Origin of the sequence: Kordia sp. (assembly GCF_050633145.1) — a bacterium.
Taxonomy (GTDB): Bacteria; Bacteroidota; Bacteroidia; order Flavobacteriales; family Flavobacteriaceae; genus Kordia.
The window spans coordinates 1-230686 of the sequence record NZ_JBOEFY010000015.1 but is presented as its reverse complement, the minus strand read 5'-3'; the positions used below and the strand labels follow the sequence as shown (position 1 = coordinate 230686).

Below are 230686 nucleotides of genomic sequence, written 5' to 3'. Positions count from 1 at the left end.
GAAGCCGATAAAATTATGGCTTCTATAACAGAAGAATTAGCAAAAATTTCAAAATAACAATTATGGTTGATATAAAAAACTTAGACGCTCCAATCAGCACAAAAACAATCGAAAGAAATCAGTTTGATGCGCCAACGGACAACATTTATGAAGCAATTTCGGTTGTAGCTAAAAGAGCCATTCAAATCAACTCTGAAATTAAGAAAGAATTGATCGAAAAATTAGATGAGTTTGCTACACATAACGATAGTTTAGAAGAAATCTTCGAAAACAAAGAGCAAATTGAAGTATCTAAATTTTACGAAAAACTTCCAAAGCCACATGCAATTGCTGTACACGAATGGTTAGAAGACAAAATTTACTACCGTAACACAAAAGAAGAAGCATAATATATGTCAATATTAAGAGGCAAAAAAGTAGTATTAGGCGTTACCGCTGGCATTGCCGCTTATAAAACAGCTTCTTTAGTACGGTTATTCATAAAAGCAGGCGCTGAAATCAAAGTGATTATGACGCCTGCTGCCAAAGACTTCATTACGCCGTTAACACTATCTACATTATCTAAAAATCCAGTGCATTCCTCTTTTACCAATGAAGAGGACGAAAATGCAGTATGGACAAATCATGTAGAATTAGGTTTGTGGGCAGATTTTATGTTGATTGCTCCTGCAACAGCAAACACAATGTCTAAAATGGCTTCAGGTACAAGCGATAATCTATTGCTAGCAACCTATCTTTCTGCAAAATGTCCAGTATATTTTGCTCCTGCAATGGATTTGGACATGTACAAACATCCATCTACCAAAAACTCTTTTGAACAACTTACCAAATTTGGAAACACAATGATTCCCGCTACAAGTGGCGAATTGGCAAGTGGTTTAGTTGGAGAAGGGCGTATGGCAGAGCCAGAAGATATGGTAGCTTTTATTGAAAAAGATATTTTGGACAAACTTCCGTTGAAAGGAAAAAAAGTCATGATTACCGCTGGTCCAACTTATGAAGCTATAGATCCTGTGCGTTTTATAGGAAATCATTCGTCAGGGAAAATGGGCTTCGAATTGGCTCGTGCCGCTGCTAACTTAGGCGCAGAGGTGACTTTAATTGCTGGACCAAACAATTTAAGCATTTCACATTCATTGGTAAATGTAGTAAATGTAATTAGTGCAGAAGACATGTATACTGCTGCACACAACGATTTTTCTTCCGTAGATATAGCCATTCTTTCAGCAGCAGTTGCCGATTATAAACCAAAAGATGTGGCAACTCAGAAAATAAAAAAGAAAGATTCATCGTTACATATTGAATTGGTTAAAACAAAAGATGTTTTAGCTTCATTAGGAGAAATAAAAAAAGCACAATTTTTAGTAGGTTTTGCTTTAGAAACAAATAATGAACTAGAAAACGCCAAAGGAAAGCTTACCCGTAAAAATTTAGACATGATTGTGCTAAATTCTTTAAACGATAAAGGAGCCGGATTTGGAAAACCAACGAATAAAGTAACTATTATTGACAAAAAAATGAATACCTTAGCTTTTGGGTTAAAATCGAAAGCCGAAGTAGCCATTGATATATTTAATGAAATTTTAAAGCGAATCCATGCGTAATCTTGTTTTAAGTCTTTTACTTTTATGTGGAGTTTCATCTATAACTGCACAAGAACTCAATTGTCAAATTACGATTGATGCACAACAGGTAAATCAAACCAATCAACAAATCTTTAAGACACTCGAACGTTCTTTGAACGACTTTGTGAATAAAACGCAATGGACAAATAAAAAGTTTGCGGCATCAGAACGTATTAATTGTAGTATGGTAATCAATGTATCTCAATACAATTCTGATGAATTTATTGCAACAATTCAAGTACAATCATCACGTCCAATTTATAATTCATCTTTTGAATCGCCGGTATTTAACTTTAATGACAAACAATTTAAATTTATCTATCAAGAGTTTCAACCAATTGTATACAATCCAAATGCTTTCACTACAAACTTAGTATCAGTAGTTGCGTATTATGTATATGTAATTTTGGGAATTGATGCAGATACGTTCGCGCTTCGTGGCGGATCAAATTATTTTGCACAAGCACAACAAATTGTAAACTTATCACAATCAAGTCCGTTTTTAGGATGGAAAGAAGCTGATGGAAACCGTACACGTTGGACATTGTTAGACAATATGCTTAACAATACGCATAAAGAGTACAGAACTGTAATGTACAACTACCATAGAGTAGGAATGGATAAAATGGCAGATGATGCTCGCGCTGGAAAAGATGCCATTAGTGGCGTATTAGAATTCTTTAAAGCACTAAACAATCGTAGACCGAATTCCTTCCTATTACAAACATTTTTTGACGCCAAAGCAGATGAAATTCAACGAATATTTTCTGGTGGACCAAAAGTAAATGTAGTTAAATTGGTAGAAACCCTAAACAAAGTCGCGCCATTCCACGCAACCAAGTGGGAAAAAATTAAATTCTGATTCTTGCGAAAATTTAGAGCAATACGCTATTTTTGTGTGTTGAAACTAACGTAATAAAAACGCGACTACATTGCTCACACAACTTTCTATAAAAAACTTTGCACTCATTGATTCTTTACAAGTAGAATTTGATAAAGGATTAACGATCATTACTGGTGAAACTGGAGCAGGAAAATCTATTCTCCTTGGCGGATTGGCATTGATATTAGGAAAGCGTGCAGATTTATCTTCTTTAAAAGACAAAACACACAAATGTGTGATTGAAGCTGAATTTTCTATAAAAAAGTACAAGCTTAAAAACTTTTTTGAAGAAAAGGATCTCGATTACGATCACGATACCATTATACGCCGAGAAATATTGCCTTCTGGAAAATCGAGAGCTTTTGTAAACGATGTTCCTGTTCGTTTGGATGTATTAAATGCTTTGGGCGATCAATTGATAGACATCCATTCACAACATCAAACATTACAGCTAACAGACAATCAATTTCAATTTCAAGTGATTGATATATTGGCAGCTGTTTCTGATGAAGTTGATTCGTATCAAACCGTATTAAAAAAATATCAATCCACAGAAAAAGAATTACGAAACATACAAAAAGAACGTGCAGCTTTAGAAAAAGAGCATGATTATAATATGTTCTTGCTTAAAGAATTGGAAGAAGCTAAATTAGAAGGTTTGATTCTTGCCGATTTGGAAGCACAGTATGAACGCTTGAATAATGCAGAAGACATCAAAACGAATTTAAGTGCTTCCGAACAAATACTCTCGGACGAACAAATAGGTGTATTAAATTTGCTTTCAGAATTGCAAGCAGCTTCAGGGAAACTGGCAGATATTGCACCTGAATTTCAGCAACTGGCAGCACGTGTAAAAAGCTCTTATATTGAATTGGATGATATTTACAATGAAATCATCAACTTGCAAGGAGAAGTTTCTTTTGATTCATCAGTATTTGAAGAAATCTCAGGAAAACTTCAAAAAATATTCGATCTACAGAAAAAACACAATGTACTAACGGTTGAAGAACTACTATCGATTCAATCAGAACTTTCAGAAAAAGCTTCCGTTTCAGAAAACATAGATGAGGTCATTCTAGCAAAAGAAAAAGAATTGCAAGAACTGAGCAAACAACTCAAGCAAATAGCAAAAACAATTCACGCAAAACGTTCTAAAGGGATTCCAACACTGGTGCAGCAACTAGAAAATATGCTGGCAACATTGGGTATGCCAAATGCACGCTTTGATATTAAGGTACAATTGGCCAATCAATTCTATTCAAACGGAATGGACGATTTACAATTCTTATTTGCTGCCAACAAAGGAGGAAACTTCAACGAGTTGAAAAAAGCAGCTTCTGGTGGAGAATTATCACGAGTAATGTTGTGTATCAAAGCTATCTTATCTAAATACATGCAATTGCCTACGATTATGTTTGACGAAATTGATACAGGAGTTTCGGGAGAAGTAGCCAATAAAATGGCAAAAATCATGCAGCAAATGAGTAAAAGCATGCAAGTATTTTCTATTACGCATTTACCACAAATTGCTGCCAAAGGAAAGCAACATTTTAAAGTCTATAAGCAAGACATAAACGAAGTGACAACCACGCAATTAAAACAATTGCAAACAGAAGAACGTATACAGGAAATTGCGCAGATGTTAAGTGGTGCTAAAATCTCAGATTCAGCCTTGGCAAACGCAAAAGAATTATTACAATTGTAAAAAAGAAGATTCGAATCGTAGAAATCGATCAATTCAATCTTTTACCATATCTTTGAACCAGCAAACGACTAAAATAAACAAGCATGTCATATAACTTATTAAAAGGAAAAAGAGGAATCATATTTGGTGCTTTAGATGAAAACTCTATTGCATGGAAAACTGCAGAACGTGTGCATGAAGAAGGCGGAACATTTGTATTAACAAATGCACCAATTGCAATGCGTATGGGGAAAATAAAAGAACTAGCAGAAAAAACGGGTTCAGAAATTATTCCTGCAGATGCTACAGACCTTGAAGACATTCAAAACTTGGTAGACAAGTCAATGGAAATCCTTGGCGGAAAAATTGACTTTGTATTACATTCTATTGGAATGTCTGTAAATGTTCGTAAAGGAAGACATTATACAGATTTAAAATACGATTGGATGACCAAAGGTTGGGATGTTTCTGCGGTATCTTTTCACAAAGTAATGCAAACACTTTACAAAACTGATGCAATGAGTGAGTGGGGAAGTATTGTAGCGTTAACATACATGGCTGCACAACGTACATTCCCAGATTACAACGATATGGCAGATAACAAAGCCTATTTGGAATCTATTGCACGTAGTTTTGGTTATTTCTTTGGAAAAGAGAAAAAAGTACGTGTAAATACCATCTCCCAATCACCAACACCAACTACGGCTGGACAAGGAGTAAAAGGGTTTGGAGGATTTATCTCGTATGCAGAAAAAATGTCGCCGCTTGGTAATGCGACTGCGTTAGATTGTGCAAACTATACAGTATCATTATTCTCGGACTTAACAAAGCGAGTAACGATGCAAAATCTATACAACGACGGCGGATTTTCTAACACAGGTGTTAGTCAGGAAGTTATTGAAAGATTCTCAGAAGAATAAAAATACACACATATCATTTTAAAAATGCCTCTAAGGAATCTTAGAGGCATTTTTTTGTGAAAAAATAACGTTGATATTGAGTTCGATTGAAATTATGAATTATGTTTTGGTGCTTGCATGAAAAAATATTCATACATAGAAAAATTTTAAATTGTTTGCAAACCCTAGTAAACACATAGGTTTTCTCAGTAATACTCAGCTTTATTGTTGATTTTGACAAAGAGATATAGTGTTAAATATTTGTGAAGTTTCAGTTGTTTTAATAGCTTAGGAGTCTCGAACTCAATAAATTATTTACCGACTGCTTATGAAAAGACGACTACGTATCACCTTTTCTATCATAATATATACCTTCTATTTTCAACTAAACGCACAAATTTATTTTGAAAATCAAGCGTCAACTATTGGAGTTGATGACTATAGTGGTACTATTTATCTTGGAGGAGGAATCTCTTTCTGTGACTACAATGATGATGGATGGGACGATATTACCATTGCAACGCAAAGCGGTGATCCTTTAAAAATCTACAGAAATAATGGTGATGGAACGTATGCGCTTGAAACTACATTAGTTCCAAACAATAATGCGCAGCAAAAACAGGTGATTTGGGTCGATTTTGACAATGATGGAGATAAAGATTTATACGTTTCTGGCGATGTAGATGGAAGTCGTTTATATAGAAACAATGGAACCGGACTCACTGATGTTACTGTTGCGAGTGGTCTACCAATTGCAGCTCAAGATAATTTTGGAGCTTCTTGGGGCGATTACAATAATGATGGGAATTTAGATTTATTCTTATGTAACAGAGGATTAAGTCTTCCGCAACCAAACTACTTATATAAAAACAATGGTGATGGTACGTTTACCAATGTAAGTGCAGCGGCTGGGATTGACAATGGAAGTCATTTATCCTTTTGTTCCGCATTTTTTGACTACAATAATGACGGTTGGCAAGATATTTACATGGCAAACGATAAAGTAAACACTACAAATATTCTCTACAAAAATAATGGCGATGGTACATTTACAGATGTAAGTGAAGAATCGGGAACGAATCTAGCAATAGACGCAATGTCGGTTACAATTGCGGATTTTGATAGAGATAGTTGGTTTGATATTTATGTGACGAATGGAATTCCTGGAAACTATTTGTTAAGAAATAATGGTGACGGAACTTTTACCAACATAGCTTCAGGAACAGGAACGATGTTTGAAAGCATAGCATGGGGATCTGTATTTTTGGATGCCGAAAATGATGGTGACTTAGATTTATACGTAAGCGGATCATTGGATGGAGCTGTGCCAATGCTAATGTCGGCAGCATTTTACACGAACAATGGCAATGGAACATTTAGCATAGAAAGTAGTTCTGGATTTGAAAACGACACAAGCGAAAGTTATGCCAATGCTATTGGAGATACAGACAATGATGGTTTTCCTGAAATTGTAGTAAGCAATTCTGGCGGCGATGATATCTTTCTGTGGAAAAATCAAACGGTATCAACTAATAACTGGCTAAAAGTAAACTTACAGGGTGTTGCTAGTAACAAACAAGGTGTTGGTGCTACAATAGAACTCAAAAGTGAAGGTGTATCACAATATAGATATACAGTCTGTGGAGAAGGGTATATATCACAAAACTCAGAAACAGAATTCTTTGGAATAGGAAATAACGCAACAATAGATTATGTGAAAATTACTTGGCTTGGTGGAGCGCAGGACATCTTATATAATGTAGCGCCAAATCAAGCATTAAATATTATAGAAGGCAGTAATCCTTTAAGTACAGAAGAATTTCAAGAAAAAACGGCAATTCAAGTTTATCCAAACCCAACGACAGGAAAAATTTGGGTACAAACTACTACAAATGAAACATATAAATATATTGTTTTTGATAGTAAAGGAGCGCACGTAAAAAATGGTAAAATAACGGAACAAGATTATATAGATATTACAGCGCTATCTTCGGGCTATTATATGCTTAAAATAATAGGAGAAAATAAGGTGTTTAATAAAAAAATAATGTTAAAATAATGCAAACATAAACAGTAGGAAAAATCTCTTTTTTGGTATTTTATCGACAAAAAAACGTTTTTCAACGATATTAACGTGTCTGATTCAAAAAAATTGTGGTTCTTTCTATTGATATTCAACTAACTAACAAAAATCAAACTTATTTATGAAAAAAATTACACTTAAAATTTTTATGATTATGTGCTTGTTAGGTACCTATGTAGGTGTCTCTCAAACATTAAATCAAGCTGCAAATTGGCCTAATGCAGGTTGGACACTTTCCGGAACATATACCGCAGGTGGATTGTTATCTGATCCAACAGGAGCAGGAACTTCATTAACATGGGATGATGATGCAGCTGGAAACGGTTCTGCAGATGATATCCAAGCTACTTCACCAGTAATCGATCTTACTGCTGCAAATGGAGCTGGAGAAACATGGATTACTATCAATAGCGCATTTACTTATAGAGCTCTTGGTGGTGATGTTTTAATCATTGAAACGTATGATGCAGATGCTATGACGTGGTCTACATTACACACATTTGCAGGAAACTCAACTGTAAATGATTTTCAAACATGTGCGAATACAGAAGCTTATACAACACCTATTTTAGATATTTCTGGATTTACAGCTACTCAATTATCTGGTTTTCAATACCGTATTTCTTACAATGACCAAGGAGGTTGGCAATGGGGATGGTGTGTAACTTCACCAACAATTACATCTGCTGCACCGCCGTCATGTATTGATCCTTCTATGTTAACTGCATCTTCTATTACTGATACAACTGCTGATTTAGGTTGGACAGAAGGTGGAACTGCTACAGCATGGGATATTGAAATTTTAACAAGTGGAACAGCTGCTACTGGTACGCCAACGGCTTCAGGAGTTGGAAACCCTTATAACGCAACTGGACTTACAGCTGAAACAGCATACGACTTTTATGTAAGAGCTGACTGTGGTGGATCTGGAACATCTGCTTGGATTGGACCATTTACATTTACAACAGCTTGTGCAGCAACTGCAGCACCTTATACAGAAGATTTTGAAACGTTCACGCCTGCTGTTGATGCAGCATTTGCTTCTGAAAACTGTTGGACAGGAAGTAACACTGGAGCATCTTATTTCTGGGAATCTGCAGCTGGTACAGACGCAGGATCAGGAGGAACTGGACCAGATCCAACAATTACTACTGGGAATTATTTTTATACGGAAGCTTCAGGAGCAGCAAACGGAGATGTGGCTGAATTAGTTTCTCCATTAGTAGACTTAACAGCATTGACTGCACCTGCATTGACATTTAACTATCACATGTTTGGTGCACAAATAGGTACTTTAGATGTAATTGTTAATGGAACAACAAATGTTTGGACATTATCAGGACAACAACAAGGATCTGCTACTGCAGCATGGGAATTAGCTGTTGTTGATTTAGCTGCATATGCAGGACAATCAATTACTATAACGTTAAGAGGAACTGCAGTTGGAACTTTTGAAGGAGATATTGCAGTTGATAATGTATCTTTTACTGAATTACCAGCATGTTCATTACCAAATGCATTAAGTGCTACGATGATCACAGATACAACTGCTGATTTAGGTTGGACAGAAAATGGAACTGCTACAGCATGGGATATCGAAATCGTTGATATTACTGCTTCTGGAATGGCAACAGGAACACCAACAACATCAGGAGTTACAAATCCTTATACAGCAATGGGACTTACACAAAATAATGATTATGCTTTTTATGTAAGATCAGATTGTGGTGGAGGAACATTCTCTGCTTGGGCTGGACCATTTAATTTCTCAACGATAGAAACTTGCCCAACACCATCAGGATTAACGGCGACGAATATTATGGAGACTACTGCTGACTTAGGTTGGACAGAAAACGGAACTGCAACTACTTGGAATATTGAATTAGTAGATATCACTGCAGGAGGAACAGCTACTGGAACAGCTACAGCTACAGGAGTTATGACAAACCCTTATAGTGCTACTGGTTTAGTAGGAGATAATAACTATGAATTTTATGTACAAGCTGATTGTGGACCAGGTGGAGTATCTGCTTGGGCAGGACCATTTGCATTTGCTACGCCTTATGTAGCGGTACCACCATCATGTACTAACGGAATTTTCTTAGATTCTGGAGGTAGCTCAGGTGATTATGGAGTTGGTGAAAACATTACATATACAATCTGTCCAGATATGGCAGGAGATGGTGTAAATGTTGAATTTACTTTCTTCTCTGCAGAAAATAATGGTACAGGATGTTGGGATGGATTAACAATTCATAACGGAGCTGATGCTATGGCAACAACAATTGACCCTGCTGGAGGTGGAACAATCTGGTGTTGGGATAGAAATGATACGCCAGCAGCAGGATCAGGAGATTTACAAGGAATGACAATCACGTCTACAGATGCTTCAGGATGTTTAACATTCGTATTTACATCTGATGGATCTGTAACTAGACCAGGATGGACTGCTAATGTAACTTGTGCACCTTTATCTGTTGAATCTGCTGAAGCTAGAGGTTTCTTACACTATGTAGATACTGTAAACAATAGTTTTGTAGTAAATGCACAAAGTAACATCGCTTCTATTGAAGTATACAATTTAGTTGGACAAATTATTACGACTGCTAGACCAAACGATGCTGCAGGAGAAGCTAATTTAGGTTCAGTTAAAAATGGAGTGTTCTTTGCAAGAGTAACTTTAGAAAATGGAAGAACTTCAGTTGTAAAATTCGTGAAGTAATTCTATAAAAATATATTTATTATTAAAAGCTGCTCTATATAGAGCAGCTTTTTTTATACCCAATATTTTATAAATTACATCATTTTTTTTAGTCTCTTAACGAATCAATCGAATAAAATATCATTAAAAACTGGAGCTTTTACTTTATGTAAGTAACTGTTAAAAGTGTTGTGTATGCTATATAAACGATAAAATAATCCTTTTATAGATCATTAATAAGAACCATCTTCATTAGATGGCTTTTCTAAAGAAATAATTCTTATATTTATGTAAACTAACTAATCAAAGCTAATTACATGAAAAAAACTACAATTAAAGTTTTGTTTATAATGTTTTTTGCATTTACCTATGTAGGTTTTGCACAAACATTAAATCAAAATGCAATGTGGCCTAATACAAACTGGTCGCTTACGGGAACATATAACGCAGATCCGTTGGCTCTAGAAGCAGATCCTACTGTTTCAGCAAATTTTGCTTTCGATGATGATGATGCAGGAAACGGAAGTGATGACGACATTGCAGCCGAATCACCAGTAATTGATTTAACTGCAGCACATACAGCAGGAGAAACATGGATTTCAATCTCAGGAAATTTTGTTTACAATTATAACAATGATGACATTTTACAATTCGAATATTGGGATGCAGACGCAAGTACTTGGAATCTATTTAGTGGACCTTTTAATGCAGACACAACAGGACCTCCAACAAATGACTTTTGTGCAGGAACAGCTGAAGCATACACTACAGACGTTCTTAACATCGTAGGATTTACAGCAACGCAGTTATCAGGTTTCAGGTATCGAATTTATTTTGATGATTTAGTAGGTGGACCAGGTTTTGAATGGGGATTTTGTTTTGAATCTCCAACAATTACTTCTGCAACACCACCATCATGTCCAGATCCATTAGCATTAATGGTTGCTAACATAACAGATACAACAGCAGATTTATCATGGACAGAAAGTGGATCAGCAACGGCTTGGGATGTTGAAATTGTTACAACTGGAACAGCACCAACAGGAACTGCAACAGCTACTGCTGTTTCAAATCCATATACCGCAACTGGACTTACGGAAAATACAGAATACGACTATTATGTTAGAGCTAATTGTGCTGCAGATGGAACTTCAGCATGGATTGGACCATTAACATTTAGAACAGCTTGTGCAGCAATAGCAGCACCATATTCAGAAAATTTTGAAACATTTACAACAGGAACAGCAGCATTTGTATCTGAAAATTGCTGGACTGGAACTGGAGGAAGTTACTATTGGGAATCTGCGCCAGGAACAGATGCAGGATCAGGAGGAACAGGACCGGATGCCTCAATTACAACTGGAAACTATTTCTATACAGAGGCATCAGCAGGAGCAAATGGCGATACAACAGATTTAGTATCTCCATTAGTAGATTTAACAGCATTAACAGATCCTTCATTATCATTTAACTATCACATGTTTGGTGGACAAATAGGAACGTTAGATGTTTTAGTAAACGGAACAACAAATGTATGGACTTTATCAGGAGAACAACAAACAAGCGCAACAGCTGCTTGGGAAATTGCAGTAGTAGATTTATCAGCGTATGCTGGTCAAACGATATCTGTTACATTTAGAGCAACAAGCGCTGGAACATTTGAAGGAGATATCTCTATTGATAATATAGCATTTGATGAATTGCCATCTTGTGCTGCACCAAGCGCACTAACAGCAACGAATATTGATGGTTTTTCCGCTGATTTAGGATGGACAGAAAATGGAACAGCTACTTTATGGAATATTGAATTAGTAGATGTTACAGCTGGAGGAACTGCTACAGGAGCTCCTACATCAACTGGAGTTTCAAACCCTTTTAATATAACGGGATTAACACCTTCTAATGATTATGAATTTTATGTATCTGCCGATTGTGGAGCAGATGGTAGATCTACATGGGTTGGACCATTTTTGTTTACTACAACAGTGGCGTGTCCAGCACCTTCAGCATTAACTGCAACGAATATAATGACAACATCTGCAGATTTAGGATGGACAGCTGGAGGATCAGAAGCACTTTGGGATATTGAAATCGTAGATATTACTGGTGGCGGAACTGCAACAGGTACGCCAACAGCAACAGGTGTTGCCAATCCATATAATGCTACTGGTTTAACAGATAGTAATGACTATGAATTTTATGTAAGAGCAGATTGTGCAGCTAATGGAACTTCTACTTGGACAGGACCATTTGCTTTTACAACAGCTTGTCCTGCATTAATGGCACCATACACAGAAGATTTTGAAACATTTACAACAGGAGGTGCTGCTTTTACAGCTGAAAATTGCTGGTCTGGAACTGGTGGTGCATATTATTGGGAATCTGCTCCAGGTACGGATGTAGGATCAGGAGGAACTGGACCAGATCCGACTATTACAACAGGAAACTATTTCTATACTGAAGCATCAGCAGGAGCACTTGGTGATACAACAGATTTAATATCACCATTAGTAGATTTATCAGGACTTACAGCCCCTGCATTACTATTTAACTATCATATGTTTGGTGCACAAATTGGAAAGCTAGACGTATTAGTAAATGGAACTACAAACGTATTCACAATTAATAGTCAACAACAAGCATCAGCTACTGATCTATGGGAACTTGCAGTAGTAGATTTATCCGCATTTGCAGGTCAAACAATATCTGTTACATTTAGAGGAACAAGTGGAGGAACATTTGAAGGAGATATTTCTATTGACAATGTTTCATTTACTGAATTACCAGCATGTCCTACACCAAATGCTTTAACAGCTGCGATGATTACGGATACAACAGCTGATTTAGGTTGGACAGAAAACGGAACTTCAACAGCTTGGGATATAGAAATTGTTGATATCACTGCTGGTGGAATGGCAACAGGAACACCTACAGCTGCAGGAGTTACAAACCCTTATACAGCAATGGGACTTACTCAAAACAATGATTATGCTTTTTATGTAAGAGCAGATTGTGGTGGAGGAACGTTCTCAGGTTGGGCTGGACCATTTAACTTTTCAACATTAGAAACTTGTCCTGCACCAGCTGGGTTGACTGCTACTAGTATCATGGAAACGACAGCTGATTTAGGTTGGACAGAAAACGGAACAGCAACTTCATGGAATATAGAATTGGTAGATATAACTGCTGGAGGAACTGCAACAGGAACTGCAACTGCATCTGGAGTTATGAATCCATACATGGCAACAGGATTAGTTGGAGATAACAACTATGAGTTCTATGTACAGGCTGATTGTGGACCAGATGGAGTATCTGCTTGGGCAGGACCATTTGCATTTGCAACACCTTATGTAGCTGTGCCACCAGATTGTACAAATGGAATCTTCTTAGATTCAGGAGGAGCTTCTGGAGATTATTCAATTAATGAAAATATCACATATACAATCTGCCCAGATATGGCAGGAGATGGAGTGCAAGTAACATTCAACTCATTCAGTACAGAAAATAATGGGGCTGCGGCTTGTTGGGATGGATTAACAGTTCATGACGGAGCAGATGCTACAGCTACAACTATTGATCCTCCAGGAGGTGGAACAGTTTGGTGTTGGGATGAAAATGACACACCAGCTGCAGGTACAGGAGACTTAGAAGGTATGACAATTATTTCTACAGACGCTTCTGGATGTTTAACATTTGTATTTACATCAGATGGTTCTGTAACTAGACCAGGATGGGACGCAACTGTAACATGTGCGCCATTATCTGTTGAATCTGCTGAAGTTAGAGGCTTTATTCACTATGTAAATACCATAAACAATAGCTTTGTGGTAAATGCACAAAGTAATATTGCTTCTATTGAAGTATACAACTTAGTTGGACAAATATTGGTAACTGAAAAGCCAAATGCAGCTTCAGGAGAAGCGTTTTTAGGTTCAGTTAGAAATGGAGTGTACTTTGCAAGAGTAACTTTAGAAAATGGAAGAACTTCAATTGTAAAATTCGTGAAGTAATTCTATAAAAATATATTTATCATTAAAAGCTGTTCTTCATTGAACAGCTTTTTTTGTTTCCCTATATTTGCTGCATGCAAATAAAATTCTCAATTGTTGTTCCTGTATACAATAGACCAGATGAAGTCGAAGAACTATTGGAAAGTATTTCTAAACAAACGTTTCAAGAAGATTTTGAAGTAGTTATTGTAGAGGATGGATCTTCACAACCTGCAAAAGATGTTGTTGAAGCTTATAGCGATTCGCTAAACATTAGTTATTACTTTAAACCAAATTCTGGACCAGGTGATTCGCGTAATTATGGAATGAAACGAGCAAAAGGGAATTATTATTTAATATTTGATTCAGATTGTATTTTGCCACCGCAATATTTATCGGAAGTATCAAAAGCTTTGAGAAATAAATACGTAGACTGTTTTGGCGGACCAGATGCAGCACATAGTTCTTTTACAACCATACAAAAAGCAATTAGTTATGCGATGACAGCTTTTTTAACCACAGGAGGAATTAGAGGTGGAAAAAATGCTGTTAACAAGTTTCAACCAAGAAGTTTCAATATGGGAATCTCTAAAGAAGCTTTTGAAAAAACACAAGGTTTTGGACAAATTCATCCAGGAGAAGACCCAGATTTAACCATTCGAATATGGAATGCAGGATATGAAACAGTACTAATTACTGATGCTTACGTATACCATAAACGTAGAATTTCTTGGGAAAAGTTCTATATTCAAGTAAACAAGTTTGGAATGGTACGCCCAATACTTAATGTATGGCATCCAGAAACGGCTAAACTTACCTATTGGTTTCCAACACTATTTTGTATAGGTTTCTTAACTTCAATAATTCTAAGTATATTTTTTGTTTTTCATTGGTTTTTAATAGGATATGCTGTATATTTTATAGCCATATTACTAGATGCATTGCGAACAACAAAAAACCTGAAAATTGCGTTTTTATCAGTAATTGCAGTTTGTATTCAATTTTATGGTTATGGTGTTGGTTTTTTAAAGTCAACTATTGCATTAAACATTTTTAAACAAAAACCTGAAGAACGATTTCCAAAACTCTTCTTTAAAAAATAAACATGCTCAAAGGAATTAAAAGTTTATTTGCCGCGACAATCAAAGGGAAAAAAATCAATGTATTTTTAATCTTCTTTGTGATCTCTTTTATTGTGTGGACATTTGTTAAACTCTCTAATACCTACACAGACACTATTACAATGACTGTGGCATACACAAACTTATCAGACGATAAAATTCTATTAGGAAATCAAGAAAACACAGTGCAAGCGCAAGTAAAAACAACTGGTTTCCGTATGTTACGTCAAAAATTCTTTAAAAAAGAAATAGAAGTCGATTTAAAAAAAGTAGCAAAAACGAAAACTGAAAATACATTTTATGTACTTGCAGACGATGCCATTAACAAGCATATTTATCTAGATATTGAAATTTTGAAAGTATCACCCGATACATTATTTTTTAAATTAGGAAAAAACAAAACCAAACGCGTTCCAGTAATTCATCAATTAGAATTAGAATTTGAACAAGGCTATAATTTGTACGATTCATTACGTATAGAACCAAAGCTTATTGAAATTTCGGGTCCAGAAGATGTAGTAGACAAATTGAAAGTAGTATACACAGAAATTAAGAAATTAGAAGATATCAATACGAATATTGATTTGGAGTTAACACTTCTGAAAAATGATTCATTAAAGAGACTGACATATTCTCAATTGGCAGTAAAAGCTGTTGCAAAAGTGGATAAATTCACAGAAGGAAAACTAAATATTCCATTACAAGTGCAAAACCTTCCAAAAGGATATTCTATTAAATTATTTCCTAAAGAAGTAAGTGTCACGTACACAACAAATGTATCTGACTTTAATAAAATTACACAAAACGATTTTACAATTTACTGTGATTATAATGATGTGAAAAACTCAAAGGCATCTTTTTTTATCCCTAAATTGGTAAAATATCCTAAAGCGGTAAAGACATATCGTATTGAAAACAAAAAAATAAACTTTTTAATTAAAAAATGATTGTAGGACTTACAGGTGGTATTGGTAGTGGTAAAACAACTGTAGCAAAGATGTTTTATGAATTAGGCGTGTCTATTTATATTGCAGATATTGAAGCTAAAAATTTGATGCACACCTCTAAAGAAATCAAAGAGGAGCTTATTGCAACTTTTGGGGAAGAAACTTATAAAAATGGAAAATTAAACAGAAGTTATTTGTCTAATATTGTTTTTAATCAACCAGAAGAACTAAAAAAAATAAATGCTATTGTGCATCCACGTGTTGGTCAGCATTTTAAAGATTGGTATGCTGCACGAAGCAAAGAAAAATATATCATAAAAGAAGTAGCTATTTTATTTGAAAATGACTCCTATAAGCATTGCGACAAAATTATTACCGTTGTAGCGCCTCTAGAAGAGCGTTTTCATCGTTTGCTACAAAGAGACCAAACCACACGAGAAGCCATTCAAAGTCGAATGAACAATCAGTGGAATGATGCTAAAAAAATAGCACTTTCAGATTATGTAATTCAAAATGAAGACTTGGAAAAAGCAAAAAATCAAGTAGCTAAAATACATCAAGAAATATCGCTGTTGAGCGATAAAATCTGATGAAATTAACATATTTGTTAAGGTTTGGTTAAAAAGTTAATATAACCAATATTATACGTTAATTTTGATCGAATGAGTAAACGATTATTTATTGTTCTAGTCATTTTGATGAGTCTATCACTCATCGGGATTATATTTGTTCAAGGATATTGGATCGCTTCTGGTGTAGAAGAGAAACAAGAATCATTTTCCTTAAACGCAAATCAAATTCTAAAAAGTGTATCAGAAAGTGTAACAGAAAATGAAAATACAAGATACTATTTAAGATTTCAAAAATTAATAGATAGTGTCGGTGATCCAAAGGATTCACAAATTTTAAATGTCTTTCAAATTACTAGTAGAAATGAAAAAAACAATGAAACTAGTATTTATACACGCGGTATTTTAGAAGAAGATTTTGATATTTTCCCTACGTTCATTGACAGTACTTCAGAAGATGACAGCACTTCCATCAAAAGTTTTAAGCGCATAGAAACACGCGTTATTTATCGTGAAGATTTTTTAGACGATGCTAATTTAAAATTGTCGCCTGTACAAAAATTTAAAAAGGTGAACAGTGTTTCTAAAATGATGGCACAGTACAAAGATATTATCAATGAGATGACAAAACAAGCGCCTATTGATGAGCGTGTTACAACAGATTTGTTGTCATTTGCGATAGAAGGATATTTGGAAGAATTGGACTTGGATCTTGATTTTGAATATGGTGTGTACGATGACGGACTTGCTACAAAGATAAAATCTGATGGATTCAAAATAACCAATGACGGAATGTACGATGTTCCGCTTTTTGAAAATAGTGATGGCGAAAGTGGATATACTTTATTTGTAAGTTTTCCTAAGAGAAACAAATATGTACTATCGTCTATCATGGGAATGGCAATCATGTCTATAGTTTTTACGTTAATTATTATAATAGCATATTCTAGTGCCTTGTATCAGTTAATAAAACAGAAACAGATTTCTGAAATAAAAACAGATTTTATCAATAATATGACGCATGAATTTAAAACGCCAATTGCAACAATTAATTTGGCTTTAGACGCGGTGAAAAATCCAAAAGTCATTGATGATAAAGAAAAAGTAAAACGCTATTTGCGAATGATTCGAGAAGAAAATAAACGAATGCATGCACAAGTAGAAAATGTACTGCAAATTTCCAAACTTGAAAAAAACCAATTGGAAATCAGTAAGGAAGAAGTAGATGTACACGACTTAATTGAAGATGCAATGTCACATATTGAATTGATTGTAGAAGATCGAAACGGATATGTAAAAACGCATTTAGAAGCAGAAGATACTATGGTGATGGCAAATGACACACACTTTACCAACGTTTTGGTAAATGTATTTGACAATGCTATTAAATACACTGAAGGAGAACCAAAGATTGATATTTACACTGAAGTAGTGAAAAATAATATACAGATTAAAGTAAAAGATCAAGGACAAGGAATGTCCAAATCTGTACAGAAAAGAATATTTGAAAAATTTTATAGAGAACATACAGGTGACATACATAATGTAAAAGGGCACGGACTTGGATTGGCTTATGTAAAACGTATTGTTGATGACCACAGTGGTCAAATAAGCGTTGAAAGTGAGAAAGGAAAAGGAAGTACATTCATTATCAAATTACCATTAATATCGTAACTAACATGGAGATTCAAAACAAAAAAATTTTATTAGTAGAAGATGATCCGAATTTTGGAACTGTATTAAAAGACTATCTATCAATGAACGATTATGACGTTGTTCATGCAAAAAACGGAATGGAAGGATTTGAAAAATTCAAAAAAGACAATTACGACCTTTGCATACTTGACGTCATGATGCCGTACAAAGATGGTTTTACACTTGCGAAAGAAATTCGTGAGAAAAATACAGAAGTTCCAATCATTTTCTTAACTGCAAAAGCATTAAAAGAAGATGTAATGAAAGGATACAAAGTAGGCGCAGACGACTACTTAAACAAGCCTTTCGATTCGGAAGTATTATTGATGAAAATCAAAGCAATAATGCAACGCAAAACATCAGATTCAGTAGCAGACAGCAAACAATTTGAATTCGTTATTGGAAGATTTAGTTTAAATTCAAAGCTTCGTTTCTTGACATTCGATCAAGAGGAGCCAAATAAACTATCGCCAAAAGAAAACGAATTACTACGTTTACTAGCTTTACACGAAAATGATTTAATGCCAAGAGAACTTGCATTAACAAAGATTTGGAGAGATGATAACTATTTCACTTCAAGATCTATGGACGTTTATATAGCAAAACTACGTAAGTATCTAAAAAGAGATGAAGACGTGGAAATCTTAAACATTCATGGTGAAGGATTTAGATTAGTAATCAAAAATAAAGCAGAGTAGTAGAGAGCTACTTTTGTTTCCCCGAAACACTTGAAAAAAATAGTCGACTTCCCGAATGTCGACTTTTTCAATTATTCTCTAGTAAGTCTATGGATAATACTTGAATGTTGCGGATACTCTTTCGTCAACTCCGTACGATCTGCCAATTCGAAATCATCAAAGTCGAATCCTGGAGCTACTGTGCACCCCACAAATGCATAGGAATCTTTTTCTGTTACGCTTGAAGCGAACCAACAACCCGCAGGAACTACTAATTGTGGAGCTTCTCCGTTACTAAAATTCATTCCAACTTTATATTCTGTATATGCTCCATTTTTATCAATGACATGAACACTAAGTGAACTTCCACCGTAAAAATGCCAAATTTCATCTTGTTTAATTCTGTGAAATGCAGAAAAATTCTCAGAAGTCAATAAAAAATAAATACTAGTGCAATAACTGCGATCACCTGAAAAATCATCTGGCAAAGCATCTTTAGGAATTACAGATGCACTTCTATATACTTCTTTATAAAAACCGCCTTCTGGATGTGGTAATAAATCTAAGCTTTCTACTAATTTGTTTATTTCGGTGTTCATTTTTTTTTGGTGTTAGGTGTTGGGTGTTAGGTTTTTTGGTATCGCTTTGCTCTTGGTATGTTTGTATTTATAGGTTACACAAATAAATAATAATACGTCACTACAATGTGGTAGTCTGTTTCTAATTGAAATTGGTGTTCCTTTTGAAACAGATTGCTTCACCTGTGTCTCGCAAAGACGTTTCTAATAATTTAAAGACACTAACAATCTAACATGTCTAAAAATCTAAGAAAGTCTCTCCTCAATCTTCTTTACAATCGTTTCTATATTTTCTTCATAATCAAACCAAAGTGTATTTTCATCTCTGCGAAACCAAGTTCCTTGTCGTTTCGCAAATCGTCGAGTGTTTTTTTGAATCTCGCTCACGGCGAATTCCAACGTACAGTTTCCATCCATATACTCAAAAAGTTCCCGATAACCAACCGTTTGCAAAGCATTCAAGGTTTTATGCGGATATAATACTTTTGCTTCTTCAAGCAAACCTTCGTCCATCATAATGTTGACACGTCTGTTAATACGATCGTACATGATTGGTCTATCTGCTGTCAAGCCAACTTTAATAGCTGTAAAATTTCGACTGGCAGTTTTATCTTTCAAAAAGCTAGAATATGGTTTTCCACTTCCAATACAAATTTCTAAAGCGCGTATTAAACGATGCGGATTTTCAAGCGCAACACGTTCATAATATACAGGATCAAGCTTTTGTAATTGCTGTTGAAGCGCAACAATTCCTTCATTCTCTAGTTGTTCATTTAGTGTTGAACGAATATTCGGATCTACCTTTGGAAAATCGTCCAAACCTTTAATCACTGCATCAACATACAAGCCACTTCCGCCAACCATAATGACAATATCATGTTTTTTAAACAACTCATCAAGTGTAGCAATAGCATCTTTTTCAAATTGTCCTACATTATAGCCATCAAAAATGCTGATATGTTGAATAAAATGATGTTTGGCAGCATTCAACTCTTCCGAAGAAGGAACAGCAGTACCAATCGTCATTTCTTTAAAAAACTGTCGTGAATCGCAAGAAATAATCTCTGTGTTGAAATGATTGGCAAGTTTAATGCTCAATGCTGTTTTTCCAATAGCAGTAGCACCAACAATAGAAATAAGGTATTTAGACATGGAAAAGTGTATTAATCAGTTTCTTCAGGATTTAGGATTTCACCACAATCATAACAATATTCTGCTTTATCATGATGCCCTTCAGTAGCGCAACTTGGGCATGATTGTGTATTGAGATGAATTTCATCTTTATCCATTGTAGCAAACTCAGCAGTTACAATTCCCGTAGGAACGGCTATAATTCCGTAACCCAGAATCATAATAATAGATGCTATAAATTGTCCCAAAGGAGTATGAGGTGCAATGTCACCATACCCAACTGTAGTCAGCGTTACAATTGCCCAATAAATACTTCTAGGAATGCTTGTAAAACCACTTTCTTTGTCACTCTCTATCAAATACATTACAGAGCCTAAAATGGTACAGAGAATTAAAATAAACATGATAAACACGCCAATTTTAATTCGACTCGCTTTTAAAGCGCGCATAATATTATTTGATTCGCCAATATAACGTGCTAATTTTAAAATTCTAAAAATACGCATCAAACGCAATGCTCGTAAGGCAATCAACGATTGAGATCCCACGATAAAGAACGATAAATACATTGGAATGGTAGATAGAAAATCAATAATTCCGTAAAAGCTAAAAATATATTGAGATGGTTTTCGAATCGAAATAATTCGAGCAAAATATTCAAGCGTAAATAGTATTGTAATGATCCATTCTGCAGTGACAAGAAAATCGCTATGCTTTCCAGCAAAATCATCTACACTTTCTAGCATTACCAATGCAATACTAGCTAATATTAATACTAACAAAACTACGTCAAATAGCTTTCCAGCTCGCGTATCTGCTTCGTAAATGATTTCGTGAAGTTTTGATTTCCAATTTTTTGCCATGTTGCTAAAATACTATAATTTCTGTTTAATACCGAGTCGTGTATTTTTTTGAAGAATGGACAACTTAGCAAAAAACGCTTTCAATTCTTGATATTCTTCTGGCTCAAAGTAAAAATTATTAAGAATAAGCTTGAATGTTAAATTCAATTGCCCGTTTTGTTGAATCACTTTTAAACCACAAACTGCTTTTCCACCAAGCAAAGTAAAGTTTTGATTCTCTGGAACATTCGAAAACTCATAATTTGGAGGTAGCGACAGTAAAAAACGGGTTGTATATACACGTGAAAAAGCAAAATCTACAGGATATGATCGTTTGACAAGTGTAAATGGATTTTTGGAAAATACTTTTAGAAAAAATGGATCTAAAAATGTTTCCGCATTTGCAAATCCATCTTCATCAAAGGCTAATGTAAAGACTTCTTTTAGTGGTTTTTGCACGTTTACACGTTCTTGTACATCATATTCTGAAACTTCCAAAAATGGCAAGCTTTCTTCAAAATCGTCTAAATATTCTTCCGTAGTTTGTTCTGCTAAAGCAGCGCGTTTTTGATACGCCAAATACCCTGTATTTGCTTGCGAAAGTTTTCCTTTTGCAGTTCCATCTTCGTTCACATTAATAGTCACCATTGTACTCTGACGATTTTCAGCATATGGATTAATGGTAAACCAATAACTAGGTTTCTTAAAATCCATGGCGCGTCCGTTGTAATTCAGTGCGCGAGTTGGCAACAAACCAAAAGAAAGTTGTTTCTCTGTGGCGTCTAACAAAAAGCTTTCATTACCAATAGTTACTTTTGCAATTAAATAATTAAAATCAGACATTACCGGATGCTTTTGTGTCGGTAATCCTTTGGCGCGAGTTGACAGCATTACGGTTTCCGTTTTAATATCAGCGGCAAGCAAACTATTTACTAACGACAGATTGATTTCTGCGGCATTTCCCGTTTTATTCTGAAAAGCTTGTCGCACATTTGCATCTCCAAATAGTCCATATTTACCATTCCAAGCATAATGATTCTTTATTAACTCATATACTTTTTGAGCTTTTTTAAGTTCAGATGATTCATTCATGATTTCGTCTGAAAGATGATGTTTAAAGAATCCTTTTTTACGAACCTGCGCGCCAATATTTTTATCTTTACGCATTTCTTTGTCAACCGCTTTCCAAGTTTTAGTATATACCTTTTTTCCACCATTGAAGAGAACTTCTTCTGACAATTCAAAGGCAATTTTAGATATATAATTATTTCTAGAAAGCATATATGATTCTTCCGTAAACGCGGGAATATCTTTCATGGCGTATTTTAGCAATTCGCAATCGGCTCTACCAATGATGCCAGGAACTTTAAAACATCGTTTTTTTACAGATGCTTCATTGATATCTAATTTTTGAAAGCCTTTTAAGCTTCTGTTATAACGAAAGTTAGCAGGGATTTTAGCATTAAACTCACTATACATTTTTGGAATATTCGATTGAAAATCCCAACCTTCAAAATTGTAATAAAAAGGAGATTCGAGAGTATATTGATATTCAATAACGCTTCCAACTTTTACATTGGGAAAAGTGAATCGTGTCTCGCCATAAAAACTATTAACATCTACAGAGAACACTTGATCCTTTGCCAATTCGTCTGTTTCATTAGGATTGTGGGTAATTGCTTTTACATTTTTAATAACTTCAAAAGCATTTTTACCTTTATAAAATGGAATTTGAATTTTTGCAGCTTGTTCAATTCCTTGTTTGTCTAAAATTTTAATTTTCGCATAAAAATGCTTGATTATAAAATACTGATCATTAATCACTTCAAAATAATTTTCTCCGTATTCTTCTAACACAACGGCATGTGCTGTAGTATCTTTTTTGTACTCAGTCATTTTCAGTTCGGCTGGAGAAACTTTATTAAACTTTAGACTCATTGGATTTTGCCCATAGCAAAACAGAGTACATAACATGGTAAGTAGTAGGTAAATCGGTCTCATAAATGTAATAATATGTTATAATGTAATGATTTTCAGCTTATTCTTGCGACGAAGATGACTCTGAATAATATGTTGTACATCTCTATTATTTTGCATCGGAGTAATGATGCTTTTCAGTACGTCTTTATTGGTAATTTGATAATTAAGACTATAAAAACCAAAGCCTTTATATTCGCCGTTTTCAATTAAAATTGCGCTGCGTTCATCATGATGACGCCCACGGTCAATAATAAGCATGTCTTTATTTAAATAACTGTACTTATCAATGGCTTGTTGCGCACGTTCGTTATAACTTTCAGGAGTTTCTTCCTGGATGCATCCACCTTTACATTCTTTAATTGTATACTGAAAACAATGATTTTTAGAAACATACAATTCGTTTATTTTTTGACACAAAGAAAATTCTTCGGTCAACTTAAACATCACATGTTTGGCTTGTGACAAGTTGGTAAATGTGGTAATGTATTTTTTACGTCCATCTGCTTTTTCAATGCGAAAACCAATATAGCCGTGTTCATTTGTATATGAACTCATAGCATATTGAAAAATACTTCTTCGTTGCGCACGATTGTAGATGGGTTTTTTAAGCTTTATTTCTTGACTTTCTTTTAAAAGTGCTACCAATTCGCTTCCTGTGCGTTCAAAAGTAACGGCAGCGACTTGTTTTTGTATTTTTTTAGATTTATTATTTGTGCCTGTAAAATGTTGATTGATGCGCTTTTTGATGTTTTTGCTCTTCCCGATATAAATAATATCACCTTTTACATTATGCATATAATATACACCAGTCTCAGATGGCAAACCTTCAATAATATCGAGTAGGCGTGTGGCTACCTTTTTTTTAATTTCTGTTTTAACAGCTTGTTGAATGATGGTTTTTTCAGAATCTTTATCTAACAATAACTGAAATAACTTTACAGTAGCAAGTGCATCGCCAGAAGCTCTATGTCGGTCACTCATAGGAATTCCTAAAGCTCTTACAAGTTTTCCTAGTTTGTATGATTCCATTTCTGGAATGAGCTTTTTAGAAAGTTCTACCGTACATAAAGATTTGCGTTTGTAATCGAAACCTAAGCGTTTAAACTCCATTTGAAGAATTCGGTAATCGAAGGTTGCATTGTGTGCTACAATAATACAATCGGTCGTAATTTCTACAATACGCTTCGCAACTTCATAGAATTTTGGTGCATCGCGAAGCATTTTAGAGTTAATTCCTGTCAAATTCACCACAAAAGGTTGGATTTCTCGCTCAGGATTTACAAGGCTTATAAACTGATCTACAACTTCATGACCATCAAATCTATAAATTGCTATCTCTGTAATACCTTCTTCATTATATTTTCCACCAGTGGTTTCTATGTCTACTATTGCGTACAAACGATATGCATTGTTTTAGGATTTGGGTATAAATATAAAAAGATCCTAAGGATGTTTCCTAGCTAATGACGCTTAATCTTTGAAAATTATGGATGAAATGCATATAAATACCTTTTTGGTAGTTTTCTTACAAATTTTTAGCTGTGGTTTTATCAATATTTTAAGAATGATAATTTCGAGCACCAAAAATACTATTACCAATACGAACCATTGTGCTTCCTTCTTCTATAGCCAATTGATAATCGCCACTCATTCCCATAGAAATAACTTCTAAACATTCATGAATAATTTGTAAAGAATCGAATGTGTCTTTTAGTTTTCTAAACTCTTGTTGCACTTGCGTGAGATTGTCTGTAAAAGTAGCCATTCCCATAACACCAACAATTGTGATATTTTCTAGTTCTTGAAATGCTTCGGAAGCGAGTAATGTAGTAGCTTCTTCGGCAGACATACCAAATTTAGAATCTTCTTCTGCAATTTTGATTTGAAGCAAACAATTAATCACACGATCGTGTTTCTTTGCTTGCTTATTGATTTCTTTTAAAAGCTTAAAATTATCAACGCCGTGAATTAAATCTACAAATTCAGCCATGTACTTTACTTTATTTCGCTGTACATGACCAATCATATGCCAAGAAATGTCTTTGGGCAATACTTCCCATTTTGAAGCCATTTCCTGAATTTTATTTTCACCAAATATACGTTGTCCTGCATCGTAGGCTTCTTGTATATCTGACACTGGCTTGGTTTTAGAAACTGCTACTAGCGTTACACTTTTTGGTAAATCATTTTGTAATTCTTGTATTTTTGATCCTATTGACATAAAAGGTAATTGTTCTTCAAAAAATAAAATTAATTTCACTCATAACTCATAACTCATAACTCATAACTCATAACTCATAAACCAGTTAAAACTCATAAATAGTAACACCACTGCGCAATTTTGGTTCTATATATGTGCTTTTTGGCGGCATCGTTAAACCTTCGTCTGCAATGTGTTTCATTTCATCCACATTCACAGGAACGAGTCCGAAACCAACAGAAAACTCACCTGAATCAATTCTATTTTTCATTTCAATGACATTGTGCTTGTCGTATCCATAATCAATTCGGCTATCGTTTCGTAAATCGCTAATACCTAAAATAGGCTTTAAAATGGTGATGTATAAAATATGTGTGTCTAGCTTGCTTAACGAATCGGTAAAATTATAATCGGTCATACGTAAGTATAAAGAGTAAAATTCGCCATCCAAATACATGCTAAAGTGATGTTTTTTAGAAGGTTTATACAGTTCGCGACCTCTGTTTTCAATACGATATACTTGATCGAGTTTCAATAAAAACTGTTCTTTCGATAAACCGTTTAAATCTTTAATCAATCTATTAAACTCATAAATGCGTAATTCTGATTCAGGAATCAAATAACTCATAAAATAATTATAAGCTTCTTTGCCAGTATGCACATTGTTTTCTTCTTTAGAATCAACACTTAATAAATACGAAGAAGCCGAACGATGATGTCCGTCAGCAATATATATTTCGGGCATTTGTGAAAACTCATCTTGAATGACTTTGATGTCGGTTGCATCTTCCACTAACCATAAATAATGTGTGTCACGATATGTTGTAGTAAACTCAAATTCGGCACGTGTCGTTGTATATTTTTGTAAAATATTTCCAATTATATCTGAATCTGGATAGGTGAGAAGCACAGGTTCGGCATTGAAACCAACCGTTTTTAAATATTCTTTAAAAATCTGTTCTCTATATTCTATCGTATCTTCATGTTTTTTGATGATATTATTTTGATAGTCTTCCGTACTTGCAGCAGCTACAATTCCTGTAAAGACTTGCTGTTCGCGGTTTACAACTCTGTATATATAGAAACTTGGCGAATCATCTTGAATAAAAATTCCATCTTCTTTAAATTCAGAATAACGGTTACGAACCAAACCATAGCGTTCTTTTCCTGAAATTTCCTTGTGGTATTTGTACCCAGGATTTACAATATGTAAAAATGAAAATGGATTGTAATCTAAACGTGCTTCGCGTTCGTCCTGTGTATAACTTTGATACGATCGTGCAGCGACAAGACTTACTTTGTCACGTGTTGGTCGTACTGCTTTAAATGGATGTATTTTTGCCACTTTTTAGTTTCTGTTAGATTTGATAAATGTTGTAGGATTTAGAAATCCTTTGGTGTTTTTACTATATCCACCGCCGATTTCCATAAAAATATCCTCACGAATTTCTAAATGTAAATGTGCGTAATATGCGCCATCTGCATTGCCAATGGTGCCAATTTTCATTCCTTTTGTCACAAAGCTACCTTTTTTTACGGAGATTTTGTCACAATGTGCATACAAGGATTCGTAATAATTGCCTTTGTATTTATGAACAATGCGAATTACATTTCCCCAACCGTCACCATAGTTTTCTGCAAACTTTACATATCCATTTCCAATAGCGTAAATAGGATCGCCTAAATCTGTATTTCCACCGCCTGTTCCGTTCCAATCGTCACCTAAGTGATTGTTTACAGTAAATTTTTGTGCGTTGTAATAGCCTTTTGCACTTGGTTTCCCAACAGGAAAATCAAACCCTTTGGCAATATAGCTTGGTTTTTTGGAGAAGATTGTATCAAAAAAGACAAATGAATCTTGCGAAACATTTGTCTTTTTTAGTTGATTTTTGGACACGTTTTTTTGCTCAGTTTGTTTACAACCAAGCAAACATAAACATAGTATTACTACGAGTTGCTTCAAACGTTTAAGTATGTTTTGAATTTATTTAAATCGTCTTCTGAGTAAAAAATATCTTGAGCAATGTATGCGTATTTAGTTTTTGTAACATATGCAAGCCAATATCCGTCACGAGTAACTACATTCTGAATTTCCCCAGTTTTGTATGAAGAACTTTTGTCACCTTGTGTAATTTGCAATGTATCTGCATCAAACTGTATGCTAGTTTCCGAAAAAAACGATTCTAAATTCTTCACGAAAGTGAGAATAAGATAACTAAAACCAGCTACAGCTAATACAATTAAACTATACAAAGCAATCATACGTCCAAGTTGCCAACCTAATAATAAGGTCCATACAATAAGAAAAGGTAAAAGTTGTAACAGACTTCTTGTCAATAGAAAAAAGAAGATTTCTCGATACTTTTTACTTGTCAGGTGATACGTTTTGGTATCAATCATTAGCTAAACATTTTTGCGACTTTTTCCGCTTTTCTACTTTCAGAGTAATCGTAAAACCCTTCTCCAGATTTTACACCTAATTTTCCAGCCATTACCATATTTACTAATAGTGGACACGGCGCGTATTTTGGATTTTTAAATCCTTCATACATTACATTTAGGATAGACAAACATACGTCTAGCCCAATGAAATCAGCCAATTGCAAAGGTCCCATCGGATGTGCCATTCCTAATTTCATTACCGTATCAATTTCTTGAACACCAGCAACGCCATTATATAATGTTTCAATAGATTCATTAATCATTGGCATTAAAATTCTGTTAGCAACAAATCCAGGATAGTCATTTACTTCTGTAGGTACTTTGTTTAATTGTTTAGAAAGCTCCATAATGGTTTTCGTTACTTCATCAGAAGTATTGTAACCACGAATAATTTCTACCAATTTCATAATTGGCACAGGATTCATAAAGTGCATTCCAATCACCATTTCAGGACGCGAAGTTACCGCTGCAATTTGTGTGATTGATATGGAAGATGTATTGGTAGCCAAAATAGTATCTTCTGGACACAATTCGTCTAAATCTCTAAATATTTTAAGTTTCAAATCTACATTTTCAGTAGCAGCTTCTACTACTAAACCAGCATACTCAACACCATCTTTAATGCTTGTAAACGTTGTAATATTGTTTAATGTATTTTGTTTATCTTCTTCCGAAATACGTTCCTTAGCTACCATGCGGTCTAAGTTTTTCGTAATAGTTGCTATTCCTTTATCTAAAGAAGTTTGAGAGATATCTATTAATTGAACTTTAAAGCCAAATTGAGCAAATGTATGCGCAATTCCATTGCCCATTGTTCCTGCTCCGATAACAGCTACATTTTTCATAATATATAGTTTATTTAGTCTGTAATTTTAGTTTTTTTCCATGCCAAGGACAGAATATCCAATTTGCATTGAGCAATTCGCCATCTGTTGGACATACTTTTTCTTCTACCAAACAAGCAAGTGGTAATTTGTATGTAAATTTATTTTCTTTGTTGAATAGTACTGTAAATTCTCCAGTTCCAGTAGCGGAAGCAATTAATTTGCCATTTTTTCCAGTTTCTTTAAATACATGGAATTTCATTTGTTTTCCAAAATCACCCATTGTACTTGCCATAGATGGTTTTAAAGTCGCCAGCATTTTACTATACTCACTAGGAAGTTCATTTTCATCAACGGCATCATAAATATTTCCTTTTTTATCTTTTAGTTGAATTTTCGTTGGCTTAGGCTTCATTCCTCCAAAAGCGTTAATTTCTGTATGCAAAGTTCCTATTAAAATGTATCCTTCAAAAGCATCAAATACTTGATCTACATATCCGCTAGATGCCACACTTGTTCCTTGAATGGCTACTCTCCAGTATTCATTAGGAATCCACCAAACCATTTTGAAGTTGTCACCGTCTTTTTTAATAATTTGAACTTCTTTTATAAGGTCAGATATGTTTACTTGTGAAATGTCTTTTTCTTTGATTTCTTCTTGAGAAACCGCAATCGTTATCGTAAATACGCAAAGAAATAATAGTGTTTGTTTAAGTATAGTCATTCAAATTTATTTTTTAAATTTTTCTATAATTTGAATCGCAACACGCAATGCTTCCGTTCCTTGTTCAAGTGAAACAATTGGAGTTGTATCATTGTTTATAGCATCTGCAAATGTTTCCAACTCGTCTAGAATAGCGTTGTTTTCGTCAATGTCAGGGTTTTCAAAATAGATCTGTTTTTTTACACCTTCTGCATTTTGAAGAATCAGCGCAAATTCGCCAGCATCTTTTGGTGCATCTTTCATTTTTACTACTTCTACTTTTTTCTCTAAGAAATCGACAGCGATATAGGCATCACGTTGAAAGAAACGACTCTTACGCATATTTTTCATAGAAATACGACTTGACGTCAGATTGGCAACACAGCCATTCTCAAACTCCAAACGCGCATTGGCAATATCAGGTGAGTTACTAATGACAGAAACGCCACTTGCGTTAATTTGTACAACCTTCGATTTTACCACACTTAAAATGGCATCGATATCATGAATCATCAAATCTAAAACCACAGGAACATCTGTACCACGCGGATTAAATTCTGCCAAACGATGCGTTTCAATAAACATAGGCGAATTGATTTTATCTTTCACCGCCGTAAATGCAGGATTGAAACGTTCTACATGTCCAACTTGCCCTTTTACATTGTGCTTTTTTGCTAAAGCGATGAGTTCTTCTGCTTCAGCAATAGTGTTGGTAATAGGTTTTTCAATAAAAACATGTTTTCCTTTCGTGATTACTTTTTTGGCACATTCGTGATGTGAAAGCGTTGGAGTAACAATATCTACAACATCAGAAGCATCAATCAATGCATCGATAGTATCAAAATACGTATAGCCAAATTCGGCTGCTATCTCCTTTGCATATTCGGGATTAGCATCATAAAAACCGACAAGTTCGTATTTGGAAGATTGTTGTAATAAACGAAGATGAATTTTTCCTAAGTGTCCAGCACCTAAAACTCCAGCTTTTAGCATAAAAAAGTGTTTTGCACAAAAATAATTTATTTTTCTAAAACGCTAAGATTTATAACAAACAATTATCAACGAATTTGCATATAAATGTAATTATGATTGATATATAACAATGTTTTATGTATTTGTAAGCTACCTTGATTTCTATAAATATTATTTTTTTTCACTTTTTTCATTTTTGTATTGTTTTTTTTATTTCCTTTGAATTAAGCATATAGCTAAGCATTATGAAAAGTGTTTTTACTTTCGGAGTGTTGGAGATTAGGAAGTCAAACCCAACTACAGCTTATAGGATGAGCAACCGAAATTTAGAGCTAACTTCCGTTAAAAACTTCATTTTAAAATATATTGACGCGATTCTTGTCGCCTCAAAGTTTCTGCAATTAAAAGTTTAATTTCTTTTAATGTATTACATGTTTTTTAGCTCTTAAATTCAATTTAAGAGTGACTATTCAATTTAAATTTTCTCGATAATAATTTTCTTAAATGAAGACAAAATATATTGATCTCATTGATCAAACGTATTATTTTCCTCAGGAAGAATATTCGCTGTCTGATGATAAGCTATTCTTTCATGATATTGATTTGTTAGGCTTGGCTGAAACCTACGGAACACCATTGAAATTCACCTATTTGCCGCAGATTTCTACAAATATTCAGCGTGCTAAAAAATGGTTCAAAACGGCTATTGACAAGCATCGCTACCCAGGGAAGTATCACTATTGTTACTGTACTAAAAGTTCACATTTTGAGTATGTCTTAGACGAAGCATTAAAGAACGAAATTCATATAGAAACATCTTCTGCTTTTGACGTGAATATTGTAGAACACCTCAAACGTCAAGGAAAAATAACAGATGATACTTATATATTATGCAATGGTTTTAAACGTGACCTATATGTACATAATATAGCCAAACTCATCAATGAAGGACACCAAAATTGTATTCCGATCATTGATAATTATGAAGAAATAAAACTGCTGAGCGATAGTGTTGATGGGCAATTTAATGTTGGAATTAGAATTGCTTCAGAAGAAGAGCCAAAGTTTGAATTTTACACAAGCAGGCTAGGAATTGGGTATAAAAACATTGTCAAATTCTACAAGGAACAGATACAAAATAATGACAAGGTGAATCTTAAAATGCTACATTTCTTTATCAATACAGGAATTAGAGACAATGCATACTATTGGAACGAATTGCATAAATGTCTAAAAGTATTTGTAGCACTCAAAAAGATATGTCCATCTCTAGACAGTTTAAATATTGGCGGCGGATTTCCAATAAAAAATTCATTAGCCTTCAATTTTGACTATCAATATATGGTAGATGAGATTGTACATCAAATTTTTACGGTGTGTAAAGAAGCAAATGTGGATGCGCCAGATATTTTTACTGAATTTGGAAGTTTTACTGTAGGAGAAAGTAGTGGAGCTGTTTATGAAGTATTGTATCAAAAACAACAAAATGATCGTGAAAAATGGAATATGATCAATTCATCATTTATTACGACACTTCCTGATACGTGGGCAATAAACAAGCGCTTTATAATGCTTCCAATCAATCGTTGGAACGATGAATATGAACGAGTACTACTTGGCGGACTTACTTGCGACAGTGATGATTACTACAACAGCGAGCAACACGTAAATGCAATCTACTTGCCAAAATATGATAAGGAAAAACCTTTGTACATCGGTTTTTTCAATACAGGAGCGTATCAAGAAACCATAGGAGGCTATGGCGGTTTGCAACATTGTTTGATACCACAACCCAAACGAATTTTAATCACAAAAGATAACAACGGAACTATAAACACAAAATTATTTGCAGAACAGCAAACAGCAGCAGATTTTTTAAACATTTTAGGATATCATGAATAATAAAAATACATATGCAGGAATTCCAGAAGAATATGCAAAACTAGACACCGCAAAAATTGTATTAATTCCAGTTCCTTATGACGGAACAAGTACTTGGCAAAAAGGTGCAGACAAAGGACCAAAAGCATTCTTAAATGCTTCTGAGAATATGGAATTGTATGATATTGAAACAGATTCAGAAGTTTACAAGCAAGGAATTTATTTAGCAGATGCAATTGAAGAGAAATCATCTCCAGAAGCTGTTGTTGATAAAGTACATCAACTCACAAAACATTATATAAAGAAAAATAAGTTTGTCACACTTTTTGGAGGAGAACACTCAATCTCTATTGGAAGTATTCGCGCTTTCAATGAATGTTTTAATAGTCTTACGGTTTTACATATTGATGCGCATGCCGATTTAAGACCATCGTATGAAGGTTCAGCCTGCAATCATGCGTGTGCAGTATATGAAGCTAATCAAAAAACAAATCTTATTCAAGTAGGAATTCGGAGTATGGATATTTCGGAAACACGTATCATGAATCGAGATAAAGTATTTTTTGCGCATGAAATGGCAACGAATGAATATTGGATGGATGATGTAATCGATTCTTTAACAGACACCGTATTTATTACTTTCGATTTAGATGCGCTCGATCCTTCCATAATGCCTTCTACAGGAACACCCGAACCAGGAGGATTGTTTTGGTATGAAACCTTAGAATTTTTGCGAAAAGTATTTAAACAAAAAAATGTAGTCGGATTTGATATTGTTGAATTATGCCCAAATGATATCAACAAACAATCAGACTTTTTAGCTGCAAAACTATACTACAAAATGTTGAGTTATAAGTTTTCTAATACTGAAGAAGATGACGATTATGAACACGTTGAAAGCAACTCGCCATTCGCTAAACTCTCAAAATTTAAAGATCAAGACGATGAATAATACAAGTCCAATTACTGACTTTATTGAAAAATACTTTTTGCATTTCAATGCAGCTTCACTCGTAGATGCTGCCAAAGGATATGAAACGCAATTAAATTCAGGTGCCAAAATGTTAGTTTCACTAGCAGGCGCCATGAGTACTGCCGAATTAGGAAAAATATTTGCTGAAATTATTCGTCAAGATAAAGTGCATATTATTTCATGCACAGGTGCAAACTTGGAAGAAGATATCATGAATTTGGTAGCGCATTCGCATTACAAAAGAGTTCCAAATTACAGAGACTTAACACCTCAAGATGAATGGAACTTGTTGGAAAAAGGACTCAATCGTGTTACTGATACCTGTATTCCCGAAGAAGAAGCATTTCGACGTTTACAAAAACATATTTTCAACATTTGGAAAGAAGCTGAAGATAATGGAGAACGCTACTTTCCACATGAATTTATGTATAAACTTTTATTATCAGGTGTTTTAGAGCAATACTATGAAATAGACATTACAGATTCGTGGATGTATGCTGCCGCAGAAAAGAATTTACCAATTGTAGTTCCTGGTTGGGAAGATAGTACCATGGGAAACATTTTTGCTTCCTACGTGATGAAAGGTGAATTGAAAGCAAGTACTATGAAATCTGGAATTGAATACATGACGTTCTTAGCAGATTGGTACACCGACACTTCTCAAAACGGAATTGGGTTTTTCCAGATTGGCGGCGGAATTGCAGGCGATTTCCCTATTTGTGTTGTTCCAATGTTATACCAAGATATGGAACGTACTGACACACCTTTTTGGAGTTACTTCTGTCAAATAAGCGATTCTACCACAAGTTATGGTTCCTACTCAGGAGCAGTGCCAAATGAGAAAATAACATGGGGAAAACTAGATATTGACACTCCTAAGTATATCATAGAAAGTGATGCTACCATTGTAGCGCCATTAATTTTTGCATACTTATTAAATATGTAATGACACACTTGTAAACTTAACCTCATAAACAATAAATCTAATGAAACGTGCAATAATTGATTATAAAAAATTGACTAATGATATTTTAAATTTATTAGTAGAAAAATATCCTGATGGCTATAATGACGATGATATTATACGATTTAAAAATGCTAAAAATGAAATGATAGAAGCAGTAGAAGTTAGAACTGAAACAACTATTTATTTGGTGAAAGTCAGCAAACATTTATCTACTTCAATACAAAACCATGAAGATAATGACGCGACTGATATGTCTATTTCCGGGAATGATAATTTTATAGATGAATTCGATGAATAAAAATATAAAACATAAACAAAAATCACGCTTACTCATTGTAAACAACTTTGAAGTACTAGTACTTGTAAAAAAAGGAAGTAAAAAGCGTTTTGGCTTGGTAGGAGGGTTCTTAAAAAAACATGAAACACCTGAAAAAGCAATTATTCGAGAAACATTGGAAGAAGTCGGAGTAGCATTAGATTACTACGATCTACAGTATATTTCAACTACGAATATGATATATAAAAATGAATATAAATTAACCAAGCACTATTTTTTATTAAAGAATATAAAGAATACATTTTCAGTATGTGAACCTCACAAATTCAAAGGTTTGGAATGGGTAAACTGGGCAAAAGCATGCGATTACTTAGGACCATCAGATAAAAACGCTTTAGAACGTTTTTTTGCGATACAAAAAGGAAGTATTAATTAAACATTGTAAAATATGATCTATTATGACACACACCAACGTAAAAGTGAAGAAGGTGTTTTTATAAAGTATAATAATGGATATTATACTTTTCAATTTTCTTTTGAAGAGCGTATTATTTTTGAACAAATAGAACGAAATGTTTTAGAAGATTACAATTTGCGAAATGATGAATATATTGGAGCTACTTTCAATATAACTTATGAAGAAATTATCAATGATATAGATGATGAAGATTTCATCATATTTAAAATATTGGAATTAGAATTGATAGAAAAATAATAACAGTAACACAAGTATAAAAGGCTTTCTATGAATTTAGAAAGCCTTTTATATATGAATGCCAAGCGATTATAAAAACTTAAAATTTTTAAATTAGAGATGTATCTTGATCCAAAAAAATAACAGTATTTTTGCGAACAGATGAAAGACACGTTTAAACATAAAGGCATGCGGAATCAGTTAGCACAAGTAGTTGCTAACAAGGGAATTACTGATAAAAAAGTTTTGGAAGGTATTCGAAATATTCCACGTCATTTGTTTATGGATTCGAGTTTTGAAGCGCATGCGTATCAAGATAAAGCCTTTCCTATTGGTGCCGATCAAACCATTTCTCAACCTTATACAGTTGCATTTCAAACACAATTGTTAGAAATAGAAAAAGGAGCAAATATTTTAGAAATTGGTACTGGAAGTGGTTATCAAACAGCTATGTTGCTCGAATTAGGAGCAAAAGTATACAGTATTGAACGTCAAAAAGAACTTTTTAAGCGTACAAGTTTGTTTTTACCAAAACTAGGCTACAGACCTAAAAAACTTGTTTTTGGCGATGGTTACAAAGGTTTACCCGAACAAGCTCCTTTTGATGGAATTGTGGTTACTGCTGGTGCGCCATTTGTACCAAAACCTTTATTGGCACAATTAAAAATAGGAGGAAAGCTCGTGATTCCTGTTGGAGAGAACAACAAAGCACAAATCATGACGCTATTCATTAGAACTTCCGAAAAGGCATTCACCAAAAAAGAATTTGGAGAGTTTCGCTTTGTGCCGATGTTAGAAGATAAAAATTAATTAATAGTATCAATTTCTTTCCAATCTTGATTAAATCGTAAGTCATAAAATTTAGTATATAAATAATAAAGACCATTAGAACCGATCAATCCAGTATCATTAATGGTTTTAGTTGATCCATCTTTAAAATATACGTTCAATACACACGACGGATCATGAAAACTCCCTGAAAAGTATCGATCTTCTCGATTTTTTATTTGTAAATATTCAATGATTTTACGGATTTCTGCATATTTTTCTTTGTCAATGGTAGTTTTAAAATATCCTTCTTCGTCATTAAAGTCTGTGATGGGTTCTTTGCTAAAATTGTAATGTTCTGCTTTAAATGTTGCATTTAAATCATCGTTCAAAACTAATTCAAAAACACCACAAGCTCCATGACAACCATTGGCACGAAACTCAATTTTAGAAATTTGATAGGTTTCTGAAAGCTCCATATAATCGATAAAAGAACCAAATTTATATACAAGTGTATTTTTAGAAATTCCATTCTCTTGAATTGGGGCAAAATTATAACTAGAATACAATTCAATTACTGGTGTTTTATTTTTGTAAACCAATTTTGGATAGGTTGGAAAATCCTCTGCTCTTCTAAGATCTAAAGGAATTACAGTGTATGTTTCTCTCCCATAATTCATAATTGCCAATACTTCCAATCTATTTTCAAAATATTCTCCAGTAACTACCAAATCAGTATAACCATTACCATCAAAATCTTCTTTTATAAAAGTAAAATCAGGAAACATTGAGTCTAATCTACGTTTGAATCTAGTAACAAATTCATTACTGCTTATGCCGTAAAACTTAGGCGATCTGCATAAAAATGTTTGCAAGCTTGAATCAGCGTTCTTTATAAATTGTCGTAATTCTGGAAGTGATGAAATGCTATCAACTTTAGTAAATGTGCTAGGTTTATAGGATATATTTTTCCCTTTAGAACAAGCGTATAAGGAAACAAAAAGCACAAAACAAATTAGAATTCTCATGTATGTTACAACGTGTTTATGATAAGATTGTTATGTAAGTGAACAATTAACGAAACTTTTTTGACACGATTCAAATTTCGTTTGTTATTACGATCTTTTATAGTTTCTCGCTTATTATTTTGAATTGAAATAATTATGTCATAGTTTTATTAAGAACCGATTTAATTGCTGTATTCATACCACCAAAAAATAAAATTTATAATTACTATTTAGGCAATCACTAAATAATAATTGGACTTCCCTACAATCCATCTGACTTTAAAAAACAACTTAATTAATAAAGAAAGATGATATGAATGAATTAATTCAAAATATTGACGATCACCCAGAAACAACAATTTGTGGATTGATTAGAAAACAACTATTTGCGCATCCAGAACGAATAGCAATCATTGACGGCACAACCAGAATCGACTATAAAAATTTACTCGAAAAAGTGGATGCGGTTGCTGGAGAACTCAAACACCGTAAAATTTTACCAGGATCTTTAGTAGGCGTATGTATGAATCGTTCTTGGGAATTGGTAGCAACGTTAATTGGTGTAATGCAAGCAGGATGCGCGTACGTTCCACTTGATCCTTCATACCCTGAAGATCGAATCAAATACATGTTGACACATTCTCGTGCTGTCGCAACTATTGTTGATACTGAACAAACAGCCAACTTATGCCGCGAATCAACGGAGTTAATTCACATTCATAACTTAAGTAATCACAAAAGCACTGTTGTAAATGCTAGAGAAAACGGACTTGCATATATAATTTACACTTCTGGTTCAACAGGAAAACCAAAAGGTGTCGCTGTAGAACATCGCAATGTAGTAGCCATGAGTCAATCCATGCGAACATTGTTTAGTGATACTGAATTGAACGGTATGCTTGCCGCAGCATCTGTATGTTTTGATACGTCTGTGATGGAAATAATGGGAACTTTATCGCTAGGCGGAAAAATTATACTAGCCAAAAATGCATTAGATTTAAATCACATACCAGCAGTTGATGAGGTACGAACATGCGTGATGGTTCCTTCATCTGTACAAGCATTGCTTTCGGTAGAAGATTTGCCAAGCGGAATAAAAACGTTGATTTTTGGAGGAGAAGCACTCAAACGTTCGTTAGTAAAGCAAGTATTTGAACAAAAATCTGTTTCACGCGTATTCAATTTTTATGGACCAACAGAGGATACGGTATTTTCTACAGTGAAGGAACTTTTTGAAGATACTAAAATCGTTACTATTGGGAAATCTGTAAAAAACTCAAACTCTTATATCTTAGATGATCATCTGCAACTTTTACCAATTGGTGAAGCTGGCGAATTGCATTTGGCAGGAAGTAAACTGGCGCGTGGTTATTTATACGATGAAGAAAAAACGCAAGAACGATTTATTGAAATGGAAACTAATGAATCTATTTCTGATACACGATTATATAAAACAGGCGATTTATGTCGTAGGCTAGAAAATGGAGAAATTGAATTTCTTGGACGCATAGATCAACAAGTAAAAATAAGAGGTTACCGAATTGAGTTAGAAGAAATAGAATCTACACTAGAGTTGATGAAAGATGTGAAAGCTGCTGCCGCTTTAGTAACAGAAGGAGGAATTGGACAAAAAATACTTGCTGTGTATGTTGTCGTTGCTAAAGGTATAACCATCACTGAAGAAGCAATAAAGTCTTATCTATCGAAACGATTGCCAAAATATATGATTCCGCAAGTTGTAAAACATCTTGAAGAATTACCGCTTTTACCAAATGACAAACTGGATCGAAAGAAACTTGCAACGATACAAGATAACAATAGCGTACAACATGATGAAATTGGAGTCAATTCAAATGTTTTATCTACAATTCAAAGAGAAGTTGCTTCCATATTGAACATAACAGATGTAGGAAGTGTAACTCCTAGTGAATCCTTTGAAAATTTCGGATTGGATTCGTTAAGCACTTTAGAATTTAGTTCTAGACTTTCTAATGTATTAAATGTGCAATTACCAGCTCGTGCGATTTTTGAAAACCCTACGCCGAATGCATTAGCAGATTATATCATCAATCTAAAAGAAAATGGAATAGATAGTTGCTCGACAAAAAAGCGATTCGATACAACTTCCGATTCATTGGCTACCTTTCAATCGCACATTCAATCAAGTCATCCTACATTTCAAGCGGCTAAAGCAACTGCATGGAGTGTAACGGATAAGAGTAAGTTGGTTCAAGAAGTCATGCAAATGGTGAATGACAATCGAAGAAATCCATATAGTAAAGTTTTAAAAACGGGAAGCGCAACGAAAGGAATTGTAGGTGATGCTTATAACGATGAAACACAAGAAGCTATCATTTGGACAACGAATTTATATCTTGGTTTAAATCGTGATGAAGAAGTGATTAGTGAAGCTTTAACTGCTTTGGAAACTTTCGGGACTGGTATGGGAACTTCAGCAGCTGCATCTGGCATGACCAATCAACATTTAGAATTTGAAGCAGAATTTGCAGATTTAGTAGGCAAACCAAGTGCCTGTTTATTTCCTACTGGATATACTGCCAATGTAGGCGCGATAGCGGGACTTTTAGGAAAAAATGATGTAGTGGTTATCGATCAACTCTGTCATGCATCTATAGTAGATGGTGCGCGTCTTTGTGGCGCAACAGTGAGAACATTTCAACATAATAACGCTGCCGATTTAGAAGCCGTTTTACAATCTGAAGTATCGCCATATAGCACAATTTTAGTGGTATTAGAAGGAGTGTACAGCATGGGAGAAGGAGCAGCGCCAGTTGCTGAAATTGCACGTATGGCAAAAAAATACAATGCACTTGTATTGGTTGATGAAGCACATTCTTTTGGTTTTTATGGAAAAAATGGCGCTGGAATTTCCGCAGCTCAAGGTGTCACAGAAGATGTTGATTTTATCATGACAACACTCAGCAAAGCGTTAGGAAGTCTTGGAGGAGTTGTGGCAGCGAGTCAGGAACATGTTGATCTTATGAAATCATCTTCAAGAGCCTATATTTTTCAAGCAACCATAAGTCCCGCAGATATGGCAGCCGCTTTAACTTCATTAAGACGACTTCGATCTGATGCTAGATTGCAAGAAAATTTATGGAGTACGACTCGTTATATGCGTAAACAATTTGAAGATGCTGGATACGATTTAGGTACAGGCGATGGACCAATTGTAACGCCACATTTTAGTAACAAAGACAAATTGTACGCTATTGTGCAAGGTATGTATAAACGTGGTGTGCAAACATCGGCGGTAACCTATCCAATTGTAGAAAATGGAAAAGGTCGTTTGCGATTTATTTGTTCTGCAGCGCATACCAAAGAAGATGTAGATAAAACATTGGCAGCACTCATAGCAGCAGAAAAGGAAGTGGATACAACACTTGAATCACTAGGTAATCAACTAATCAATACAAACATAAAACGTGCAGATGTAGAAGTTTGGAGTACTACATTTATCAATTATCTGGAACAATCATTAGCAGAAACGAAAGTTGCTACACCAAATCTTCAAATAGTTTTAAGTGTTTCAGAAGATCAAGTACCAATTGTAATCTTGATACAAGAAGGAATTGTAACTACAAGTGTGATACAAAACCCTGATATTCCTTTCTGTTCATTAATATTTAGAGACAACAACGCTATTTCTAATTTACAAGCGTATGACATTCAAGGATTGCTTGCTAGTATCTGTAATGGAAACTGCATTCTCAAAGGACAAACAGAGCCTTTCATCTGGTTCTTTGGAAGAATGGTAGAGTATCAGAAAGATGTTCAAGTGCTTTCTGATGTAAAACATACAGCATCAGAAAAAGCAATAGCTTAGAAAATAGTATGATATATATTAAATTGAGCGCATTCGGGAAATCTTGAGTGTGCTTGATTTGGTATGTGTTGGATGTATGGAGTTTACGGCTAAGAAATCGTTGCGTTTGTTTTGAGTTTTGTTTCTAGATATATCTGAACTTTGGGTTATCTGAGGATTTTCCAAGTGGAAAAATCTGTAAGCAATGTTTTTTAGGTATTGTTATAGGTAGACTTTCTTTATCGTTTTTTTATGATATAAAATTGTTTAAATAAATATCCCTCACCAGAAGCTGGCCATTCGATGGTCTTAAGTTGATTTAATAACTCTATTGAAACTTTATTTCCGAGTTTACATTCTCCGTCTAATACACCATTATTTCCTATTATAAGTTTAATATCAACAGAAACAATTTCATCTTTTGCAGATTTAATTAGTTGACTAATGTGTGAAATTATTTTAGCTGTCATTTCACTATCACCATTAAGCCAAGTGTTTTTTGGAAGATTACCTCTAATTCCCATTAAGCCAGAGAAAACTATGGTTTCTGAAATTTTATAACCATTCTTGTTATTGAGCATATCGGATAAAGGAATTCCAAAAACAGCAATCCATTCCTGTATTGATACATTAACAGCTTCTTCTCTCGAATTTCCAATCCCAATAGAACCAATATTGAATTCAGTCGTTTTAGATGTTTTGACTATTGTTGAAAAATTAGAAGCATATATCCATTTACCTTCTTTTTTACCATCAAATTCAACATTTACGTTTATTTCTATTGATTTGTCTCCTAATATGATCTTATTACCATTCTTAATAGCCTTTGAATTCTTAATAATTATATCATAGAGATGTTGTGTTGCAATTTCTTCAACTTTATTCAACTCGAATTCTATTTTTTGCTCAGTTTTTTTGCTTTGTCCATTGCAGTTATAAATAAAAAAGCAAATGACGAAGGTTAGTAATGTTGATTTAATTTTTTTCATTTAATTCAATTATTTTTTCTGTTGGTAAAGGTCTTTAAAAGTAAGCCTAAACCTTTCGATTTGCACTTATTAGTTATGTTTTATAAAGGTTATTTCCATACGTTTTTATTCGATCGTTCAGGACATTGCAATTGTCATCATAATTCCAAAATATAGAAAAGGAAGTAAACCAATTAAAATCCAAATCCAATATTTTTTCCATTGTTTTCTTTTTTCTGATATAACTATTATTGGATGGAAAAATGACCAACTCATCATTAATAGAACAAGCCCTTTTGATAATAGACTACCATATTGATAAATCCATCGATAGTCAGAAAAACGAAACCATTTTTCAATATATCTTGCAGTTAGCATTCCTGCCAAGCAAAGAACGCAGATTGTAATCGCTGACAATTTAGGATTATATAAAAATCGGCTAGTTATTTTCAGTTTTTTTGTTTCCAAACTTATTCAATCAATATTTTTTATTTCCGCAATCAATTTCAATTCCGTTTTGTTTATACTTTTTCAGTTCAGTCAGTTTTTCAGGAGTGATAACTGTGTGTGCGATTAGTTGCGTGGTTAAGCAACTAATTTAGCAAATACAAACCAAATAGAACATCTGAAAGACTTTTCATAAGTAGGTGAGTACTAGCAATGAATTATACAAGGCTTAAGTTTGCGATCTGTTTTTAACTTTTCTTACAAATTATTAGAATATTTACAATTGCTCCCTTCAACGTTCTCTGCTATAATTTTTTCAATAAAATTTGATGTTGTCAGGCTTAATTGAATATCTACTTTTCGAAATCCTTTCACATTATTTTCAAAGATATGTATTGTTTTACTTTGGTTGTAAGGGATTGATTGAAAATTTGACAATGATTGATTGGAAGTAAATATTACCTCGTCTTTTGAATTCAAGTATTTTACATAGATTTTGTATACATGTCCTGGAATTGTGAAACGTGAATAGTTCTTAATTGTAATATCACCCGAAAGCGTTCCATAACTTTTGGTAAGAGTATGATTTTCGAGAACAGTTCTACTTTCTATTCTAGTCTTCAAATCATTGACTAACTTCTCGAATTTATATTTATTGTCCTTACATATATTAGAAATGTCTGCATCATATTCGCTTGTACCTATACATCCAATCTTTTTACAAAACTTATATATATTAGAATTGTAATCAGAGGAAAGCCCTTTACTATTTGTTATTAAATATTGATTATTTTGTCTCTGAAGTTCAAATAAAACCTGTCTATTGTTTGAACTTCCAATGATCGTTATAGATTCATCAGGATTTATATTTGAAGATGTAATAATTATAGAATTCAATTTCCAATAAGTTTCAATTCTTTTAAAATCTGGATAAAAACTAAATAATTTATCGTAGTTGTCAAACTGAAGATTTGAGACAAAGCTTTTCACAGTATTCTCTGCCTTTTTAATCTTTTGCTCTTCAGATTCACACGAAATTAAAGTAATAGCAAATATTAATATAAGTAATCTTTTCATTTTCATTTTTTTATTCACCGCCAACGTCTCAGCTATAATTAGTACGGGAATTAAAAGTAGTGAACTTTCGATTAAATACTTATCCAAAACTTTTTATTTCGTTTTATCTTTTTATTTATAATACCAAATCAAAAAGATTTGGCGGACTTTTAAAACTCTAAACTTAAGGTTAATCGCTAAAACCTTATTAATTACAGCCATTTTTGTGTGTAGGCTATTTTATTTTTTCAATTTCTGGTTCCGATTCCGCTGCTACATTCAGTACGTGATTTTCACTTATGAAAGCATAATGTTTAAATTCTTCAGGATAATCTTTAGTAGCAAAAGTGTCAGTTTTTATATAGTCCAAGAAATTTGAGTAAGAGTATATTCTCGGATTATGTCCTGTAAAGTCATCTCCTAGTTTGTCAGCGTAACTTTCGTCCAATACAGAATAACCGATGTAGCTATCAAACTTTATTTTATACTTATGATTCTCATTCATTAAAATCTGACGAGCAGGACCAAGATTCTGATTTCCAACAAATACTTTCTCCTCTTTTTCCGAAACGATTCCGCAAATCAACTCAAACTCTAAAGAATTATCTTTAGGTTCATTAATTCCAGTTATAAAATAATATTTAGCTGATTCTATTTCTTTCATATGGTTTTTATGCTTACAGGCAACGTTCTTGTGTATGATTTCGTTGCGTGTTTAAGTACATAATTTAGTAAATAAAACCCAAATAGAAAATATGCGAGGATTTTCATAAGTAGACGAGAACCGGCAATTACCTATAGTCATTGTTGTGTGTAGGTTTTATTTCTCCTTTTATAATTGTTAAATACTTTTTCTCTTCCAAACTAAACTTTGCTATTCTCCAAGATTGCTTTCTGAATATAAATTCCGCCCAAAGACCTAATTCAGAATTTAATTTTATTGATAGAATATCTTTTTCCATTATTTCAATGTTCTTGTCAAAACAATTTCGAGTATTTAGTTCGGTAAGAATATAAGCCGTTGTTTTTATATAACCTTCAGATTCTTTTATAGTATCTTCTAATTCTTTTTTTCTTTTCTCTTCTTCATAGAATGCCTTTAGGTTTTTATAATATTGTTCTTTATATCCAGATTCAATTAAGTCGTTACTAGGTAGTTCTCGTTGTCCTAATATTCTGGTTATTGGTTCGGAATTATTGCAAAGACCTCTTTTTTTCTTTTCTTTGCGACGAAATAATATCCAACTAACATTATTTTCTTTTAGTTCACCATCTTGACAACTACAAAGTAAAAATTTGTTTTTTAATTCACACATAGCTTATTTATTCGACTTACACACAACGTCACAGGTATGTTGTCGTAGCTGACGTTAGGAAGCTATGCAATATACCCATTGTTAGAGAACGTATTTTTAACAATTCTGCTTTTTTAATTAAACATAAATTACATTTATTTTTTGATTATTTTCTTGGTATAATATGTTGAGTCAGTTTCTATAACCACAAAGTACACTCCATTACTCAAATTACTCATATCTACAGAATATTTTTCATTAATGATATGATCTATTTTGATATGAAATTGGAATCCTATACTGGAAATAAGTGAAATATTTTTTATATTTTCTTTTGTACTGATAACTATTTTTGAGGAGGTAGGGTTTGGAAGAATAGTGAAATTATTAAATTGAAATGTGTCATTGGATAAAGTAACGGTGTCAAAAGAGAATCCTGTTACTGTATCGGTAGCTATGGAATTACCAACGGAATCTTGATATTCTAGGGTTATATCGTAAATGCCATCTGCTAAACTGTTTGAACTAGCGATAAGAATTTCTGGAGTTGATGCAAAATTCAATCCGTCAATGTTTCCACTAAAAGACGTTATATCCAATAGTGTTAAAACAATATCATTATTACTTGCATCAGTAAATGTTAATTTAACAGTTCCTGCAAGTGGTGTTTCTGGAATTGTAAATTGTAAGTCTATTAGAGAACTACCAGGTGTCGTTGAAGCATTATCCGAGGGACTAATAAGTACCGGAGGTAAGGTAACGGAATCATAAGTAATATTAGTATTGATATCACTAAGAAAGGAGTTCCCTGTTGTATCTAAATACGCTAATTGCACAGAATAGGTATCGTCCGGCAAAACAAAAGAATTACTAGAGGCAACAAAAGGATTGTTCATGATATCAGAACCATCAAGAGTTGTACTGTGTTGCCCTGCACTTTCAAAGCTGTTATCAAACGTGACGACGACTGTAAATGACCCTGTAAATGTTAACGTTACGCTTCCTGGCATTGCATTTAAGGGTAATGTGAAATCTACAAAAATATCATTAGCATTAGAGGAATTGGATGTGGGAGAATTAAGGGTCGGAGTACTTAAAACCACTGGAGTACTATGACAAACTGGATTGAAAGAAATATGTTCTAAACTATTTACTTCTGCCGATGCATTATAACTTCTATCTACGGGATTACAATAGTCATACGCCTGAGTAGAAAACCAAGAAAATAGGATCATAGGCAGAGTAACTATTTTTTTCCATTTAAAAGTGTAGTGTTTTTTCATTTAGGATTATTTTTTATATTTATAAGACTTACTAAAAGTGTAAAAAAAAGGCAATTACAACTACATCATTATATTTCTCTTTTAATTTTTATTTAATTTATAAAAATAGAGTGTATTGAAAAAATTATAAAACCTTATGATCAAGTAATAAACATTTTGCTTCGATCAAATTCTATAGTTTTACAGAATGTATTTTTAGTCATTCTACATCTCACTTAAACTCTACACAAACACTTCGCAAATTCTTCTTTAAAACGGGTTTGATTTTTGAATTTCGCCTGCGTTTAGCATTTCAGGTTTCACAAAGATCATTCGTATTCACTTCAGTTTACGTTTCTACATTCCGCGATATTGCGACACTTAGCTGCTAACCTCCTTTATGCTTATAATATTATAACTATGTTCTGTAACGTATGTAAAACAGGAATTTCTGTTATCATAACTAATTCAGTAAATAGCTGGAACTTTGTTTATTATAGCTTCCTCTTATTTTCTTTACTAAAATCGTGTTATGGCAACATGATGTATATAGTAAAAAGTAGAAACCTAACGGAAGTTTTTCTTAACACGATCTAGTTCACGCTTGTTGTCGCGATCTTTCATAGTTTCTCGTTTATCGTGAATCTTTTTACCTTTAGCTAAGGCAATAGAAAGTTTTGCCAAGCCTTTTTCGTTTAAGAATAAGCGTAAAGGAACAATGGTCAATCCAGAGTTTTTAACTTGTTTGTTTAAACCACGCAATTCTTTTTTGTTTAGTAAAAGTTTACGTGTGCTTCTTGGTTGGTGATTGTAATGCGTTCCAAAAGCGTATTCTTCAATATACATATTGACTACAAAAAGTTCGCCGCGTTCATTGAATTCGCAGAAACTTTCGGCAATAGAAGCTTTGCTCAACCGAATGGATTTAATTTCCGTTCCGGTGAGAACAATTCCCGCTGTATACTTATCTAAGATTTCGTATTGAAAGCGCGCCTTCTTGTTTTGTATGTTGATGTTTTTTTGCATGAATTGCCAAAGTTACTAACATTTATTAGAATCGCAAGTATATCGGTGTCTAAGCTTTTATAATTCATAATAATATCTTTCAATATTCTATGACTTTTGTCATTTTTCTTAGAGAAAGTCAAACATACATTTGTATCATAATATTAAATAATAGACTTATGAAAAAAGCAGTATTCGGTGTTTTTTTAATGTTAGGTTTCTTTCAACTAACAGCACAAGAAGATGTAAAACAACAAGATCAAGATGTAGATAAAAAGTGGCAAGTACGTGCGCGTTTTATTTCTGTAATTCCAAGTGAAAGCGCTACGATTGAAGCTATTGGAGGTGATGTTTCAATTTCTACAGCGTATGTTCCAGAATTAGATTTTACTTATTTCTTTACAAAAAACTGGGCAGCAGAATTAATTTTAGCAACAACCAATCATGATGTTGAGGCCATTAATACCGCCGTAGGAAATATCGATTTAGGTGATGTTTGGTTATTGCCACCAACAATAACAGTTCAATATCATTATCCGATGGGCGATTTTAAACCCTATGTTGGAGCAGGGTTAAATTATACCATTTTTTATGGAGCAGATGAAGGTCCAATTGCAAATGATGTAGATTATGACAATAGTATTGGTTTTGCTTTTCAAGCAGGATTTGATTATGCCTTAAATGATACTTGGTTTTTGAATTTAGATGTTAAAAAGATATTACTTCAAACAGATGCTACTGTAAATGCAACAACAGCACTAGGAGCTACAGTTGGCGCAGATGTAGATATAAACCCACTAATAATAGGGTTTGGTATAGGAATGAAGTTTTAGTAGTTTGTATGTTATGGAACTGAAAACGCCGCTGTAAAGCGGCGTTTTCTATAGTATTATGTAGATGTGAGAATTAATTAACCGTCAATAATTGTACAGTTTTAGATTCCCCAGAAATGGTAACAATGTATAAGTTTCCATTATTGTCATCTGCAATAGATTCATAGTCTTCTTTTTGAATCAGTCTATTTACAAAGGCTGGTGTAGTATTGCTATGTCCGACGATTAATACAGTTTTCCCTTTTGTCTTTTTTAGAAAAGCATCCATTTTAATCTTAAAAGGATGATAAGAAGTTATTTCTAATTCATGCGCATCTGCTGTTGGCTTTGCCGTTTGCTGTGTTCTATTGTATTCTGTAGAATATACGGCGTCAAAAGGCACTTTTTTAAATACATCTGCCCAATACGCAGCTCTGTTATGACCTTGCTTTGTTAAATCAGGATTTTTATTGCTTTTATCAGAACGATCTTTTTCTGCGTGACGAATTAAATAATAGACAGAAGTTTCGGTATCTGTAGATTTCTTACTTTCTTTCTCTTCTTGTGCAAAACAATTTACGACCAAGAACAAGCTCAGTACAAATAAGATATTTTTTTTCATTTGGTATGTGTGTTTTTTGATTAACTAATAGCGAGTGCAATTTCGATCATTTCTTTGAAAGTCTGCGCTCGTTCATCGGAAGTTGTAGTTTCATGTGTAACCAAACTATCCGATATTGTGAGTAAAGATAATGCTTTTACTTGAAAACGCGCAGCAATTGTATATAAGGCAGAAGTTTCCATTTCTACACATAAAACGCCATATTTTGCCCATTTTTTATAATAATCAGGATCTTCTTGATAAAAAATATCGCTTGTTAAAATGTTTCCAGCTTTTACAGGAATGTTTTTTTCTTTGGCAGCAATAAGTGCATCCATAAATAATTCCGCACTAGCGGTTGGCGCAAAGTTTTCTCCCTGAAAAGAAAGACTATTCATGCTACTGTTTGAAGAAGCAGACATCGCCACGACAATATCACGAATTTGCACTTCTTTTTGATACGAACCAGCGCTTCCTACTCGAATGAGCTTTTGTACATCGTATTCATTGATTAATTCGTGTGCATAAATACCTATTGATGGTGCGCCCATTCCAGTTCCTTGTACAGAAACAGGTTTTCCTTTATAAGTTCCGGTATAACCGAACATTCCACGAACATCGTTGTATAATACAGGGTTTTCTAAAAATGTTTCTGCAATCCATTTGGCACGTACAGGATCGCCAGGAAGTAAAACAGTTGGTGCTATATCACCTTTTTTTGCATTGATGTGTACGCTCATAATTAATAGTTGTTTTGTGATGAAGTTCCAGTAACAATCGCAATTCCGTTGGAAGTCCCAATACGTGAAACACCAGCGTCTATATATTCTTTTGCAGTTTTATAATCGCGAATACCGCCAGAAGCTTTTAATTTAGCTTTTCCGTTTACGGCTTTTCTCATAAGATCAATCGCTTCTAAAGTAGCGCCGCCAGTTCCAAAACCTGTAGATGTTTTTACAAAATCGGCTCCAGCGTTAATAGCCAGTTTGGAAGCTTTAGTAATTTCTTCATCCGATAAGTAACAGGTTTCAATGATGACTTTTAAAACAGCATTGCCCGCTGCATCTTTTAATTGCTTGATTTCTGCTTCAACTGCATTTTCTTTTCCAGATTTGAGCCAGCCAATATTGATGACCATATCAAACTCATCTGCACCATCGAGTTTTGCTTGTTGTAGTTCTGCAATTTTTGCTTCCGAACTCATCGCGCCAAGCGGAAAACCTATAACACTGCATACATTTACAGTAGTACTTTTTGATAGAAATTCCGTAGCCAATTGTACATGGCAGCTATTCACGCAAACGGAGAAAAAGTTATATTCCACAGCTTCCGCACAGAGTTGTTGTATGTCTGTAGTAGTCGCCGTGGGTTTTAGGAGTGTATGATCGATATACCGATTAATATTCATGAAACTTTCAGTTTTGCTGTAAAGATACTTAAAAAGCTAGCTGCCAAAACTGATAAATATCAAGAAACCATTGCCATTCGTAAATTTTTAACACGTTCGTTAAAATTAGCTTCTGTAACTGGCAATACAACGCTTTCAAATAAATTTATAAAATTCTCATTGTGTTCGTGTGCTTTTCCATTTAAGACATTAAAATGCACAAACGAACTCCAAAGCACTGCTTTTAGTTCTGTTTTAGATTCATTGTACATACGAATTTCTACCAATAATTGCTTTTTACCATAGTGAAGTAATTGTGAATCAATGGCAACGATTTCCATCACATTTGCAGGACGGACGTAGGCAATTTGATGCGAACCAACAACCCAAGTAGTTCCAGTTTTTTTAGCATTTTCAAAGATATCCAAGTTGTAATGTTCAATGAGTTGATCTTCTCTTGCATTAATCAAATAATCTAGGTATTTACTATTGTTGAGGTGATTTAATGGATCGCAATCTTGGAATCTAATTTTGGTTTTACTGGTTAAAATTTTTGGTAATTGTTTCATATTGAGTTATTTTAAAATATACCAATCGGTATATTTCTGGTTAAAAAAATAGTTTTATGCTCTTAATTCCGTATCAATCATTTTGTCAATTTGATTCATCGTATCTTTTATATAAAAATCATCATCCATGGTGTATGCCATAAAAATGGCGCCTTGAATCATGGTGTCAATCCGTTTTGCAACATACATGGCATTGACTTCAGTACTTATTTCTCCTTGTTCAATTCCGTCTTCAATAATGGTTGCTAGTTGATCTTGAATCCGTTGAATAATGGTGCGTACTTTTTGTAATAATAATGTATTTTGATTGTTCGCGTCCACGCCGACATTTAAGATTGGACAACCGCCCATTTTGTTGGTGTACAAATAATAATTGCGATAAAAATCGGAGATTAAAAAAAGCTTTTCAATAGGAGAATTGCTTTTATCCATGTGTTTTACAATCTCTTTCATCAAACTTTTCACCATAAATTTAAACGAAGCAATGGCAAGTTCTTCTTTGTTTTTAAAATTTCCGTAAATGGCACCTTTTGTCAAACCTGTTGCCTTGGTAATATCTGAAATGCTTGTAGCCGCATAGCCATTCTTGTTAAAAATGGGCGCGACAGTTTCTACTATAAAAGCAGCAGTTTTTTCAGCTTTTCCAATCATAGGTCAAATATAATCAAAAAAATATACCGATCGGTATAAAAAGTGTTTTTATAGTAAAAACGTAGTGGAAGTATAGTTTCTGTGTATTGGTAAGTGTTTGATTGTTAGTAAATTTATGTGCATTTAACTTAAATAATGAATCATGAAAAAAAGAAATTTAACTATAAAGTTGGCATTGAGAAAAAAAATAGTCGCTGCTTTAGATGCTAAAAAACTCATAGGAGGAGCAGTTAATGCTAATACAGACGACCCATTAACCCATAACAGTTTGTGCCCAATTGAAACATGTTCATGTACAGATCCTAAATTTGATAATTGTAAACCTATACGAGTTTAGGTAATTTTTCTTGAAAATGATGTGTATTGCTGAGATTCAATTTGAATTATTAATTTTTAAATATAGAACATGAAGAAAAAGAATTTGAATATGAAACTGTGTTTAAGAAAGAGTAAAGTCGCTTCTTTTGACACTAAAACGATAAAAGGAGGAATATATAGTCCACCGATCACAATAGAACCGGATGTATGTCAACCTTCCGATATATGCTCAGATAAAGAAACATGTCCTATGCATTGTATCACAATACGTGAAGATGCTTGTTACACAGATCCAATTATAAGTTGTACACCTGATGGTTGTGGAAATTCGATGAATACTTGTCAACTTTAAAAACAGCAACTATGAAGAAAAAGAACTTACATGTAAAATTACGCTTAGGAAAAAGTAATGTTGCTTCTTTTTATGCCAGAGCAGTAAAAGGCGGAACTGCAAATGCAGCAGATACGCTACCACATACAATTGGTCGACCTTGTGCATTTACAGATACTTGTCCGTATACAGAAACGTGTCCGTATCAAAATTGTCAAACAGTGAAAGTTGATGCTTGTTTCACAGATCCAGGCATAAGTTGTACACCAGACACTTGTGCAGGTACGATTAATAATTAGTGTTGAATTATATCCTACTATATAATTATAAATTTTGAGTTAGTTGAAGGGAGATAGGAGTGTATTTTATATATGCTTCTATCTTTTTTATTGCTTTTTTTTATTCGATAATCGAAATGTAATACTCCAAAAGCTTGCCTCGTGGATTTGTTCCGAGGTATTTGATTTTTATAGTTTGATTCTTTACTTTAGAAAAAAATTAACGAATGACTTCTCAAACGATAAATGTCAATACAGATTATGATCTTATTTGTGTTGGTGGCGGAATTATGAGTGCTTCTTTAGCATTATTGGTAAAACTGGTACAACCAAAATTAAAAGTATTGATTTTAGAGCGCTTGGACGATGTTGCTTTAGAGAGTTCTGCCGCTTGGAATAATGCAGGTACAGGACATTCTGCCTTATGTGAATTGAATTATACACCAGAAAAAGAAGATGGTTCAATAGACATTACCAAAGCGTTGAAAATTTGTAAACAGTTTGAAATTTCAAAGCAATTTTGGTCGTATTTAGTGAATCATGATTTTCTTGAAAACCCATCAGAATTCATTCAAAAAATGCCACATTATAGTTGGGTAACTGGAGAAGAAAACGCAACATATTTGAAGAAACGATATGAAGCATTGAAAGATCATTTTATGTTTGAATCGATGGAATTCACCGAAGATGTTCAAAAAATGCTCGAATGGTTTCCTTTAATAGCAAAAGATAGAGGAGAAGAAGAGGTTTTAGCAGCTACAAAGATTGAGCGTGGAACTGGCGTAAACTATGGAAGTTTGACTCGAAAGTTATTCGAAATCCTTGAAAATAAATACGATACAAAAGTACAGTGCAATCAAAATGTATTGGATATTGATCCAGATGATGAAGTAGAATGGTCTGTAAAAGTTCAACATACAGAAACGAAAGAAGTTCAGCATTTGGATGCAAAACATGTGTTTATTGGCGCTGGTGGCGGAAGTTTGTTATTGCTCCAAAAAGTTGAGATTGATGAAAAAGATGGCTATGGTGGATTTCCTGTAAGTGGCGAATGGTTGGTGTGTAAAAATGAAGAAATTATTCAAAAGCATTTAGGAAAAGTTTATAGCAAAGCTGGTGTTGGCGATCCGCCAATGTCAACGCCGCATTTAGATACACGTTATATTAACGGAAAACGCGAATTGTTGTTTGGTCCTTTTGCAGGATTTAGTCCGAAATTTCTAAAAGAAGGTTCACGATTAGATTTGTTTAAATCGATCAAGTTTGACAATATACCAGCAATGTTTGGTGCGTTTTGGCACAATATGCCTTTAACAGGATATTTAATAAAACAAGTACTAATGTCACATGACGATCGTATGGATGATTTGCGAAAGTTTGTAAAAGATGCTAAAAATGAAGATTGGGAATTAATGGTTGCTGGACAACGTGTACAGATCATTAAGAAAGATGAATTTGAAGGTGGAAGATTGCAATTTGGAACCGAAGTCGTTCATAGCAAAGACGGAAGTATTACCGCATTGTTAGGCGCGTCGCCTGGCGCATCTACAGCAGTGCAAATCATGTTGGAAGTTTTAGAAATTGCGTTTCCAGAAGAAGTACATTCCGATCACGGAAAAAAAATATTAGCCGCGTTAGTTCCTTTTTGGAAACAAGAATTGAATAAAGAGTTGTTTGATACAGAACTTGCAGCTTCTAACAAAGCACTGGGATTGGTTTAGTAGTAGGTAGTTGGTAGTTAGTATTGAGTATTGAGTATTGAGAAGTGAGTATTGAGATTTTAGAATTTCTAACGTTATTTCGAGTGACAAATCTGTGATTTGGTGTACTTCGATAAACTCAGCTGAGCTATCGAGAAATGCTAGGTAGTATGTGACAGTATTATTCAAGTTTCCATTCAACAAGTACCAATGACAATATAATATCATTCCACATTTCAAAATTCATTAACTTAGGTCGTATAGGAATAATGCTTGTTGAAATCCATTTAGATCCACCGTTTATGTACATTAAAGCTTCATAAGTTAATCTTTTTTCAAAAGGATTTTTTACAGTTAGCATCATTCCAGCATGACTTTTTCCTTCAACATTTTGAATAAATTCAAGTGTTATTGTTTTTTCAGGGTTCAAATTTTCTTTAACTACCTTCATGGAATAAATGGAATCTGCTTTTACTTCTGCTTCAATAAAAAGTTTTTCAGAAGGATAAATTTGAAGAACTTTCTCTTTTACAAAATAGGGTGATTTAGGAACTTCTTGTTGGTAGTAATTTACAGTATCTACCGCCACAGTTAATGTAAAAGGTGCTCTATCTGGTTTTTCGTTTTGAGCATTCATAAAAATGCTGAAAATTAAAAATGTACATATGATTATTCTTTTTAGCATAGTATTTTTTTTAGATATTATTATTTGTCTTCAATAAGTCTTTTACTGAACCTTAAAACAAATTTTGCTGTTTTATTCTTATCCTCGTCAGGAGAATAGTCCTTGATGTTTCCTTCTTTAGTAACTTGAAAACGATGTTTTATATTGGATGTTGCATCTTTTTCATCGCGTTTGCGATTGCTATAAAAGATGACATAAGCTTTTTCCTTTTTGTAATAGATAGTAATTTCTTCACGCTCATAAGCGAGACCATCTTTACTAATTGAATACTTATTATAATTGAGATTGGTACTGTATCTGATTTTTACGATTTCATCAGTTTCTTGATTTGTATATGTATCCTCATTAAAAGAACCTGACCCTAGTGCTGTTTTTAAACTATCAGAGAGTGTTATAGTACCTTCTGATATACGCTGCGTTACATACTTTGTACTATACTCCATGTCGTTAGAGAGACTGATTAAACTGTCTATTTTTTTTACATATTCAGTTGATTCTTTTAATAATACTTCTTCTTTTAAGAGTGATTTCTTTTCTTGAGAAACAGCACAGCTCACACATACGATAAAAGAGAGTGAAAAAAGAATCGTTTTCATGATGGTTTTAGATAACATGTAGTTTCAAGTATAAATAATGATAGCTTCAATCAAATGTAAGAAACTATTTCTCTGCAAATTTTGAATAAATGTCTACACTAATAAACGCGCCATTTTTCACTTCACAGTCTTTCATAGTTCCTTCTAAGTTAAATTTTAGTTTTGCAAGTGCTTTTTTGCAGTTTATATTTTTAGTCTCAACAAAACCTTCAATTCTATGCAATCCGATCGTATCAAAAGCATAATTGAATATCAATGGCATCGTTTCTGTCATAAAACCTTTTCCCCAACTTTCTGGCAATAGCCAAAATCCAATTTCTGCTTTTCTATTTTCTTTGCTTAAATTGTTTAAACCGCCAGCACCTATAAATGTACCATCAGTTTTAGAACAAACTGCCCACCAAATTCCAGTTCCATTTTTTTCTAAATCGGCAAACCATTCCATTTGTTCTTTGGTTGCTTCCAGGCTATCGAAACTAATTCCGTAATATTTTATAATATCAGGATGCGAAAGTCCTTTGAAAACATTTTCTAAATCTGAAGCTACAAATTGCCTCAAAATGACTCTTTCAGATTCCAAAATCGGAAAATTATTTTTCATTTTAAATTGTTCTTTTGAATGATTATATCGCTAAAACTATAGGAATCTTAGCTAGAATCAAAATAATAAGTATTGAGAAGTTAGTATTTCGTATTGAAGTCTAGATTTTCAGTTTGTCATTTCTGTGCAGGAGGAAATCTATTCTTGTCATGAATTCACGCATGTTTTTATTTTATATTAAAAGTAAGAATAAATTCTATTATCGTTTTTAGTTAACTAAATATTCTAGCATTAGATTAAAGACACAATTCGCAAAACTTTAACTTTTCTCAATAAAATAAAGCCTCTCAGATAGCGTTTTACTTATGAATCTTGTAGTTCAGGAGATATGGAAACTTTTCCTGTCTTTTGTTAGTAAACATTAAGAGCAGCTTTTTAAAGGCTGCTCTTTTTTCATTTATAAAACGATATTATTTCCTCTATTGTTTTTACTATTTTTTCTACAATAAAACCGTTTTTAGATGTTTTTGTGTTGATTGTCAGTTGATTGGTTAATTAAATATGTATCTTCAAGTATAACTAGTGTTCAATATTATGAAGAAACAAGTTTTATTCTTTGCAGTTTTTATACTTACAATTAATTATGTAATCGCACAGCCAACAAAAACGTCTTTAGATGAAAAATTCTATATTTCAGTTGCTGATTTAAACTCGTTATTGACCAATTTGAAAACGGCGCCTTTTGTAAATGAAGGTTGCTCAGAAGCTGATTGCGAAAGAATAAATGTGTATTATAATGCTTTATTCAATTTAAGAGAAGATGTACGACAATATTATCTAGCGCTTGATGCGAGTAAAAATATATCAAAAGAGCAATGGTTTTTATATTTAGATCAAACCTATAAGAATGAAAACTTAAAATGGGCATTGACTACAAATTTACGATTCAAAGATGCCTGGGCAGGAGCATCTTCATTTTTGTTAGATTTGGCTTCTGGCGCAAGTGTTTTCAAGGCAGGCAATCATATTTCTAAAAAGGGAATTCAAAAGTTTTTACAAGTCATCAATGATGTAGATGCTTTGCTAGCTCAAATAAATGCTTTGTACAAACATATAACAAATGATAGTGGAGCCAATGTGATTTCTTCAGCTACGTCTAATGATTGGGCTAACATCTACACAGGATTAAAAACTGGATTAGACTTATTAGTGCAAGCTGTGGAAATATACAATAAGGTTGATGCAAGTTTAAATCCTTCAGATCTTAAAAAAGCACGTATTTCAAGAGGTTTTGCTATTACAGCTGCAGTAGCTCAGATATTAAATATTTATTCCGACTATGAACGAAAAGGAATGAGAGATGCCATAAAAGAGTTAGACAAAGTATTAAAACCAAACCAAGACACACAATCTGGGCATTACGATAAATATATTCTTAAAAGAAAACGATTAGATGTTTTGGATCAAATTCGAAAAGAAATCAATCTTCGGTATGATGGTTTATTTGATTTAAACTTGCGGTGTAAAGGTGTTCAAAAGAAGGAAAAAAGAAAGTCTATAGAGATTGGAAAACGCAAGTTTGGGAACGCATTACTATATTACAAAGCTATTTTATTAAATACAAATACTAGTATAAAAGATGCTTGGAAAGGAATTGAAGAGTGTAAAAAAGAAGCAAGAAATATTCAATTTGTGGTGAATGATGGATTGGGAAAAAAACGTTCAACCTATATAGAAATTGTTCGTGAATCAGATCAAAAGAAATTATATACAGGTTCCACAAGTAGCAAAGCGTCTATTTTAAAATTATATCCAGATTTCTACTCGATAAAAATTTATGATGGTCATACTTTAGATGGAATAAAAAGTCAAGGCACAACAATTACAAACCTTTCTATAAATGCTACGAAAGACAGTATTGTTACTTTGAATCCTTACGGAAGAATCGATTTAAAGGTTGTTGACAAAGAAGGAAAGCCTGTTGATTTTATGTATAAGTTTAAGAATAAAGAAAGTAAAGTAGTTGCCTATGCTATGACTGCGAGTTCTAAAACGGTACAGCGAGATTTATTAATAGAAACATTTGATCTTGAATTGAGCTATAAATACAATCATGAAAAAGAAGTAAAGAAAAGCATCAAAATTCAAGCGAATCAACTGAATAAGTTACATTATGTATACGATGATGGTAAATTTGTAGAAGAAGAAAATAAACCAAATACTACGGTAGAAACGACCAATAATTCATCAAATTTTAAACCAACAGCGCCTAAAAAAGCTCCAGAAGGCTGGGTTTCAGGAACAGTTTATAATACAACCAATGGTTCTTGTGATTGGAAGAATAGCTCCTTAACTTTTATAAACCATGGAGGTACAATAATGAATTTGAAAACAGGTCAAATAAGTAATGGAATTGTAGTTGCTCCTGGAGAAAAAGCACATATAGCAGTTTCTACAAATACAGCTTCTTTTTTAAGAGTGTTTAGACAAAGCCCTCAAGGAAATGAGCGTATTTCTTTTTGGTTGCTAAGAAATCCAAAACACAATTGGTGGTATGCCGTTGGTTGCGATGATGGATACGGTCCGCCAAATGATTGTAATGATGGAAATGGAAAAGCTGGATGTGAATATTTACCACATTGATAAGGTGAGAAATGAGATTCTGAATTTTTAAATCAGCGTGCTAAATAAACTCAGAATCTCACCATATTACTCTTTCTTTTGTTCTTGTTCCGTATAATTTTGATTTGCGTCAAGCATCTTATCGTCTTCATATATCGCATTAGACATTCCAAGCATAAATGCTACACTAATTAAAATCACTTTTCTTTTTAGCCAATATAGGAAGTTGGACTTCTCTACAGTAGCTTTATTCTTTTGTTTATACATTTTAATAATGATAAATGGTTAGACTTTTTTTTATCATTTTATGCCCTGAGGAGCATAGTTGCCATAGAAGCGTTAACCAGTTCTAGGCTATGTGTAAACTTGAATAATGATTACTTGATGTAGTTGTTGTATGTGAAAAAATGTGCTGTTGTTTTATTGAATGTATTCTTTTGTGTAGTAGAACGCGTAATTTTAAAATAGTTTGAACTTTTGCACTATAGGCATCATGTAGATTGCGATGCGTAATAAATACGAAAGGCAACGCTTTTACCGAAAAAACAGCTGTTTTATAAACATGTAATTCTGAATGCTTAGAATTACAATTTTGTTCGACATTAAAATGTGATACCTGTTGATAATCTGCAGAATTTGGCTGAGAATATATAGAACATTCATTCACCGTCAGTCCAAAGACTAAAAGGAAGGAAATCAGATATTTTATATATGTATTCAACGTATTCTTTAGTTTTTTGAAGTGTTTAAAAGAAATAACAAGAGCAGCTTTTCTTAGCTGCTCTCAATTATGTATTTATGATTTTGTGATTAAATCGGTCTGATTTCTAAAAACGAGTTCATCATTGAATTCATCTAACAGAATAATGCTGTCTGCGGTAACTTTTCCGCTTAAAATTTCTTTAGAAAGCTGATTTAATACTTTTCGCTGAATAACACGCTTTACAGGTCGCGCCCCAAATTGCGGATCAAATCCTTGTTGTGCTAAATACTGAATTGCTTCTTCGGTAGCATCTAACGTGATTTGCTGTTTTTCCAGCATTTTAATTACGTTTTTCAATTGCAAACGCACAATTTCTTTAATATTACTCTGCGATAATGGCGTAAACATCACCATATCATCAATACGGTTTAGAAATTCTGGGCGAACGGTTTTCTTCAACAAACCTAATACTTCAACTTTTGCAGCTTCTGTAGCGCTATACACATCCTGCATTGCCTTGAATTTTTCTTCAATAATATGACTTCCCATATTTGACGTCATGATTATGATTGCGTTTTTAAAATCGGCAACTCTTCCTTTATTATCTGTCAGTCGTCCTTCATCTAACACTTGCAATAAAATATTGAAGGTATCTGGATGCGCTTTTTCAATTTCGTCTAATAAAACTACTGAATACGGTCTGCGTCGTACGGCTTCTGTTAATTGCCCGCCTTCGTCATAACCTACATATCCTGGAGGCGCACCAACCAATCTACTCACCGAATGTGATTCTTGGTATTCGCTCATATCAATTCGTGTCATGGCGTTTTCGTCATCAAACAAATAGGAGGCAAGTGCTTTTGCCAATTCTGTTTTTCCAACTCCTGTCATTCCTAAAAATAGAAACGAACCAATTGGACGATTGACATCTTGCAATCCTGCGCGACTTCTACGAACAGCATCTGAAACTGCTACAATTGCTTCTTCTTGTCCAACCACGCGTTTGTGTAATTCTTCTTCGAGCAGCAATAACTTTTCACGTTCGCTTTGTAGCATCTTTGTTACGGGAATTCCTGTCCATTTAGCTACAACTTCCGCAATATCTTCGTTGGTTACTTCTTCTTTGATTAACGCATTTTCTTCTTGGGCTTCCAGTTCTTGTTGTAAAGCATCTAATTTTGTTTGTGCTTCTTTGATTTTACCATAACGCAATTCTGCTACTTTTCCATAGTTTCCTTCGCGTTCGGCACGTTCCGCTTCAGCGCGATAGTTTTCAATAGCTTCTTTTGTCCCTTGCACTTGATCTACCACATCTTTTTCAGATTGCCATTTGGCAAAAATTTCATTGCGTTCTTCTTTAATGTTTGCCAACTCCGCATTGAGCGATTTGAGTTTTGCTTCATCATTTTCACGTTTTATGGCTTCAATTTCAATTTCTAATTGCATGATACGTCTGTCTAAAACGTCCAATTCTTCAGGTTTTGAATTGATTTCCATACGCAACTTCGAAGCAGCTTCATCAATTAAATCGATGGCTTTATCTGGCAAAAATCGATTCGTAATATAGCGTTGCGAAAGTTCTACCGCTGAAATTATTGCTTCATCTTTGATACGAACTTTGTGATGTGTTTCGTATTTTTCTTTGATTCCTCTCAAAATAGAAATCGCACTTTCGGTATCTGGTTCACTCACTGTAATCTTTTGAAAACGACGTTCTAAAGCTTTGTCTTGCTCAAAATACTTTTGGTATTCGTCTAAAGTCGTTGCTCCAATTGCTCTTAGTTCTCCACGTGCCAATGCAGGTTTTAAGATGTTTGCAGCATCCATTGCGCCTTGTCCGCCACCAGCGCCTACAAGTGTGTGAATTTCATCAATAAATAGGACAATATCACCATCTGCAGAAGTTACCTCTTTAATAACAGCTTTGAGACGTTCTTCAAATTCACCTTTAAATTTTGCACCAGCAATCAATGCGCCCATATCGAGCGAATAGATTTGCTTGTCTTTTAAATTTTCTGGAACATCGCCTTGAATGATTCTGTGTGCTAGTCCTTCCGCAATAGCGGTTTTACCAACACCAGGTTCACCGACTAAAATCGGATTGTTTTTGGTTCTACGAGAAAGAATCTGCAATACTCTACGGATTTCTTCATCTCTACCAATAACAGGATCGAGTTTTCCACTATCTGCCAACTCATTTAAGTTGTTTGCATATTTGTTGAGCGAATTATAAGTTTCTTCCGCATTTGCAGAAGTGACACGTTCGCCTTTTCGCAATTCTTGAATGGCAGCTTTTAATGCTTTTTCAGTAACACCTTGATCTTTTAAAATTTGAGATATTTTACTATTCGATTTAAAAACTGCCAGTATTAAATGTGAAGTAGAAACAAATTCGTCATTCATTTCTTTGGCAACAATATTCCCATCTGTCAACGTTTTACTTGCGCTTGGTGATAACATGATATTTCCGCCACTTACTTTTGAAAAACTATTTAAAGTACTTTCCAAAATTTGCGAAAGCAGTGTAACATTTACATTGAGCTTCTTTAATAAAAAGGGCAATACATTGTCATCGACTTCCATAATAGCTTTGAAAAGATGTTCATTTTCAATCTGTTGGTGTCCATATGTTTGTGTAATGAGCTGTGCTTGTTGTACAGCTTCTTGTGATTTTATAGTATAATTATTAAAATTCATAGCGTTTAATTCTGTGATTTTATAGTAATTTGGCAATTGTTATTCCAATTCTAAATAGAAGACAAAATGGCGGTTAATGCGTGTGTTTATAAGACATTTTGACATTTTCGCAAGTTTTTTGAATTGGATACGACTGATACTTTAAATTTACACATACTTATGGGAATATTCAATAAAATATTTGGAAGTTCTGATACTTCTGAAGCTCCAGAGCCTTCAAAATTACAATGGGCACGATTGACAGAAATGTCGCAATTAGATACAATTGTAGAAGAATCGAAAACGAAACCAGTTGCTATTTTTAAACATAGTACACGTTGTGGAATTAGTAACATGGTTATCAAACAATTTGAAAGTCAATACGATTTGGAAGAAAACCAAATGAAAGTGTATTATTTAGACTTATTGAGTTTTCGTCCAATTTCACAAGAAATTGCAGCACGTTTCCAAGTATGGCACGAAAGTCCACAACTAATTTTAGTGAAAAATGGCGTTACAGTTGGGCATGCATCTCACAGTCAAATCAACGCTATTCCGTTGGAGCAATTTGTGTAATTTTCTTTTTTAACTTTTTTGGCGTAAGAATTAAGAGTTTTTTAAGATAAGTTTTGAGGTCTATTTCGTACATTGAAATCACATCATTCAATCAAAATTCGTTCTTAAAATTTACTGCTAATGAAAACTACCATTAATATATGGATAATGCTGTTTTTTGCATTCGCCATACAAGCCTTTGTACTCGGAATTTTATTTTTTCTAAAGCGCAAAGGCGATCGAGTAGCCAATAGTATATTTGGCGTTTTCTTATTATTATTTTCTTACAATCAACTGTTTAACTGTGCATATTGGTCTGCTTATGAAGGTTCTTATATAGAGCATATGTCGTTTACCAATTTTATACCTTGGGTTTCGTACGGACCTTTGTTGTATATCTATTTGAAACGTGTGTTGAAAAAAAGCCCATTTACTTGGCGCGATATGCGACACGCAATTCCTTTAGTTTGGGTATTTTTTGTCTTTGGAAGCTTTTATTTTTTGCCAATTGAATTAAAGCAACAAATTGACAGTACCAATACGTATGCTGAATATGTGAATTGGTGGCCAATTCCTAGACAGTATATGGTGGATGTTGTAACGTTATTGATGCTTGTATATGTTGTAAAAATTTACTTTTTGTATAAGAAAGAAAAGAGTAGAGTAACAGAAAGACAACGGATTTGGATAAAATCGTTGTGGATGTGCTTTACAGGATATGCATTGGTCTTTTTTACATATTTCATGCTGGCCAATTTACGATTAATGACACCATCTAACGATTATTTAATAGGATATGCGATGATCTTTTTTATTGGAATTGTATCTTATTTTAGTTTTATGCAGCCTAATATATTTTCGGGTACATTAAAAATTCCATTTATAAAATATCAGAACAACGGTTTGTCATCTTCTATTGCATCAGAAATGAAGAGAAGATTAATTTCCTTAATGGAGTCTGATAAATTGTATTTAAATAGTTCGCTTACGCTGGATGTGTTATCGGAACGTTTGAACTTATCACGACATCATACGTCACAATTAATTAACGAGCATTTTCAGGTAAATTTCTTTGAATTTGTCAATAATTATCGGATTGATGAAGCCATCAAGCTTTTAGAGGATAAGAAAAACAAATTGAACATTAATGAAATTATCTATGCAGCAGGATTTAATAACCGAACCTCTTTTTACAATGCGTTTCGGAAAAAAACGGGTATTTCGCCCAAATCCTATAGAAGTCAATGTGCTTGATTTTAGACTAACTTAGATGGGTATATGCGCTTCACTTTTAGATTGTTAGAATAAATATGTCAAATCGAGCGCAGTCGAGATTCTATGAAAAGATCTTTTAATTAAGACTTCTCGACTGTGCTCTATTAGATATAAATAATTTATACCGTGTTTTAGATTACCTTTTTTTAAACTCAACGCCTAAATTTATTTCGTGTCAAAATGGCTTTGAGTCGTGCTTTTAAATCTTCTCCCGAATCATAAATCATTTGTTCATTGCTAGGAAATGGAACAGCTCTTACAGTAATTAAATCTCTATATCTGTCGTCTAAAGCTCTTCTGTCACCATCAAAATCTGCATACGAATGTTCAAAAATAAATTCGGTAGTCAGTGGAAAAGCATCAATCAATTGCTGTGTTTTATAATTTACATACCGTACTTGTCCATCTACTTTAGCAGCTTTAAACTGCGTGAATTCATAGAGTTCACAACGAACTGTTTTAAATTTATCAACCTTAATATCATTTCCAAGACTGTCTTTTAATACATTTCCATTCGTATCGAGCGCATATTTCCAACCATCTTTTACTTGCTTTTCCTTAATCACTTGTTTTTCTCTAATTTGTTCAGGAGATACTTGAATGTCTCTAAAATCTAGAATTAACCCAAAATCGTAGTTTATTTCTGGAATTTCATTTCCATGATACACGGTCCAAGTATCATTTAAACCATACGTATTAAAGTTTAACAAGTCATCTTCTAACCGTTTTGGAATTACTTTATTCGTAATATTATTTAGGTTAACCAATACAAAATCAGTTCCTTTTGCATGTGCTTCTTCCATTAATTGACGCACATTTTTATAGTTAGGTGAAATTTCTTCGATATAACGTAAATCGTCAAAAGTTTTTCGATATGTATATTTATTGCCTGAATTTTGCAGCATTGACAATGAAGCTTTTTCATATAAATGTGCAGTCAATTTATCTTTAGCGCCAATAATCTCTTCCGAATAATCATTTAAGGTAAATCGTGCATTTCTTCCTTCTTTTAAAATAGGCAATGGAAGCAATGGTTTTATTAATTGCTGCCTATTGTCTAGTCCAACATACAGATTGTAAAGCGTTTCTAACTTTTCCGGATTTCTTTCTTTTTGTATGAATCGAATCTCAGACAAATCTCGTTCAACAGCTTTTGCGTATGCACTTTCAAGCAAATGCACGTATTGTTGTTTCCTTTTTCGAGTTTTATTCTTCTTTAATTGATTAATGGCATTATTAATTACCAAATCATAATTTCCTGTATTAAGAGCTTCTTGTGTTTTTTTTACACTTCCACAGGCAATTAAAAATAAAGAGATACTAATGGAGAGTATTAATTTTTTCATACGCTATATGTTAGTTTTTATAGGTGTATACAATATGAATACCAAACGCACAAAAGTACATTGATTTTTTTTAAAATAATTGCGTAGCTCTATAAACTAAGAGTATAAACAGGATGCCACATTTTCTTAAAATTGGAAGGACTATAATTTTGTAAATCTTTATCGGTTAGGATATTTTACAGGCTTTTCTGACTTACTTTAGGATAGAAATAAACGGCCATTTATTCAGAAAAGGGGAAGCCGAAAAACTAGTAGAGTAGGCATTACTATAATTTATTTATCATGAAAAAACAAGAATTTAATTCAAGTTTGTCTTTAAATAAGTCTGTGATTTCAAATTTTAAGACGTCACAATTAAAAGGTGGAACTATTGGACTTGAATCTGAAGATCGATTGAATTGTGAGACAGAAGATTGTACACAGGGTTGTGCTACACTTTTGTATACCAATTGTTATCAGTGTCCACACACTACTTGTTAAGACTTACAATAAAAACAAATGCCGAAAAATAAATAAGTAGGCATTATTAAATTAAAAACACTAATCATCATGAAGAAAAAAAAGATAGAAAAAACGTTAAAGATTAATAAATCTAACATTGCAAGTTTATCAGACAAAAAAATTGATATGATAAAAGGAGGATCAGCGGTACCACATTTATGTCCAACATTTATTCCAATTCTTTGTTTAGTTACCTATCGATCTTGCACATTCACAGAGACGTTTCGTACGTGTCCAGTGTAACATTGTAATTTTAAAAATCATTAAAACCGTAAACATTATGAAAAAACAGATCAAAAAGTCATTTTTACACATCAAAAAATCGACAATTGCACACTTAGAGCAACGTCATCTTAAAGGAGGAGGAACGTATACATGTCATGGTTATTCTTGTTGTCCTCCAACGATGGATGTAACATGTGCTAACACCTGTGCAAATACTTGTGCATACACTTGTGGATTTATATGTGGTGAAGAAACAATAGACCCAAGAAGATGTCTTGAAACTATTAGAACTTGCCCAGTATAAGGTGGTTATATACTGATGTTCGTATGGAGTTTAATTATTAAAACGATACTATTTATAGAGCAATTCAAAAGTTCATGATTTACTGACTAAGAAAGCTATGATTGCCTAACAGACCAAGAATAAGTAGATTTTTTGAAAAGTAAGTCTGCAACTTTAATTTAGGTAGAATTGGATACTATAATTTATCCCTCAGCGTATGTATTGATTGCTTATTTCATGTATTAATTTTAATTAATTTAACTACAGTTGGACAGCTCCAAACCTCGGTTTGGAGTTGTTTTTTTAGTGAAACTCACTATTGAAAAGTTAGTAAGACATATTCAATACTGTAAGTTGCACTAATTTCATGTAAGGAAGAATTAAAAATAGTTCTAGCGTATTATTCTTTTTTAAAACTAAACTTTTCGAGTAAATTGCGGCAAAATGTTGTTGCATGTGTGATCCACTTATTTATGTAGTGTTAGGTTTAGTTGTTGGATATATTGGAGGATTCGCTGGAATTGGTGGCGGCCCGTTTTTAGTATCTTTTCTAGTTTTATACTGCGGAATGTCACAATTGGCAGCACAAGGAAGTGTACTTACCATGATGTTAGGACCTATGAGCTTATTAGGCGTAATGTCACTTTACAAATATGTAAAACAGCAGTGGCTCAATATTGTCGTCGGCGTTATAGCGTATTGTATTTTCTCCTATTTTGGAGCTGTATTTGCTTTTTATATTGGAGAAACGGACTTAAAATATTACTTCGCGGTATTATTAATCATTATTGCGTTGATGCAATTTAGATCGTACTTAAAGAAAAATGCTAAAGCAGCAGACAAAGAACATATTTCTGTGTATTGGATTGGTATTTTGGCGGCTTGTACAGGAATTTTGGGCGGAATGTTTGGAATTGGAGCAGGTGTACTAATGGTGCCAATTTTAATTGGAGTTTTTAAATTAAAAAAAGAATATGCACGCGCACTGAGTTTAGCAATCTTAATTCCACCAGTGAGTTATGGAGCATTTATTAAATATAATTTTGAAAACCCTGTCGATTGGCAATTGGTAGGAATTCTTTTCGGAACCTATTTTATAGCAAATTTCTTCGGAGCAAAAATGGGGAGTAAAATCTCAGGAAAAGCCTTTACATTAATTTATGGTGTTATACTGTTTTCTATTGCAGTCATATACTTAGTATAATATCTTCTCACTTATCTTTTTAATATTTCTATCAGATAAGAAACTATCTATTTTTCTTATTGATAATTTCTGAGGCACTTGTCTCATTTTTCTAATTGATACACTTACAGATTGTTATCTAGGTTAAACCTTATCTTTTTTACGGTTTTCCGTTATTCAAAGTATTATAATTCATTGTATAATTGGTAAACCAATCTGGATAACCAAATTGGTTTACCAAATAATTTTAACCAAAAATCTAAACAATGAAACAAATTTTTTTAAGTGTGACATACAAACCACTAAGGTTTATGCTGTTTATGAGTATTCTTTTATGTTATTCATGTTCTGTTGATGAAGTCATCATAATAGATGAAGAAGCTATTGAAAATGGAAAATTACCAATACAGGCTAAAAATGGAGAAATTATACCAAATAGTGTCTCTGCTAACGGAGATGACGGAAATGTTCCGCAGAATACCTTAGATGGTAATTTAGGAACCAGATGGTCGTCAAAAGGATATAATGGAAAGTATATTACATACGATTTGGGTTCTGTAAAATCTGTATCATCTGTAAAATTGGCTTTCTATAAAGGAAATCAACGAAAAGCATACTTTAAAATTAGAGTAGGAACTACAACTTCAAATTTGCAAACCATTGTCGATAAAAAAACTACGGGAAGTAGTGGAAACACTAATAATCTTGAAACCTATACTTTTAATGCAGTAAATGTGCGTTATGTCCGAATTTCTTGTTTTGGAAACTCTTCAAGTGCATGGAATAGTATTACAGAAGCAGAAATTTATGGAGCAGGTGGAACTACAGATCCAGGAGGAAATGGTGATTCTCCAGGCGATGTTTTAGGACTTAGCTCAAATAACTGGAAATTAAACGGATTTACTGGAAGTCCAGGATCTGGAGCCACATATAGAGACAATGTTTTGTCTTCCACTGGAGAGACTTTTGCTACATACGAAGATCCAAATTATTTCTACACAGATGGTGAATGGACTTATTTTAAATGTTACAGAGGCTTAGGCGGATCTGCTACTTCTGGGAATCCAAGAGTAGAATTACGAGAAATGAGCAATGGAAACTTAGCCAATTGGAGCGGTTCTTCAGGGAACAATACCATGACGTTTACTGTTAGAGTTGACAAGTTACCAGCGAGCGCAAAAATTGTAAATGGTAGTGTACAAGAACAGGATAATGGTGTGTTGTGTTTTGCCCAAATTCACGGACCAAATAATACGGTAGATGATGTAATTAGATTACAGTTTTATGGTGATCGAGATCAATCGTCTGGTGGTGTGCGACTAAAAATTAGTGGTTATATTACAGAAGAAGTATTGAATGGTAGTGTGTTTGTTGATAATGGCTATCAATTAGGTGCGAGTTATACATTTAAAATTTCTTATAATAATGGAGTCGTTAAAGTTTTTGATGGTTCTAATGAAATATTCTCTCAAGCTATAGGAACAAATGCCTCAGGAAATTACTTTAAAGTTGGAAACTATTTGCAATCTGTTAAAAATGTAAATTATACAGGTTCTAACGGAATTGTACGAATTAAAAATTTAAGTATTACACATTAATTAATTTTCCCGAATTAGCAAAAGTGAAAAACTCCCAAAATAATCTTTGGGAGTTTTTTTAGGTATTCATATAAATATCTAAGAAGAATTAATTACTTTTTGAGTAACTTACTAGTAATAAAAATTGTTCATTTAGTAACCGATTGTGACTACACTACAAATTGATATATGGATCATGCTATTTTTTGCATTTTCTTTTCAGGCATTTATTTTAGGAATTTTGTTTTTTCTAAAGCGGAAAGGAGATAGAGTAGCTAATAGACTTTTTGGAATATTTCTATTGCTGTTTTCGTATAACTTACTGTATAACTGTTCATATTGGGCTACGAACAAAGGATTGTACCATCCGCATTTACTATTTACAAACTTGATTCCTTGGATTTCTTATGGACCTTTGTTGCTTCTATACATTCGTCGGGTATTATATCAAAAAAAGTTACGGTTAAAAGATGGTTTGCATGCCATTCCTACGTTATCAATTTTTATAGCGTATGGCGACTTTTATATTTTGTCAGCTTCAGAAAAGCTTCAGACAGCTCGACAAATGTTCTTTTCTCAAGAGATTACACTAGGTAAAATATACAGAGATTATATCATTCTCATTATCATACTCATAATGTTTTTTTATATCGGATTGATCTATAACGAGTACCGCAAATACAAAAAAGAAAATTTTTCTTCACATAAAAGACTTTGGGTATTGAGCTTATTTACTTGCTTTACAGCATACGTAATTTCTTTTTCTCTATACTTTTTATTAGGTTATTTAAAATTGATGACACTTGCAGGCGATTATACCATTGGGTATTGTATTGTAGCATTTATTGGAATTGTCTCTTATTTTAGCTTTATGCAACCAGATATTTTCTCTGGAAAAAAAATCATTCCATATATAAAATATAGAAAAAATGGAATGTTAGAATCTTTTGCTCTTGAAATGAAGCAAAAATTGGAAGATTTGATGGGAATAGAAAAAGTCTATTTAGATCATACATTGACATTAGATAAACTGGCAGATTTATTAAATCTTTCCAAGCACCATACTTCTCAAATTATTAATAAATATTTTCAATCGAATTTCTTCGAATTTATAAACAACTATCGTATCAAAGAAGCAATAGTGTTACTGTCTGATACTTCTAATACTATGAACATTAACGAAATTATTGATGCAACAGGATTCAATAATCGCTCTTCATTCTACACAGCTTTTAAAAAGACAACAGGAATGTCACCAACATCTTATCAAAAGAGTTTTTCCAAAGAATCTTAACTCTTTTTAGGAGTGTTACGTAAACAATTATCGGGACAGCTTGAATTTTGTCAATCCTTGTCGGTTCACGTGTGTTTTCTTACACTTTTAATTTCCTTTGAGAAGAATTGTTCTAGGCCAAAAAACATTCTTCATAGCGGAATCCGAAAAGCTAATAGAGTAGGAGAATTATTTTAATCTTTTATTATTATGAAAAAAAATAGAAAATCAAATATGTTAGAATTAAAGAAGTCAGTTGTGGCTGAATTGTCTAATAAAGAAGTTACATCAGTATTAGGTGGATCAACCGTTTCAACTTCGGTTGTAGCTGCTGCATGTGGAACTATCAATCCATTAAATTGTACAATGAGCGCATATTGTGCGTACTAGTTTTGATTATTTTAATTACAATTGGACAACTCTAAACTAGAGTTTGGAGTTGTTTTTTTAGTAAAACTCATTATCAAAAAACGATAAGATTTCAGCATGTAAATGCTTATAAAAAATTATTTAATATTTAAAAATTATCACATTATGAAAATTCAAAAATCATTCAAATCATTAGAATTAAAAAAATCACAAATAGCAACCTTAAATGCTAAAACGGTAAAAGGTGGAGGAACATTTCCGCATTCATCTAGAGGTTCATTAAATCCTTTACATTGTACAAATAGCGCATTTTGCTATTAACAACTTAGAGTACAACTTAAAAATATCCCAATGACCACTTTTTAAGTTGTTTTTGTAATTGAATCTATATATTTAACCAACGTATATTGGCTTAATTGTAAATAAAAAATGTCGCTATGTAGATAGCGACATTTTTGTATAAAGTATAAAGTTTTTAGTATTTTTTATTTGATATCAGCTGCTAATTTCTTTAAGTCTTTAAGCGATATTTTCTTTTTTACAGCTATGGAAATACTAACCTTACTTGTGGGAATAAAAGCGTATATAGATTCGTTAGTTACGGAATCATAAATACCATAAGTCACCATAGTGAAAGTACCATAATCATTTATGGAATTTAAAGCGTTACTTGTCATCGGAGGTTGTATTATTGCAAGTCCTTTTATGTAGACCTTGTCTTCATAGCTATTCACAATAGCATCTTCAATTACTTCCTTGGTTACAATTTTATAATCATATTTATAGATAGATTTTATTTTCTTTAAAGCTTTTCTAGTGAGTGTGTTTTCTTCAATTAAAAGTGTTTTATTTTTTAAAACCTTCACGCCATCTAATCCTTCTTTATAAGCTTTCATAGCTTCTTTTCGACTCATTTTTTTATACTTGCTAAAAGAAAAAACATGGTTTTGGAGCTGCTTCACTGCAAATAATAAATCTGCTTTAGAAATTTCTTCTTTTTTGTTTGTTGATATTACTTTTGAAGAGTTTAGTGTAGGTATACTTGCTAGATATTCTGAACTAACTGTTACATAATATATAGGCGCAGCTTTTCCTAAGAGACTTACTTTGATAATATTTCCAGGATGCAATCCTACTGATATAAAATCAGCGTAATTTAAATACGCATAAGTCTCACGTTCTTTTTTATTTTTTAAAAATGTTTTAAATTCTTCTTCGGTAACAAATTTTACATTTTCATTAAAGGTCCAAATTTCTTGAACAGCAGCTTTAAATCGCTCTCCAAATTCAGAATCTTCAATAGGAACTAATAGAATTTTTTCTTTTAATAATTTAGCTTGTTTAACCTTTTTTTTCATTCCCGGTTGTGCAAATACACTTGTAATTGAAAATAGGGTAATTAATGTAAACAGTATTTGTTTTCTCATTTTAAGTACTTGTTATGTATATTTATAATGAAGCAATAGTACATCAAAATGGTCCAATTAAAAATCAATATAACCCACAATTATCGAATTGCAGGTATCACTTAAACATTGGAATAAACAAAAAAGACCAGACTAAAAGCCTGGTCTTCAATATAATTATTATTGCAAAGGTGTCTTATTTCTTTTTAGGTTCAAAGACTGGCAATACTTTCGATGAAACTTCACCAAAACCAATACGCACATGTTCGTTTTGACAATGTCCGCGCATAATTACAGTATCTCCATCATTGATGAATATACGTTCAGAACCATCATTTAATTTTACAGGATTTTTTCCTGCCCAAGATAACTCTAACATAGAACCATACGAATCAGGTGTTTTTCCAGAAAGTGTTCCACTTCCCATCATATCACCAGAATTCACAGGACAACCATTTACGGTATGGTGCGTAAGTTGTTGCGCCATGTTCCAATACATATATTTAAAGTTAGAACGAGAAACAATAGTTTCCGTACTGTTTTCAGGTTGTATGGCTACTTCTAAGTGAATGTCGTAACTTTTCTTTCCTGTGTATTGTAAATATTCTAATTGTGGCTTTAATGGCTTAGGTGTTTCTACTCTAAAAGGCTCTAAAGCATCCATAGTTACAATCCAAGCAGAGATTGACGAAGCAAAACTCTTTCCTAAGAATGGTCCTAATGGCACATATTCCCACTTTTGAATATCACGTGCACTCCAGTCATTGAATAAAACAACTCCAAAAATATAATCTTCAGCTTCATCAATAGGAATTGGTTCTCCTAAATGATTGGCATCAGTAGTAATAAAAGCCATTTCTAATTCAAAATCAACACGTTTTGAAGGTCCAAATACAGGTGTATCTGATCCAGCTGGCAATGTTTGCCCTTGCGGACGATGAATTGGAATTCCCGATGGAATAATAGAAGAGCTTCTTCCGTGATATCCTACAGGTACATGAAGCCAGTTTGGCATCAATGCATTTTCTTTTCCTCTAAACATCACACCAACATTGGTAGCATGTTCTATACTAGAGTAAAAATCTGTATAATCGCCAATTTGAACTGGCAATTGCATTTCTATTTCATCTAAAGTAAAAATAATTGTATTTCTGTGTGCAGCATTATCACGCAAATTCGCATTATCAGCATCAAAAATGTCTCCAATACGATTTCGTACTAAGCGCCATGTTTTCTTTCCATCAGAGATAAAATCATTTAAACTGTCTTGCAGAAAAATGTCGTCAGTTAATGGAATTCCATCAAAATAACCTAATTGATGTAGTGCGCCTAAGTCAATGGCAAAGTCTCCAATTCGAGTTCCGATCGTAATAACGTCATCTCTGGTAAGAAAAACACCAAAAGGTATGTTTTGGATAGGAAAATCACTGTTTGGAGCAACTTCTAGCCAAGTTTTGCGATTGGGATTGTTGGTTGTATCTGGCATAGTTGTTTGGAATATTTATAATTTTAAAAATTTTGTTATTTCTCTTCAAATATATGAGTTTTCTATATGAGTTATCGAATCTATATCATATTTTTGGTTTTTATTAACATAGAGTCAAAACAATGCAACGCGACGAACAAATTTTTGAATTAATTCAAGCCGAAAAAGAAAGACAAATAGAAGGATTAGAGTTAATCGCTTCTGAGAATTTTGTAAGTGATCAGGTTATGGAAGCTGTAGGTTCTGTACTGACAAATAAATATGCTGAAGGATATCCCGGAAAACGTTATTATGGCGGCTGTGAGGTCGTAGATGAGGTTGAAACCATTGCTATTGAACGAGCGAAAGCTTTGTTTGGTGCAGCTTACGCAAATGTACAACCACATAGTGGAAGTCAGGCAAATACTGCTGTTTTTGCTGCATGTTTGAAGCCAGGAGATAAAATTTTAGGATTCGATTTGTCTCACGGTGGTCACTTAACACATGGTTCTCCAGTAAACTTTTCAGGAAAATTATATACACCTTCATTTTACGGAGTAGAAGAAGAAACAGGTGTATTGAATTATGATAAAATTCAAGAAACGGCTACGAAAGAACAACCAAAAATGATCATTGCTGGTGCGTCTGCATATTCAAGAGATATTGATTTTAAACGCTTCCGCGAGATTGCAGATAGTGTTGGTGCATTATTAATGGCAGATATTTCACATCCAGCTGGATTGATTGCTAAAGGAATTTTGAATGATCCAATTCCACATTGTCATATTGTTACTACAACGACACATAAAACTTTACGTGGACCTCGTGGTGGATTGATTATGATGGGGAAAGATTTTCCAAATCCTTTTGGAATTACGCTTAAAAACGGAAAGCTACGCAAAATGTCTTCTATATTAGATGGTTCTGTATTCCCTGGAAATCAAGGTGGACCTTTAGAGCATGTTATTGCAGGAAAAGCAATTGCTTTTGGTGAAGCATTGACAGATGAGTTTATGCATTATATTTTGCAAGTACAAAAAAATGCACAAGCAATGGCAGCTGCATTTGTAGCTAAAGGATACAATATTATTTCTGGCGGAACAGACAATCATATGATGTTGATTGATCTTCGTAACAAGAATATTACAGGAAAAGAAGCAGAAAAAGCTTTAGGTGTAGCCGATATTACTGTGAACAAAAACATGGTTCCTTTTGATGATAAAAGTCCATTTGTAACTTCTGGAATTCGTATTGGAACTTCAGCAATTACAACTAGAGGTTTAAAAGAAACTGATATGGCATTAATCGTAGAATATATTGACGAAGCCATTACAAATTTTGAAAATGAAGCAAAATTAGAAAACATTGCTTTTAAAGTAAATACAATGATGTCTGACAAACCTTTGTTTCAGGCATAAATTATAGAATAAATACAATCGTGTAGTTTTTTAACATAAAATTAAGATTTATTATATTTGTCACTATAAAAAGTTGCAGATATGAAATGAGCCATTGTAATTAAGTTTACAAGTATCAAAAATGATAGTTGGCGAATTCCATCTGAATTCAATATATATTAAAAAATTGGCAGATGAAAAATTACACGATTGTACTCTTATCTTTTTTATATTTCCCGCTAGTACAGGCGCAAATTCTTTTTGAAGAGAAAGCTGTTGAGTTAGGAATTAATATCACTGGAAGCTTTAGTACACAACTTGGAGGCGTTAGTTTTTATGACTACGATAATGATGGTTGGGACGATTTGACTTTTGCTTGTAAAGAAAATTTTTCTGTTCGATTTTTTAAAAATAATTCAGGCACTTTTGTAGAAGAAACGTTCAATATTACAATTCCAGGACACTCAAAGCAGGTTTTGTGGGTTGATTATGATAATGATGGTGATAACGATTTGTTTGTAGCGCGCTTAGATGCAGCAAATAAATTATACAATAATGACGGAAACTTTAACTTCACAGATGTTTCAGGTATTGCAGGAATTCCAAATACCATTTTATATACGTACGGTGCTTCTTTTGGCGATTATGATAATGATGGCGATTTAGATTTATTCTTATCAAATAAAGATGATGATAAAATCATTCCGAATCAATTATATAGAAACAATGGGAATGGAACTTTTACAGATGTTTCACTCATTGCAGGAATTAGTAATGTAGGTCACTTATCGTTCTGTTCTTCCTTTTTTGATTATAATAATGATGGTTTTTTAGATATTTACATCTCAAATGACCGTTTTGCAAACACGAATATTCTTTATAAGAATGATGGTGATGGAACTTTTACAGATGTAAGTGCTTCTTCTGGAGCAGGAGTTGCGGCAAATGCAATGTCTACTACGATTGATGATTATAATTACGATGGTTACTTAGATATTTATGTAACAAATACTGTAGAAGGAAACCATTTATTGAAAAATAATGGAGATGGTACATTTACAGATTTGGCAACAGCTTCTGGAACTATTTTTAACAGCATAGGTTGGGGCGCAAACTTCTTTGATGCAGATAATGACACAGATTTAGACTTGTATGTATGTAGTATGATAAACAATACAGCTTCTGGGTTGATGACTTCTGGTTTTTACCAATGCGATACAGGATATAGTTATACAGTTCCAACAACGGCAGGTTTTACAAATGATACGTTTACTAGTTTTTCCAATGCTATTGGTGATATTAATAATGATGGTTACCAAGATTTTGTCGTAGTAAATCAAGCACCAGAAAATCATACATTATGGAGAAATGCTGGCGGTACAAATAATTGGCTTAAAGTAAAGCTGGAAGGTACTACAAGTAATAAAGCAGGAATAGGAGCAAGGATAAAAGCAACTGTTAACGGACAAGCAATGTATAGATATACTTTGTGTGGCGAAGCATTTTTAGGACAGAATTCTGCAACGGAAATTTTTGGCTTAGGAACAGAAACTACAATTGATATGCTAGAAATTTTCTGGCCAAGCGGATTGGTAGATACGCTTACCAATGTAACAGCAAATCAGGCATTGAACGTTATAGAAGGAAGCACATTAGGTATAAACGAAGAAAACGCCGAAAGTTTCAGCGTTTTCCCAAATCCTGCATCGGATTATATGATGATTTCTACCACAATTTCTACACCGTATACGGTTACTGTTTTTGATAGTTTGGGTAAAGAAGTGTTTGTTCAAAAAGAACAAAACGGTCAAACAAAATTGGACGTTTCTTCACTAACAAGCGGACTATTCTTTTTAGAAATTCGCACAGCAACAACCAAAACAGTACAAAAAGTGGTAATTCAGTAATCTATATCTTATCCTAACGGATGAATGCTTAAAAAGCGTAAAATTGTCAATACAAATAATGCGATTCCAACAATTACTTTAAAAGGCATTAATGTTTTAGAAATTTTTACTAACGTATCTCCAATTTTTGGAATTTGACTTAATACGTGCGTTAATAGTAACACACCAGCTGCCATTGCTAATATATTGAAAATTAAATGGTCAAAATGTAGTAGGTAGTAAATTCCCAGTCCTAAAATACCGCCACCAATTATAGTTGTAAAAGGCATTAGTTTTTTAGCAATATTGTTAAAGAAATCGCTTTCTCCATCCAATTTGTCTAATGCGGTAAGTCCAAGTAAAATTCCAGCTGCAAGACAGGCAATTTTAAAAATAATTTCAATCATGTCGTTAATTTTTGTGTTTAATTGTTCTTTATTCGTTAATAAGTTCTTCTAAATATACGCATAAAAAAAGAATCATAAAATAGCGAACTACTTTTATGATTCTTTTCGGTGTATTGTATATTTTTTAGCTGAATGTATTAATCGTCATCAAAAGTAGTGTGATTATAGGCTCCAACATCAGAAGGATTTGTTCTAGGATTTCCTAATAGATCGCTTTGAATCGCTGGCGGCATAGTTGGTGTATTCCCAATTCCGATAGCTCCAGAATTATCACCAATAATAAATTCGCCAGTGTCTGTGTTTTTGAAATCAGGATCTGAATTCAAAACGATTCCTTCAAAAATACCTGTATCGTTGAAGTTATATAAAGGATCATTCACAAAACGATTATTGAAGTCGTCAAACTTAATCAAACAGTTTTTAAAGTTATATTCTAGTAATATTGATGAGTTGCTTTCCGCTTGATTTAACAGTAATTCAATACCATTATTTCCATAAATAATACAGTTAGAAAAATCTGCTTGTTCCAAATCTGCCGTAAATTCCATTCCATTCCCGACATCTAAGAAATTGTCTATTAAAACCGTAGGAGCTACTCTAAAGCTATTGCTCCAATAGTTTGCAAACGTACAATGTCTGAATGTGTATTTTCCACCTAAATTCAAATATAAAGACGCTTGTCCTGCACTTCCAATCACAGAATTGTTAGCTTCTACATGTCCTGTACGCGCTAAAAGTCCGACAGAAGCACTATTGTAAATTTTAGAATTATTTAATGTCAACGTAGGATTGTCTGGATCGTCACTATTTTCTGTTAAGAGTCCAACAGAAGCATTTTTTATGGTTGCATAGTTAATATTATTATTTGTACTTCCATCAGTAAGCCAAATAGTTCCCCATTGTCCTGGCACATTTGCAAAACCAGGTTCCAAACGGTCGCCTTCAAAAATGACTTCATTTTCTAGATCTTCGGTTGTACTTAAAGCTCCATTGACTTGTAGTGAACCTAAATTTCCAACAATCAATCCAGAATCTGCATGAAAATGCACACGTGCGCCAGCTTCTATATTTAAGACTTGATTTTGTCCAACTGCAGCATATCCGTATACTACATACGGTTTTTCATTGGTCCAGTTCAATTCAGAATCTTCCAAAAAGAAACCTTCAATGCGTGTTTCATTACCTTCTTCATCTACGCTAAGGAGTAAGGTTTCAATAGTACCATCATCAAATTGCTGCGGATAGAGAAAAACGGCATCTTGAACCAAGGTGACTAATTCTACTTTTTGCTGATTATTTCCTGTGTCAAATTCGATCGCATCGGTATATAAAAATTGATCGCCTCCAGCAAAATCAGTAATATCTAAAGTCGTTTCTACAAAGACAAACATACTGTCATTTGCTAGTAACTCTACGTCTTCAAATACTTTTCCGGCAACACCATCAACATTTAAACGATATCTAGAACTTTGTCCTTCGCCCAATTGAATAGAAGGAATGCGAATATCATCGTCACTTCGGTTGTATACTTTTAAATTGTAGGTGCTTGAACCAATATTGGTAAAAACGGTGTCTAAATACACGGTATCTTTTGAAAATTGAAGTTGTCCAGAACTTGGAACGGTTACAAAATCTTTTCGGCAAGAACTCCAAAGTATGGTAATGGCAAGAATTAAAAAGGCGTATAAAAATTTCTTCATTGTACTATTTTAATTGGTAGCTATCGTTTATAGATATACTATGTGGTAAAAATATAACTTTTTGAAGTTCTAATTATTGTTTGAAGCCTATTATTTAATGCTTTTTCTTGGGATTTTGCAGTTTTTTGTTCCACAGGTTCTGTAATAATTGAAAAAAGCTTTTCTTTTTTGCGTTAATAGATTTCATATCATATCCGTTAACGGTTGTTATGCCACCTGCAATACCTTGTAATTCTTCATAATTTGCACTAATACCACCAGCCACAACTGTAACTTCTTCTAATTGTTCACTTTCTTTAAGTTCAATTTTGTATACACTTTGCGTTTTAGTAATGCTGATTTCTTGACTTTTATAGCCTACATAACTAATCATTAATATATCGTTAGGCTTTACTTTTACAGAAAAGTTTCCATCAAAATCAGTTGTTTTTCCATGGTAGTTTCCTTTAATGAGTATAGTTGCGCCAGGCAAAGGAAGACCTGTATTATCTGTTATGGTTCCGCTAATTTTTATAGAATCTTGTTGTTTTTTAGAATGTACTTTTGCTTTTCTATTGAGTGAACCTATATGAAGTCTTGTAAAGTTATAATTGTCGAGTTGTTCAGTTTTATCAACTTTTTCATTCATTCTAGGTTTTCCTTGCGCAAATACAGTCATTGGCAGCAGCAATGTAGCTGCATAGGATAACCAATGATTTCGTTTTTTTCGATCTGCAATGAGCTTTCTATTGAGTTGAGAAGGATGAAATCGTCCGCACAAATTCCCATCATTGGCAACATGTTTAATCAATTCTTCATCGCTTTTTGCGGTAAAATCGATGACTTCTTTGGTGCACACACCGCAGAATTTACCTTTTTCAGTTGGCGACATGTTGTTCCAGTCTTCATGACAAGGTTCTGGAATTTGTATAATCAGTTTAGGATGTTTCATAAAAAGAAATTAGTTGTTCTTTGCTTGTCTTTCGGCTTTTCTAGCAGCGCGTTCTGCACGTCGTTTAGCACGTTTTTCTTGCCATTTTTTCTTTTGAAACGCGAAATAGTTCTTCGTGCGTTCTTTTTTTTCTGTGATTTCAGCTTCAGACATTGGTTTTTTGTAATAATCATCAGAAGAGTAGTTCATAACTAAACCATTAACAGTATCGCCAAGTAGCATCATCATTGATTTTTTGTAATAATCATCAGTAGGGCAATTCACAACTACACCAGCGACAGCACCGCCAAGAACCATCGTCATCGTTATTTCAGGTTCTAAAACAATATTGTAAGTCCTTTTTTCTTTTGTAATTTTTATACTGATAGTTTTATGAAATGCATGTGTGACCTTGATAGTATCATTTACATTTACTTTAAAAGTATAATTTCCGTTAGGATCAGTGGTTACGCCTATATGAGTCCCTTTAATTACTAAATATGTAGAAGATAATGGCAATCCTTTATCATCAGTAACAACACCATTTATAGTAATACTATCATTTTGAATTGTATGTGCAACTTTTCCTTGTCGCTGTAAAGAACCAATATTCAATGATTTAAAATCCTTGTTATTGGTTTGCTCAGTTTTTGAAATATTTTGAGTTTCTTTTTTTACTTCTTGAGAAAATAATGTTAGAGGTAGCAATAAAGAAGCCGCATACGATACCCAATGATTGCGTTTTTTTCTATCTACAATTAATTTTCTATCTAACTGTGTTGGATGGAATCTTCCACAGAGATTATTATTTGCAACTACATGTTTTACAATTTCTTCGTCACTTTTGGCTGAAAAATCAATTATTTCTTTCGTACAAACACCACAAAACTTCCCTTTTTCAGTTGACGACATGTTGTTCCAGTCTTCATGACAAGGTTCTGGAATTTGCACAATGAGCTCAGGATGTTTCATAAAATAGAAAGTTAGTTATTGTTTTTAGCTTGTCTTTCAGCTTTTCTAGCTGCGCGTTCTGCACGTCGTTTAACACGTTTTTCTTGCCATTTTTTCTTTTGAAAAGTAAAGTAATTCTTTGTACGTGCGTCACGTTCTTTGACTTCTTCTTCAGTCATTGGTTTTGGGTAGTGTGTACTAGCATATTTACTAACGTATTCATCACTATGTACAACATATCCAACGACAACCACTTCTTCAAGTGAACCATCTGGATCTAACTGAACATCATACGTCATTTTTGACGTTTTTACCGTAATTTCTTTTGTTTCATAACCTACATACATAATTGCTAAAACGTTTCCTGACTTTACTTTTATAGAGAAGTTTCCATCAAAATCTGTAGTTACGCCAATAGATGTTTCTTTTATTAGTACTGTTGCACTAGGAAGTGGCATTCCTGTATCATCTGTAATTATACCTTTTATAGTAATAGAATCTTGTTGCTTCTTGGAATGAACTTTTGCTTTTCTGTTGAGAGAACTAATATGAAGTGTTTTAAACTTTAGTATCTCTAGTTGTTCTGTTTTTGTAGTCTTCTTTTCATCAGATTTTGTTTGCTGTGAGAATACAGTCATTGGCAACAACAATGTAGCTGCGTACGACAACCAATGATTGCGCTTTTTTCTATCTGCAATGAGTTTTCTATTCAATTGTGATGCATGAAATCGACCGCATAGATTCCCGTGATTAGTAAAATGCTTGATGACTTCCTCGTCGCTTTTTGCGGAAAAATCTATGACTTCTTTTGTACATGCGTTACAAAAACGACCTTTTTCGGTAGGAGACATGTTGCCCCAGTCTTCATGACAAGGTTCAGGAATTTGCACAATGAGTTCAGGATGTTTCATAAGCGTATTATTTTTTCGTTGTTAGTCTTTCAGCTTTTCTAGCAGCACGTTCAGCACGTCTTTTGGCACGTTTTTCTAACCATTTTTTTCTTTGAAACGCAAAATAGTTCCTTGTAGTTTGCTCACGTTCATTCAGTTTTTCTACTGTTTTCGACTGCGATTTTTTCGTGAACTTACTTTTGTATCGTTCATTTGGACTTTCTGTAACAACTGCTCCTACAAAATGCAATCCTTGTACACCAGACTCTAGCTGAACATTTATGGTAGAAGAGGTAATTTTGATTTTTTTTATTTCATATCCAACATAACTTATAACGAGAATACTTCCATAATTTGACTTGATAGAATAGTGCCCATCAAAATCAGTAGCTGCGCCTATGTTCGTACCTTTAATTTGGACTGTTGCGCCAGGAAGAGGAAATCCACTTTCGTCAGTAATGATACCTTGTACAGTAATACTATCGTTTTGCTTGGTAGAATTTAGTTTCGCTTTTCTGTCCAGCGAACTTATTTTTAACGATTTAAAAGCCGAAGTGTCTATTTGCTCTGTATCCGTATTTTTTAGCTCGGGAGTTTTTGTTTCTTGCGAAAATAAAGTTATCGGTAATAGAAAGGTAGCTGCGTACGATAACCAATGATTTCGTTTTTTTCTGTCAGCAATTAGCTTTCTATTCAATTGTGAAGGATGAAATCGCCCGCATGTACTCTCATGATTGCTTAGGTACTTTATAATTTCTTCATCACTATCTGAAGTAAAATCAATGACTTCTTTGGTACATACATTACAAAACTTACCTTTTTCAGTTGGAGACATGTTGCTCCAGTTTTCATGACAAGGTTCTGGAATTTGCACAATGAGTTCAGGATGTTTCATAAGCGTATTATTTTTTGGTTGTTTGTTTCTCTGCTTTTTTTGCGGCACGTTTTGTACGTCGTTCTTCACGTTTTTCCAACCATTTTTTTCTTTGAAAGGCGAAATAATTCTTTGTACGCTGCTCACGTTCATTCAGTTTTGCTGAAGTTTTTGGATGCGACTTCTTCGTGAATTTACTTTTGTATCGTTCATTTGGACTTGCAGTAACAACTTCGCCTAAAAAATCACATGAAGCACTGTTTAGTTGAACATTTAAAACAGGTTTTTTAGTCTTGATTTCTTTTGCTTCAAAACCAATATAAGAAATGACCAAAACAGCTCCTTTCTGTACCTTTATTTCATAATTTCCATCAAAATCTGCTGTTGTACCTTGCATTGTTCCTTTTATATAAACACTAGCGCCAGGAAGTGGCATCCCAAGATCATCGGTAACAACACCTTTTATAATTATACTATCATTTTGGATATTAGAATTTAATTTCGTTTTTCTATCAAGCGAACTTATTTGTAACGATTTAAAAGTTGAAGTGTCTATTTGCTCTGTATCCGTATTTTTTAGCTCAGAAGTTTTTGTTTCTTGCGAAAACAAAGTTATCGGCAATAGAAGCGTAGCCGCATAGGATAACCAATGATTTCGTTTTTTTCTGTCTGCAATTAGTTTTCTATTGAGTTGTGAAGCATCAAATCGTCCACATAAATTTCCATTATTCGAAAAATACGTCACAAGTTCTTCATCACTTTTTGAAGTAAAATCAATGACCTCTTTGGTGCAAACTTTGCAAAACCTTCCTTTTTCAGTTTGAGACATAGTGTTCCAATCTTCATGACAAGGTTTAGGAATTTGTAGAATAAGTTCAGGATGTTTCATGATGGTTCGCTTTTAAATTCAATTCAAAAAAAGCATAAATACATATATAAAGAAACCAACAATGAGTAAACAGGTAGTTTGAATGAGTAAACTTTCAACCATCAAAAAACTCCTTTACTTCATAGCGAAATAAAGGAATTCATTAAGTATTAATTTTGAATGATTAGAGTTCTTTCACGATAAAGTTAGAACTACTAGCAACAGGTGTAAGCACACCACCAGCATCTTGAAATACTTGTAGCGTAAAACCATTTGTATATGGATATAACATATAAGTTAATCCAGGAATTTGTTGCGTTGGTGACACAACTACTGAAGCTCCTGCATTTACATTTCCGTTATAATCAACGGTGTATTTCTGTTGCCCAGAATCGTATTGACATGAAAAGTTTCCATTACTTGTAATTTGACCACTTGAAGTGATCGTTCCGCAAAATGCTGACATAATTTTAAGGTTTTAAATGATTAATAATTTTTTAAATTGTATCAATTATATCATTTGACGCCTTGATGATTAATTGATATGGTTCAAAATTAGAACGATCAACATTAATTTGAAAGACAGCTTTTACTCGATTTTAATCACGTATTTCAAGAATGTAAATGCGTAGAAATACGTGTGATTAATTTTCTTATATTCAATACTTTAGTGTTAAATTTTAAAACAACTAATTATGGCTTTAGAACCAATTAACAATTATGACCTAACACCTTTTGGTCTTGTAGACGAATATGCAAAATCATGGCAAAAAGTAAATGATTTAAAAGCATTTTTATTTCACCGAAATGATATTGAATGTATTTTGGATGAAAAACAAGCTGTTGCTGTACGTTTTTATATGGGAATTAAAGAAGATGGAGATACTAAATGTCCAGATATGATAGTCGTTGGAGTGAATGAAAGTAATAGAGACATTATTTCTTTACTTCCAAAGGATTCTGGAATCGGACCAGGAAACGAAATCAGAACTGGAATTTATGATTTTACCATGCCTTGTCCGCGAACCTGTGATACAAGTAGTGATTTATATTTTAATACAGGTCCTGGAATTATTGGAACCGAAAATTGTGCACCACGTGATGGCGATAGAACGCCAAGTACCAATGATAAATGTAATATTGAAGGGTTTCAAATAACAGTTGCAGATGCCATCGCATCAACACTAGCTTGGCAAACATTATTCAATTTAAAATCGGTACTATTTAAAAAAGAAGATTTAGCCGAAATTTATAAACAACTTGGAACAGATGATATTCGTGTATATTTTGGTTTAGATGGGGAAGGAAACGAACGCATTATTCTTGTTGGTGTAAATGAAGAAGGATTTGATATTTTTCCTAAAGATGCAGAAGGAAAAAATGAAGAAATGTATGTAAATAGCGCTTCGCTCTGTACCAAAGATTCTATAACAACCTGTGCTGTAGATAGTCCATTATATCATGAAGAATAATTGTATATGTATCTGCTTTCAAAATCTGCACTATTTTCTATTTTAAACATTGCACAGTTGTTTATTTTGTTACCGTTAATCACAATTGTTTTTCGGTACAAACGATTCAATACAACGTTTAAATTAATTGCATTGTTACTGGTTAGCGCAGGTGTTTTTGCATTGATTGGAAATATTTTGCATCGACAGGCCATCAATAATATGGTGATTTCACATCTGTATACGATTGTGGAATATATCTGTTGGAGTTTAGTTTATATACGATTGTTTGATACTAAAGTGGTTAAAAAACTGGTTATAAGTTCTATATTTTTGGTCATCACATTTTCCATTGTCAATATATTCTTGTGGCAACCATTAGACGTTTATAATTCGTATAGCAAAACTGTGGAAAGCGCATTTTTACTTTGTTTCGCAATCGGTTGGTTTTACAAAATCTTTGTAGACCAATCGATACGACGTTTGGAAATACATCCTGTTTTTTGGATCAATTCTGCAGTTTTAATCTACTTTTCAGGTGCTTTTTTACTATTTGTGACGAATAATTTTTTGCTAGAAATTCCGCTCATCGAATATTTTGAAGCCTGGGCATTGCATGGAATATTCATTATGATTCATTATCTTTTCATCTCAATAGGTCTATGGTTACTGAAACACAAGAAGGAACTTCGTTAATACTATTCATTGGCATGTTAGGAATGTTTTTCCTAGCACTTGCTATTGTAGGTTTTGTCATTATTTACAGAAGACGTTTGTTAAAACAGCAAATGAAATTACAGGAGCAAAAAATCATACATCAGCAGCAACTATTACAAAGTGCTGTGAAAATTCAAGATGACGAACGAAAACGTTTTGCAGCTGACTTACACGATGAAATTGGTGGCGGAATTTCTACTATTTTATTAAGTGTGGAACGAATTAAAAAAGAACAAATTGATCAACCTGAAATCGTATCAAAATCACAAAACGTACGCGATCAGTTGAATCAGTTGTTAAACAAAGTTCGTGAAATATCATACAACATCATGCCGCCAACCTTGGAAGATTTTGGATTGAATGAAGCTATTAGTGATTTGTGTTATTCAATTTCAGAATCGAGCAAAATACATATAGATTACGAATGGAATGGCGATGAAAAACGATTGGATTTTTCACAAGAACTTGCATTGTATCGCATTATCAAAGAAACATTGGTAAACGCGGTGAAACATTCGGAAGCAGAAACAATTAAAATTACGATTGAGAATTCTACGGAAAGTTTCAAGCTAACCATAAAAGATGATGGAAAAGGATTTAACACAGAAACCGTTCAAAAAGGTGCAGGATTGCGAAATATAAAAGATCGCGCCTTGATTTTGGGTGGGCTAATAGACATTACATCCAACGTAAATTCTGGCACGACAATACATGTTCATTTAAACAAAGAAAACGTATGATAAACATAGCATTAGTAGACGATCATTCGCTCTTTAGAGAAGGAATTAAAGCCATTTTTCAAGATGAAAACGATATGGAAATTACAATGGAAGCCTCAGATGGAGATCAGTTTTTAGAAGCTTTGCGCAATGCTGTTGTAAAACCAGATGTAGTATTATTGGACATTAGAATGCCAAACCTTGACGGATATGAAACGGCAAAAATTGTCTTAGAAAAATATCCAACAATGAAAATAATTATTCTTACCATGCATCAAGAAGAGCGACATATTATACGTATGATTGAACTTGGTGTGAATGGTTATTTAATGAAGAATGCAAATTCTGATGAAGTTGTAGAATGTATTGAAAGTGTGATGGAATACGATTATTATTTCAACAATAAAATTACAAACATCATGCGTAAAGTAATGATGTATAAAGGAAAAGGAACTCCAAACAATATCATACACGATCTTTCAGAGCGCGAAATAGAAGTCTTAGAACTGATCTGTAAAGAATACACTGCCAAAGAAATAGGAGAGAAGCTCTTTATTAGTTTTCGTACGGTAGAAGGCCATCGTAAAAATCTACTTTCCAAACTCAATGTTCGTAACACCGCAGGATTGGTTGTATTTGCTTTAAAAAATGAAATTGTGAAGATTTGATAAATTATCGCGTTTTTATAAACCGTCACTATTACTATTTTTTGTTGATATTGGAAAAATTTACCTTTAACTATCATTAATTTAAATCTCTAAACAATGAAAAAAAGAAATCTTAAATTATTACAGTTAAGCAAGAAGACAATATCTAATTTGAAAATCAATGACTACAAAGGAGGAAGAGAAGTTTCAATACATGAAACAAATTGCGACCATTGTCCTGTAGGCACTTCTCCTGATGACGGTGGCGGAGATGGAGACGGCGGCGGTGGCGGTACTCGTACATGTACTACGTTCCGAACAATCATTAGCTGCGTTATTTGTTAAATAATATAGTATGCTGATATTGAGTTAAATAGCAAATTTAGGTTTGCTATTTTTTTGTGTAAAAACTAGTATAACAGACAACAAGTAACGTTTAAGTGTTTGTAAGTTTAAAGGTTGATACTTTGAAACAAGCAGAAAGTAAACAACTTAACCCAAAACCCAAAACCCAAAACCCAAAACCCAAAACCCAAAACCCAAAACCCAAAACCCAAAACCCAACACCTACAAATCCGCATAAAAAAAGTCATTATTGTATTCGGTCAATGCACAGTTTCTTAGTATTTTCGATGCTTTATTAATGGAAAGAAATCTAAAAGAGCGTGTTTCAAATACAAGAAAAGAACAACATCATAGAAATTTCAAGTGAAAACAACAAAGTGTCTGCTTCTATAAACATAAATGAAGGCGCACGATTGTATGATGTAAAAGTGAATGACAGGATAATTATTTCTGAATACGAGAATTTCCCGTATAAGAATTCATCCGCATCAGCGATTTTATTTCCTTTCGCGAATAGAATTGAAGACGGAACCTATACTTTTGAAGGAGAAACGTATCAAATTCCATGCAATGAAATCGAAAAGAACAATGCAATTCACGGATTGTTATACACTAGAAAATTTGAAGTGTTTGACAAGCAAGTTACTTCGAGTGTTGCAAGCATAACGTTTCAGTACATACATGATGGTTCTTTACAAGGATTTCCATTTCCCTTTGATTTTTTCCTTACGTATAAACTCACCGAAACATCAGTAAATGTTTTTATAAAAGTTGTCAATACTGGAACAAAAACATTTCCGTTTACAATTGGTTGGCATCCGTATTTTAATTCTGAAAACTTATACGAAAGTACAATCAATTTTAACTGTGAAGAAGAATACACTACAACTGACGATCGAAGTCTCACCAATGGGACAACACCACACAAAATGTCAATGCCTTTCCAATTAAAAAACCATCCATTTGATACAGCATATAAATTGTTGAATGATGAAATCGGATTTACAACACCAACATATCAGGTAAAGATAAAAGGTTCAGCACCTAAAAATTATGTGCAGTTTTACACACCAAAAGACAAAAGCATTATTGCTATTGAACCCACAGTTGGACTTTCAAATAGTTTTAATAATGGAATTGGGTTGCAGACTTTATCACCAAACAAAACCTATGAAATTTCATGGGAAGTGGAAGTTGTGAAATTGTAAATAAAAAGGTATTAGGTCTTGGGAATTGGGTATTAGTACGTTTCTTAAGAATCAATATTTCGACAGCGCTCAATGTGGCAAACAATCCAAGGCTCAAGTTTACAAATTTCACCAAAATGCCAAGAGCAAAGCGAGTCTAAGCAAGTCTAAAAGATTCTCGTTTACACGGGAACGAGTCTAAAAGCAAAGCGTGTCTAACAATCTAATAGTCTAAACAACCTACTTCTCCATAATCTCTACCTCAAACATCTTGTCCCAGTATTTTCCTGTCACAAAATAAGTTTTTGTTTTCGGATTGTATGCAATACCATTAAAAACATCGGTAGTTGGTAAAACTGTTGTTTTCTCTTTCAAACCTCTAAAATCAATAAGCGCTTCCAAAGCACCATTCTTTGGATTAATTATCATCATGCTTGGTTTCTGGTAACTATTTGCAAAAATCTTCCCATTAATATATTCCAATTCATTCGATTTTACATACGTACGTTTATTGTCACATACCTGAATAGCGTATTGTTCTTTGAGTGTTTCAGGATCTAAAATCCAAATCTTTTCAGTTCCATCACTTTTAAAGAATTTTTCACCATCTGTGCACAATCCCCAACCTTGTTTACTTTTTTGATACGAAAAAGTGCTCAAACGTTCTAAATTATCAGGATTAAAGACAAAACCAGTATTAGATTGCCAAGTAAGCATGTATAACTTATCATTCAAAACCGTAATTCCTTCACCAAAATACTGACGATCTAAATCAATTTTTTGATATACTTCTCCAGTCTTATAATTTACTTTACGTAATGATGATTGACCACGTTGTCCAGTACTTTCAAAAAGAGTATCTCTATAAAATTCCAATCCTTGTGTATACGCCTTACTATCGTGTGGATACGTATTAATGATTTTATAGGTGTAAATTTTAGGTTTACTATTCGATAAAATCGTCACATTCTTTTTTGCAGTAGCCGTTTTTCCTTCTTCATAGGTAACTGTAGCTTTCAATAATTGCTTTCCTAATAATGAAGTTGAAGGAATAGTAGTTTCTAAAACTAACGGATTTGAACTCGAATTTGTCAACTTTTGATCGTTTATAGAAAATGTTACTGCCGTAATATTGCGCTGAGTTGGGTTAATAACTGTCGCTTTTATAGCTGAATTTAGCTGTACTTTATCTGTTTTCCCATCAAGTTTGATAGAAAAACTAGGTGAAGTTGTTTTTTTTTCGCCTCCGCAAGAAAAAATAGTTAAACTTAAAAATGTGATTATGAATAGCTTATAAAATTTCATTGACTTACTTTATTTTTGGCAAGGTAATTCATAAAAATCAGTTTAAAAAATCATTGCGTAAATGTAAAAACATTTTATCTTTGCAGCGGCAAGTCCTACACAACCAGCTCCTGTTGAATCCTCCAGGGCGGGAACGCAGCAAAGGTAAATGGTTGAGCGGTGTGATGTAGGTAGCTTGCCTTTTTTTGTGCCCTAAAGTCAAGCATCTACGAACGACTCACTACATATTCATCAAAACTTTATATTTTTTATATTGAGACAAGTCTCAAATCATTCCTCTCGATTATTGAGTCAAGGCTTCATTTCTCCTTTTTTTTAAGCATATTTGTAAAAAATAAACAAAACCTAAACGAATGTCAAAAGTTGTATTGATTACTGGTGGTTCATCAGGAATTGGAAAATCTATTGGAATTTTATTAACAGAAAAAGGCTATACGGTCTACGGAACTAGCAGAAATCCTGATAAATTTAAAGATTTTACAGCTTTTAAACTTATTGCTTTAAATGTTCGTGATACGGAAAGCATTCAAAAAGGAGTGTCAACTATTATTGAAGCGGAAGGTCGTTTAGATGTTTTAATCAACAATGCAGGTATCGGAATTACTGGTCCGATCGAAGAAACACCAGATGAAGAAATTCACAAAGCATTTCAAACCAATTTGTACGGTCCTATCGCAGTCATGAAAGCTGTGTTGCCACAAATGCGCAAACAAAAAAGCGGGCATATTGTAAATGTGACTTCTATTGCAGGTTATATGGGATTGCCGTATAGAGGAATTTACTCTGCAACCAAAGGCGCATTAGAATTAGTGACAGAAGCAATGCGAATGGAAACTAAAATGTTTGGGGTTGAAATAGCGAATGTAGCGCCAGGTGATTTTGCTACAAATATTGCCGCAGGACGTTATCATACGCCAGTTTTTGAAGATTCTCCATACAAAGAGGTCTACGGAAACATGCTCAAGGAAATGGACGCGCATGTAGATGGCGGATCTGATCCGAAAATAATGGCGACCTCTGTATTAAAAATTATAGAAACCAAAAAGCCTAAAATTCATTACAAAGTTGGCGCGTTTATGCAAAAATTTTCAATTGTCTTAAAACGTGTTTTACCAGATAAGGTATATGAAAAAATGTTGATGAATCATTATAAACTGTAAATTCTTAAAGTCATGAAAAAGCGATCTTATAAAATACTACTTGCTATATTTTTAATACTTAGCGTGAATTCTGCCGTAAAGGCGCAAAGTACTATAGAAGTTCCAGAGGGCTATACTACGCAAATTGGAAACATGGTAAGCATGCTTGAAGATTTAAAAGAAAGAGTTACTCGAAGTGTAAAGAACCTTTCACAAAACGAAACTGATTTTTTATTAGATAAAGACGCAAACCGAATTGGCGCCATGATTATTCATTTGGCTGCCACAGAAAAATACTATCAAGTATATACTTTTGAAGGTGGAGATTTTGATCCAGAAGAATTTAAAAAATGGGAAACTGCATTAAAATTAGGAGAAAATGCTAGAAATAAATATGTAGGGAAACCAATTGAGTATTATCTTACTATTTGGGATGAAGTACGAAAAGAAACTTTAGCTAAATTAAAAGAAAAAGATGATGCATGGTTTAAAAAAATGGGACCGCAAGATGCAATGAGTAACCAATATGCTTGGTATCATGTTATGGAACATCAAGCCAATCACATGGGACAAATTAGACTTGTTATTAAAAGAATTCCAAAAAAGTAATACAATTTACTTTTTAAGCATTTTATATGCGAAAGGTCTTACAAATACTAGTCGTTACAGGTGTCTTACTAATTTCAGGAATTTTTGTGGAGTTACCCATCTGGTTGAGTGCAAGCATTCTTTCAATGCTCTTTATAGTAGTTTTATACTCAGAACTTGGAACTTTAAATCACAAAGCAAAAGGTGAACTCGTGTTGCGAACTAATGGTAGGAAAATTAAAACAGTTCCTTATATTTTAGGATTACCGTTTTTAGGATACTTTATATATCGACTTTATATGGGCGATATCAGTGGAAGTAATTTTTTCTTTTTAGTATTCCCAATGCACTTATTAATACAAACCATTGTGCACGTTGTACGTAAAAAATATAAACCTATTATTTTCGCTATAGACGGAAACACCTTATTATATTACAGTTTTAACGTTAAAAAGTATGATGTTGATATACTGAATATACTGAGATTTGCCCCTAGAGGTGATCGATTGCAAGTAGGTTTTGACGATGGATCCTCTCTTGTAATTGAAGCCAGAGATTACGATACAACTGAATTTATTGACTTTTTTGAAACGCTTACTAAAAAATCTGAACGCAATTTTAAATTCATCAATGAAGTAACTAAAGAATTCCCAAAATAATTACAAGTGTCCACAGTATTTACAAAAAAAGATAACAACCATAGACAATTTAATGGATTCAAATGACACTATTTTACTAGAATCAAAACTAAAACGTTTAAGAATTTCATTTTCGAAAGAAAATGGAAAAATCATCATTTCTCAAGCGAAAATGAATTATGTTGTTTTGATTTTCTTAATTATACTTCCGATTCTATTAGGAATAGGACTTACATCATTTTTCTTTTTTGAAGAAATAAACATTTTTGAGTTTAGTGGAACTAAAACAATATTACTTATTGGAGGTATGTTCTTTACAGCTTTTGCAAACTTGTATCGTATGCGTATCAAACAGAAAATCAATAAAGCCACAAAAATTCTAGGCTACAAATACATAACGCTTACTACAAAAGATCAATCAGTACGCTTTGATGCACATACGATTGAAGCGTTTGAATATATTGTGGAAGAAGGTGAAGGTGATGATGATGAAAATAAAATGTATCATGGAACACTGTTTTTAGTTGATACCAAACAGCAAAAACATCTTTTAATTGGTTTTGATGCAGAATCAGAGCAGTATTTAATTGATGATTTGAAATGGTTTAAAACCTATTTTGAGAAACATGTTCAATTAAATTCATAAATTGTAAACATGCGTACAAAAGGTTTCTTTTTTAGAGTATTTCCTATACTTGTCGGATGTATTACATTGCTGCAAGTATCGTGTTCACGTGAAGTTTCAAGTATTCCTCCGCAACATATTGAAAAGGGTTTGCAAGCATCTGAAACACCTTTTTCTATCGCTGTAAATTCGGTTAGTTTTCATCCAAATATAGTTTATGGCGATGCTGAACGAAATGTATATGACTTTTTTAAGCCAAATATGGAAGAACCATCTTCCTTACTCATATTGATTCATGGTGGCGGATTTGTAAACGGAGATAAGTCTAAGTATTATGATTCTTATAGCTATCGCAGATTTATCAATTCATTAGTACAAAAAAATATTGCTGTTGCAACGATCAATTATCGTTTTGTAGATCCGTTAAATAAAAAAGGAATTTTGAGCAGCTTGACAGATGCAAAATTGGCTTTACAACACATGCGTTATTTTTCAGATAGTTTGCATTTTCAAAAAGACAAGGTAATGATTTATGGTAGTTCGGCTGGAGCTGCCACAGCTATCTGGATTGGATTTGGAGACGAAATGGCACTACAAAATAGCGAAAATCCAATAGAACGGGAATCAACACGTATACAAGGATTAGTTGGAATTTCTACGCAAGCAAACTATAATATTGTTGCTTGGCATGAAACCGTATTTTCATCGTTTCAAAAAGATGGATTTAATGAAGCATCTTTAAAAGAATTAATAAAAGAATACCGCATTCTATTGTACTCTGGAGTTGATAACCGAGAGGATTTAACTTCTGAAGCTGCAAAAACGTATCTTAAAAAAACAGACATGCTATCTATGTTATCTGCGGATGATCCTGTGTTTTATTTATCTACAGATAAATTCTCAGGCGATGTACCAAAAAATATGAGCGAAGTATTTCATCATCCATTGCATGTACAAACAATTCAGAAGCAAGCAGAAAAAGTAAACGCAAAAGGTATTTACTTTGCTCCACAAATCAATTTAGATAATTCAGGTGGAGAAAGCTATGAGGAATTCATCATTCGAACTATTGGCAATTAATTTTATACATTAAGAACTATGCGTATCAAACTTTTATTTTTAGTAGTGATAGGACTTCAGTTTGCAATAGCCCAAATAGATTTCAAAAAAGAAATCGTTGGCAGTTGGGAATTAAATGCTATTGTAGGTAAACTGCAACACGGAGAAAAAGATCCGTTCATTAGTTCAGAGGTATCGCTTACTTTCAAAAAAGATGCTGTTTTATTGATGGAAGTACAAGATTTTGTGCTAGAAGCTACATATACACTTGAAGACAATGTATTGACAATCGGGAAGAAACAATATAAAATTGAATCTATAGAAGCAAATAAAATGATTTTAAAACCTATTGATAAAAAAATAAAGCTTCGCTATAACTACAAAAGAAAATCCAAAGATGAGTAACGAACAACCAAACAATCCGCTACACGGTATAAAATTTGCAGAAATTGTAGAAACTTTAGTTGATTATTATGGTTTTGAAGAATTGGGAGAACGAATTAGAATCAATTGTTTTACGAGTAATCCATCTGTAAAATCAAGTTTAAAATTTCTTAGACGAACGCCTTGGGCAAGAGAAAAAGTAGAGAAACTCTATTTGAAAGTCATTCAAGAAAGTACATAAAAAATAACACATTGTAAATTACCACTTGTAACATTCTAGAATCCTTAGATACTGATAGTTTATAAACTTTTTTGAATGAAATACTTCATTGCGATATTAACACTAGGAGTTATATTTTTATTAGGGATTTTCTTTGAGTTTCCACTTTGGATACTAATTGTAGTAAATCTTTTCCTTTTTACCATATTATTAATTTGGGAACTTTCAGTCTTTACACATAATTTTAAAAGTGATATTACATTGAAAAGTTATCGAAAATCCTTGAATTTATCTAAATATATTGGAATGATACCGTTTGTATTCTCTTTTTTGTTCGAAAAAGAGAATTGGAATAATAGCAGCACTTTTGAGTTTAGTATGATGCTATTTTTAATTATAATTTTAAGCGCAGATATCATTACCTATATCGTATATAAACTAAGACATCCAGTAACAATTTTCATAGATAATGATAATTTAATATTCAATAATTGTTGGCAAAAGAAACGAAATTTGAAAGACTTAAATTATATTGGTATTCCTTCAATGACGGGAGAATTGGAATTGGGATTTATTAAAAAAGAGGATGTGCGAATACCATTTCGCGAGTATGACAAAAAACAATTTCGTCATTTTTTAGAAATACTTGTTGAAAAATCAGAACACAATGTATATCTCACGGAAAAGGTGCAAAAAAAGTTTCCTGCAACTCTACTTAAGCATGCACGATAGTATACCAACATTACACATAAACATGACATCTATACAAGTTTAGATCAAAGTCTCGTAAGTTTTATCGTAATTTGTTAGTAAGAAACAAAACAAAAATATACTGCTGTTTTTATAGTGTAATTAACAGTAGCTATACTTTGAAATTTTGAATTGTAAAGCCTGTGTAATGCAGGCTTTTTTTTAGTGAAACTCACTATTGAAAAGTCTGAAAAGACGCATTCAATAGTGCTAGTTGAACTAATCCTGATGTAAATCAGGATCTTCTACTTTATAACTGAGCAGTTACTAGTGTATTGTGTTTTTCTTTGATACATATGACTTTGAAAAATCTGAAAAGACGCATTCAATAGTTGAAGTTAAACGGTATATCTTATCTGAAAAATTGAAGCGAAAGACTTAACTTTACTTAAAATATAACTATCAAACATGAAGTACGATGATTTTCTTGAAGAACTAAAAATACTAGTTCAAGGTGTTGATGAATATAATATTCCTGAAGAAGAATATTTTAGAAAACTATTATTTCAAGTAGAACTGAATGCTGCTAAGAATGTTACGGCTAACTTGTTATTAGCTATTTTTAAGGAATCATTTACTTCTGAATCAGTTCAATTTGATGAAAATTGGAATAGTATTGAAGAACCAGCACTTTTTACAGATGCAGCACAAATGTCGAATAAAGAAGAATTGGAGTTTACGAAAAATACGCTGCGTTTTTTTATTTCGGATTTGAGAAGGCTAGGAGACAAAGTTTTAAAAGATCCACATAGAGGATTTGGACTAACTTCATCTTCTGGTGCTAAATGGTATAATTTTGATATTACTTCTATTGTCTACGGATGGGATAGTTTTTGTAATGATAGCTCAGGAACGAGTGCTGAAAATTCGAACGAATGCATATATTCTTGGTGTGATATTTCGGATATATTAGTATTTGGAAAAGGCTATGAATAAATGAATTTGTTTGTAAACAGATAGGAGAGAAGCACGCGGAAATATACTGTTATTTTGCATTTTACTTAGGTTTAGTAAAATGTTAATAAATAAGGAATTATTCTATACACAGAGTTTGTTTTCACATACTTTAATATTGTAATTTTACGCCAAATTGCGTTAAGGATAGCAGCGACATCCTTTTTTATATTTTGATACGTCATTACGAGGAGTTTACGACGAAGTAATCTGTTTGTTGAATAAACAGATTGCCATGAATTTTTAAAAAATTCTCGCAAAGACGTTTCGTTTTAAAAAAGATATAGCGAATAGCCTGTAAAAACGCCCAAATTAGAAAACACAACTTTTATATATTAAAATAGATAACAGATGAAATTTTTTATTGACACGGCTAACTTAGATCAAATTCGTGAAGCACAAGCATTAGGTATTTTAGATGGTGTAACTACAAATCCGTCACTAATGGCAAAAGAAGGAATTACAGGAGCCGAAAATATCTTGAACCATTACAAAGCGATTTGCGAAATTGTTGACGGACATGTTTCTGCTGAGGTAATTGCAACAGATTTTGAAGGAATGGTAAGAGAAGGAGAAGCATTGGCTGCTTTGAATCCGCAAATTGTGGTAAAATTACCTATGATTGCTGATGGAGTAAAAGCGTGTAAATATTTTTCGGATAAAGGAATTAAAACGAACGTAACGTTGGTTTTCTCTGCCGGACAAGCTTTATTAGCTGCAAAAGCAGGAGCAACGTATGTATCGCCATTTATTGGTCGTTTGGACGATATTTCTACAGACGGATTGAACCTAATTGCAGAGATTAGATTGATTTATGATAACTATGCCTTTGAAACAGAAATTTTAGCTGCTTCTGTACGTCATACAATGCACGTGATCGATTGTGCTAAGCTTGGCGCAGACGTAATGACAGGTCCATTAAAATCGATTGTAGGTTTATTGAAACATCCATTAACTGACATCGGATTGGAAAAGTTCTTAGCAGATTATAAAAAAGGAAACTAGGCATTTTAAAATTATAAATGTAAAATGCTAAATTTTAAATAATAAAGTAGTCATACTTTTACAAACAAAAAAGCGTCTTAGAAATTCTAAGACGCTTTTTTTATATCTGTATTTGTGTATTTATTTTTTGAATTGATCGTGTAAAGTTTCACTATAAATATCTGCAAATGCATCTACAATATTGCCACTACGACCAGTTATGATTAGTTTGTTAATGCTAATTAAAGCAAAATCGCGTAATACATTTTCTCTTTTTCCAACTCGGTATTGCCTGCTTTTTGGGAAGTTAAAATCTCTTACATCTTTTTTCCAACGCTTATGATCTGTATCTAAACTGATTCCGACAATATTTAAGTTTGGATATTTTTCCGCTAAAGCTTTAATCTTTTTTGTAATTAATCGTTTGTGAGGTTTCTGTTTAGAAGTCCAAAAGTAAAAAATAGTCTTTCCACGTTTTGAATTCAATTGATTTACTGGAACGCGTGCATGTTTGTCATCATAGACAAAAATTTGATTTGAAAAACTATTGCCCGATTGTAAACTCTTAATTCCGTTATGCAAGTTTGTAATTTCTTCTTTCGATTTATCGTCTGTAGCAATAGTTTGATACATTTTAAAGAATTCATTATTCTTTACAATATCAGACGTATTGTTTCTAAAATATGAATATGCAGTAAAGCGAAGCAGTTCGTTTCGCAAGTACGGATACGTCACTAAACTGTCAATAAGTGCCAATTTATTTTTATTATAAGTCAAAGAAGAATTCAATGCTTTTTCATCACCTTTCAAATACTTCTGCAAACATTCACTATACGATGAATTGTTAATATGCTGCATAATGTAACGCGCATACGGACGATAATGACTCATTGTAGAATCATTCATATCAATCTTAGATTTGTACTTAAAAAAAGAATCGACAATCTTTAACGTAGAATCTTTCTTCTTGCGTTTGTAAAACATATTTTGATATGTTTCCAAATATCTAAAATTTCTATATTGAATGGCTTTGTCTGTAAACTTTTTAAATGCGACAGAAACATTCGGGTTAGCTGTTAAAAACTTTTCTTGTTTGGTGAGTTTAATATCTTGTAAAGAATCTATTTTATTAAGAAATGCTTCACTATTTAATTTTGTATACTGATATATTGGTCGTTCATGACTTGCATTTAACAAATATAATTCGATATAAAAGTTGTTTTTCTCAGCACCTTTTCCTGTAAAAAATAACGATTCGTCAAACTTATAGGTGTTCAAACGCAACAACAAACTGTCGCCTTTTTCCAAATAGATATATTGATATTCAGGATAGTGATAAAACTTATACAATCCGTCTTTATGGTTTTTCAATTTTCCCATAAAACGGTTGTTATCGTCTAGTTTTAAAGAGTCTACAAACTTTCCTTTATGATATAGAATCACATATTCGTCGCCTGGATTTATAATTTCTCCACCAAAATACACAACGTCTTCTGCGTTTGTTTTTTGGGCGTCATTACAACCAAAGCAAATTAATATGAGTAATAATGGGGTTATATATTTCATAGCAATTTGATGAACTCTTTTTCAAGTTTTAACAAAACTAACTATCCAAAATGCAATACGGTGTTAATAGGCTGTTAAAAATAGAAGTTAAAACGTTAAGACTAACCGAACTAAAATTCGCTTTAAATCCTAGTAATATTCAATCTAATTCTTACTTTTGCGCAATATATAAAAAAGTTTAAAAAACGAAAAGAATGTTATCTGTATCTAATTTATCAGTGCAATTTGGAAAACGTGTGTTATTTGACGAAGTAAATACGACGTTTACAACAGGAAATTGCTATGGTGTTATCGGAGCTAACGGCGCTGGTAAATCCACTTTTTTAAAAATACTATCAGGAAAGATGGATGCTACATCTGGGCATGTTAGCTTAGAACCTGGTAAACGTATGTCCGTTTTAGAACAAGATCACTTTGCGTATGATGATCTTCCTGTACTTGAAACTGTAATTATGGGAAACAAACCATTGTTTGCTATAAAAAAGGAAATGGACGAAATTTATGCGAAAGTAGATTTTTCAGATAAAGATGGAGAACGCGTAGGTGAGTTGCAAGTTGAGTTTGAAGAAATGAATGGATGGAATGCCGATTCGGATGCAGCTGCATTATTATCAAACTTAGGAATTGCAGAAGGAAACCATTATTCTTTAATGAGCGAATTGGATGGTAAGCAAAAAGTACGTGTGTTATTGGCACAAGCACTTTTTGGAAATCCAGATGTGTTAATTATGGATGAGCCTACCAATGATTTGGATTTTGAAACAATTGCTTGGTTAGAGAATTTCTTAGCAAATTATGACAACTGTGTTATTGTAGTTTCTCACGATAGACACTTTTTAGATGCAGTTTGTACACATATTTCAGATATCGATTTTGCAAAAATAAACCACTACAGTGGAAACTATACGTTTTGGTACGAAAGTAGTCAGTTAGCAGCAAGACAGCGTGCTCAGCAAAACAAAAAGGCTGAAGACAAAGCAAAAGAATTACAAGAATTTATATTGCGATTTAGTGCAAACGTTGCAAAATCGAAACAAGCAACATCTCGTAAAAAAATGTTGGCACGTTTAAAAGTTGAAGATATTAAACCATCGAGCCGTCGTTATCCTGCAATTATTTTTGACAGAGATCGTGAGGCTGGAGATCAAATTTTAAATGTAGAAGGATTAAAAGCAAGTGCTGATGGCGAAGTATTATTTCAAAATGTAGATATCAACTTGGCAAAAGGCGATAAGGTTGCAGTAATTTCTAAAAATTCGCGTGCAACGTCTGCTTTCTATCAAATTATCAATGAAAATGCTAAAGCTGATGCTGGAACGTTTAAATGGGGAGTTACAACGTCGCAAGCGTACTTACCTGTAGATAACTCTGAATTCTTTGATAATGATATGACTTTGGTCGATTGGTTACGTCAATGGTCAAAAACAGAAGAAGAACGTGAAGAAGTATTTGTTCGTGGATTTTTAGGGAAGATGATTTTCAGTGGAGAAGAAGCTTTAAAAACTGCGAGAGTACTATCAGGAGGAGAAAAAGTTCGTTGTATGTTATCGCGAATGATGATGATTAGAGCAAACGTATTAATGCTTGATGAACCAACGAATCACTTGGACTTAGAAAGTATTACTGCGTTTAACAATTCATTGAAAAACTTCAAAGGAACCGTTTTATTTACAACGCACGATCATGAGTTTGCACAAACAGTTGCCAACAGAATTATTGAGTTGACTCCGAGTGGAGTTATCGATAGATACTTAACTTTTGATGATTATATGAATGATCCAAAAATAAAAGAACAACGTGAAAAAATGTACGGAGTACAAGTATAATTCACACAAAGTATACAACTAAAAAGTCCCTTGAAATTGTTTCAAGGGACTTTTTTTATATGTAATATATTCAGCGGTTTACTGAATATCGGAATTTCTATTTATTTTTTATTGTAAAAATGAAGGTATTAAGCTAATCTGCAAATTCCACTGTAGCATTGCCAAGGATAATCGCAAGGTTTTGTATCTGTACAAAAACGTGGTAATCCGCCAACAATATTTCGCTGTCCATTTTTATTTATAAAACTAAACCCGTCGAGATTTGAAATTTTATCTAACATAACTTACTTTTTTTCATGAGGTTTAAATGTACAAAAAAAATATGTATTAAAAAGTATGGTTTTTCCTTATTTTTTATCTGTATTTCTGCAATTCTAGCGTACTAGAACTTGCATAGAGTATTTTATAACGCATGTGGCGTCGTGTACTATCTAAAATCAATATGGAATCGCCATCGATAATTTCGACACTCCAAGTGCCTTTTTCAATCTCTTTAGTCGCCTTACGATTTCTAGTGTTAACATTATTTCTAGTCTTAATATTATTTCCATTCCTAATATTATTATTAGCACATCGCCTAGGTCTTGTTGAATGTGGTATGCTAAAAGAATGATCTTTGTTAAGTGTAAATTGAAAACTTCTCTGTTGTTGTTTTTTAAAAACAGAATACACAATTATGCCATCAGAACTAGAAATTTTATACCAAGTATTACCTGCTAGTTTTTCTGTGTTAATTTGACCAAAAGCAAAAGTGCTAACGAATAGTAAAATGTAGTATAATTTCATGCTTACATCTGCAACAAAAATAATACCAAGACTTTTTATGTTTACTTTGCTTATGAAAAGAGAACTTGTTTATAAAATTTAATTTCTATAAAAGACTATATATTAAGCTTTTAACTTAAGATTGAATTAAACCTAAAAATTATTTCGGTGTGATTTCGTTATGCATCAGCCTTATATTAGTCCCACCAAAGCCAGAAATACTTATTCTGTTTATAATCCATAATCATTTCTTCCATTGATTCATAGCCTTGGTCAATTACATCTGGACAAAATTTATAAACATCTAAAGAAAACTTTTTTAGATCGCTCGGAAGTTTTCCCATATACGCATGGATTCTTGAAACATCAATAACTACAAATTTGAAATCAACTTGTTCATTCCATTCCTTCAATTTTTTAATAACATCAGGATTATAAACATCATAGTTCACGCCATTTGTTCCAATTTTTTTAATTAGTTCGAACGGATCAGAACCATTAATAATTACAATGTCGAAATAACTATTATATGATTCATCAAAGTCCATATTTGTAAGAAATATATAATTGTTTCCTTTGATAACTTCATCGTGATATTTGTTGAAAATGGAATGCGCTTTTTGCTCATTTACAAATTTGAAAACTAAACCTTTATCTAAGAAGTAGTGTTCTTCATTTCCTTCTTTATCGTAATTCCAGACTTCTCTATTTAACTTAGTTGGTTCTTTTTTGATATCCTTTTTTATATTAGAAAGAAGTGTTAAATCAATTTCTAATCCATTTTTGTCAATATTATTTACTGTAGTGGTTGCAGCAATTGCTGATTTAGATTCCTTTTTATTCAAACATGAAACAGTTACAATCAGTATTAAAAAGTAAATTAGTTTTTTCATATAGTTTATAAATATTGATACAATAGAAATTCCTATCATTTTTAGTATTACCAATACCTAAATTTAGGTAAGAAATTAAAGTTAAGAGTATTTCATCTAAAATTATACTAAAAATCACGATTTTTAATATTCTTCGTTTAATTCATTTGTTTAGATTCTAAATACCATGAATCACAAATTTGCGATTCAAACGGACGTTCTTGTCAACAAAAAAACGCTTTCTACCGAAGTAAAAAGCGTTCATATATTTTAAAATTCAGCACACTAAGCTGAGTCGAAATGTGACACACTGAGCGGAGTCGAAGTGTTACCTCAATTCAGCACCAAGTTGCTTTTCAAAGCTCTGCTGTAATTTATTCATGATTTTATCAATCTGCTTGTCTGTTAAGGTTTTGTGTTCGTCTTGAAGTGTAAAACTCACTGCGTAACTTTTCTTCCCTTGTGGTAAATTATCACCTTCATATACATCAAACAAATTCACTTCTTTCAACAAATTGCGTTCACTTTGTTTCGCAATGTTATGAATTTCTGCAAACGTTGTTTTTTCATCAATTAACAATGCAAAATCTCTACGAACTTTTGGAAACTTCGGAATGTCCTTAAACTTGATCTTTCTGTTTTTTACAACTTCAATTACGTTATCCCAATTGAAATCAGCATACATCACTTGTTGTTTAATATCGAACGACTTGGCAACTTTACGTTTTACAATTCCAAATTCAACCAATTTCGTTTTTCCTAAACTCAAGGTAATTCCTTCAGACAATAAATCGTTCTTCACAGGAGAAACTTTTAAAGAGTTAATTCCTAAACGAGATAAAATAGTCATTACAATTCCTTTTGCATAGAAAAATTCTGTAGCTACAGGCTTCTCTTGTGTCCAAGTTTCTGCATTTGCGTTTCCTGTAATAAACACAGATAAATGTTTGTGTTCTTCACGATTTCCTTCGCTATATGCGTGATATGTTTTTCCGAATTCGAATAATTTTAAATCACTCTGTCTACGGTTAATGTTGTGTGAAATTGCTTCCAATCCTGAGAATAACAATGATTGACGCATTACAGACAAATCATTACTCAACGGATTCAACATCGTAATATTATGTTCCGCTTGTAATTGCTCAGAAAGTTCAATGTATGAAGCGTTGGTCAATGAGTTTGACATAATTTCGTAAAACCCTTGTGAAACCAATTGTGTACCAACTACATTCTGCAACTTATAATCTTCAAAACGTGACGTATTAGAAATTGAGGTATGCCACTTTTCATCAAATTTGATGTTGTTGTAACCATACACACGCAAAATTTCTTCAATCACATCAGCTTCACGCTGTACATCAACTCTAAACGCAGGAATTGTTAATCCCAATCCGCCATCTGTTACAGAGTTAATTTTAATATCTAAAGAAGATAAAATATTTTTAATCGTTTCTCTAGGCAATTCTTCTCCGATCAACTTTGTGATATTGTCAAAAGAAACACGTACCTGGAAATCTTCAATTTTTGTTGGATAGCTATCAGAAACATCACTTGTAATTTCACCACCAGCCAATTCTTGAATTAACAAAGCAGCTCTTTTTAAAGCATATTCTGTGATATTTGGATCAATTCCACGTTCAAAACGGAAAGAAGCATCTGTATTTAATCCGTGACGTTTTGCCGTTTTACGAACAGAAACAGGATTGAAATAAGCACTTTCTAAGAAAATATTTGTGGTATTCTCAGTCACACCCGATTTTATTCCTCCAAAAACACCCGCAATACACAATGGCTTTTCAGCATCACAAATCATTAAATCGTCTTCGTGTAATTCACGTTCTACTTCGTCTAAAGTGGTAAACTTTGTACCAGCTTCTAAAGTTTTTACAATGATTTTATTTCCAGAAACATAATTCGCGTCAAACGCGTGTAATGGTTGTCCTAATTCGTGCAATACATAATTAGTAACATCAACTACATTATTTTTTGGTGCTAAACCAATGGCTTTCAAACGATGTTGTAACCATTCTGGTGAAGGTTTTACCTGAATTCCAGAAATTGTCACTCCACAATAACGTGGTGCTAGGGTTTTATCTTCCACATCTACATCAACTTTTAAAGTTCTATTATCAACTCTAAAGCTACTTGTAGAAGGTGTAATTAATTCTAATTTGATATCTTTTTGAAGTAAACCAGCTTTTAAATCTCTAGCAACTCCGTGGTGACTCATCGCGTCTGCTCTGTTTGGTGTTAGACCGATTTCGAACACCATATCATTTTCAATGTCAAATACTTCGCTTGCAGCTGTTCCAGGAATTAATTCTTCATCTAAAATCATAATTCCATCATGACCTTCTCCTAGACCAAGTTCATCTTCGGCACAGATCATTCCATTAGAAACTTCTCCACGAATTTTCCCTTTTTTGATCTTAAATCCTTTTCCTTCGGCATCATATAAAGTCGTTCCAACCGTAGCTACAGGTACTTTTTGTCCTGCGGAAACATTTGGCGCACCACACACAATTTGTATCGGTTCACCAGTTCCTAAATCGACAGTAGTTACTTTTAAGCGATCTGCATTTGGGTGTTGTACACAAGTGAGCACGTGTCCAATAACAATGCCTTCTAATCCTCCTTGTACAGATTCGTATTTTTCGATGCCTTCAACCTCTAAACCTAAATCAGTTAAGAGTTCGCCCGTTTTCTCAGCATCCCAGTCAAGTTGAATAAATTGCTTTACCCAATTGTATGATATTTTCATTCGTATTAGTATTGAATAGTCCGCAAAGATAAGATAATGCGGTTAGTTGACAAATAAGTTTGTATCTGATTTTAGATCGCTGCGCTTTTATATATTAGACTGCTAACGCTGTTAGATTTTAGACTCGATTTGTTATTGGAATTTATTCTGTTTTTTTAAAAACATCTGTTCCGCAATCAATACATAAACCCTCTCCTTTAGTGAGTGTTAATAAGCTATTTGCTTTCATTGAAATTGTATAAATATTTAATATATAAGTTTAATCATCATCACTAATATTTTCATCTATATCTAGAGACAATATCCATTTAGCATAGCTTGATAATTCATCGTCTTTGGATTTACTTAGTTCAATAATTCGTTTTTTAAGTTCCTTGTCAAACCATTTTTGGTTAAACCCTTTTATCTTGTATCTGACCAGTATCATTTGGTCAAGAGCTTTTAATTGACGATTCGTATTAGTACTAAAAATTGCATTTTTTAGCTCTATAAGAGGCGTCCAACCATTTTTATTCTTTTTCCACCAATCTTTTACTTTTCGAATACTGCCATTAAGTTTTTTTAATTCACTTTTTTTAAAATTTACTTTGTGTTTACCTGTTTCAGCATATGTAGCATAGTTTTTTATGTGTAATTCCATTAATTCTTTTTCACTAATAACATTGTGTAGAAAACCAAAATCCTGAAACGTTAGACTTTCTAAAACCCAACCTGCTCGAATTGCAATCCAATCTATATCATAATTTACAATAGGACCGTGTCCATAAAATTCTTCAGCTCCGGGATAAATGAGATCTATTGTGTTTTTTAATTTGTTATAGGCTTTAGGAGAATTTAGTAGATCAATAAGATAAGGAATTGAAGATTCGCCTAGATTTAATAAACTGTCTTTTGAATGGCTTACTTTTCTCCATTCTTCTGAAACAAAATCCGAGATTAAGTTTTTAATTTTTAATTCCTCTTTTGATATGGTTTTGTTTTGGCTGTAACTATTTAAAGTAATTAATAGTGTTATAAAAAATAATATTAGTTTTTTCATATTCTTTAACTTATTACAACAAAAACGAGAAAATCGACACTCTAGTATCTAAATATACAGCGATTTAACAGCTTTATGCTGAGCTTGTCGAAGCAAAGCGATCTAACTTCTAACAGCGAAGCGATCTAAAATCTATAAAATTAATTCCTTAATCTTATTCGCATAGCTACGACTCACTTTCAATTTTTCGTTGTTTTTCAGAATTAAAATATAGCTTTTTCCATATTTTGAAACTTCTCGTATGGCAGTCAAACTCACAATAATGCTACGATGAATGCGCATGAATTGTTTGGGATTGAGTTTTTCTTCCAATTGTGAAATTCCACGATTACTTAAATAGCCTTCGCTAGCATCGTAAATTTTAGAATAACTTCCATACGCTTCTATATAGGAGATATCTTCTGTAGCAAGTGTGACGTATTTTGTGCCTTTTTCAACAATAATTCGGTCGGGAAACGAATCTTTAGACAGAATATGTTCGTTTACTAAAGGTACAATCTGACTTGGCGAATTGTCTTTTAGCTTGCTAATCGCTTTGTTAAAACGCTCTTTTGTATACGGTTTCAACAAATAATCAACTGCATGCACTTCAAAGGCTTTCAAAGCATATTTATCATAAGCTGTACTAAAAATAATAGTTGGTAATTCATTTAAGTGTTCCAATACATCAAAACCTGTCAATCCAGGCATTTGAATGTCCATAAACACTAAATCTGGTTGAAACTTATTGATGATTTTAATTGCATCTACACCATTATTAGCTTCCCCAACAAGGATTAACTCTTTGTGGTCTTCTAAATATTCTTTGATGAGTGTTCTTCCTGATTTCTCATCGTCTACAATGACAACCTTTTTCATGTGCTAATACATATTGTTTTTAAAAAATGCTTGTTTCATCTGTTTGGTTATAATTCAAAATATACTTTAAGTCCAGAAGGAATATTATCAGAGAATTGCAAGCTAGAATCATACATTTTTTGCAAACGCTTTTGTGTGTTACTAATACCAACACCTACGTTAAAGATACGTTCTTTGTCTTCTACACCAACGCCAGTATCATTAATTTCAAAGATCAATTTTTCATGCTGTTCTTTAATGATGATGTTTATTTTTCCACCTTTTACTAAAGGAGAAATTCCATGTTTTACAGAGTTTTCCACTAAAGGTTGGAGCAGCATTGGTGGAATTTTTCGCGAAAGCAACCCATCAGCAACTTCGATATTAATTTGAAGTCGATCTTCAAATCTACGCTTTTCTAATTTCAGGTATTTATTTACAAAATCGAGCTCTTCTTCTAATGTGACAAAATCTTCTCGACTGGCTTTTAATTGGTAACGGAATAAATCGGAAAGTTCGGCAATCATTTCACGCGTATCTTCCATTTCTTTTGGAACACTAGCATTAATTGTGTTAAATACATTATATAAAAAATGTGGATTCAATTGTGCTTTTATGGCGCTCAATTCACTTTTTAATGCTGTATTTTTCAATTCAATTTCATATTGAACCTTTCGCTGATTAATTACATAGTATTCATACGCATGAAATAATGAAAACTGTATCAAATAAATTAGCATCGGAATATAAATATCCCAAACTTCACCAGAGCCTGTTAAATGAGTATATCCTAGCGTTTCACATACATAATGAAACACTTTCCATGCAAACACTATAAATAATGGTAACCCTAACAGATGTAGTAGTAATCGCTTTGGCAATTTCCAATGCTTACAAAATTTGAATACCACCATCCAAATAATGGAAGTAACAATAAACATAATTACATATTGTAATCCAGCGTGATCAAACCATTTATCAAGACTGAAGAAATCTGTGGCTTTTCTATATTCCAGCGGTGTATTAAATAAGATTGCTAAATGGTATGCCATAGACAATAAAAAATACAAACCTGTAAACACAAGAACTTCTATCGTTTTTATACCGAAAATACGTTTATTCATCTTAGTTCTCTTTTATAAAGCGATTGCTAGCAAACATTGCTATAGCGAATATACTTTTTATTAATAAGTTCTTTCAAAAGTATAGTTCTTAGCCAATATTTAAAATAAATTTTAACGAGTCGCCTTATACATAGATGAATGGTCCTTGGGCAACTCGTAGGTCATTTGGGACAATTCGTTACTTTTACATTGTGTTGTGTAAATAGCTGCTGCATATTTGTTGAAAATTATAACTGATGAAAACTACAAGCATTGTCCTAACTTTTTTAGTACTATTTTTCTTTTCTGTATCAACCTTTGGTCAGACAAAAGAAAAAACACAATTAAAAGGAAAGATTGTTTCTGAAACGAACGAATCTTTTCCGTTTGTAAATGTATTACTGAATGCTCCTGATGGAAGTTTAGTAAAAGCCACTATTTCTGATATTGATGGAAATTTCAACATTAAAAATGTACAACAAGGAACGTATTTATTGAAGTTTTCTTCTGTTGGTTATCAAACTGTTTCGAAGGAAATTAACACTGTAAGTTCAGAAATGAATGTAGGAACGATTCAAATGAAAGCTTCTTCGGAATCATTGGATGCAGTCACTATTGTTGCCGAGAAACCTATTATTCAGGTTGAACCTGATAAAACCGTTTTTAATGTGGCAAATACTGTGGGAAGCGCAGGAAACAATGGACTTGAGATTTTACGAAAAGCGCCTGGTGTACGATTAGATAACGATAATAATGTAATTGTAGAAAGAAAAACGGGCGTTCTGGTATATATTGATGGTCGTCAAAGTTTTTTAGCAGGAGACGATCTCACGGCCTATTTACAATCGCTTCAAGCAGATACAATTGAAAGTATCGAAATCATAACACAACCATCATCTAAATATGATGCAGCTGGAAATGCAGGAATCATCAATATAAAACTGAAAAGAGAAAAAGGTTTGGGAACACGAGGAAGCGTTTCAAGTACTGTAACTGTTGGAGATTATCTACGTACAAACAATTCTGTAACAGTAAACAGTCGATTTAAAAAATGGAACTTTTTTGGAACCTATTCCAACTTCTTAGGACGTTCAACAAGTTTTATAAATTTATATAGAACGCAGGGCGATAAAATTTTTGACTCACAAGCAGATTCAGAAAATCAATCGTTTTCAAATAACTTTCGAACTGGAGCTGATTATTATGTATCTAAAGAAAGTGTATTAGGAACTGTGCTAACATTGAACTTTCGCGAAGCAGAATCAACCTCAAATAATATCACACCAATTATAGACAGAAATACAAGTGTGACCGATAGTATTTTACGCGCGCCAAATAGTTCTGAAAATAATAGTTTCAACTTAAATGCCAACGTAAATTATCGCTATAAAGATACTTTAGGAACGAGTTTTAGTGCCGATTTGGACTATGGTAGATATAGTCGCGATCGATTCAACAATCAACCAAACTTTTACACAACACCAACAGGAGAAGTATTGAACGCGAATATTACATTTCAAGAAACACCAATTGACATCAATATTTATGCAGCAAAAGCAGATTACGGACAAAAATTAGGCAAAGGAACATTTGAAGCAGGAGCAAAGGCTTCAAAAGTAGTTACCGACAATACGTTTAACTTTTTTGATGTCCTTAATGGAGTTAATAATTTGAATGTTGATCGAAGCAATCAATTCGAATATGATGAGAAAATATATGCTGTCTATTCAAAGTATAATTTTGCTGTAAACAATTGGAAATTTCAAGCAGGATTACGAGTTGAACGAACAGACTCACAAGGAAAATTGACAGCAGAAAACACTGCACAAAATCAAGTTGTATCTAGAACGTATACTGACTATTTTCCGTCTGCGGGAATCTCATATCAAGCCAATCCAATCAATTCATTTGCGTTGAGTTATAGCCGACGTATTCAACGCCCAAACTATCAAATTTTAAATCCTTTCGAGTTTCAATTGGACGAATTAAGCTTTACTCGTGGAAATCCATTTTTGCAACCGCAATACACAGACAATTTTAAACTATCGCACACGTATAAATATACCTTGACAACGAGCATAAGTTATTCGTATATCTCAGACTTTTTTGCACAAGTAACAGAAGCAGTTGGAGAAAACAGAAACTTCTTAAGTACACGAAATGTGGCAGACCAAGAAGTCTATAATTTGAGTGTTTCGTATCCGTTTAGAATAAATGATTGGTGGCGCGCCTATGCAAATGTATACGGTTCGTATAGTAAGTATACAGCAACAAACCCTGCTTTTATCTCCATAGATCAAGAAACCTTTGGGTTTTACGCACAAAACACATTTTCATTACCCAAAGATGTCAAATTAGAAGTAAGTGGTTGGTATAGCAGTCCATCAATTTGGGGCGGAACATACGAAACAAGTAGTTTAGGTTCGTTAAATATTGCGGTACAAAAATCATGGGGAAATTGGACAGGGAAAATTACAGTTAATGATGCATTATATACGATTCCGTGGCAAGGAATGACACAATTCGGGAATTTGCAAATAGACGGTAATGGTGGAAGTGACAGTCGTAATATAAACTTTTATGTTCGTTATGCGTTTGGAAACAGTGACGTAAAAAAGGCACAAAAGCGTGATGGAAGTTTAGAAGATGAAAAAGAGAGAATAGGGAATTAGTCCAGAGCGCTATGCTTTTAGATTTTCTATTTTGAATGCTAAATTCTAAATGTTGAATTTTAAATTGATTCTCTCTGCATTTTCACAACGTCAGATCGAATCAAGCTTTAATTCGTCATTGCGAACAAAGTGAAGCAATCTGTTTCTAAGAGCATTCCTGTGTATTTAGAAATAGATTGCCACAAGTTTTTTCAAAACTTTCGCAAAGACGCTACAAATTAACAGGAAACAGATCAACAGAAAAAAATCAAGCTTTCTCCACTCTTAAAATCTTCTCCATTTTTCTACCTCTTGCAATTTCATCAATCAATTTATCCAAATAGCGGGCTTTTCGTGTCAATTCATTATCAATTTCTTCAATGCGATAGCCACAAATCACACCTTTAATGAGATGTGCGTTTGGATGCAAAGTAGCTTCTTCAAAAAAGGTTTCAAAAGTAACTTTACGATCAATCAATTCTTGTATTTTTTTATCATCAAAACCAGTGAGCCAAGTAATAACTTCATGCAATTCTGCTACAGTTCTTCCTTTTTTTTCCACTTTAGTGACATAATGTGGATATACAGAAAAAAACTTCATTTCAGCGACTCTTTTGTTATGTTCTGGAGTAACTTTCATATGGAATAATTTTATCTTAAAACTAATCGAATTCTATCTCAAAACAAAATCATCTTTCTTTTTATTGTAATTTGCTTGATGATTATACGTACCAATCATTCAACTATATATTCTAAAAAATGAAAAACATTCAAAAGTTCTATATATTATTAATTGGATTCACCTTGGTTTCTTGTGGGCAGAAAGAGACGAAAAAAGAAGTCTATAGTTTAAAAGATGGTTCTTGGCGCGTAGCTTTGAAAGTGCAGGATGCAAAAGAATTGCCGTTTATCTTTACAACTACAAATAAAGGAATTGAAATTCATAATGCAGAAGAGCGTATTTCGGTAGATGATATTACTATCAAAGACGATTCAATCACGATAAAAATGGACGTATATGAAGGTGTTTTAAAAGGAAAATTTACAGATGCAAATACTATTAAAGGTGAATTTGTAAAAGTTTCATTAGACAGATATGTTCCGTTTACAGCTACTTTTGGTGAAACAACACGTTTTTCAAATACTAAAGGAGAAGCAAAAGCAACAATTACAGGAAACTGGGAAACTGTCTTTAGTCCAGATGTTGAAGCAGATCGATATATAGCCAAAGGAATCTTCAAGCAAAACGGAAACACAGTTACAGGAACTTTTAGAACAACTACAGGAGATTATCGCTATTTAGAAGGAACACTGAACGGTGACCAATTGCAACTTTCTACATTTGACGGCGCACATGCATTTTTATTCACAGCAACGGTTACAGATAGTACAATGACAGGTGAATTTCAATCTGGAAATCATTGGAAAGAACCATTTACAGCCAAACGTAATGAAACTTACGAATTACCAGATGCTAAAGGATTGACATACATTAAAGAAGGTTATGACGAATTCAATTTTTCATTTCCAGATAGTAGCGGAAAAATGATTTCTTTATCAGATGAAAGTTTAAAAGGAACAGTACGAATCGTTCAAATAATGGGAACTTGGTGTCCAAACTGTTTAGATGAATCTAAATACTATTCTAACTACGCAAAGAACAATCCGGATGTAAAATTTGTAGCCTTAGCTTTCGAATATGCTAAGACAGAAGAAAAAGCATTCAACAGTATCAAACGATTGCAAAAACGGTTACAGATTCCGTATCCAATCTTGTTGGCACAATTTGGAACATCCGACAAGAAAAAAGCCCAAGAAAAATTACCAATGTTGAATCATGTATTATCCTATCCGACGAGTATTTTTATAGATAAAAAGGGAAAAGTCCGACGCATCCATACAGGTTTTAATGGACCTGCTACGGGCGACAAATATATTGCTTTCAAAAAAGACTTTGAAAATTTTGTTTCAATGCTTCAAAACGAATAAAAAGTACGGTTTAAAAGCTTGATTAGTAAGGTGTAAACGTAAAATTGCTATTTTAAGTAAAAAGCCAACAATTTGTTAACATAAAATTGTGATTGTAATTGTTAAAACAGAGTATTTTTAGTGTGTAGAATAAGAAACTATGCGAACGATTTTTTTACCAGCAATAACGAAAAATAAGAATTATTTTTATCAAATAACTTATAGATAAAACGTCTTACTTCCTTTTGGAATTAAGGCGTTTTTTCATATTTATGTAACCAGTAAATATATTTTCTGAGCTAAAAAAAGTTGAAGAGTAGTTTCAAAACTAATAAACTCAACCAAAATAACACTCATGAAAAAACTTTTACTCTGGCTATTTTTAGCCGTAAGCATCACTGCGTATGCTCAAATCCCATCGTATTACAACGATGTAAATTTATCCCAATCGGGAACGAATTTAAAAGATGACCTCGCTACTAAAATTATTAGCACACACACTACATTTTTATCATATACTCCAGGTGTTTGGAATGCCTTAGAACAATCTGATTTAGACCCAACAGATAATTCTCAAGTATTATTGATTTATGGATATAATGATTCTGATGGAGTATTTTTAACCGATCGCTCTAGAGGGAAAACTACACATGGAGGATCTACAGGTGACTGGAATAGAGAACACGTATATCCCAAATCACTCGGAACGCCTAATTTAGGAACTTCCGGCCCAGGTTCGGATGCACATAGTTTGCGACCATGCGATTCTCAAATGAATTCTACAAGAAACAATAGAAAATTTGCTTCTGGAAGTGGAAATGCTGGGATAACTCCACAAGGAGATTTTTACCCTGGTGATGAATGGAAAGGCGATGTAGCACGAATGATGATGTATATGTATTTACGTTATGGAAGTCAATGTTTGCCTACAAATGTTGGTGTTGGTAATTCAATGGTGTCAGATGCAAATATGATCGATTTATTTATACAATGGAATGTTGATGATCCGGTTTCTGCTTTTGAAGAACAACGTAATAATGTGTTGGTAGGCATTCAAGGAAATAGAAATCCATTTGTTGACAATCCTGCGTTTGCAACTCAAATTTGGGGCGGACCACAAGCTGAGGATAAATTCAATTTAGGAAATGATACAGAAGCACCTTCTATACCACAGAGTTTGGTAGCTTCTAATACAACAACTACTGCAACAATCCTTAATTGGGCTGCTGCTTCAGACAATGTAGCTGTAACTTCTTATGAAGTATTTAGAAATGGAGCGCTTATCGGAAGCACACCCAATACTACATATACGGCTAGTGGACTTTCAAGCAATACTACATATACATTTACTGTAAGAGCTAAAGATGCTGCTGGAAATACATCAAGTTCAAGTACTGGAATTGCAGTTACTACAACTATGGCTGGCGCTACTACAGAATTATTTTTCTCTGAATATGTAGAAGGATCATCGTACAACAAAGCTTTAGAGGTTGCTAATTTTACAGGAAGTTCTATCAATTTATCTAGTTATACTATTAAGAAACAAACAAATGGCGCAGGAAGTTGGTCTACAGGATATGCGCTTAGCGGAACTTTAACCAATGGAAGTGTATATGTATTAGGGCATAGTTCTGCAGATGCAGGAATAACTTCTCAAGCAACAGCGACAACTACAAATTCTGTGATATCGTTTAATGGAAATGATGCAGTTGGATTGTTTAAAAATGATGTATTAATAGATGTTATTGGAACGTTTGGATCGAGCGCAAATTTTGGTCAAGATGTAACTTTGCGTAGAAAAGCAGATATTACCAACCCAAATACGACCTATACAACTTCTGAGTGGGATACATATGCAAGCAATACATTTTCTGACTTAGGAACACATACTGTGAATGGTGGAACGACTCCAGATACAGAAGCTCCTTCAGTTCCAACAAATATAATTGCTTCTAATATTACAGAAACTGGAACCACTTTAAATTGGAATGCAGCAACAGATAATGTAGCAGTAACCGCTTATGAAATCTATAGGAATGGAACATTATTAGGAAGTACTGCATCTACAACATATACTATTTCTGGACTTACAGTTGCAACTAGTTACACATTTACTGTAAGAGCAAAAGATGCAGCAGGAAATACATCAGCTTCTAGTGCTGGAACAAATGTTACTACAGTAGATGTAACAGCACCATTAGTACCGACTAGTGTAGTTGCATCAAATGAAACACAAACTACAATAGATTTAAGCTGGACAGCAGCTACAGACAATGTAGCTGTTACAAGCTATGAAGTATATAATTCAGGAACATTAGTTACAACAACTGCTTCTACATCGTACCAAGTCACAGGACTTATAGCCGATACATCGTATGCATTTACTGTGAGAGCAAAAGATGCAGCAGGAAATACATCAGCAAATAGTGCAACAACAAATGCGAGTACATTAGCGCCTGTATCAAGTCAGAACGATTTATTCTTTTCAGAATATGTGGAAGGTTCGTCATATAACAAAGCTGTAGAGATTGCGAATACAACAGGAAACACAGTTGATTTATCAGTATATACGATTAAAAAACAAACTAACGGAGCAGGAAGTTGGTCTGCAGGATATGCATTAACAGGAAACTTATCAAACGGAAATGTATATGTTATTGGTCATAGTTCTGCAGATACAGGAGTTACATCTAGAGCAGATGTAACTACTACAAACTCTATGATTACATTTAATGGAAATGATGCCGTTGGATTATTTAAAAACAATGTTTTAATAGATATTATCGGAACATTTAATAGTGCAACTACTTTTGGAAGTGATGTTACGTTACGTAGAAAAACATCGGTTACAGGACCAAATACTGTGTATACTATTGCTGAATGGGATGAGTTTGCGTCAAATACATTTGATGGTTTAGGAAACCATAACGGATCAAGTAGTTCGGGAGGAACAGTTGTATTGCATGAAGGTTTCTTTGAATCTGGCTTAGACGGTTGGGTTGATGGAGGAGGAGATTGCTATCGTTATACAGGTAGTAGATCATACGAAGGGAATTATTCTATCAGAATTAGAGACAACTCAAGTACGGCATCTTCAATGACTCTAAACAATGTTGATGTAAGTCCTTATGATACGGTAGAAGTTGAATTCCATTTTTATGCGTATAGTATGGAAACAGGAGAAGATTTCTGGTTACGTTATAATGACGGTTCAGGATGGAACACTGTAAAAGCGTATGTAAGCGGAACTGATTTCCAGAATAATGGATTCTATACATCTACAGTTACTTTAGACAAAACTGCTTATAATTTTGTAAATACTGCAAGTTTTAGATTCCAATGTGATGCTTCTGCAAATGCGGATCAAATTTATATTGATCAGGTAAGTATCAAAGGAATTACCAATGGAGGATCTGCTAGACAAGCAATTGTGAGTTCTAGAGAAAATACAAAAACTGAATTCCTATACGAATTAAGCGAAAATGAAGTTTCAGAAGAAGATTTTACGGTATATCCAAATCCAACAGTAAATGAATTGGAAGTTCGCATCTTAGTTGAAGAAAATACTTCGTATCAAATTCATTCTATGTTAGGTCAAGTTGTAAAAGTTGGAACATTGAACAACAAAACTATCAATGTAAGCAACTTAAAAGCTGGAATGTACATTTTACAAATAAATGATGGTGATGAAATTTTAACGAAGAAATTTGTGAAAAGATAAATCATCAACCTAAATAATAAATACCAAAAAGCCTTTCCAATTGCGAAAGGCTTTTTTTGATTTCGAAATTTTCAGACGATTATAAGTGTAAATTTTTTATTCAACTTGTATTTGTTACATTAGTTTCTTAATCAGCGCAACTAATCATTCCAAAATGAACAAACCATACCTATCACTCGTTCTCTTATGCATATTATTAATTGCTTGTAAATCTAATACAGTCAATAAAATAGAAGTTACAACACTTGCTAAAACCACTAAAAGTTGGAACGGCGCGCCACTTCCAAATTATTCCGAAGGAACTCCTGAAGTCACAATTTTAAAAATAGTGATTCCGCCAAAAACAAAATTGAATTGGCACAAGCATCCTGTAATCAATGCAGGTGTTTTACTAAAAGGAGAATTAACGGTAATTAGTAAAGCCAATGACACATTACACCTAAAAGCTGGCGAACCTATTGTAGAGCTTGTAAATGCATGGCACTATGGAGAAAACAAAGGTGCTGAACCTGCGGAAATCATTGTTTTTTATGCTGGAGTAGAGAAAACACCTATTACTGTACTAAAGACAGAACATTAAGAATTGATTTTATTGATGAAATAAATTATCAATCTAAATACTAAAAAGTCTTTCCATTTCGAAAATGTTATTTGATTTAATTACTTGAATATTAAAGCAATAAATACTTTTGATTTGAGTTCATATTCATATAGCTTTAACTAACAATCGAAAAACTAACATATATGTATTCTCTAACTAAGTATCTATTTTTCAGTTTGCTCATTTCTTTTGTAGGATATGCACAAGAAGCAGCCGACAATCTCAAGTACATCGGACAAAAAACACCATCGTTGACACCAGAAATATTTGCTCCCGATTTGATTTCTAAAAAAAGTGAATATGAATTTGGTTCTGTATTTAACAAAGCTGCAACTGCATTTTATTATGGTGTAGATACTGGAAACAACACTGAAATACGATTTACAGAACTAGTTGGAAATAAATGGAGCAAGCCAAAAACAATTTTATCAAGCCAAAAATATGGTTTCAATGATCCGTTTTTATCTCCTGATGAAAAACGATTGTATTTTATATCACAACGATCATTAGATGGGAAAGGCGCAAAAAACGATCATGATATTTGGTATGTTGAAAAAATAGGAGAAAAGTGGTCCGAACCCATCAATGCAAGTTCAAACATCAATACAAAAAATGATGAATACTATATTTCCTTTACAGAAAATGGTACAATGTATTTTTCATCAAACAAAGGTAATTCTAAGAACAGACAGAAAAGTTTCGATATTTATTATTCAGAATACAAAGATGGAAAATTTCAAGAAGCAGTAGTGCTCAGTGAAGCGATCAATACAAAATATTATGAAGCAGATGTTTTTATAGATCCTAAAGAACAGTATATTATTTTTTGTGCAAATCGCCCAAAAGGATTGGGAAGAGGTGACTTATACATTAGTTTTAAAAATACGGATGGTACTTGGACAAAATCGATCAATATGGGCACTAAAATAAACACAAAAGGACATGAACTATGTCCCTTTGTTTCTAGTGATGGGAAGTACTTCTTTTATACCAGCAATCAGGATATCTATTGGGTGAGTACAAAAGTTTTTGACGAATTGAGAAAATAAAGAAGTATTCCGTCCGATATAAAATTTGAAAAACATTATGGTTATATAACAAAAATGAGCTATGCTTTGCTTTCGCTGAATATTCTTAATAACTTTAAAGAATACTTTGATAAAGCAAAACTCATGAAAAAGTCAATTTCTCTAGTACTCCTTTTAGCATTTACACTAACCGCGTATAGTCAAAACAAAACAGCATTAAAATATACATTTAACAAAGAAAATGTAGTTGCGAGTGCTTTTGATGGTACATGGAAACACGAAGCAGAAGATGTTACAATTCTGGTTGAAAAAGATACAACAGCAGTCAGTTTAGTACCTGAAAAGTATCATAAGGACTTAGCAGGAAAAACCATATATCACGCTGGATTTTTGACATTATCGAGTAAAGGAAAAGAAATGAAAGTTTTGTTCATTTTAACAACCATTCATGGAAATCCTCATGTAGTAATGTTTAGAGATCGAAATGGTGTTACTTATGGAGATTCAGAATCTTTTAATGTCTTTATTGCCAAAGGGAAAACCAAAGAAACAGATAGGTTATTTATAGGTGGTGATTTTAATAATCAAGAATTTCGTGAACTCGTTAGAATAGAATAATGACTTCTTTATGAAAATAGGATTTTACTATATTTTTATCATACTATCTTTTGGATGTATGAATTCACATGCGCAAGATCTCAATAGCCATCAATGGGAAAATAGAATCATCATTGTAAAAACAACCGATATTGCTTCTGAGAAGTTTCAAGCGCAACTGAATGAATTTAAAAATGTAGCCAACGAAATGATTGAGCGTAAATTTGTATTCTATATGATTGTTGGAGATGATTTCACATTCATCAATTATAAAGATCTTACTTTAAATAATGTAGGGAAGATTTACGGAAAACTAGCTAAAATTCTAAATGATAAATACGACTTTGAAATAATTCTTATTGGGTTAGATGGCGGAATTAAGTTAAAACAAGTGGAAGTCATCACATACAAAAAGCTTTTTGATAAAGTAGATTCTATGCCAATGCGTAGTAATGAAATAAGAAGAAAGCAAAAGAAAAACTAACATGTACAAACAATTTTTAGTCATACTGATTTCTATTTTTATAAGTAACTTTTCTTATGCACAAGAATTTGAAAAAGTACATTTCAGCAAAACAGATGCATCAAATTTATATGTCAGTGATGGCAATAGTACGGAGTTGTTTTATTTAAAAATGGTTCCTAAATCAACACCAATTGGAGTTCTTGTTGTATTACCTTCGGGAGGAGAAACGGTAGCGGATTTACAAAAGCAAATTCAACTTCCGCAATTGGCATATACACATAACATACTCACTATTATTCCGTCTATAAATTGGGGAACGGAAGACAGAGAAGCCGAACTCAACATGTTAAATACCATCTTTAAACAAATCATAAAAAAGCATAAAGTATCAAAAGATAATTTTGTGCTTGGCGGTTTGTCAAATGGAGGAATGATTTCGTTACGGTATGCAGAAATGTCTAAAAAGGAAAAGAATAAAACAGTAATCATTCCAAAAGGTGTTTTTGGTTTGGATGTTCCTTTAGATAAAGCACATTTATATGAATATTGTGAACGGGAAATTAAACGAGATTTTTCAGAAATAGGAGTAAATGAAGCACGTTGGATTATAAATAATTACAATGAAACGTATGGTGGTTCGCCTAAAGAATTCCCTGAAGCATATGTAAAAGCATCTATTTATTCCAATGGTGTAAAAAATGGTGGAAATGCGTATTATCTTAAAGATATTCCTGTGAGAATGTATACTGATTTAGATGTCGATTGGCTTATAAATCAACGAAGAAGAGATTTGTATGATTGGAATGGAACTGATATTGTTGCGATGATTAATGATTTAAAATTGATGGGAAATAAAGATGCAACTGTCATTGTAACTACAGGAAAAGGTGTACGACTAGATGGCACTAAACATCCACATTCTTGGTCAATAATGGACAATCAAGATTGTATGAATTGGATTTTAAAGTTATTTACAAAGAAAAAATAACAGCTTTTTATTAATAACTCTTCAGTGTAATTCCAAAAGTTAAAAACTGATCTTCTTGCTTCTGATCTTTTATCACCAGACTTTCAAACGTATGTAAATAATTGACTTTAAAGTTTAAAAACTTCCAAATAGGCAATTCGATACCAACATCTGCACGCCAACGAAAATTATTACTATATCTTAGTGACGGTTGAAAAAAACTTTCGTGACTTAGAATAACTTTATCCTTAAATAAATGATATTTTCCGTTAATCCAAATTGTACCTCGTAACGTATGAATAGATCGATCTCCGTTATATTCTGAAAAGTTAAAATCTGTCATTGAAAAGTTAGTACGTTCATATTCACTTGTCAGCGAAACTTTTAACCAACGTTTTTTGTCTGTTAAAATTTGATAGGTAACGCCACCACCAACAAGATAACGCAAATCAATTTCTCTACGGAAATTAGTACTTACAAAACCTAGTACTAACGGATAAAATCTTCGTTCAGGATTTAGATATAAAAAATTCAAGCTCAAAATATCTTCGTCGGCCTTTTCTTTTCCAAACTCTTGGTAAACATAAGAATTCTTTGTCTTAAAAACCCACTTTCGAAAAGGAGTAAAAGCTACTTCCGACTTAGCTCTAAAAATAAACGTATCTACATTTCCGCCTTGCCAAAAACCTGTCAAAGACAGATCGGCTTTTAGTTTAAGAGAATCGCTTTCGTTGATTTGTGCTGTTAGGAATACGGGAAAAAATAACAACCAATATACTATACTTTTCATTTCAATCTCACTCTTAATTCGTATTTTAAAAACGTCGAAATATACTAAACATTTAATTACCAATGCGCTTTCTTACAAATGTTAATTAACATACTTTTCTACAAGATTAACAAAGCTATAACAAGTCTGCACAGTTTGAAATTTTAACTTGCCTATAAACCTAATTAACACCAAAAAATATGAAATCAAAAACTACCTTAATAGGAAGTATATCCCTTTTTGTCTGCTTTCTTTTCGCTACAACTTCTTTTGCACAACTCAATACACCTCGTGGAAGTCAAAAAGCATCCGTTTCTCAAACTGTTGGAATATCAGAAGTTTCCGTAACCTATTCAAGACCTAGTGTTAATGGCCGTGAAATTTGGGGAAAATTAGTTCCTTATGGAATGAATAACTTCGGTTTTGGAACTGCAAAATTATCACCTTGGCGCGCAGGAGCCAATGAAAATACAGTCATTACTTTTACACATGATGCTACAGTAGGAGGAAAGCCTATAAAAGCTGGAACCTACGGATTGCACATGGAATTGAAAGAAAGTGGAGATGTAACTATCATTTTTTCGAGCAATAGTACAGCTTGGGGAAGTTATTTTTACGAGCCTTCTGAAGATGTTTTACGTGTAAATGTTTCGTCTAAAGAAATTCCGCATGTAGAATTATTAACGTACAATTTTATTAGTGTCGACGCAAACTCTGCAACTTTGGCTTTGCAATGGGGAAAGAAAGAAATCCCTTTTAAAGTTGGTTTTGATGTGACAAATATTGTGTTGGCAGATATTCGTAAGAAAATGCAAGATCAACCTGGATTCAATCGTCAAACTTGGGAGCAAGCTGCTAACTATGCTTTAAACAATGGCGGCGATTTAAACGAAGCCTTAAAATGGGTTGATGGTGCAATTGCGGGACAGTTTTTTAGCAAACAAACTTTTGCGAATACACAAATCAAAGCAGCAATCTTGATGAAGCAAAACAAAAAAACAGAAGCTTTAGCTGCAATGGATGCAGTATTACCAACAGCAACTGTTTTTGAAATTCATCAATACGGACGTCAATTAATAGGACAAGGAATGAACGATAAAGCATTGGAAGTCTTTAAATATAACGCAAAGAAAAACAAAGGAACTTGGCCAGTACACTACGGATTGGCAAGAGCATACTCCGCAAAAGGAGATCATAAATCTGCTGCAAAACACTTGAAAAAAGCATTGGCAAACGCACCAAATGCGGCAAGCAAAGGTAGAGTACAAGCAAACTTAGATAAAGCTAATAAAGGAGAAAGTATCAACTAATACAAACAAAAATTGCTATGAATGAAGAGTAGTCACCGTCATTCATCTTATAAAAAAAGCGTCTATTTTGTGAATAGACGCTTTTTGTTTTTTATACTAAGAGCGCTAGCGATCTAATATTCTAAAAGCGCTAGCGAGTCTAAGAGCATTAGCAATCTAACAATCCAAAAGCGATAGCGCGTCTAAACTACACATGTTGATCAAACAAAATAGTATTGCCATCAGGATCTGTAATCACAAAATTTGCAGGTCCAGTCGTGTTTTCGTCAGCTTCACTAGAGAAAGTAACGTTTTTACCTTTTAATTCTTTTTGAATATCTCTAATATCCGTGAACGATTCTAATGGCTGTGCATCTTGTGACCAACCAGGATTAAACGTCATAATATTATTTTCAAACATTCCTTGAAACAATCCTATTACGGTATCACCATTTTTCATAATAAGCCAGTTTTGCTCAATATCTCCATGGAATTTAGTGAATCCTATATTTTCATAAAAAGCTTTGGAAGCGTGAATGTCTTTTACAGCAAGACTTATCGAAAATGCGCCTAATTTCATATTGTTTTGTTTTGGTTGATATTAAAGTTGATTAAATGTACAATTTTTTGTGGATTTGTTTTTTGTGGATCTGTTAATTTGTTATTCATACTATGAATCGTCATTACGAACGAGAGTGAGGTAATCAGTTTCAAACAATATTCTATTTTACTCAGAAACAGATTGCCACGAATTTCTTCTAAATTCTCGCAAAGACGTTTCAAAAGCCCAAAAACTCCAACAACAAAGAAAGTCTAAGAGCAAAGCGATCTAAAAACGTAGTGATCCAAAAGCGCTTGCACTGAGCGGAGTCGAAGTGAAGCGAGTCTAAGAGATTCCTGCCTACGCGGGAACAAGTCTAACAGCGAAGCGATCTAACATCTAACAGCAAAGCGGTCTAACATCTATATCAGCTAATATAATTCCAAATATTCTTATGCTTTACTAATTGCGCAAACGTATAACGAACGGCTTTGTGTTCTGGTAACATCAAATTCGGATCGGCTTTTAAGACTTGTAAGGCAAAATAACGTGCCGTTTTCAAAATATCGTTGTCTTTTACAATGTCTGCAATTTTGAGGTTTAACACACCACTTTGTTGCGTTCCCATGATATTCCCTGGACCGCGTAATTTTAAATCGACTTCTGCAATTTCAAATCCATCGCTGGTTTGTACCATGGTTTCCAAACGTGTTTTTCCATCGGCACTTAACTTATGACTTGTCATGAGAATACAAAAACTCTGTTCTGCACCACGACCTACACGACCGCGTAACTGATGCAATTGTGACAATCCGAAACGTTCGGCACTTTCAATAATCATTACGGAAGCATTTGGCACATTTACACCAACTTCAATCACCGTTGTTGCGACCATAATTTGGGTTTCACCTTTGATAAAACGATTCATTTCAAAATCTTTATCTGCAGGTTTCATTTTTCCGTGTACAATCGAAATTTGAAAGTCTGGCATTGGAAATTCTCTCGCAATACTTTCATAACCGTCCATTAAATCTTTATAATCCAACTGTTCCGATTCTTGAATGAGTGGATATACAATATAAATCTGACGCCCTTTGGTAATTTCGTCACGAATAAATTTAAACACTTTCAAACGATTGCTATCATACCGATGAACGGTCTTAATAGCTTTTCTGCCAGGAGGCAATTCATCAATCACAGAAACATCCAAATCGCCATATAAGCTCATGGCAAGCGTTCGTGGAATTGGAGTTGCGGTCATGACTAAAATATGTGGCGGAAATGTATTTTTATGCCATAATTTAGCGCGTTGTGCGACACCAAAACGATGTTGCTCATCNNCCAAGATTTTGGAATTTCACTTTATCTTCTAAAATGGCGTGTGTTCCTATAAGAATATGAAGCGAACCGTCTTCTAACATTTCATGAATTACACGTCTGTCTTTTGTCTTTACAGAACCTGTTAACAGCTTTACCTTTAATCCTAAGGGTTCAACTAGTTCCATGATGCCATTGTAATGCTGAATTGCTAAAATCTCCGTAGGCGCCATGATACAGGCTTGAAAATCGTTGTCAATTGCTAATAGCATTGCCATGAGCGCGACAATTGTTTTTCCTGAACCAACATCACCTTGCAACAAACGATTCATTTGTGCATTGCTGCCTAAATCGTTTCGAATTTCTTTAATCACACGTTTTTGTGCATTGGTCAGTTCGAAAGGCAGGTGATTCGCATAGAAATCATTAAACTTTTCACCAACTTGATCGAACGGAAAGCCTTTAATTTTAGTTTTATGGATGAGGTTTTTGGTGATGAGTTGTATTTGAATATAAAAAAGCTCTTCAAACTTTAAGCGATACTGCGCTTTTGCCAGTAATTCTTGACTTTTTGGAAAATGAATATTGAACAAGGCTTCACTTTTCGAAATCAGTTTGAGTTCACTCAAAATAGTAGGAGGCAAGGTTTCATAAAACTGCGTGCGCGATTCTATGAAGAGTTGTTGCATCAACTTATTAATAACTCTGTTGGTAATGCCTTTGTTGCTTAACTTTTCAGTTGATGGATACACAGGTTGCATTGCTGTTCGTAAGCTTTGCTCGTGTTCTTTGAGTAATTCCATTTCTGGATGTGGCATCGAAAACGTTCCGTTGAACCAATTGGTTTTTCCAAAAATGACATACGGTGTATTGAGTTTTATGCTGTCTTTAATCCATTTATGACCGCGAAACCAAACCAATTCCATTTCGCCAGTATCATCTACAAAAGTGGCAACCAATCGTTTTCCACGCTTTTGTTGCACCATTTTAATATGAACAATCTTTCCGACAACTTGCACTTCAGAAGAATTCCGTTGCAGTTCATTAATCTTAAAGTAGCGTGTTTTGTCTATATACCGATTTGGAAATAGGTTGATAAAATCTTGATATGTATGTATTCCTAGCTCCTTACGCAGTAAATCGGCGCGGTTTGGACCAACGCCTTTAAGGTAATCTATAGGAGTTTGTAATACATTTCGATTCATCAATTCAAAAGTAAGGGATTGACCAAAGTTTCACAAATAATAAAAATGTTCTTTCGTGATATTAAACTTAATTTAGTATCTTTTTTTAATTACATTCTAAAAGTAAAAATTTGATATTTACTGCCATCATCAATGGTGTAGACTCTAGCTTCATAAAGTTCATTTTTATAACTAAAGAAAATAGTTCCATCTAAACATTTCATTCCATAAGATATATTCTCTGTATAGTGAAATTCTTCAAGCTCAATATTTTTCCAAACAATTTGATGATTTGCAGCTTGATTTAAGAAGTTGTTATAATCTTTTTTTCTGTAATATTCCCATTCAGAGTCAGTTATAGCAAGAATTTCATCTTTATAGTTTTTAGCAATATTATCTCTAATAGCTTGATTTTTATAGGCTTTCAAAGAATAATAAGAATTTAAAAAACCATCAAATTTTAGGGTATCCAAGCTTTTTAAGAGGTTAAAAGCTCTTTCCTGAATTTCTACTTCTTTATTCGCGCAGGAAATACACAAGAATAATGAAATAATTGCAAGATAATTTCTCATGTTTTATCGTATAATTTTTATAGGTTGATCAAATGTAAACTATAGCGGATTGTAAACCAAAATTGATCAACACATACATACTTAAAAACTGAATTGCGTACTAATACCTGTACGATATACAATTTCAACGTTTTTAGCAAAGTACGTATTTTCTACCTCAAAAATATTTGTGTATCGAACGACATTTGTAATGTAATCATAAAGAAATAAATCAAACAGAGTAGCTACCATTAGTATGATTGCAGAGGCGAAATCCGAAAAGCCATTTTTTAATAGAGTAGGAACAACATTTAAATTAAATCATTATGTCAACACAAATAATCAGAGGTACTATGGGAAGTACTGTAAACTTAAACTCAGCAATTATTAAATTCAATTTAACAGCTGGTTCAGATCGTCAAGTTCACGGAAGTGTAGAAGTTACGTTAGGAAATCCTGAAGATAAACCATATAAAGGAAATGTAACAGGAACACTTTACCCAACAGGTTTTGGAAAGTTTGACAAGGTAGTTTCTATACATGGAGACCTTCCATCTCATAACCCATTAACACCATTAAATTTTCCTTTCAGCGCAAATATGGCTTTAGAAGCTGATGGTGATGGTATAGGAGGATTTAACTTCAGAGGAGAACAACAAGAAGAACTTCCTATTACATACAAAAGTATGGAACTGTAAGTTATATGTATCTAAAAACCAATATCACTGCTTATTGATTAAGTTTTGATATTGGTTTTTATTGTTATGTGATATTTTCAGATTAGTGATCCCAATTTTGATTCTTTTCATGGGCAATCACTTTGTGAAGTTTCAGGTAAATATTTCCGTTTTTGAGCTTTTTAAACGTATATTCAGATTCGGTATGAAATTTATGTTCAAACGCATATTCTCCATCAAATGTCAGCGTATACATTCCATTATCTTTGACACTCCAAGTTCCTTTTCGGATATGTAAAACACCATTGCCGCAACCGTAAAATTTAGTTAGGTCTTTAAAAATGATAGTCCCATCTTTTTTAAAATCAAACGTATATAGACCAAAATCAACTGAAGGTTTCTCTGCTTTCAAGGCAAATCCACTTTTTAAATAGGTATAAAATGAGTCTACATAATAGCTATCTACAATTTTATCTGTTTCAAATTTTTCTGATGTTTGTACCGTTTTTGGCACAATTACTTTCGAAGTTTCAACAATTGCTGTATTGCTTGCAACAATTTTTTCTTGTTGTTTATCGCAAGCTATGCAGAGAATGCAAACTAAAATTAAAATGATGTTGGTAAAGCGTTTCATGTTTTTGTATTTCGGTTTCAATAGTAATGCACCAAATATTGTACCATGAAGTATAAGTATTTAAAATGATTACTTCTTAAAAAGATTTGCCACAAACAACACTACAGAAGCTCCAATTGCACCTTTTAAAATGTCTGCGAGAATGCTATTGATACCATTAAACCAATTGATATTTAATTCTTTAAATAACCAACCAGCAACAATACCTCCAATAAGACCTAATATGATATTGAGTATGATACCAAATCCGCCGCCTTTCATCATTTTTCCAGCGAGCCAACCAGCAACGCCACCAACTAATAAAGAATAGAGTAATCCCATAATTAAAATTTTTAAGTTGATTTTAAAGATAGCTAATTCATAACTAGTAAGCAATGAATATTTTGTGAGTTATGCACTGAATTGTTTACAATAAACCTACTTTTCTGTAATACGCATTCAAGCGATCTTGTTCTTCTTGGTCATGAATATGCACGATACTGTCTATGAGTCCGTCTGTGTTTACATGTAGTTTCTGTTTGCAACGATGTGTATATTTTTCGCCTTTATGCGTTAGATAATCTGTGAAATGCACATAGTATTCAGCATCATTGATGGTTTCAATGTTACTTTTTCCCCATTCTAGTTCATCAAGTTTCTTTCTGCCTTCAATCATGTTTTGCTCGTAGGACTGACAAATATCTTTTGGACCAATAAGAACATCTTCTCCAATAACATATTTACAATCTTGACTGAGTAGTTTCATGGTTACATCAAATGCATCAGCATCTAACGATTGCCCAAATTGTATTGCAACTTCTTTCATTTTGAGATGTTTTTGATTTGTTTAATAACTGTTACAGAGAACAGATTTCTTATAAGTATTCAGCAGAATGTTATCACGAATTTATAGCTTTTAAAATAAAACTAAAAATCATTCTATTTCTTTCAAAATGTCTTTGGCATATCCTGAGAATCGTTCATCACCATTTTCAATAACATAATTATAGTATTCTTTCGCTTTCGATATTTGTTTTAATTGTACATACGCATCAGCTAAATTCAATCTCAAAATCATGTCTTTTGGATTTGATTTTAATCCTTTTTCAAAAAATGGAATAGCTTCTTGATACTTGCCCAACTCTAACATGCAGACACCTATGTTTGAAAGTAAAATATAATTTGTTGGATAGGTTTCTAGTGCTAATTTTGAAATATTTAAAACTTCGCTAATATCAGGATTAGAAGCCTGAAACATTGCATTTATATATGATTGAATCATACCTACAAATTCATCTTCCGTCTTTTTAATAGGCTCATTGTTGGACCATAACCATTTTCCGCTATTTACGCTATTTCTTTTAACAATAGATTTTACAGATGTTATAAATTCAGTATTTATAGCCTTTTCTAGTAAGGTTGTTGAACGACCAATATACATATCAAGTCTATCCTTATTGATGGAAATTCCTTTCGATAGATATTTTTGAGAAAGTATAAATAATGAATCACTTTTATTAACAGATTTTAAAACCTCAGAGACAGAGATAGAATCATTATCCGTAGCAATGATTGTTCCTCCTAAAAATTTGGGTCCATCAAATTTCGCTTTACTTTGAACCAAATAATAATTAAAAAGCGCGACAAACATTTCTGGATTATTCGGTTCAGCTTTCTCCCAATTCTCTAAAAAGTCTTTGGATTCGCTAATTTTTCCTTTTTCGCAAATTTCAGTAAATTGTTCATTATAGTTTTGAGCAAAAAGATTTGTGCTTAAAACTAGACAACTTAAAATGATTATTTTTTTTAGCATTACAGACTTTTTATCGGGTAAATAATAGCGCTTTAGTATTCTAAATGTATGAATTTTGAATCGAATACTAAAGTAACACGAATTTTTAATTGATAAGTTAATGCTATAATAAGAGTTATTTTAAACCTACTTTTTCTATGTTAATTCGCCCGTTTCATTACAATTTCGCGAAGAATTGGTTTTGCTTTTTGAGCACTTTCCGAAGAAGTTTCAATAGTAACATCGCCTAATAAATCCATAAAGTTATTCATCATTGCGTCGTCTGGCAATGCCAAATTTCCATAAATATTACGTTTTGAAAGTGCTCCATCTTTCCAATCAATACTACCTGAATAATCCCATTCAAATCCAAAAAACGCAAATGATTTTTTATTGAGGACTTCAAGTTCTTTCATTGAGGTTCCAATGGTAATTCCTTCTTTGGTTTTCCAATCTGTATCTTTAGTAAGAATTCGTATGTATTGAAGTTTGTTGATTTGTAATGAATCGTCTTCCCATACAAATTCCACTTGATTTTTTGAATCAGGAAATAACAAGGTCATTTTATATTCGCCCATTCCTTCAGGATAATACCCAACAGATCGTTTTACATGTTTTCCGTATACTTTTTTAAGCGCTTCTTCCGAATCAAATGATAATAGACTGTCTAAAGGATAGTCAATTTCTGAAACATCTTTTATAGCAACTTTCGTAGTCGTTTTTGTGGTTTCTGCTGCTTTTGTAGTTGACTTTTTTGTTTCATTGGCACAACTGCTAAATACGAATATGATGAGTAAAATTTGAATTATATTTTTCATGGTTATGAATTATGTCTAATAAATCTTAAACAAAGATACTTTTTATAAAATATGGTTTATATATACGAACTTAAAGAATCAATTAAACCAAACAGCATAGCGTTTTCTGCGTAATTCTAAAGCGATAAACTTTTCAGCTTGTAAAGCTTGGTAGCGCGTAGGTAACGGATCAATATGATTGTACAAACTAGGACGTAAATACAAACCGTATTTTTCTACAATATTAGAAGAGAGTTTGTGCCCTTTTTTATTACGATATCCTGTTTTGTGCTGTTCAAAACGTTCTTTCGGTGTTTTACTCGTCATTCCCACATACAAACATTCTAACACACCATTAAACTGCGGATTCGCCAAACGAAACTTAGTATTTTCTGTAAACACTTTTTTCGAAAGCTCTACTACATATATACGGTATTCTGTTCTTGCCATGAGTTCGTATTGAGATGTTTTTTATATTTAGGTATTAGGTATTAGGTAATAGGTATTTGATTGTGTCAAATGTGGCGAATCTAACAATTCTAAAAGTCTAAAAATCTAAGAGCACAAGCAAGTCTAAATCATAATTTCATCGACAAAATAGCCAAACAAATTTTAATTCCTTGTGAAATATTTCCAATGCGAATATTCTCGTTCGGATTGTGCTGATTGTTGTCCATATTTACCATCGGAACAATAATCGCAGGAATGTCCAATACTTGTATTGCTGGCGTAATTGGAACTGTTCCGCCCATGGTTCTAATCATGATTGGATCGTTGCCAAATTCATTCGAAATCGTTGTACGTAACTTTTTACCAATAAACGAATTGATATCCGTTCTAAAAGCGTTTACACCAGCGTTTGTACTAATAGTTGCTATTTTGGCATGTTTCAAACGTTCTGCATCTGTTGGTTTGCGATCTAAGACTAAATATCCTTGTGCTTCAATATGTTTGATTACTTTTTGTAATTGTGCTTCTCCATCAGTTTCTTTTACCAAACGAACATCCAAATACGCAGTTACAATTTCTGGAATGATAGTTTTTAAACCTGGACCTTTCCATGACGTTTCAATATGACGCACATTCAACGATGGATATTGCAATGCTTCTTGATAGTTTTTTCCAACATTATCAGGTTTTGAAATTCCTAAACTTTTCTGAATCTGAACATTATCATCAGGAACCTGTGCTATCAATTCTTGTGTTTCTTTATCTAAGGTAATTCCATCATAAAAACCATCAATAACCACTTTTCCTGTATCATCTTTCATGCTTGCTAGCAAATGCGACATTCTAAATACAGGATTTGGCGCATAATTTCCGTAATGTCCGCTGTGCTGCGGTAATTTGGCTCCGTAAATGTTAATATTACAGGTTGCTATTCCGCGACAGCCAAAAGTCAAAGTTGGTTTATTTGTTGGATGCGCTGGTCCGTCCATAATAATCATATAATCGGCAGCGTATTTATTTTTATAGGTTTCAAGCGTACTTAAAAAACCTTTGGAACGTGTTTCTTCTTGTAAATCGAGAATGATTTTTACATTGTATTGTAATTCTTGTTGTTGCTTCTGAAGAAACTCTAATGCAGACAACATCATGATTATTGGAGCTTTATCATCCGCTGCAGCGCGACCAAATACACGCCAATCAGGATCAATATGTGTTTTGATGCGTGACCAGTTGATAATTTGCCAAACGCCATCATCATCTTGTTCTTTTAACACAGGACGAAACGGATCTTTTTGATTCCACTTCTGTGGATTGACCGCCTGACCATCTAAATGTAAATAGAATAAAATCGTTTTTGCTTTTGGATTTACCTGCTTTTCAGCAAAAAATACAGGTAGCGTAGACGTTTTTAAGACAGAAACCTCAAAGTTTAATTTTTCAAAAGCAGTAGTAACCCAATCCACATTTTTCATCATGTTTGCTTCGTCGGAAGCTACATTTGGAATGCTGACCAATTCGCGGTGTTTCTCTAAAATAGTTGGAAGTTCTTGCTTTATTTTTGCATCCCAATCTGTTTGTGCAACTAGCATGTTTGCGAATAGACAAAGTAGGAGAGAGTGTGAAATTTGGAGTTTCTTTTTCATTATTACAACGCTTTTTTTTAGTGCGTAAATATGTATTTATAAATATCGATATTCTGCAATTTCCCATTCGTGCATGATTCCAAATTCAGAAAGTGATTTCGCTTTTTTATCAAATTTAATAACAGTTGTTTTATCTTTTGTGCCTTCTTCCTCATTATCTAACACTTCTTCTTCATTCGAAATATTTCCTTTGGTAATGACAATTTCATTCTTTGTAAAGTCGAACACACAAGTTTCAGTATCTCCAGAAGCAGCGTGTACACTATTACTTTCCGAAAATATCATCATAAATTGATTTTCTTGAAGTTCAAATACATATCGAACATCAGAACGTGTATATTGCTGTGAAATAATCAATTGATTGGCTTTAACAATAAGTTCAGGTTCTATCATGGAAGACATGCCGCCTTCATCCGATCTTGGAATAAACACATTGTTTTGCGTATGTACTTTAAGTGTATCATCTTCATGTAAAAATACAAGCACAATGCGCGCTTTGCTTAGAGAAGTTGGACAATCTGTACATCGAATTTCTATAAAGTCTTCTTTTGATTCTATCACAATTGCAACATCATCTTTTCCATCTTTGTTTAAGTCGCCAGTTACTTTCTCAATTACAGACCAATGTTCATTTTTCTCAATAGTAGTAAGTTCTTGCCCAATAAAATCAGGATATTCCGTAGGTTTTTCTTGTGCCAGTATCACAAATGTATTGAAAAACACGGTGAATAAAAGGATCTGTCTTTTCATGATAACATACTGTAGTTTTTAGTAATTACTACTTTCTCCACCAAGATACTAATTATAAATAAAAATACTCAGCAATTTTCCAATCATGCATTTGCTTAAATTCAGATAGTGCTTTAGGTTTCACTTTTAATTTGACAATTTTTATGCTTTCTTCTTTTGAAGAAATAGGACTCGTTTTTCTGGTCACAATGCCTTTCGTAAAATCATACTTGTCAGATTCTACTATGCTAATGGAAGACTGTACAACTGTGGCACGAACAATATTCAGTTTAGTATCTTGAAGTTTGAACTTATATGAAAAAAAAGAGCGAGTATATTGTTGGAAGATGATGAATTCATTATTTTCAATAACAATGATTGGTTCTATATCTAATTCTTTATGACCTTCATTTGCTCTTGGTATAAAATCATTATTTTGTGTATGTACAATCTGTTTTCCTTTATTATATAATAAGACCAATACAATTCTTGCTTTGCTTTTACTAATATCGCAATCATCGCACCTTTTCTCATTTACATAATCTTTAGATTCTAGCACGAGCGCCATATCTTTTCTTAGATCATCATTGAGATGTCCAGAAACTTGGTCTAAGATGATCCAATCTTTATTTTTTTTAATAAAAGTAAAGTCTTGTCCGACAAAATTTGGATAATTAATCGGCTCATCTTGAGAATAACCATAGGTTACAAAGAATAATAATAGTAAGATGTGTATTTGATTTTTCATGATTAGTATTTTAGTAATAAAGACTAAAAGTAATCGGATTACATCTTTGGAAATATAGTAAAATAGTATTCGTATGGTTTACGGTGTCAAGTGTTAAGTTTGTTCTAGTATTTGTAGAATATGTTTGTGCGATTAACGAAAATTAAATTATAAATGTTGAATTCTAAATTTTAAATGGAAAAGTATTTTTACCAGAAACCAAAATAAAAGTACTTTTCGATACAATTTTTTCAAAAATTACTCGAAGTGACGCTTTGAAAATGTTAGGTTTATAACGAATATACAAATCGACAAAAGACAAAATGACGAATGCGGATAACGAAAATTAAATTATAAATATTGAATGCTAAATTTTAAATGGAAAAGTATTTTTATTAGAAACCATAAACCAACACCCAAAACCTAAGACCCAAAACCTAAGACCCAACACCTAAAATCACAACACATACTTCTCAAAAATATCGTCCAATTCTCGCTGCGGATCATCACACAAACCAGCATGTGTAGGCGAGCAGAGAATCATGGTACTTTTGGAAGCTGCCAGCCAACGAAAACGATCAGAACGTTCAAAAGTTCCTATTTTTCCACCGTGTGGTGCACCTTTGCAGATATTTTCCCAAGCATGGAGATAGGTATTTAATTCATCGCTTGTAATTTCGCATGAAAATGCAGCCAGTTTTTTAGCGTCTACATGATATTTTAGCGCTAGAAACTTTTTTCGTTTCGAGAATACAATTACTCCAATATTGAAGAATTCTTCACGCTCAACTTTGGGCATGAATCGTATAATGGCGTATTCGAATGTCACTTTATCTTGCATCTTCCGCTTCTTTTACGAGTGAATTAATCATAGCTAATTTAGCTTTTAAATACTGAATATACGCGTTTCGCATCTCGTCAGGAGACAAATCATCTGCTTCGTGTTGCAACCAATCTTCTGGAATGGTATGAATGATTTCTGTAATTTTTTCTTCTGTAATCAGCGTTTGAAACTCTGCTGCAACTTCCTTTAATTTCGTTGCTTGCGCCAACAATACATGATCTTTTATGAGTGGAAACGTACGTGTAAGATGATTTTCCCAAGTTGTCCAATTGTGATGAAAGTAGAAACTCGCACCATTATCAATAACCCACAATTCATTATTCCAATGGAGTAAGTTGGTGTTTTTTACTGTTCTATCAATATTACTGATGATACTGTCTAATAAAACCACTTTTGAAGCTGTGATTGAATCTACAGTAGTGACCAAAGGATCAAACGTAATGGCACTCGATAAAAAATGCAATCCTAAGTTTAATCCGACACTAAACTTTAGTAAATCTTGAATTTCCTCATCAGGTTCCGTTTTACTAAAAGAATCGTCTAAATTCATAAAAACCAATTCAGGAATTTTCAATCCAATTGCCCGTGCCAATTCGCCGCCGATCAATTCAGAAATCAACGCTTTCTTTCCTTGTCCTGCGCCTCTAAACTTTAGTACATACAAAAAATCGTCGTCTGCTTTTACAATGGCAGGAAGAGATCCGCCTTCACGTAAGGGTTTTATATACTGAACCACATTTACGGTTCTTATATCAAGTGTATTCATTGCTGCGAAGATATAGAAAGTTCAGCATTCATAAAACGTAGTTTATAGGAAGTTCTATTAATTTTTTATCTTTGAGCATTATGAAGAAAATTCTTGGTTTCTTGTTATTGGCAGTTGGTGGATTTATAGCAATATCATTGTTTGAACAAATACCTCCAACCATTGAAAAATTTAAAGATACTTCTAAAATAGAAGCTAAAGACCCTGATAATTATCTACTTGGAATTGTAATTGCTGGTGTGTTGCTTTTAATTATTAGTATGACTGCTATTTACTTTGGTTTTCAAATGCTTAAGAAAGCGTATGCAGAAGTTAAGATTCCTCAAAAAGATGAAACTATTAAAAAATAAGTTACTTTTTTGCATTTAAAATTGTGTGAATTTCTACCGAACCATCAGACTTTATGTATTCTTTTTCTACACTGGAAAATACTTGAAAATTATTTGCTTGTAATGCTGTTTGAATCGTTTCTAATTCGTGATAATAAAAATATGCTCGATCGCCTGTACTTCCTGAAATAAAGCCAGAATCTGTATACTTTCCTGCGACAAAACTCAGATATAAAATACCATTTTCACTGAGCAAATTATAACAATCTGTAATAAACTTAGCGCAATCGTTTTTTGAAAGATAAGGAATGATAAATCCGCACATAATTCCATCAAATTGTTGATCTAACTGAGTTATATTTCGACAATCCATAACTGCGCAAGTCGCTTTAGGATTATTTTTTTGTGCTAACGTGATCATATTTTGAGAAACATCCGTCGCAAGAATATTGCTATCAGGAAGTAATTTAGAAAGATGTTGTGTAATATTTCCGGGGCCGCAACCAATTTCTAAAATAGAAGCATCTTTTTTTTTAATCGCTTCAGAGAAGATGGTATAGGTATCATTATACAACGTTAAATCCATAAAAATGCCCTCATATAATTGAGCAATTTTATTCCACGTGTTGAATGTTTCCTGATACTTCTCTTGCATTTTTTTATTTTTTTGCTTCTGAAAGTCGAATGATTTCTTTCATATAATTTTCAATACTATTTTCATTTTGAATAGCGCTTACAATATTTCTATTGTAGTGTTGTTGGCGAAACAGTATATTGATAAATACACGATCTTCTACGAGTTTAAAATTTTCTTCACTTTTTAAATCTACAAGATTTCCATGATTAATTATGTATGGTTCAAGTGTATGCGACCAAAGTGTGATGTCTATATTCACACGTTCTGTATAATTTTTCAATTCATCTTTCCACGATACCAGATAATTGCGCAGTGTATCATTTTGAATTAAATTAATATCGCCAGTACTAATCAATGATTCTACAACACCATTTGATGGATAATATGCATAACCGCCAGACATGCCTTGTACATATCGATATACAGAATCTCTACAAGCTGGAATGTGCATTTTTTTTAAATTTCTAAACACTATCTGTCCAGAATTAAAGGTTCTCAATTGGGCTTCTTTTATAGGAATAAATGAAGCCAGATTCTTTGAAAACTCTTTATTTAATTGACTTAAAATGGCTTTTTCTTTGATCCGACCTTTTCGTTTTTCATTCCAAGTATTCACCTGTAACGCGAGTAATATTCCAACCATCACAAGAATAATTTCGCCAAAAGCATACTTCACATACTTTCGAACATTATTTTCTTTTAAACTTTTATCGCGTTTCTTTCTAAACAAATTGAGCATACAGAAGTTATTTTACTCAAATGTAACAACTTTACAAACAATCTTCAAGGAAATAAAAGCAAGTGTTTAGCAGCTCAGTATTCTATAGGAGTGTCACAATTCAAATAAGATATGTTAACTTTACGCCAACGTACGACTAAAGATCAATAATCTGTTTATTTTTACATTTCAAAACCAACCCTGTGCCAATAAAATTCCAACCAACCTTTATCCTTTTTTTATTATTTTTCAGTGTGACAGATGTCGTGATGGCTCAAGAACCTATTTACGGAAGAGTACAAGGAACTTTAATCAATCAAGTAACAAATCGTCCGTTAGATTATACAACAATAGTACTTTCCAATTCACAAATTACATTGAAAATACGTGTGTTTGAAGATGGAAAGTTTTCTGTAGCCATACCTTTCACGTCTTTAGAAGAAGAAATATCGATTTCTTTAGAAGGATATCATGCAAAAAGAACAGTCATAAAAATAAATGATTTTGATTCAGTCACGACACTCATTCCTATTGATGAATCGCAAGATAAAGCTGGGATTAAAGGATTAACAATAGATAAAAAATCTAACGAATTTATTCCAACGAATTATATTGAAGGAACCGTAATAGATCAATCTACAAACATTCCTATTGCAAATGCTGTAGTTAGTATACGTCACCCAAATTTTGAAGCAATAGTGCTAACAAATAAAAAAGGAGTATTTGGAGCGGTTGTTCCTATGTCGTCTTCGGCAGATAATGTAATAATAACAAAAGAAGGGTATTACAGAGTTGGGTATTTAGATAGTATGCATTCTGATGATGGTGACCCAATTATTACATTAGTTCCCAAAACAAATGAACTCGATGAAGTGATTGTAAACGGAATTACAATTCAACAAAAATTAAAGCAAACCACAGAATCTGTTGCTATTGTGACCGAAAGTGAAATTAATAGTGAAAATACCGTACAATTAGCTCCTATTCTAAACAGAGTTCCAGGTGTTTTTATGCAAAGTGGTTCACTAAATACGAATAGAATTACCATTAGAGGTATTGGCGCACGAAGTCCATTTTCTACTGCAAATATTCGTGCGTATTATGCTGATATTCCCTTAACGGATGGAAATGGCGAATCTGCCATTGAAGATTTGGAATTAGCTGCTATTTCACGAATGGAAATTCACAAAGGACCTTCTTCTAGTAGTTATGGTGTTGGTTTAGGTGGAACAATCTTGTTGTATCCTGAATTTGCCAAATTCAAAGAAACTAGCGCGGATTTGTTTACAACTGTAGGAAGTTATGGTTTGTTTAGAACCGTTGCCAAAGTAATGCACGGTGGCGAAAAAGCCAATGTAAACGTGATTTATAGCAATACACATTCGGATGGATATCGCGATAACAATTCTTTGGATAAAGCAACTGCTACAATTACATCAAATTGGTTGGTTGATGACAAAAATGAATTGACATTTATCGGAAACTATACAAGTCTAAAAGCATTTATTCCAAGTTCATTAAATCGTGAAGATTACGAAAACTCACCACGAAACGCAGCCACTTTTTGGAAAAATGCACGCGGGTTTGAAGATTTTAAGAAAACACTCTTCGGAATTAATTGGAGTCATGATTTTAATGAAACATACACACAAAAAACAAGCGTATTTACAAGTTTTAATAACAATTACGAACCACGACCGTTCAATATTTTAGAAGAAAAAGCAACGACTTTTGGAGTACGCACACGTTTATTAGCAACGAAAAACTTTGAGAATAGTTCTTTACAATGGTCTGTTGGTGGCGAATTGTTCTTTGATGATTACAACGCAAAACAATTTGACAATTTGTATCAAGATTTTCCAGATGGAACTGGAAGTGTCGCAGGTGATATCTTGTCTAATATTGATGAGAACCGAAACTATTTCAATCTGTTTGCAGAAGTGATTTACACACGAAAAAAACTATCTGTTAGTTTAGGCTTGCATTTAAATCAGACAAAATACACGGTTCAAGATCAATTGAATGCTTCAAGCAGTGAAGACGATTTTACGTTTGATGCGATTGTTTCTCCAAAATTGGGTGTCAACTATGCGGTTTCAAGTAATTTCAATTTATTTGGAAGTGTGGCGCATGGTTTTTCTACACCAACTACGGAAGAAACCTTATTACCAGATGGCGTGTTCAATCCTGAGATAAAAGCAGAACGCGGCTGGAATTTTGAAATCGGTTCACGATTCCATACGACAAACAGAAAATTATCAGGTTCGGTTTCAATCTATAGTATGGCTGTGAGCGATTTATTAGTCAATAGAAGAACAGCAACCGATCAAAATATCACACTAAACGCAGGGAAAACATCGCATAACGGACTTGAAGCGGCACTTCGATATGAAGTGTTTAAAAGTGACAGTTTCACGCTCAATTCGTATGCAAATGTGAGTATCAACGATTTCAGTTTCAAAGAATTTACGGAAACAAATGCAAATTTTTCTGGGAATGACCTCACAGGAGTTCCAAAATCTGTTGTAAATTTAGGAATTGAAATGGCAGATCGTAGCGGGTTTTATGGACGACTCGATTTTCAAGCAGTAGGAGAAATGCCTGCAAATGATGAAAATACCGTATACAGTGATGCTTTTGAACTTTTAAATGGTAAAATTGGCTATCAAAATAAAATTGGAAGTCACTTTAGTTACGACCTATCAATTGGTGCAAACAATATATTTGATACTGCATATACATCACAATTACAAGTAAATGCATTTGGAAACGATACAAATGCACGTTATTTTTATCCTGGATTACCGTTTAATATGTATGGCGGCGTTCAAGTAAACTATAAATTATAAAAACACTAACTATCTATACCATGAAACAATCTATAAGTTTCCTCATTTTAGTCACATTTCTCTTTATTTCATGTGGTCAAAAACAAAAAGAAGTTGCCAAAGCAAAAATGCCGGCAAAAACTCCATTGAAGTCGATTAAAACTACTGAAGAAATTACGAAAGATCAAGAAGATTATAAAGCTGAATTGGTCGTGGATGGAATTGATGTTCCGTGGGGAATGACTTGGTTGCCAGATGGAAGTATGTTGGTTACTGATCGTTCAGGAGAATTATATCATGTAAAAGACGGACAAAAAACATCGGTGAAGAATGTGCCAGAAGTATTTGCGCGCAATCAAGGTGGTTTGTTAGATGTAATGATTCACCCAAATTATGAAACTAATGGTTGGATTTATATCACGTATTCGATTGTAGATAAAAAAGAAAAAGGAAGTCATACAGCGTTAATCAGAGCAAAATTAGTAGACAATGCGTTGACATCGATTGAAAAGTTATATCAAGGAAGTCCAAATGTAAAAACGGCGCATCATTTTGGTTCGCGTATAGCGTTTGACAAAGATGGATATGTGTATTTTACCATTGGCGATCGTGGAAAGCGTGATGTAAATCCGCAAGATATTACCAAAGATGGAGGAAAAGTATATCGTTTGCACGATGATGGACGTATTCCAACAGATAATCCGTTTGTAGGTCAGAAAGATGCTAAGGAAGCTATTTTCTCATACGGACACAGAAACCCACAAGGAATGGCTGTAAATCCGCGCACAGGACAAATTTGGGTGCACGAACATGGGCCACGTGGTGGAGACGAAATAAATCCTGTAAAAAAAGCGGTGAATTATGGCTGGCCAGTGATCACATACGGAATCAATTATAGCGGAACAACTATTACTGACGAAAAAGCACGTGATGGTATGGAACAACCTTTATACTATTGGGTTCCATCAATTGCGCCAAGTGGAATGGCATTTGTAACTAGCGATAAATATCCAGATTTAAAAGGACATCTATTGGTTGGTTCTTTAAAATTTCAATATTTGGAATTATTAACGCTTACGCAGGATGAAAAAGTAGCCAAGCGTGAAAAATTATTAGAAGGAATTGGTCGTGTACGATCGGTTCGTCAAGGTCCAGATGGGTATATTTATGTAGGAGTTGACTCAGAAGGTGTATTTAGAATGGTGTCGAGTACTGCTAAAAAGAAGCCAGTAAAAAAAGTAGAAAAAACAGAAACAGCTGAAACCACTGAAACAACAGAAAAAGTTGAAACCACAACAAAGAAAGCAACAACAGAAAAATCTACTTTTACGCAACTCGCTTCTGTAGATAAAAAAGAAGTAGAAGTAAGTTTAAAGAAAGGAAAAGCTGTATACAACAATGTTTGCGCACAATGTCACTTACCAAGTGGAAAAGGTGTTCCAAGTGCATTTCCTCCATTGGCAGGATCTGATTGGTTAAAAGACAAAACTGTAGAAAGCATTCGATCTATTAAATATGGATTGAAAGGTGAAATACTTGTCAACGGTAAAAAATACAACGGAGTTATGCTGCCATTAGGATTGACAGACAAGCAAATAGCAGATGTAATGAATTACACTTCAAATTCTTGGGGAAATACAACCGAGAACTTTTATACAGCAAAAGAAATTAATGCAGTGAAGAAGAAGTAAATTTTACTTAATTTAGAAATCTTATATGACATACAAAAACCTCAAAATATTGATTTTGAGGTTTTTTGTTAAGCGCATATTTCAGCTTTTTTACTTACTTTTAGCTGCAAAACAAATCAACACATGAAAAGAAAACCAACTACCCAAACCTTTTTATATGCTTTTTTAGCATTCGTGCTACTATTTAGCGCTTGTAAATCTGATGACGGATCAGAGGCAGCAAGTCCTACATTAAGCGTAAATAATACAAGTGTGAGTTTCAGTGCTATTCAAGCAGGAACAGTGTCGTCTCCAAAGTCAGTTTCAATGACAGGAGCACGATTAACAAGCACAGTTTCCATTAGTGTTTCAGGTGCTTTTGAAATTTCGACAGACAATACAAATTATAGTTCAAACATAAGTTTAACAGCAACTCAAGCAAATCAAAGCAATACAATTTCTGTACGATTTACTCCATCAGCCACAGCTTTAGGAGATTTAACAGGCACAATGACAATCACTTCTAATGATTTTAATACAAAGCAAGTGGCGCTTTCAGGAACAGCTTTAGAGATCGTTCGTGAAATTCAAGTAGTAGGAACCGTGAATGCTTTTGGTGATGTTACTGCCGGAACAATGTCTACATCGCAAACAGTACAAGTAAGAGGTGTAAATCTTGAAAATGCTGTGACTGCAACAGTTACAGGTTCATTTGAAATTTCTACAGATAATATCAACTTTTCAAATACTGCAAACTATACAACAGCCATCAACACAACTCCAGAAAATTTATATGTACGTTTCAGTCCTGCTGCAACCGATTTAGGAGCGCAAACGGGAACTGTTACCTTAGCTGCAACTGGTGTAACAGATAAAACGATTGATTTGTCTGGAACTGGAGCAGCAGTACGACACAATTATCAAACATTTGATGGTCAAAGAATTGCTTTTGGTGGTGGATTCAATCAAACAGAAACGAATACCTTCAATTTACACAACGATATGTCAAACATCGAACAAATAATGATGTATGTAGAATTGCGTTGTCCAACTGGCGGATGTAATGCATGGGACGTGTATGCAAACATAAAAGTAAAAGACGATGCTTCGGGAGAGTTTTATGAAATAGGTCGCTATATTACACCGTATGGAGTAGACAACTCGCAATTGACACGAGGTTTTGAAATTGATGTAACAGACTTTAAATCCTTATTACAAGGAAGTACAGAGTTATTTGCACGTATTGAAACTTGGGGATCTGACGGATGGGAATTATCAGTTGAATTTGACTATGTAGAAGGAACACCAGATTATGAATATTACGCTATTGCAGACGTAATTACCTATGATGCTTGGTCAACTTCGGGAGTTCCTTACGGAGTAGCTATTGACGCAGCAACGTGGGATTTAACGAAAACAGTAAGTATTCCAGCAAATGCAGAAGCAACACATTTACGTACTATTATTTCTGGTTGGGGACATGCAACACCTGTAGATTCAGATAACAGACCATGTGCAGAATGGTGTTTTAGAACACATGATGTAAAAATTAATGGAGCAAATATGTTTCAACACAATATGGAGCCAATTGGTTGTGCTTCAAATCCTGTACAACCGCAATCAGGAAACTGGAATCCAGACAGAGCAGGTTGGTGCCCAGGAATGGCAGTTCCGGTACGTATAAATCAATTTGGTACGTCAATGAGCGGAAGTACGTTTACATTTGAGTACGATTACCAAGATTGGACAAGTGATGGCGGATCTACTTCAGGTAATAATGGAGCGTTCTATGCAACATCAACATTTGTAGTAGTAAAAAGTAGTACACCAATTGTAAAACCTACGGTAATGGATTAATTTGAAAAATTAAATAATAACAGCCTTAGTATGAAAATGCTAAGGCTTTTTATTTCATATTAATTTTATATGATAGTCAAGAGAGTACTTTGACTTTTCCGCAGTGTAGTAGGAACTTTTCGTTAAAAATTTTTGAAGCCTTGGAAAAAATTTAGAAAAGTTCGTACGGTTTTAGTTTTTCCCTAAAAGAAAAACTAGAAACACCTCTGGAAAAGCGCCGTTTCTTTTGTTTCTTTTCTTTGGGCGAACAAAGAAAACGAAAATAAAAAACAATAATTCTGTTGGTAATAACTTCTTTCTTGATGAAAATTTAATTTTAATTGAAAAAAGTTATCTGAACCTCAAATTAAATAATACACCGAAATATACTATTTTGGTGTATTATTTGTTTATAGCGTATTATGAAGCACATTTTTTCCATCTTTATTTACTGTTTTGCCTGTATTGTATCTGGACAACAAACCGAGATTGTTGACTTTAAAAAAGCCACGGTTGATGTTGTGCTGCGTCCTACGCTAAAAGAAGTTGGTATTGATGTACACTACGAATTTGAAATTCTACAAGACACTGATTCTATTTATTTAGACATGCGAACTTTGGATACGTATAAAGTGTATCAACAAAGTTTTAAAGGCACAAATTTTTACCGTGACAAAAAAATCATTCTTAAAAGCAACTTTAAAAAAGGAGAGAAGCATACGGTAGGATTGGCTGCATTTACGCATCCTAAAAAAGCAATGTACTTTATTGACTGGAATGAAGAAAAGGGCAGAAAGCAAGTGTGGACACAAGGTCAAGGAAAATACACAAGCAATTGGCTGCCTAGTTTTGATGATGTAAATGAAAAGATAGAATATGACTTTAGCATTACGTTTGATAAGCGTTATGAAGTCATTGCCAATGGAAAACTCATCAAGAAAGAATCACCAAATGATTCATTGACAAAATGGTATTATGATATGAAACAGCCGATGAGTAGTTATTTGGCTGCGATTGCCATCGGAAAGTATAAAAAGAAAATAGTTACTTCAGAAAGTGGCGTACCGATAGAATTGTATTATTATCCTGAAGATGAAGCAAATTTTGAACCTACATACCGACATACCAAACGTATTTTTGACTTTCTAGAAAGTGAAATTGGTGTCCCATATCCGTGGCAAAATTATAAGCAAGTTCCTGTAAAAGACTTTCTCTATGCAGGAATGGAAAATACAGGAACGACAATTTTCTCAGATAGTTTTGTGGTAGATAGTATTGGTTTTGTCGATAAAAACTATGTAAACGTAAATGCACACGAACTAGCACATCAATGGTTTGGTGATTTGGTCACTGCAAAAAGTGGAAAACATCATTGGTTGCAAGAAGGTTTTGCAACGTATTATGCCTTATTAGCGGAAAAAGAAATTTTTGGAGACGATTATTTTCATTGGCAACTCTTCAAATCAGCAATGCAATTAAAAGCCTTGAATGAAGGAAAAGGGGAATCTTTGTTAAATGCAAAAGCAAGCAGTTTAACGTTTTATCAAAAAGGCGCATGGGCTTTGCATGTGTTGCGTACAAAAGTAGGAGAGAAGCCATTTAAAAAAGCTGTACAACGATATTTAAATACTTATAAATTCAAAAGTGCAGAAACCAATGATTTTATCAAAATTGTGGAAGAAGAGAGCAATCAAAACTTGGCTGCGTTTGTGCAGACTTGGTTGAAAGATCCGCAATTGCCAGCTAATTTTTATAATCATGATAGATTGCTTACACAAGATTCAAGCATAGATGAAAACATGTATGCGTATTTAGGCGGAATAGCAGGAATTCCATCACAAGTAGCTTTATTTAGGTTGTTTAATAACAATGAATCTAGTGAAGCAGTTAGTGCTGAAATTGAAAAAATTATTTCACTATCTCAGACAGATGTTGTGAAGGAAAATGATCCGATTTCAGAAGAATTATTAGTCAATTTAGCCAAAAACATTCCACAAGAAATTTCAGCACAAAAAATAAATACATATAAAGAAGCTTTTAAAACAGAAAACTTAAAAGTCCGGCAAGCCATTGTACAAACACTTACAAAAATTCCTGTTGAGTTAAAACCGGAGTATGAAAGTTTACTCAACGATGCTTCTTATACAACAAAAGAAGCCGCTTTGTATAATTTGTGGATAAACTTTCCAGCAGATCAAAAAAAATATTTAGATCAAACAAAAGATGTACAAGGATTTAACGACAAAAGTTTCCGCACACTTTGGCTAACGTTAGCAATTGTTACTAAGAATTACAGCGGACGAAACACGCCATATTATTACCAAGAACTTTCAAACTATACACGTTCGTACAATCATTTTGAAGTACGAAAAAATGCTTTTGTTTTTATCAATGAATTGCGTTCGTTTACCGATCAAAATATAGCTGATTTGGTAAATGGAGCAAGACATCCAAACTGGCGATTTGCTAAATTTTGCAGAGATTTATTAGACAGCATCATCAAAAATCCGACATATACAGAAAATGTAAAGCGTAGCATGAAGCTTCTCAATGAAGAAGAAAAAGCCTATCTAGTTAAAAAATTATAATTCATTCTAAAATAATACTACTAAATGAAACTTCCATAACTAGATTTCGATATCCAAGAAAATAGTTATATGGAAGCTACATGTAACAAATAAAAAAACAATAACTATAAACACATGAAAGCAATAGTCATTTCTGGAGGCGGAAGTAAAGGAGCATTTGCGGGCGGAGTTGCGCAATATCTTATAGAAGAACAAGGAAAGAGTTATGACATGTTTTTAGGAACGTCTACAGGGAGTTTAATCGTTCCAATATTGGGATTAGATAATGTGCCTAAACTCAAAGAAATATACACCTCTGTAAACCAACGCAGTATTTTTAGCAAAAACCCTTTTATAGTCCGAAAGAAAAAGGACGAAACGTTTATTAGTATTAATTACTTTAATGTTTTTACACAACAACTTAAAGGAAAACGAACTTTTGGAGAGACAAAGAAGCTTAGAAAACTGATTAGAAAAAAGTTCTCAATAGAAGAATTCACACGTTTAAAAGCATCTGGAAAAGAAGTTGTAGTCACCGTAACAAATCTTACTAAAAATAGAGTAGAATACAAGTCAATTAAAGATCATGAGTATGAAGACTTTTGCGATTGGATTTGGATTTCATGCAATTATGTTCCTTTTATGAGTTTGGCAACAAAAAATGGTGACGAATATGCCGATGGAGGTTTTGGATGTATTGTTCCTATTCATGAGGCAATTAAAAGAGGCGCCACAGAAATAGATGCCATTATATTGGAAACCAAGCGTGGTGAAGAAAATAAAAAATTAGGGAAAAACCCTTTTTCTTTAATGGTCAATTTATTTAGTTTTTTAATTGATCAAGTGGAGCGACATGATATCAATATTGGAAAACTGTCCGCAAAATATAGAGATGTAAAACTCAACCTTTATTTTACACCAACGAAACTAACGGATAATTCTCTAATCTTTAATAAAAAACAAATGGCTGAATGGTGGGAACAAGGATTTCATCATGCAAAGATGAAAAATGAAGAGCTAAAAGAGTAAAATCAGTCCATACGTAGAAGTACCTAATTTTACGATTTGAATCATTTTTATAGGACTAATCTTTCTTTAGAGTTAAGAAAATAAGTATCTTTAAAAGAAATTTGAAGTATGATTAAGAAAATTACATTCATAGCGATACTATTTCTCTTTACCCAAATTTCGTTTGGACAAGAAAAGTATATCCAAATAGAAATGGTAGATCAATCACCAAACTATGACTTTGTTGGTTATCCTTCTTACTACTATGATATGCCTTTTGGCGCGACAGATTATTCGAATGATGTAGGTTTAAATACAATTCTAACAGGAAATAATGTTATTGCTTATGACTATATAGAATCTCTACCGAATGTAAGTGAAAATGGGTATGCAAACTGGACTTTAGTTATTTGTGATAACTGTGATAATAATCAATTAGCAGCAGAATTAAATGCATATTCTTCGGTAATTAGAAATGCATATCCTTTAGATGATGGTTTAGCACATAACCAACTGTATTTGGGAATTGTAGATGTTAATGTTGGAACTGTTACAGGAACTAATAATGGTATTGTTACAACAAACGACGCTGGATTGAATGCACTTTTTACAACATACAATGTCTATTTTTATGAACAATATTACCCGTCATTTACAGATCCTTATTTGTTGAGTGTTTATACATTACTATGCGATTGTGATGTTAATTTACTAATGACAGATATGGAAGCGTATTCAAGTGTAATAAATTATGTTGAACGTATGGGACTTGGTTCACAAATGTTATTAAGTGTATCACCAGAAACCGCTTTTACAGATGTAGTTTTATATCCGAATCCAGTTAAAAACACTTTGCACATAAGCAAAACAACCAATATCAAATCCTTAGAAATATATTCTATACAAGGACAAGTAATGCTTACGCAGAAGAATCATTTTGAAACAGTTGATATGTCGCAATTACAGAGTGGATTGTACTTTGTAAAACTTACGGATAGCGCAAATAGAAGCAAAACGATTAAAATTGCTAAGAACTAATAAAACCTTTACGTAACACTTTTTAAGGATTTAATATATCGCCTACTTCTTTTTTAATGAATGATAGGGCAGTAGCGCTTGGCGATTCTTGTTCCATCATTTCTGTGAGAATAACTTCGCGTAATTTATCGGCAGAAGTTACTTTTTCAGATAATCCTGCTTTACGAACAAATTGTATCGTTGTATTTTTTGCGGCAATGATGATATTCCAACATTGATCGCTCATGTAAATTTGTTGAGACAGATTGTGATCAAACTCTTGTTCAATACTCATAATCAACAAACGTTCATAATCTTCTTTATTGGAAGAAGTCGGCGAAACGCGAATTAATAATTTTGAAGGTGCCATACGTTCCAAAAACAAAGAAAGTCGCTCATACGCTTGTAAACGTATTGGTAAGGCTTCTTTTTGCGCGTCTTTGTGCAATAAATAACGTCTTCTTTTATCTTCATTTGACATGTGATCTCTAAAGAAAAAATAAGCAATTCCACCAGTAATAATAGCTGGAACTGTATACATAATCAAATCAAAAATTTTATCTTCCATAAAATAGCAGTTTTAGCAAACATAATATGTTTTTACTAACTAGGCAAATAAAGATTTATTGTGTGAATGATGTATTTGAAGCGAATTGGATGTAAATTATTTTTATGAAATGAATCTTCTGTTTGCAGAATGTTAAATAGTGTGAGTTTGACATAAAAAATAAGTCATATGTAATCTTAAACACTTTAACAAAAATGTCAAATCGAGCATTATTGAGATCAAAATAAATTTTGTTAAAAAATACCTAGCGAAGCTATCGAGATTCAATAAAAATGATCATTTTCTTTAGCTTCTCGACTGCGCTCGAAGTGACAAAAGTTGATTTTATTAAGCTTATGTTACGGTTGTAGAATTTAATAGAACTTATGTTAATTAGGAACACTTTTTCGCAATAGAATTCCAATAAGTCGTGGAATTCCAGTTTTGTTTTCATCGTCAAACCATTCTTTTAATTCCACCAATTCAAATCTGTTTTTAGTCGCTAGATTCAAATATTCCGAAACATGATGTACATAGGTTTCTAACTCTTGCGTTCCGTTTTCGGTTTCAAATTTGGCTTTACTGCCTGAGTATTGTTTGAATGGATGTAATTCGCTGATAAAAAAGAATCCGCCGCTTTTTAATTTCTTAGCTGCTTGATTAAAAATAAAATCTAACTCTTTAATGTGCTCAAGAACCAAGCTACAGGTTATCAAATCGGCAAAATCATTTTCAATATTCCATGCTGTTGTTATATCTGCTTTCTGAAATTCTACTCGTTCATCTTGGATTTTCGCTTTTGCTTTGTTGAGCATTTCTTGAGAAAAGTCCAATCCGATAATTTGATCCGCTTTTGTTAAAAGATAGCTTGTGTTTTTTCCTGTTCCGCAACCTATTTCTATAACTTTTGAAAAGTCAAGCGTACGCAACGTTTCAATTGTTGATTTCGTATCTAAATCTCTCGTTTTGTTGAGGTTTGTATCATATTGGTTTGCCCAACTATTATATGCTTTTTCAATGCTCATTTAAAATAATGGTTTTGGGTGTTATTAACAACTTCCTTTTATTCGAATTTATATTTTTTCTAGAAATTCCATCAGTTTCAACCTAGCATCTTGTTTTGCTTTAAAATCGCCATTATCATCACCGCCAAATTCAAATTGATACTCTTTTCCATCAATATAAATTTTTCCAGTTCTATAACTTGAATTTTGATCAGGATTCGTAGAAATTAAGTGTCCAGCATTGTCATATTTTATATTCTGAAAGGAATGTTCAAAATTAGTATCTTCTAATCTTTTTTCTATCATGTCTGCCATTATTGACGATGGCCAAACCTTGTCATCATTTCCAGAAAAAAGTATAATTGGTCCAGTAATCTTTTCTACTTTGATTGCTGCTTGTTTTACAAAATTTGTTTTTGCTAAACCGTTTTTCCAATATGCTACCATTTGAATTGTATCCGATTCTACGCCAGTGATTTTTTTCATTGGTACATACGGAATGTCAACTCCTTTATATGTCCAACTCGGTTTCAATTCATTGGAATTGTACGGTAACACTGTATTTGACCAGGAAACGGCACTTGGTGCATAGGCAACAACTCCGCTGATATATTTAGGGAATGTAGCAGCAATTATCAATGCCAATTCTGCATTTCTTGATGCGCCCATAACCACTATTTTAGTTGGATCGACTTCGGGCTGTTTTGCAAGCCAATTAATGGCGTTTTCAAAATATTCTAATTCAATTTCTTCTGGTAGTCTTGGCAAACCTTCTTTTCCTGAATACGATATTGACAAGCCGACCATATCTTTACTGGCAAATTCGTTAGCCCAATAATTTCCCCATTGTCCTCCACCAATTAGTAGTATTGCAGCTTTACTATTTGTATTTTCTTTCGCAAAGTAATCTGCTTGAAAGCCATTTTCATGTACAGATTTTTGTTTTATTGCGTGTGTAGTTGTTGGTTCTTTTTCATTGAAAAGTACCTTGTTGGCAATGAAATATCCAACAAAAAGCAATGCAATTACCCCAATAAATAGGATGTATTTTCTGTTATTCCTCATTTGCTTTAGATTGTTGCTTACGCTTATTCAACGTTTTAATTGTCAAGTTCGCCAAATCTCAATATTCCTATATAACTAAATTCAATTGCTTTGGTTAATTTTTTGTTCCAAAGGAAAAAGTTCTTATTTCCAAGTATTGCATGAAACATTTTTTGATACTGTTCTTCTTCAAGATGTCCAGAATTTGTTCTTTCATAAACAAAGAAAATAGCTTCACCATTAAAATACTCATTGATGCTTTTTTGAATTAAATCAGAATCAATATGCGCATCTGTTCCGAAATAAATCCATTCTTCATTGTTTATTTCTTTCCAAAGAAGTTTAGACTTTAAATGATTGGTTGCGCTATATAATAGTTTTGATTCCAATATTTTTTAGAGCACTTAGCTTTTCTTATTGTAAATTCAATTGCCAAGAAATACCGAATTGGTCAATAACCCAACCAAATTTTTTACTGAAACCATAGTTGTTTAATGGCATAGTTACAGTACCGTTTTCAGACAACTTTGCGAATAGTCGTTCTTGTTCGCTTTCGCTTTCGCATTCAACATAGTTAGAAACGGCAGGAGAAAAGTTCCAATCATGAACAGGCGGACTATCGCTGCACATAAAGGAACTTCCATTTAATTCAAATTCAGCCATCATAATTTTTCCTTCTTCGCCAGGAGCTCCTTTTCCCCAACGTTGTACTTTGATAATTTTAGAATTGTTGAATAATTCCACATATAAATTCATTGCATTTTCTGCATTGTTGTCCTGAAAAGTAAGGAACGTTTTAATCTGTTTTTTCATAATAGTCTTATTTGGTGTCAACATCGTTTTCAAGCTGTCATTTGCGGCTTGAAGTTTTTCGATTTTAGCAAGATTATTTTTTTCGTCTTTTTTGTGAGTACAACTTATAGCGATCAAACTCAACAAGAATACTAAAGGGATTGTTTTTTTCATTTTGAAATGATTTTTTACTATTTAAATTTACTCCGTCTATTTTAAATCTTCAAGTATTCCACTAACTAGTTTTCGTAATTTATTAGAAGTACCAGACATGTTTTGACTTGTAGTGTAACATTAGATTATTCTGAAAGGTTAAATTGCCATGAAATTCCATATTTATCTTGACACCATCCAAATTTTTTACCAAAGCCATAATCTCCTGTTTCATAATTGTCAAGAGGAACCATAACCTGTCCTTCATTTTCAACAATTTTGTCGAATAAAGTATCTATTTCACTTTCAGAGGTACATGCAACGAATATTGATACTCCGGGCGTAAATGACCAAGCATGATTATAATTGCTTTCGGAAACCATGTACTCTATACCATTTAATGTAAATACGCCATATTTTATAAGTTCTGGAGTTCCGCCGGCTTCTCCTTCAGCGTATTTTGTAATGCTTTTAATTTCTGAATTCGGAAAGATAGAAGTATAAAAATTTATTGCTTCTTCAGCCTTTCCACATTGATCTCCTACAAATGTTAGAAATGTTGTTGTTTTCATTTTTTAAATTTTAGTTCAAATCAAATCTTTCAATTATATTAGTACGATTAGCTCCAGAATCATTTTTTCTTTTAAATATTTTGAGGAGTCCACATTTTTAAGAATTTAAATCTTTTTGGGTACGCTTCTCTTGGACAAAATGCTAAGCAAACTTCATTGTTATCAAGGGAAGACTCGGTTAATGTTACAAAATTTAGTTCTTCTTTAAGTTTTTTAAATTCAATTTCATTAGCTAAACAAACCACCTTTTTAAATATTCCATTCATCCATTTTTGCATATCTAAATTGTTCTCATATTTTTTGTAACAAGCCAACGAAGCGTGAGCAGTTATTACAGGAACTAATTTATCAGGAGTATCATCCTTTATAATAATATACATTTTCATGAGATGTAGTTATCTTTATTGCGCCTACCATATGTATAACAGAATTCCTGTTATTTCTATTATAATTAAATCTATTTCTTACAGAAGTTTAATCATTGTTTAAAGCTAAAGGAATCTGTATAAAGATCAAAAGGAATGTATCCATTTTTTAACAGTTTATCACATCAGCAAAAATTCTTTTAGAACTTTTATATAAAATAAGCTTTATTGTTTACATTACACCGAAATCATTCCGCACACATGAAATGAGCATGTTATAAAGTTTCTTACTCAAGAAAATGATTAATAGCGAAGAACATGCGACCGATAAAAAACAATAGATATTAACACATGAAAGCAGTCACCGTATCCATCCTCAAAAAAGAATTGAAAGAACATTCGCATGAAGAACTGATTGAAATCTGCTTAAAACTGGCAAAGTTTAAGAAAGAGAACAAAGAACTACTAACGTATGCACTTTTTGATTCACATGATGAAGATGAATATATTCGTGAAATTAAAGAAGAAACTGATGCGGAGTTTTCAAAGTTGAATCACGATAGTCTGTATTATGTAAAGAAAAGCACACGCAAAATTTTACGTCTACTCAAAAAGTACATTCGATACTCCAAAAAGAAAGAAACGGAAGCCGCTGTATTGCTTCATTTTTGTGGAAAATTGAAAGAGCTAAAACCTTCGCATCAAAGAAGTGTGCAAATGAACAATATTTATGAACGACAGTTGGGAATGGCAAAAAAAGCCATCAGCACGCTTCATGAAGATATTCAATATGATTTTCATTTAGAGTTGGAAGAATTGGAAAACAGCTAGTTTCTAGGTTTAAAAGTTTACACTTGGATCTACCATATTAACAAATTGACAAAAAACAGATTGACATTTCAACACGCTCAGTGTGCACAAAAAAATTACTTTCCACCCAAATGTTCACAGGTTTGTAACGATTTCATTCCCGAAAACGGAACAGGTGTTTTTTGATATTTATAGGTATTGTTTAAGTTTTTCGATAAATTATGATCGTCTACATTCATTTTAACATCTTGCATTGTAAACTGACACGGATGCTCATAACCCGCAGCATGCGTAATTTCAATGAATTCTTTACGGAACGTTTTAAAATATTGCGCCAATCGTACTGACTTCAATGTTGGATCAATTCCGTTTTGCAACCATTTACTTTGCGTGGCAACTCCAGCCGGACATCTGTTGGTATGACATACTTGCGCTTGAATACAACCAATACTCATCATGGCTTCACGTGCTACATTGATACAATCAACACCCATAGAGAATGCCATGGCTGCTTTGGCAGGAAATCCTAGTTTTCCACTTCCAATAAATACAATACGTTCGGTAAGTCCTTTGTCTTGAAATAGTTTATATAAATCTGCAAAACCGTATACCCAAGGCAACGATACGTGATCTGCAAAACTTGGAGGCGCAGCTCCAGTTCCACCTTCACCACCATCAACCGTAATAAAATCGGGTCCTTTTCCAGTCGCTTTCATGATATCTGCCAATTCTTCCCATTGTTCTAGTTTTCCAATGGCAGCTTTAATACCTACTGGCAATCCTGTAGCTTCTGCAATTTCTTCTACAAAATCAACCAATTCTGGGACATTAGAGAATGCTTTATGGTTTGGAGGTGATAGTACATCTTTTCCAACTTCTACACCTCTAATTTTTGCAATTTCGGGTGTAATCTTTTTTCCAGGTAAAACACCACCTTTTCCAGGTTTTGCACCTTGCGATAATTTTACTTCAATGGCTCTTATAAATGGATTATCTTCCACCAATTTGATCATTTTTTCCATAGAAAATCCACCATCATCGGCACGTACACCAAAATATCCTGTTCCAAAATGAAATACAACATCGCCGCCATGACTGTGATGTGGAGATAAACCACCTTCACCTGTATTATGATAGGCATGCGCCATTTTTACACCTTTATTCATAGATTCTACTGCTTTCGCGGAAAGAGAACCAAAACTCATGGCAGATACATTAATGATAGAAGCTGGACGATACGGACGTTTTCTTTTGTTAAATTCACCCATCACTTTTGCGAATGGTAAAAACGACTTATCTACAGCATTTGGATGATTTTCAGGAACTTTATAGGGCATCATTGCATTATTAATGAACATGTGATGATGTGCATAAATATCTCTATCGGTTCCGAAACCTTCGTAATTGTTTTGTTTTTTAGCAGAAGCATAAATCCAACCGCGTTCTATACGATTAAATGGTAATTCTTCACGATTGTTTGCTACAAAATATTGGCGAATTTCTGGACCAATACTTTCAAACATATAGCGAATATGTCCTACAATAGGAAAATTATGGCTAATGGTGTGTTTTCTTTGAAAGATGTCTCTGATGGCAATAAAAAATAGTACAATCAGTATCCACATCCACCAAGAGATGTTTCCTAAAAAATCTAAAACTGCGTCCATATTGTATTAGTTATTGAGGTAATCTAAAGTAAGTTGTACAAAAGCTTTTACACCGAGTTTCATTCCGCTTTCATCAATATAAAAATCGGGTGTATGATGTGAAGTTGCTTCTTCTCCGACAGGTTTTCCACCTAAAAAGAAATACAAACCTGGCACTTCTTTTTGAAAGAATGAAAAATCTTCTGCGCCAGTAATGGCTTTAATTTCTTTTACATTGTTTGCGCCAGCTGCTTTTTGTAACGATGGTAACATTTGTGCGGTTAGTGTTGGATCGTTGTATGTAATTGGATATCCTTTTTCAATTTCGATAGTAGCTTCGGCTCTGTATGCTTTTGCAATTGCAGGAACCATTTCTTTCATACGCTTATTGATAAATGCTTGCATGTCATAATCTAACGTACGAATGGTACCAATAAGTTGTGCTTTTTCTGGAATGATATTGCTACGTACACCACTTGTAATTTTTCCAACAGTAATTACAGCTCCTTCTTTTGTTAATTCAGATTCTCTACTGATAATGGTTTGCAATCCATCAATAATTTTTACACTTGTCATAATAGGATCAACACTTGTCCAAGGTCTTGAACCGTGACTTTGTTTTCCTTTTACGTTGATTTCAAAACTCTGTGAAGCAGCCATTATTCCGCCTGGTTTATAACTAATAGTTCCAACATCAAATCCGGCACTAATATGCAATCCGAAAATAGCATCTACATCAGGATTTTTAAGCACACCTTCTTTTACCATCATTTCTGCACCGCCTTCTTCACCTTTTGGTGCGCCTTCTTCTGCAGGTTGAAAAATGAATACAATTGTACCTTTGATTTTACTTTTATTTTTTGAAAAAATTTCGGCAACAGCCATTAATATTGAAGTATGTGTATCATGTCCGCAGGCATGCATAACGCCAGTTTCAACACCATTAAAAGTTGTTCTTACGTTTGATTTAAAAGGAATATCAGTACGTTCTGTTACAGGAAGCGCATCAATATCTGCACGTAATGCAACTACTTTTCCGGGTAAATCACCTTTTAAAACACCAACAACTCCCGTATGAGCTACACCAGTTTGCACTTCTAAACCTAATGATTTTAAGTGTTTTGCAATTTTTTTAGCAGTTTCAAACTCTCTATTCGATAATTCTGGATTCTCATGAAAATCGCGTCGCCACTCAATTAATTTCGATTCAATAGCGTCGATATCTTTTTCAAGTCCATGTTGTGCATTAGCAAAACAAAAAGCGAGAAAAAAGCTGGCAAGAAATAATTTCTTCATAGTATTTGCGTGATTGGGAATAGTTATAAACCCAAAGATATTCATTTTTTTGGTTTGTAGAACGCTATTTATAAAAGTTGTGTTTAGACCTAAAAAAAGCTTCCAGTTTCCTGAAAGCTTTTATTCTAAATTATTTTAATAATCTATCGATCTTCATTTTTTGTTGGGCAATCTTCTGTTTCACACATTGGGCAAACAGTATTGAATAATGATTCTCCTTCATCAGCCCTTCTAATTCCTCCTTTAATTTTTAAATTTGAAATTACGATTTTGTTTAGCGGTAAATTTTTTAAACTTTTTTTCTTCATGATTTATAATTTTTAGTATTGACTTAAAATTATAAAAGAACATGTTTTTTAAGCTACGGGAATACCGTAATTTTTTATTTTTTGCGAATTGGTTCTGGAAATAAAGCTTCAAACGTATTCAATACTTCATACGCGTTTTCGCAAATTCCTTCTGTTGGATGATTGTTTGAGGAATAATTCCAGCGTAAGCAAATAATACTTTTATATATTTCAACAAAAGGAATGTCCGTATGTACATAATATTTGTAGTATAAGTATAATGCGGTAATGGTTACGGAGCGACTACCTCCATCATGGCAGTGAATGACTAAATTCCCTTGTGCATAAAAATTGACCATTCCATCAGCTTTTTGTTGTGTTGTTGATGGAAAATTTAATAATTGATCTGCTTCCAATACGGCAGCAACTAAGGTCATGATATCATTTTCATTTCCATCAACCAAACCAACTTTACTCAACTGATTGAGGTAATAATTTTCGTTTGGTGCTTTTTCAAAAGGCAAAGCAGCTCGTTTGTCTACTTGCGGATCGGAGAATGGTATTTGCAAATCTTTTGCATCATTTTCGTCATACGCAACATTTAAAACGGCAGCAATTTGATTGTTAATAATTGCTTGTTCTGAAAGTAAATAACCAGCTCCAACAAATATAAATTGCTCTGTCATTCCTTGAGGAACATTGGCTTTTGGCACTTGAAAAATACAGGTCATTGCTTGGTTAGGGAAATTCCCAGCAGGAGTTGGTATGTTTGAACCAAAAAGTTCTCTTGGATCGATTGTTTGTAGTTCTTGACAGAATGTTTTTGTTACAGGATCTACAATTATATCATCGGAATCGCCATACATTAATAATTGCGGAATTTGTTCTAATGAATAGGTTTTGTCACCATTGTAAGTGAGTTTCCAAACCAAATCAAAGCAATCGCCTGGCCATTTGCTAGTTGGAACATCTTGAGCTCCAAAAGCGTTTGAAATATCTTCTATATCTGTATGCTGCCACGCAACAACTATTTTAGAATCCGTGTATTTATCATCATTAAAAATATGAGTAATCATCTCTTTGTATTCATACTTTAAATACGAATCATGAATTTTTTTGTCCAAACGTTCTGCCAAAGGTGTAACCGTTTCACGTGGACGTTCACTATGGCTTTTATGCCCAACACCAGCGGCAAAAATGTGATCTATTGTACCAAAATTAGCAGGCAAATAGTAGGCGAGTGCCGCTGCACGTTCATAACCTTTAGTTGATAAATTCTCATTAGTAACATCAGCAGGTTTTTCTGCATGTCGTATGATCAAGATTTCTGTTGGATATCCCATGTAATTAATTTTTTTTAAAAGTAATAAAATATCCGAAAGTGAGCACAGCGTAGTTTTACGTAATTTTTATATATGTGTTTCTTACCACAATAATTCAGTTCCTGTTTCAGAATTCCAAAATGTTCCGCTTTCAAATTCATTTATTAAGAATTCCCATATATTATCAGCAGATTCTTCAGGAGTTAATCTCCCATTTTTAAGATTACTTTCTATGATAGTTGTTTTTACCCAGCCAGGATGAATAGAAGCAATCTTAATTTTACCTTTTAGTCTATTTGTTAGAATTTTGGTGTACATATTTAATGCACTTTTCGACATTCGATATGCCACAGAATCAGTTAATTCACAAACATCTAATGATCCCATTTTTGAAGATACATTTAAGATAATTCCGTTTTCGTTTATCAATTCGATTAACGGTTCTGTAAAAAATACAGTTCCGGTTACATTAACATCAAAAGTTTGATTGAAAGATTCTTTTTCGGGAATGTATGTACCTAAATCTGGACCAATTCCAGCATTATTAATCAAAAAATCAAGATGCTTAAAATTGCTAAAAATCTCTTTGTGAGCAGCTTTGATGCTTTCTGTATTAGAAAGATCTAGCTTCAATGGATAAAAATTTTCACTTTCAAGATTTTCAAATTTCCCGCTTCTACTTGTTCCGATAACAAAGAAATTTTCATTTAGCAGTTTTTCAGTCAGTGCGAAACCAATTCCTTTACTAGCTCCAGTAATTAGTGCAATTTTTTTCATTTTTTGAGTTTCTTCAAATGTTTAACATTGGTTTTATATTACCGCTTGTTATGGCTAAATATACGCAGATTGTTTCAATTTAAAAGTGCATTTTCATTCCTTCGTGCGTGGCTTTAAACCCTAAATCTTCATAAAATTTGATTGCTTTCGGTCTTTTTTTGTCTGTTGTTAATTGTAATACATGTGCGTTTCGTTCTTTCGCTCTTTGAATAGCCCATTCAAACATAGTTTTTCCAATTCCAAGTCCTCTTTTATCTTTTCTAATTCTTACAGCTTCTATTTGGGCTCTTATGCCTCCACGATACGTTAAATACTGTATATAGGATAATTGCAAGGTTCCGATAATTTCAAAGTTTTCATCTTCTACAACAATCAGTTCTTGATTTTGGTCAGCATTTATATTTTCAAAAGCGTTCAAATATTCTGTTGGTAATGGTGTTTGATAATTTTCTCTAGTTTTCCCAAGTTCATCATCTGCAAGCATTTTCACAATTTGTGAAAGGTCATTTCTCGTCGCTTTTCTAAATGTCATCTTTTCAATTCTGTTTTTAGCTTGTTGGTTATGAACTAAGTTAGCAAAAAGAAAATGAACTTTTCTCTAGTATTATTTCAGTTCATAAATTCCAGAATCAGTCACGATAAAAGTTCCAAATTCAGTTTGAGCATATTGCCATATTTTTTCTTCAAAGGTTTTGACTAAGGTTAATTCCTTTGTTTTTAAATCTATTTTATATAACCTGTTATTTCCCATATTCGGAATAAACAAATGGCTTTCATTGATAAAAATACTTTCTGGATAATTCAAAACATCGAAATCGTCTTCCCAAGAATATTCTCCAATTTTAAAAACTTCTTTTTTTTCAGAAATGGATACTTTAGAAACCGTTTGTCCGGTTGGAAATGCAAACCACATATAATCTGGCGATTCAAATTTTAGATCATAAATTGCATGACCTTCTCCAATTTCTATGTTCCATGCAAGTGTTTTGTTTCCGTCTTTATCAAATCGATATAGTTTGCCTTCTTGATGTGTACAAAAATAGATGTCTCCATGATCTCCTTTTGTTGAACAATAATTTTCAAGTGAACCAACTAGTTGTTCTTCAATTTTTTTATAATTGTTTCCAACGGTCGTACGTCCAAAATATTCTTTATCAACTACGCGTAGATGCTTGCTTTTATCAAATGCATAATACACTAGATTCTTTCCATCTGTCCAATCAATTGTGAGAATTTCGGATTTAGTTATGTATAAATAACTTGTTTTTTGTTTGTCTGTTATTTTATTAAGAGTCATTGTCTTTTTTCACTTATCAAATATAGTTATTAATCCTGTTGATTAATATGAATTTTTAATATCTGTTGTAGTATATTTATACTGAAATTTGCGAATTATTAAACAGGCATTAACTTTGATAAAGTCAAAACAACAATTCATAGATTGATGCTTGATAATCTGATTACTTTTTTCCTACATTTAGAGTAGCGAATTAAATTTTAAACCATGAAAAAAGCAATACTACCATTATTTCTACTCATATTTTATGCGAGTTTTGGACAAGACGCAGACACTGCAAACAATCAAAATAAAGATGAAGCAAAAGATACAAATGTATTTAATGATTACTATCCAATTGCTGTAAAGCCATTTTTGGGATATTTATCAAACATGAATTCGCAAGAAACGATTCTGTTTGACGCAAAACCAGTAGTTTATTATAGTATTTGGAATACGATTCGTAAAAATATGTATGAGTATGAAGATAAGCCAGGAAATGCTTTTTATGTAACATTTCAACCGCATATTCGTATGTATGCAGAAAACTCAAAACCAGTAAAAACACCTTCGTACCGTTTTTTATTTGGTTGGCAGCAGATGATAAAAACAAGTAGCAATAACTTTTTTACTTGGGCAATTGAAAGCGGACACTATTCTAACGGACAATCGGGCTGTACTTTTTTACATGGTGAAGACGATGAAACAATGACGTGTTCGGATTTTCATGCTACAATTACTGATGATACAAATTTATCGGATTTACTCAATAGAAAGAACGGAAACTTTTCAACCAATACAACCAAACTTTCTGTAAACTTCCGATTCAATGAATTGAATAAACGTGACGAACCATACAAAATACATTCGTTTACAGCTTCTTGGGAATTGTATCACAATCGTTTTTTGGGATTGTTTGATTTTGGTGGTTATTCTGAATTTGATATTAATATTTATGGTCGAAACCGTTTTGGTCTTGAGTATGAATATGAACACCAATGGAAACCAAAGTTACGATACGCTATTGAGCAAAAGTTTGAAATCATTCAAGGTGCACATCCTTCTGTAGAAGCGCTACGAAGCGAAACTACTTTTACATTGTATCCTTTTAATCGTGATATTGGACTCTTTGTAACCTATGTGTACGGACATGACAATTATAACTATCGTTTTGTCGATTCGGGCAATCAAATCGGATTTGGAGTCAGTTGGGATTGGTTTCAACCGTTTCAAATTAGTCGAGCGAAACCTGCTGATCTTTAGTTAGGTTTTTGGTGTTGGGTATTTGGTGTTAGTGCGTTTCACATGATAATTTGAATGATTTGATTATATGCTAATGTTACATTAACTCTAGTATACTAAAATCAACGAATTTTAAAGGTTTATAAGTTTATATTTTGAAACTAAAAGTAGAAAAAACAACTTACCCAATACCCAATACCCAATACCCAATACCCAATACCCAATACCCAATACCCAATACCAGAAACCTGTCACATCGAGCGGAGTCGAGATGAGCAACTAAAACGTCATCTTAGCTACAATTTGCTTGTCTTTAGACTTTGTCAATCGAATGATTTTAACTTCTTTGGTTTGTCGTAACGTTCCGTAATACGCATACATGGTGACTTTCATAAACGTAGGATTTTCTATTTTCTGGTAGCGATCTCCATAATAATTCACCTTTATAAAATAATCACCTTTAATAGCATTTTTCAAAGTAAATTCTTCAGGTCCAAAACCTTGTGTCATATCTTTAGAAATGCTTCCACCAATTTTTGTAGTTGTATGTTTATACGAACATTCTTCACGATTTGGATCAATTACATGCAAATCAATATCTGTATCGTTATGATTCCAATCGACCACAATACGCACATCAAAAGTTTCTGCTGCTAGAGTAGGAGTTTCTGCTTTGCTTGTATCAATATCACCTTTGTATTTTTCAAGCAAATAATTCATTTCATTCGTAATAATACTATTCAAACTACTAAAATTACGTCTGTGTGTTCCTTCGTAAATTTTCCCAGAAAGAATATTAGCAAATACATTAAATGCTTCTTGACATTCGCCTAAATTTTCATGCGCCAATGCCAAATCACGATACGATTGTACATCTTCGGTACGCAATTCTAAAATGCGCTTAAAAATGAACAATGCAAGTTTATGTTGATTCGTTGCTTGTAATTGATAGCCATACACTTTCAACAATTCATAATTATCAAAATCAGTTTCTGCAATGTTTGATAAAATACGATTCGATGTATCTACAGCTTCAAATTCACCTCTAAAAAAGGTAGAAACATCTACATAGTAGGCAGGAACATTCAAATATTTTTCACGTTGAAGCAAGTAAAAACTGTATGCTTCCTGAACAGTTTTAAACTGTCGCAGTTCCTGAATATATGGTGCTTTTAAGGTTGAATCTGCTACTTGTAAATCTTTATTATTTTGCGAAGTAGAAGTTCTTGTTTGTGTCTGATTTGATACAGGAGTCGTAGAATTTTGAATCACTTGTCCATTATCATCAACTCTAAAAATAATTGGCAATGTATAGCGAGAATCTACATTTTTCCCTCGTTGTTTTCCAGGAATCATATTAGGAAACAAACCTATAACACGTCGTACTTCTGCTTCAATACGTGGATGTGGCGCTCTGACTCTAACATCTTTTATAAGCCCATTTTTATCAATAGTAAACATTGCATAGGATCGTTGTACTCCTACAAACCCTAAATCTTTGGCAATAGCTACATTAAAGTTTTCTGAAATTAATTCTTGTACTTTTTCAGAAAAACAGCGTTTACGTTCTCTATTATTTGCAAGACTTTCACAACCTGGAAATATAGGTGCGTCCTCAATAATTGAAATAGGAACTTCTTCAATATCTTCTTCGATTTCTGTTTCGTCAATAACTTCTACGTCTTCAACAGCAATTATTTCGGATTCGTTACGAAAACCATTAGTCATTCTGATTTGTTGCGGACTAATGGCATTATTATGCTGTATTCTTCTACCTAGTTGGTCACTATCATTAGTTTCACGAAATTCACTTGAAATGACCATTTCTTCAACTTCCACCTCATCTTCTATAACTTCAATAATTTGCTGTTTTTTGTCTTTATTGCGTTCAATTTCAGCTAAAAGCGTATTGTATTCTTCCAACAATTCTGCTGGTGGTTCAATTTTATAACGCACGTAATCGCGCACTTCTTCTAAAACGATTAATGAAGTGTAATCAGTAACTAAACCATGTTTTACAGCTAAATCAATAATTTCTTTTTTGTTCTTTTTAAAATTTTCTTGTAGAAATGCCAATCGTTTTTGTGCCCACATGCGTGGAACGTTTCCAACATCTTTTTGTGCGTTTTTAAAATTCAATGTGACACTTTCAGTAATTTTTGAATCATATCCAAAATACAAAATCACTTCTTCATTATTGTTTTGATTTTTCCCAGAAACAGAAAAAGTATTGTCCACATTCACAGATCCTTTTGGATAAATGTCAATATTCTTCACATACGATTTATAGCCTAAAAATTGATACTGTTGATGCTTCAAATCAGAAAATGCTTCTAGTGCAGACTTTACAGTCAAATTAATATACACACCATTAGACGATTCTGCCATAGCTTTCAACGCTGCATGATTTGATTTTTTCACACTATTGGCAACAATCAGTGGAGATTCTGCATAATATTTTGCATCGCTCAACGATTGAATTCCATCAGAAAACAACAAAATCAAATCTGACTTTTTAACTTTTTTATGTAAGAAGTTATAGTTTGTTCCGCCATCGTATACGGTATTTTTAAGTTCGTCTTTTAAAACATTCCAATTTCCATTCTTAATAGTGAATTTTTTCTCTGTAATCAATTCATTACTAAAGGATTTAAAATGAACTTTGACATTTTTTAAATAAGAAAAATAGGTATCTAAAAGCTTAATTTCCTTTTCAATATCACGATCTTTCATGGAAAGTGAAGTATCCCAAAGGAGTGTAATTTTAGTAGCTTTTTCACGAAGTTTCTTTTGTGGGTTTAATATCAAATGTGAATAAAAATAATCGTCTGAAACCAATATTTTTTTCGTGTTCACTTTCGTTGGGATTTTAATCAGCAGACTCTTATTTGGTGTGTAATTATTCTTTTCTAACTGTGTTCGGTAGTTACGCTGCCAATTCGTAAAATTCAATCCAGAAACTTGCCCTTTTTCAATCACAGGCGCATCTTCCTGTTCAAAAACAGTAATATCGATCTTAAACTTTTCCAGTTGATTTTTAAAATTTAACGGCAAATCAAAATAATAACCATCATCTTTAAACAATAACTCTTGTTCATACGCCAAGACTACACGTTTGTAACCATTGGCAGGAATAGGGTAGATGCGTGCTTTATAATTGTTTCCTGTGCCTTTTTCAAGCAACGCAGGATCTACTCTTCGGCGTACAACATCTTCAAAAGCAATTCTTCCAAGTTCTTTATCAACCACGACAGCTTCTCGAAGTTTTCCGTTTACATCTAGCGCAAAGCGAGATACATTAAAATTTTCTCCTAGCGGAAAAGACAATTCTCCTTCGAGTATTTGATTGGTCGGATTGTAATACAACATATCAAACGTTGTGGTGGCTCTATTGCCCACAATCTCCACAGAAATATCTAAGGAACTAAGACCAACTTGTGTGTTGCCTACTTTTAAAATGGGTGATTCTTGTGCCAAACTGCTTGCGGTAAATAACAGTACGAACACAAATGAGACGAGTGTTTTCATAAAAATCGGTTTTGAGACTAAAGTTTGGAGACTAATCAATCAACTTTCATACCATTTTAAGAAAACTTTAAGAATTGTTGATTTCAGATTATGAATAAATGATTGCTAATTTTGATTGTTTCAAACAACAAACAATTAAATTATAAATGTTGAATGCTAAATTTTAAATGAAAAAGTATTTTCCAATACCCAATACCCAATACCCAATACCCAATACCCAATACCAAATACCAAAAGCAAAGCGTCTTTAATACCTAATGATATTCATTCACAAAAGCTTTCAGCTTATTCCAAGTATCAATACCATTTTGTCCGTTCCAGCCGTGTCCTTCTTCTGGATAAAATGTAAACTCATGTGTTACGCCTAATTCTGTTAAACGATCGCTTAAATCCATTCCTTGTGAGTTTGGAATCAACGGATCTTGTCCACCATAAAACAATGCTGTTGGTGGAGCAGAATTTGTGACTGTATGAAATGGGCTAAAACTCTCTAAAAGCGGAACTACAACTTCAGCGCCTAGCAAATCAATATATGCTTGTATCGTTGGATCGGCAGTATTCAAATAAGCTTCATCAGCTAAATTCGTTGGCCCTACAATGCTAGCAACCATATTTACATCGGCTTGTGTATCATACGCATAACTCCATAAAAGTGATAAATGTCCGCCAGCACTCGTTCCTAAAAAAGCATAATCTTCGGAAATAATATATTCTTCGTTGCGCGTTTTTAACTGATTGATCAGTGTAGTAATATCGTCTAACTGCATTGGAAATGGAGAAGTGGTATCATTAGCCAAGCGGTAATTCATATTCACAATGGCATATTGGGGCAAATCAGCTTGAATCAATTCTACAAAACTATTCATATCTGCTTTATCGCCACTTGTCCAACCGCCGCCATGTACTAAAATAATCACTTTAGTTCCAAGCGTTCTATTTTGTGGTAAATACAAATCATATGTTTGATCGGTGTCTGTTCCATACGAAACATCAAGTAATATTCCAGCTCCAACTGTTTCAGGACTTGTAGGTGATGGTGTAATATCTATGTCTGAATCTGAACTACAAGAATAATTCAACAGAATAAACAAACTTAAAATACCAATGTAGAATGATTTTTTCATGAACGAAGTTTTAATGTAATTTAATAACGCAATATCCTAAAAAAAAGTATGCGCAAATCTTAATTTTGACTTAAAGTTTGTATTTGTTGAATGGCTTATAATCAGTGATTTAAAATACATTAAAATGATGAAAAGAAAAACTGCTGGAGTTTTATAAAATTTACCACCAGCAGTTCAAAATTTTAATATGGCCAGCAATATGGGTCTCCATTAAGACGACCACACAACCCAGGACAATGTGGCGGTCCACATGGCTGTCCTTGCGTACTTGCAGTACAAACATTAGAAATTAGAAGTCTGCCGCCTAGCGTACTTTTTTGCTGTTCTTTTTTGATTACAGAAGCACCTTTTAGATTTAAAATTGATTTTAACATGATATAAAGTTTTGGTTAGTTAAAAAGTTATAAAAATAAAATAGCAAACGTTTACGGTAATCCCTTAATTAACAAACAGACAATACTTTATAATATCATAAAACAGATTCAAAAAGGAATGCGTATAATTACTAAAAATCAATTACTTTTGTGAAACCCGATATACATATAGATGGCAGAATTTATCAAATTATATAACGAAAACCCGAATCCTAGAGAGATCAAAAAAGTTGTGGACATTTTACGAAATGGCGGCTTAGTGATTTATCCTACGGATACTGTATATGGTTTGGGTTGCGATATTACCAATACGAAAGCATTGGAACGTATTGCCAGAATAAAAGGAGTAAAGCTTGAAAAGGCAAATTTTTCCTTTATCTGTAACGATTTAAGCCATATTAGCGATTATATTCGTCAAATTGATACACGAACCTACAAAATCTTGAAAAAAGCATTGCCAGGTCCGTATACGTTTATTTTACCCGGAAATAACAATCTGCCAAAAGTATTTAAAAAGAAAAAAACAGTTGGAATTCGTGTGCCTGATAATAACATCATACGAACTTTGGTACAAGAATTGGGAAACCCTATTGTAACCACGTCAATTTATGATGAAGATGATATTATTGAATATACAACTGATCCAGAGTTGATTTTGGAAAAGTGGGATAACTTAGTTGATGCCGTAATTGATGGCGGTTATGGAGACAATGTTGCATCTACCATTATAGATTTATCAGGGTACGAACCCGAAATTATTCGTGAAGGAAAAGGAGATATCGATATCATTCTCTAAAATAGATTTTACACATTTATGAAGAAATTTAAAATAATTGGACTTATACTTTTAGTTGCTGCCATTGCAGTAGGAATATATTTTTATCCGACAGCTTCTATGTATTTTTATGGAAAGAAAACTGCAAGTATAGATAAACAAACTGCGTTTTATGTGCCTACTGGAGCAACGTTGGAAGATGTTTTAAATGACTTGAAAACGAAAGGGATTATAGAAAATACCGAAAAGTTTCAAGAGTATGCTGAATTGCGAAATCTAAAACAAGAAACGCTAGAAGCTGGAAAATATGTTTTTCCTAAAAATGTTGTCTATAGTAAAGTAGTAGAAGATTTACGCAAAGGAAATGGTAAGAAAGAAACACAAGTTACGTTTAACAATGCGCGTACGAAGAAAGAAGTAGCCGAAAAAATTGCCTTAACTGTTGAATTATCAGCAGAAGATATTCTAAAATTAATTACGGACGAAAAATTTACAAGCAAATACGGTTTTACGCCAACGACTATAAATACGATGTTTATTCCGAATACGTACAATGTATATTGGGATATTTCTGCGGAAGATTTAATAGCGAAACTCGCCAAAGAGTACAAGCGTTTTTGGACACCAGCACGCAAAGCGAAAGCTAAAAAGTTAAACATGTCGCAAACAGAAGTATCTACATTAGCTTCAATTGTAGTGTGCGAAACCATTAAAATGGACGAGGCTCCAAAAATTGCTGGCGTATATGTAAATCGTTTGAGACGTGGAATTCCGCTAGATGCAGACCCAACATTAAAATGGGTTTTAGGTGATTTTGAAATCAAAAGAATTTTAAACAAAGACAAAGAGCTCGATTCACCTTATAATACCTATAAAAACAGAGGTTTGCCACCTGGACCAATTTACATTCCATCGGTACAATATATTGATGCAGTGCTGAATTATGAAAAGCACGATTATATCTTTTTCTGTGCGAAGGAAGACTTTTCAGGCTATTCAAACTTTGCAAAAACGAATCGTCAACACGAAGCCAATGCACGTAAATATCACAAAGCCTTAAACGAACGTAAAATCTATCGTTAATGTCAAAATATAATAGAAGAGACTTTGCAAAATTGGTTGTTTTAGGCGGAATTGGTTATACCGTTTTTTCATGTGCTGATGAACCAAAAAAAGGCAAATCTACAACAACAGATACATCAAAAGAAGCAACTCCGACTATGCCAGAATTGCTTCCAGAAAATATAAAACTCTACCAAAAGGCAGATGCTGAATACCAAGATTTAGCCATTCGATTTAATAAAAGATTTCAACAATCGCCAACGTATATTGCACAATGTTTTAACACGCAAGGCGTGGTAGATGCTGTGAAATTTGCCAATTTTAAAAACTTGAAAATAGTTGTAAAAAGTGGCGGACATAGCTTTGAAGGTTTTTCAAGTACCAACGATGGATTGGTCGTAGATGTTTCTGCCATGAAAAAAATGGAGTGGGCGCCAGATCATAGTTTGACAGTAGGAACTGGTTGTGTGTTAAAAGAATTGTACAATGAAATGTTGCCAAAACAACGAATTTTGCCTTCAGGCTCATGTGCTACAGTCGGAATTGCAGGTTTGACACTTGGTGGAGGATACGGTTTTTTTAGCCGTAAATATGGTCTAACTTGCGATAGTTTGCAATCTATTACTTTGGTAGATGGAAAAGGAAACATTCATCACGAAAGTGGCACTTCGGCAATATTAAAGGCATGTAAAGGTGGCGGAAATGGAAACTTTGGTATTGTCACCAAGATGAAATTTAGAACTTATCAAGCACCAAGTTTTTTCCAAGCGTATCGTTGCAAAGCGTACAAATTGACAACTGATAGAGCGAAAGAATTATTAAAAACATGGTTTCAATACACAAAAAAATTACCAAATACAGCCTTTGCAGCATTTGTGTTGAATGGAAAAACGTTGACAATTCTGATCACTAATTATTCGAATGATAATAAAGGTGTAATGGAAATGTATAACGCACTCAAAGCAATTTCAGACAAAGCTACGATAGGAAGCAAACGTCCATTAGCAAAAGCTTTAAAGACTTTTTATGGTGTACAACATCCTTTGTATTTTAAAAATGCTTGCGCAGGATTGTACAAAGATTTCACTGAAATTGAAGGTTGTATTGACGATGTAATTTCTAAAGTGATTTCTTCTAGAGGATTAATTTATCAAGTGAATACGCTTGGCGGAAACATCAATTCAACTGCTGCAGAGAAACGTTCTGTGTTTCCACATAGAAGTTATCCGTATTTATCAGAATTACAGTCATATTGGGATAAACCATCGCAAGAAGCAAGTAGGTTAGCAGCATTCAAAGTAGTGCAAGACCGTTTCTATAAACATGGAATTCGTGCGCATTATCGTAATTATCCTGACATTAATTTTAAAGATTTTGAAACGGCGTATTACGGGAAGTATCTTCCAGAATTGAAAGCAATCAAAAAGCAACTCGATCCGGAGAATCGCATTCAACATCCGCAGAGTATTTCGGTGTAATGTGATTCGACGTAAGAAGTAGAAGATTTTATTGTTTGAATTTATATGATATACAAAACCTAAAAACTTGTGTAAGTTTCAAACTTACACAAGCTAAAAGTGTATATGGTTTTTCAATATTTTAGCAAGACCACATTCCATTAGTTTCACAGGCACAATTTCCTCCACAATCTGAAAAATTTGTTGGCGGTGGCGGACATTGACATGCAGTTTCTGGTTGAGTTTCATGTGGACAAGTAGTTACACTTGCATAACAATTTCCAGCTCTATCCCTAAAAAGACTAGCAACAGTTCCTCCTTTTACATTTTCTGATTCAAGACTAGATACCGTGTTTTTGTTTAATCTTAATCCGCGGTGATTTAATTTCTTTTTTTTCATAATTATATGATTTTAAATTAATTACCATACAAATGAAAATTAAAAATATGAGAATCAAAAGACAAGGTTATTCCCTTTTATAAAAAGGCACATTAAAAGAAGGGTAGTATAAAGTTTCAAATTTATCTTCTTTACTAAGTATGATTCCTTCTGTATTCATTTATGTAAGAAATTGATTTAAATTATTTTTAAATCACAAAAAATGTTTCAAAATAAAATATGTTTAAAAATGTACTTATTTTTATGAAATACGTTCATAGTTTATACTTATTTCTAAATTTTCTTCTCAAATGAAAAATGCTGTTTTTTTATTGTTCATATACATTTTAATTCCATTGTTTTGTTATAGTCAAACAACGACACAAATTGAATCTGATAGTCTGGCAAAGTATTCATTTAAACAGTTAGCCAATAAATACGAGTCTATTCGAAATACAAACTCTACGATTGCTAAAATATATCTGGATAAGCTATACTCAAAAGCGAACAATAGAAAAGAGAAAATTACTGTTTATCTAAAAATGTGTCATCATGAAATTTTATACGGAACTGAAGAAAAAGCATTTTCATATATAGAGTCAGTTTACGATATGGTAAAGAATGAAGAAAGTATTGAGCTAGCATACGTTTATGAGAAAAAAGGATATTATTATTATTATATTAAAAGAGATTTTGACAAAGCCTTATCTTATTATTTGAAAGCTTTATCAATTGCAGAAGATAAACAAGATAAAATTTTAATTATAAAAATTGAACATAAAATTGCAGCACTGTATTATACGTTGGGAGAGCTAGATAAAGCTTTAAAAACATTTAATTTATTGTATAAAAAGATTGAAGTAGCGGCTGTTTCTTATAATTTAAGAATTGGGATTTTAAAAAGTTTGGGAAATGCATATTTACGTAAACATTCGTTTTATAAAGAACAAAAAGCATTGCTAGATTCTTCTTATTTTTTCAGGCAAAAAGGACTTCAACTGGCAATTCAAGAAAAGGATCAAAACACAATTGCATATCTTGAACAGTCATTAGGGATTTCTTCTTTTATAAAAGAAAATTATGCAACAGCGCTGACTCATTTTAATAATTCGTTAAAAGCTAATGAAGTAATAAATGTTAAAAAAATATTTCAAGGTAATTATTTTTACAAGGGAAAAGTATTTTTAAGATTAAAACAAGCTGATAGCGCCATCTATTATATCAAAAAAAGCGAACCATTTTTTAAGGATTCTTCAAAAAAGTTAAACCAACCTTCTACGTATTCACTTTTGTCAGAGTGCTATGAACAAAAAGGAGATTTAATAAATGCTGTAAAATATGCAAAGTTAGCAGTTGTATATACTGAGCAACTCTATTCAGGTAATGAAAAAATCAAAGGATCCATAGATCAGAAGTATACGCTACCCAAACTTGAAAAAAGGATCCAGAAATTAGAAAAGACTTTAGAAAATACCTCCAAGAAGAAAACGGCTTGGTATATTTTTTCTTTAGTACTAATTGTATCACTTATTTTGGGATATTTATTTTTTAGAAGACGAGAACAAAAGAATAATGCTTCCTTTCAAAAGCTTCTTAATGAAACAAAAGAAAATAATTCTAATCCCGTAAAAAAAGCAATTCCTGAAGAACAAACTCAGCAAATTCTGGATGCTCTAGAAAAATTTGAAAGAGATCATTTATATATAGAACAAAATTGTACATTATCTTTCTTGGCAAAAGAACTTAACACAAATACAGCTTATCTTTCTAATATAATAAATGTATATAAAAATCAATCCTATACAACCTATATAAATAAATTGCGTATCCAGTACTCGGTAAAACGACTTAAAGAAGACACCCGTTTTAGAGCGTACACAATTGAATTTATTGCTAAAGAATGTGGTTTTAAAAATGCAAAACCTTTTTCAAGAGCATTTAAGAAAGTTACGAATATATATCCTTCAACTTTTATTAAAAACTTAAATAAAATAGATAGTCAAGGCAATTAGTTGGGGCTTATTTATAAATTGACGCAATGTGTTTCATAAAGTATTTTTGTATTCTTTTATATTTGAGGCAATAGTGAATAGTCTGATTTTAACTATTGCTGAAGAATCTATTAGAATTTTAAAAACTGTATTATTATGAAAAAGAAACTTTTATTTAAGAAAGAACAAATCTCAAAGTTAAACCAATTTAACTTAACTGGTGGTATAGGAAAAACAGAGACAACTAGTGATTCTGGATTAGACCCAAGCGATAATACAAATCCAACACAAGTAAATTGCAATACTAATGAGCAAACCTGTGTAGCTTGTGTTTCAGTGCATCATTCGATGTGTATGGTTGGTGTAACTGCATGTTAAAATTTTTAAATAACGTGAGTTAGCTATAACTTCATAGTTATATTTAATTTTTAACTGCGATCGAATTCTTAGCGTATATAGCTGAAAGTCGTACAAACTTAATTGCTGTAGAAGAGATGAATTTTGAATCGTCTTATTTTATAGAATTGTTTGAAAACAGTAAACTTGATGCTGAAAAATATAGAGAAAGTAATAATTCTTAAACAAAAAAAGCGTTCAATGCACTATTGAACGCTTTTTCATTTAGTTGCCTAAAACTATATTATTTTCCTTCCGTAGATAGGTTTTTCATTTCATTTTCAATCATCTCGTAGAATTGATCAATCTTTGGCAAGACTACAATACGTGTTCGTCTGTTAATTCCTCTATTTTCAGCAGTATCATTTTCCACCAATGGCACATAATGACTTCTTCCAGCTGCAATTAACTGTCCTGGATTTACGCCTAATTCTTGCAATACTCTAATAATAGATGTAGAACGTTTTACACTTAAATCCCAGTTATCAATCAACACACCTTTATTATAAGGAACATTATCAGTATGACCTTCTACCATGCACTCAAAATCTGGCTTGCTGTTAACTACTTTCGCTACTTTTCCTAAAACTTCTTTCGCTTTAGAAGTTACATTATAGCTTCCGCTTTTAAATAATAATTTATCAGCAATAGAGATAAATACAACTCCCTTTTCAACATTTACTTCAATATCTGGATCATCGATACCAACGGCTTTCTTCAAGCTAGAAACAATGGCTAACGTTACACTATCTTTTTTATTGATAGCATCTTGTAAACGTGTAATCTTCAAATCTTTCTCTTTCATACTCTCCAAAGACTTTTCTAGATTGTCAGCACCTTTTGCTGTTAAAACAGTCATTTCTTTGGTGTTTTCAATCAAATCATTGTTTGTCTTCTTCAAATCTGCTACACGATCTTCTAATGCATCCGCTTTAGCCGTAGCAGAGGCTTTCTCTTCCAAACAAGCGTTTAACTTGACAGTAGCAGAATTTAATAAATCTTTTGTCTCCTGATGTTTTGCTTCCAAATCAGCAAAATCTTTTTTGGAAACACAAGAGGATAATACAATAGAAGCCGTAGCTGCCAATAAAAGAATCTTCTTCATAAATCTGTATTTTATATAATTAAAACGGTTTTTTCAAAATTTTAACCAAAAGTATTAAAAATGATATGGTTTTTACAAGGATTAACAAACTTTTAAAGATATCAATCTTCGTTTTTTTAACATCTCAAAAAGAACTCCTTTTTATTGATAATATTGCATTGAATGTGCTTTTATAGTAGCATTTTTAGTAAATACTGATTACTCAAATTTAAGAATTTGAGTTGCGAGCTCTGTTTTTATTGATAAAATCCAACTAAATTGATGATCTAACTAATTAATTTTAAACCTTATGAAAAAAAGAAATCTGAAAACATTAGATCTTAACAAAAAATCTATTTCAACATTACAAGACAATGCAATTAAAGGTGGAACTTGGGTTACAATTTGTGATTGTGTTGTATCTCAAGGACCATTATTATGCGGTGCTACAAGTGTATTTATGAGATGTGCTGCTGCTTGTCCAACAGTGCCTGAATAAGAATTTAAGAAGCTGTCTAAGAGTGAGATACAATAGTTTCACGAACATTTGACACAACTTTTAGACAGTTTTTTAGTATTACAATACTTTTTTAAGTTTCCATCTTTCAGGTGAAAGTCTAATCAATTTACTCCTTCTATAAGGATTCTTTAACCGAAACTCTACAGCTTTCAATTCAAACGTATTGATATTGGATTGATTCATTTTTTTAGATGTTAAGATTAGTGTATCGTTGTCATTTTCCCATAAACCTTCAGAAAATTCAACGGCATCTTTTTTATTGATCTGAAGTGTAAATGTTCTTTCGCTAGTAAGTGTCAATTCAATTTTAGAACGCTTTTCACCTTTTCCTATGTACGTTCCGTAAAAAAGATGTGTTTTCAAATCAGATTGCCTAATTTGTAATAATTGATACATTTTTGCATTAAAGATTTCAATAAACTCTTCATCAATATAACCGTCAGTACAGCCGTGACAGAAGTTTAAACGAGTAAATTTTATGGTGTTTAGGTAAAGTGTATCTATTAAATCTTTTGCATGACAACCACTTGAGCCACCAATTTGACCAACCAAAAAATATTTTCCTTCCGCATGTAGCGCAATTGCTAATGTTGAAATTTTCTCTTCCAGCCAAGCAATTTCTTTTGGAGTTAAAGTTGTAAAATGCCTTATAGTATGATGAACTTTTATATTGGCAATGGAATTAAAAGGAAATTTTGAAATACGAATTTCTGGATTGTAAACAGTATCCTTTTCAAGACTTTTAGGAATATAATTAGCAAGCTCATTATATTGAGCTAGAATTTTTTCAGAATCATCTTGCGCAGTTAAAAGCGAATTTAGAAATAGTAATAAGATAAAAATTGTTTTCTTAAACAAATGCATTTATGATAAATCAGAATATTGTTTTTTCCCTTTTATAAAATAGGAATAGACAATGGATTTGTGACCAAAATACTGTTTCTGTTGCTTTTCTCCACGTTTTTTAACCATTTTTGGCAAACGTGCATAAAAGTGAAAATGCGCTTTTAAAATAGCAAAAGCATGCTTAAACTGAAGTTTTGTGAGAAACTGTACACCAGCAATTCCATCTAAAACCAAGCGTAAAAAAATGATTGGAACTAATTTCCCTTTCGGAAGATTTTTGGCAAGCATGCACAGTGAATTTCTAAAATTCAAATAAGTCTTCTTAGGGTTTGCACTATCTAAAGTTGCACCACCAACATGATACACAACACTTTCCGCAATGTATGTTGCTTTATATCCTTTGTTAAACGCACGCCAGCACAAATCGATTTCTTCTTGATGCGCAAAAAAATCTTCATCAAAACCATTCAATTCATGAAAAACACTTTTTCTTATAAATAAACAAGCACCAGACGCCCAAAATATTTCTTTAGAATCATTGTATTGATTTTTGTCTTCCTCTAAAGTGTGAAAAATGCGTCCGCGACAAAAAGGATAACCGTATTTGTCAATAAATCCACCAGCTGCGCCAGCATATTCAAAATGTGTTTGTTGTTTAAAATCTAAAATTTTAGGCTGAATAATCGCGGTTTCAGTATTTGATTCAAATTCCGCTAGGATAGGAGCAAGCCAATTTTCAGTCACTTCAATATCTGAATTCAACAAACAGAAAATTTCTTCTGAAACTCCTGGTAATGCATCATTATAACCTTTTGCATAACCGCCATTTTCAGCATTTTGAATGAGTTGTACTTCGGGAAAATTCTTTTTGATATAGTCTATGGAGTCATCCGCGGAAGCGTTATCTGCCACATAAACCGTAGCTTCTTTTGAAAATGCCAATACTTTTGGTAAAAACTGCGCTAACAGCTCTTTTCCATTCCAATTGAGTATGACTACGGCGATTTTATTTGAATTCAAAGAGTAAATAATTAAATAATTAGACTATTCAGTTTTTCGGAGTACAATTTTACTTTTCAGTGCTTAAATAATGATAGTATTTTAAAAGTCTAAAATTAGCACTTTTTACTTTATTTCTCCGATTTGGTCTAAATTTCCTTAATTTTCGAAAGAATAGCTATTTGAAACAAAAAAAATGAATTCATATTATAAATCAAGATTGTCGTATAAAGTAACTATTGAAAATTTCAGGCAATCATGTATATGTTAAAATGTATATATTTGAATTGAAAATAAGCACGACAACTAATTGAAAGCAATTACTAAATATTGGTTTTTAGAAGGATTCAATCTTTTTAAAAAACTCGGAATGCACAACATGATGAAAATCTGTGATATTCTTGAGATGGATTCTATTGAAAAAGGGCAATCTATCGCGCTTCCAAAGAATCATCAAGATAGTGTTTTCTTCCTAAAAAAAGGCAGCGTAAAAATTGTAAACAATACAAACAATACAGTTAAATATGTTGTAAAAAAAGGAAACATCTTTGGTGAACTCGCGCTATTCGATAAAGAAACAGCCACCGAAGAAGTTGCTTATGCGCTAGAAGATTGTATAATTTGTTATATAGGCGCAGATCAAATGGAAGAGTTGATGTCAACACATACATCTCTAAAAAATGGAGTGCTAAAAATTTATGGATTGCGTATAAAAAAATTAGAACGAAGACTTCACGATCTACTATATAAAGATAGCACGACAAGAATTCAAGAATTTATAACAGATTATTTAAATGAATTTGGAGAGAGAAATGAAGCTGGAAAGTTAGTAGCAAAAAATCTCTTATCTCATAAAGAAATAGCAAATCTTACCAATACTTCTAGACAAACAGTAAGCAATGTACTCAGCAAAATGCGAAAAGGCGGTATCATTGAGTACGACACAAAATTTATTTCTAAAGCTGAATAATAAACATACAATTCGTACATCTAATTTGTGCAATTAGTAGCTAAAACCATCTTTTAAGAATAACTTCTTATCTTTAGTTGCAAGTGATTAGTATACACGAATCTGATTGCAATAGCATTGAAAATTAAAAGCATAGCGCTTTAAAAATCATGTATATGTAAATAAATGCATAATGTGTCGTCTAAAGTAACTATCAGATATTTTGGTCTTTTCTATACTTCAGAAAAGATTTAGCTTGCCTATAATTTAAAATATACTGAAAAACGCATAACCAAAACAACAATAAAAAGCCAACCAACATTTATGAAAAAACCAGTAGCAATTGCCCAAATAAGTGAATTAATAAACAAACAACCAGTTCATGCATTAGTCAACGGATTAGACTTAGTAATTGTAAAATTTGATGAAGATATATCTGTGCTTTATGGAAGATGTTTGCACAGAGGCGCATTAATGGCAGACGGACATGTAGATGGAGACAATCTAATTTGTGGAGTTCATGGCTGGGATTACAGAGTAGATTCAGGTGTTTCAGAATACAACAACAAAGAAGTATTACATAAATTCTCTACCAAAATAGAAGGCGATAATTTATTGGTTGATGAATTTGAAATTGACGCATACTTAGTCAACAACCCACAACCATTCAACCGCGATGAATACTTAGGTGCGTATGCAGATACACATCCAGAAAGTACAGAACCATACACAGGTTACATTAAAGAATTAGCCAAAAACGGACTAAAAAACCTCGGACATCATGGTTTCTCTGCATCTATGGGCGTAGACAGAAACACATTGCCAAAATGGAGTGACATTCAATTCTTACCAGCGCAATTAGCCTCCAGACCTTTACTAGATCATGAAGAAGTAGCAAGTAAAGTTGTCATTGGTCCAAATGCAAAAAAGCCACTAACACTCGATATGCCACTTTTTGTAAGTGACATGAGTTTCGGAGCATTATCGCGCGAAGCCAAAATAGCATTATCAAAAGGAGCAGAGCTAGCAGGAACAGGTATTTGCTCTGGAGAAGGAGGAATGCTACCTGAAGAACAATCAAACAATTCAAAATATTTCTACGAACTTGCATCGGCACAATTTGGATTCTCGTGGGATAAACTAGATAATGTACAAGCCTTTCATTTTAAAGGCGGACAAGGTGCAAAAACTGGAACTGGAGGACATTTACCAGGAAACAAAGTAAGTAAAGAAATTGCTGAAGTAAGAGGACTAAAAGAAGGAGAAACAGCTATTTCGCCAGCAGCAAATCCTAATTTCCATACGGTACAAGACTTCAAAGATTTCTCCGAGAAAGTACGCGAACGTACTGGAGGAATTCCTATCGGATTCAAAATCGCAGCAAGTCACATAGAAAAAGACATTCAATTTGCACTCGATGTTGGTGTCGACTATATCATTCTCGATGGTCGCGGCGGCGGAACAGGTTCTGCGCCAACCATTCTTAGAGACAACATCAACGTACCAACAATTCCTGCATTAGCAAGAGCCCGAAAATACATGGACAAAGTTGGCGCTACCAATGTCACACTTGTAATTACAGGTGGTTTGCGCATTGCCGAAGACTTTGCAAAAGCAATGATGCTCGGCGCTGATGCCATTGCAGTATCCAATTCGGCACTGCAAGCAATCGGTTGTTTAGGAATGCGCGCTTGCGGAAGTAACAATTGCCCAGTAGGAATTGCAACGCAAAAAGAATCGTTGCGAAGTAGACTCATTATAAACTCTTCTGCCAAGCAATTGCATAACTATTTTGATGCCACAAACGATCTCATAAAAGTAATTGCAAGGTCTTGTGGTTATGATGATATTACCAAATTCAATCATGACGACTTATCAACGTTCGATAGAGATATGCACTACTTAACAGGAATAAATTACGCTGGTATTCATTAAAAAAATAACGATTTGGGCGTTACCATTAACACTTCTGCTACGCTCAGTGTTAATGGTCAGGTCTTTCACTATATCTCCCGAGCAAATCGGGAGGATGCCGTTGCAACCCTTAACGCGGAAATCAAACAAAAACAACAACAATGGAAAACTGGTATTTACCCATAACAATCGTTCCAGGAATTGGTCTGTTAATTCTATCAACCTCTAATCTAATGGTCACCTTAAGTAGTGAACTCAACGGATTAATAATGGAAGGCTGTAAGGATCAACCTATCATCATTCGAAAATTAGTGCAATTAAAAACCCTAAATCGAGCAATGGTATTTTTCTATATCGCAGTAGCGTGTTTAGCAATTTCAGGTTTAATAGCTGGCTTAGAGCTAAGTTCAATAGGCGATAGTGCTACCTATATAAGTATCATAGGAATTGTAATCATGCTTTTAGGCTTATTCTCTTTAATAAAATATTCATACAGAGCTGTAAGCATTCGACAAGATCAATTCAAAACAAGAATCAACAACAACTAATGTTTAACTATTAGAAGCCTCCTAAATGAAAAGAACATTAAACAGAATAAGTCTATTCAAAGAAAACCAAAGTGTCAATTGTCCTATAGACAATACCATTTTAGAAGCTACTTTGGCAATGAATATCAATCATACACATGCTTGTGGCGGACAAGGTAAATGTTCTACCTGTCGTGTAAGTGTCATGCAAGGTATTGATAATTGCAGTCCAAGAAACGCTGTAGAACAAGAGATGGCTGAAACCTTAAACTTTCCAACAGAAATTCGTTTGGCATGTCAAACCAAATTAAAAGGCAATGTATCTATTAGAAGAATGGTTTCTGATAAGTTAGATATGGACATCATTTCCGAGCAGTTTTCTAGCGATTCAAAAATTGCGCTTGGAAGTCAACAGAAACTAACCATTGTTTTTACAGACATAGTAAATTATACTGCTTTCGCCGAAAAATTTCCACCATATGATATTGTACACGTATTAAATCGCTATTACCGAATAATGAATGTAATCATTCAAAATCATAATGGTATCATAAGCGATGTAGCTGGAGATGGTATTTTGGCAGTTTTTGGCACAGATAAAACAAGTGACAATTCTGTACTAGATGCCATTAATGCTATTGCGGAAATGAAAGAAAAACTAAACACATTTAATGACTATTTAGAATCGAATTTCAGTACCACTTTCGGTATTAGAGCTGGCGTTCATTATGGGAATGTAATTGTGGGACCTTTTGATACAGGCGCTATGAAAAAAATGGCAGTTATTGGCGATAATGTAAACTATGCAAGCCGCATTGAAACAGCAAATAAAGAGTTTGGAACTGAGCTATTACTTTCTGAAGATGCTTATAACGTTGTAAAAGAAATCTATCCAAAAAACAATGAATTTAAGACGAGTCTAAAAGGAAAAACTGGAACCTATAAATTATACGAATTAAAGCAATAGAATAAAACTAACAACAACTAAAACATGGCTATAACCAAAAAATGGTACAGTGTACTAAAAGATAAAAAAACATTACCAGAAGGACGTGTTCAAACAGTCACTGCTGGTCATCAAGGTATTTGTTTAACGCATTATAAAGGTAAATTTTCTGCCCTCGATAACAAATGTCCACATCAAGGAGGTCCACTAGGAGAAGGATCTATTGAAAACGGAATGTTGCGTTGTCCTTGGCATGGTTGGGATTTTGATCCGTGTACAGGAATGTCTCCTGGCGGTTATGATGATGGTATAAAAACATTTGAAGTAAAAGAAAATGGTGATGAAATTCTAATTGCTGTTGAAGAAGAAGAAGAACACCAAGATACGATTTCTGATGTGATGATAGAAACGATGGTGAATTGGGGAGTTGACACAGGTTTTGGTATGGTTGGACATTCAAACCTAGGTATTGCCAATGCCATGATGCGACAAGAAGCAAAAGGAAACTTTCAATTCTTTGGCATTCGTCATGAAGGCGCAGCCGCTTTTGCAGCTTCAGCGTATGGAAAACTAATGGGGAAACCAGCTGTAAGTTTTGGTATTGCGGGTCCTGGTGCTACAAACATGTTTACAGGAATGTGGGACGCAAAAGTAGATCGTTCGCCAATGTTAGTACTATCTGGTCAAGTAAATACGCAGGTAATGGGAACTGGCGCATTTCAGGAAGTAGACTTGGTAGGAGCGTTTCAAACCGTAGCAAACTTTAATCACAGTGTACAACAAAACTCAAAGCATAGCGAGCTTATGAGTTTGGCTATAAAAAGTGCTTTATTAAACAGAGATGTATCACACATAACGTTTCCCGATGAAGTCGCTTTTATGCCAAAACCCGCAAATGAAAAAGCACAAACTCCAGACGGAAGAATTACGCCGATGAACATTTCGCCGCCAAGGCAAATGGTTTCAAAAGCAGTCACTATGATAAAGGATTCTAAACTACCTGCTATCATTGTGGGGCACGGAGCGCGTTTTCATATGGAAGCAATTACAGCGTTTGCTAAAAAACTAAACTGTCCGGTAATTACAACGTTTAAAGCAAAAGGACAAATTTCGGATCATCATGAGTTAGGTTGTGGTGTTTTAGGAAGAAGCGGAACGCCAATAGCTTCTTGGTTTATGAACGAAAGTGACTTACTCATTGTATTTGGAGCTTCATTTTCAAATCATACAGGAATCACACCCAAAAAACCAATCATACAAGTAGATTATGATCCAACAGCATTGAGTAAATTTCATAAAGTTGATGCTGCACTTTGGGGAGAAATCTCAGAAACCTTAACAATCATAGAAGAACAAACAGAAGGAAAATTAAATACTGTAGACAGACGTGCAGAAATTGCAAAACGTTGGGAAATATGGAAAGAAGAAAAAGCAAGTCGCTTAAAAGATGAAAGCGAAATTGGATTAAGTTCTATTGCTGTGTTTGAAGCTATGAACAAAGTAGTTCCCGACAATGCTGTGATTGCTGTAGATGTTGGAAATAACACCTATTCATTTGGACGTTACTTTGAACCTAAAAATCAATCAATTTTGATGTCAGGGTATTTAGGATCTATAGGTTTCTCATTGCCAGCTGCAATGGGCGCTTGGGCTGCACAAGGAAAAGAAAGACCAATCTGGTCCGTTTCTGGTGATGGTGGTTTTGGGCAATATTTAGGCGAAGTAATGACACTTGTTAAATACAATATGAACATCAAACATGTATTGCTAAACAATTCAGAATTAGGAAAAATATCCAAAGAGCAAAAAGCAGCAGAACTTGATGTATGGAAAACGTCTTTACACAATGTAAGCTTTGCAAAATATGCAGAAAACTGTGGTGCTTTAGGAATTAGAGTTACAAAACGAGAAGAATTAATCCCAGCTTTAGAAAAACTGAAAACGCATAATGGACCAGCCTTATTAGAAATAATAACGGATGCTACATTAATATAAAATCATAAAATGGAAAACTCATATTTAGAAACTTTCAAAGCAGATGCGAAAGGAAAAGGCATCGCTACTAAAGTAAATATTATAGATACAGAATGGACAATACAAACAGACGAACCTGTTGATGGTGGCGGTACAAATACAGGACCAAATCCGATGCAACTTTTTATTGCTTCTGTAGCTGCTTGTCAAAATGAACAAGCGCAAGTTGTAGCTAAAGAACTTTCCCTAAATATATCAGGAATTGATTTTAAGGTTGAAATTGATCTTGATCTTTCGGGATTTATGGGCGTGGCAGACGATTCAAATGGAAGCTATAAAAATATACGATTAGAAGCTCTAGTATCTGGAGATGTAACTAATGATGAAGTGAAAACTTTAGGGCAAAAAGTAGATAATCGTTGTCCTATTTTAGCTTTACTACGTACAAGTGGTTGTAAAATTGAAAGTAATTGGAATGAAAAATAAATAAAACCAAAACACAGATTCGTTTGAACTATCTGGAAGAACATAAATATCTTATTGCTTTAATAAGTGTTTTTAATTTTTTACTAACACCAATATACATTGCAGCTATTGGTGCAAACCCAGCGCATATAGTTGTGATAAACTATACGCTGGTTATACTAGCTAGTTCGTTAATTGCTTCTAGCAATAAAGCGCGTGTAATAACGTATCTTCTAGGAGCAATAGTCCTAATTTGTATTTGGCTGGAATATTCTATGATAGAAAATAAAATGCTAGTCTGGGTACGTTTGGGAAGTTCTTTTTTATTGTTCTTTAATTTTTGTGTTTTATTAGTCCGGCAGTTAGTAAAAATCAAAATGGTGAACCTTCGCTTTATATTAGGGCCTTTATTGGGGTTTTTATATTTAGGAATCATAGGAGGTATTTTATTTGAAATGATATATCTTTTAGATGTCAATTCATTTCAATTGCCAAAAAGTACGTCTGGGTATATATTCTACTACTTTAGTTTTATAAGCATCACCACTGTAGGCTATGGAGATGTTACACCTTTAACGCATGCCGCACAAGCCGTAACAATGGTTTTAAATATAATTGGTCAATTTTATTTAGCAATTGTAATAGGTGTTTTTGTGGGGAAATATATTAATTCAAAATCAGCATAAATGTTCGAATCTTTCAGTATCATATTTACGATTGCCGCACTGTTTAATTTTATCAATTATAAATGGCTAAAACTGCCAACTACAATTGGGTTAATGATTTTAAGTTTACTCTTAATCATTCCAATAACATTCAGTAAAACGCTGTTTCCAGAGTTTTATACCTTCTTTTGTAATATCATTGTAAATGCTGATTTTAAAACATTGTTACTCGATGGAATCTTAAGTTTTCTACTATTTGCAGGAGCATTGCATGTAAATCTTGCCGCACTAGCAAAACAAAAAAAATCAATTTTCTTATTTGCGACTTTAAGTGTTTTGATTTCTACATTTCTAGTTGGAGGTTTAACGTTTTTTGGAGCGCAACTCGTTGGTTTAGAATTGCCATTTGTACACGCACTATTATTTGGAGCATTAATTTCACCAACAGATCCAATTGCAGTAATGGCAATTTTAAAGAAAGCTAATATTGCCGAAAGTTTGGGAATAAAAATAGAAGGAGAATCCTTATTTAATGACGGAATTGGAGTTGTTGTTTTTTCTGGAATTTTGTTGATTGCAACCGCAACAGGAGAACACAGCGCAGCAGAAATTGGAGCAGAAATTGGAACCTTGTTTTTAGAAGAAGCTATTGGCGGATTGCTCTATGGATTACTAATTGGTTTTCTAGGACTAAAGTGCATTCAATCACTAAAAGAAAATCCACAGTTAGCCGTTATGATGAGTCTTGCTGTAGTAATGGGAGGAACTACAGGCGCATTTATGCTACACGTATCTGCACCGTTGGCAATGGTTGTAGCTGGATTATTGATTGGACATAAAATACACATCAATCAAGATAAAAACCCAATACAAAAAGCGATCAATTCTTTTTGGGAAATTTTAGATGATGTATTTAATGGAATCCTGTTTGTACTTATAGGATTGGCTATTCACTTATTAGCATTTAACACAAGCTATATATTACTAGGTCTTCTTGCTATAATAAGTGTACTTCTCGCAAGATTTATTTCTGTGCTTTTACCATATTCATTATTAAAACATGAAGAAGATAAGCCAATAAAAACCATCACAATTTTAACTTGGGGCGGATTGCGTGGAGGTATTTCTATTGCACTAGCATTAAGTTTAAGCGAAGAATTATCGGGCGATTTAATACTTCATATAACGTATATTATCGTACTATTTTCAATTATTGTTCAAGGATTAAGTATTGGTAAGGTTGTGAAAAGATTATATAAGTAAAACCAATTACTTAAAATTAATAATCTTTACTTATGACTTATAATCCGGAATGTCTCTTAAAAATTGATACTGCTGCGCTTCATAATCCATCGTGCAATAATAATGATTCAATCCGTTGGTGACCATTAAGTATTCAGCATTTAAAATCATGTTGTAACGAGCAATTTGATCAAATGTTTGTTGATTGATCTTTATTTTACTGCGTTTACATTCGACCACCAAAAAAATACTTCCATCAGAATTGAAAATAACAATATCGTATCGTTTTTTTAAGTCGTTGAATATGAGTTCTTTTTCGACGTTAATCAAGCTGATAGGATAGTTTTTTTCCTGAATCAGAAATTGCACCGTATGCTGTCGAACCCATTCTTCAGGAGTTAACACCACAAATTTTTTCCGAATGGCATCAAAAATATAGATTTTATTTTCCCTATTTTTGAAGCGGAACGTATATTTTGGAAAATTCAAGAGTTCCATAAGCACAAAACTAACGATTCGTGCATCGAAAACCAATACTATTTCGTATTTGTAAAAAGAATGGAAGAAGCTAAACAGATTGTCGTCGATATACAGAAAGGAAATATCAAACCTATTTATTTTTTAATGGGTGAAGAAGCCTATTATATTGATAAAATTGCGGAATATATTGAAGCAAATGTATTGGATGAAGCGGAAAAAGGATTCAACCAAATGGTGTTGTATGGACGCGATGTTACTGTAGATGATATTGTAGCAAACGCAAAACGTTATCCGATGATGGCAGAACGCCAAGTGGTAATTGTGAAAGAGGCACAAGATTTGTCGCGCACGATTGATAAATTAGAGGCATATCTTTCAAATCCGCAACCTACAACGGTTTTGGTAATTTGTTATAAGTATAAAAAGATTGCCAAAAATAAGAAGTTGTACAAAGCGGCGAAAAAAGCTGGCGTGATTTACGAAAGCAAGAAATTGTATGAAAATCAAGTTGCTGACTGGATTCGTAGAGTATTGGCAGGAAAGAAATACCAAATTACACCGAAAGCTGCACAAATGTTGGTGGAGTTTTTAGGAACAAATTTGAGTAAGATTGATAATGAACTTGAAAAGTTGAAATTGATTTTACCAATTGGAAGTGAAATCACACCAGAAGCTATTGAAGAAAACATCGGAATTAGCAAAGATTATAACAATTTTGAATTGCGAAAAGCCATTGGAGATAGAGATGTAACCAAAGCATTCCGAATTATCACGTATTTTGCTGAAAACCCAAAAGACAATCCAACAGTTGTTACGGTTTCGCTATTGTTTAATTTTTTCTCACAGTTACTGCAATATCATGGTTTGCGCAATCAAACTCCCAAAAATGTAGCTTCTGTATTACGCATTAATCCATACTTTGTAAAAGAATACCAAGCAGCAGCACGCAATTATCCAATGAAAAAAGTGAGTGGAATTATAGCAACTTTACGTGAAATGGATGTGAAAAGTAAAGGTGTTGGCGCAAGTAATTTACCAAATGGAGACTTGTTGAAAGAGTTGATGGTGAAGATTATGAATTAAATTAGATCGCTTCGCTGTTAGACCGCTGGCGCTTTTGGATCGACTTTGTCTCTTAGATCGCTTTGCTCTTAGATTTTTAGATTGTTTCATACAGTATTTGAATTTTGATTGAAACTTTATCGTACATTTTTAAATTAGCAAATTGATACATTTAATTTGATCGCCTCGCTTCGACAGGCTCAGCGCAGGCGCTTTTGAATCGCTTCGCGTTGATACTTAAACAACTCAAAACGTCACTTCGAGTGGTTTTTCGTAATAAAATGAAGAAAAATTGTATCGAGAAGTACTTATTAACTAATTCGATATAAGAAAATTGCATATTTGTTTCAAAGCTGTTCTCGATACAACGAATCACAGATTCGTCACTCGAACTGACGTTTGGGTATTTTCAAATCAACAAATCCACAAAAAGTAAGCAATAACAAACAAACTCGCGCAGACTGAGCGGAGTCGAAGTCAAGCCGCCGTAATATCCACTTGAAAATTCTTCTTCATAAAATGTCCAATCATTTGTCTTGCCAAGCCTAAATATTCTTGTGTTGGTTCTAAAAAGCTTTGTAGAGCTTCCATTTCGCGTTGCAAGACTTTTGCAAAACGTTCTGAACGTGTAGCATCGTTTATAAAGTCATTGTAATTGAAAAAAGCTTCTTCTACACGTTGCATTTGTGCGCTTATTAAAATGGCTCTTTTCTCTCTTTCTATCACCAAAGGCACACGTTGTAAAGCAAATACTTTGATTGATGCTAATGCACGTTGTTTTAAGAATTCTTTTCGTTTATTGGATTTAATTACGCCCGAATCAATATCATACTTAAAATAATCTTCGGGATTTTCAATACACGGATTTAATAACAAACGTACTGTTTCTTCTTCTGGAAAGCTATCTTCTGGCGATCGTGCTCTTTTGGCTTCATCAAATAAAGGAAACTGGTTCATTTTTCCCATACTTTTGGCTTCTTCTACAGTTGCCGTAGCTTGTTTTGACTTCTGATTACAGTTTCTACATGACAGCAATAAATTTTCCCAATCGGCAGCCAACCAATAATAGCCAGGTTTGGAATTGCCTGTAGCTTTCAATTCTTCAATTTCTCCTTTCGGACGAAAATGCTCAATATCGCCAACATAGGTTACCAAAATATCACTTTCGCAATAGGCACACTTTCCTTTCCCCATTTTTATCAACGCTTCTTTTACTGTAGCATGACTGTACACTTTGAATTTAAAGGGTTTCTTTCGCTTTTCAGGATCTGTGTAATGCGCAATGGCTTTGTCTAATTCTTTTTTCAGTTTTTCACTTCCATCTTTAAGAATCTCTGGAGTTTTAACCGAAGTTCTATCAATGAAAATCATAATTTATTCTTTGCTGAGATATTTTTCCAAATATCTTGTACTTTTAAAATGGTTTTTTCTTTAATATCGTCGTCTACAATTTTGAGTTTCTTACTCTTCATTTTTTTGGCGAGTAATTCATCAATTGCATGATACATCAAGTCTTCACGAGCATCTTGTCCTAAACGTTTTTTCTGTGGAAGTACTTTTTGTAAGGCTTCAATCTCTTCAATTTGTTTTTTGGTTCTGTCTGCATCTTCAATAGCGAGTAATTCATAGTAGCGTTCAAATTCTTTTTCAGTATTGGAATCCATCGTACTATTCAATCCAAAATATTCAGACGTTAATAATTGATCAATTCGTAAAGAGCTAGGATCAGGCAGATCGCTTATGGCAATAATTGCATTATCTTCATCACGTTTTAAAACGACTACTTCATGTTCTTTTAAACCACGTAAACACAAAGGTTCGTGTGTGGTAATGATGAATTGAATTTTAGGGAACGTATTACGTAAACGTTCAATAATTTCCATTTTCCAACGCGGGTGTAAATGTGTGCCAATTTCATCCACTAATACAATTCCTTCTGCCAATTCGTACACTATATTTTCTTGCGAAAGCGTATAAATCATATCAATAGCCACAGCAAAAATAGATTTGTAACCATCGCTTAAATGTTTGATGTTTATTTGATCGCCCGAATGATGGTATTTAATATAGATTTCTCCTTTTGTAGGACTTCTTTTGATGGAATCTAAATCATCTAACAGTAATAAATTCTTCAGTGTTTTAGAAACTTGGTTGAAGGTTTTTCGATTGCTATTTAAGAACCAATCATTTGCATCTGATAAAGAAATAGAAGCATCAAACAGGTTTTTAATCTTTAAATAACTCGGATGATCTTTTTCTGGTTGCAAATTCCCAATCGGTAACAAACGTGTTGAACCATAGCCAATTATAAACGCTGGTGGCTTTTGAATACTTGCTTTTATTTCGTTTTTTCTTTTGTTGAATGTAACGCTATATTCTTCTTCATTTCCTTTACCAAATACCTTAATATGACCACTTTGTTTGCCATATTTCAGTACATCTTCCACTTCAATACCAAGAACATCTAAATACTCTTGTCCCATTAAAGCAATGGCAATCGCTTTGAGGACAGAACTTTTTCCAACACCATTTTCACCTAAAAATACGAGCCAAGGTTCTTCACTTGTATCCTCTGCATAGCTTGGTAGTTGTAAGGTTAAATCGGAAAAACATTTAAAGTTTTTCAATACAATTTTATCGAGATATACATTCTTTAAAATGCTAGCGTAATATTTATCGTCCTTCTCCTTAAAAATTGCTTTTTTAACTTTTGGAGCTTTTGTTTTATCTCTTGATAATCCTTCTGCTGTTTCTTCTAGTGGAAAAGACATGGATTCAAAAATATCGCCACCTTTTACACTTTGTTCCGCACTAGGACTTGGCGGCATTTGCGATTGTATTTGCTGTTGCTGCTGATTTTGATTGAAATATGATTGATTTGAATCAACTAAATTAGCAACAATACTATATATTTCCTTATCCTCTAAATGATGCTCTAAAAGTGCTTTTCGAAATGCTAGATGATTCTTTTTAGAGTTTCCGACTAATATATCATTCCAATTATCGGCAATATTTTTACTAATGTCACTTTTCTTACTGTTTCCCAACAACATTTCAACGTCATGTTTAATTTCGGTGGCAATATATTGTCGGTCTTTAATCAAATCTTTCCGATTGAGCCCAAGAATTTGAATAGTAGCTTCAGCTTTTGTATTTAAATTTTCTACATGTTTTCCTAAGACTTTATTAGAACTTAAAAAAGAGTCTTTTTCTAATCGCGTTTTAATTTCATAAGTATCAATATCAAATCTGAAATAACGATTTGGATTTCCCAAACATGGATCAATTAAATAGGCATTTTCTTTATCTGAAATTTCTATAATTGCTGTTTTAATAGTAGCTCGCTTGCCATTTACAGGAAATACATTCGATTTAAAACGTTGACAACTGTGACAAATCATATATAAATTTTCCCATTCATAGGTAAGCCACCAATAATGATCTTGGTCAATTTCTTTGCTGTCAAAACCTTGTGCATAATTCATAGGGCGAAAGCGTTGTAAATAGCTTTCATACCCTGGTTTTCCTCTCCGTAAAGCCGATTCACAGAAAGCACATTTATGATCAAAAAGTTCTGCTAAGGCATCAGGAACTTCACTTGGCAAATACCCTTCTGTAAAAGTACGTTGCGCGCGTGAGTTTTTATGCAGTTCATAAAACTCATGTATCTCTTGTTGCAGTCGTTCATATTCTTTGGAAGAAAAGAACTCTGGCTTTGCAATTTTATGTCTGTCTATTTGTATCAAAATGAATTAATTTTTTAGGTATATAGTCATTTTATGTATATAAAGTACGTGAATATTTCATAAAAAGTAAAGAAAAGACAGGAAATACCGTGTTTTTCCCCTATGCTATTTTTTGATTATTTGATACATTGTGTAGTGTAATTTATTCTTGTAAATGTCTTATAAAATAAGCGTATGAAAGCGAAGCAACAGTCTGATCAAAAAGAGAACACCTCTCAAATTATACAGCGTAAAGACAAGAATTCGTTTGTAAAATCGAAAGCCGATGCAGGTAGTTTTACACCGCCAACAAAAGGAGTTCAGAATAAAAGCTTGCCTAGTGGTTTGCAATCCAATATGGAAAGTTCATTAGGTCAAGATTTTTCGAATGTAGGGATTCAGACAAATTCTCAAAAGGCAGTACAAATGAATGCACGCGCCTATACACAAGGAGAGCAAGTACATTTTGCTCCAGGCGAGTTCAATCCAAATTCAACAAAAGGAAAAAATTTAATAGGGCATGAGTTTACACATGTAGCTCAACAACGTGCAGGTGTTGTAAAACCTACAAAAATTTTACAAAAAGGTGTTGCTATTAATGACAATAAGAGTTTAGAGAGAGAAGCAGATGTTTACGGAAAAAAAGCTGTTAAAGGAGAATCAGTTTCTAAATACAGAGGCTCAAAAGCTTTATCTTCCAGTGTTTCACAAACAAAGAAAAGTGAAAATAAAATGAGCTTATCAGATAAACTTGTAAACACATTTTCTCCTGTACAAATGCAAAGCACCATTGTTCAATTTACATTGTTAAGCGATCTAAGAACAACTTTTAATGGAACATCTACTCCAAGTCCTGCAGGAATTATTACAACAATCAGAGCAGCTTCAGTAGCGGAACGACAAGCCGTACTAGGAGATTCAGGAGTTATGACATTAATTCGGTCTAATTTAGTTGCTGATGATGTGGCAAGAATAATGTCAGAACTTATGGTGGGTTCTCAAGAATGGGAAAATCCGAGAGGATCTGATTTTTATAAATATTTTGTGGTAAATAAAGGAACAGGAGAATTGCCAACAACAGATTCAATGAATTGCTGGGAAAGTATTATGTATGCAGCGTATTTGGCAGGGCAAATTGATACGAATTGGATTTATGATTTTTATAATAGGGCAGGAGTAGTTTTAGGAACTCCACTTACATCTCCAAATCCTACACCACAAGTTTGGGCAGCATTAGGTTGGACTTCTGCATTGCCAACGGCTAATAGTTCAGGAGGCTCTACTGGTCCATCGGTAGGAGATCTTATTTTTTATACACCTAGTGGCGCATCAATGCCAAGTCATGTAGCTGTTTATGTAGGTAATGGCGAAGTTATAAGTTTATGGAATAAACCTAACGGTGTTGATACAGTACAACGAATTTCTATTACAGCAATAGGTGGAACAATCCAATATGGACCAAAACCTTGGTAAAGATTTGTTTCATGAAAACTATAAAAAGAGCAACAGTATTATTTTTATTTATTATTTTTAATTACAATTGTACAACAATGACATCTACTTGTTTTAACACAAATACATATTTAGAGTTAGCTTCTTTAATTGATAAAAGCGGACATACGCAAATGCTTCATGAGCGTTTGGTTGCTGATATGAATGAGAAAGCTAAAGAAATTTCTTTTGAAAACTTTTTATTAGAATTGGTTATATATGATACTAGTTCAAATATTATTATCATTGATACTAAAAACAATATCCCAACATATTTTTGCAAAATTAAAGATGATGGATTATACTTTTCAGCTTATGAATCGCGTATTGATACTGAGCAAGATATCCAACATCGAAAAGATAACTGGTGTGAACTCGTTTCTAAAATTTTAAAGGAATAATATTTTATTTTTTTAGTAAGGTTCCAATTGCGTTTGCCAATTGCGTTGCCGCATCTTTATTGAAACGAAACCATAATTCAGGTTCAATTAGTTCCAATTCAGAAATAGCTAACTTGTTTTCATTATCCCAAATAATATCTACACGTGCATACATTGGCATTTCTATACAAGCTCGTATTGCTTTTTCTGCAAATTCAATTTCAGTTGGTGATGGTGTGTATTCGTGTAAGCTTCCGCCGAAATCATCTTGCACTCTAAAATCCCCTTTTTTAGCTTTCTTTAAAATTGAATGTGTATATGTTCCGTTGATGATTACTAGAGAAACTTCTCCTTTGCTTACAATTTGATTCATAAAAGGTTGCAACATCATCGCTTCTTCTGCAATTAAGCTTTTATGCACAGTTTCGTGTTCACTAATAGTTGTTGAATTTAATTTATACGTATGTCTTCCAGCACCAGAAACACAGGGTTTTAAAACAGTTTCTTCCCAAGATAATTCTTGATGAATTTCTGCCAGCGAACGCGTATCACCTTTTTCAATAAAATACGTTGGAACTGTAGCAACACCATTATTTGCTAAATCTTGTAAATAGTGTTTGTCTATATTCCAATGAATCATCTTTGCAGAATTCAATAGGATTGTTTCTTGACTTACTTTTGTTAACCATTTTGAAAATTCGTCAAAACGATCAAAATAATCCCAAGTAGTTCTAAAGAGTGCATATTTTGTAGTATTCCAATCAAAATTAACATCATCCCAAGCAAGTCTTTTTACTTGTAAACCTGCTGCTTCAAGCGCATCTTGTACCAATTGATCTTCAAGTAATACATTGTTTATGTATTCGTTACGTTCTACAGGATTTGTGTAGCGATTGTCTGTTAAAATAACTACGTCAATTGGTTTCATAGTGTGAATGTTAAATAAAAAAGATGCTTTCTAAGTTCGTAATTTTACTGTAAATATTTTTTAACTTTTGATAATGGTTCAATAGATACATAAAGATTTCCTTCAAATTCACCACCACCAGATAATACTCCGATTACTAAGCCTTTTGAATCTATTACTGGAGCTCCGCTAAAACCATTTGCAGAAAAATTTGTAGCTGATTTTAATATGAGTAGCCCAGATTCATACGAATCCATTGTTGCGGAGTATGAACGTTGATGACAATCAAAATCTATATATTCACAACCTATAATCTCAAATCGTTCACCTCTTTTGGCTCTTGTAAACCTTGGTGTTAGCGCTAGAATATTGTTTGATTGTTCAAGTTTACATTCTTGTAAAATAATATCTACATCAGATATTTTTTCATTTACTAGTTTTGAACCTATAATTGTATCTTTTGAGAGTTTATCGCCTCTAGGAAAAGCTTTCCAATAGATTAGAGATGAATTAAACGCATCAGTTTTAATTTCAGGGTCGATGCCCATTGCGTCACCAATTAAATGTTTTGCAGTACATAAAAATGTATCGTTTTTGGCTTTAACTAGAAATGAACTTGCTCCAGAACTATACGCTTCATTGAATTTGTATTCATTTGTCAATAAAATTTGAACAGAGTCAATATAATTCTCTGTTTTCCAGTTTGTCAGTTCACTTTCTTTGTGCTTAGAATTACAACTAAACAGAAGAAAAGCCAATAATAGGATAGTGCTTAAATTTTTAATCATGCGCAAAGATAAAAAGCCTGCTTTATAAAAAAACAGACTTTTTAAAATATATTCGAGGCTAAAATCTAATAAATTAATTTTATTCTATAAACGGATCTGAAAACTTTGAGTCACTTACTACAGTTTCATCTGTTAAAGTCCTTAAAAAGGCTACTAAGGCATCTTTTTCAGCTTGTGATAAGTTCATACGTCTTGGTCCGTTTTGATCGCGCAATCTATTATCTAACGCAGGACCATTTTGAATCCCTGAATTGTAAAATTCAACAACTTCTTCTAAACTTCCTAAACTGCCATCATGCATAAATTGTGCAGAGGTTGCTATATTTTTCAATGATGGAGATTTGAATATGATAGTTTCTCCAGCATCTAATCCATTACTTCTTGAGTTATCGTTTAGTGCAAATGTTGGCAATTCATGACAAGTTGCACAATTGATATTTCCTTGATTTGTGGTAAAAATTTGTTTTCCTAAATTTTCTTCGGCTGTAAAACCTGGAAAGTTAGCTCCAACGCCATCGCCAGGCGCATTTGGGTTGTACACTTGAGCAAATGCCTGATCAAATCTACTATCAGTAGAAACCATACAACGAATGTATTGTGCTAATGCGCGCTGAATTCTATCTACAGTAATGTTTCCGTCGCCAAAAGCCAATTCAAACAAAGCTGGATAATATGCTATCGTATTCATTTTGGTAATCAATGCATCCAAACCACCATTGCTATCATCAAAGCCCATTTCTACGCTGTTGATAATTGGTTCTGTTGTTTGCGCTTCTAAGGTAGGAGCGCGTTTGTCCCAAAAGAAGGATTCACCTTCATAAAAACGAGCATTCAACAATCGCATTGAGTGTGCACCTGTAACACTTACACCATCAAAACCTGTACTGAATTGATCGTTATCTGTAAACGCAATTCCTTGTTGGTGACAGCTTGCGCATGAAACTGCATCGTTGATACTTAATTGTTTATCAAAAAATAAAACGCGTCCTAAAATCGCACCTGTATCCGTTGCTTGATTGTTGGCAGGTTCGTTGTTATCGCCAACAGAATTTATATAATGAATTGGATAATCGGGATTACTGTAATTAGGTAAATCATCAAAATTGATTGAAAAAAAGTCAGACATGTCAATTCCATTCACAGTATTATCAGTCGGAATTGTCGGTGTGTCTGAATTCTCGTCAGGAATTTCTGTGTATACATCTTCATCTGAAGCACAAGAGAACAATAAAATCGAAAATAGAAATACATACTTTTTCATAAGGTATCGGTGTTTAAAATTCATAAAGTAGTATTTCTTCATACGATAAATTGATTGTGGTTTTAATATAGGATGCTATTTTGACTAAAAACTTGCGCAATGGTTTAATATTTTTTTAAGAAAAGTGAAATATCGCTCAAGAAACCCTGTAAATAGCTTCAATTAAATGTGTTATGGTTTGGTTGAATAATACGGTTTGCTACTATTTTTTTAGATTAAATGAGCTTTGTAGTTCGTTTTTCTTCCTTTTTTACGAATATGAATTTAACAGATACGCATTTACATTTACTCTTTTAATTTTCATTTTAAATAGCTCTCTTTAGATCGTATTAATTTAAAATCATTTATTATGAAAAAAAGAAATCATAAAAAATTAGACCTTAGTAAAAAATCTATTTCTAGTCTAAATTTTAAAGCACTAACAGATTTTAATGGGCAAAAAGGAGGTACAGGTTCCGATCCGTTATCATCTGTATTTTGCATTTTCACTTCTATAGGATGGAGTTGTTATGATAGAAATTCTTTAGGAGGAACCTGTCAAACTTGTGATACTGGAGAAAAGTAATGCGCAATTAATTTTGTAAATTAGAATTATAAAAATCGCCTAAAGAGGAATTTTAGGCGATTTCGTTGCTAAGTATAATTTTTATGACATGATTGCTTTAATGTGTTGACTTATAGTTTTGTATACGTGTATTGGTTGCGAACAAACTTTCTCGATGTATCTTTAAATTCTACTTCCTTTTTCATAGAAAGTTGTGTGTCGTTGAAGAAATATGTAATGTAGATTGTTGCATCTTTATTATCGTCTTTTCCTTCGTACATGGTTTCAATTTCCGTACTTCCATCAGTTGATTTTTGAACGCGAATTATTTTTTCATTACCTAAATAGGTTCCATCTTTTCGGAGTTTGATGCTGTTTTTACTGTTTGCACTTTTTTCTGTAGTGTAATTTGTTTTAAAAATGAGGTTGTTATTCTTAACTTGAATTTTAAGTGTTGTTGGTAAAGTAACTTTTTTACTATCACTATAGTTTGCATACATAATTTCGCCTGTCCAATCAGTATTATGTAAGCTTTCAAAGTCAGAAATGTTTACTTTTTGTTGCGCTTGTGCGAATGATAAAATTGCGATTGAAATGAAGAATGTGATAATTGTTTTCATGAGTTTAAATTTTATATCGTTTTTGTTTGATACAAATTTGCAATATGAAACGCTGGTACGCGACTTAAAGCGTGTGGAGAAGACTTATTGTACGATTTGAGACTTGTTAGATTCGCTGCGAACGCTCTTAGATTGTTAGATTTGCTTACGCTCTTAGATCTTTAGACAGAAAACTTAGCGTGTATTGATACATTTTAACAGGGAAACTTTATTCATAAACATATATTTGAGTAAATGAAACTTCATTAGTACTTTCGTCATAATTATGCTCTTTAATTACTCTATTGAATGTATCGTATTCATAGGTTATTTTTTGGGACAATTCTCCGATTTGATTAAAGCGAAGAAATTCAACTTTGTTTCCATGCCTATCATATATATAATAATTATTCCAACCAGTTTCATTAGATTTTGTAAAACTAACTTTTTGATTAAACGCATTGTATTTATAGTATATTGTGAAAAACTCACGACCGTTTAGTGTATTTATGGTACTGATTAAATTGTTGTGTATATCATACGAATTATATGCAGCCAAACCATTACTGCGCTTCTCTTTAATTAGATTATCAGCTTCATCATACCAATATTCTGCTGTAAATGTAATTTCACCATCAGAGGTTGTCGTCTTTTTTTTAAGTCGATTTAATTCGTCGTAGCTATATTTTGTCGTTTTTGAATCCTTGTGTTCAACAATTAAAATAGAATCATTCTTATATTTTTTTGTATACATCAATGTTACTTCATTGTTTCTGTAAAATTTACCAACGGTTTCTTTTCCTAAACCATTGTATTCATAATAGGCTTCAAGTGTTTTAATAGGAGTACTTCCTTCCGTATTATCGAGTTCATATACATATAGTTTCTTTGCTTTTTTTTGAGATTGTGCAGTTATTGGAAGTAGAAATAAACTTAGTAGAAAGGCAATATATATATGTGAATTCATTCAGATGATTTTTATATTCTAAAGCTATAAGATTTTTTTTGAATAGAAAGGTTACTATGAAATTTTTAACACGATAGATTGAAAACATGTATATAGTCTCAAAAGGTAACTCAAAAAATTACTTTTTATGATTTGAGACGTTGTTTTTAGACACGCTTTACTTCGATAAGCTCAGTGCAAGCGCTTTTAGATTGTTGGATTATTAGACTTGCTGCGCTCTTAGAGTTTTAGTAAAGTAAATTGACAGACTAAAACATCAACCCGCCAAGGATTGTAAATACTGCGTAGGAGAGAAGTTGGTTAGTTTTTTGAAGACTCTGTTGAAGGTTGCTTTACTATTAAAACCGCATTCGTAGGCAATTCCCAGTAAAGAAAGTTGTTTGTGTTTGCCTTCTTTTAGCATTCCTTTGAACGCGTTGACACGATAGGAATTGACAAAATCATTGAAATTCATTTGAAACCCACTATTGATAATCTCAGAAAGTTGTCCGCGTGTTAGATTGGCTTGTTTTGCCAATTCAGATAAGTTTAAATCTGGATTCAAGTACGGTCTCTCACGTTCCATAAGTTCTGCGATTGCTTCAATAGCTGTACTTGCAATTTCTTTTTTAGCTTCTTTAGTAGTTTCAGGAATGGAAATTTGTTTTGGCGAAAAACTAAAGTCTAATTTGTTCAACTTTGTAGTATCAGTAAAATAGCCTTTCAACCCTATATAAATAGCGCAAATTGCCAAAGACAAATTCAGCCACCAACGCTCATTATATCCTAAATCTATAATGGTTCCGACAATATTTTGTATAGAATCATATAGAAATAAGAATGTGAAAACAATGAGGAAGTTACGAATCCAATTCAGCTCAAGTTTAAAAACATTAGAGAAATATTGCTTTATTTTTTGACGGTAATTATAGTATAATTGAATGGTAAATGCTAAATAGAGTAGCATTACAGAAAAACCAATTATTAGTAAAACAGGTTTCATGATAGCTTGATCGAGTTCAATTTTTAAAATACCATTTTGCGTTTCGTTGAATCCCGATTGCATGGCGTCATAGGTGAAAATGGTCAATCGATACACAACAAAACTGATTGGAATAGCAAAATGCCACCAATGATTTTTCTGAAACTTAAAGTTAGATTTCGTGATCGATTTTACATAGAAATAAATTAAAGGAGCAATTGCAGTTTCTGCAGGAATCAAAAAGTAATTGATTTTGGTATTCCGAAACGTGTCGTACCAACCCATAAAACCAACGGTGTAGCAGGTTTGTTGATAAGAAACAATGAGTAATAAAATTGCTAAAATGGCATCGGAAGTATTCTTCTTTTCAACATAACGTTTGCAAAATAAACTCATTAAAATCAATCCTTGAATTACAAGAACCAATAATGGTGTACTATGAATGTTGAAACTTGGGAACATTTACGGAGTAACTTTTGTTGAATTCAAAGCTACTAAACTTTTTCAGTTTTTAAGAGATGAAATTGGCTCAGAATACGATTTGAGACTATGTTTTAAAGTCAGATATATTCAATCCGTCTTTTTTTATTTTATCCAAATCTAATATTCTATCAAAAGGAATTAGGTTTTTAGTTTCCAATTTGCTTTTAAATGTATCAGCATATGAGTGCGCAAAACTTTCTTTTTCTGAAGTAGGCAAACGATGATAATCATTCCATCGTTTCTCCCAAGCATCATCTTCTTCATCAGTTTTTTCGGGCTTTATAACAAGGTCTAAATAATGAACATAATGTCCAAATTCGTGAGGTAGCGTTCTATAAAGTTGTGTTGCTCTTATATTTTCAATGGTATATTCGGCTTCAAAGTAACGTTTTCCCATTACTATTTTATGTCCATCTTCTTTAAGCCTTTCCAGTTCTTTTTGCCCTCCAACACTTAATTTCTTAGGCCACTTAAAACTGCCTTCTAAATTAACTGCTTCAATTATTATAGCGGGAAGATAGTCGTTTTCAAATTCATAAGAGTATATTAATCTACCCCAAACTGCTTTTAAATTTTCTTCTTTCCTTGTTGGTTGCCTTAAAATAATTAGTTCTAAATCTCCGTAATGGTCTTTTGGAATCTGCGCTAGTATAGTTTCTAAATCATCAATCGTACACGCATGAAATGAATTCTCTCTAGTTTTTTCTACGACAAACTTAAATGTATGATTGTTTATAGTTCTTTTAACTACATTATATTCTTCCAATCTTTCGTAGAAGCTTTTCATTTCTTGGGCATGATAAGGGACAACTAATTTGTTATTTTGTCCAAAACCTTGTTTGGCAGTTCCTATGTTTCTATTTCTTCGTGTAGAATTTCTCATTTAGTCTAATTTAGCATAACATTTTAACATGACCACCAAACAATAAAAAATTCTTCAAATGAATCATCATGTTTTTGCCAACATAAAAGCGATCGTTTTGCGGACATGCTTTCGGTAATAGATTCTTTTACACCTTTAAAATTTGTCCATACTTCATTCTCAGAAGGAACAATTCCCCATTCTTTTTTGGTAGGAATATAATACGCTTTCGCGGAATTGTCTAAACTTACGAACGTATCAAAGTTTACATAATACCCTTTGATTGCCTTTTGATAGGTTTCACTAAATTTTTCTTTGTATTGATATGGAATGAACAAATTCGCCAATACACACAACTTTTGAGAAACCTTGTTAATTTCTATTGAAGGCAATTGCGCTTTGCTAGCTTGATGATAGAGTAGTGGAAACTGCTTTTGTTGTAGTTTTTCTAATTTTTCATGCAGCGCATCTTTTCGATTTGGACCAGTCCAATTATGTGTAGCTTCAGATGAAATTGTCGGATCAAACAAATAGAATTTATAAGCTAGTTCTAAATGAATAAGTTCTTTTGAATCAATGTGTTGAATGATAAAGTCAATTTCGCCAATGGTATTTTTGTTTTGTATGATTTGAACATTTTCATACAGCATTTTGTAGTTCTCCGATGCTTTAATGAGTTCAGATACTATTTTTTCTACCAAATGCCCTAATCGACGATTGGTTGGCAATTGAAATTCTGGAAGTATTGAAAGTTGTAATGCAGAAAGATCAAACATCGAAACATTCGTAAGTTCAACATCTAATGGTGTTGCGTTTACGATAGATTGTATTCGTGATTTTGTGTTCATTAATATAAATTCAAATATAGAGTTTATATAGTAATGATGTATTCAAAATTGGTTACTTTCTGAAAAGACATTTTATTATTTTTAAGCATAAAAAAAACGAACCGAAGTTCGTTTTTAAAATAGTGTTTAGATTTTTATGTCACAATCTATATCTTGTGTTATAAAACAAGAAGGATGATTACTTGGTGGGCCGCACCAAAACCTTGTTCCGCAATCATTTGTTACACAATCTGCCGTTAATGGAATACATGTATCTACAGTTGGACAAGCTCCATGACCTCCAAGACCGCAAGTTTGTGCTTGAGTTGGTGGCGGTGGTGGAACAACTCCTCCTTTTTTGTTGTCAAGATTTGAAATAGATCTTTTATTTAATTGAAGACCGTTTAATTTTCTTTTTTTCATGATTTGATAATTTTGTTATTTGTTTAAAAGTACAAAAAAGCTTTCTTTTAAAATAAAGAAATAGTTTACAATTCATGAATTGTAAGTAGTGTTTATGTTACGGTATAATCATACTAATCATATAATTAGATATAAAAAAAACGCCAAACAAAATGATGTTTGGCGTTTGTATATTTTAAGGTATTGTATTTCTTAGTACAACTTCGGGAAATCAGTTGGATTTGCTTCATGCATCATAGCGTATACTTTTTCAAATACATCTTCCGCAGAAGGCTTAGAGAAGTAATCTCCATCAGTTCCATACGCTGGTCTGTGTGCTTTTGCAGATAATGTTTGCGGTTTGCTGTCTAAATACTGATATCCGTTTTGTTCGTCTACAATATGTTGTAAGATAAAAGCAGAAGCACCACCAGGAACATCTTCGTCTACAACTAACAAACGATTTGTTTTTTGTACACTCTTTACTGAATCGTGATTGATATCGAAAGGTATTAATGATTGACAATCAATGATTTCAATATCGATACCAACAGCTTGTAATTCTTTTGCTGCTTGTTCTATGATACGTAGCGTAGAACCATACGAAACAACAGTCATGTCGCTTCCTTCTTTGATAGTTTCTACAACTCCTATTTGTGTTTTAAATTCTCCTAAATTCGTTGGTAATTGCTCTTTTAAACGATATCCGTTCAAACATTCTACAACTAAAGCTGGTTCATCACTTTCTAATAAAGTATTGTAAAAACCTGCTGCTTTAGTCATGTTTCTAGGTACTAATACATGAATTCCTTTGATAGCGTTTATAATTGCTCCCATTGGCGAACCTGAATGCCAAATTCCTTCCAAACGATGTCCACGCGTACGAATAATGACAGGCGCTTTTTGAGTTCCTTTGGTTCTGTATAATACAGTAGCCAAATCGTCACTCATAATTTGTAATGCATATAAAAGGTAATCTAAGTATTGAATTTCTGCAATTGGACGCAATCCACGCATAGCCATTCCAATTCCTTGTCCAAGTATGGTAGCTTCGCGAATTCCAGTATCGGAAACACGTAATTTCCCGTATTTCTCTTGCATTCCTTCCAACCCTTGATTTACATCTCCAATTTCTCCAGCATCTTCTCCAAAGATTAATACTTCAGGATATTTTGAAAATAGTGCATCAAAGTTATCTCTCAATACAATACGTGCATCAACTTCTTCTGGAGTATCTGCATATACAGGAGCATTTGGTTCAATTTTAAGAACACTTTTTGCAGATTCACTATATAAGTGTGAACTGTATTTTGGTTGAATTTTTCCAAAGTAAGCAGTAATCCAATTGCTTAATGCTTGTTTTTCAGCAGAAGTTTCACCAATTACCAAACGCAACGCTTTACGTGCAAACCCAGCAATTTCTTTACGAATAGGTTCTACTATGACTGCCAAATCTTCTTTGAGTTTGTTGATGAATACTTTGTTAGGACTCGTTTTTGCTAAGTTATCAAGTAAACTTACAACTTCTGCTTGTTCCTGCTTCATTGGCGCTACAAACGCTTTCCATGCTGCTTTTTTACCTTCACGCACTTGCCTTTTGATATCTTTTTCAAGGGCAGTTAAATTTTCATCAGTTTCAATACCATTTTCAATCATCCACTGACGCATTTGCGCATTACAATCGTATTCAACTTCCCAAGCCAAACGCTCTTTACTTTTGTAACGTTCATGCGAACCAGAAGTAGAATGTCCTTGTGGTTGCGTTACTTGTTGCACGTGAATTAACACAGGAACATGTTGTTCGCGTGCAATATCAGATGCTTTTTGGTAGGTTGCTATTAATGATGGATAATCCCAACCATTAACTCTAAAAATTTCATATCCGTTTTCGTTTTCGTTACGTTGAAAACCTTTTAAGATTTCAGAAATATTTTCTTTGGTTGTTTGATGTTTTGCATGTACTGAAATTCCGTATTCATCATCCCAAACACTCATTACCATAGGAACTTGTAATACACCAGCAGCATTGATAGTTTCAAAGAATAATCCTTCACTTGTACTAGCATTTCCGATAGTTCCCCAAGCGATTTCGTTTCCGTTCTTTGAGAATTTTTCTGCATCAATTCCTTCTACATGTCTATATATTTTTGATGCTTGTGCCAATCCTAATAAACGCGGCATTTGCCCCGCAGTAGGAGAGATGTCTGCACTAGAATTTTTTTGTTGTGTTAAGTTTTTCCACTCACCGTTTTTGTCTAAACTGTGTGTTGCAAAGTGTCCGCCCATTTGTCTTCCAGCAGACATTGGTTCTACTTCAATATCTGTATGTGCATACAAACCAGCGAAAAACTGTTGAATGTTTAGCTCACCAATTGCCATCATAAAGGTTTGATCGCGGTAATAACCAGATCTAAAATCACCGTTTTGAAATGCTTTGGCTAGGGCTAATTGAGGTACTTCTTTTCCGTCTCCGAAAATACCAAACTTGGCTTTTCCTGTCAACACTTCTCTACGACCTAGAAGGCTACATTCTCTACTAACAACCGCGGTTGTATAGTCTTGCATGATTTCCTCTTTGAATTGATCGAATGAAATGTCTTGTGTGTTTTCAACTTTTGCTTGCATAGTTTTCTCGGATTGAAGTCCTGCAAATTTAATAAAAAATGAGCAATTTTGCAATAGTTGAAAGTGCTAAAAAGATAAAGATAATTTAATAAAAACGCATTTTTGATGCGATTTATTTAATATTCGTAAGAAAATCACTTTTTCACTGACAATTGTTTAATTTTCTTTCATTTGAATTTTGAACCTAAAATAGACTAAGCTATTTCTTATAAACACCACTTTTAAGTTCTAGTTTTTTGCTTTTTAAATGTGTTAAGAGATTCATGAGTTTAGGTTTTGTAGTATCGCCCATTAGCACATTCAATCCTATTTTTGGAGGTCCAAATTCTTTTAGTCTTGCAACAAGTGCATCAAAAAAATCAATTCCTGCTTGAGTTTGGTCTGTAGTTTGTTTTTTGGTCAAACCAAGTTCTGTTAAATAACCATTCATTTCTTCTATCGTAAACAAAAAACTAAAGTCAGCTTTGCTAGCCCAAGGCATTGGATAACTTACTTCTTCAACTCCTTTTTTTAGAATATCATAAAAAAGAAAATGTCCACCTGTTTTTAATACTCTATTAATTTCGGAGTAGAATTGTTTCTTATTTGGAATGTTCATTTGAACGTGTTGTGTCCAAACAACATCAAATGTATTGTCCTTAAAAGGAAGTTTAGCTGCGTCTCCTTGAATAAAAGTTGTTTTGTTGTCTAAATTTACAAGCTCAGATAGTTTTTTGGCGGTTCTTATATATTCAGTACTTAAATCTATTCCTGTAGTTTGACAGTTATATTCATCAGCAAGCATTCTGCACGGACCTCCTAATCCGCAACCTACATCTAAAACATTCAGTCTATTCAAATCAATACTATTGGCAAGCTCTTTCGATACAGCTGCTCCACGTACATGAAATTCATCTACACCAGCAATATCAGACCTTTTTACATTAGTAAGTGCAATGTTTTGTTCTTTAAGACGATTCATGATATCCTCGTAAAGTCCTTCTTTAAGATAATGATTCTCTATGCTTTGATGTAAACTTTCCATGTTTCTTGATTTTAGTAAGACATACTTGTAACTAAGGTATTTGCGTAGGTTTGTAGGCAAAGTAAGTTAGCGAAAAACAATGAAGAATTATGGTGTTTACTGAATTAACTGAACTATCAAGCTGAGTTTTCAATAAAAAGCGATTCATTACCAATACCCAATACCCAATACCCAATACCCAATACCCAATACCCTAAAACCACTTCCTAGTAAACAGTTTCGTCAATGTTTTTGGACTTAATGTTACAATGAATCGAATGCGTTGATCGAATCCAGGTTGCGCAATTTCCCAGCCATTGTTAGAATAGACAGGAATGTATAATTCGAAATAATCAGGAACTAAGTTTAGACGAATTCCAGAATCGTATACAAAGCGTGTACTTCTTCCATTGTTTTTTAGAAAACCAACATCTCCGTAGGCTTCAATCCATTTCCAAATACTGTAACTAGCATTGGCAGTTCCTATCCAATCGTTAGAGAACGGACTTTCTAGTTTGGATTTAAATCCACCTTCAGCGACAACTAATTGTTGACTAAATAATCCTGTGTCTTCTGATCGACCGTAATAGTTGTAATCAAATAGATAATCGGTTGGTCTATCTAGCGCGAAGCTAAAAAAGTCTGAATTTGTATCATTAAATAAGAACTTTCCAAAGAAGAAACGCACATTTAGTTGTCGATTATCTTGAAAGAGTTTTCTATAGTTTAGATTGAACGAAACTTTGGAGAATCGTTTTGTGATTTGAAAATCTGTAAACCAAGTCATGTGACGAATTGGATCAGGATTAGAGTATACATAACGTGCATTAAACACACTATAATTTGGTTCATTTTCCGTTTCAAGAGTCGGATCTTGTTCACGTTGTACAATCACATATCTGAAATCGATGAATTCCTTTTGATTGGATCTGAAATCTGGATTTCTAAAACCAAACGTCACTTTTGGAACCAAACGTGTATACGTTAAATTTTCAGCATAGTTAAAGTAGTTTCCACCTGCAGTAAAACGCACAAAATATAAATTACTGTTGGTTTTTTTAATGTCATGACGGTACGATATACTTCCCGAACCTACCAATTGCTTGGAACGCAAACCATACGACGGTTTAAAATCATATAGCAAGCGTTTGGTAAGAAATACTTTGTTGTATAAACGCATTCCTGGCGTAAATCCATCATATAAGTTGAATCGTGCTACAGGAACAAAGAATATTTGATTGTAATGCGGATTTTCAGCATCTTTAAAAAAGGTGAATCGTAGTTTTTTGTTGTTTGCAAAGAATCCGTTTAATGATTTCCAGTTGTCACGCTGGTTGAATTCTGGAATGATTTTATCATAGTTTAATACGAGTCGATCAATTCCGTCACGCGGAATGGTTACTGTTTTCTTTTCACCAACATCTGTAATCCAGTGTTTTGAAACTACAGAGTCATTTTTAATTCCGAAGAGTGAAATAGGGAAGTTACCTTCGTATTTGTTTTTGATGGTTACTTGTAACGAATCGTCTGTCTTTTTTACTTTTTTAATTTTGTAATCAATTCGTTTTCTCGAATCTACATAGTTGTCAAAGTACCAATTAATATCTTTTGGTGCTTTTGACTTTAGTAAATCTTCAAAATCTTTACGTGTCGATTTTTTTAAACGATTGTTAGTATAGAATTCTTTTACAAAGTCGTCAATAACAAGTTCGTCAAAGTATGATTTTAGGTATTTAAGTCCAACACCAGCTTTGTATTTATTGGCAATGTTGTTGTTGAATTTTGTTAAAGAGTCCTTAGAAGTATTTAATGGTTGATCTATGTTTTTACGCGCCATTAGCATGTATAAAAACGGATATTGATCGTTGAAGTTTAGTTTGGCAAATTCATATGAACGAATTCCCCAAACTTTAGACAATCCGCCTGTAAGCTTCATGTTTGGATAGAACGTTTCTGCATATACCATTAACATGTAGGTCTCTAAGGCGTCAGAAATCCACTTTTCAGTACGTGTATCCATCCACATAGATTCTTCTAAGTTTTTGGTGAGTACTGCTTTTAAAATTTTTATTTCATATTGAAAATCATCTGTAAATGGTCTTACAAACGATGGGAGTTGTCCCAATCCGTATACAGGATTTTTTTTGTTATCAATTTTAGAGATCATCATGTTTTTTCTAGGAAATTCTCCTAGTTTTTCATGAATGAATTGTACGACTTTATCAATAGCAATTGCTTGTTGTTTTTCGTCAAGTCGGTACGGATCTAAGTTTGTAGTAATATTTACTTTATCGGTTTGAAACGTTTTAAAACCTGAGTTTTGACGTAGTAAAATGGTAATGTCTTTTACATCTTTTGCAGTAAGCTTAATTGAACCGTTTCCACTATCTACAGCAGTGTCAGCACTAGAAATAACTTTAAATTTTTCAGGAAAATTAAGCGTTATGTCATGTTCTGCTTGCTCTGTGTATAAATCGTCTAAGTTTTTGTTGCTGTAAAGTTTCCAGCCATTTCGGTATGCAGCTGGCGTTAAGTACCAATAGCGTAAACTGAAATCGCCATTTTTTGTAAAACCATAGCGTGTAAATTCGTCATACGGAAGTTTTACTTGATATTTAAGATCGAATGTAACAGTTTCATTAGGTTGCAATGGTTTGCTTAGTGTTACTTTTATAATATCGACTTGTTCTTTAAGACGTTCCCAATTTAACGTACTTCCATTTGCAGAAATTTGGTCAATTGCAGTATTTCCACGTTTTTTTTCTCTGGCTAAGTGAAAGTTTCTATGATACTCTTCTGCAAATCTTTTAGCTAACGGTGTATTTTTCCCAGAAAAGGCATGATTCCAATCGTTGAGATAAATTTCCGTAAGCGTTGTTCCTGTTTCGTTTGTGTAAGTGATTTTTTGTTCAACATTCATGGAGTTACTTTCCGCTTGAAGCGTTGCTGTAACTGTATTTTTATGCTGTCCAAAAGTTGTGAAACTCAGGAATAATAGAATGTATAGTGCGAAATGGGTACGTATTGTATTCAATTATTTTTTTATAAATTTTTTAGTTTCTGTAAAATCGTCAATCTTTATATAGTAAATGCCTTTCGGTAGGTTTCCAACATTTACGTTTGTAATATCGTTATTTTTCACCTTACCAGACATCAATTTTCGTGCTAAAATGTCGTATATCACATATTCATTGTTTGTGGTGGCAGAATTTAACATAAATGCCAATTGATTGTCTGCGATGTTTCCACGAATGAATTGAAATGTGCTTTTTTCTGCAAATTGTGCTGTGCTTAGTAATTGTTCGTTGGTTTCTAATTCCATCACTACAGGCAAATGATCGCTCATGTCGTGCAATGCATTTCGTAAAGTAGGAGAGTAGCTTATACCAGAACCAGGAACTTCGGCACAATCTGATGAATTAATTGCGCTGTTGTAGCAGTTTGAATTTAAGTTGTTTCCGAATGATTTGTATGAGTCTGGAACATAATATAAATCTGTATTTGTCAATACATTTTCGGAAGTCAAGATAAAATCAAAACGGTCGTCAAATCCGCCAGAAGCGCCACCTAAACCACCTTGTGTACGTGTAGATTGTGTAAATACATCTACAAAGTTGTCGTTGTTATGCCAATCGCCCAACCGATTGATTGGATCTACAAGCGTAATGGCATTTGTAGGATCTATTAGTTTTTGAAATGTAATGTCGTTGCTTGTGTATAAATTTAAATCACCAGCAAATATTACTTTGCTGTTTGCATCAATTGTAGAAAGATACGATGTAAACTCTTCAACCATTAAAAAACGGCGCAATTCATCTTCTGGAGAGTTTCCTGCTTTTAAGTGCGTTACAAATACTTCTAATAGAATAGGATTTGTAGCTTGATTTACCGTGTTTAGTTTTAAGGTGTAGCGATTAAAGTCGCGCAATGTTGTTGTAATGATATCTTGCGCTTCTAATATAAATTTAGAACTATCGTAATAGATTAAGTTTTGAAGTAGATTAGAATCACTACCATTATCATCTGAAGTATTGTTAAAGTACGTTGCTTGTACGTAGTTTGGATTGATCATTTGTAATTTGTTTAGGATCAATCCTGCGCCAAATTCATCATTTAGCTCACAAACCATAAATAAATCGGGTTGATAATCGGAAATAATGATTTCCAACTCATCCAGTCTATCAAGTGATAGTTCAGGAAAATTCAAGAGATTGTAAAACATCGTTTTGATGTTTTCCTGAGCATGTGTTTGTTGTAGTCCAAAGCCTAGCAAGCAAAGGATGAGTATTCTTTTTTTCATTTTTTCTTTTTCGGGTACAACTTACACCAACTAAACTATAAAACAAAACTAGTATTTGTCTTTACATACTATAAATCAAATTGTTTTAGTTTCATTTTATAATTTATTAGGTGTTATTCTACAAAACTTCTTATTAGAAGTTAGGACTTAGATTGTATTTCTTATAGAACTTATCTAAAATATCTAATACTTCTGTTTCATTGTCAACAATATGTATTAGGTCTAAATCGTGTGCACTTATGTTTCCAAATTTTTCTAATAGTATTGCTTTTACCCAATCCATTAAGCCAGACCAAAATTCGGTTCCAACCAAAATGATAGGGAATTTGTCAATTTTCTTTGTTTGAATTAGCGTGATTGCTTCAAATAATTCATCTAATGTTCCAAATCCTCCAGGCATTACAACAAAACCTTGCGAATATTTTACAAACATTACTTTACGCACAAAGAAGTAATCGAAATTGATACTTTTATCGTGATCAATGTATGGATTGTCGTGTTGCTCAAATGGCAATTCAATATTTAAACCTACAGAAGTACCACCACCAAGATGTGCACCTTTGTTTCCAGCTTCCATAATTCCTGGTCCACCACCAGTAATAACTCCATAACCATGATCTACAATTGTATGTGCTATTTTTTGTGCTAATTGATAATATTTATTGTCTGGTTTGGTACGTGCAGATCCGAAGATAGATACACATGGTCCAATTTGACTCATTTTTTCGAATCCGTTTACGAATTCACCCATTATTTTAAAAAGTGCCCAAGAATCGTTTGTTTTTATTTCATTCCAACCTTTGGTATTCTTCTCTTTTCTCATGTTCATTTAAATTTTAATCAAAACGTGCTAAGATACTATTTTATGTAGATATGTAGTGCAACTTTTTTTGTTATTGATGTAAAATATATTCTTCATGTAAATATAAAAATCAAGTCTTGAAGTATTGTGCTCTTTAACAAAGTATTAGGGTATGAGTTGCGAGTTAACTTATTAGCGAGTTTTCTAGAGATCCAACCATTTTTTAAAGACAGCTACTTTGTTTTTTCCAATAATGATATCAATTTCAGAAATCGGTTGCATTTCTATTTTGAGTGCGCTGTTTCCGTATTTTATAATTTTGTCAATTGCGTAAATGGCTACAATTGTTTGTCGGTTGGCTCTAAAAAATAATTTAGGATCAAGCGTAGCATATATTTGATCTAAGCTATCGTTTGCTGTGTAGCGTTTGCCATCTTTTCGAACCACATACGAGATGGAATTTTCTACGTAGATATACGAAATATCTTCGATAGCAATTGGCATTAATTCGTTGCGAATGTAGGTAAGCAAGCGTTGTTTTGGAGCTTCTTTAGTGTCTTCTTCTTCTTCCTTTGTTTTTTCTTCCGCTTGCGGTTCAACACTCGGTTTTAGTTCTGCAATGCTTTTTTGGTAGTTTTCTAAAGAATCATTCAATTTAGATAAATTGAGTACGCCATCTTCAAATTTAGCAGCTTTACGATCAATGATTTTTTCGTAATAGATGGATAGTATTCTGATTGTAATTAATAGAAATAATAAAAGGATCAGTCCAAGAATTAGATAAATTGTTTTTGCTTGTTCTGTAAATGCACTTGTTTGAAGGTTTATATTATCAATATTTATATGTGCTGCAATGATTAAATCTGAGTTCTCAATTGGTCGCAACGCAACAACTTCAGAAGCCTGTTGATTGTTTTCGTCTAAATTTTCTAAGTGATTGTATAGTTCTTCGCCAGTTACCACACTTTCCATGTTGGAAACCATGTTGCTTTTTTGCTCGTTTTTGCTTCCTAATTTGGTTCTGTCTGGATGACAAACGATTTTTCCAGACCAATCAAACACAGATAAATACACACTTTCGTTATCACTACCGGAAATTGCTCTTTGAATACTATTAAGGACAGCTTCTTTTGTAACATTATTGGTCAAAGCATCTGCACTTAAAACACTTACTTGTCGTATTTCTTGTGTTGCTAAATTGATCGTATTTTGAAGTTTAACGATACTTTTGTATTTCACTGTTAATGGTATCACGATCAAACTGATGACAAGCACATAGATCAACACAAAACTGATCGTAGTATAGAGATAAATTCTATAATTTCTCATTGATAAAACAATTCTTTGTTTAAAACACTAAAATACTATTTCGAGCCATTTTACGCGAAAATCTCAGCGTTTAATATTCCTTTTTAGGAGTTTATTTTCCGTTTCACATATATTAAGCCATTTAAGAACAGTAGAAAACAGTATTTTTACTCAATAATTGAGATTTAAATGCTTAGCGGTTTGTCTCAATATTTTTCGAATTTTTTTAACTGCTTACTTAAAGGTAATTTTACTAAAGAATTTTGAAATAAAACAAAATCATATTTAAATGAGCTTTTTGCTGTAATTATGAAAATAAAAAAGCGACACAAAATCATAGTTGGATTCAGTCTGGTTTTTATCAGTCTGTTTTTGTTGTACAATTATGTGAATAGAGGTATTGCTGATACCACAAAAATTCAGGCAGAAGAAGCGTTTACAACCAATGAACTTTTGTCTAAATTTGAAAATAAGCAACAAAAGCTTGAAAAATTTATAGAGAAGGCAATTGAAATAGAAGGAGAGATTAAAGAAATAGCTTTTCAAGATGGAAAATATAGTTTAATTTTAAAAGGTAACTCAGATACAAGCTATATCTTGTGCGAAATGCAGTTGAATCAGAATAATGATATTTTAAAGCTTCATGCAGGACAAGACATAAAGTTGAAAGGAATTTTAAAAGGATTTTTAATGGATATCATCCTATTACATTGTGTAATTATATAAGCAGAATTGTATGAATAAACTTTTACTAGTATTAATTTTTAGTATTTCGGCTAGTGTAACTTCTCAAACCAACGAATTTATAGAAAGAATGGGGCAAGTTACTTTTTTCTCCTACACTTCTGTAGAAAATATACAAGCAACAAACAACCAAACTCTAAGTCTTTTTAACCCTAATTCACATGAGATTGCAGTGAGTATTTTAATGCGTGCGTTTGTCTTTAAAAAATCCCTAATGCACGAGCATTTTAATGAAAGTTATATTGAATCTGACTTATATCCAAAAGCTACTTTTAGTGGTAAAATTATAGGATTTGATCCGTCTGATACAGGAATGCAAACTCGTATTATAAAAGGAGAGTTTACATTAAAAGATGTCACAAAACCTATTGATGTAAAGGCAACGATAACCAAAACAGATAATGGATATACCATTACAGGAACCTTAGATGTTATGATTGATGATTATAATATTAAAGTCCCTCCATTATTATCGCCCAATATTTCAAAGAAAATAGAAGTATCGTTTAACTTTAATTATGCGCCGTATGAAAAGTAAATATATAGTATTCGTACTCTTCTTAAGTATATCGCCCTATTTGGCAGCTCAGAGTTTGTTAGACAAGCTAAATGATGTGGAGCAAGATATTGACAATTATACGATGTCTACCTTTAAAGGAACGCATATTTCCATTGGTCATTCTGTGGAAACACGTAAAAAAAATACGCTTGAAGTGTCGTTGATGACTCGTTATTGGAATGTGCCTGATTCTGATGGAAGATCATTTATTGCTGATAGAATGTGCTCACGTATTGGATTGGATTATGGAATTTCGGATCGATTGACCATTGGTTTTGGTTCAGGAAATCCGAATGGAATTATTGACACCTATTTAAAGTACAGACTCTTACGACAAACAAATGATAATAAAAATCCGTTTAGTATCTCACTATTGCAAACCGCAACATACAGAACACGTTTTTTAAACGGAATTATTTCGCGAGCCAATACAGGAGATAAATTTGCATTTACTTCGCAAGTATTGATTGCACGAAAATTTTCAAGAGATTTTTCATTTCAAATATCACCAACATTTATACACAGAACTTCTTCCAGATCTGCTTTAGACGACCACAATCATTTTGCTGTTGGTTTTGGTGGACGTTATAAGTTAACAAACCACGTTTCTTTAGCTTCGGAGTATTATTATGTTGCTAATGAAATAGAATCGAGAGAAACCTTTGGAGCCTTTGTATTAGGTGTCAATTGGGAAGTAAGTAAGTTATTATTGCAATTCAAAATGACCAACAATCCAATATTTTCTGAGGATACTTTTATAGTACAAACCTTTAAGAATTTCAACTTCAATGACGGGAATTTCTTCTTTGGGTTTCATGCTACTTATTATATTCAGTTGTAGGGTGTAGTATGTGGAGATAAATTTATAGACTTTAATTTGGCATTTTATTAATTACTCCAAATGATATTATTTTTTTTAGTTTTTCCCTGTAAATATCTTCTATTATTTCTGGTTGTTTTTGTAAAATTTGAAAAGGAATAAATTTATCAACTGCTCTAAAGTCTAGTCCTATTATTTCTATAGGTTTAGCGTTTTTAGGTTGAAAAACATGTGTTTTAAATTCGATAGAATCTCTTGGTTGTAACTTTGAAATCATTCCCCAAGTTGCGTTACAATTCATTAATGGCATTACCTTATATGTTTCTGGTTTAAAAACAATGTAGAAGTCTAGTCCATTACAACTTTCATTCAAATAGTTAATTTTATGATCTGTTTTATTATAAACGATACATTTTATTTCAATTAGATAATTTTTACCAAATTTTGTTTTATCTCCAAGACTATATTTGAATTCTATTCCTTTATTACTCACTAATTTTATTGAATCAACTTCAATACTTGGAATTGGAATTTTAAGTAGCTGTATGTTAGGTTTTTCTTTTGTTTTCGATTGTGAACAACCAAAGTTTAAAAGAGAAATAAATAACAACAATATTAAATATCCACAAGTGTAATTTATCTTATTCATCTAAGCGTAGGATTATTGTCCGTTACTTTTTTCAAAGCTTTTTTATCTTTTTCATATTGCTTATTATTAGGCTTTTTATCTGATTTAAATCCTAAAAGTGATAGTATTTCAAATATATTCTCAAAAAGAAACCAAGCTAGCGCTATTCCTGCTATGATAAGTGAAGTTATGAACGATCCAGTTTGAATAAACCCATAAATGAATGCTACAATTGCTATTCCTAATGCGATGTAACTGTATGTTTTTTTCATGATTATTTTATTTCTGTTAAATATAAACCTCTCATACTTAATCTTTCATTAAGTTTAACATGTTCACTGTCACCTCCAGGAAAAGCATATATGGCATATTGGTCATAATATTGATTCTTATATTTGAAATTACTCCAAGATTCGGGATTAGTCAAAGTTTGATCCCATTTTTCATTTAATGATTTAATAATATAAGTATCCCAATACATATCCAACCATTGGCAATCAATTAATTCTCCTATTATTTCATCATTATATTCAATATACCAGTTATAATTTCTTCCCCAATTAGATTTTTTGAGTTCCCTTGAATCTTTTATTTTTTTGAGCCATTTTCTTATCATTATAATTTTTTAGAAGAATTACGCACAACGGTTTGTATAAGATTGGTTGCGTTGAACAAGAACTAAGTTAGTAAATATTTTTATAGTACAAACCTTCAATAATTTCAACTTCAATGACAGGGATTTCTTTTTTGGGTTTTATGCTACTTATGATATTCAGATGTAGGTTGTTGGTAGAACTTAACGCAAGCTTGACTTAATGTTTTTTAGTGTGTATCACATATCACAAGTTGCAGTTTTCCTTTATCTTTTCAAGCGCTTCAGGAAATTTTGCAGACATGAATTCTAAATGTTCATCAAGCACATCAATTTCAATAGAAAGTGTAACTATGCCAGTATCTTCAGTAAGAGAATAACTTTCTTTGGCTCCTGACCATTTTCTGGTTTCGTCGTCAATAGCTTGTTCTTTTCCGTTTACCACATTCCCAATATGTTTAAACTGAATGATTTCGTTTGGAATGTGTATTTCGATAGTACTGTAAATACCGCTTAGATCTGGAGCAAGAAACATAATTGTGTTACCTTGCTTTAAACTATCTGCTGAATAATATGAGCCTTCAAAAAATACACCAGCCCAATCACGATAATAGTTTTTATCCCAAAGTGCTTTCCAAACTGTTGTTTTTTCTGCCTTGATATCAATTGAAAATTCTAACTTTTTAATCATTACACAATGTTGTAGTGCGTTTTTATTATTTAAATTTCGATTTTATTCTTTTCCAAAAAGTTTGTTTCTCCTTTTCAGTAGTACCTTTTGTCAAATCAAAAGCTATTGAAGCTACTCGTCCATCAACAATTTCCACTTCATCAGCATCTTCCGCTCCAACATTTAAAAAAGCTTGTGTCAACATTTCAGATTGTTCTCTTAATCCTTTCCAAATAGGCGAATCAAACACCTTATTTTTTGCTTCTTTATAGTCAAATCCGAAATCTTTTACTAAAGTCATAATAGAATACGCTGACGAGATTCCAATACGTTTTAAATCTACAATCAATTTGTCAACATCTACTTGTTCGTCAGTCTTTTTCAGTTTAGTGATCAACTCATTTTTCAGGTAGTTTCGAGCAATTTCTTCAACTTTTTCTCTTGCTTTCTCTCCACCAATAATTCGTTCATCATATTCATTAGAACTATCAATTTGGTTATCGTTATCAAGCATATCGTAAACACACCACCACCAATAATCTTCGTCCATCCATTCAGCTCGCAACATTAAACCTGCCCATTTTGCTGTGCAATCATCTTTTAGGTCACCATTCCATAGTATTGGTTGGTTAAAATCTCTATTTTTTTCAACTGTGTTCATTGGTTTGTTATGTTGACTGAAACTAAGTTAGCAAAAGAAAACGAATCAGAGGGAAAACCGCAGGAATTTCCGAGTACATCCAGACTAAGCTATAGTTACACTCGATGTGGGCAATAGTTAATTTTTTTTGTATTCTGCGTATTTCTTATAAATCTCTTCTTTTTCTTCTTTACTTGTTCCAGGAAAAGCATGAATGCAATCTGGGTTTTCATAAGCCAAATCAAAAAACTTGCCTCCTTTTAAAAGATCATTTTCATTAAAATAATAAATTCCACTTAACCAAAGTACTTGACACCTTGTCATAGACAGGTATAATTTCTCATTGTCTGATAAATTTTCTTTTTTTAATCTTTTTTCAATATCAATTTTCCCTTTTTGAAGAATTTCTAGGGCTAATTCTTTATTGATTGTTGAATTATAGTAATCATCCATAAAGAAATGACTATACCAAAAATAATCATCTACACTCTTATAGTCAGTTGTTTTTAAATATTCAAACATTGTTTTTTTAAATACATTACTATCATAAGTCTGATATAATTCCTCAAATTTCGCTCCTTTTAGTTTTCGTGAGCTTTTCCCAATTTCAGCTTTTAGATTATTCAATTCTTTGAAATGAGTTACTGATAATTCTTGAGACAATACTATTGTGTTTATACTTAAAAATAATATGATTAGTTTATTTCTCATTTTTTTCTAATTATTGCCAAGGGTTAGTGTGTGAAAAGTAGGTGATTACAAAGTACTAAACTTTCATTTAAGTACAAAGTTCGATTCGCGTCAAAATATTCGGTAAACTCAGTTATAAAAAACAAAAAAATAATTCATGTATTCGTGATAAAATCAGTAATAAAAGTTAATTGTATATAGGATGCCTATTATCATTCATAAATATAGAGTAAAGATTACAAATACTAATGATTATGTATTGTTCGTAAATCGTTTTTAACACTAATATATTATTTAATCTTCTTTTACTGCATTCTTAAAGGCTTTAATACCTCCAACAATTGGCAAGACCAAAGTTGTTGAAGTTACATCAATCGTTAATTCGGTTCCTGGGTCAGGATGTAAGGTAAACTCTTTATCGCTTGAAAAAATCATGAGTCCTATTTGTTGCCCTTTTTTTATGATTTGATCATCTGGCATTAAATCGAAAGTTACTTGATAGAATTTTCCCTTTTTTAAAGGTTCTCCTTTTCGTATCGATTTGTGATTTTGTGGATCGGCCCAACCACGAGTGATGATATTATCCGTGATTTTAACTTTATCTTCAGTATTCCAAGGCAGTGAAACCAACCAAACCGAAAGGTTCGCGGCAGCCTTACTGCTAGATAATTTAATAGAAACCTTTGCCGTACCAGATAAATGCACATCTTTTGTGAATGTTTTTGTTACATATAGTAACCTATGATTGCTAGTTTCAGCTTGTGCCAATTCGCTACCAGAAATTGAAAAGTCGTCGACAATTTTTTCCATTCCTTGATTTTCTGTTTTCTCGGCACCTAAGGTTCCTTTACTAGGATTACCAGCACTTAGATAAAGAGTTACATCTGACGCATCAGGATTTGGATATTCTTTATAAGGCGTAGGGTTTTGCATTCTATCATTTTCACGAACAATCCATGCGCGAGGATCATTTTCTACGCCATTTTCTACACCATGTAAATAACGTGTAAACCATCTGTTCATCATTTTCATTGGAGGAGGACCACCGTGTCCATATTGATGATAATATATTTGACAATCTAAGCCTTTGGCTTTGGCAGCTTCATAAATTCTATAACTATGTTCTGGCATCACATTCCAATCATTAAATCCATGCGACATAAGTAACGCTGCTTTCATAGGTTCCATGTCATTTAAATAATCTCGTCCAGCCCAGAAATCATTATAATCTCCTGTAATTCTGTCCATGCCATTTTTCATTTCCTTATCTCTTATTGTTGCATTATTGTAAGCACGCTTTGATTCATCTCCGCTATGAACAAAATCGTATAATACATCTATGTCTTCGCCTAAATATCCTCCAGGAGATCTCACTAGTCCATTGGATCGGTAATAATGATAGTAAGAAGTATTTGGAGCGATTGGTATAATTGCTTCTAGTCCATCAACACCAGTTGTAGCTGCAGCCAAAGGAATGGTTCCATTATAGGATGTTCCGGTCATTCCTACTTTTCCAGTTGACCAAAATGCTTTCACTTCTTCAGTACCGTCGGGAGATGTATATCCCGGGATTCGTCCACATAGCCAGTCAATCACAGCTTTGGGAGCCAATGATTCGTTATCACCTCCAATTGTAGGCGATCCTTGAGAAAGTCCAGTTCCTGGAGAAGAAGAGTGTACTACGATGTATCCTCTTGGAACCCATTTTCTTATGTGTGAATTTGAAATAATTGGTCTCTTTCCTATTCGAGTAACTTCTGGATGCACACGTTCTTTTGCCGCCACTCCTAGTTCATGCCTAACATCCCAAAATGAACCAGGGATATCTGGTGCTACACCTGCAAAGTAAGGACTAGAAATATATACAATAGGTAATTTGAGCCCTTCTGTATTCGTTTGTTCTGGCCTTGTAACGGCGACATGCATTCTATCTAGTTTTCCATCGCCATCAGTATCAAACTCGGTTTCAACCCATAGATCATGTCTAATCCATTTTTTAGAATCTTCAAATTCTGGTATAATTTGAGCCTCTCCATTTTCGAAAATAGGAACAGATTTTTTTGTTGTTTGAGAATTAACTGAGAGTAGAGGAGTAATTAGTACTGCTGCGAGAAATGTAAACTTAATTAATTCCTTCGTTATATTTTTTGTCATTGTTGTTTCTAATGTTTGTCAACAGTCTCGGCTAGGAAATTGTTGCGTTTGTTTTTTGTTTATAAATATACTTAAACATTTGATTGCTTTTGTGGTCAATCATAATTAAATATTTCAAATCAATCCTGAACTAGTAAAGTAGAAGTAGACTGCTTCAAAATTTTAAGTTTCTTGCATGCAAAATTATGTCGAAGCACATAATATACTTTCATTTTAAGCTGTTTTAACACCAATCTTTATTCCAGTTTATAAATTCAATAAAATTGGTTACTAATTCAATGTTTGTACATTTTGTTTTCCAAGTGATGGCTTTTTCATAATCACTTTTAGTGTTTATGCTATCCCAATCAGAATATTCCATGGTAAACAGTGAAGTTTTAGGATCAACTTGAATTTCTAGTGTTTGTTGGTAATTTAATTTTCCATCTGGTTTTGGCATACTTATCAATAAACGCCACATTGATGAACTTACAAATAACCACTCTGAGTAGTATTTATTTAGTAAAACCCAATCAATAAAATTCGATATGCCGTATTCAGCAATTCTGGTTTTTTCGAGTTTTTTAAAAACCGCAAGTTGTTTCTCCCAAGAATCTTTCAGCATCTCACCAGTGTAGGTAAGTTGTTCAAAATCGGCTGTCATTTCTTTTTTCTGTACCATTTCTTATATATGCTAAGATTATTATGACTAGTTTTTATTTTCAATTATTTTCTTGATTCTATTATTTATGATTTCAGACAAGTTCCAATTGTACAATTTAGGATCTGTTGTACTATAAAATTGAACAACAACCGTATTTATATCTTTATAATATTTTGCGAAACTCTGGTATCCAGGAACCCAACCAGCATGTTCATATTCATAAATAGAATCATATAGTTCTTTTTCACTCTTTTCAAATAATGATCCATCATTCAACGCTCTTAAGAAGATACCAACGTCTTCCGCAGTGGCTAGCATACCGTGTTCATCTTCTTTTAAATCAGAAGAGTACCCTACATGATAACCGCTCATTACATCATCTATATTTACGTCATTTAACGAAGCAAAGGTATTGTTAAGGTGCAAAGGTGTTAGGATTCTTTCTTTAATGAATTGAAAGTTACCATAACCTAGCGCATTATCCATTATCTTATTGATTAAGAGATAATTTGTGTTACAATACTCGTAATCTTCATCAGGTTTAAAATTGGCAGGTTTATCAAGAATTAATGCAAGACTTTCTTCATAGGTTTCCGTTGGAGCTCCCCAAAAATTGGGAGCATTTGTAAAATTGGGAATACCGCTTCTATGCTGTATGAGTAGCCTCAAGGTTATTTTTTCTGCATTTTCAATCCTTCCTGCAAGTTCGGGTAAATAATCAGTGATTGTTTTATCTAATGAAAGTTTACCATCACTCACCAATTTGGTAACGGCTACGGCATCATATAACTTACTAATGCTAGCAATTTTAAAAAGAGCTTTTGGTTTGGCTGGTATCTTAGATTCTCGATTGTGCCAGCCAGAAGCAAGAAACTGAGGTGATTTGTTTGCTTGATCTACATAAACGATCATTCCGTCAAATCCATGACCAATGGCTTCATCTAATTGTTCTTGAACCGTGTCTGGTAGTGGAAGTATCCATGCTTTTACTAATAGCCATGGTACAAAATACAAGGAGATTATGGTTCCAACGAGTAATGCAATTCTAAGTATTTTTGTTTTTTGTTTGCTCATGATGATATTTGCCTATAGTGTATGTATTACACTTGCAAAATTCTATTTTTTACACGCACCACACTCATGATGTTCATTAATATATGCAATTGATTCCTTGCAGAGCTGTTCTAAGATTGAAATGTCTATATCTTCCAATTTTTTAATATAAATACACGCTTTCCCCATTTTAAATTTGCCAAAATCTTTCAATAAGGCATCACTTTTTTCTGTTTTAGAATAGATATAGAGAGAAAACTGTGCTTTTCTCGGCGAGAAACCTAAGATAGGAGCATTGCCTTCATGTCCGCTAGCATATTTGTAATGATAACGTCCAAAACCAATAATGGTTGGTCCCCACATTCTGGGTTCAAAACCAGACCAATCACTAATGAGTTCAATCAATTTAAGACTGTCCAGTTTCTTTTGTTCTTTATCAACATACGAATCGATAAAATCAAAAACATTAACTTCTGTTTGTGTGGTTTTATTCTTTGCCATGTGTACTATATTTGTTTTACTATTCTTTTTTATATTCTAAGTTTAGAAGGAAACCATTTATAACTGTCCACAGAAAAACAGCAAACCCCATAAGTATTTCAAGGCGACCAATAATTTCATACGGCATAAATGCAACTCCACTTAAAACTGCTACCAACAATATATGAATTAGTTTTAGTTCCTTCTTTAAGATATATTTTGTTGCTATCAAGAATAAAAATGAACCTGAAAAACCAGCCAAAATAGTTATGTATTTTATACGCCCTTCTCCTGAAAAAATCCATACGCTTCCTAAATATATAAGAATTGAAAGTGCTGAGTGTGCAATTCTTAGAAAATCGTAATTTTTGATTGTGTTATTTTTATAATAACATGTTGTCAGTGGGAATGTAAGCCCAGGTAAAAAAAGCATTAAGTTCATAAGCATCCCTTTGAAAGTATCTCCAAAGTCTATTGACCAACAAAATAGAAAGTAAAATATTCCTGTCAAGAATGAATTTACTAGAGGTTTGTTGTTATTATAGCGTATTTTCCAATCCATTTTCTGTATTGTTTTTTAGTACGTATAAAGCGAATTACTTTAGCTATCTTTCGATTCTTTTTCAATAATCAATGCAGGAATATTCAATAGTATACAGAACTGATTAAGTAACTGCATGGAAGCACCCTAAATACTTTTATGCTGTTTTTGCAGCAAAGAGTGTAGCCAATTTTTTACCATACTCTATAAAAGCGAGGGTTTCATCCGTTCGAGCCAATTTAATTTTATCAAAAATAACTATTGATTCTCCATTGCTTTCTAAATGATAAATTTGATGATTTTCGAAAAAGCGAATGATTTCATCTGTAAAAAATGATCTAATTTCATCTTCATTATTTCCCATAAGCAGGAATTTTTTAGAAAAATCTGGATACATCTTAAAATCAATGTCTTTATAGCCCGTAAATGCCATCATACGGTCAAATAATTTTTCTAATACTGCTTCTTTTTCCATAGTAAAAATAGGAATCTTTTTATTCAATTTTAAAACCATTAAAGTGGTATTAAACGTCTCAGCGGTGAAAGCCTGACCTTCATTAAAGGTTACATCCGCAATTTCCCAAGACACATCAAGATCTTTAAATGTTCCTTTAAGACAATTGTATTTACGTTCAATAGGTCTAATTTCAAAAAAGTGAAACTTCTTTAAATACGTCGTATTCCAATCAACTTGATTCGTGTATTGATAATCTTTCTCAGTGGCTAAATTTCGCAATCTTTTTTGTCGCTGCGATAGTTTAGTGCTATTGCTAGTCAAACAAATTTTTAAAGCTCTATTATATGTAGACGATGAAACATGCGAATCCAAACCTGTTATAATAACTTCACCGCCTGAAGCTCTTTGTGTTTTTAGATATTCCACTAGGTAATCCATATAGGTAATACCCACCAATCTTGTTTCTGATAAATCAATATTGACATCAGCTCCAGAAGGAATTTGTGCCACAAGTTTGTCGACTTTTAATATTCCTAAAAAATTCGCAATTCCTCTAATTTTTAAAACGAAACTGTCATCAGGTAATTGCACTAATTTTGTGCGTGATTTATAAACCATTTTAAAAAATTGAGGTATGGATAGCCTCGCCAATAACATGTGAGTGACTAGTGCCAATAATAATCCGCCGAGTAAACCAATCAATAAATTAGTATAAAGGGTTAAAACCATCGTTGCTATAAAGAATATTAATTGCTCTGTTCCTTGACTATACATTTGTTTAAATACAGATGGTGATGCCAATTTAAATCCTGTATACACAAGCAAAATGGCAAATGCACAGAGTGGGACTTGTACCATTATTGGGCTTAATACCACAATAAAAAGCAACAATAAGAGTCCTTGATACATATTTGACCATTTTGTTTTTGCTCCATTATGAATATTAACTGTACTTCTAATAATCACAGCAATGATTGGTAAACCTCCTATCATACCTGCAACTACGGTACTTAATCCTATACCAGTTAAATCTTTGTTCAAGTCCGTTTTTCGTTTATAAGGATCAATTTTGTCTACAGCTTTTGCAATGGCCAAGGATTCAATACTTGAAATTATCAAAATAGAAAATACGGTTATCCAAAATTCAATAGTATTTATTTTACCGAAGTTAGGTAACATAATGGAATCTGTAATTGTATCAGGAATATCCAATAATAGATCAGGACCTACTTCATAGGCTTTTCCAAAGAATGAAAGTGTTTGCTGATCAAAGAAATTGAACGCATATACAAATGGAATGGAAAGCGCAATAACCCACATAGGTGTAGGCAACAAATGGAAAATTCGGTTACTAATTTTGGAATGAAATAACAATAAAAGTAATCCTGTCAACGCAATAATCAATACGAAAGGATTGGCTTGAGGTAAATATACAACGGCATCAATAAGGTTTTGTACAATGCCTGGGCTCTCAGAATGTGTACCCATGGCAACATGAATCTGTTTTGCGAATATAATAATACCAATCGCAGCCAAAATACCGTGAATCACAGAAGAATGGAAGATGTCTGCCAATCGTCCCAATTTCAATATTCCTAATAACATTTGAAATGCTCCAGAAATAACAACAGCTGCCAATATATAATTAAAGGCTTGACCAGAACCATCGTCCATTGCTATCATTCCCCAAAGTATCACTCCAATAACTCCTTTAGCAGGACCGTTTACGGATATATGTCCACCACGATAAAGAGTTGTAACTACACCACCTATAATTGCAGAAAATATACCTGACATTGCCGGAGCTCCCGCAGCCAGTGCAATCCCTAAAGAAAGAGGTAAAGCAATGAGAGCGACGCTCACTGCTGCAATTAAATCACTTTTCCAATTTTCGACTAATCCCTGAATACCTTGTTTTGGTGTAGCTTCCATTTATTTAATTATTCTATACTTTATTCATATTAACCTCATCGACTAATATAGTAAATATTTGGAATAATTAGGGCTGATTTGGAAGTACTGTTTTTGGAAATTTGAAAAATAAAATAAAGAGTATAAATGCACAATGCAATTTTCTATAATGATTCAATAAACTCATCATAGATCATAAAAAAACTAATTCGTGCATTCGTGACAAAATAGATTTTGCATCATATTTCAATTACACTCAATATTCGTTAGAAACTACAGTACAAATCTAATCATCCTCCGATTTCTTCTCAAGAATCAACGCAGGAATATTTAATGATTTATAAAGCTTGTTATAGGCGTTCATCTCCGTATTGATAATAGCATCACGCTCGTTGGTATATGCTTGCCAATCGTTTAATAAATCGTTGAGGCGTTGTTTTGCGCCTTGTGTTACTTTTGGATTTGGCTGGTCTATATAGCGTAAAAGTACAATCAATTGTGCATTCAGTTTATTATTAAAATTGATTACATCCTGAAACGTTTTTTGCTCCGCTTGGATTAAATTTTCTTCCCAACTATTAATACGTTTTAATAAGGCTTCTCCTTTTTCTATCAGTGGTTCTGCTGCGTCATTGTCCTTTAAAAGTTTGGCATAGGTATTTAGTTGTGTTTTCGCAGAATGCATCTGATTCACGGATTCATGCATGTCTCTTACAGTAGTTTCAATAGTAACTAGCATTTCTTGTTGTTCGGCAAAATCTTGTGGAGTTGACTTCACAGCAGGATTTGGAAGAATCGTAGCTTTTGTTTCTACACTTTCCCCATCTAGCGTTAAGCGTAAAGTATAATTTCCAGGAGCGACACTCGAACCTGCCAATCCGCCAAAAACAAAGACTTTATTAATGGAAGGCAATGCGGCTCTGCTAAAATCCCAAGTAAATCTGTTATAACCTTTCTTTGAAGGTAAAACCTCAGGTTTTGCGGGTCCGCCTGGCCATGATCTAAATTTCTTTGGTTTTTTGTTCGTATACGTTCGGATCACTTTTGTTCCTTGTAAAACTTCTAATTTTAAATCTAAAGTATCCGCATCTTTGTCTAAATAATAATCGAAGGTGACTCCGCTTCTAGGGTTCGTACCTTGTCCAACCGCCATAGAAGTTCCTCCAAAAATGCGATAACTAGGCTTTGGTGTAAATAGTTGGACAGTTTTATTTTCCGTAGTCATACTTTGAAGAACGGCTAGATCATCCAAAATCCAAAATCCACGCCCAGAAGTTGCTGCTACCAAATCATTGTCTTGTATGGTAAGGTCATTAATGGCAACTACGGGTAAATTCAAATTCAAACGTTGCCAGTTTGTACCATCATCATTAGAAACATACAATCCAGTTTCTGTACCTGCATACAACAATCCTTTTCGTTTTTTATCGGCTCTCACAACTCTTGCAAAACCATTCGGATCATTCAAACCATTTACAATTTTTGTCCATGATTTACCATAATCGGTAGTTTTAAAAATATACGAATTCAGGTCTAAAGATTTGTATCGCATCACAACTACATACGCAGTAGCTGGATCATGTTCAGAAATATCAATACTATTTATAATTCCATCCTCAATACCTTTTGGCGTAATATTTTCCCAATTGGCACCGCCGTTTTTAGTAATATGTAATAAACCATCATCACTACCAGCATACAATACACCTTCTTCATGTTGCGATTCTACCAAAGCCGTAAGTGTATTGTAATTTTCTCCACCTGCAGCTTCGTTGGTGTATGGACCGCCACCAGGACCATGTTTTTCTGTTTCATTCTTTGTCAAATCTGGACTGATGGTTGTCCAGCTAATACCGCCATCCGTAGTTTTAAACACTACATTTCCTGCGTGATAAATCGTTTTTCTATTGTGTGGAGAAGATATAATAGGCGCATTCCAATTGTAACGAAACTTCGCATCTTTTGGAGCTATACTTAAGCCTAATTCTGGATATTGTTTGATTGCTTTTTGTTCTCTAGAAGATTTTTTCCAAGTACTAATATTACCTTGATACGTTCCGCCGTACACAATTTCTGGATTATCTGGATCAAAAGCAATAAAAGCACTTTCGCCACCAGCTACAGAATACCAATCTTTCCAATCAATACCGCCGTCATTGGTACGATTGGCAATGGCAATGGCTGAGTTGTCTTGTTGTCCACCATATACATTATACGGCACTAAATTATCTGTAATGACACGATAAAACTGTGAAGTTGCTTGATTTTGTTGTGTGCTCCAGCTTTTTCCATCATTGAATGAAATATTAGCGCCACCATCATTCGAATTAATTAAATTGGCATTGTTATGCGGATTGATCCATAAGTGATGATTATCGCCATGAGGCACAGGAATATTTACAAAGCTTTTCCCGCCATCAATAGATTTCATCACAGGAGCATTCAATACATATACCACATTTTCATTCTGCGGATCGGCAAAAATTTCCATATAATACCACGATCGAGCAATATTGACACGATTGCCATTGATTTGAATCCACTTTTTCCCTGCATCATCAGAACGATAGACACCACCTTTTTTTCCTTCTGCTTCAATCACAGCGAACACACGTTCTGGATTGGCTCTAGAAACCGAAATCCCTGATTTTCCAAAAGCTTCTGGTAAGCCTTCTTTCAGTTTTGTCCATGTATCACCACCATCAGTAGATTTGTGCAGACCAGAATGTTCACCGCCAGATTCCATATACCAAGGATAACGACGATGCTGCCACATAGACGCGTATAAAATTCTAGGATTTTTCATATCCATCGATAGGGAAGAAGCACCAGTTGTTGTATTTACATATAAAACCTTTTTCCAAGTAGTACCACCATCGGTCGTTCTATAGACTCCGCGTTCCTCAGTAGGCGCATATTGTGCACCTTGTGCTGTCACATATATAATGTCAGGATTCGTAGGATGTATAATCACATCTGAGATATGATGTGTGTTTTCTAATCCTATATGTTTCCATGTTTTTCCAGCATCCATCGATTTGTACACACCATCTCCCATAGAAGTCATGACACCACGAGCTGCATGTTCTCCCATACCGACAACTACAATATTGGTATCGCTTTCAGACACCGCAATGGCTCCGACAGATCCAGTTTTAAAGAATTTATCAGAAACGTTTTTCCAAGTAATCCCTGCATCGGTAGTTTTAAAAACACCACCGCCTGTAGAACCCATATAGTAGGTGAGTGGTTGTCCAATAACTCCTGTAGACGTTACACTTCTTCCGCCTCTAAACGGACCAATATTTCGCCATTTTAGACCATGAAACAAAGAATCTGTGAGTTGTATTGCAGGCTCTTTGACTTTCTTTTTTCTTTTCTGAGCATAACTGTGTAGCGGAAGTAAGAACAAGCAAAGGATTAGTAGTTTTATGGTTTTCATAGAGTTGGTTTTGGTTGGTGATGTATGTAAAGGTAAAAAGAGTTTTTAATATGATTTAAAAACGAGTTCTATATAGTTATTATATTAATGAAAGCTTACACTAGACGTCACATCGAGTGATTTTTGATAGAAAATTGTATCGAGATGTATTTGGAAATTCAAAACTGTTCTCGATACAAAATCTTTTCAAGATTTCACTCGAACTGACGTTATTATTACTTCTCAATACCTCCAACTCGTTAAATCAGCACCTTTAGGCGCTACTTTATCAACCTTTTCTACATATTTTTTGATAAACATACGGTGATATCGCAATCGGCTAATGTGATTTCCATTGTCGTGATCTCCGTTCCAGCAATGTTCCGCTCGATCACCATAATCTACTTCGCCGTCGTAATAAGGTTCAGTCGTTTCCGATAGAATTTCTTCCGCAAGGTATACGGCATTATTCAAATAATAATTATCCATATCGCCACAATACAAGTGAATTTTATGTTTCCAATCGTTTCCGTGTTTAGCCCAGTCTCTTTTCATAATATAAGCGAGATCGTAATTTTCTTTCCAATATGCAGCTACTTCTTTATCGATTTCTCCCGTAAGGCGATTCCAAATTCGCTTCGGATATCCTTCTTTATCAATTGGTGAATACGTAGCTTCCCAAATATCCCATTGCTGTCCAGATCGTCCTTTTGAACCTAAGACTAATTCGCGATAATTCATATCTTTCAAAGTAGCATCCACATTTCCTAAGTAATCTCGATGACCAGCAACCAATGTTTTTCTAAAAGTACCTTCTTCATAATATGCATTCTCATCTTTATAAATATTTACCAAACAATAGGCTCTAAAATCAATAGGATCGGGACATGCCGAAAAACACATTCCGTATTCCTTCGGGTATTTTACTTGTACTGCTAACGCTTCCCATCCGCCAGTACTTCCTCCATATACAAAACGCGACCAACCTTCTCCAATTCCCCTAAATTGTTGTTCTATGTAGGGAATGAGTTCGTAGGTAAGCGCGTCGCCATATGGACCTTGCGCTTCACTGTTTACTGCATACGAATCGTCATAGTATTGCGTTGGATGTTGAATTTTAATAGCGATGACTCTAGGGAAATCGGGACTTGTCCACGTTTTATAAAAATCGTAGGCTTCTTGCTGCACCATTACATTATAACCTTCCACATCAAATCGTTCACTGTATTCTGGTTTCAGATTAGGATCGGGTGGCGTCGTGCGAAATCCTCCAAAATCCTTTGGAAAATGACCGTGCATGATTGCGAGTGGATATTTTACATTCGGATGCGTATCCCAACCTTCTGGCAATAATACATGCGCGCCTATATACATATCTCTTCCCCAAAAATCACTCAACAATTTACTTCTGATTTTTATATGCTTTACATATTTTGTGTCCTCAGGTGCTGCAATTGCAGGTATTTTTTGATCGAGTTGTATGTTTAGTGATGGAAGTTGTCCATCTTTAATCGTAATTTTTTTCGGTGTAGAGTAGAGGTTGCCCGGCGCGCGATTCCATTGTTGTCCTTCGCCTCTGTCCATCGGTAATTTCACTACATGTCCGTCTGCACGATTAAAGGTTTCGTATTTGTGAAATATAGCTTGCACATAAAACTCACCCGATGGCAAGTCTGCAAAGCTTTGTATAGGATATCCAAACGCGTTTGCATCAAATTGTTGCGATTCATTGGGTTTCCAGTTGCTAATGTCCATTCCGAAGCCTTGACAGGTTTTGGAATCGTCTCGAAGTTGAAAGCGCGGTTCGGTTTCTATTTCTTTTGATATTAATAGGATCAATCTTCCGTCTAGGGCATCTTTGTAATGTTCTGTTGGGAATGAAAACTCTATGTTTACGGAAGTACCTTCTTTCTTATCCAAATCAGTACAGGAAAAGATAGAGGACGTAAGGAGAATCACTAGTAGGTAATATACATTTGAAAATGTGCTATTTGATTCTTTCATTTTGGTTGGTCATTTATAGGTTGGTTAAATAACTTTGGTTATTTCCTATAAATGTACCACAAAGATGAAACATGTGCAATGTGGGGTTTATTTCAATATTTGTTTTAGGTGATGTTCCATATGTTCCACATAATCGGTCATTAAAAATCGCAAATCACAGCTATTATCTGTATCCAATTCAATCTTATAATTGAGCGTTTCTTCTGTTTGTTTCTTCATTACGTACAGAATTCGGTTATTGAGTGCGTTCCAAAAATCAACAATCTCTTTGGTCTCAGCGTTTTGATAATCATTCGCCTGTACCAATCCATTTTGATGGTACGTTCTGATGCGATACGGTTTCTCAGCAAATTGAACTTCTGTAAACCGTTGAAGATTGTTAACTCCGGAATCAATTAAATGCCCTAGAATTTCTTTCTTTGACCATTTATCAACCGACACTTTTCGGCTTACTTCTAATTCGGGAGTTTGCTTGAAGTATGTTGAACCTTTATGTAATAATTCTTGGAGTTTTGTTATGGTTTTGGTCATTTTGTGGATTTTGCTGAGGTGTTTGTGGAGAGACTAAGATAATGAAAAATGGGGGAGACTGTTGTTTTGGATAACTTTAAATTAGATCAACTTGTTTACAATTCTATTCAGTTGCCTATCGGTTAAAACTGGCTCAAAATAATTTAAGTAAGCATTCAATTCCTTAAGTAGTTTTATAGTTACGTACTTAAATTTACCTGTTGGCTTATGATTGATCATTACTATAAGATTACGTATAGGAATTTGCTGTTCTCCCCAATGATGATCATTTAAGGTGATATTATTCGAAATATAGATATAAAGAGCAAAATTAGCCCGTTCAATTTGTTCAATTGGCGATCTCAAACTAAGAGAATCGACAAATGATTTACTCCAATTTTTTGTTTCAATTATAAAAATTCCCGCTTTTGTAATTAAGAGATGGTCAATTTGTACAGAACTAACAGTCTGACTCTGTTTTTTGTAAAAAATAGGGTGAGGAAACCTCAAATTAAAGTCATTGATTAAAACATAATCATCTGGAAGTTTCTTTATTTCTTTAACAACTAAGTTTTCTCCTATAGCTCCTGAAATCAAATTTCTTGAGTTTTCTACGACGCTACGTGTATAGGCTAACTCTTTAATTTTAGATTTTGCTCTTTTTTCAATAAGAAACTGTTTATCAGTTTTATATTGGTTTATAAAAAGCTCGTCGTTTTCTATTTTTTTAGTGATTCCAATTGCAGACGAACTTATCAGTTGTGCTTTATTTTTTACAAAGTGTTTAGATTTCTTTTTTAGAGAATACAGTTTAACACTTGAAAGTATTCTTTTTAAAAAGTTTCGATTGGTATCAATCGAATCAATCTTTTTTTGTAGTTCAGAAATTTGATGCTCTATTTTTTCAGTCTCTAACGAGATTAGTTCAGCTTTTTTCTGAATTCTTTGCTCAAGGATATTACAAGTTTCGGAATATTCTTTTTCTAAGGTATTGGACGTGTCATTCAGAATTGTGGTTTTTTCTGAATTATAACTTGACAAGAAATCATTAATCTCTTTTACAGAACTAAATCTGGTAATACCGCTATTTTCTAATTCAGATTTTAGAGATTTTAAAGATTCTATGGTTCCATATATTCTTGCCATTTGTGGAATTATTCAAATTATAGTTAACGGTTTTGTATATGACTTGTTGCGACGTTGGCTTGCTTAAAGATGTAAAACTATCACAAACCAGAGGGAAACCCGTAGGGTTTTGCGAGTACACACAGACCAAGCAATTGGTTATATACGTTGTTAGTGACAGTTTCTATTTTATTAATTTTTTTAAATTTTCAGCAACTGAAGTTTGTTTTAGTTCACGAATGTCATATTTGATAGGAATTAGCAGTTCAATCAATTTTGATAAATCATGTTTCTCTTTGTCGATTAAATAAATTTCTAGCGCATCTGATATTCCATCATAGTAGCCTGATAATCTAACTATATATCTAAAAACCCTAAAAAGGATATGAATTAGAAATATCAATAAGAAAATGGCACCAATTTTTATTGAAGCCAAATCCCAGTTTACAACTGTTTTTTCTAGTTCTATTTTTGGTGCTGTAATTGTAGTGTAAACGGCAAACCCAATAGTTATAATGGATATAATTAATATTAAAACAGAAAGATTTTTGAACAAAAGAGACCTAAATCTTAATTTCCGAATGAGTTGTTTGTATGATTCATTTGAGGTAAATTCTTTTGCATCTATAAAAATTAAATCTAAATCCTTCCAAGGAACAAAAGCGATAAGACCAAGTATTAAAGTGATTTTGTAGGTGAATTTTAAGTACCCAATGATATCAGATTTTAATCCGTCAATATTTCCGTAAATTAAATAAGTTATTAGTGAAATCAATAATAATAAAATAGATATTGTTCTTTGGTATTTCATTTTGATGTTTTTCTTTTTAATTATTACTAATGTATGTATAACAGGAACTAATTTTACATCAATTTCCCGTTATTCCCTATAAAAGTAAAACAAAGATTACAACTATACAATGCGGTTTTCCGTAATGCTTCGACAGGCTCAGCATGAAATTAATAGAATATCTCTGCATAAATATTTGATAAGCTATAATACCAAACATAATAATTCGTGAATTCGTGACAAAAAAGATAACTACTTACTAAAATAGACTCAGCATTAAAGTCAACCATAAATACAAACAAATTACTTTATCACTTTCATTCCTTATAATAAACCAAAAACACGCATTTTACGAATTCCGCAATAAAACCATCATTTTCAATCATTCCATTAAAGAATTCACAATAAAATCGCTCCCGAAACCTTCTCGCAGTGCTGCAGCAAGCTTTCGGGAAGTTACAAAAACGTCTCGCAGCAATGCAACAAGCTTTCGGGAAGTTACAGAAGCGTCTCGCAGCAATGCAGGAAACTTTCGGGAAGTTACGGAAGCGTCTCGCAGCAATGCAGGAAGCTTTCGGGAGGTTACAAAAGCGCCTCGCAGTGTTGCAACAAGCTTTCCAATGTGTTTGAAACGTTCTCGCAGACCTGCAGCAAGCTTTCCAACGCGTTTGAAACGTTCCTGTAGACCTGCAACATACTTTCGTAAGTTTATATTTCCTCCAATTTCTAAAAAGACCAATATGCCCAACCTTTATATTGGAATGTTCACGGGCTATATTTCCGCTTCACCATATATATATTGTATATACAAGGCTTCCGAGACTTTATTTGCATCATAAAATTAATCAAACAAAAAAAATTAAATGATGAAAAAGCTACTCGATTATTGGTGCAGATATCTATTTGCACATCCAAAAGAATTTGTATTTCTAACCTTAGTTTTATTTAGCTATAGTTTTGCAAATGCTCAAATAGTAATTAATGAGGTAAAAGAAACTGGTTCAATAGAACTTAAAAATGTAGGCGCAACTACGGTTGATGTTTCTTCATATTGGTTATGTGATTTTCCAGCCTACGAACGCTTAGATGATGCTTCTATCACAGTAGAATCAGGAAGTCTTATGTTAGCAGCTGGCGCTATTGTAGAAATCAGCGGTTTTGACTTTATTGACAGTGCAGATGGAGAATTAGGACTGTATTCCTCTTCGGCCTTTTCAAGTAGTGCTGCCATTGTCGATTATATTGAATGGGGATCAACAGGTCACCAACGATCAAGTGTAGCAGTTGCTGCAGGAACTTGGACCACTGGAAATTATATTCCAGCATTTGACAGTACATTATCTATTCAGTTTGATGGTGATGGAAATACAGCTGCCGATTATGGAGCGTATGTTTCTACTTTAGGAGCTGAAAATGGAACATGTCCAGAAGTTCCAGACGGTGGAATGGTAACATTGGCTGATGGTACATCTACTTCGTATGCAAACTGTGCAGGTGACATCGTATTTGATGTTGGACATACAACGACTGCTACAAACATATCATATTGGTATATCATCACAGATA

At 33.3% G+C, this 230686-nt stretch carries 222 protein-coding genes, 1 other RNA gene and 2 pseudogenes (1 of these 225 cut by a window edge); 100 read left to right on the top strand and 125 right to left on the bottom strand.

All coding sequences use genetic code 11. From position 1 onward, the window contains the following. From ACRBBL_RS08405 to ACRBBL_RS08340, 14 genes are all read left to right on the top strand, one after another. Positions 1–57, top strand: the final stretch of a protein-coding gene (locus ACRBBL_RS08405) for an outer membrane protein assembly factor BamD (protein WP_431368585.1). It extends 738 nt beyond the left edge of the window; only the last 57 of its 795 coding nucleotides appear in the window; its start codon lies off the left edge, out of view; the stop codon is at positions 55–57. 5 nt (positions 58–62) lie between these two features. Further along, complete coding sequence (locus ACRBBL_RS08400; RefSeq protein WP_298514734.1) at positions 63–389, top strand: DNA-directed RNA polymerase subunit omega; 327 nt, start codon at positions 63–65, stop codon at positions 387–389. A 3-nt stretch (positions 390–392) separates the two neighbouring features. Then, positions 393–1604, top strand: a complete 1212-nt coding sequence (gene coaBC, locus ACRBBL_RS08395) for a bifunctional phosphopantothenoylcysteine decarboxylase/phosphopantothenate--cysteine ligase CoaBC (protein WP_431368584.1) — start codon at positions 393–395, stop codon at positions 1602–1604. Further along, positions 1597–2487 (top strand): DUF4835 family protein, encoded by an 891-nt coding sequence (locus ACRBBL_RS08390; protein WP_431368583.1) that lies wholly within the window; start codon positions 1597–1599, stop codon positions 2485–2487. Before coaBC ends, ACRBBL_RS08390 begins: the two co-directional genes overlap by 8 nt. Positions 2488–2557: 70 nt before the next feature. Continuing rightward, complete coding sequence (gene recN, locus ACRBBL_RS08385) at positions 2558–4213, top strand: DNA repair protein RecN (protein WP_431368582.1); 1656 nt, start codon at positions 2558–2560, stop codon at positions 4211–4213. Between the two features lie 83 nt (positions 4214–4296). After that, positions 4297–5112 carry an enoyl-ACP reductase FabI gene (locus ACRBBL_RS08380; protein WP_431368581.1) on the top strand — a complete coding sequence of 272 codons (816 nt, stop codon included), beginning with the start codon at positions 4297–4299 and terminating at the stop codon, positions 5110–5112. Positions 5113–5419: 307 nt separating this feature from the next. After that, positions 5420–7150, top strand: coding sequence for an FG-GAP-like repeat-containing protein (locus tag ACRBBL_RS08375; protein WP_431368580.1), 1731 nt, complete (start codon positions 5420–5422; stop codon positions 7148–7150). 145 nt (positions 7151–7295) lie between these two features. Continuing rightward, complete coding sequence (locus ACRBBL_RS08370) at positions 7296–9896, top strand: T9SS type A sorting domain-containing protein (protein WP_431368579.1); 2601 nt, start codon at positions 7296–7298, stop codon at positions 9894–9896. 296 nt (positions 9897–10192) lie between these two features. After that, a complete protein-coding gene (locus ACRBBL_RS08365; protein ID WP_431368578.1) occupies positions 10193–13885 on the top strand; it encodes a fibronectin type III domain-containing protein in 3693 nt (1230 codons plus the stop codon). 74 nt (positions 13886–13959) lie between these two features. Further along, entirely contained in the window at positions 13960–14967 is a 1008-nt protein-coding gene (locus tag ACRBBL_RS08360; protein ID WP_431368577.1) for a glycosyltransferase, read from the top strand. 2 nt (positions 14968–14969) lie between these two features. After that, on the top strand, positions 14970–15932 hold the full coding sequence (locus ACRBBL_RS08355; RefSeq protein ID WP_431368576.1) for a CdaR family protein: 963 nt from the start codon (positions 14970–14972) through the stop codon (positions 15930–15932). After that, positions 15929–16522 (top strand): dephospho-CoA kinase, encoded by a 594-nt coding sequence (coaE, locus tag ACRBBL_RS08350; RefSeq protein ID WP_431368575.1) that lies wholly within the window; start codon positions 15929–15931, stop codon positions 16520–16522. The genes ACRBBL_RS08355 and coaE overlap by 4 nt, the downstream gene beginning before the upstream one ends. Positions 16523–16594: 72 nt before the next feature. Further along, the gene (locus tag ACRBBL_RS08345; RefSeq protein WP_431368574.1) at positions 16595–18175 is read left to right on the top strand and encodes a sensor histidine kinase; all 1581 of its coding nucleotides are present in this window, start codon (positions 16595–16597) and stop codon (positions 18173–18175) included. A 5-nt stretch (positions 18176–18180) separates the two neighbouring features. Then, positions 18181–18894, top strand: coding sequence for a response regulator transcription factor (locus ACRBBL_RS08340; RefSeq protein ID WP_431368573.1), 714 nt, complete (start codon positions 18181–18183; stop codon positions 18892–18894). Positions 18895–18965: 71 nt separating this feature from the next. On the opposite strand, the gene ACRBBL_RS08335 is transcribed toward ACRBBL_RS08340, so the two are convergent. The 12 genes from ACRBBL_RS08335 to ACRBBL_RS08280 form a co-directional block, all read right to left on the bottom strand. Beyond that, positions 18966–19472, bottom strand: a complete 507-nt coding sequence (locus tag ACRBBL_RS08335) for a cupin domain-containing protein (protein WP_431368572.1) — start codon at positions 19470–19472, stop codon at positions 18966–18968. Between the two features lie 225 nt (positions 19473–19697). Beyond that, positions 19698–20603 (bottom strand): tRNA (adenosine(37)-N6)-dimethylallyltransferase MiaA, encoded by a 906-nt coding sequence (miaA, locus tag ACRBBL_RS08330; RefSeq protein WP_431368571.1) that lies wholly within the window; start codon positions 20601–20603, stop codon positions 19698–19700. Between the two features lie 11 nt (positions 20604–20614). Continuing rightward, complete coding sequence (locus ACRBBL_RS08325) at positions 20615–21445, bottom strand: ion transporter (RefSeq protein ID WP_431368570.1); 831 nt, start codon at positions 21443–21445, stop codon at positions 20615–20617. A gap of 12 nt (positions 21446–21457) precedes the next feature. Beyond that, on the bottom strand, positions 21458–23362 hold the full coding sequence (locus ACRBBL_RS08320) for a DUF3857 domain-containing protein (RefSeq protein WP_431368569.1): 1905 nt from the start codon (positions 23360–23362) through the stop codon (positions 21458–21460). Between the two features lie 78 nt (positions 23363–23440). Continuing rightward, the gene (locus ACRBBL_RS08315) at positions 23441–24802 is read right to left on the bottom strand and encodes an exonuclease domain-containing protein (RefSeq protein WP_431368568.1); all 1362 of its coding nucleotides are present in this window, start codon (positions 24800–24802) and stop codon (positions 23441–23443) included. A gap of 160 nt (positions 24803–24962) precedes the next feature. Next, on the bottom strand, positions 24963–25625 hold the full coding sequence (locus tag ACRBBL_RS08310) for a YggS family pyridoxal phosphate-dependent enzyme (RefSeq protein WP_431368567.1): 663 nt from the start codon (positions 25623–25625) through the stop codon (positions 24963–24965). Between the two features lie 85 nt (positions 25626–25710). Beyond that, positions 25711–26949: a DUF1015 domain-containing protein gene (locus ACRBBL_RS08305; RefSeq protein ID WP_431368566.1), complete on the bottom strand. Its 1239-nt coding sequence runs from the start codon at positions 26947–26949 to the stop codon at positions 25711–25713. 3 nt (positions 26950–26952) lie between these two features. Further along, positions 26953–27501 carry a M23 family metallopeptidase gene (locus tag ACRBBL_RS08300; RefSeq protein ID WP_431368565.1) on the bottom strand — a complete coding sequence of 183 codons (549 nt, stop codon included), beginning with the start codon at positions 27499–27501 and terminating at the stop codon, positions 26953–26955. A gap of 62 nt (positions 27502–27563) precedes the next feature. Next, the gene (locus ACRBBL_RS08295; RefSeq protein ID WP_431368564.1) at positions 27564–28004 is read right to left on the bottom strand and encodes a hypothetical protein; all 441 of its coding nucleotides are present in this window, start codon (positions 28002–28004) and stop codon (positions 27564–27566) included. Next, positions 28004–28891 carry a 3-hydroxybutyryl-CoA dehydrogenase gene (locus ACRBBL_RS08290; RefSeq protein ID WP_431368563.1) on the bottom strand — a complete coding sequence of 296 codons (888 nt, stop codon included), beginning with the start codon at positions 28889–28891 and terminating at the stop codon, positions 28004–28006. The genes ACRBBL_RS08295 and ACRBBL_RS08290 overlap by 1 nt, the downstream gene beginning before the upstream one ends. Before the next feature lie 10 nt (positions 28892–28901). After that, the gene (locus ACRBBL_RS08285; RefSeq protein ID WP_431368562.1) at positions 28902–29594 is read right to left on the bottom strand and encodes a hypothetical protein; all 693 of its coding nucleotides are present in this window, start codon (positions 29592–29594) and stop codon (positions 28902–28904) included. Positions 29595–29600: 6 nt separating this feature from the next. Beyond that, positions 29601–30566: a Gfo/Idh/MocA family protein gene (locus tag ACRBBL_RS08280; protein ID WP_431368561.1), complete on the bottom strand. Its 966-nt coding sequence runs from the start codon at positions 30564–30566 to the stop codon at positions 29601–29603. Between the two features lie 483 nt (positions 30567–31049). On the opposite strand from ACRBBL_RS08280, the gene ACRBBL_RS08275 reads away from it, so the two are divergent. From ACRBBL_RS08275 to ACRBBL_RS08245, 7 genes are all read left to right on the top strand, one after another. Then, positions 31050–32447 carry an arginine decarboxylase gene (locus ACRBBL_RS08275; protein WP_431368560.1) on the top strand — a complete coding sequence of 466 codons (1398 nt, stop codon included), beginning with the start codon at positions 31050–31052 and terminating at the stop codon, positions 32445–32447. After that, positions 32440–33378, top strand: coding sequence for an agmatinase (gene speB / locus ACRBBL_RS08270; protein ID WP_431368559.1), 939 nt, complete (start codon positions 32440–32442; stop codon positions 33376–33378). Before ACRBBL_RS08275 ends, speB begins: the two co-directional genes overlap by 8 nt. Next, on the top strand, positions 33371–34345 hold the full coding sequence (locus ACRBBL_RS08265) for a deoxyhypusine synthase family protein (RefSeq protein WP_431368558.1): 975 nt from the start codon (positions 33371–33373) through the stop codon (positions 34343–34345). The genes speB and ACRBBL_RS08265 overlap by 8 nt, the downstream gene beginning before the upstream one ends. A gap of 40 nt (positions 34346–34385) precedes the next feature. Next, complete coding sequence (locus ACRBBL_RS08260; RefSeq protein WP_431368557.1) at positions 34386–34664, top strand: hypothetical protein; 279 nt, start codon at positions 34386–34388, stop codon at positions 34662–34664. Further along, entirely contained in the window at positions 34657–35079 is a 423-nt protein-coding gene (locus ACRBBL_RS08255; RefSeq protein WP_431368556.1) for an NUDIX domain-containing protein, read from the top strand. Before ACRBBL_RS08260 ends, ACRBBL_RS08255 begins: the two co-directional genes overlap by 8 nt. Positions 35080–35091: 12 nt before the next feature. After that, positions 35092–35358 (top strand): hypothetical protein, encoded by a 267-nt coding sequence (locus ACRBBL_RS08250; protein ID WP_431368555.1) that lies wholly within the window; start codon positions 35092–35094, stop codon positions 35356–35358. Positions 35359–35499: 141 nt separating this feature from the next. After that, on the top strand, positions 35500–36147 hold the full coding sequence (locus tag ACRBBL_RS08245) for a protein-L-isoaspartate(D-aspartate) O-methyltransferase (RefSeq protein WP_431368554.1): 648 nt from the start codon (positions 35500–35502) through the stop codon (positions 36145–36147). Here ACRBBL_RS08245 and ACRBBL_RS08240 read toward each other — a convergent pair. Further along, positions 36144–37133: a DUF6438 domain-containing protein gene (locus ACRBBL_RS08240; RefSeq protein WP_431368553.1), complete on the bottom strand. Its 990-nt coding sequence runs from the start codon at positions 37131–37133 to the stop codon at positions 36144–36146. The genes ACRBBL_RS08245 and ACRBBL_RS08240 overlap by 4 nt on opposite strands. 292 nt (positions 37134–37425) lie before the next feature. On the opposite strand from ACRBBL_RS08240, the gene ACRBBL_RS08235 reads away from it, so the two are divergent. Beyond that, the gene (locus tag ACRBBL_RS08235) at positions 37426–40959 is read left to right on the top strand and encodes an amino acid adenylation domain-containing protein (protein ID WP_431368552.1); all 3534 of its coding nucleotides are present in this window, start codon (positions 37426–37428) and stop codon (positions 40957–40959) included. A 218-nt stretch (positions 40960–41177) separates the two neighbouring features. Here ACRBBL_RS08235 and ACRBBL_RS08230 read toward each other — a convergent pair whose 3' ends face one another. From ACRBBL_RS08230 to smpB, 7 genes are all read right to left on the bottom strand, one after another. Beyond that, positions 41178–41927 carry a DUF6348 family protein gene (locus ACRBBL_RS08230; protein ID WP_431368551.1) on the bottom strand — a complete coding sequence of 250 codons (750 nt, stop codon included), beginning with the start codon at positions 41925–41927 and terminating at the stop codon, positions 41178–41180. Positions 41928–42044: 117 nt separating this feature from the next. Further along, a complete protein-coding gene (locus ACRBBL_RS08225) occupies positions 42045–42374 on the bottom strand; it encodes a hypothetical protein (RefSeq protein ID WP_431368550.1) in 330 nt (109 codons plus the stop codon). Positions 42375–42611: 237 nt separating this feature from the next. Beyond that, positions 42612–43430: a hypothetical protein gene (locus tag ACRBBL_RS08220; RefSeq protein WP_431368549.1), complete on the bottom strand. Its 819-nt coding sequence runs from the start codon at positions 43428–43430 to the stop codon at positions 42612–42614. Between the two features lie 214 nt (positions 43431–43644). Next, the gene (locus tag ACRBBL_RS08215; protein WP_431368548.1) at positions 43645–44073 is read right to left on the bottom strand and encodes a hypothetical protein; all 429 of its coding nucleotides are present in this window, start codon (positions 44071–44073) and stop codon (positions 43645–43647) included. 127 nt (positions 44074–44200) lie between these two features. Beyond that, a complete protein-coding gene (locus tag ACRBBL_RS08210; RefSeq protein WP_431368547.1) occupies positions 44201–44725 on the bottom strand; it encodes a hypothetical protein in 525 nt (174 codons plus the stop codon). A 134-nt stretch (positions 44726–44859) separates the two neighbouring features. Next, positions 44860–45987, bottom strand: a complete 1128-nt coding sequence (locus tag ACRBBL_RS08205) for a T9SS type A sorting domain-containing protein (RefSeq protein ID WP_431368546.1) — start codon at positions 45985–45987, stop codon at positions 44860–44862. Positions 45988–46533: 546 nt separating this feature from the next. Further along, a complete protein-coding gene (gene smpB, locus ACRBBL_RS08200; protein WP_431368545.1) occupies positions 46534–46992 on the bottom strand; it encodes an SsrA-binding protein SmpB in 459 nt (152 codons plus the stop codon). Positions 46993–47150: 158 nt separating this feature from the next. Between smpB and ACRBBL_RS08195 the strand changes: the two genes are divergently transcribed. Then, positions 47151–47804 carry an OmpW/AlkL family protein gene (locus ACRBBL_RS08195; protein WP_431368544.1) on the top strand — a complete coding sequence of 218 codons (654 nt, stop codon included), beginning with the start codon at positions 47151–47153 and terminating at the stop codon, positions 47802–47804. A gap of 73 nt (positions 47805–47877) precedes the next feature. On the opposite strand, the gene ACRBBL_RS08190 is transcribed toward ACRBBL_RS08195, so the two are convergent. The 5 genes from ACRBBL_RS08190 to ACRBBL_RS08170 are packed head-to-tail and all read right to left on the bottom strand — an operon-like array spanning position 47878 to position 50991. After that, complete coding sequence (locus tag ACRBBL_RS08190; RefSeq protein ID WP_431368543.1) at positions 47878–48405, bottom strand: SixA phosphatase family protein; 528 nt, start codon at positions 48403–48405, stop codon at positions 47878–47880. Positions 48406–48425: 20 nt separating this feature from the next. Further along, complete coding sequence (gene deoD / locus ACRBBL_RS08185; protein ID WP_431368542.1) at positions 48426–49124, bottom strand: purine-nucleoside phosphorylase; 699 nt, start codon at positions 49122–49124, stop codon at positions 48426–48428. 2 nt (positions 49125–49126) lie between these two features. Continuing rightward, the gene (gene deoC / locus ACRBBL_RS08180; RefSeq protein ID WP_431368541.1) at positions 49127–49792 is read right to left on the bottom strand and encodes a deoxyribose-phosphate aldolase; all 666 of its coding nucleotides are present in this window, start codon (positions 49790–49792) and stop codon (positions 49127–49129) included. Between the two features lie 59 nt (positions 49793–49851). Next, on the bottom strand, positions 49852–50340 hold the full coding sequence (locus ACRBBL_RS08175; RefSeq protein WP_431368540.1) for an acyl-CoA thioesterase: 489 nt from the start codon (positions 50338–50340) through the stop codon (positions 49852–49854). 54 nt (positions 50341–50394) lie between these two features. Continuing rightward, complete coding sequence (locus tag ACRBBL_RS08170) at positions 50395–50991, bottom strand: TetR/AcrR family transcriptional regulator (RefSeq protein WP_431368539.1); 597 nt, start codon at positions 50989–50991, stop codon at positions 50395–50397. Positions 50992–51133: 142 nt separating this feature from the next. Here ACRBBL_RS08170 and ACRBBL_RS08165 point away from each other — a divergent pair, with 142 nt between their 5' ends. The 4 genes from ACRBBL_RS08165 (at position 51134) to mqo (ending at position 53639) form a co-directional block, all read left to right on the top strand. Beyond that, positions 51134–51328: a hypothetical protein gene (locus tag ACRBBL_RS08165; RefSeq protein WP_431368538.1), complete on the top strand. Its 195-nt coding sequence runs from the start codon at positions 51134–51136 to the stop codon at positions 51326–51328. A 69-nt stretch (positions 51329–51397) separates the two neighbouring features. Next, positions 51398–51661 (top strand): hypothetical protein, encoded by a 264-nt coding sequence (locus ACRBBL_RS08160; RefSeq protein ID WP_431368537.1) that lies wholly within the window; start codon positions 51398–51400, stop codon positions 51659–51661. Positions 51662–51672: 11 nt separating this feature from the next. Next, positions 51673–51939: a hypothetical protein gene (locus tag ACRBBL_RS08155; protein WP_431368536.1), complete on the top strand. Its 267-nt coding sequence runs from the start codon at positions 51673–51675 to the stop codon at positions 51937–51939. Positions 51940–52145: 206 nt separating this feature from the next. Continuing rightward, a complete protein-coding gene (gene mqo / locus ACRBBL_RS08150) occupies positions 52146–53639 on the top strand; it encodes a malate dehydrogenase (quinone) (RefSeq protein ID WP_431368535.1) in 1494 nt (497 codons plus the stop codon). 160 nt (positions 53640–53799) lie between these two features. On the opposite strand, the gene ACRBBL_RS08145 is transcribed toward mqo, so the two are convergent. From ACRBBL_RS08145 to ACRBBL_RS08135, 3 genes are all read right to left on the bottom strand, one after another. Further along, positions 53800–54303, bottom strand: coding sequence for a hypothetical protein (locus ACRBBL_RS08145; RefSeq protein WP_431368534.1), 504 nt, complete (start codon positions 54301–54303; stop codon positions 53800–53802). A 20-nt stretch (positions 54304–54323) separates the two neighbouring features. Then, on the bottom strand, positions 54324–54899 hold the full coding sequence (locus ACRBBL_RS08140) for a hypothetical protein (protein ID WP_431368533.1): 576 nt from the start codon (positions 54897–54899) through the stop codon (positions 54324–54326). A 64-nt stretch (positions 54900–54963) separates the two neighbouring features. Beyond that, on the bottom strand, positions 54964–55500 hold the full coding sequence (locus ACRBBL_RS08135; RefSeq protein WP_431368532.1) for a GNAT family N-acetyltransferase: 537 nt from the start codon (positions 55498–55500) through the stop codon (positions 54964–54966). Between the two features lie 534 nt (positions 55501–56034). Here ACRBBL_RS08135 and ACRBBL_RS08130 point away from each other — a divergent pair. Further along, positions 56035–58083, top strand: coding sequence for a hypothetical protein (locus ACRBBL_RS08130; protein ID WP_431368531.1), 2049 nt, complete (start codon positions 56035–56037; stop codon positions 58081–58083). A 775-nt stretch (positions 58084–58858) separates the two neighbouring features. Here the strand turns inward: ACRBBL_RS08130 and clpB are convergent. After that, entirely contained in the window at positions 58859–61462 is a 2604-nt protein-coding gene (gene clpB / locus ACRBBL_RS08125; RefSeq protein ID WP_431368530.1) for an ATP-dependent chaperone ClpB, read from the bottom strand. 159 nt (positions 61463–61621) lie between these two features. On the opposite strand from clpB, the gene ytxJ reads away from it, so the two are divergent. Together ytxJ and ACRBBL_RS08115 are read left to right on the top strand one after the other, a co-directional pair. Continuing rightward, positions 61622–62017, top strand: a complete 396-nt coding sequence (ytxJ, locus tag ACRBBL_RS08120) for a bacillithiol system redox-active protein YtxJ (RefSeq protein WP_431368529.1) — start codon at positions 61622–61624, stop codon at positions 62015–62017. 120 nt (positions 62018–62137) lie between these two features. Continuing rightward, a complete protein-coding gene (locus tag ACRBBL_RS08115; protein ID WP_431368528.1) occupies positions 62138–63250 on the top strand; it encodes a helix-turn-helix domain-containing protein in 1113 nt (370 codons plus the stop codon). A gap of 173 nt (positions 63251–63423) precedes the next feature. Here the strand turns inward: ACRBBL_RS08115 and ACRBBL_RS08110 are convergent, their stop codons facing one another. After that, positions 63424–64617 carry a hypothetical protein gene (locus tag ACRBBL_RS08110; RefSeq protein ID WP_431368527.1) on the bottom strand — a complete coding sequence of 398 codons (1194 nt, stop codon included), beginning with the start codon at positions 64615–64617 and terminating at the stop codon, positions 63424–63426. Positions 64618–64899: 282 nt separating this feature from the next. Here ACRBBL_RS08110 and ACRBBL_RS08105 point away from each other — a divergent pair, with 282 nt between their 5' ends. The 8 genes from ACRBBL_RS08105 (at position 64900) to ACRBBL_RS08070 (ending at position 70349) form a co-directional block, all read left to right on the top strand. Beyond that, positions 64900–65097 carry a class I lanthipeptide gene (locus tag ACRBBL_RS08105; protein WP_431368526.1) on the top strand — a complete coding sequence of 66 codons (198 nt, stop codon included), beginning with the start codon at positions 64900–64902 and terminating at the stop codon, positions 65095–65097. 69 nt (positions 65098–65166) lie between these two features. Then, positions 65167–65361, top strand: coding sequence for a class I lanthipeptide (locus ACRBBL_RS08100; protein WP_431368525.1), 195 nt, complete (start codon positions 65167–65169; stop codon positions 65359–65361). Between the two features lie 37 nt (positions 65362–65398). Further along, complete coding sequence (locus tag ACRBBL_RS08095; protein WP_431368524.1) at positions 65399–65647, top strand: hypothetical protein; 249 nt, start codon at positions 65399–65401, stop codon at positions 65645–65647. Between the two features lie 433 nt (positions 65648–66080). Beyond that, positions 66081–66830: a sulfite exporter TauE/SafE family protein gene (locus ACRBBL_RS08090; RefSeq protein ID WP_431368523.1), complete on the top strand. Its 750-nt coding sequence runs from the start codon at positions 66081–66083 to the stop codon at positions 66828–66830. A 245-nt stretch (positions 66831–67075) separates the two neighbouring features. Then, positions 67076–68407, top strand: coding sequence for a polysaccharide lyase family 7 protein (locus tag ACRBBL_RS08085; protein WP_431368522.1), 1332 nt, complete (start codon positions 67076–67078; stop codon positions 68405–68407). A gap of 175 nt (positions 68408–68582) precedes the next feature. Then, positions 68583–69680, top strand: coding sequence for a helix-turn-helix domain-containing protein (locus ACRBBL_RS08080; RefSeq protein ID WP_431368521.1), 1098 nt, complete (start codon positions 68583–68585; stop codon positions 69678–69680). A 189-nt stretch (positions 69681–69869) separates the two neighbouring features. Further along, a complete protein-coding gene (locus ACRBBL_RS08075; RefSeq protein WP_431368520.1) occupies positions 69870–70049 on the top strand; it encodes a hypothetical protein in 180 nt (59 codons plus the stop codon). Between the two features lie 144 nt (positions 70050–70193). Then, positions 70194–70349: a hypothetical protein gene (locus tag ACRBBL_RS08070; protein WP_431368519.1), complete on the top strand. Its 156-nt coding sequence runs from the start codon at positions 70194–70196 to the stop codon at positions 70347–70349. 164 nt (positions 70350–70513) lie between these two features. Here ACRBBL_RS08070 and ACRBBL_RS08065 read toward each other — a convergent pair whose 3' ends face one another. Together ACRBBL_RS08065 and fahA are read right to left on the bottom strand one after the other, a co-directional pair. Further along, positions 70514–71455, bottom strand: a complete 942-nt coding sequence (locus ACRBBL_RS08065) for a hypothetical protein (protein WP_431368518.1) — start codon at positions 71453–71455, stop codon at positions 70514–70516. Positions 71456–71630: 175 nt separating this feature from the next. Next, a complete protein-coding gene (gene fahA / locus ACRBBL_RS08060) occupies positions 71631–72920 on the bottom strand; it encodes a fumarylacetoacetase (protein ID WP_431368517.1) in 1290 nt (429 codons plus the stop codon). A 122-nt stretch (positions 72921–73042) separates the two neighbouring features. Between fahA and glyA the strand changes: the two genes are divergently transcribed. Next, the gene (gene glyA, locus ACRBBL_RS08055) at positions 73043–74317 is read left to right on the top strand and encodes a serine hydroxymethyltransferase (RefSeq protein WP_431368516.1); all 1275 of its coding nucleotides are present in this window, start codon (positions 73043–73045) and stop codon (positions 74315–74317) included. Between the two features lie 173 nt (positions 74318–74490). Continuing rightward, positions 74491–76203 carry an FG-GAP-like repeat-containing protein gene (locus tag ACRBBL_RS08050; RefSeq protein ID WP_431368515.1) on the top strand — a complete coding sequence of 571 codons (1713 nt, stop codon included), beginning with the start codon at positions 74491–74493 and terminating at the stop codon, positions 76201–76203. An 8-nt stretch (positions 76204–76211) separates the two neighbouring features. Here the strand turns inward: ACRBBL_RS08050 and ACRBBL_RS08045 are convergent, their stop codons facing one another. The 8 genes from ACRBBL_RS08045 to ACRBBL_RS08010 all read right to left on the bottom strand — a co-directional run bounded on the left by ACRBBL_RS08045 (position 76212) and on the right by ACRBBL_RS08010 (position 83248). Further along, a complete protein-coding gene (locus ACRBBL_RS08045) occupies positions 76212–76589 on the bottom strand; it encodes a hypothetical protein (RefSeq protein ID WP_431368514.1) in 378 nt (125 codons plus the stop codon). Positions 76590–76726: 137 nt separating this feature from the next. Continuing rightward, on the bottom strand, positions 76727–78289 hold the full coding sequence (locus ACRBBL_RS08040; RefSeq protein ID WP_431368513.1) for a hypothetical protein: 1563 nt from the start codon (positions 78287–78289) through the stop codon (positions 76727–76729). Between the two features lie 94 nt (positions 78290–78383). Continuing rightward, a complete protein-coding gene (locus ACRBBL_RS08035; RefSeq protein WP_431368512.1) occupies positions 78384–79220 on the bottom strand; it encodes a carboxypeptidase-like regulatory domain-containing protein in 837 nt (278 codons plus the stop codon). 9 nt (positions 79221–79229) lie between these two features. Then, the gene (locus ACRBBL_RS08030) at positions 79230–80171 is read right to left on the bottom strand and encodes a carboxypeptidase-like regulatory domain-containing protein (RefSeq protein WP_431368511.1); all 942 of its coding nucleotides are present in this window, start codon (positions 80169–80171) and stop codon (positions 79230–79232) included. Positions 80172–80182: 11 nt separating this feature from the next. Then, positions 80183–81061, bottom strand: a complete 879-nt coding sequence (locus ACRBBL_RS08025) for a carboxypeptidase-like regulatory domain-containing protein (protein WP_431368510.1) — start codon at positions 81059–81061, stop codon at positions 80183–80185. Between the two features lie 7 nt (positions 81062–81068). Next, positions 81069–81935 carry a carboxypeptidase-like regulatory domain-containing protein gene (locus ACRBBL_RS08020; protein WP_431368509.1) on the bottom strand — a complete coding sequence of 289 codons (867 nt, stop codon included), beginning with the start codon at positions 81933–81935 and terminating at the stop codon, positions 81069–81071. Positions 81936–81942: 7 nt separating this feature from the next. Next, complete coding sequence (locus tag ACRBBL_RS08015) at positions 81943–82803, bottom strand: carboxypeptidase-like regulatory domain-containing protein (RefSeq protein ID WP_431368508.1); 861 nt, start codon at positions 82801–82803, stop codon at positions 81943–81945. A 163-nt stretch (positions 82804–82966) separates the two neighbouring features. Next, positions 82967–83248: a hypothetical protein gene (locus tag ACRBBL_RS08010; protein WP_431368507.1), complete on the bottom strand. Its 282-nt coding sequence runs from the start codon at positions 83246–83248 to the stop codon at positions 82967–82969. A gap of 229 nt (positions 83249–83477) precedes the next feature. On the opposite strand from ACRBBL_RS08010, the gene ACRBBL_RS08005 reads away from it, so the two are divergent. The 7 genes from ACRBBL_RS08005 (at position 83478) to ACRBBL_RS07975 (ending at position 88009) form a co-directional block, all read left to right on the top strand. Next, complete coding sequence (locus ACRBBL_RS08005) at positions 83478–84254, top strand: hypothetical protein (protein ID WP_431368506.1); 777 nt, start codon at positions 83478–83480, stop codon at positions 84252–84254. Positions 84255–84260: 6 nt separating this feature from the next. Next, on the top strand, positions 84261–84929 hold the full coding sequence (locus ACRBBL_RS08000; RefSeq protein ID WP_431368505.1) for a hypothetical protein: 669 nt from the start codon (positions 84261–84263) through the stop codon (positions 84927–84929). Further along, complete coding sequence (locus ACRBBL_RS07995) at positions 84896–85690, top strand: sensor histidine kinase (protein ID WP_431368504.1); 795 nt, start codon at positions 84896–84898, stop codon at positions 85688–85690. The genes ACRBBL_RS08000 and ACRBBL_RS07995 overlap by 34 nt, the downstream gene beginning before the upstream one ends. After that, entirely contained in the window at positions 85687–86337 is a 651-nt protein-coding gene (locus ACRBBL_RS07990) for a response regulator (RefSeq protein WP_431368503.1), read from the top strand. The genes ACRBBL_RS07995 and ACRBBL_RS07990 overlap by 4 nt, the downstream gene beginning before the upstream one ends. A 96-nt stretch (positions 86338–86433) precedes the next feature. Further along, entirely contained in the window at positions 86434–86661 is a 228-nt protein-coding gene (locus tag ACRBBL_RS07985) for a hypothetical protein (RefSeq protein ID WP_431368502.1), read from the top strand. Between the two features lie 320 nt (positions 86662–86981). Beyond that, the gene (locus tag ACRBBL_RS07980; protein WP_431368501.1) at positions 86982–87869 is read left to right on the top strand and encodes an aldose 1-epimerase; all 888 of its coding nucleotides are present in this window, start codon (positions 86982–86984) and stop codon (positions 87867–87869) included. Continuing rightward, positions 87842–88009: a hypothetical protein gene (locus ACRBBL_RS07975; RefSeq protein ID WP_431368595.1), complete on the top strand. Its 168-nt coding sequence runs from the start codon at positions 87842–87844 to the stop codon at positions 88007–88009. Before ACRBBL_RS07980 ends, ACRBBL_RS07975 begins: the two co-directional genes overlap by 28 nt. A 79-nt stretch (positions 88010–88088) precedes the next feature. On the opposite strand, the gene ACRBBL_RS07970 is transcribed toward ACRBBL_RS07975, so the two are convergent. Next, entirely contained in the window at positions 88089–89153 is a 1065-nt protein-coding gene (locus ACRBBL_RS07970) for a glutaminyl-peptide cyclotransferase (RefSeq protein WP_431368500.1), read from the bottom strand. Between the two features lie 86 nt (positions 89154–89239). On the opposite strand from ACRBBL_RS07970, the gene ffs reads away from it, so the two are divergent. The 11 genes from ffs (at position 89240) to fsa (ending at position 96515) form a co-directional block, all read left to right on the top strand. Continuing rightward, positions 89240–89337, top strand: an RNA gene (gene ffs / locus ACRBBL_RS07965) — signal recognition particle sRNA small type. Positions 89338–89506: 169 nt separating this feature from the next. Next, positions 89507–90313, top strand: coding sequence for an SDR family oxidoreductase (locus ACRBBL_RS07960; protein WP_431368499.1), 807 nt, complete (start codon positions 89507–89509; stop codon positions 90311–90313). 12 nt (positions 90314–90325) lie between these two features. Next, the gene (locus ACRBBL_RS07955; RefSeq protein WP_431368498.1) at positions 90326–90901 is read left to right on the top strand and encodes a DUF664 domain-containing protein; all 576 of its coding nucleotides are present in this window, start codon (positions 90326–90328) and stop codon (positions 90899–90901) included. 26 nt (positions 90902–90927) lie between these two features. Next, positions 90928–91539 (top strand): hypothetical protein, encoded by a 612-nt coding sequence (locus tag ACRBBL_RS07950; RefSeq protein WP_431368497.1) that lies wholly within the window; start codon positions 90928–90930, stop codon positions 91537–91539. Between the two features lie 52 nt (positions 91540–91591). Continuing rightward, on the top strand, positions 91592–92164 hold the full coding sequence (locus ACRBBL_RS07945; RefSeq protein WP_431368496.1) for a hypothetical protein: 573 nt from the start codon (positions 91592–91594) through the stop codon (positions 92162–92164). Positions 92165–92173: 9 nt separating this feature from the next. Next, complete coding sequence (locus ACRBBL_RS07940; RefSeq protein WP_431368495.1) at positions 92174–93223, top strand: hypothetical protein; 1050 nt, start codon at positions 92174–92176, stop codon at positions 93221–93223. An 18-nt stretch (positions 93224–93241) separates the two neighbouring features. Next, complete coding sequence (locus ACRBBL_RS07935; RefSeq protein ID WP_431368494.1) at positions 93242–93607, top strand: hypothetical protein; 366 nt, start codon at positions 93242–93244, stop codon at positions 93605–93607. Next, positions 93600–93827 (top strand): VF530 family DNA-binding protein, encoded by a 228-nt coding sequence (locus ACRBBL_RS07930; RefSeq protein ID WP_431368493.1) that lies wholly within the window; start codon positions 93600–93602, stop codon positions 93825–93827. The genes ACRBBL_RS07935 and ACRBBL_RS07930 overlap by 8 nt, the downstream gene beginning before the upstream one ends. A gap of 75 nt (positions 93828–93902) precedes the next feature. Beyond that, positions 93903–94538 carry a hypothetical protein gene (locus ACRBBL_RS07925; protein WP_431368492.1) on the top strand — a complete coding sequence of 212 codons (636 nt, stop codon included), beginning with the start codon at positions 93903–93905 and terminating at the stop codon, positions 94536–94538. A gap of 426 nt (positions 94539–94964) precedes the next feature. Then, entirely contained in the window at positions 94965–95492 is a 528-nt protein-coding gene (locus tag ACRBBL_RS07920; protein WP_431368491.1) for a hypothetical protein, read from the top strand. Positions 95493–95861: 369 nt separating this feature from the next. Continuing rightward, positions 95862–96515, top strand: a complete 654-nt coding sequence (gene fsa / locus ACRBBL_RS07915; protein WP_431368490.1) for a fructose-6-phosphate aldolase — start codon at positions 95862–95864, stop codon at positions 96513–96515. 120 nt (positions 96516–96635) lie between these two features. Here the strand turns inward: fsa and ACRBBL_RS07910 are convergent, their stop codons facing one another. Then, positions 96636–98060, bottom strand: coding sequence for a thioredoxin-like domain-containing protein (locus ACRBBL_RS07910; protein WP_431368489.1), 1425 nt, complete (start codon positions 98058–98060; stop codon positions 96636–96638). Positions 98061–98254: 194 nt separating this feature from the next. Here ACRBBL_RS07910 and ACRBBL_RS07905 point away from each other — a divergent pair, with 194 nt between their 5' ends. Then, positions 98255–99886, top strand: a complete 1632-nt coding sequence (locus ACRBBL_RS07905) for an ABC-F family ATP-binding cassette domain-containing protein (RefSeq protein WP_431368488.1) — start codon at positions 98255–98257, stop codon at positions 99884–99886. A 128-nt stretch (positions 99887–100014) separates the two neighbouring features. On the opposite strand, the gene ACRBBL_RS07900 is transcribed toward ACRBBL_RS07905, so the two are convergent. From ACRBBL_RS07900 to ACRBBL_RS07870, 7 genes are all read right to left on the bottom strand, one after another. Next, positions 100015–100167 (bottom strand): hypothetical protein, encoded by a 153-nt coding sequence (locus ACRBBL_RS07900; protein WP_431368487.1) that lies wholly within the window; start codon positions 100165–100167, stop codon positions 100015–100017. Between the two features lie 73 nt (positions 100168–100240). Then, complete coding sequence (locus ACRBBL_RS07895; RefSeq protein ID WP_431368486.1) at positions 100241–100672, bottom strand: hypothetical protein; 432 nt, start codon at positions 100670–100672, stop codon at positions 100241–100243. A gap of 176 nt (positions 100673–100848) precedes the next feature. Beyond that, positions 100849–101544 (bottom strand): DUF4253 domain-containing protein, encoded by a 696-nt coding sequence (locus tag ACRBBL_RS07890; RefSeq protein ID WP_431368485.1) that lies wholly within the window; start codon positions 101542–101544, stop codon positions 100849–100851. Between the two features lie 307 nt (positions 101545–101851). Next, positions 101852–104284: a phenylalanine--tRNA ligase subunit beta gene (gene pheT / locus ACRBBL_RS07885; RefSeq protein ID WP_431368484.1), complete on the bottom strand. Its 2433-nt coding sequence runs from the start codon at positions 104282–104284 to the stop codon at positions 101852–101854. Positions 104285–104543: 259 nt separating this feature from the next. Next, a complete protein-coding gene (locus tag ACRBBL_RS07880) occupies positions 104544–105323 on the bottom strand; it encodes a hypothetical protein (RefSeq protein ID WP_431368483.1) in 780 nt (259 codons plus the stop codon). 132 nt (positions 105324–105455) lie between these two features. Then, positions 105456–106181, bottom strand: a complete 726-nt coding sequence (locus tag ACRBBL_RS07875; RefSeq protein ID WP_431368482.1) for a LytR/AlgR family response regulator transcription factor — start codon at positions 106179–106181, stop codon at positions 105456–105458. 47 nt (positions 106182–106228) lie between these two features. Further along, positions 106229–107284, bottom strand: coding sequence for a sensor histidine kinase (locus ACRBBL_RS07870; RefSeq protein ID WP_431368481.1), 1056 nt, complete (start codon positions 107282–107284; stop codon positions 106229–106231). A 236-nt stretch (positions 107285–107520) separates the two neighbouring features. Between ACRBBL_RS07870 and ACRBBL_RS07865 the strand changes: the two genes are divergently transcribed. After that, positions 107521–109935 carry a TonB-dependent receptor domain-containing protein gene (locus ACRBBL_RS07865; RefSeq protein WP_431368480.1) on the top strand — a complete coding sequence of 805 codons (2415 nt, stop codon included), beginning with the start codon at positions 107521–107523 and terminating at the stop codon, positions 109933–109935. 247 nt (positions 109936–110182) lie between these two features. Here the strand turns inward: ACRBBL_RS07865 and ACRBBL_RS07860 are convergent, their stop codons facing one another. Then, complete coding sequence (locus ACRBBL_RS07860; protein ID WP_431368479.1) at positions 110183–110554, bottom strand: DUF2200 domain-containing protein; 372 nt, start codon at positions 110552–110554, stop codon at positions 110183–110185. A gap of 128 nt (positions 110555–110682) precedes the next feature. Here ACRBBL_RS07860 and ACRBBL_RS07855 point away from each other — a divergent pair, with 128 nt between their 5' ends. From ACRBBL_RS07855 to ACRBBL_RS07825, 7 genes are all read left to right on the top strand, one after another. Beyond that, positions 110683–111903: a TlpA family protein disulfide reductase gene (locus tag ACRBBL_RS07855; protein WP_431368593.1), complete on the top strand. Its 1221-nt coding sequence runs from the start codon at positions 110683–110685 to the stop codon at positions 111901–111903. Positions 111904–112237: 334 nt separating this feature from the next. Beyond that, a complete protein-coding gene (locus ACRBBL_RS07850; RefSeq protein WP_431368478.1) occupies positions 112238–115603 on the top strand; it encodes an endonuclease in 3366 nt (1121 codons plus the stop codon). 154 nt (positions 115604–115757) lie between these two features. Beyond that, on the top strand, positions 115758–116183 hold the full coding sequence (locus ACRBBL_RS07845; RefSeq protein WP_431368477.1) for a cupin domain-containing protein: 426 nt from the start codon (positions 115758–115760) through the stop codon (positions 116181–116183). Positions 116184–116347: 164 nt separating this feature from the next. Beyond that, entirely contained in the window at positions 116348–117253 is a 906-nt protein-coding gene (locus ACRBBL_RS07840; RefSeq protein WP_431368476.1) for a hypothetical protein, read from the top strand. A 123-nt stretch (positions 117254–117376) separates the two neighbouring features. Then, positions 117377–117850 (top strand): hypothetical protein, encoded by a 474-nt coding sequence (locus ACRBBL_RS07835; protein ID WP_431368475.1) that lies wholly within the window; start codon positions 117377–117379, stop codon positions 117848–117850. 10 nt (positions 117851–117860) lie between these two features. Beyond that, positions 117861–118313: a DUF4174 domain-containing protein gene (locus ACRBBL_RS07830; protein WP_431368474.1), complete on the top strand. Its 453-nt coding sequence runs from the start codon at positions 117861–117863 to the stop codon at positions 118311–118313. Between the two features lies 1 nt (position 118314). Further along, positions 118315–119283 carry a hypothetical protein gene (locus tag ACRBBL_RS07825; protein WP_431368473.1) on the top strand — a complete coding sequence of 323 codons (969 nt, stop codon included), beginning with the start codon at positions 118315–118317 and terminating at the stop codon, positions 119281–119283. Between the two features lie 10 nt (positions 119284–119293). On the opposite strand, the gene ACRBBL_RS07820 is transcribed toward ACRBBL_RS07825, so the two are convergent. Continuing rightward, complete coding sequence (locus ACRBBL_RS07820; RefSeq protein WP_431368472.1) at positions 119294–120052, bottom strand: DUF481 domain-containing protein; 759 nt, start codon at positions 120050–120052, stop codon at positions 119294–119296. 179 nt (positions 120053–120231) lie between these two features. Here ACRBBL_RS07820 and ACRBBL_RS07815 point away from each other — a divergent pair, with 179 nt between their 5' ends. Beyond that, positions 120232–121341: a DUF2911 domain-containing protein gene (locus ACRBBL_RS07815; protein ID WP_431368471.1), complete on the top strand. Its 1110-nt coding sequence runs from the start codon at positions 120232–120234 to the stop codon at positions 121339–121341. A 187-nt stretch (positions 121342–121528) separates the two neighbouring features. Here ACRBBL_RS07815 and ACRBBL_RS07810 read toward each other — a convergent pair whose 3' ends face one another. The 4 genes and pseudogenes from ACRBBL_RS07810 to ACRBBL_RS07795 form a co-directional block, all read right to left on the bottom strand. Further along, entirely contained in the window at positions 121529–121900 is a 372-nt protein-coding gene (locus ACRBBL_RS07810) for a VOC family protein (RefSeq protein ID WP_431368470.1), read from the bottom strand. Positions 121901–122288: 388 nt separating this feature from the next. Then, positions 122289–123200: pseudogene (locus tag ACRBBL_RS07805) on the bottom strand (ATP-dependent DNA helicase RecG); the annotation flags it as partial. A 2-nt stretch (positions 123201–123202) separates the two neighbouring features. Further along, positions 123203–124383 (bottom strand): annotated as a pseudogene (locus ACRBBL_RS07800) (DEAD/DEAH box helicase); the annotation flags it as partial. An 89-nt stretch (positions 124384–124472) separates the two neighbouring features. Continuing rightward, positions 124473–124934 (bottom strand): hypothetical protein, encoded by a 462-nt coding sequence (locus ACRBBL_RS07795; RefSeq protein WP_431368469.1) that lies wholly within the window; start codon positions 124932–124934, stop codon positions 124473–124475. Positions 124935–125239: 305 nt separating this feature from the next. Here ACRBBL_RS07795 and ACRBBL_RS07790 point away from each other — a divergent pair, with 305 nt between their 5' ends. Beyond that, positions 125240–125611, top strand: coding sequence for a DUF1842 domain-containing protein (locus ACRBBL_RS07790; RefSeq protein ID WP_431368468.1), 372 nt, complete (start codon positions 125240–125242; stop codon positions 125609–125611). An 82-nt stretch (positions 125612–125693) separates the two neighbouring features. Here ACRBBL_RS07790 and ACRBBL_RS07785 read toward each other — a convergent pair whose 3' ends face one another. The 11 genes from ACRBBL_RS07785 to ACRBBL_RS07735 all read right to left on the bottom strand — a co-directional run bounded on the left by ACRBBL_RS07785 (position 125694) and on the right by ACRBBL_RS07735 (position 133951). Then, positions 125694–126224 (bottom strand): hypothetical protein, encoded by a 531-nt coding sequence (locus tag ACRBBL_RS07785; RefSeq protein ID WP_431368467.1) that lies wholly within the window; start codon positions 126222–126224, stop codon positions 125694–125696. A 69-nt stretch (positions 126225–126293) separates the two neighbouring features. Continuing rightward, on the bottom strand, positions 126294–126545 hold the full coding sequence (locus ACRBBL_RS07780) for a GlsB/YeaQ/YmgE family stress response membrane protein (protein ID WP_431368466.1): 252 nt from the start codon (positions 126543–126545) through the stop codon (positions 126294–126296). 85 nt (positions 126546–126630) lie between these two features. Beyond that, a complete protein-coding gene (locus ACRBBL_RS07775; protein WP_431368465.1) occupies positions 126631–127029 on the bottom strand; it encodes a hypothetical protein in 399 nt (132 codons plus the stop codon). Between the two features lie 108 nt (positions 127030–127137). Continuing rightward, entirely contained in the window at positions 127138–128016 is an 879-nt protein-coding gene (locus ACRBBL_RS07770) for a tetratricopeptide repeat protein (protein ID WP_431368464.1), read from the bottom strand. Positions 128017–128156: 140 nt separating this feature from the next. Further along, complete coding sequence (locus ACRBBL_RS07765; protein ID WP_431368463.1) at positions 128157–128813, bottom strand: hypothetical protein; 657 nt, start codon at positions 128811–128813, stop codon at positions 128157–128159. Between the two features lie 78 nt (positions 128814–128891). Further along, complete coding sequence (locus tag ACRBBL_RS07760) at positions 128892–129242, bottom strand: ribose-5-phosphate isomerase (RefSeq protein ID WP_431368462.1); 351 nt, start codon at positions 129240–129242, stop codon at positions 128892–128894. A gap of 128 nt (positions 129243–129370) precedes the next feature. Continuing rightward, positions 129371–130885 carry a M20/M25/M40 family metallo-hydrolase gene (locus ACRBBL_RS07755; protein ID WP_431368461.1) on the bottom strand — a complete coding sequence of 505 codons (1515 nt, stop codon included), beginning with the start codon at positions 130883–130885 and terminating at the stop codon, positions 129371–129373. Positions 130886–130921: 36 nt separating this feature from the next. Beyond that, positions 130922–131635, bottom strand: a complete 714-nt coding sequence (locus ACRBBL_RS07750) for a hypothetical protein (RefSeq protein WP_431368460.1) — start codon at positions 131633–131635, stop codon at positions 130922–130924. 52 nt (positions 131636–131687) lie between these two features. Beyond that, entirely contained in the window at positions 131688–132362 is a 675-nt protein-coding gene (locus ACRBBL_RS07745) for a hypothetical protein (RefSeq protein WP_431368459.1), read from the bottom strand. 436 nt (positions 132363–132798) lie between these two features. Continuing rightward, positions 132799–133182, bottom strand: coding sequence for a DUF3037 domain-containing protein (locus ACRBBL_RS07740; RefSeq protein WP_431368458.1), 384 nt, complete (start codon positions 133180–133182; stop codon positions 132799–132801). After that, on the bottom strand, positions 133172–133951 hold the full coding sequence (locus tag ACRBBL_RS07735; RefSeq protein WP_431368457.1) for a HipA family kinase: 780 nt from the start codon (positions 133949–133951) through the stop codon (positions 133172–133174). The genes ACRBBL_RS07740 and ACRBBL_RS07735 overlap by 11 nt, the downstream gene beginning before the upstream one ends. A gap of 80 nt (positions 133952–134031) precedes the next feature. On the opposite strand from ACRBBL_RS07735, the gene ACRBBL_RS07730 reads away from it, so the two are divergent. Next, positions 134032–134301 (top strand): hypothetical protein, encoded by a 270-nt coding sequence (locus tag ACRBBL_RS07730; RefSeq protein WP_431368456.1) that lies wholly within the window; start codon positions 134032–134034, stop codon positions 134299–134301. A gap of 1 nt (position 134302) precedes the next feature. Here the strand turns inward: ACRBBL_RS07730 and ACRBBL_RS07725 are convergent, their stop codons facing one another. Together ACRBBL_RS07725 and ACRBBL_RS07720 are read right to left on the bottom strand one after the other, a co-directional pair. Next, positions 134303–134935 (bottom strand): class I SAM-dependent DNA methyltransferase, encoded by a 633-nt coding sequence (locus ACRBBL_RS07725; protein ID WP_431368455.1) that lies wholly within the window; start codon positions 134933–134935, stop codon positions 134303–134305. 4 nt (positions 134936–134939) lie between these two features. Further along, positions 134940–135656 carry a DUF6090 family protein gene (locus ACRBBL_RS07720; RefSeq protein ID WP_431368454.1) on the bottom strand — a complete coding sequence of 239 codons (717 nt, stop codon included), beginning with the start codon at positions 135654–135656 and terminating at the stop codon, positions 134940–134942. A 182-nt stretch (positions 135657–135838) separates the two neighbouring features. Here ACRBBL_RS07720 and ACRBBL_RS07715 point away from each other — a divergent pair, with 182 nt between their 5' ends. The 6 genes from ACRBBL_RS07715 (at position 135839) to ACRBBL_RS07690 (ending at position 146582) form a co-directional block, all read left to right on the top strand. Beyond that, positions 135839–138484, top strand: coding sequence for a TonB-dependent receptor family protein (locus tag ACRBBL_RS07715; protein ID WP_431368453.1), 2646 nt, complete (start codon positions 135839–135841; stop codon positions 138482–138484). Positions 138485–138504: 20 nt separating this feature from the next. Continuing rightward, positions 138505–140154: a PQQ-dependent sugar dehydrogenase gene (locus ACRBBL_RS07710; protein ID WP_431368452.1), complete on the top strand. Its 1650-nt coding sequence runs from the start codon at positions 138505–138507 to the stop codon at positions 140152–140154. A gap of 123 nt (positions 140155–140277) precedes the next feature. After that, positions 140278–141990, top strand: a complete 1713-nt coding sequence (locus ACRBBL_RS07705) for a peptide-N-glycosidase F-related protein (protein WP_431368451.1) — start codon at positions 140278–140280, stop codon at positions 141988–141990. Positions 141991–142391: 401 nt separating this feature from the next. After that, positions 142392–144557, top strand: coding sequence for a M1 family metallopeptidase (locus ACRBBL_RS07700; protein WP_431368450.1), 2166 nt, complete (start codon positions 142392–142394; stop codon positions 144555–144557). 114 nt (positions 144558–144671) lie between these two features. Continuing rightward, entirely contained in the window at positions 144672–145565 is an 894-nt protein-coding gene (locus ACRBBL_RS07695; RefSeq protein WP_431368449.1) for a patatin-like phospholipase family protein, read from the top strand. Positions 145566–145673: 108 nt separating this feature from the next. Beyond that, entirely contained in the window at positions 145674–146582 is a 909-nt protein-coding gene (locus ACRBBL_RS07690; RefSeq protein ID WP_431368448.1) for a T9SS type A sorting domain-containing protein, read from the top strand. A 22-nt stretch (positions 146583–146604) separates the two neighbouring features. Here the strand turns inward: ACRBBL_RS07690 and ACRBBL_RS07685 are convergent, their stop codons facing one another. The 7 genes from ACRBBL_RS07685 to ACRBBL_RS07655 all read right to left on the bottom strand — a co-directional run bounded on the left by ACRBBL_RS07685 (position 146605) and on the right by ACRBBL_RS07655 (position 151059). After that, the gene (locus tag ACRBBL_RS07685) at positions 146605–147129 is read right to left on the bottom strand and encodes a hypothetical protein (RefSeq protein WP_431368447.1); all 525 of its coding nucleotides are present in this window, start codon (positions 147127–147129) and stop codon (positions 146605–146607) included. Between the two features lie 368 nt (positions 147130–147497). Beyond that, positions 147498–148133, bottom strand: a complete 636-nt coding sequence (locus ACRBBL_RS07680; RefSeq protein ID WP_431368446.1) for a class I SAM-dependent DNA methyltransferase — start codon at positions 148131–148133, stop codon at positions 147498–147500. A gap of 48 nt (positions 148134–148181) precedes the next feature. After that, positions 148182–149177 (bottom strand): acyl-CoA thioester hydrolase/BAAT C-terminal domain-containing protein, encoded by a 996-nt coding sequence (locus ACRBBL_RS07675; RefSeq protein WP_431368445.1) that lies wholly within the window; start codon positions 149175–149177, stop codon positions 148182–148184. Positions 149178–149212: 35 nt separating this feature from the next. Then, positions 149213–149545: a hypothetical protein gene (locus ACRBBL_RS07670; protein WP_431368444.1), complete on the bottom strand. Its 333-nt coding sequence runs from the start codon at positions 149543–149545 to the stop codon at positions 149213–149215. Positions 149546–149570: 25 nt separating this feature from the next. Then, positions 149571–150122 (bottom strand): VOC family protein, encoded by a 552-nt coding sequence (locus ACRBBL_RS07665; RefSeq protein ID WP_431368443.1) that lies wholly within the window; start codon positions 150120–150122, stop codon positions 149571–149573. 125 nt (positions 150123–150247) lie between these two features. Further along, positions 150248–150673, bottom strand: a complete 426-nt coding sequence (locus ACRBBL_RS07660; RefSeq protein WP_431368442.1) for a VOC family protein — start codon at positions 150671–150673, stop codon at positions 150248–150250. 71 nt (positions 150674–150744) lie between these two features. Then, positions 150745–151059, bottom strand: a complete 315-nt coding sequence (locus tag ACRBBL_RS07655; RefSeq protein WP_431368441.1) for a hypothetical protein — start codon at positions 151057–151059, stop codon at positions 150745–150747. 330 nt (positions 151060–151389) lie between these two features. Between ACRBBL_RS07655 and ACRBBL_RS07650 the strand changes: the two genes are divergently transcribed. Next, on the top strand, positions 151390–151869 hold the full coding sequence (locus ACRBBL_RS07650) for a hypothetical protein (RefSeq protein ID WP_431368440.1): 480 nt from the start codon (positions 151390–151392) through the stop codon (positions 151867–151869). Between the two features lie 95 nt (positions 151870–151964). Here ACRBBL_RS07650 and ACRBBL_RS07645 read toward each other — a convergent pair whose 3' ends face one another. From ACRBBL_RS07645 to ACRBBL_RS07615, 7 genes are all read right to left on the bottom strand, one after another. Further along, the gene (locus ACRBBL_RS07645) at positions 151965–153515 is read right to left on the bottom strand and encodes an FMN-binding glutamate synthase family protein (RefSeq protein WP_431368439.1); all 1551 of its coding nucleotides are present in this window, start codon (positions 153513–153515) and stop codon (positions 151965–151967) included. Positions 153516–153521: 6 nt separating this feature from the next. Beyond that, entirely contained in the window at positions 153522–154790 is a 1269-nt protein-coding gene (locus ACRBBL_RS07640) for an amidohydrolase (RefSeq protein ID WP_431368438.1), read from the bottom strand. 143 nt (positions 154791–154933) lie between these two features. After that, complete coding sequence (locus ACRBBL_RS07635; protein WP_431368437.1) at positions 154934–155098, bottom strand: hypothetical protein; 165 nt, start codon at positions 155096–155098, stop codon at positions 154934–154936. A gap of 74 nt (positions 155099–155172) precedes the next feature. Next, a complete protein-coding gene (locus tag ACRBBL_RS07630) occupies positions 155173–156420 on the bottom strand; it encodes a hypothetical protein (RefSeq protein WP_431368436.1) in 1248 nt (415 codons plus the stop codon). Between the two features lie 81 nt (positions 156421–156501). Further along, a complete protein-coding gene (locus ACRBBL_RS07625) occupies positions 156502–157176 on the bottom strand; it encodes an SDR family NAD(P)-dependent oxidoreductase (RefSeq protein WP_431368435.1) in 675 nt (224 codons plus the stop codon). Positions 157177–157255: 79 nt separating this feature from the next. Next, positions 157256–157708: an N-acetyltransferase family protein gene (locus ACRBBL_RS07620; RefSeq protein WP_431368434.1), complete on the bottom strand. Its 453-nt coding sequence runs from the start codon at positions 157706–157708 to the stop codon at positions 157256–157258. A gap of 72 nt (positions 157709–157780) precedes the next feature. Continuing rightward, on the bottom strand, positions 157781–158473 hold the full coding sequence (locus ACRBBL_RS07615) for a hypothetical protein (protein WP_431368433.1): 693 nt from the start codon (positions 158471–158473) through the stop codon (positions 157781–157783). Between the two features lie 207 nt (positions 158474–158680). Between ACRBBL_RS07615 and ACRBBL_RS07610 the strand changes: the two genes are divergently transcribed. Then, positions 158681–159715 carry a hypothetical protein gene (locus ACRBBL_RS07610; RefSeq protein WP_431368432.1) on the top strand — a complete coding sequence of 345 codons (1035 nt, stop codon included), beginning with the start codon at positions 158681–158683 and terminating at the stop codon, positions 159713–159715. 258 nt (positions 159716–159973) lie between these two features. On the opposite strand, the gene ACRBBL_RS07605 is transcribed toward ACRBBL_RS07610, so the two are convergent. The 3 genes from ACRBBL_RS07605 to ACRBBL_RS07595 form a co-directional block, all read right to left on the bottom strand. Continuing rightward, on the bottom strand, positions 159974–163222 hold the full coding sequence (locus ACRBBL_RS07605; RefSeq protein ID WP_431368431.1) for a VIT domain-containing protein: 3249 nt from the start codon (positions 163220–163222) through the stop codon (positions 159974–159976). A gap of 254 nt (positions 163223–163476) precedes the next feature. Beyond that, positions 163477–164346 carry an alpha/beta hydrolase fold domain-containing protein gene (locus ACRBBL_RS07600; RefSeq protein WP_431368430.1) on the bottom strand — a complete coding sequence of 290 codons (870 nt, stop codon included), beginning with the start codon at positions 164344–164346 and terminating at the stop codon, positions 163477–163479. 182 nt (positions 164347–164528) lie between these two features. Then, entirely contained in the window at positions 164529–164720 is a 192-nt protein-coding gene (locus ACRBBL_RS07595) for a hypothetical protein (RefSeq protein ID WP_431368429.1), read from the bottom strand. A 172-nt stretch (positions 164721–164892) separates the two neighbouring features. Between ACRBBL_RS07595 and ACRBBL_RS07590 the strand changes: the two genes are divergently transcribed. The 3 genes from ACRBBL_RS07590 to ACRBBL_RS07580 are packed head-to-tail and all read left to right on the top strand — an operon-like array spanning position 164893 to position 168035. Then, a complete protein-coding gene (locus ACRBBL_RS07590; protein WP_431368428.1) occupies positions 164893–165516 on the top strand; it encodes an L-threonylcarbamoyladenylate synthase in 624 nt (207 codons plus the stop codon). An 18-nt stretch (positions 165517–165534) separates the two neighbouring features. Next, entirely contained in the window at positions 165535–166578 is a 1044-nt protein-coding gene (gene mltG, locus ACRBBL_RS07585; protein WP_431368427.1) for an endolytic transglycosylase MltG, read from the top strand. Further along, complete coding sequence (locus ACRBBL_RS07580) at positions 166578–168035, top strand: FAD-binding protein (protein ID WP_431368426.1); 1458 nt, start codon at positions 166578–166580, stop codon at positions 168033–168035. The genes mltG and ACRBBL_RS07580 overlap by 1 nt, the downstream gene beginning before the upstream one ends. Before the next feature lie 121 nt (positions 168036–168156). Here the strand turns inward: ACRBBL_RS07580 and ACRBBL_RS07575 are convergent, their stop codons facing one another. Next, on the bottom strand, positions 168157–168414 hold the full coding sequence (locus tag ACRBBL_RS07575; protein WP_431368425.1) for a hypothetical protein: 258 nt from the start codon (positions 168412–168414) through the stop codon (positions 168157–168159). Between the two features lie 290 nt (positions 168415–168704). On the opposite strand from ACRBBL_RS07575, the gene ACRBBL_RS07570 reads away from it, so the two are divergent. Next, positions 168705–170405 (top strand): helix-turn-helix domain-containing protein, encoded by a 1701-nt coding sequence (locus tag ACRBBL_RS07570; RefSeq protein ID WP_431368424.1) that lies wholly within the window; start codon positions 168705–168707, stop codon positions 170403–170405. Positions 170406–170540: 135 nt separating this feature from the next. After that, positions 170541–170762, top strand: a complete 222-nt coding sequence (locus tag ACRBBL_RS07565; protein WP_431368423.1) for a hypothetical protein — start codon at positions 170541–170543, stop codon at positions 170760–170762. A 262-nt stretch (positions 170763–171024) separates the two neighbouring features. Here ACRBBL_RS07565 and ACRBBL_RS07560 read toward each other — a convergent pair whose 3' ends face one another. After that, on the bottom strand, positions 171025–171885 hold the full coding sequence (locus ACRBBL_RS07560; protein ID WP_431368422.1) for an OmpA family protein: 861 nt from the start codon (positions 171883–171885) through the stop codon (positions 171025–171027). Between the two features lie 289 nt (positions 171886–172174). Between ACRBBL_RS07560 and ACRBBL_RS07555 the strand changes: the two genes are divergently transcribed. Continuing rightward, a complete protein-coding gene (locus tag ACRBBL_RS07555) occupies positions 172175–172363 on the top strand; it encodes a hypothetical protein (RefSeq protein WP_431368421.1) in 189 nt (62 codons plus the stop codon). A gap of 78 nt (positions 172364–172441) precedes the next feature. On the opposite strand, the gene ACRBBL_RS07550 is transcribed toward ACRBBL_RS07555, so the two are convergent. Continuing rightward, complete coding sequence (locus ACRBBL_RS07550; protein ID WP_431368420.1) at positions 172442–173248, bottom strand: hypothetical protein; 807 nt, start codon at positions 173246–173248, stop codon at positions 172442–172444. Continuing rightward, positions 173249–174250, bottom strand: a complete 1002-nt coding sequence (locus ACRBBL_RS07545; RefSeq protein ID WP_431368419.1) for a glycosyltransferase family 2 protein — start codon at positions 174248–174250, stop codon at positions 173249–173251. It abuts the gene before it with no gap. 289 nt (positions 174251–174539) lie between these two features. On the opposite strand from ACRBBL_RS07545, the gene ACRBBL_RS07540 reads away from it, so the two are divergent. The 8 genes from ACRBBL_RS07540 (at position 174540) to ACRBBL_RS07505 (ending at position 182932) form a co-directional block, all read left to right on the top strand. Then, positions 174540–175199 carry a Crp/Fnr family transcriptional regulator gene (locus ACRBBL_RS07540; RefSeq protein WP_431368418.1) on the top strand — a complete coding sequence of 220 codons (660 nt, stop codon included), beginning with the start codon at positions 174540–174542 and terminating at the stop codon, positions 175197–175199. A 303-nt stretch (positions 175200–175502) separates the two neighbouring features. Beyond that, a complete protein-coding gene (locus ACRBBL_RS07535; RefSeq protein ID WP_431368417.1) occupies positions 175503–177113 on the top strand; it encodes a glutamate synthase-related protein in 1611 nt (536 codons plus the stop codon). A gap of 140 nt (positions 177114–177253) precedes the next feature. Continuing rightward, positions 177254–177640 (top strand): hypothetical protein, encoded by a 387-nt coding sequence (locus ACRBBL_RS07530; protein ID WP_431368416.1) that lies wholly within the window; start codon positions 177254–177256, stop codon positions 177638–177640. Between the two features lie 25 nt (positions 177641–177665). After that, the gene (locus ACRBBL_RS07525; RefSeq protein WP_431368415.1) at positions 177666–178586 is read left to right on the top strand and encodes an adenylate/guanylate cyclase domain-containing protein; all 921 of its coding nucleotides are present in this window, start codon (positions 177666–177668) and stop codon (positions 178584–178586) included. Positions 178587–178610: 24 nt separating this feature from the next. Continuing rightward, positions 178611–180560 (top strand): thiamine pyrophosphate-dependent enzyme, encoded by a 1950-nt coding sequence (locus ACRBBL_RS07520; protein WP_431368414.1) that lies wholly within the window; start codon positions 178611–178613, stop codon positions 180558–180560. A 9-nt stretch (positions 180561–180569) separates the two neighbouring features. Beyond that, positions 180570–181025: an OsmC family protein gene (locus ACRBBL_RS07515; protein ID WP_431368413.1), complete on the top strand. Its 456-nt coding sequence runs from the start codon at positions 180570–180572 to the stop codon at positions 181023–181025. 23 nt (positions 181026–181048) lie between these two features. Beyond that, positions 181049–181690 (top strand): potassium channel family protein, encoded by a 642-nt coding sequence (locus tag ACRBBL_RS07510; RefSeq protein WP_431368412.1) that lies wholly within the window; start codon positions 181049–181051, stop codon positions 181688–181690. After that, the gene (locus ACRBBL_RS07505) at positions 181691–182932 is read left to right on the top strand and encodes a cation:proton antiporter (protein WP_431368411.1); all 1242 of its coding nucleotides are present in this window, start codon (positions 181691–181693) and stop codon (positions 182930–182932) included. Between the two features lie 30 nt (positions 182933–182962). Here ACRBBL_RS07505 and ACRBBL_RS07500 read toward each other — a convergent pair whose 3' ends face one another. After that, on the bottom strand, positions 182963–183409 hold the full coding sequence (locus tag ACRBBL_RS07500; RefSeq protein WP_431368410.1) for a type I restriction enzyme HsdR N-terminal domain-containing protein: 447 nt from the start codon (positions 183407–183409) through the stop codon (positions 182963–182965). 60 nt (positions 183410–183469) lie between these two features. Here ACRBBL_RS07500 and holA point away from each other — a divergent pair, with 60 nt between their 5' ends. Continuing rightward, positions 183470–184474, top strand: coding sequence for a DNA polymerase III subunit delta (holA, locus tag ACRBBL_RS07495; RefSeq protein WP_431368409.1), 1005 nt, complete (start codon positions 183470–183472; stop codon positions 184472–184474). Positions 184475–184930: 456 nt separating this feature from the next. Here the strand turns inward: holA and ACRBBL_RS07490 are convergent, their stop codons facing one another. Continuing rightward, the gene (locus tag ACRBBL_RS07490) at positions 184931–185824 is read right to left on the bottom strand and encodes a hypothetical protein (RefSeq protein ID WP_431368408.1); all 894 of its coding nucleotides are present in this window, start codon (positions 185822–185824) and stop codon (positions 184931–184933) included. Beyond that, the gene (locus tag ACRBBL_RS07485) at positions 185821–188199 is read right to left on the bottom strand and encodes an AAA family ATPase (RefSeq protein WP_431368407.1); all 2379 of its coding nucleotides are present in this window, start codon (positions 188197–188199) and stop codon (positions 185821–185823) included. Before ACRBBL_RS07485 ends, ACRBBL_RS07490 begins: the two co-directional genes overlap by 4 nt. A 174-nt stretch (positions 188200–188373) precedes the next feature. Here ACRBBL_RS07485 and ACRBBL_RS07480 point away from each other — a divergent pair, with 174 nt between their 5' ends. Both ACRBBL_RS07480 and ACRBBL_RS07475 read left to right on the top strand, forming a co-directional pair. Continuing rightward, positions 188374–189651 (top strand): eCIS core domain-containing protein, encoded by a 1278-nt coding sequence (locus ACRBBL_RS07480; RefSeq protein WP_431368406.1) that lies wholly within the window; start codon positions 188374–188376, stop codon positions 189649–189651. Between the two features lie 11 nt (positions 189652–189662). Next, positions 189663–190070, top strand: a complete 408-nt coding sequence (locus ACRBBL_RS07475; protein ID WP_431368405.1) for a hypothetical protein — start codon at positions 189663–189665, stop codon at positions 190068–190070. Between the two features lie 4 nt (positions 190071–190074). On the opposite strand, the gene ACRBBL_RS07470 is transcribed toward ACRBBL_RS07475, so the two are convergent. The 3 genes from ACRBBL_RS07470 to ACRBBL_RS07460 form a co-directional block, all read right to left on the bottom strand. After that, complete coding sequence (locus ACRBBL_RS07470; RefSeq protein ID WP_431368404.1) at positions 190075–190977, bottom strand: ATP-grasp domain-containing protein; 903 nt, start codon at positions 190975–190977, stop codon at positions 190075–190077. A 44-nt stretch (positions 190978–191021) separates the two neighbouring features. Then, a complete protein-coding gene (locus ACRBBL_RS07465; protein WP_431368403.1) occupies positions 191022–191744 on the bottom strand; it encodes a hypothetical protein in 723 nt (240 codons plus the stop codon). A gap of 79 nt (positions 191745–191823) precedes the next feature. Next, positions 191824–193005, bottom strand: a complete 1182-nt coding sequence (locus ACRBBL_RS07460; protein ID WP_431368402.1) for a cytochrome-c peroxidase — start codon at positions 193003–193005, stop codon at positions 191824–191826. 349 nt (positions 193006–193354) lie between these two features. Here ACRBBL_RS07460 and ACRBBL_RS07455 point away from each other — a divergent pair, with 349 nt between their 5' ends. Continuing rightward, positions 193355–193570, top strand: a complete 216-nt coding sequence (locus ACRBBL_RS07455) for a hypothetical protein (RefSeq protein ID WP_431368401.1) — start codon at positions 193355–193357, stop codon at positions 193568–193570. A 110-nt stretch (positions 193571–193680) separates the two neighbouring features. Here the strand turns inward: ACRBBL_RS07455 and ACRBBL_RS07450 are convergent, their stop codons facing one another. From ACRBBL_RS07450 to ACRBBL_RS07395, 12 genes are all read right to left on the bottom strand, one after another. After that, entirely contained in the window at positions 193681–194169 is a 489-nt protein-coding gene (locus tag ACRBBL_RS07450; RefSeq protein ID WP_431368400.1) for a hypothetical protein, read from the bottom strand. 208 nt (positions 194170–194377) lie between these two features. Next, positions 194378–195115: a hypothetical protein gene (locus ACRBBL_RS07445; RefSeq protein ID WP_431368399.1), complete on the bottom strand. Its 738-nt coding sequence runs from the start codon at positions 195113–195115 to the stop codon at positions 194378–194380. Between the two features lie 256 nt (positions 195116–195371). Continuing rightward, on the bottom strand, positions 195372–196538 hold the full coding sequence (locus ACRBBL_RS07440) for a helix-turn-helix domain-containing protein (RefSeq protein WP_431368398.1): 1167 nt from the start codon (positions 196536–196538) through the stop codon (positions 195372–195374). An 85-nt stretch (positions 196539–196623) separates the two neighbouring features. After that, on the bottom strand, positions 196624–197442 hold the full coding sequence (locus tag ACRBBL_RS07435) for a hypothetical protein (RefSeq protein ID WP_431368397.1): 819 nt from the start codon (positions 197440–197442) through the stop codon (positions 196624–196626). Between the two features lie 23 nt (positions 197443–197465). Next, a complete protein-coding gene (locus tag ACRBBL_RS07430; RefSeq protein WP_431368396.1) occupies positions 197466–198269 on the bottom strand; it encodes a DUF1853 family protein in 804 nt (267 codons plus the stop codon). Positions 198270–198395: 126 nt separating this feature from the next. Continuing rightward, positions 198396–198671: a hypothetical protein gene (locus ACRBBL_RS07425; protein WP_431368395.1), complete on the bottom strand. Its 276-nt coding sequence runs from the start codon at positions 198669–198671 to the stop codon at positions 198396–198398. A gap of 192 nt (positions 198672–198863) precedes the next feature. After that, on the bottom strand, positions 198864–201275 hold the full coding sequence (locus ACRBBL_RS07420; RefSeq protein WP_431368394.1) for an alpha-ketoacid dehydrogenase subunit alpha/beta: 2412 nt from the start codon (positions 201273–201275) through the stop codon (positions 198864–198866). A 199-nt stretch (positions 201276–201474) separates the two neighbouring features. Next, on the bottom strand, positions 201475–202299 hold the full coding sequence (locus ACRBBL_RS07415) for a class I SAM-dependent methyltransferase (RefSeq protein ID WP_431368393.1): 825 nt from the start codon (positions 202297–202299) through the stop codon (positions 201475–201477). A gap of 193 nt (positions 202300–202492) precedes the next feature. Then, positions 202493–205312, bottom strand: coding sequence for a metalloprotease (locus ACRBBL_RS07410; RefSeq protein WP_431368392.1), 2820 nt, complete (start codon positions 205310–205312; stop codon positions 202493–202495). Then, positions 205313–206578, bottom strand: coding sequence for a T9SS type A sorting domain-containing protein (locus ACRBBL_RS07405; RefSeq protein WP_431368391.1), 1266 nt, complete (start codon positions 206576–206578; stop codon positions 205313–205315). 133 nt (positions 206579–206711) lie between these two features. Continuing rightward, the gene (locus ACRBBL_RS07400) at positions 206712–207401 is read right to left on the bottom strand and encodes a TIGR00730 family Rossman fold protein (protein ID WP_431368390.1); all 690 of its coding nucleotides are present in this window, start codon (positions 207399–207401) and stop codon (positions 206712–206714) included. A gap of 183 nt (positions 207402–207584) precedes the next feature. Continuing rightward, entirely contained in the window at positions 207585–208709 is a 1125-nt protein-coding gene (locus ACRBBL_RS07395; protein WP_431368389.1) for a LytR/AlgR family response regulator transcription factor, read from the bottom strand. Positions 208710–208997: 288 nt separating this feature from the next. On the opposite strand from ACRBBL_RS07395, the gene ACRBBL_RS07390 reads away from it, so the two are divergent. The 3 genes from ACRBBL_RS07390 to ACRBBL_RS07380 are packed head-to-tail and all read left to right on the top strand — an operon-like array spanning position 208998 to position 210832. After that, a complete protein-coding gene (locus ACRBBL_RS07390; protein WP_431368388.1) occupies positions 208998–209414 on the top strand; it encodes an OB-fold protein in 417 nt (138 codons plus the stop codon). Positions 209415–209424: 10 nt separating this feature from the next. Then, on the top strand, positions 209425–209970 hold the full coding sequence (locus tag ACRBBL_RS07385; RefSeq protein ID WP_431368387.1) for a YceI family protein: 546 nt from the start codon (positions 209425–209427) through the stop codon (positions 209968–209970). Continuing rightward, positions 209960–210832 (top strand): DUF5777 family beta-barrel protein, encoded by an 873-nt coding sequence (locus ACRBBL_RS07380; RefSeq protein ID WP_431368386.1) that lies wholly within the window; start codon positions 209960–209962, stop codon positions 210830–210832. The genes ACRBBL_RS07385 and ACRBBL_RS07380 overlap by 11 nt, the downstream gene beginning before the upstream one ends. Before the next feature lie 31 nt (positions 210833–210863). On the opposite strand, the gene ACRBBL_RS07375 is transcribed toward ACRBBL_RS07380, so the two are convergent. The 18 genes from ACRBBL_RS07375 to ACRBBL_RS07290 all read right to left on the bottom strand — a co-directional run bounded on the left by ACRBBL_RS07375 (position 210864) and on the right by ACRBBL_RS07290 (position 229859). Continuing rightward, positions 210864–211460 carry a hypothetical protein gene (locus ACRBBL_RS07375; protein ID WP_431368385.1) on the bottom strand — a complete coding sequence of 199 codons (597 nt, stop codon included), beginning with the start codon at positions 211458–211460 and terminating at the stop codon, positions 210864–210866. Beyond that, positions 211457–211711: a hypothetical protein gene (locus tag ACRBBL_RS07370; RefSeq protein WP_431368384.1), complete on the bottom strand. Its 255-nt coding sequence runs from the start codon at positions 211709–211711 to the stop codon at positions 211457–211459. Before ACRBBL_RS07370 ends, ACRBBL_RS07375 begins: the two co-directional genes overlap by 4 nt. Before the next feature lie 2 nt (positions 211712–211713). Then, the gene (locus ACRBBL_RS07365) at positions 211714–212055 is read right to left on the bottom strand and encodes a hypothetical protein (RefSeq protein ID WP_431368383.1); all 342 of its coding nucleotides are present in this window, start codon (positions 212053–212055) and stop codon (positions 211714–211716) included. 223 nt (positions 212056–212278) lie between these two features. Then, positions 212279–212722 (bottom strand): hypothetical protein, encoded by a 444-nt coding sequence (locus ACRBBL_RS07360; protein ID WP_431368382.1) that lies wholly within the window; start codon positions 212720–212722, stop codon positions 212279–212281. A gap of 25 nt (positions 212723–212747) precedes the next feature. Further along, positions 212748–213362 carry a hypothetical protein gene (locus tag ACRBBL_RS07355; RefSeq protein ID WP_431368381.1) on the bottom strand — a complete coding sequence of 205 codons (615 nt, stop codon included), beginning with the start codon at positions 213360–213362 and terminating at the stop codon, positions 212748–212750. Between the two features lie 117 nt (positions 213363–213479). Continuing rightward, complete coding sequence (locus ACRBBL_RS07350; RefSeq protein WP_431368380.1) at positions 213480–214052, bottom strand: hypothetical protein; 573 nt, start codon at positions 214050–214052, stop codon at positions 213480–213482. A 273-nt stretch (positions 214053–214325) separates the two neighbouring features. Beyond that, positions 214326–216185, bottom strand: a complete 1860-nt coding sequence (locus tag ACRBBL_RS07345; RefSeq protein ID WP_431368379.1) for a Xaa-Pro dipeptidyl-peptidase — start codon at positions 216183–216185, stop codon at positions 214326–214328. A gap of 223 nt (positions 216186–216408) precedes the next feature. Next, the gene (locus ACRBBL_RS07340; RefSeq protein ID WP_431368378.1) at positions 216409–216846 is read right to left on the bottom strand and encodes a hypothetical protein; all 438 of its coding nucleotides are present in this window, start codon (positions 216844–216846) and stop codon (positions 216409–216411) included. Between the two features lie 27 nt (positions 216847–216873). Further along, positions 216874–217902, bottom strand: coding sequence for a serine hydrolase domain-containing protein (locus ACRBBL_RS07335; RefSeq protein ID WP_431368377.1), 1029 nt, complete (start codon positions 217900–217902; stop codon positions 216874–216876). 42 nt (positions 217903–217944) lie between these two features. Further along, a complete protein-coding gene (locus tag ACRBBL_RS07330; protein ID WP_431368376.1) occupies positions 217945–218382 on the bottom strand; it encodes a DUF1801 domain-containing protein in 438 nt (145 codons plus the stop codon). 19 nt (positions 218383–218401) lie between these two features. Further along, on the bottom strand, positions 218402–218923 hold the full coding sequence (locus tag ACRBBL_RS07325; RefSeq protein ID WP_431368375.1) for a hypothetical protein: 522 nt from the start codon (positions 218921–218923) through the stop codon (positions 218402–218404). A 136-nt stretch (positions 218924–219059) separates the two neighbouring features. Next, on the bottom strand, positions 219060–221291 hold the full coding sequence (locus tag ACRBBL_RS07320) for a SulP family inorganic anion transporter (protein WP_431368374.1): 2232 nt from the start codon (positions 221289–221291) through the stop codon (positions 219060–219062). Positions 221292–221556: 265 nt separating this feature from the next. After that, positions 221557–224712 carry a VPS10 domain-containing protein gene (locus tag ACRBBL_RS07315; RefSeq protein WP_431368373.1) on the bottom strand — a complete coding sequence of 1052 codons (3156 nt, stop codon included), beginning with the start codon at positions 224710–224712 and terminating at the stop codon, positions 221557–221559. A gap of 222 nt (positions 224713–224934) precedes the next feature. Continuing rightward, positions 224935–226695, bottom strand: a complete 1761-nt coding sequence (locus ACRBBL_RS07310) for an alpha/beta hydrolase-fold protein (RefSeq protein ID WP_431368372.1) — start codon at positions 226693–226695, stop codon at positions 224935–224937. An 87-nt stretch (positions 226696–226782) separates the two neighbouring features. Next, entirely contained in the window at positions 226783–227226 is a 444-nt protein-coding gene (locus ACRBBL_RS07305; protein ID WP_431368371.1) for a DinB family protein, read from the bottom strand. Positions 227227–227307: 81 nt separating this feature from the next. Further along, complete coding sequence (locus tag ACRBBL_RS07300; protein WP_431368370.1) at positions 227308–228351, bottom strand: NERD domain-containing protein; 1044 nt, start codon at positions 228349–228351, stop codon at positions 227308–227310. 163 nt (positions 228352–228514) lie between these two features. After that, on the bottom strand, positions 228515–229141 hold the full coding sequence (locus tag ACRBBL_RS07295) for a hypothetical protein (RefSeq protein WP_431368369.1): 627 nt from the start codon (positions 229139–229141) through the stop codon (positions 228515–228517). 361 nt (positions 229142–229502) lie between these two features. Beyond that, positions 229503–229859: a hypothetical protein gene (locus ACRBBL_RS07290; protein ID WP_431368368.1), complete on the bottom strand. Its 357-nt coding sequence runs from the start codon at positions 229857–229859 to the stop codon at positions 229503–229505. Between the two features lie 124 nt (positions 229860–229983). Between ACRBBL_RS07290 and ACRBBL_RS07285 the strand changes: the two genes are divergently transcribed. Further along, a partial coding sequence (locus ACRBBL_RS07285) for a hypothetical protein (RefSeq protein WP_431368367.1) occupies positions 229984–230686 on the top strand: 703 nt, incomplete at its 3' end.

Bases quoted from the DNA above. Each gene is read 5' to 3' on its own strand.
- coaE (WP_431368575.1), top strand. From the start codon at position 15,929: ATGATTGTAGGACTTACAGGTGGTATTGGTAGTGGTAAAACAACTGTA.
- ACRBBL_RS08035 (WP_431368512.1), bottom strand. From the start codon at position 79,220: ATGAAACATCCTAAACTGATTATACAAATTCCAGAACCTTGTCATGAA.
- fsa (WP_431368490.1), top strand. From the start codon at position 95,862: ATGAAATTTTTTATTGACACGGCTAACTTAGATCAAATTCGTGAAGCA.
- ACRBBL_RS07720 (WP_431368454.1), bottom strand. From the start codon at position 135,656: ATGCTCAATTTGTTTAGAAAGAAACGCGATAAAAGTTTAAAAGAAAAT.
- ACRBBL_RS08290 (WP_431368563.1), bottom strand. From the start codon at position 28,891: ATGAAAAATGTAGCTGTTATCGGAGCAGGAACAATGGGCAATGGAATT.
- ACRBBL_RS07380 (WP_431368386.1), top strand. From the start codon at position 209,960: ATGAAAAGTAAATATATAGTATTCGTACTCTTCTTAAGTATATCGCCC.
- ACRBBL_RS07775 (WP_431368465.1), bottom strand. From the start codon at position 127,029: ATGAAAGAAGTTGCAATACAATTTGGGCAATCGTTAGATGCTGATGCA.
- ACRBBL_RS07335 (WP_431368377.1), bottom strand. From the start codon at position 217,902: ATGAGCAAACAAAAAACAAAAATACTTAGAATTGCATTACTCGTTGGA.
- ACRBBL_RS08005 (WP_431368506.1), top strand. From the start codon at position 83,478: ATGGCTTTAGAACCAATTAACAATTATGACCTAACACCTTTTGGTCTT.
- ACRBBL_RS08050 (WP_431368515.1), top strand. From the start codon at position 74,491: ATGAAAAATTACACGATTGTACTCTTATCTTTTTTATATTTCCCGCTA.
- ACRBBL_RS07375 (WP_431368385.1), bottom strand. From the start codon at position 211,460: ATGAATAAGATAAATTACACTTGTGGATATTTAATATTGTTGTTATTT.
- ACRBBL_RS08145 (WP_431368534.1), bottom strand. From the start codon at position 54,303: ATGCTAAAAAGAATAATCATATGTACATTTTTAATTTTCAGCATTTTT.
- ACRBBL_RS08370 (WP_431368579.1), top strand. From the start codon at position 7,296: ATGAAAAAAATTACACTTAAAATTTTTATGATTATGTGCTTGTTAGGT.
- ACRBBL_RS07615 (WP_431368433.1), bottom strand. From the start codon at position 158,473: ATGACTCTTAATAAAATAACAGACAAACAAAAAACAAGTTATTTATAC.
- ACRBBL_RS07860 (WP_431368479.1), bottom strand. From the start codon at position 110,554: ATGAAAGTTACTCCAGAACATAACAAAAGAGTCGCTGAAATGAAGTTT.
- ACRBBL_RS08340 (WP_431368573.1), top strand. From the start codon at position 18,181: ATGGAGATTCAAAACAAAAAAATTTTATTAGTAGAAGATGATCCGAAT.
- ACRBBL_RS07520 (WP_431368414.1), top strand. From the start codon at position 178,611: ATGGCTATAACCAAAAAATGGTACAGTGTACTAAAAGATAAAAAAACA.
- ACRBBL_RS08090 (WP_431368523.1), top strand. From the start codon at position 66,081: ATGTGTGATCCACTTATTTATGTAGTGTTAGGTTTAGTTGTTGGATAT.
- ACRBBL_RS07935 (WP_431368494.1), top strand. From the start codon at position 93,242: ATGCGTATCAAACTTTTATTTTTAGTAGTGATAGGACTTCAGTTTGCA.
- ACRBBL_RS08390 (WP_431368583.1), top strand. From the start codon at position 1,597: ATGCGTAATCTTGTTTTAAGTCTTTTACTTTTATGTGGAGTTTCATCT.
- mltG (WP_431368427.1), top strand. From the start codon at position 165,535: ATGAAGAAATTTAAAATAATTGGACTTATACTTTTAGTTGCTGCCATT.
- ACRBBL_RS07645 (WP_431368439.1), bottom strand. From the start codon at position 153,515: ATGGACGCAGTTTTAGATTTTTTAGGAAACATCTCTTGGTGGATGTGG.
- ACRBBL_RS07490 (WP_431368408.1), bottom strand. From the start codon at position 185,824: ATGATTTTCATTGATAGAACTTCGGTTAAAACTCCAGAGATTCTTAAA.
- ACRBBL_RS07990 (WP_431368503.1), top strand. From the start codon at position 85,687: ATGATAAACATAGCATTAGTAGACGATCATTCGCTCTTTAGAGAAGGA.
- ACRBBL_RS07560 (WP_431368422.1), bottom strand. From the start codon at position 171,885: ATGAAGAAGATTCTTTTATTGGCAGCTACGGCTTCTATTGTATTATCC.
- ACRBBL_RS08100 (WP_431368525.1), top strand. From the start codon at position 65,167: ATGAAGAAAAAAAAGATAGAAAAAACGTTAAAGATTAATAAATCTAAC.
- ACRBBL_RS08160 (WP_431368537.1), top strand. From the start codon at position 51,398: ATGAAGAAAAAGAATTTGAATATGAAACTGTGTTTAAGAAAGAGTAAA.
- ACRBBL_RS07870 (WP_431368481.1), bottom strand. From the start codon at position 107,284: ATGAATAAACGTATTTTCGGTATAAAAACGATAGAAGTTCTTGTGTTT.
- speB (WP_431368559.1), top strand. From the start codon at position 32,440: ATGAATAATAAAAATACATATGCAGGAATTCCAGAAGAATATGCAAAA.
- ACRBBL_RS08215 (WP_431368548.1), bottom strand. From the start codon at position 44,073: ATGAAAGAAATAGAATCAGCTAAATATTATTTTATAACTGGAATTAAT.
- ACRBBL_RS07700 (WP_431368450.1), top strand. From the start codon at position 142,392: ATGAAGCACATTTTTTCCATCTTTATTTACTGTTTTGCCTGTATTGTA.
- ACRBBL_RS08135 (WP_431368532.1), bottom strand. From the start codon at position 55,500: ATGAAAAATAATTTTCCGATTTTGGAATCTGAAAGAGTCATTTTGAGG.
- ACRBBL_RS08220 (WP_431368549.1), bottom strand. From the start codon at position 43,430: ATGAAAAGATTACTTATATTAATATTTGCTATTACTTTAATTTCGTGT.
- ACRBBL_RS08275 (WP_431368560.1), top strand. From the start codon at position 31,050: ATGAAGACAAAATATATTGATCTCATTGATCAAACGTATTATTTTCCT.
- ACRBBL_RS07395 (WP_431368389.1), bottom strand. From the start codon at position 208,709: ATGAGAAATTATAGAATTTATCTCTATACTACGATCAGTTTTGTGTTG.
- ACRBBL_RS07850 (WP_431368478.1), top strand. From the start codon at position 112,238: ATGAAAAAACTTTTACTCTGGCTATTTTTAGCCGTAAGCATCACTGCG.
- ACRBBL_RS07815 (WP_431368471.1), top strand. From the start codon at position 120,232: ATGAAATCAAAAACTACCTTAATAGGAAGTATATCCCTTTTTGTCTGC.
- ACRBBL_RS08265 (WP_431368558.1), top strand. From the start codon at position 33,371: ATGAATAATACAAGTCCAATTACTGACTTTATTGAAAAATACTTTTTG.
- ACRBBL_RS07625 (WP_431368435.1), bottom strand. From the start codon at position 157,176: ATGAAAAAAATTGCACTAATTACTGGAGCTAGTAAAGGAATTGGTTTC.
- ACRBBL_RS07405 (WP_431368391.1), bottom strand. From the start codon at position 206,578: ATGAAAAAAAGAATACTCATCCTTTGCTTGCTAGGCTTTGGACTACAA.
- ACRBBL_RS08115 (WP_431368528.1), top strand. From the start codon at position 62,138: ATGAAAACTACCATTAATATATGGATAATGCTGTTTTTTGCATTCGCC.
- ACRBBL_RS07500 (WP_431368410.1), bottom strand. From the start codon at position 183,409: ATGGAACTCTTGAATTTTCCAAAATATACGTTCCGCTTCAAAAATAGG.
- ACRBBL_RS07315 (WP_431368373.1), bottom strand. From the start codon at position 224,712: ATGAAAACCATAAAACTACTAATCCTTTGCTTGTTCTTACTTCCGCTA.
- ACRBBL_RS07590 (WP_431368428.1), top strand. From the start codon at position 164,893: ATGGCAGAATTTATCAAATTATATAACGAAAACCCGAATCCTAGAGAG.
- ACRBBL_RS07355 (WP_431368381.1), bottom strand. From the start codon at position 213,362: ATGAACACAGTTGAAAAAAATAGAGATTTTAACCAACCAATACTATGG.
- ACRBBL_RS07675 (WP_431368445.1), bottom strand. From the start codon at position 149,177: ATGAGGAATAACAGAAAATACATCCTATTTATTGGGGTAATTGCATTG.
- ACRBBL_RS07750 (WP_431368460.1), bottom strand. From the start codon at position 131,635: ATGAAAAGACAGATCCTTTTATTCACCGTGTTTTTCAATACATTTGTG.
- ACRBBL_RS08000 (WP_431368505.1), top strand. From the start codon at position 84,261: ATGTATCTGCTTTCAAAATCTGCACTATTTTCTATTTTAAACATTGCA.
- ACRBBL_RS07330 (WP_431368376.1), bottom strand. From the start codon at position 218,382: ATGGCAAAGAATAAAACCACACAAACAGAAGTTAATGTTTTTGATTTT.
- ACRBBL_RS07440 (WP_431368398.1), bottom strand. From the start codon at position 196,538: ATGTTCCCAAGTTTCAACATTCATAGTACACCATTATTGGTTCTTGTA.
- ACRBBL_RS07970 (WP_431368500.1), bottom strand. From the start codon at position 89,153: ATGAAATTTTATAAGCTATTCATAATCACATTTTTAAGTTTAACTATT.
- mqo (WP_431368535.1), top strand. From the start codon at position 52,146: ATGACTTCTCAAACGATAAATGTCAATACAGATTATGATCTTATTTGT.
- smpB (WP_431368545.1), bottom strand. From the start codon at position 46,992: ATGCAAAAAAACATCAACATACAAAACAAGAAGGCGCGCTTTCAATAC.
- ACRBBL_RS08070 (WP_431368519.1), top strand. From the start codon at position 70,194: ATGAAAATTCAAAAATCATTCAAATCATTAGAATTAAAAAAATCACAA.
- ACRBBL_RS07790 (WP_431368468.1), top strand. From the start codon at position 125,240: ATGTCAACACAAATAATCAGAGGTACTATGGGAAGTACTGTAAACTTA.
- ACRBBL_RS07605 (WP_431368431.1), bottom strand. From the start codon at position 163,222: ATGAAAACACTCGTCTCATTTGTGTTCGTACTGTTATTTACCGCAAGC.
- ACRBBL_RS08175 (WP_431368540.1), bottom strand. From the start codon at position 50,340: ATGAAACAATTACCAAAAATTTTAACCAGTAAAACCAAAATTAGATTC.
- ACRBBL_RS07830 (WP_431368474.1), top strand. From the start codon at position 117,861: ATGAAAATAGGATTTTACTATATTTTTATCATACTATCTTTTGGATGT.
- ACRBBL_RS07420 (WP_431368394.1), bottom strand. From the start codon at position 201,275: ATGCAAGCAAAAGTTGAAAACACACAAGACATTTCATTCGATCAATTC.
- ACRBBL_RS07995 (WP_431368504.1), top strand. From the start codon at position 84,896: ATGGTTACTGAAACACAAGAAGGAACTTCGTTAATACTATTCATTGGC.
- ACRBBL_RS07415 (WP_431368393.1), bottom strand. From the start codon at position 202,299: ATGGAAAGTTTACATCAAAGCATAGAGAATCATTATCTTAAAGAAGGA.
- deoD (WP_431368542.1), bottom strand. From the start codon at position 49,124: ATGAGCGTACACATCAATGCAAAAAAAGGTGATATAGCACCAACTGTT.
- ACRBBL_RS07450 (WP_431368400.1), bottom strand. From the start codon at position 194,169: ATGAAAACAATTATCACATTCTTCATTTCAATCGCAATTTTATCATTC.
- ACRBBL_RS07705 (WP_431368451.1), top strand. From the start codon at position 140,278: ATGAAAAGAAAACCAACTACCCAAACCTTTTTATATGCTTTTTTAGCA.
- ACRBBL_RS08030 (WP_431368511.1), bottom strand. From the start codon at position 80,171: ATGAAACATCCTGAGCTCATTGTGCAAATTCCAGAACCTTGTCATGAA.
- ACRBBL_RS08250 (WP_431368555.1), top strand. From the start codon at position 35,092: ATGATCTATTATGACACACACCAACGTAAAAGTGAAGAAGGTGTTTTT.
- ACRBBL_RS07690 (WP_431368448.1), top strand. From the start codon at position 145,674: ATGATTAAGAAAATTACATTCATAGCGATACTATTTCTCTTTACCCAA.
- ACRBBL_RS07765 (WP_431368463.1), bottom strand. From the start codon at position 128,813: ATGAAAAATATAATTCAAATTTTACTCATCATATTCGTATTTAGCAGT.
- ACRBBL_RS07460 (WP_431368402.1), bottom strand. From the start codon at position 193,005: ATGAAAAAGTATGTATTTCTATTTTCGATTTTATTGTTCTCTTGTGCT.
- ACRBBL_RS07920 (WP_431368491.1), top strand. From the start codon at position 94,965: ATGAAGTACGATGATTTTCTTGAAGAACTAAAAATACTAGTTCAAGGT.
- ACRBBL_RS07445 (WP_431368399.1), bottom strand. From the start codon at position 195,115: ATGAATTCACATATATATATTGCCTTTCTACTAAGTTTATTTCTACTT.
- ACRBBL_RS07430 (WP_431368396.1), bottom strand. From the start codon at position 198,269: ATGAACACAAAATCACGAATACAATCTATCGTAAACGCAACACCATTA.
- ACRBBL_RS07825 (WP_431368473.1), top strand. From the start codon at position 118,315: ATGTACAAACAATTTTTAGTCATACTGATTTCTATTTTTATAAGTAAC.
- ACRBBL_RS07300 (WP_431368370.1), bottom strand. From the start codon at position 228,351: ATGGCAAGAATATATGGAACCATAGAATCTTTAAAATCTCTAAAATCT.
- ACRBBL_RS07940 (WP_431368495.1), top strand. From the start codon at position 92,174: ATGCGTACAAAAGGTTTCTTTTTTAGAGTATTTCCTATACTTGTCGGA.
- ACRBBL_RS07900 (WP_431368487.1), bottom strand. From the start codon at position 100,167: ATGTTAGATAAAATTTCAAATCTCGACGGGTTTAGTTTTATAAATAAA.
- ACRBBL_RS07295 (WP_431368369.1), bottom strand. From the start codon at position 229,141: ATGAAATACCAAAGAACAATATCTATTTTATTATTATTGATTTCACTA.
- ACRBBL_RS08285 (WP_431368562.1), bottom strand. From the start codon at position 29,594: ATGACTATACTTAAACAAACACTATTATTTCTTTGCGTATTTACGATA.
- miaA (WP_431368571.1), bottom strand. From the start codon at position 20,603: ATGTCTAAATACCTTATTTCTATTGTTGGTGCTACTGCTATTGGAAAA.
- ACRBBL_RS07710 (WP_431368452.1), top strand. From the start codon at position 138,505: ATGAAACAATCTATAAGTTTCCTCATTTTAGTCACATTTCTCTTTATT.
- ACRBBL_RS08155 (WP_431368536.1), top strand. From the start codon at position 51,673: ATGAAGAAAAAGAACTTACATGTAAAATTACGCTTAGGAAAAAGTAAT.
- ACRBBL_RS08020 (WP_431368509.1), bottom strand. From the start codon at position 81,935: ATGAAACATCCTGAACTCATTGTGCAAATTCCAGAACCTTGTCATGAA.
- ACRBBL_RS07550 (WP_431368420.1), bottom strand. From the start codon at position 173,248: ATGCATTTGTTTAAGAAAACAATTTTTATCTTATTACTATTTCTAAAT.
- ACRBBL_RS07960 (WP_431368499.1), top strand. From the start codon at position 89,507: ATGTCAAAAGTTGTATTGATTACTGGTGGTTCATCAGGAATTGGAAAA.
- ACRBBL_RS08040 (WP_431368513.1), bottom strand. From the start codon at position 78,289: ATGAAGAAATTTTTATACGCCTTTTTAATTCTTGCCATTACCATACTT.
- ACRBBL_RS07505 (WP_431368411.1), top strand. From the start codon at position 181,691: ATGTTCGAATCTTTCAGTATCATATTTACGATTGCCGCACTGTTTAAT.
- ACRBBL_RS08165 (WP_431368538.1), top strand. From the start codon at position 51,134: ATGAAAAAAAGAAATTTAACTATAAAGTTGGCATTGAGAAAAAAAATA.
- ACRBBL_RS07575 (WP_431368425.1), bottom strand. From the start codon at position 168,414: ATGAAAAAAAAGAAATTAAATCACCGCGGATTAAGATTAAACAAAAAC.
- ACRBBL_RS08130 (WP_431368531.1), top strand. From the start codon at position 56,035: ATGAAGAAACAAGTTTTATTCTTTGCAGTTTTTATACTTACAATTAAT.
- ACRBBL_RS07565 (WP_431368423.1), top strand. From the start codon at position 170,541: ATGAAAAAGAAACTTTTATTTAAGAAAGAACAAATCTCAAAGTTAAAC.
- ACRBBL_RS07945 (WP_431368496.1), top strand. From the start codon at position 91,592: ATGGATTCAAATGACACTATTTTACTAGAATCAAAACTAAAACGTTTA.
- pheT (WP_431368484.1), bottom strand. From the start codon at position 104,284: ATGAAAATATCATACAATTGGGTAAAGCAATTTATTCAACTTGACTGG.
- ACRBBL_RS07840 (WP_431368476.1), top strand. From the start codon at position 116,348: ATGTATTCTCTAACTAAGTATCTATTTTTCAGTTTGCTCATTTCTTTT.
- ACRBBL_RS07515 (WP_431368413.1), top strand. From the start codon at position 180,570: ATGGAAAACTCATATTTAGAAACTTTCAAAGCAGATGCGAAAGGAAAA.
- ACRBBL_RS08105 (WP_431368526.1), top strand. From the start codon at position 64,900: ATGAAAAAACAAGAATTTAATTCAAGTTTGTCTTTAAATAAGTCTGTG.
- ACRBBL_RS07425 (WP_431368395.1), bottom strand. From the start codon at position 198,671: ATGAAAAAAAGAAAATTAAACGGTCTTCAATTAAATAAAAGATCTATT.
- ACRBBL_RS08140 (WP_431368533.1), bottom strand. From the start codon at position 54,899: ATGAAAACGATTCTTTTTTCACTCTCTTTTATCGTATGTGTGAGCTGT.
- ACRBBL_RS07685 (WP_431368447.1), bottom strand. From the start codon at position 147,129: ATGGAAGATAAAATTTTTGATTTGATTATGTATACAGTTCCAGCTATT.
- ACRBBL_RS07660 (WP_431368442.1), bottom strand. From the start codon at position 150,673: ATGAAAACAACAACATTTCTAACATTTGTAGGAGATCAATGTGGAAAG.
- ACRBBL_RS07320 (WP_431368374.1), bottom strand. From the start codon at position 221,291: ATGGAAGCTACACCAAAACAAGGTATTCAGGGATTAGTCGAAAATTGG.
- ACRBBL_RS08245 (WP_431368554.1), top strand. From the start codon at position 35,500: ATGAAAGACACGTTTAAACATAAAGGCATGCGGAATCAGTTAGCACAA.
- ACRBBL_RS08335 (WP_431368572.1), bottom strand. From the start codon at position 19,472: ATGAACACCGAAATAAACAAATTAGTAGAAAGCTTAGATTTATTACCA.
- ACRBBL_RS07835 (WP_431368475.1), top strand. From the start codon at position 117,377: ATGAAAAAGTCAATTTCTCTAGTACTCCTTTTAGCATTTACACTAACC.
- ACRBBL_RS07610 (WP_431368432.1), top strand. From the start codon at position 158,681: ATGAAAAAAGCAATACTACCATTATTTCTACTCATATTTTATGCGAGT.
- ACRBBL_RS08400 (WP_298514734.1), top strand. From the start codon at position 63: ATGGTTGATATAAAAAACTTAGACGCTCCAATCAGCACAAAAACAATC.
- ACRBBL_RS08345 (WP_431368574.1), top strand. From the start codon at position 16,595: ATGAGTAAACGATTATTTATTGTTCTAGTCATTTTGATGAGTCTATCA.
- ACRBBL_RS07385 (WP_431368387.1), top strand. From the start codon at position 209,425: ATGAATAAACTTTTACTAGTATTAATTTTTAGTATTTCGGCTAGTGTA.
- ACRBBL_RS07635 (WP_431368437.1), bottom strand. From the start codon at position 155,098: ATGAAGAAAAAAAGTTTAAAAAATTTACCGCTAAACAAAATCGTAATT.
- ACRBBL_RS08375 (WP_431368580.1), top strand. From the start codon at position 5,420: ATGAAAAGACGACTACGTATCACCTTTTCTATCATAATATATACCTTC.
- ACRBBL_RS07740 (WP_431368458.1), bottom strand. From the start codon at position 133,182: ATGCAAGATAAAGTGACATTCGAATACGCCATTATACGATTCATGCCC.
- ACRBBL_RS07340 (WP_431368378.1), bottom strand. From the start codon at position 216,846: ATGGTACAGAAAAAAGAAATGACAGCCGATTTTGAACAACTTACCTAC.
- holA (WP_431368409.1), top strand. From the start codon at position 183,470: ATGGAAGAAGCTAAACAGATTGTCGTCGATATACAGAAAGGAAATATC.
- ACRBBL_RS07680 (WP_431368446.1), bottom strand. From the start codon at position 148,133: ATGAGCATTGAAAAAGCATATAATAGTTGGGCAAACCAATATGATACA.
- ACRBBL_RS07570 (WP_431368424.1), top strand. From the start codon at position 168,705: ATGAAAAATGCTGTTTTTTTATTGTTCATATACATTTTAATTCCATTG.
- ACRBBL_RS07580 (WP_431368426.1), top strand. From the start codon at position 166,578: ATGTCAAAATATAATAGAAGAGACTTTGCAAAATTGGTTGTTTTAGGC.
- ACRBBL_RS07470 (WP_431368404.1), bottom strand. From the start codon at position 190,977: ATGAAACCAATTGACGTAGTTATTTTAACAGACAATCGCTACACAAAT.
- ACRBBL_RS07390 (WP_431368388.1), top strand. From the start codon at position 208,998: ATGAAAATAAAAAAGCGACACAAAATCATAGTTGGATTCAGTCTGGTT.
- ACRBBL_RS07370 (WP_431368384.1), bottom strand. From the start codon at position 211,711: ATGAAAAAAACATACAGTTACATCGCATTAGGAATAGCAATTGTAGCA.
- ACRBBL_RS07875 (WP_431368482.1), bottom strand. From the start codon at position 106,181: ATGAAAAAGGTTGTCATTGTAGACGATGAGAAATCAGGAAGAACACTC.
- ACRBBL_RS07865 (WP_431368480.1), top strand. From the start codon at position 107,521: ATGAAAACTACAAGCATTGTCCTAACTTTTTTAGTACTATTTTTCTTT.
- ACRBBL_RS08015 (WP_431368508.1), bottom strand. From the start codon at position 82,803: ATGAAACATCCTGAACTTATTCTACAAATTCCTAAACCTTGTCATGAA.
- ACRBBL_RS07780 (WP_431368466.1), bottom strand. From the start codon at position 126,545: ATGGGATTACTCTATTCTTTATTAGTTGGTGGCGTTGCTGGTTGGCTC.
- ACRBBL_RS08355 (WP_431368576.1), top strand. From the start codon at position 14,970: ATGCTCAAAGGAATTAAAAGTTTATTTGCCGCGACAATCAAAGGGAAA.
- ACRBBL_RS07890 (WP_431368485.1), bottom strand. From the start codon at position 101,544: ATGAAAAAACTAATTTACTTTTTAATACTGATTGTAACTGTTTCATGT.
- ACRBBL_RS07555 (WP_431368421.1), top strand. From the start codon at position 172,175: ATGAAAAAAAGAAATCTGAAAACATTAGATCTTAACAAAAAATCTATT.
- ACRBBL_RS07630 (WP_431368436.1), bottom strand. From the start codon at position 156,420: ATGGGATATCCAACAGAAATCTTGATCATACGACATGCAGAAAAACCT.
- ACRBBL_RS08170 (WP_431368539.1), bottom strand. From the start codon at position 50,991: ATGATTGGAAAAGCTGAAAAAACTGCTGCTTTTATAGTAGAAACTGTC.
- ACRBBL_RS08095 (WP_431368524.1), top strand. From the start codon at position 65,399: ATGAAAAAACAGATCAAAAAGTCATTTTTACACATCAAAAAATCGACA.
- ACRBBL_RS07950 (WP_431368497.1), top strand. From the start codon at position 90,928: ATGCGAAAGGTCTTACAAATACTAGTCGTTACAGGTGTCTTACTAATT.
- ACRBBL_RS07730 (WP_431368456.1), top strand. From the start codon at position 134,032: ATGAAGAAAATTCTTGGTTTCTTGTTATTGGCAGTTGGTGGATTTATA.
- ACRBBL_RS07455 (WP_431368401.1), top strand. From the start codon at position 193,355: ATGAAAAAAAGAAATCATAAAAAATTAGACCTTAGTAAAAAATCTATT.
- ACRBBL_RS07325 (WP_431368375.1), bottom strand. From the start codon at position 218,923: ATGGATTGGAAAATACGCTATAATAACAACAAACCTCTAGTAAATTCA.
- ACRBBL_RS08045 (WP_431368514.1), bottom strand. From the start codon at position 76,589: ATGATTGAAATTATTTTTAAAATTGCCTGTCTTGCAGCTGGAATTTTA.
- ACRBBL_RS08365 (WP_431368578.1), top strand. From the start codon at position 10,193: ATGAAAAAAACTACAATTAAAGTTTTGTTTATAATGTTTTTTGCATTT.
- clpB (WP_431368530.1), bottom strand. From the start codon at position 61,462: ATGAATTTTAATAATTATACTATAAAATCACAAGAAGCTGTACAACAA.
- ACRBBL_RS08240 (WP_431368553.1), bottom strand. From the start codon at position 37,133: ATGAGAATTCTAATTTGTTTTGTGCTTTTTGTTTCCTTATACGCTTGT.
- ACRBBL_RS07745 (WP_431368459.1), bottom strand. From the start codon at position 132,362: ATGAAAAATCAAATACACATCTTACTATTATTATTCTTTGTAACCTAT.
- ACRBBL_RS08235 (WP_431368552.1), top strand. From the start codon at position 37,426: ATGAATGAATTAATTCAAAATATTGACGATCACCCAGAAACAACAATT.
- ACRBBL_RS08260 (WP_431368557.1), top strand. From the start codon at position 34,386: ATGAAACGTGCAATAATTGATTATAAAAAATTGACTAATGATATTTTA.
- ACRBBL_RS07665 (WP_431368443.1), bottom strand. From the start codon at position 150,122: ATGAAAAAAACAATCCCTTTAGTATTCTTGTTGAGTTTGATCGCTATA.
- ACRBBL_RS07345 (WP_431368379.1), bottom strand. From the start codon at position 216,185: ATGACAAAAAATATAACGAAGGAATTAATTAAGTTTACATTTCTCGCA.
- ACRBBL_RS08075 (WP_431368520.1), top strand. From the start codon at position 69,870: ATGAAAAAAAATAGAAAATCAAATATGTTAGAATTAAAGAAGTCAGTT.
- ACRBBL_RS07845 (WP_431368477.1), top strand. From the start codon at position 115,758: ATGAACAAACCATACCTATCACTCGTTCTCTTATGCATATTATTAATT.
- ACRBBL_RS07735 (WP_431368457.1), bottom strand. From the start codon at position 133,951: ATGAATACACTTGATATAAGAACCGTAAATGTGGTTCAGTATATAAAA.
- ACRBBL_RS07760 (WP_431368462.1), bottom strand. From the start codon at position 129,242: ATGGCAAGAACAGAATACCGTATATATGTAGTAGAGCTTTCGAAAAAA.
- ytxJ (WP_431368529.1), top strand. From the start codon at position 61,622: ATGGGAATATTCAATAAAATATTTGGAAGTTCTGATACTTCTGAAGCT.
- ACRBBL_RS08205 (WP_431368546.1), bottom strand. From the start codon at position 45,987: ATGAAAAAACACTACACTTTTAAATGGAAAAAAATAGTTACTCTGCCT.
- ACRBBL_RS07820 (WP_431368472.1), bottom strand. From the start codon at position 120,052: ATGAAAAGTATAGTATATTGGTTGTTATTTTTTCCCGTATTCCTAACA.
- ACRBBL_RS08320 (WP_431368569.1), bottom strand. From the start codon at position 23,362: ATGAGTCTAAAGTTTAATAAAGTTTCTCCAGCCGAACTGAAAATGACT.
- ACRBBL_RS08295 (WP_431368564.1), bottom strand. From the start codon at position 28,004: ATGATTGATACCAAAACGTATCACCTGACAAGTAAAAAGTATCGAGAA.
- ACRBBL_RS07365 (WP_431368383.1), bottom strand. From the start codon at position 212,055: ATGATAAGAAAATGGCTCAAAAAAATAAAAGATTCAAGGGAACTCAAA.
- ACRBBL_RS07985 (WP_431368502.1), top strand. From the start codon at position 86,434: ATGAAAAAAAGAAATCTTAAATTATTACAGTTAAGCAAGAAGACAATA.
- ACRBBL_RS07650 (WP_431368440.1), top strand. From the start codon at position 151,390: ATGAAAGCAGTCACCGTATCCATCCTCAAAAAAGAATTGAAAGAACAT.
- ACRBBL_RS07810 (WP_431368470.1), bottom strand. From the start codon at position 121,900: ATGAAATTAGGCGCATTTTCGATAAGTCTTGCTGTAAAAGACATTCAC.
- ACRBBL_RS07955 (WP_431368498.1), top strand. From the start codon at position 90,326: ATGAAAAAGCGATCTTATAAAATACTACTTGCTATATTTTTAATACTT.
- deoC (WP_431368541.1), bottom strand. From the start codon at position 49,792: ATGAATATTAATCGGTATATCGATCATACACTCCTAAAACCCACGGCG.
- ACRBBL_RS07620 (WP_431368434.1), bottom strand. From the start codon at position 157,708: ATGACATTTAGAAAAGCGACGAGAAATGACCTTTCACAAATTGTGAAA.
- ACRBBL_RS07695 (WP_431368449.1), top strand. From the start codon at position 144,672: ATGAAAGCAATAGTCATTTCTGGAGGCGGAAGTAAAGGAGCATTTGCG.
- ACRBBL_RS07435 (WP_431368397.1), bottom strand. From the start codon at position 197,442: ATGAGAAATTCTACACGAAGAAATAGAAACATAGGAACTGCCAAACAA.
- ACRBBL_RS07770 (WP_431368464.1), bottom strand. From the start codon at position 128,016: ATGCTAAAAAAAATAATCATTTTAAGTTGTCTAGTTTTAAGCACAAAT.
- ACRBBL_RS08195 (WP_431368544.1), top strand. From the start codon at position 47,151: ATGAAAAAAGCAGTATTCGGTGTTTTTTTAATGTTAGGTTTCTTTCAA.
- ACRBBL_RS07910 (WP_431368489.1), bottom strand. From the start codon at position 98,060: ATGAAATATATAACCCCATTATTACTCATATTAATTTGCTTTGGTTGT.
- ACRBBL_RS07925 (WP_431368492.1), top strand. From the start codon at position 93,903: ATGAAATACTTCATTGCGATATTAACACTAGGAGTTATATTTTTATTA.
- ACRBBL_RS07975 (WP_431368595.1), top strand. From the start codon at position 87,842: ATGGGAAGTGGAAGTTGTGAAATTGTAAATAAAAAGGTATTAGGTCTT.
- ACRBBL_RS08310 (WP_431368567.1), bottom strand. From the start codon at position 25,625: ATGTCAATAGGATCAAAAATACAAGAATTACAAAATGATTTACCAAAA.
- ACRBBL_RS07535 (WP_431368417.1), top strand. From the start codon at position 175,503: ATGAAAAAACCAGTAGCAATTGCCCAAATAAGTGAATTAATAAACAAA.
- ACRBBL_RS08010 (WP_431368507.1), bottom strand. From the start codon at position 83,248: ATGTCAGCATTTTGCGGAACGATCACTTCAAGTGGTCAAATTACAAGT.
- ACRBBL_RS08065 (WP_431368518.1), bottom strand. From the start codon at position 71,455: ATGAGAAAACAAATACTGTTTACATTAATTACCCTATTTTCAATTACA.
- ACRBBL_RS07880 (WP_431368483.1), bottom strand. From the start codon at position 105,323: ATGAAAAAACTAATATTATTTTTTATAACACTATTAATTACTTTAAAT.
- ACRBBL_RS07905 (WP_431368488.1), top strand. From the start codon at position 98,255: ATGTTATCTGTATCTAATTTATCAGTGCAATTTGGAAAACGTGTGTTA.
- ACRBBL_RS08025 (WP_431368510.1), bottom strand. From the start codon at position 81,061: ATGAAACATCCTGAACTCATTGTGCAAATTCCTGAACCTTGTCATGAA.
- ACRBBL_RS08380 (WP_431368581.1), top strand. From the start codon at position 4,297: ATGTCATATAACTTATTAAAAGGAAAAAGAGGAATCATATTTGGTGCT.
- ACRBBL_RS07465 (WP_431368403.1), bottom strand. From the start codon at position 191,744: ATGATTAAAAATTTAAGCACTATCCTATTATTGGCTTTTCTTCTGTTT.
- glyA (WP_431368516.1), top strand. From the start codon at position 73,043: ATGCAACGCGACGAACAAATTTTTGAATTAATTCAAGCCGAAAAAGAA.
- ACRBBL_RS08210 (WP_431368547.1), bottom strand. From the start codon at position 44,725: ATGTGTGAATTAAAAAACAAATTTTTACTTTGTAGTTGTCAAGATGGT.
- coaBC (WP_431368584.1), top strand. From the start codon at position 393: ATGTCAATATTAAGAGGCAAAAAAGTAGTATTAGGCGTTACCGCTGGC.
- ACRBBL_RS07655 (WP_431368441.1), bottom strand. From the start codon at position 151,059: ATGAAAATGTATATTATTATAAAGGATGATACTCCTGATAAATTAGTT.
- ACRBBL_RS07530 (WP_431368416.1), top strand. From the start codon at position 177,254: ATGGAAAACTGGTATTTACCCATAACAATCGTTCCAGGAATTGGTCTG.
- ACRBBL_RS07360 (WP_431368382.1), bottom strand. From the start codon at position 212,722: ATGATTAAAAAGTTAGAATTTTCAATTGATATCAAGGCAGAAAAAACA.
- ACRBBL_RS08230 (WP_431368551.1), bottom strand. From the start codon at position 41,927: ATGAAAAAAATTAAATCAACATTACTAACCTTCGTCATTTGCTTTTTT.
- ACRBBL_RS07475 (WP_431368405.1), top strand. From the start codon at position 189,663: ATGAAAACTATAAAAAGAGCAACAGTATTATTTTTATTTATTATTTTT.
- ACRBBL_RS07525 (WP_431368415.1), top strand. From the start codon at position 177,666: ATGAAAAGAACATTAAACAGAATAAGTCTATTCAAAGAAAACCAAAGT.
- ACRBBL_RS07895 (WP_431368486.1), bottom strand. From the start codon at position 100,672: ATGAAATTATACTACATTTTACTATTCGTTAGCACTTTTGCTTTTGGT.
- ACRBBL_RS08360 (WP_431368577.1), top strand. From the start codon at position 13,960: ATGCAAATAAAATTCTCAATTGTTGTTCCTGTATACAATAGACCAGAT.
- ACRBBL_RS07755 (WP_431368461.1), bottom strand. From the start codon at position 130,885: ATGAAAAAGAAACTCCAAATTTCACACTCTCTCCTACTTTGTCTATTC.
- ACRBBL_RS07930 (WP_431368493.1), top strand. From the start codon at position 93,600: ATGAGTAACGAACAACCAAACAATCCGCTACACGGTATAAAATTTGCA.
- ACRBBL_RS07725 (WP_431368455.1), bottom strand. From the start codon at position 134,935: ATGCAAGAGAAGTATCAGGAAACATTCAACACGTGGAATAAAATTGCT.
- ACRBBL_RS07305 (WP_431368371.1), bottom strand. From the start codon at position 227,226: ATGACCAAAACCATAACAAAACTCCAAGAATTATTACATAAAGGTTCA.
- ACRBBL_RS08280 (WP_431368561.1), bottom strand. From the start codon at position 30,566: ATGCTAAAAGCTGGAGTTTTAGGTGCTGGACACTTAGGAAAAATTCAT.
- ACRBBL_RS07595 (WP_431368429.1), bottom strand. From the start codon at position 164,720: ATGTTAAAATCAATTTTAAATCTAAAAGGTGCTTCTGTAATCAAAAAA.
- ACRBBL_RS08085 (WP_431368522.1), top strand. From the start codon at position 67,076: ATGAAACAAATTTTTTTAAGTGTGACATACAAACCACTAAGGTTTATG.
- fahA (WP_431368517.1), bottom strand. From the start codon at position 72,920: ATGCCAGATACAACCAACAATCCCAATCGCAAAACTTGGCTAGAAGTT.
- ACRBBL_RS08190 (WP_431368543.1), bottom strand. From the start codon at position 48,405: ATGAAAAAAAATATCTTATTTGTACTGAGCTTGTTCTTGGTCGTAAAT.
- ACRBBL_RS07795 (WP_431368469.1), bottom strand. From the start codon at position 124,934: ATGAGAAATTATCTTGCAATTATTTCATTATTCTTGTGTATTTCCTGC.
- ACRBBL_RS08325 (WP_431368570.1), bottom strand. From the start codon at position 21,445: ATGGCAAAAAATTGGAAATCAAAACTTCACGAAATCATTTACGAAGCA.
- ACRBBL_RS07480 (WP_431368406.1), top strand. From the start codon at position 188,374: ATGAAAGCGAAGCAACAGTCTGATCAAAAAGAGAACACCTCTCAAATT.
- ACRBBL_RS07350 (WP_431368380.1), bottom strand. From the start codon at position 214,052: ATGAGAAATAAACTAATCATATTATTTTTAAGTATAAACACAATAGTA.
- ACRBBL_RS08255 (WP_431368556.1), top strand. From the start codon at position 34,657: ATGAATAAAAATATAAAACATAAACAAAAATCACGCTTACTCATTGTA.
- ACRBBL_RS07310 (WP_431368372.1), bottom strand. From the start codon at position 226,695: ATGAAAGAATCAAATAGCACATTTTCAAATGTATATTACCTACTAGTG.
- ACRBBL_RS07400 (WP_431368390.1), bottom strand. From the start codon at position 207,401: ATGAGAAAAGAGAAGAATACCAAAGGTTGGAATGAAATAAAAACAAAC.
- ACRBBL_RS08110 (WP_431368527.1), bottom strand. From the start codon at position 64,617: ATGAAAAAATTAATACTCTCCATTAGTATCTCTTTATTTTTAATTGCC.
- ACRBBL_RS07600 (WP_431368430.1), bottom strand. From the start codon at position 164,346: ATGAAAAAATCATTCTACATTGGTATTTTAAGTTTGTTTATTCTGTTG.
- ACRBBL_RS07785 (WP_431368467.1), bottom strand. From the start codon at position 126,224: ATGAAACGCTTTACCAACATCATTTTAATTTTAGTTTGCATTCTCTGC.
- ACRBBL_RS08080 (WP_431368521.1), top strand. From the start codon at position 68,583: ATGCTATTTTTTGCATTTTCTTTTCAGGCATTTATTTTAGGAATTTTG.
- ACRBBL_RS07640 (WP_431368438.1), bottom strand. From the start codon at position 154,790: ATGAAGAAATTATTTCTTGCCAGCTTTTTTCTCGCTTTTTGTTTTGCT.